At 64.7% G+C, this 181,543-nt stretch carries 156 protein-coding genes, 1 tRNA gene and 1 riboswitch (1 of these 158 running past the window's edge); of the genes, 63 read left to right on the plus strand and 94 right to left on the minus strand.

The window, feature by feature from the left end; genetic code table 11:
* A protein-coding gene (locus G453_RS0106450) for an NAD-dependent succinate-semialdehyde dehydrogenase (protein WP_027190389.1) crosses the window boundary here: on the plus strand, positions 1–884 show its 3' portion. Its footprint begins 475 nt before the window's first position; only the last 884 of its 1,359 coding nucleotides appear in the window; its start codon lies beyond the left edge, outside the window; its stop codon occupies positions 882–884.
* Positions 885–893: 9 nt separating this feature from the next.
* Here G453_RS0106450 and G453_RS22720 read toward each other — a convergent pair whose 3' ends face one another.
* The 4 genes from G453_RS22720 to G453_RS0106470 all read right to left on the minus strand — a co-directional run bounded on the left by G453_RS22720 (position 894) and on the right by G453_RS0106470 (position 5,550).
* A complete protein-coding gene (locus G453_RS22720; protein WP_051271854.1) occupies positions 894–2,795 on the minus strand; it encodes a methyl-accepting chemotaxis protein in 1,902 nt (633 codons plus the stop codon).
* Positions 2,796–3,080: 285 nt separating this feature from the next.
* On the minus strand, positions 3,081–3,575 hold the full coding sequence (locus G453_RS0106460; RefSeq protein ID WP_027190390.1) for a hypothetical protein: 495 nt from the start codon (positions 3,573–3,575) through the stop codon (positions 3,081–3,083).
* A 14-nt stretch (positions 3,576–3,589) separates the two neighbouring features.
* Entirely contained in the window at positions 3,590–4,555 is a 966-nt protein-coding gene (locus G453_RS0106465; RefSeq protein WP_027190391.1) for an oligopeptide/dipeptide ABC transporter ATP-binding protein, read from the minus strand.
* Positions 4,552–5,550 carry an ABC transporter ATP-binding protein gene (locus tag G453_RS0106470; RefSeq protein ID WP_027190392.1) on the minus strand — a complete coding sequence of 333 codons (999 nt, stop codon included), beginning with the start codon at positions 5,548–5,550 and terminating at the stop codon, positions 4,552–4,554. Before G453_RS0106470 ends, G453_RS0106465 begins: the two co-directional genes overlap by 4 nt.
* A gap of 54 nt (positions 5,551–5,604) precedes the next feature.
* Between G453_RS0106470 and trmFO the strand changes: the two genes are divergently transcribed.
* A complete protein-coding gene (gene trmFO / locus G453_RS0106475) occupies positions 5,605–6,945 on the plus strand; it encodes a methylenetetrahydrofolate--tRNA-(uracil(54)-C(5))-methyltransferase (FADH(2)-oxidizing) TrmFO (RefSeq protein WP_043644710.1) in 1,341 nt (446 codons plus the stop codon).
* Between the two features lie 10 nt (positions 6,946–6,955).
* On the opposite strand, the gene G453_RS27810 is transcribed toward trmFO, so the two are convergent.
* From G453_RS27810 to G453_RS0106505, 7 genes are all read right to left on the minus strand, one after another.
* Positions 6,956–7,864, minus strand: coding sequence for a hypothetical protein (locus G453_RS27810; protein WP_156920829.1), 909 nt, complete (start codon positions 7,862–7,864; stop codon positions 6,956–6,958).
* Between the two features lie 139 nt (positions 7,865–8,003).
* Positions 8,004–8,717 (minus strand): orotidine-5'-phosphate decarboxylase, encoded by a 714-nt coding sequence (gene pyrF / locus G453_RS0106480; RefSeq protein WP_043644713.1) that lies wholly within the window; start codon positions 8,715–8,717, stop codon positions 8,004–8,006.
* A complete protein-coding gene (locus G453_RS0106485; RefSeq protein WP_027190395.1) occupies positions 8,714–10,984 on the minus strand; it encodes a DUF3536 domain-containing protein in 2,271 nt (756 codons plus the stop codon). Before G453_RS0106485 ends, pyrF begins: the two co-directional genes overlap by 4 nt.
* Positions 10,985–11,081: 97 nt before the next feature.
* On the minus strand, positions 11,082–13,355 hold the full coding sequence (locus G453_RS22725) for an ATP-binding protein (RefSeq protein ID WP_051271858.1): 2,274 nt from the start codon (positions 13,353–13,355) through the stop codon (positions 11,082–11,084).
* Positions 13,356–13,358: 3 nt separating this feature from the next.
* Positions 13,359–14,516, minus strand: a complete 1,158-nt coding sequence (locus tag G453_RS0106495) for an amino acid ABC transporter substrate-binding protein (protein WP_156920830.1) — start codon at positions 14,514–14,516, stop codon at positions 13,359–13,361.
* 432 nt (positions 14,517–14,948) lie between these two features.
* Complete coding sequence (locus tag G453_RS0106500; RefSeq protein ID WP_051271861.1) at positions 14,949–15,947, minus strand: hypothetical protein; 999 nt, start codon at positions 15,945–15,947, stop codon at positions 14,949–14,951.
* 86 nt (positions 15,948–16,033) lie between these two features.
* Entirely contained in the window at positions 16,034–17,314 is a 1,281-nt protein-coding gene (locus G453_RS0106505; RefSeq protein ID WP_027190398.1) for an adenylosuccinate synthase, read from the minus strand.
* Between the two features lie 235 nt (positions 17,315–17,549).
* On the opposite strand from G453_RS0106505, the gene G453_RS22730 reads away from it, so the two are divergent.
* Positions 17,550–18,542 carry an SAM-dependent methyltransferase gene (locus G453_RS22730; protein ID WP_156920831.1) on the plus strand — a complete coding sequence of 331 codons (993 nt, stop codon included), beginning with the start codon at positions 17,550–17,552 and terminating at the stop codon, positions 18,540–18,542.
* 90 nt (positions 18,543–18,632) lie between these two features.
* Positions 18,633–19,988, plus strand: coding sequence for a sensor domain-containing diguanylate cyclase (locus G453_RS0106515; RefSeq protein ID WP_051271864.1), 1,356 nt, complete (start codon positions 18,633–18,635; stop codon positions 19,986–19,988).
* A 165-nt stretch (positions 19,989–20,153) separates the two neighbouring features.
* Here the strand turns inward: G453_RS0106515 and G453_RS0106520 are convergent, their stop codons facing one another.
* On the minus strand, positions 20,154–20,546 hold the full coding sequence (locus G453_RS0106520; protein WP_027190400.1) for a hypothetical protein: 393 nt from the start codon (positions 20,544–20,546) through the stop codon (positions 20,154–20,156).
* A gap of 123 nt (positions 20,547–20,669) precedes the next feature.
* Here G453_RS0106520 and G453_RS0106525 point away from each other — a divergent pair, with 123 nt between their 5' ends.
* From G453_RS0106525 to G453_RS0106565, 9 genes are all read left to right on the plus strand, one after another.
* Entirely contained in the window at positions 20,670–21,947 is a 1,278-nt protein-coding gene (locus G453_RS0106525) for an IMP cyclohydrolase (RefSeq protein WP_027190401.1), read from the plus strand.
* A gap of 205 nt (positions 21,948–22,152) precedes the next feature.
* Complete coding sequence (locus G453_RS22735; RefSeq protein ID WP_235731708.1) at positions 22,153–24,285, plus strand: ribonuclease catalytic domain-containing protein; 2,133 nt, start codon at positions 22,153–22,155, stop codon at positions 24,283–24,285.
* A gap of 13 nt (positions 24,286–24,298) precedes the next feature.
* Entirely contained in the window at positions 24,299–24,895 is a 597-nt protein-coding gene (gene plsY / locus G453_RS0106535) for a glycerol-3-phosphate 1-O-acyltransferase PlsY (protein WP_043644715.1), read from the plus strand.
* Positions 24,895–27,282, plus strand: a complete 2,388-nt coding sequence (locus tag G453_RS0106540; RefSeq protein ID WP_027190403.1) for a glycosyltransferase family 39 protein — start codon at positions 24,895–24,897, stop codon at positions 27,280–27,282. The genes plsY and G453_RS0106540 overlap by 1 nt, the downstream gene beginning before the upstream one ends.
* A 37-nt stretch (positions 27,283–27,319) precedes the next feature.
* Positions 27,320–27,517, plus strand: a riboswitch (cobalamin riboswitch).
* 291 nt (positions 27,518–27,808) lie between these two features.
* Positions 27,809–28,510, plus strand: a complete 702-nt coding sequence (locus G453_RS22740) for a radical SAM protein (protein ID WP_235731709.1) — start codon at positions 27,809–27,811, stop codon at positions 28,508–28,510.
* Between the two features lie 9 nt (positions 28,511–28,519).
* The gene (locus G453_RS0106550) at positions 28,520–30,589 is read left to right on the plus strand and encodes a ribonucleoside triphosphate reductase (protein WP_027190404.1); all 2,070 of its coding nucleotides are present in this window, start codon (positions 28,520–28,522) and stop codon (positions 30,587–30,589) included.
* A gap of 103 nt (positions 30,590–30,692) precedes the next feature.
* Positions 30,693–31,298: a hypothetical protein gene (locus tag G453_RS22745; RefSeq protein ID WP_051271867.1), complete on the plus strand. Its 606-nt coding sequence runs from the start codon at positions 30,693–30,695 to the stop codon at positions 31,296–31,298.
* 1 nt (position 31,299) lies between these two features.
* A complete protein-coding gene (locus tag G453_RS22750) occupies positions 31,300–31,839 on the plus strand; it encodes a DUF488 domain-containing protein (protein WP_051271870.1) in 540 nt (179 codons plus the stop codon).
* Between the two features lie 136 nt (positions 31,840–31,975).
* Complete coding sequence (locus G453_RS0106565; RefSeq protein WP_027190405.1) at positions 31,976–33,049, plus strand: ADP-ribosylglycohydrolase family protein; 1,074 nt, start codon at positions 31,976–31,978, stop codon at positions 33,047–33,049.
* A gap of 191 nt (positions 33,050–33,240) precedes the next feature.
* Here the strand turns inward: G453_RS0106565 and G453_RS0106570 are convergent, their stop codons facing one another.
* A complete protein-coding gene (locus G453_RS0106570) occupies positions 33,241–34,320 on the minus strand; it encodes an NAD-dependent epimerase/dehydratase family protein (protein ID WP_027190406.1) in 1,080 nt (359 codons plus the stop codon).
* Between the two features lie 113 nt (positions 34,321–34,433).
* On the minus strand, positions 34,434–35,567 hold the full coding sequence (locus G453_RS0106575) for an MFS transporter (RefSeq protein ID WP_027190407.1): 1,134 nt from the start codon (positions 35,565–35,567) through the stop codon (positions 34,434–34,436).
* A 258-nt stretch (positions 35,568–35,825) separates the two neighbouring features.
* Here G453_RS0106575 and G453_RS0106580 point away from each other — a divergent pair, with 258 nt between their 5' ends.
* The gene (locus G453_RS0106580; protein ID WP_156920832.1) at positions 35,826–37,016 is read left to right on the plus strand and encodes a GGDEF domain-containing protein; all 1,191 of its coding nucleotides are present in this window, start codon (positions 35,826–35,828) and stop codon (positions 37,014–37,016) included.
* A gap of 165 nt (positions 37,017–37,181) precedes the next feature.
* Positions 37,182–38,774, plus strand: a complete 1,593-nt coding sequence (locus G453_RS0106585) for a hypothetical protein (protein ID WP_027190409.1) — start codon at positions 37,182–37,184, stop codon at positions 38,772–38,774.
* Here G453_RS0106585 and G453_RS0106590 read toward each other — a convergent pair.
* The 8 genes from G453_RS0106590 to G453_RS0106625 all read right to left on the minus strand — a co-directional run bounded on the left by G453_RS0106590 (position 38,740) and on the right by G453_RS0106625 (position 48,010).
* The gene (locus G453_RS0106590; protein WP_043644717.1) at positions 38,740–39,963 is read right to left on the minus strand and encodes an MFS transporter; all 1,224 of its coding nucleotides are present in this window, start codon (positions 39,961–39,963) and stop codon (positions 38,740–38,742) included. The genes G453_RS0106585 and G453_RS0106590 overlap by 35 nt on opposite strands.
* A 268-nt stretch (positions 39,964–40,231) precedes the next feature.
* Positions 40,232–41,317, minus strand: a complete 1,086-nt coding sequence (locus G453_RS0106595; protein ID WP_027190411.1) for an NAD-dependent epimerase/dehydratase family protein — start codon at positions 41,315–41,317, stop codon at positions 40,232–40,234.
* A gap of 111 nt (positions 41,318–41,428) precedes the next feature.
* Positions 41,429–42,418 (minus strand): glycosyltransferase, encoded by a 990-nt coding sequence (locus G453_RS0106600; RefSeq protein WP_027190412.1) that lies wholly within the window; start codon positions 42,416–42,418, stop codon positions 41,429–41,431.
* Positions 42,419–42,636: 218 nt separating this feature from the next.
* Entirely contained in the window at positions 42,637–44,109 is a 1,473-nt protein-coding gene (locus G453_RS28570; protein WP_027190413.1) for a B12-binding domain-containing radical SAM protein, read from the minus strand.
* Positions 44,110–45,096, minus strand: a complete 987-nt coding sequence (locus tag G453_RS28575) for a glycosyltransferase (protein ID WP_027190414.1) — start codon at positions 45,094–45,096, stop codon at positions 44,110–44,112.
* Between the two features lie 3 nt (positions 45,097–45,099).
* Entirely contained in the window at positions 45,100–46,050 is a 951-nt protein-coding gene (locus G453_RS0106615; RefSeq protein WP_027190415.1) for a glycosyltransferase family 2 protein, read from the minus strand.
* 199 nt (positions 46,051–46,249) lie between these two features.
* Positions 46,250–47,200 (minus strand): UDP-glucuronic acid decarboxylase family protein, encoded by a 951-nt coding sequence (locus G453_RS0106620; RefSeq protein WP_027190416.1) that lies wholly within the window; start codon positions 47,198–47,200, stop codon positions 46,250–46,252.
* Between the two features lie 75 nt (positions 47,201–47,275).
* Positions 47,276–48,010 (minus strand): hypothetical protein, encoded by a 735-nt coding sequence (locus G453_RS0106625; protein ID WP_027190417.1) that lies wholly within the window; start codon positions 48,008–48,010, stop codon positions 47,276–47,278.
* A 224-nt stretch (positions 48,011–48,234) separates the two neighbouring features.
* Between G453_RS0106625 and G453_RS0106630 the strand changes: the two genes are divergently transcribed.
* Together G453_RS0106630 and G453_RS26095 are read left to right on the plus strand one after the other, a co-directional pair.
* A complete protein-coding gene (locus tag G453_RS0106630) occupies positions 48,235–49,089 on the plus strand; it encodes a PstS family phosphate ABC transporter substrate-binding protein (RefSeq protein ID WP_027190418.1) in 855 nt (284 codons plus the stop codon).
* Positions 49,086–50,759, plus strand: a complete 1,674-nt coding sequence (locus G453_RS26095) for a two-component system sensor histidine kinase NtrB (RefSeq protein ID WP_051271873.1) — start codon at positions 49,086–49,088, stop codon at positions 50,757–50,759. Before G453_RS0106630 ends, G453_RS26095 begins: the two co-directional genes overlap by 4 nt.
* A gap of 101 nt (positions 50,760–50,860) precedes the next feature.
* Here G453_RS26095 and G453_RS0106640 read toward each other — a convergent pair whose 3' ends face one another.
* The 4 genes from G453_RS0106640 to G453_RS27815 form a co-directional block, all read right to left on the minus strand.
* Positions 50,861–51,760, minus strand: a complete 900-nt coding sequence (locus G453_RS0106640) for a 50S ribosomal protein L11 methyltransferase (protein WP_027190419.1) — start codon at positions 51,758–51,760, stop codon at positions 50,861–50,863.
* 67 nt (positions 51,761–51,827) lie between these two features.
* Complete coding sequence (locus tag G453_RS0106645) at positions 51,828–53,063, minus strand: aspartate aminotransferase family protein (RefSeq protein ID WP_027190420.1); 1,236 nt, start codon at positions 53,061–53,063, stop codon at positions 51,828–51,830.
* Positions 53,064–53,209: 146 nt separating this feature from the next.
* Entirely contained in the window at positions 53,210–53,653 is a 444-nt protein-coding gene (dut, locus tag G453_RS0106650; protein WP_043644887.1) for a dUTP diphosphatase, read from the minus strand.
* A 56-nt stretch (positions 53,654–53,709) separates the two neighbouring features.
* Positions 53,710–53,847 (minus strand): hypothetical protein, encoded by a 138-nt coding sequence (locus G453_RS27815; protein WP_156920833.1) that lies wholly within the window; start codon positions 53,845–53,847, stop codon positions 53,710–53,712.
* A 27-nt stretch (positions 53,848–53,874) separates the two neighbouring features.
* On the opposite strand from G453_RS27815, the gene glgP reads away from it, so the two are divergent.
* Positions 53,875–56,448 (plus strand): alpha-glucan family phosphorylase, encoded by a 2,574-nt coding sequence (gene glgP, locus G453_RS0106660; RefSeq protein ID WP_027190422.1) that lies wholly within the window; start codon positions 53,875–53,877, stop codon positions 56,446–56,448.
* A 56-nt stretch (positions 56,449–56,504) separates the two neighbouring features.
* On the opposite strand, the gene G453_RS27080 is transcribed toward glgP, so the two are convergent.
* A complete protein-coding gene (locus tag G453_RS27080; RefSeq protein WP_084502147.1) occupies positions 56,505–56,648 on the minus strand; it encodes a DUF3096 domain-containing protein in 144 nt (47 codons plus the stop codon).
* 223 nt (positions 56,649–56,871) lie between these two features.
* A complete protein-coding gene (locus G453_RS0106670; protein ID WP_027190423.1) occupies positions 56,872–58,425 on the minus strand; it encodes a hypothetical protein in 1,554 nt (517 codons plus the stop codon).
* Between the two features lie 224 nt (positions 58,426–58,649).
* Between G453_RS0106670 and corA the strand changes: the two genes are divergently transcribed.
* Positions 58,650–59,732, plus strand: coding sequence for a magnesium/cobalt transporter CorA (gene corA / locus G453_RS0106675; RefSeq protein WP_027190424.1), 1,083 nt, complete (start codon positions 58,650–58,652; stop codon positions 59,730–59,732).
* Here the strand turns inward: corA and G453_RS0106680 are convergent.
* On the minus strand, positions 59,729–60,523 hold the full coding sequence (locus G453_RS0106680; protein ID WP_027190425.1) for a sirohydrochlorin cobaltochelatase: 795 nt from the start codon (positions 60,521–60,523) through the stop codon (positions 59,729–59,731). The two genes, corA and G453_RS0106680, sit on opposite strands and share 4 nt — an antisense overlap.
* A gap of 128 nt (positions 60,524–60,651) precedes the next feature.
* Here G453_RS0106680 and G453_RS0106685 point away from each other — a divergent pair, with 128 nt between their 5' ends.
* Genes G453_RS0106685 through G453_RS0106695 form a run of 3 tightly spaced genes read left to right on the plus strand, consistent with a single transcriptional unit; the run spans position 60,652 to position 63,831 of the window.
* Positions 60,652–60,966 (plus strand): metal-sensitive transcriptional regulator, encoded by a 315-nt coding sequence (locus G453_RS0106685; protein WP_051271876.1) that lies wholly within the window; start codon positions 60,652–60,654, stop codon positions 60,964–60,966.
* Positions 60,967–60,992: 26 nt separating this feature from the next.
* Entirely contained in the window at positions 60,993–63,458 is a 2,466-nt protein-coding gene (locus G453_RS0106690; protein ID WP_027190427.1) for a heavy metal translocating P-type ATPase, read from the plus strand.
* 37 nt (positions 63,459–63,495) lie between these two features.
* Positions 63,496–63,831, plus strand: coding sequence for a helix-turn-helix domain-containing protein (locus G453_RS0106695; RefSeq protein ID WP_027190428.1), 336 nt, complete (start codon positions 63,496–63,498; stop codon positions 63,829–63,831).
* Here the strand turns inward: G453_RS0106695 and G453_RS0106700 are convergent.
* The 4 genes from G453_RS0106700 to G453_RS0106710 form a co-directional block, all read right to left on the minus strand.
* On the minus strand, positions 63,826–64,188 hold the full coding sequence (locus G453_RS0106700) for a cupin domain-containing protein (RefSeq protein ID WP_043644719.1): 363 nt from the start codon (positions 64,186–64,188) through the stop codon (positions 63,826–63,828). The two genes, G453_RS0106695 and G453_RS0106700, sit on opposite strands and share 6 nt — an antisense overlap.
* The gene (locus G453_RS22760) at positions 64,185–64,367 is read right to left on the minus strand and encodes a type II toxin-antitoxin system Phd/YefM family antitoxin (RefSeq protein ID WP_051271879.1); all 183 of its coding nucleotides are present in this window, start codon (positions 64,365–64,367) and stop codon (positions 64,185–64,187) included. The genes G453_RS0106700 and G453_RS22760 overlap by 4 nt, the downstream gene beginning before the upstream one ends.
* A 23-nt stretch (positions 64,368–64,390) precedes the next feature.
* The gene (locus G453_RS27820) at positions 64,391–65,302 is read right to left on the minus strand and encodes a hypothetical protein (RefSeq protein WP_156920834.1); all 912 of its coding nucleotides are present in this window, start codon (positions 65,300–65,302) and stop codon (positions 64,391–64,393) included.
* A gap of 66 nt (positions 65,303–65,368) precedes the next feature.
* Positions 65,369–67,735, minus strand: coding sequence for a GGDEF domain-containing protein (locus G453_RS0106710; protein ID WP_027190430.1), 2,367 nt, complete (start codon positions 67,733–67,735; stop codon positions 65,369–65,371).
* 151 nt (positions 67,736–67,886) lie between these two features.
* Between G453_RS0106710 and G453_RS0106715 the strand changes: the two genes are divergently transcribed.
* From G453_RS0106715 to G453_RS22770, 9 genes are all read left to right on the plus strand, one after another.
* Positions 67,887–68,417, plus strand: coding sequence for a nitroreductase family protein (locus G453_RS0106715; RefSeq protein ID WP_027190431.1), 531 nt, complete (start codon positions 67,887–67,889; stop codon positions 68,415–68,417).
* A gap of 12 nt (positions 68,418–68,429) precedes the next feature.
* A complete protein-coding gene (locus G453_RS0106720) occupies positions 68,430–69,056 on the plus strand; it encodes an MBL fold metallo-hydrolase (protein ID WP_027190432.1) in 627 nt (208 codons plus the stop codon).
* Positions 69,057–69,079: 23 nt separating this feature from the next.
* Positions 69,080–69,706 (plus strand): flavodoxin family protein, encoded by a 627-nt coding sequence (locus G453_RS0106725; protein ID WP_051271882.1) that lies wholly within the window; start codon positions 69,080–69,082, stop codon positions 69,704–69,706.
* Between the two features lie 6 nt (positions 69,707–69,712).
* Positions 69,713–70,450 carry a ComF family protein gene (locus tag G453_RS0106730; protein WP_027190434.1) on the plus strand — a complete coding sequence of 246 codons (738 nt, stop codon included), beginning with the start codon at positions 69,713–69,715 and terminating at the stop codon, positions 70,448–70,450.
* A gap of 66 nt (positions 70,451–70,516) precedes the next feature.
* Entirely contained in the window at positions 70,517–70,828 is a 312-nt protein-coding gene (rplU, locus tag G453_RS0106735; protein ID WP_027190435.1) for a 50S ribosomal protein L21, read from the plus strand.
* Between the two features lie 10 nt (positions 70,829–70,838).
* Positions 70,839–71,111 (plus strand): 50S ribosomal protein L27, encoded by a 273-nt coding sequence (gene rpmA / locus G453_RS0106740; protein ID WP_027190436.1) that lies wholly within the window; start codon positions 70,839–70,841, stop codon positions 71,109–71,111.
* A 190-nt stretch (positions 71,112–71,301) separates the two neighbouring features.
* On the plus strand, positions 71,302–72,288 hold the full coding sequence (locus G453_RS22765; protein ID WP_051271885.1) for a flagellar motor protein MotB: 987 nt from the start codon (positions 71,302–71,304) through the stop codon (positions 72,286–72,288).
* 3 nt (positions 72,289–72,291) lie between these two features.
* Complete coding sequence (gene motA / locus G453_RS0106750) at positions 72,292–73,152, plus strand: flagellar motor stator protein MotA (RefSeq protein WP_027190437.1); 861 nt, start codon at positions 72,292–72,294, stop codon at positions 73,150–73,152.
* 26 nt (positions 73,153–73,178) lie between these two features.
* The gene (locus tag G453_RS22770) at positions 73,179–73,616 is read left to right on the plus strand and encodes a response regulator (protein WP_051271888.1); all 438 of its coding nucleotides are present in this window, start codon (positions 73,179–73,181) and stop codon (positions 73,614–73,616) included.
* 224 nt (positions 73,617–73,840) lie between these two features.
* Here G453_RS22770 and G453_RS26100 read toward each other — a convergent pair whose 3' ends face one another.
* From G453_RS26100 to G453_RS26105, 4 genes are all read right to left on the minus strand, one after another.
* Complete coding sequence (locus tag G453_RS26100; RefSeq protein WP_156920835.1) at positions 73,841–77,233, minus strand: response regulator; 3,393 nt, start codon at positions 77,231–77,233, stop codon at positions 73,841–73,843.
* Positions 77,233–77,982: an OmpA/MotB family protein gene (locus G453_RS22780; RefSeq protein WP_051271894.1), complete on the minus strand. Its 750-nt coding sequence runs from the start codon at positions 77,980–77,982 to the stop codon at positions 77,233–77,235. Before G453_RS22780 ends, G453_RS26100 begins: the two co-directional genes overlap by 1 nt.
* Positions 77,983–78,048: 66 nt before the next feature.
* Positions 78,049–78,894 carry a flagellar motor stator protein MotA gene (gene motA / locus G453_RS0106770; protein WP_027190438.1) on the minus strand — a complete coding sequence of 282 codons (846 nt, stop codon included), beginning with the start codon at positions 78,892–78,894 and terminating at the stop codon, positions 78,049–78,051.
* A complete protein-coding gene (locus tag G453_RS26105) occupies positions 78,891–79,490 on the minus strand; it encodes a hypothetical protein (RefSeq protein WP_051271898.1) in 600 nt (199 codons plus the stop codon). Before G453_RS26105 ends, motA (G453_RS0106770) begins: the two co-directional genes overlap by 4 nt.
* 198 nt (positions 79,491–79,688) lie before the next feature.
* Here G453_RS26105 and G453_RS26110 point away from each other — a divergent pair, with 198 nt between their 5' ends.
* The 6 genes from G453_RS26110 to G453_RS0106805 all read left to right on the plus strand — a co-directional run bounded on the left by G453_RS26110 (position 79,689) and on the right by G453_RS0106805 (position 85,499).
* Positions 79,689–81,803, plus strand: coding sequence for a SpoIIE family protein phosphatase (locus G453_RS26110; protein WP_084502149.1), 2,115 nt, complete (start codon positions 79,689–79,691; stop codon positions 81,801–81,803).
* A gap of 25 nt (positions 81,804–81,828) precedes the next feature.
* Positions 81,829–82,200 (plus strand): STAS domain-containing protein, encoded by a 372-nt coding sequence (locus G453_RS0106785; RefSeq protein WP_043644721.1) that lies wholly within the window; start codon positions 81,829–81,831, stop codon positions 82,198–82,200.
* Positions 82,197–82,625, plus strand: coding sequence for an ATP-binding protein (locus G453_RS0106790; protein WP_027190441.1), 429 nt, complete (start codon positions 82,197–82,199; stop codon positions 82,623–82,625). Before G453_RS0106785 ends, G453_RS0106790 begins: the two co-directional genes overlap by 4 nt.
* Before the next feature lie 181 nt (positions 82,626–82,806).
* Positions 82,807–84,246, plus strand: coding sequence for a diadenylate cyclase (locus tag G453_RS22795; RefSeq protein WP_043644723.1), 1,440 nt, complete (start codon positions 82,807–82,809; stop codon positions 84,244–84,246).
* A 2-nt stretch (positions 84,247–84,248) separates the two neighbouring features.
* Positions 84,249–85,124: a M23 family metallopeptidase gene (locus G453_RS26115; RefSeq protein WP_051271904.1), complete on the plus strand. Its 876-nt coding sequence runs from the start codon at positions 84,249–84,251 to the stop codon at positions 85,122–85,124.
* Positions 85,125–85,220: 96 nt separating this feature from the next.
* Positions 85,221–85,499 carry a hypothetical protein gene (locus tag G453_RS0106805; protein ID WP_027190442.1) on the plus strand — a complete coding sequence of 93 codons (279 nt, stop codon included), beginning with the start codon at positions 85,221–85,223 and terminating at the stop codon, positions 85,497–85,499.
* 165 nt (positions 85,500–85,664) lie between these two features.
* Here the strand turns inward: G453_RS0106805 and G453_RS0106810 are convergent, their stop codons facing one another.
* Positions 85,665–86,462 carry a M48 family metallopeptidase gene (locus tag G453_RS0106810; protein WP_051271906.1) on the minus strand — a complete coding sequence of 266 codons (798 nt, stop codon included), beginning with the start codon at positions 86,460–86,462 and terminating at the stop codon, positions 85,665–85,667.
* 98 nt (positions 86,463–86,560) lie between these two features.
* Here G453_RS0106810 and G453_RS26120 point away from each other — a divergent pair, with 98 nt between their 5' ends.
* Positions 86,561–88,951: a methyl-accepting chemotaxis protein gene (locus tag G453_RS26120; RefSeq protein WP_051271909.1), complete on the plus strand. Its 2,391-nt coding sequence runs from the start codon at positions 86,561–86,563 to the stop codon at positions 88,949–88,951.
* Between the two features lie 23 nt (positions 88,952–88,974).
* Here G453_RS26120 and G453_RS26125 read toward each other — a convergent pair whose 3' ends face one another.
* Positions 88,975–91,575, minus strand: coding sequence for an ATP-binding protein (locus tag G453_RS26125; protein ID WP_051271912.1), 2,601 nt, complete (start codon positions 91,573–91,575; stop codon positions 88,975–88,977).
* A gap of 127 nt (positions 91,576–91,702) precedes the next feature.
* Here G453_RS26125 and G453_RS0106825 point away from each other — a divergent pair, with 127 nt between their 5' ends.
* Complete coding sequence (locus tag G453_RS0106825; protein ID WP_027190444.1) at positions 91,703–92,485, plus strand: prepilin peptidase; 783 nt, start codon at positions 91,703–91,705, stop codon at positions 92,483–92,485.
* Between the two features lie 44 nt (positions 92,486–92,529).
* Here the strand turns inward: G453_RS0106825 and G453_RS0106830 are convergent, their stop codons facing one another.
* From G453_RS0106830 to G453_RS22840, 14 genes are all read right to left on the minus strand, one after another.
* Positions 92,530–93,096: a lytic transglycosylase domain-containing protein gene (locus tag G453_RS0106830; protein ID WP_043644725.1), complete on the minus strand. Its 567-nt coding sequence runs from the start codon at positions 93,094–93,096 to the stop codon at positions 92,530–92,532.
* 89 nt (positions 93,097–93,185) lie between these two features.
* Entirely contained in the window at positions 93,186–94,619 is a 1,434-nt protein-coding gene (locus G453_RS0106835; protein WP_027190446.1) for a hypothetical protein, read from the minus strand.
* 11 nt (positions 94,620–94,630) lie between these two features.
* Positions 94,631–95,134: a PulJ/GspJ family protein gene (locus tag G453_RS0106840; RefSeq protein ID WP_027190447.1), complete on the minus strand. Its 504-nt coding sequence runs from the start codon at positions 95,132–95,134 to the stop codon at positions 94,631–94,633.
* Positions 95,131–95,535: a type IV pilin protein gene (locus G453_RS22815; RefSeq protein ID WP_043644727.1), complete on the minus strand. Its 405-nt coding sequence runs from the start codon at positions 95,533–95,535 to the stop codon at positions 95,131–95,133. The genes G453_RS0106840 and G453_RS22815 overlap by 4 nt, the downstream gene beginning before the upstream one ends.
* Entirely contained in the window at positions 95,532–96,119 is a 588-nt protein-coding gene (locus tag G453_RS27085) for a prepilin-type N-terminal cleavage/methylation domain-containing protein (RefSeq protein WP_084502150.1), read from the minus strand. Before G453_RS27085 ends, G453_RS22815 begins: the two co-directional genes overlap by 4 nt.
* Before the next feature lie 217 nt (positions 96,120–96,336).
* Positions 96,337–96,747, minus strand: a complete 411-nt coding sequence (locus tag G453_RS29105; protein WP_043644729.1) for a type II secretion system protein — start codon at positions 96,745–96,747, stop codon at positions 96,337–96,339.
* 845 nt (positions 96,748–97,592) lie between these two features.
* Positions 97,593–99,710 (minus strand): tetratricopeptide repeat protein, encoded by a 2,118-nt coding sequence (locus tag G453_RS0106865; protein ID WP_027190450.1) that lies wholly within the window; start codon positions 99,708–99,710, stop codon positions 97,593–97,595.
* A gap of 37 nt (positions 99,711–99,747) precedes the next feature.
* Entirely contained in the window at positions 99,748–101,082 is a 1,335-nt protein-coding gene (locus tag G453_RS0106870; RefSeq protein WP_043644731.1) for a sigma-54 interaction domain-containing protein, read from the minus strand.
* Positions 101,079–102,305 (minus strand): type II secretion system F family protein, encoded by a 1,227-nt coding sequence (locus tag G453_RS0106875; RefSeq protein ID WP_027190452.1) that lies wholly within the window; start codon positions 102,303–102,305, stop codon positions 101,079–101,081. The genes G453_RS0106870 and G453_RS0106875 overlap by 4 nt, the downstream gene beginning before the upstream one ends.
* A 3-nt stretch (positions 102,306–102,308) precedes the next feature.
* Entirely contained in the window at positions 102,309–103,928 is a 1,620-nt protein-coding gene (locus G453_RS26135; protein WP_051271915.1) for an AAA family ATPase, read from the minus strand.
* Positions 103,928–105,757, minus strand: coding sequence for a type IV pilus secretin PilQ (gene pilQ / locus G453_RS22835; RefSeq protein ID WP_051271917.1), 1,830 nt, complete (start codon positions 105,755–105,757; stop codon positions 103,928–103,930). Before pilQ ends, G453_RS26135 begins: the two co-directional genes overlap by 1 nt.
* 33 nt (positions 105,758–105,790) lie before the next feature.
* A complete protein-coding gene (locus tag G453_RS0106890; protein ID WP_027190453.1) occupies positions 105,791–106,282 on the minus strand; it encodes a hypothetical protein in 492 nt (163 codons plus the stop codon).
* A gap of 2 nt (positions 106,283–106,284) precedes the next feature.
* A complete protein-coding gene (locus G453_RS0106895; RefSeq protein ID WP_027190454.1) occupies positions 106,285–106,827 on the minus strand; it encodes a hypothetical protein in 543 nt (180 codons plus the stop codon).
* Positions 106,828–109,047, minus strand: a complete 2,220-nt coding sequence (locus G453_RS22840; protein ID WP_156920836.1) for a type IV pilus biogenesis protein PilM — start codon at positions 109,045–109,047, stop codon at positions 106,828–106,830.
* A gap of 425 nt (positions 109,048–109,472) precedes the next feature.
* On the opposite strand from G453_RS22840, the gene G453_RS0106905 reads away from it, so the two are divergent.
* The 4 genes from G453_RS0106905 to G453_RS26140 all read left to right on the plus strand — a co-directional run bounded on the left by G453_RS0106905 (position 109,473) and on the right by G453_RS26140 (position 113,980).
* Positions 109,473–110,552: a type IV pilus twitching motility protein PilT gene (locus G453_RS0106905; protein WP_027190455.1), complete on the plus strand. Its 1,080-nt coding sequence runs from the start codon at positions 109,473–109,475 to the stop codon at positions 110,550–110,552.
* Positions 110,553–110,688: 136 nt separating this feature from the next.
* A complete protein-coding gene (locus G453_RS0106910; protein ID WP_027190456.1) occupies positions 110,689–111,876 on the plus strand; it encodes a type IV pilus twitching motility protein PilT in 1,188 nt (395 codons plus the stop codon).
* Positions 111,873–112,322, plus strand: coding sequence for a hypothetical protein (locus tag G453_RS0106915; RefSeq protein ID WP_027190457.1), 450 nt, complete (start codon positions 111,873–111,875; stop codon positions 112,320–112,322). Before G453_RS0106910 ends, G453_RS0106915 begins: the two co-directional genes overlap by 4 nt.
* 41 nt (positions 112,323–112,363) lie before the next feature.
* On the plus strand, positions 112,364–113,980 hold the full coding sequence (locus G453_RS26140; RefSeq protein ID WP_051271919.1) for an AlbA family DNA-binding domain-containing protein: 1,617 nt from the start codon (positions 112,364–112,366) through the stop codon (positions 113,978–113,980).
* 16 nt (positions 113,981–113,996) lie between these two features.
* Here the strand turns inward: G453_RS26140 and G453_RS0106925 are convergent, their stop codons facing one another.
* Complete coding sequence (locus G453_RS0106925; protein ID WP_027190458.1) at positions 113,997–115,685, minus strand: GspE/PulE family protein; 1,689 nt, start codon at positions 115,683–115,685, stop codon at positions 113,997–113,999.
* 158 nt (positions 115,686–115,843) lie between these two features.
* Here G453_RS0106925 and G453_RS0106930 point away from each other — a divergent pair, with 158 nt between their 5' ends.
* The 4 genes from G453_RS0106930 to G453_RS26145 all read left to right on the plus strand — a co-directional run bounded on the left by G453_RS0106930 (position 115,844) and on the right by G453_RS26145 (position 119,684).
* Positions 115,844–117,106, plus strand: a complete 1,263-nt coding sequence (locus G453_RS0106930) for an EAL and HDOD domain-containing protein (protein WP_043644735.1) — start codon at positions 115,844–115,846, stop codon at positions 117,104–117,106.
* Between the two features lie 148 nt (positions 117,107–117,254).
* Positions 117,255–117,605 carry a hypothetical protein gene (locus G453_RS0106935; protein WP_156920837.1) on the plus strand — a complete coding sequence of 117 codons (351 nt, stop codon included), beginning with the start codon at positions 117,255–117,257 and terminating at the stop codon, positions 117,603–117,605.
* 46 nt (positions 117,606–117,651) lie between these two features.
* Positions 117,652–118,836 (plus strand): GNAT family N-acetyltransferase, encoded by a 1,185-nt coding sequence (locus tag G453_RS0106940; RefSeq protein WP_027190461.1) that lies wholly within the window; start codon positions 117,652–117,654, stop codon positions 118,834–118,836.
* Entirely contained in the window at positions 118,833–119,684 is an 852-nt protein-coding gene (locus tag G453_RS26145) for a tetratricopeptide repeat protein (protein WP_051271921.1), read from the plus strand. Before G453_RS0106940 ends, G453_RS26145 begins: the two co-directional genes overlap by 4 nt.
* Before the next feature lie 185 nt (positions 119,685–119,869).
* Here G453_RS26145 and G453_RS0106950 read toward each other — a convergent pair whose 3' ends face one another.
* From G453_RS0106950 to G453_RS0106975, 6 genes are read right to left on the minus strand one after another with little or no spacing between them, the layout of a single operon-like run.
* A complete protein-coding gene (locus G453_RS0106950; RefSeq protein ID WP_027190462.1) occupies positions 119,870–120,244 on the minus strand; it encodes a 4Fe-4S binding protein in 375 nt (124 codons plus the stop codon).
* A gap of 13 nt (positions 120,245–120,257) precedes the next feature.
* Complete coding sequence (locus G453_RS0106955; protein WP_027190463.1) at positions 120,258–121,331, minus strand: hydrogenase large subunit; 1,074 nt, start codon at positions 121,329–121,331, stop codon at positions 120,258–120,260.
* Positions 121,332–121,333: 2 nt separating this feature from the next.
* Entirely contained in the window at positions 121,334–121,720 is a 387-nt protein-coding gene (locus G453_RS0106960; RefSeq protein ID WP_027190464.1) for an NADH-quinone oxidoreductase subunit C, read from the minus strand.
* A gap of 25 nt (positions 121,721–121,745) precedes the next feature.
* Entirely contained in the window at positions 121,746–122,189 is a 444-nt protein-coding gene (locus G453_RS0106965) for an NADH-quinone oxidoreductase subunit B family protein (RefSeq protein ID WP_027190465.1), read from the minus strand.
* Positions 122,190–122,218: 29 nt separating this feature from the next.
* Positions 122,219–123,064, minus strand: coding sequence for a respiratory chain complex I subunit 1 family protein (locus G453_RS0106970; protein ID WP_027190466.1), 846 nt, complete (start codon positions 123,062–123,064; stop codon positions 122,219–122,221).
* Entirely contained in the window at positions 123,064–125,007 is a 1,944-nt protein-coding gene (locus tag G453_RS0106975) for an NADH-quinone oxidoreductase subunit 5 family protein (protein ID WP_027190467.1), read from the minus strand. Before G453_RS0106975 ends, G453_RS0106970 begins: the two co-directional genes overlap by 1 nt.
* A 464-nt stretch (positions 125,008–125,471) precedes the next feature.
* Here G453_RS0106975 and G453_RS26150 point away from each other — a divergent pair, with 464 nt between their 5' ends.
* Entirely contained in the window at positions 125,472–126,470 is a 999-nt protein-coding gene (locus G453_RS26150; protein ID WP_051271924.1) for an efflux RND transporter periplasmic adaptor subunit, read from the plus strand.
* A 115-nt stretch (positions 126,471–126,585) separates the two neighbouring features.
* Entirely contained in the window at positions 126,586–127,179 is a 594-nt protein-coding gene (locus G453_RS0106985) for a hypothetical protein (RefSeq protein WP_027190468.1), read from the plus strand.
* A gap of 247 nt (positions 127,180–127,426) precedes the next feature.
* Here the strand turns inward: G453_RS0106985 and motA (G453_RS0106990) are convergent, their stop codons facing one another.
* Positions 127,427–128,278: a flagellar motor stator protein MotA gene (gene motA, locus G453_RS0106990; RefSeq protein ID WP_027190469.1), complete on the minus strand. Its 852-nt coding sequence runs from the start codon at positions 128,276–128,278 to the stop codon at positions 127,427–127,429.
* Between the two features lie 555 nt (positions 128,279–128,833).
* Here motA (G453_RS0106990) and groES point away from each other — a divergent pair.
* The 5 genes from groES (at position 128,834) to G453_RS0107010 (ending at position 133,635) form a co-directional block, all read left to right on the plus strand.
* A complete protein-coding gene (gene groES, locus G453_RS0106995) occupies positions 128,834–129,121 on the plus strand; it encodes a co-chaperone GroES (RefSeq protein WP_027190470.1) in 288 nt (95 codons plus the stop codon).
* 50 nt (positions 129,122–129,171) lie between these two features.
* The gene (gene groL / locus G453_RS0107000) at positions 129,172–130,812 is read left to right on the plus strand and encodes a chaperonin GroEL (RefSeq protein ID WP_027190471.1); all 1,641 of its coding nucleotides are present in this window, start codon (positions 129,172–129,174) and stop codon (positions 130,810–130,812) included.
* Between the two features lie 145 nt (positions 130,813–130,957).
* Positions 130,958–132,295 carry an HD domain-containing protein gene (locus G453_RS27090; RefSeq protein ID WP_084502153.1) on the plus strand — a complete coding sequence of 446 codons (1,338 nt, stop codon included), beginning with the start codon at positions 130,958–130,960 and terminating at the stop codon, positions 132,293–132,295.
* A gap of 13 nt (positions 132,296–132,308) precedes the next feature.
* On the plus strand, positions 132,309–132,827 hold the full coding sequence (locus tag G453_RS0107005; protein WP_043644747.1) for a hypothetical protein: 519 nt from the start codon (positions 132,309–132,311) through the stop codon (positions 132,825–132,827).
* A 217-nt stretch (positions 132,828–133,044) separates the two neighbouring features.
* Positions 133,045–133,635: a peptidylprolyl isomerase gene (locus G453_RS0107010; protein ID WP_043644749.1), complete on the plus strand. Its 591-nt coding sequence runs from the start codon at positions 133,045–133,047 to the stop codon at positions 133,633–133,635.
* Between the two features lie 400 nt (positions 133,636–134,035).
* Here the strand turns inward: G453_RS0107010 and G453_RS0107015 are convergent, their stop codons facing one another.
* The 4 genes from G453_RS0107015 to G453_RS0107030 all read right to left on the minus strand — a co-directional run bounded on the left by G453_RS0107015 (position 134,036) and on the right by G453_RS0107030 (position 140,168).
* Positions 134,036–134,515 carry a DUF3124 domain-containing protein gene (locus tag G453_RS0107015; RefSeq protein WP_043644751.1) on the minus strand — a complete coding sequence of 160 codons (480 nt, stop codon included), beginning with the start codon at positions 134,513–134,515 and terminating at the stop codon, positions 134,036–134,038.
* An 82-nt stretch (positions 134,516–134,597) separates the two neighbouring features.
* Positions 134,598–138,086 (minus strand): efflux RND transporter permease subunit, encoded by a 3,489-nt coding sequence (locus G453_RS0107020; protein ID WP_027190475.1) that lies wholly within the window; start codon positions 138,084–138,086, stop codon positions 134,598–134,600.
* 288 nt (positions 138,087–138,374) lie between these two features.
* On the minus strand, positions 138,375–139,487 hold the full coding sequence (locus G453_RS0107025; RefSeq protein ID WP_027190476.1) for an efflux RND transporter periplasmic adaptor subunit: 1,113 nt from the start codon (positions 139,485–139,487) through the stop codon (positions 138,375–138,377).
* Positions 139,488–139,529: 42 nt separating this feature from the next.
* On the minus strand, positions 139,530–140,168 hold the full coding sequence (locus tag G453_RS0107030) for a TetR/AcrR family transcriptional regulator (RefSeq protein WP_027190477.1): 639 nt from the start codon (positions 140,166–140,168) through the stop codon (positions 139,530–139,532).
* A 143-nt stretch (positions 140,169–140,311) separates the two neighbouring features.
* On the opposite strand from G453_RS0107030, the gene G453_RS0107035 reads away from it, so the two are divergent.
* Positions 140,312–141,262 carry a membrane protein gene (locus tag G453_RS0107035; RefSeq protein ID WP_027190478.1) on the plus strand — a complete coding sequence of 317 codons (951 nt, stop codon included), beginning with the start codon at positions 140,312–140,314 and terminating at the stop codon, positions 141,260–141,262.
* 2 nt (positions 141,263–141,264) lie between these two features.
* Positions 141,265–141,918, plus strand: a complete 654-nt coding sequence (locus G453_RS0107040) for a DNA alkylation repair protein (RefSeq protein ID WP_027190479.1) — start codon at positions 141,265–141,267, stop codon at positions 141,916–141,918.
* A 177-nt stretch (positions 141,919–142,095) separates the two neighbouring features.
* On the opposite strand, the gene G453_RS27825 is transcribed toward G453_RS0107040, so the two are convergent.
* From G453_RS27825 to pyk, 4 genes are all read right to left on the minus strand, one after another.
* Positions 142,096–143,511: a hypothetical protein gene (locus tag G453_RS27825; protein WP_156920838.1), complete on the minus strand. Its 1,416-nt coding sequence runs from the start codon at positions 143,509–143,511 to the stop codon at positions 142,096–142,098.
* A gap of 152 nt (positions 143,512–143,663) precedes the next feature.
* Complete coding sequence (locus tag G453_RS0107045) at positions 143,664–144,332, minus strand: HAD family hydrolase (protein ID WP_027190480.1); 669 nt, start codon at positions 144,330–144,332, stop codon at positions 143,664–143,666.
* An 85-nt stretch (positions 144,333–144,417) separates the two neighbouring features.
* On the minus strand, positions 144,418–144,909 hold the full coding sequence (locus tag G453_RS0107050; protein WP_235731710.1) for an L-2-amino-thiazoline-4-carboxylic acid hydrolase: 492 nt from the start codon (positions 144,907–144,909) through the stop codon (positions 144,418–144,420).
* A gap of 53 nt (positions 144,910–144,962) precedes the next feature.
* Positions 144,963–146,387 (minus strand): pyruvate kinase, encoded by a 1,425-nt coding sequence (gene pyk, locus G453_RS0107055; protein ID WP_027190482.1) that lies wholly within the window; start codon positions 146,385–146,387, stop codon positions 144,963–144,965.
* Between the two features lie 142 nt (positions 146,388–146,529).
* Here pyk and G453_RS0107060 point away from each other — a divergent pair, with 142 nt between their 5' ends.
* The 4 genes from G453_RS0107060 (at position 146,530) to G453_RS22865 (ending at position 150,571) form a co-directional block, all read left to right on the plus strand.
* Positions 146,530–147,705, plus strand: a complete 1,176-nt coding sequence (locus tag G453_RS0107060) for a pyridoxal-phosphate-dependent aminotransferase family protein (protein WP_027190483.1) — start codon at positions 146,530–146,532, stop codon at positions 147,703–147,705.
* Positions 147,706–147,727: 22 nt separating this feature from the next.
* Positions 147,728–148,036 carry a DUF1844 domain-containing protein gene (locus G453_RS0107065; protein WP_027190484.1) on the plus strand — a complete coding sequence of 103 codons (309 nt, stop codon included), beginning with the start codon at positions 147,728–147,730 and terminating at the stop codon, positions 148,034–148,036.
* A gap of 111 nt (positions 148,037–148,147) precedes the next feature.
* Positions 148,148–149,200 (plus strand): N-acetyl-gamma-glutamyl-phosphate reductase, encoded by a 1,053-nt coding sequence (gene argC, locus G453_RS0107070; RefSeq protein WP_027190485.1) that lies wholly within the window; start codon positions 148,148–148,150, stop codon positions 149,198–149,200.
* Positions 149,201–149,275: 75 nt separating this feature from the next.
* Positions 149,276–150,571, plus strand: coding sequence for an EAL and HDOD domain-containing protein (locus G453_RS22865; RefSeq protein ID WP_051271926.1), 1,296 nt, complete (start codon positions 149,276–149,278; stop codon positions 150,569–150,571).
* A gap of 496 nt (positions 150,572–151,067) precedes the next feature.
* Here G453_RS22865 and G453_RS0107080 read toward each other — a convergent pair whose 3' ends face one another.
* The 16 genes from G453_RS0107080 to G453_RS0107155 form a co-directional block, all read right to left on the minus strand.
* A complete protein-coding gene (locus G453_RS0107080) occupies positions 151,068–152,369 on the minus strand; it encodes a phenylacetate--CoA ligase family protein (protein WP_027190486.1) in 1,302 nt (433 codons plus the stop codon).
* A gap of 63 nt (positions 152,370–152,432) precedes the next feature.
* Entirely contained in the window at positions 152,433–153,299 is an 867-nt protein-coding gene (locus G453_RS0107085; protein ID WP_027190487.1) for an EamA family transporter, read from the minus strand.
* Positions 153,300–154,049 carry a pirin family protein gene (locus G453_RS22870; RefSeq protein ID WP_051271929.1) on the minus strand — a complete coding sequence of 250 codons (750 nt, stop codon included), beginning with the start codon at positions 154,047–154,049 and terminating at the stop codon, positions 153,300–153,302.
* A 27-nt stretch (positions 154,050–154,076) separates the two neighbouring features.
* The gene (trpA, locus tag G453_RS0107095) at positions 154,077–154,850 is read right to left on the minus strand and encodes a tryptophan synthase subunit alpha (protein WP_027190488.1); all 774 of its coding nucleotides are present in this window, start codon (positions 154,848–154,850) and stop codon (positions 154,077–154,079) included.
* Positions 154,851–155,058: 208 nt separating this feature from the next.
* On the minus strand, positions 155,059–156,237 hold the full coding sequence (gene trpB, locus G453_RS0107100; RefSeq protein ID WP_027190489.1) for a tryptophan synthase subunit beta: 1,179 nt from the start codon (positions 156,235–156,237) through the stop codon (positions 155,059–155,061).
* Between the two features lie 132 nt (positions 156,238–156,369).
* The gene (locus tag G453_RS0107105) at positions 156,370–156,990 is read right to left on the minus strand and encodes a phosphoribosylanthranilate isomerase (RefSeq protein ID WP_043644754.1); all 621 of its coding nucleotides are present in this window, start codon (positions 156,988–156,990) and stop codon (positions 156,370–156,372) included.
* Positions 156,991–157,191: 201 nt separating this feature from the next.
* Positions 157,192–157,962 carry an indole-3-glycerol-phosphate synthase gene (locus tag G453_RS0107110; protein WP_027190491.1) on the minus strand — a complete coding sequence of 257 codons (771 nt, stop codon included), beginning with the start codon at positions 157,960–157,962 and terminating at the stop codon, positions 157,192–157,194.
* A complete protein-coding gene (gene trpD / locus G453_RS0107115) occupies positions 157,955–158,953 on the minus strand; it encodes an anthranilate phosphoribosyltransferase (protein WP_027190492.1) in 999 nt (332 codons plus the stop codon). The genes G453_RS0107110 and trpD overlap by 8 nt, the downstream gene beginning before the upstream one ends.
* Before the next feature lie 66 nt (positions 158,954–159,019).
* Positions 159,020–159,754: a hypothetical protein gene (locus tag G453_RS0107120; RefSeq protein WP_027190493.1), complete on the minus strand. Its 735-nt coding sequence runs from the start codon at positions 159,752–159,754 to the stop codon at positions 159,020–159,022.
* Between the two features lie 15 nt (positions 159,755–159,769).
* Positions 159,770–160,342: an anthranilate synthase component II gene (locus G453_RS0107125; protein WP_027190494.1), complete on the minus strand. Its 573-nt coding sequence runs from the start codon at positions 160,340–160,342 to the stop codon at positions 159,770–159,772.
* Entirely contained in the window at positions 160,323–161,735 is a 1,413-nt protein-coding gene (locus tag G453_RS0107130) for an anthranilate synthase component I family protein (RefSeq protein ID WP_043644756.1), read from the minus strand. Before G453_RS0107130 ends, G453_RS0107125 begins: the two co-directional genes overlap by 20 nt.
* 168 nt (positions 161,736–161,903) lie before the next feature.
* Positions 161,904–162,716, minus strand: a complete 813-nt coding sequence (locus tag G453_RS22875) for a prephenate dehydrogenase/arogenate dehydrogenase family protein (protein WP_051271935.1) — start codon at positions 162,714–162,716, stop codon at positions 161,904–161,906.
* Complete coding sequence (gene aroA, locus G453_RS0107140) at positions 162,713–164,032, minus strand: 3-phosphoshikimate 1-carboxyvinyltransferase (protein ID WP_027190496.1); 1,320 nt, start codon at positions 164,030–164,032, stop codon at positions 162,713–162,715. Before aroA ends, G453_RS22875 begins: the two co-directional genes overlap by 4 nt.
* A gap of 85 nt (positions 164,033–164,117) precedes the next feature.
* The gene (gene pheA, locus G453_RS0107145) at positions 164,118–165,263 is read right to left on the minus strand and encodes a prephenate dehydratase (protein WP_051271938.1); all 1,146 of its coding nucleotides are present in this window, start codon (positions 165,261–165,263) and stop codon (positions 164,118–164,120) included.
* A 4-nt stretch (positions 165,264–165,267) separates the two neighbouring features.
* Entirely contained in the window at positions 165,268–166,239 is a 972-nt protein-coding gene (locus tag G453_RS0107150; RefSeq protein ID WP_027190498.1) for a 3-dehydroquinate synthase II family protein, read from the minus strand.
* 9 nt (positions 166,240–166,248) lie between these two features.
* The gene (locus G453_RS0107155) at positions 166,249–167,046 is read right to left on the minus strand and encodes a 2-amino-3,7-dideoxy-D-threo-hept-6-ulosonate synthase (RefSeq protein ID WP_027190499.1); all 798 of its coding nucleotides are present in this window, start codon (positions 167,044–167,046) and stop codon (positions 166,249–166,251) included.
* Between the two features lie 367 nt (positions 167,047–167,413).
* On the opposite strand from G453_RS0107155, the gene G453_RS0107160 reads away from it, so the two are divergent.
* On the plus strand, positions 167,414–167,632 hold the full coding sequence (locus G453_RS0107160) for a hypothetical protein (protein ID WP_156920839.1): 219 nt from the start codon (positions 167,414–167,416) through the stop codon (positions 167,630–167,632).
* A 95-nt stretch (positions 167,633–167,727) separates the two neighbouring features.
* Positions 167,728–168,204, plus strand: coding sequence for a hypothetical protein (locus tag G453_RS0107165; RefSeq protein WP_027190501.1), 477 nt, complete (start codon positions 167,728–167,730; stop codon positions 168,202–168,204).
* Between the two features lie 765 nt (positions 168,205–168,969).
* Here the strand turns inward: G453_RS0107165 and G453_RS22880 are convergent.
* From G453_RS22880 to G453_RS0107215, 9 genes are all read right to left on the minus strand, one after another.
* Positions 168,970–171,822 (minus strand): ATP-binding protein, encoded by a 2,853-nt coding sequence (locus G453_RS22880; protein WP_051271941.1) that lies wholly within the window; start codon positions 171,820–171,822, stop codon positions 168,970–168,972.
* Between the two features lie 152 nt (positions 171,823–171,974).
* The gene (locus G453_RS22885) at positions 171,975–173,246 is read right to left on the minus strand and encodes an MFS transporter (protein ID WP_051271943.1); all 1,272 of its coding nucleotides are present in this window, start codon (positions 173,244–173,246) and stop codon (positions 171,975–171,977) included.
* A complete protein-coding gene (locus G453_RS0107185; protein WP_027190502.1) occupies positions 173,243–173,920 on the minus strand; it encodes a CerR family C-terminal domain-containing protein in 678 nt (225 codons plus the stop codon). The genes G453_RS22885 and G453_RS0107185 overlap by 4 nt, the downstream gene beginning before the upstream one ends.
* Before the next feature lie 202 nt (positions 173,921–174,122).
* On the minus strand, positions 174,123–174,887 hold the full coding sequence (locus G453_RS0107190) for a M15 family metallopeptidase (RefSeq protein ID WP_027190503.1): 765 nt from the start codon (positions 174,885–174,887) through the stop codon (positions 174,123–174,125).
* A gap of 41 nt (positions 174,888–174,928) precedes the next feature.
* On the minus strand, positions 174,929–175,327 hold the full coding sequence (locus G453_RS0107195) for a response regulator (RefSeq protein ID WP_027190504.1): 399 nt from the start codon (positions 175,325–175,327) through the stop codon (positions 174,929–174,931).
* 132 nt (positions 175,328–175,459) lie between these two features.
* Positions 175,460–175,705: a hypothetical protein gene (locus tag G453_RS22890; protein ID WP_043644759.1), complete on the minus strand. Its 246-nt coding sequence runs from the start codon at positions 175,703–175,705 to the stop codon at positions 175,460–175,462.
* Positions 175,705–177,696 (minus strand): SpoIIE family protein phosphatase, encoded by a 1,992-nt coding sequence (locus tag G453_RS0107205; protein WP_027190505.1) that lies wholly within the window; start codon positions 177,694–177,696, stop codon positions 175,705–175,707. The genes G453_RS22890 and G453_RS0107205 overlap by 1 nt, the downstream gene beginning before the upstream one ends.
* Positions 177,697–177,757: 61 nt before the next feature.
* Positions 177,758–179,974 (minus strand): ATP-dependent helicase, encoded by a 2,217-nt coding sequence (locus G453_RS0107210; protein ID WP_043644762.1) that lies wholly within the window; start codon positions 179,972–179,974, stop codon positions 177,758–177,760.
* 7 nt (positions 179,975–179,981) lie between these two features.
* Positions 179,982–181,289 carry an alkaline phosphatase family protein gene (locus tag G453_RS0107215; RefSeq protein WP_027190507.1) on the minus strand — a complete coding sequence of 436 codons (1,308 nt, stop codon included), beginning with the start codon at positions 181,287–181,289 and terminating at the stop codon, positions 179,982–179,984.
* Between the two features lie 128 nt (positions 181,290–181,417).
* Here G453_RS0107215 and G453_RS0107220 point away from each other — a divergent pair.
* Positions 181,418–181,506, plus strand: a tRNA-Leu gene (locus G453_RS0107220).
* The last annotated feature ends 37 nt before the right edge of the window (positions 181,507–181,543 follow it).

The following is a 181,543-nucleotide window of genomic DNA, read 5'->3' on the forward strand; positions in this document are numbered from 1 at the left end:
GCTGCGCTTTGGCCGTGGAGGAGATCTTCTCGCAGTGCGGCATGCCCGCTGACCTCATGCGCACGCTCGTCCTGCCCGACGAGCGCGTGGCAGCCGTGATCGAGGACCGGCGCGTGCGCGCCGTGAGCCTCACCGGCTCCTGCCGGGCCGGGGCCGCCGTGGCCGCCGCAGCCGGTGGCGCGCTCAAGAAGGCCGTGTTGGAGCTTGGAGGGTCCGACCCGTTCATCGTGCTGGCCGACGCGGATATCACCCTGGCCGCAACCTCTGCCGTGGGCGCGCGCTTCTACAACGCCGGACAGACCTGCGTTTCCGCCAAGCGCTTCCTGGTGGCGCGTCCTGTGGTGAACGAATTCATAGAGCGCATGGCCCACGGGGTGAGCCTGCTCAAGATGGGCGATCCCACCCGGCCAGAGGTGCGCATCGGCCCCATGGCCCGCGACGACCTGCGCCGCAACCTGGAGCGACAGGTCAGCGAGTCCGTGGCCATGGGCGCGCGCGTGGTGCTGGAGGGCGGGCCTGAGCCCGGGCCGGGGTTCTATTTCAGGCCGGTGATCCTGGCTGACGTGCGCCCCGGCATGCCCGTGTTCGAGGAAGAAGTGTTCGGCCCGGTGGCCAGCATCACCACGGTGCACGACGCCGAGGAGGCCCTGCGCCTGGCCAACCGCACCCGCTTCGGCCTTGGGGCCAGCGTCTGGAGCCGCAACGCCGCCCTGGCGCGCAAGCTGGCCGGGCTCATCGAAGCCGGGACCGTGGCCGTGAACGCCCTGGTGAAGTCCGACCCCAGGCTGCCGTTCGGCGGCGTGAAGGACTCGGGCTTCGGGCGCGAGCTTGGACGCCAGGGGCTCCTGGAGTTCGTCAACGCCAAGGTGCTGCGCCTGCCGTAAGCCCCGTTTCTACTTCAGGGCCTTGTGCTTGAGCGTGAAGAAGGACACGGCCTGGGCCAGATCGGCGGCGCGCTCTTCCAGCTCCTTGGAGGTGGAGGCCATCTCCTCGGCAGCGGCCGCGTTGGTCTGGGTCACCTGATCCAGCTGGCGCATGGACAGGTTGATCTGGTCCGCCCCGGAGCGCTGCTCCGCGCAGGCGGACGAGATGTCCCGGACCAGCTGGGACGTCTTCTGGATGTCGGGCAAAAGTCCGGAAAGCGAGTGCTCGGCCTCCTCGGCCACGGCCACGCTTTCGCTGGAGAGGGTCCCGATTTCCGCCGCCGCCAGACGGCTGCGTTCGGCCAGCTTGCGCACCTCAGCCGCCACCACGGAAAAGCCCTTGCCGTGCTCCCCGGCCCGCGCGGCCTCGATGGCTGCGTTCAGGGCCAGCAGGTTGGTCTGGCGCGCGATGTCCTCGATGATGAGGATCCCCTCGGAGATCTTGCGCATGGCCTGGGAGGCCTGCGACACCGACTCCCCGCCCTTGCGCGATTCTGCGGCCACACGCTCGGCAAGCTGCCCGGTCAGCCGGGCGTTGTCCGCCGTGTTGGCGATGGTCGCGCTCATCTGTTCCAGCGTGGCCGAGACTTCCTCCATTGAGGCAGCCTGCTCGGCAGCCCCCTGGGACAGGGCCAGGGCGGCGCTGCTGGTCTGGCGGCTGCCTGCGGCCACCGCGCTGGAGCTCTCCTGGATGTTCTCCACCACGCCGTGCAGGGTGTCCACCATGGAACCCAGCGAGTTGGTGAGCTGGGCGATCTCGTCGCCGCCGTCCGAATGGGCGCTCTCGGTCAGGTCGCCCTTGGAGAGGGCCTGGGCCAGCTGCGCTCCCCGCGTGAGCGGCGCGGTGAAAAGGCGCGCGACCAGCACGCCGATGGCGGCCGCCACCGCAAGGCTCAAGGCCATGGCGGCGAGTGAGAGCCTGCGCATGTTTTCGCCGGTGGCCAGGGCCTCGTCCTTGGCTGCTGCGGTCTTTTCGGAGTTGTCTTTCAGGAGTGCCTCGAGCTTTTCCATGAAGGACAGCTGCTGCTTGTAGCTTTCCTGGAACACCTTGTGGACCATGGCGGCCTGGATGGCGTCGGCCTCGTCGGCGGACTTCAGCAGAAGCTCGAAGTTCTCGAACACGGCGTCCATGCTGGGTTTCAGTTTGCGGTATTCGGCCAAGGCCTCGTCATGGCGGGTCTGCGCGGCGAGTTCCTTGATGCGTCCGATGCCGGCGTGGAAGGCGTTGTGGTGCGGGATGGCCTGCGAGAGGACGTTCTGGATGCGCGTATTGGCCATGGTCTTGGCTTCGGCGGCCAGCCACTTGCCGAAGTTGCAGGCCGTGGGGTCCGAGCCGCCCTGGTAGGCCAGCCCCAGGTTCACGTAGTCCAGGGCCTGGGTGATGGCCTTGTAGTGGTCGCCCCGGAAGAGGTTGATGTTCTTGCGCAGCTCCATGGGGAAGGCGATGCCCGAGGCGTCCCACTGGTGCGAAAGATCAAGCGCCGAGTTGTTCACCGTGCGCCAGGTATCGATCTCTGCCAGCATGGCTTCCACGGCCTTGGTCTCCTCGGGGGAGTGGGGCAGGCGCTTGTATTCGTCCATGTTGGACTTGTAGCGCTCGCGCCCCTTTTCGATGGCCTCGTACTGCACGGCGCGGGTCTGGGGGCTCATGCCCGGGACCAGCAGGCCCCGCATGGCGGAGGTGATCTCCACCAGGTCCGCTTTCACGCGGCGCAGGCTGTCCAAGGCGGGCATCCGGGCCTGGCCGAAATCCATCACCGCCTTGTCCAACGCGTTGATCCCGTATAGCCCCATGATCCCGCCGGAGAGCGTGATGAGGGCTGTCGCCAGAAAGCCGAGGATCAGTTTCGTCTTGATGCCGTATGATTTCATAACATCACCCGGATGGCTTGGCTTGCCGAGCAAGGGCAAGCTGGTTTCGCGTGTATCCGTCCCAGCCTGAAACGCGGGAGTATGGAAATGTCCTGTCAGGCGAAACGTTTCCGGGGCATCGGGGGCATCCGGAAAAACCGTGCGGGTGCGCTCTTGACCTGGCAGGGTGCGAATATTGTTCGAAAAAGCACTAGCGAACATTCCTTAGAAACACAAAGTAAAAATGCGGCCACGCCCAAATGGGCATGGCCGCAGGGAGTTCGGGAGAAGGCTGGCGGCGCGTTCTTAGTGAACGGAGTTGGCGGTGTTCGCCGCCGGCGGCGGGGTGCTCTGGAGCTTCTCGATGAAGGCTTTCACCTGGTCCATCTGCTTCCAGTTGACGAACATCTCCAGCCAGTCGTCGTAGCTCAGGTCGTGGGCGTCCAGGTAGCTCTCGTGCCCCTTGAGCCACAGCGACAACAGGTGCATCTCGATCTTGAAGGGCTTGGAGTCCATGGCCTTGGTGACCACGCCGGGGGCGTACTTGGGGCCGTCCAGCAGGCGGCACACGAACGCGCCCACGTTCTTGCAGGATTCCTCATAGGTGAGCACCGTGCCGTTGGTCTCTTCCAGCATGGGAACCAGCTCGGCGTGGGTCTCGCGGATTTTCTCCATGACCTCGGCCGGGATGTCCAGCACGGTCTGTCCGTCCTTGTCCTTGGCGAAATAGAACCGTGCCCAGTGCTCCAGGATGAAGACCCGGATGATGTCGCGGGCCAGGGTGGATTCGTCGTCCAACATATGAAAGCTCCTTCTCAGGTTTCGTTTTCTGTTCTGTGGCAGCGCACGAAGTGTCCGGGCGCTGCCTCGCGCCAGGGCGGCGCTGCGGCGTCGCAGTCCGGCCCGGCCTGCGGGCAGCGCGGCGCCAGGGGGCAGGGTCCGGCGTGACGCTTAAGCGCGTCGTGGGCCTTAACGTCCTGCGCATGGGCCTTGGCCCTGGGGTCGGGCGCGGGAATGGCCGCCAGGAGCATGCGCGTGTAGGGGTGCAGGGGCTTTTCGTACAGGCTGCGGGCCGGAGCAAGTTCCATGAGCCGCCCCGCGTACATCACGGCCACCCGGTCGCTCAGGTGGCTGACCACGGCCAGATCGTGCGAAATGAAAAGATAGGTCAAACCCAGGCGGTTTTTCAAGTCTTCCAGGATGTTTATCACCTGGGCCTGGATGGACACGTCAAGCGCGGACACCGGCTCGTCGCAGATCACCAGCCTGGGGTTGAGCGCCAGGGCGCGCGCGATGGCGGCGCGCTGGCGCTGGCCGCCGGAGAACTGGTGCGGGTAGCGCGCGGCGTGGGCAGCCGTCAGGCCCACCATGTCCAGAAGCTCCAGCACGCGCTTGTGGCGCGAGGCCTTGTCGCCAACGTTCCGGGCGATCAGCCCCTCGGCCACGGACTCGGCCACGGTCATGCGTGGATCGAGCGAGGAGAACGGGTCCTGGAAGACCATCTGGACCATCTCCGGCATCTGGCCCGGAAGTTCGTCGTCTGCCCACAGGTCGCGCCCGTCCATGAGGATGTTGCCGCTGGTGGGCGGTTCCAGGCGGACGGCCAGCCGGGCCAGCGTCGATTTGCCGCAGCCCGATTCGCCGACCAGGCCAACGGTCTCGCCGTGGGCCACGGTGAGGTCCACCCCGGCCACTGCTTCCATCTCGTGGACCGCGCCGAACACGCCCCGGCGGGTGCGATACACCTTGCGCACGTCGCGAAATTCCAGGCAGGTGCTCATGACCGGCCCTCCTGCCCCGGATCGCCATAGAGCCAGCAGCGCACCTCGCGCCCCTCATCCGGCCTGAACGTCGGCGGGGCGAGCTTGGCGCAGGGCTCGAAGGCCTTGGGGCAGCGCGGGTGGAAGTGGCATCCCGTGGGCAGCGCGGTCAGCGGCGGCACGGCGCCCGGCACCGGTGTCAGCCTGCGCCGCTCCGGCCCGAGCTTGGGCAGCGAGGCCAGAAGCCCCTGCGAATACGGGTGCAGCGGTCCGTCGAACAGTTTGTCCACCGGGGACAGCTCCACCAGCCGTCCGGCGTACATCACGCCCACGCGCTGGCAGGTCTGGGCCACCACGCCCAGGTTGTGCGTGATGAGCAGCATGGCCAGCCCACGCCCGGAATCCGGCGCGGCGAGCGCGGCTAGAAGCTCCAGGATCTGCTTCTGTATGGTCACGTCCAGGGCCGTGGTGGGTTCGTCCGCGATCAAAAGCTTCGGCCCGCAGGCCAGGGCCATGGCGATCATCACCCGCTGGCGCATGCCGCCGGAAAGTTCATGCGGATAGGCCGTGAGGGTGCGCGCAGGGTTGGGCAAACCCACCTGGGCCAGCAGGTCCTCGCAGGCGGCGCGGGCTTGCGACGTGGAGAGCTTCTTGTGCAGAATGAGCGGTTCGGCCACCTGCGCGCCCACGCGCATCACCGGATTGAGCGAGGTCATGGGCTCCTGGAAGATCATGCCGATCTTGGCCCCGCGCACGGCGCGCAGTTCCTCGGCAGGCATGGTTGCCAGATCGCACCCCTCGAACAGGGCGCGCCCCCCGGCGTGGCGTCCGGGCGGCGGCACAAGCCCCAGGATGGACAACGACAGCACGGTCTTGCCGCAGCCCGACTCGCCCACCAGCCCCAGCGTCTCGCCCTGGTCCAGGGTGAAGCTGACGGCGTCCACGGCGGGAGCCGGGCCTTCGGAGGTGTCGAAGGCCGTGCTGAAGGCGTCCAGTTGCAGCAGGTGGTGGTCCATTTTTCCCTTGTGAGCCAAGCGTCCGGCCCGTAGACGTAAGGCTTTCGCAAGGCGATGGCAAGGAGGCCGGAAAAGGTGTCGAACGTAGCGGTTATCGGCGGAGGTTTGGCCGGGTGCGAGTGCGCCATGGCTCTGGCGCGCGCGGGGCGTGCGGTGACGGTCTTCGAGATGAAGCCTCATCGCATGAGTCCGGCGCACCTGAGCCCCCAACTGGGTGAGCTGGTGTGCTCCAACTCTCTTCGCTCCGACGAGGCGGACAGCGCCATCGGGCTTTTGAAGCGCGAGATGGAGAGCCTGGGCAGCCTTGTCATCCAGGCGGCGCGGGCCACCGCCGTGCCTGCGGGCAAGGCCCTGGCCGTGGATCGGGAGCTGTTTGCCGACTTCGTCACCAAGGCCATGGAGGCCGAACCGCTCATCACCGTGGAGCGGCGCGAGATAACCACCCTGGACGATCCGGCCCTGGCCGGGTTCGAGACCATCGTGGTGGCTGCCGGGCCGCTGGCCTCGCCGGAGCTGTCCGAGAGTCTGGCCCAGGCCATCGGCGCGGGCAGCCTGTATTTCTACGACGCCATCGCGCCCATCGTGTTCGCCCATTCCATCGACCGCGATAAGGTGTTCTCCCAGTCGCGCTGGGAGGAGGGCGAGGGCGACTACCTGAACTGCCCCATGGAAAAGGACGAGTACACGGCTTTCCATCAGGCGCTTCTGGACGGCGAGAAGGTCCAGCCGCGCGAGTTCGAGAAGGAGATCCACTTCGAGGGCTGCATGCCCGTGGAGGCCCTGGCCGAGCGCGGCTTCAAGACCCTGGTGTTCGGGCCGCTGAAACCCGTGGGCCTGACCGACCCGAAAACCGGCAGGAGGCCCTACGCCGTGGTGCAGCTGCGCCCCGAGAACGCGGAGCTTTCCACCTACAATCTGGTGGGTTTCCAGACCAAGCTGAAATACCCGGAGCAGGAGCGCGTTTTTCGCATGATTCCGGGCCTTGAGAAAGCCGAGTTCGCACGCCTGGGGTCCATCCACCGCAATACGTACGTGGACGCGCCCAAGGTGCTGACGGAGGGGCTGGAGGTGGCGGCGAAGCCGGGGGTGTTCCTGGCCGGGCAGATCACCGGAGTGGAGGGCTACGTGGAGAGCGCGGCCTGCGGCCTGTGGCTGGGGCATCATCTGGCTGCGGGCATGACCCCGCCGCCGGAAGAGACCGCGTTGGGGGCGCTGCTGGCGCACCTGAGACGACCGGTGAAGAAATTCCAGCCGTCCAACGTGAACTACGGGCTTACGCCTGAGCTCACCGAGCGCGCCAAGAAGGACAGCCGCAAGGCGCTGTACGCGGCGCGGGCCAGGAAGGCGTGGGAGGAGTGGATAGCCTTGAATTCTATTGGCATGCTGAAGGTGTGATATTTCTTACTTATTCCAACGATCGGCGAACAACTTGCAAATATTCATTCCATTGTTCAGTCGTTGCTTCGCTTTTTGCTAAGTTACACCCGAGATGCGTAATTTGTAGGTTTGAGAAATCATAAGATTTATTTTCGCTATCAATTCGATCTCTGGACATTTGTAGAAGGAAATTCGTGCCTTCAAGGGGTATGGGTGTTTCACAGAGGGCGCAACAGCCTGCTTGCTCCCGCCATCTTTGCATTAATAATTGAAATAGATCCGAAATATTCGGGCATCTGCGTGGAGGATAAACACCATTGCGATTTTCCCCGGCACGTTTTATGTCGGTAATAATTAAGTTTATAAGCCGTGAAAATTCTTTTTTAAGAGACTCGTCTGTTGTATTGAGGTCGAGGGCTGCCTGCGCTTCTTGGGTTAACTGAATGTCAACTGGTTCAATTACAAGCTCTAGCAGGCTCTGCATCTCGGCAGGTGACAGTTCAACACATCTTCCAAAATATTTTGGGTTTCCAAGCTGCCTGTATGTTTGTGGAATGACTTCGTGCGCTTTTGGATAATTAAGGACAGTAAAGGCTTTCTCAACTGGGAGAGACCATTCCCAGCGCCCAATCCCGTATTCCTCTACTGCATACCTCCATGAATCTTTCGGGACTATTGTTTTGGTTTCTAGGGGAGTGCGCGGTTCTGCTGAAATGACAGAAAGTATAGATTGTCTGTGGGCAGGGTCTTTTGTGTTGCTTCCGTTGCTTGTTCCGATGGAAATAACAAAATCTTTTCCTCTTCGGAAAACATTTGAAAACTTTTTTGCCGTTTCTTTTTGGGAAAATGATAAGGCCGGCCATTCATTGGACATGGGGCCAAATTCACTTTTCACATATATACGCGAGTCTGGTTGAATAATGTCCCGAATTTTCATGATTTTCCATATGCTGCTTGGTGTTGCTTGGTGAATATAAGTGTATGCTTTGTTCTACGTTTAGACAAGCATCTGCCGTCACCTTTAATCTGAAGAAACCCCGTCAGGCCGCGACATCTGTCTGACAACTCGGACTAGTCTACCCCTCCAGCGTCTCCGCAATCTCTTCAAGCATCTTCTCGGCCACTTCGACCGGGCGCTCGGCCCGGCTGATGGGCCTTCCCACCACCAGATGGTCCGCGCCGGATGCGATGGCCCGGGCCGGGGTCATCACCCGGTGCTGGTCGTCCTTCACGCCGTGGTCCGCCGGGCGGATGCCGGGCGTGACGATAAGAAAATCGTCGCCGTAGACGCGGCGCAAGAGCGCCGCCTCCCTGGCCGAGGCCACCACGCCGCCGCAGCCCGCCGCCAGGGCGATGCCAGCGCGCGCCTCCACCAGATCCTCGATGGTGCCCGGATACCCCAGCTCCGAAAGCTCGGTGTCGCCGTAGCTGGTCATCACCGTGACGCCCAGCACCGTCGTCTCCCCGGCCTGCGCCACAGCCGCGCTGCACACACTGCCCACGTGGGCGTGGATCGTCGCGAGGTTCACGCCGCGCTTGGCGGCCTCGCGCATGGCCATGCCCGTGGTGTTCGGGATGTCCAGGAACTTGAGATCCAGCATCACCTTGTGGCCCATGTCCCGCACGCGCTCCACCAGCCCGAACCCCTCGGCCAGAAACAGCTGAAGCCCGATCTTGTAGTACCCGATGGTTCCGCCCAGCTGCTCCACGAGCTTCAGGGCCTGCCCGGCGTCGTCCACGTCCAGGGCGAAAATGATGCGTTCATTCAGCGGAATGTCTTTCACGATCATACGGCGAATCCCAGCAGCGCGGCGAAGGACCGGCCCGCGCCACGATGCAGTTGTTTGTCCCAGATAAGGTTTTGCACGGCCCACCACTCCTCGGGCAGGCCAAGCTCCCGCAGGCGCTTCACCATGAGCTCAAGCGCCGTCCAGTCGGGGGCAGGCGAGGATGCCAGGGCCAGCGTCCGCGCTCCCACGCGCTCCATGAGTCCGGCGCGCTCATAGCCGCAGCCGGAACTCTGGCGCAAAAACGTCAGGAGCAGTTCGCGCCGTTTGGCCGGAAGGTCAAGCCCCCAGAGCCAACTCCAGGCAAGCGAAGCCCACATTCCCGCCCAGCGTGGGGCCAGGGTCATGGTGGCCTGGGCCTCCTGGATCTCCGTGACCAGATGGACGCCAAAGCGCATGCGCCCGGCGGCGCTCTCCCACACGGCGTCGCCCGCGCGGATGGCGAAGGCGTCGGCCAGGGCCTGACGCTTGTTCACGGGCAGGTCGCCCGGCAGAAAATGCGTTTGCTCTCCGGACAACGATCCCTGGACGGTCACAGCCGTACCCAGAGGGTCGTCCTGCCCGTTCCCGCCTGTTACGCCGTCACCGCCGCTTCCGGGCGGCGTCCACTGGTAGCGCACCGTGTCCACGCCGGATTCATGCGCCCATGAGATTGCAGCCGTCCCGCCCGAGGCACTCTCGGCAGTGACGGCCACGCTCACGCCGGGCCAGTCGGCCTGGGCGGTTTGCCCGGCTTCCGGCAGGCGCTCCTCGGCCCACAGGGTCAGGAGGGCCTGGGCAGTGAGCGAGGCTTCTGACTCTTTCCGCGGCAGGACCAGTTTGTGCCAGACCGCCTCGGCGTTGCCGTATTCGGGCAGGTTGGACTCGGCGCTGCGCAGGATGGGCATGATCTCGGCCTCGAAGCCGGACATGCCGGTGCGCTCGGCCAGCTCCATGGCCCGCAGCGCGAAGGTGAGGGCGTTCACCGGCTCGATGCGCGAGACCTCGTCGAAGAACCAGGCGCAGCTGGCCAGCGACGACAGCCCCCACTGCTGCATGGCCAGGAGCTTCCAGGCCACGGCCTGCTCGGCGGCGGAGAGCTTCTTGCGGAAGTGCTCCTTGGCGAAAGCGTCCTGGCTGGTGAGTCCGGCCAGCACCTTGCCGTAGGCGGTCAGGGCGGCGCGTGGGTCGGAGAAGCAGGACGCGCCGCGCTGGAAATAGTGCTGGTCGGCCATGTCCTTCATGCGTTGCAGGGCGTGGCGCAGCGGGCCGCGCCAGCGCTGGTGCCAGCCGGGATGCCCGCCGTCGGTGCAGCCGCAGTCGGAGCGCCAGCGCTCCACGCCGTGGGCGCAGCTCCAGGCCGAGGGCTCGTGCAGGCGCACCTGCATGACGGGCGGGTTGGCGGCCAGATGCGCGCCGAAGTTGGTGATGGTCAGCCCGTCGCGGCCCTGCCGGGCCTGATCCAGCACGAAGGCCAGGGCCATCTCGCCGAAGGTGAAGTGGTGGCCGTAGGTCTCGCCGTCGGTGGCCAGGGTCAGAAGGCCCGGCCCGGAGGCCTGGGAGAGCCTGCGCCAGAAGCCCTCGCCGTCGGCCAGCAGCCGCTCGAAGGCCACGGCCTGGGAGAGGGGGCCGTCGTAGAAGTACACGCTGATGGAGAGCCCCGAGGGCAGCTTCACCAGATACGGTCGGCGGATGTCCAGGGAGCCCTGGTCCACGGGTGTCCAGTGGCCGTTTTCCAGGGGGGCTACGGCCATGGCCTGCCTGGGGGCGAGCACGGTGAAGCTGATGCCGTTGGCCGCCAGCACCTCGAGCGTGGCGGTGTCCACGGCGGCCTCGGCCAGCCACATTCCCTCCGGGGCGCGGCCGAAGCGGGCCTGGAAGTCGTCCACGGCCCAGGACACCTCAAGCTCCTTGTCCAGCTGGGTGGCCAGGGGGAGGATCTGGTGATGGTACGCCTGGGCCATGGCGTTGCCGTGCCCCAGGCGTTTGATGCTGGCCCGGTCGGCCTCCACCATGAGGCGCACAGTGTCCGGGTCGGCGGCGGCCATCCAGCCAAGCAGCGTAGGCCCGGCGTTGAAGGACATCCACTCGTAGCAGTTCAACACCTCGACGATGCGCCCGGAGCCGTCCAGCCGCCTGGCCCGCGCCAGGGGCGCGTAGGACTCGCGGGTGATGCGCTGGTTCCAGTTGAGGCTGGGGGCGGCGCTGCCCTCGGGCAGGATGGCGGCCAGCCAGGGGTCCTCGCGCGGGGGCTGGTAGAAATGGCCGTGGATGCAGAGGTGTTTGTTCATGAAGTACCTGGTCCTTGGGGTGCGTGGCCGTGGAGGAGACGCCCTGACAGGAACCCGTTTTCGGTCCCGGCGTCAATGCTGTCGGTGGGAGCGGGCGTCAGCTCAGGCGCCGCCGCCAGGGCTTGCCCATGGCGCGCGCCAGCACTCCGGCCAGGTCGTCGTATTCCACGGGCTTGGCCAGGTAGTCGTCCATGCCTGCGGCCAGGAAGCGTTCGCGGTCTCCGGGCAGGGCGTGGGCGGTCAGGGCGATGATGGGGATGCTGGACTTCTCGCCCAGGGCCGGGGCGGCGCGGATGGCCCGTGTGGCCGTGATGCCGTCCATCTCGGGCATCTGGATGTCCATGAGCAGGCAGTCGAACTCTTCCTGGGCCAGGGCGCGCAGGGCGTCGGCCCCGTTCTCCACGATGGTGGCCCGGTAGCCCAGGCTCTCCAGCATGTCCATGGTCATGACGGTGTTGATGGGGTCGTCCTCGGCCAGCAGCACGCGCCCGCCGATTTTTGGTCCGGCTCCGGGGAATCCTGGGAGGGCGGCCACGGCCAGGGGGGCCTGGATTCCTGCGGGCGCGGCGTGCACCGGCATGGTGAAGGCCATGAGCGTGCCCTCGCCGGGGGCCGAGTCCACATCCAGCGAGCCTCCCCACAGCTCCACCAGCCGCTTGACGATGGCCAGCCCGAGTCCCGCGCCCTGATAGCGGCGGGTGTGGGAGCCATCGGCCTGGGTGAAGGGTTCGAAGACGCGGGCGAGCTTTTCCCTGTCGATGCCGATGCCGCTGTCCTCCACGGTGAACAAAAGGCGCGCCACGCCGTGCCGGTCGCGTTTGACAGACTCCACCCGGATGGCCACGGAGCCGTGCTCGGTGAACTTCACCGCGTTGCCCACCAGGTTGAACAGGGCCTGGCGCAGCCTGCCGCCGTCGCCGATGAGCGTGCGCGGAAGCGCGGGGTCCGATTCCATGATGAGCGCCACGGACTTGGCCTGGGCCTGGCGCGAGAACAGCTGGGAGATTTCCAGCAGGATGTCGCTCGGGGCGAAGGGCTCCAGGCCGCACTGCTGGCCGCCAGACTCCAGTGTGGAGAATTCCAGGATGTCGCCCAGGAGCGTCAGGAGCGAGCGGCCGCAATCCAGGGCGTTGCGGGTCCAGCCGGTCTGCCGTTCGTCCAGGGCGGACTTCTCCAGCAGCTGGAGCATGCCCAGCACGCCGTTCAGCGGGGTGCGGATCTCGTGGCTGACGTTGGCCAGGAATTCGCTCTTGGCGCGGCTGGCCTGTTCGGCGTTCTCCTTGGCCTCGATGAGTTCCCGTTCGCTTTCGCGCTGTTCGGTGACGTCGATGACCACGGCCAGAACCACCCGCTGCCCGGAAGGGTCCTCTGTGAGCAGCGCGTCCAGGAGCACCTGTCTGGTGAGCCCCCGCTGGGTGCGCAGCCGGCCCGAGACATGGCGCAGGGCGTTGCCCATCCAGACCTCTTCCAGGCGCTCCTGGTCGATCTCCAGGACTTCGGACGCGGGGATGGCCAGAAGCTCTTCGCGGGGCAGGCCCGTCAGGTCGCACAGCCTGCGGTTCACGTCGCTGAACCAGCCGTTGGGTGCCAGGGAGAACATCATCACCGGTGCTGCCTCGAACATCTGGCGGTACCACTTGCGCCCCATGCGCACCTGTCGTTCGCGCTCCTCGCACTCGTCCATCATGGCCCGGATGGCCCCGGCCAGATTGTTGAATTCCTGCACGCCCAGCATGCCGGGCCGCTCTCCGCGCTCCAGGGCCTTGGCGATGACTGCCACCGGGCGCGAGATGGCCCGCTGGGTGAAGAGCAGGAAGGCGCACAGAGCCAGGAGCAGAAGCCCCCCGGAGCCCAGATAGAGCGTGCGCACGCTGCTGGCCAGCTGGGCGTAGTCGGCGGCGTTTTCAGTGAGGATCACACGCCACCTCCAGAGCGGAAACTCGATCTGGTAGGTGTAGCGCTCCTCGTCGCCTCCGATGTCGGCCTTGACCGCCTTCTGGGGCTGCACGGGCAGGGACAGGAGCGCGGCGGGGGATTTCACGCCGTAAACAAGCAGCACCGTGCCGTCGGCGTCGGCCACCAGGCCGGGCGATTCGGTCAGGCGGAAGTGCTTTTCCAGGCGGCCCAGGGCCCTGGCCTTGCTGACGCGCACTTCGGTCGGGTCGGACATCTTTCCCGACTGGGCCAGGGTGTCGTAAGCGTTGCCAAGGATTTCGGCCACCTCGCGGGAGTAGCTCTTGAGGTCGCGCTCGGCGCGCTCTCCGGCGAAACGGGAGATGGAACTCAGGACGAAGAGGGTCAGGAAACCCCAGGCGAGGAGGACTCCGAGAACGATAGGCAGGCCCAGGCGAAAGGAGAGGCGGTTGAACACGGGCTACCTCGGCAGGACCGGCTTGGCGGTCTTCAACTCGTCGGGCCAGACGATTTCACGTTTGCCCTTCTGCCACTGCTCGGTGAGCGGAAACTGGCGCAGCTGCATGCCGCCCGCGTCCACCCCGAAGCGGCCCAGGATGGTGACCGTGTCCAGGGTGGCCAGCGTCTTCCTGAGGGATTCCCGGCCCTTGTCTCCACCCTTGGCGAGCGCGGTTTCCAGCAGCTGGCCGCTGGCGTAGGCGGACGCCGCCAGGACCTCCGGCTCCTGCGAGTAGGCGCTGCGGAAGGCGGCCACGAAACCGCTGCCGCCGGGATAGGCGGCGGCGATCCGCGCCTCCCAGGCCGTGGCGGTGAACACGCCGTTCATGTCGCGCGCGGAGAGTTCGTGCAGGTTGTGCTGGAACATAGTTGTTGATGCGTACACCGCTTTGGGTTTCCATGCCATGCTTTTCAATAAGCGGATCGTGCGGGTGCATCCTTCCTGGGTTCCCCACACCGTGACCACCTCGGCATCGGCGTGCCTGGCCTGCTCCAGCGCCTGGGCCACGTCCCGGACCTGGATCATCGATTCGCTGACCAGTCGCAGGCCGTAGCGCCTTATCCACTTGGCCGTGTTGGTCCGGACCCTCTCGCCCTGGGGATGGTCGACTATGATGAGGGCCATGCGCTCGTACCCGGCGCGGGCGATCAATTCGAAGAACCCGTCAGGCCATTCGGCCATGGGCGCGAGCACGCTGAAAACCAGCCCCTTGCCGTTCTTCCACAAGCTGTCCGAGGCGGGCATGGCGAAGAGGCACGGGGTCTGGGTGCGCTCCAGCACCGGAACCATGGCCAGGGCCAGGGAGTTGTCCGCCGGGCCGAGAATCACGTCAGCCTTTTTGTCGTCAATGAGGTCCGCATAGGCTTCTGCGGCCTTTTCCGGAGTGGAGGCGTCGTCGTGGAGCACCAGCTCGACCTGCCTGCCCTGGATTCCCCCACGCGCGTTCACGTCGCGTTGCCAGAGCCGGAGCCCCTTCTCATACATCTCTCCAGCCTGGGCGAGGCTGCCGCTCCGGCTGACCGACGCGCCAACCCTGAGGGGGCGTTCCGGCAAGGTGGCCTGGGCGGCCATCGCAAGGAGCGCCCCGAAGGCAAGAAGAAGTAATGCAAAAATGCGCACGTTCGTGGAACCTTCACAGGGAATTTACTGATACCATATCCGAATATCGCGACGAAGAACAAGAAGGAAAAGATGCAGCTTGCTGTGCGGAGAGAATATTTCCTTTATCGGATGTCATGGGCAGAGAGTTGCGTTGGCAGTGCGCCCGTGCGGGCTGCGACAGAATGCGCGCAAGCCGGACCAGCGTCCGGAAACCGGGAGCAGGCCCGGTGCCGATCGGTTTGCCGGGCAAGACGAGTGAGGGGGATGGTCTACGTCAGGCTCAAGGAGCAGCCAGCCTGCCGGACCTGGATCGGGCCAGGGGAATGCACCCGCACGCGGAGCGCGGATGACGAGGCGAGTCCTCTCAGCTTAAGGGGGCTCGCGATGCCCCGTGCGCGGGCGTGAGGCAGGAAAGTACAGGAAATGGGGGGACGACGCTGGCGGCGGACCTCAGCGGACCCAGAGCGCCACGCGGGTGGCCATCCAGTCCAGGGTCAGGGCGGGGTTCACCTGCCCCACCAGGGCTTCCTGGACGGTTTCCAGCAGGCGGTCCAGGCGGCGAAGCCCGGTCAAATCCAGGCGCGAGGCCAGAAACGTGCCCATGCTGGACGTGGGCCGCCCGGCCAGGATGTCGGCCAGCTCCTTGGAGAGCGCCAGCACCACCAGCATGGCCAGGGTGCGACCGCTCATGGGTTTGGGCTCGTCCGATGCTCCGAGCGAACTCTGGACGGCTTTCCTGGGCTTGGCCTTGCCCTTGGAGACCGCAGGCGCGCCGTCGTCGGCGGAAGCCGCCTTGGCCTTTGTCTTCGCGCCCACCTTGCCCAGAAAACCCTGGCCGGTGCGCCAGAAGCGCTCCAGTTCCCGGACCCACTGGGCCACTTCGTCCATGCCGCCCACCTGGCCCGTATGATCGGAAAACCCCGCCTCGGGCCAGGCCAGGGTCAGGGTCCAGGAGCGCGACACAAGCGTTGGCAGCAGGCGTTCGCGCTGCGGGGTGAGCAGCAGAAAGCAGTTGCCGGGGCGCGGCTCTTCCATGGATTTGAGCAGGGCGTTGGCCGCCTGGGGGGTGAGCCCCTGGGCCTCGGTGAGCACCACCACGCGCCATCCCGGCCCGCGCGGCGGTTCGCCGACCTTCTGGCGCACCTCGCGGATGTCGTCCACCTTGATGGACTGTTCCGCGCCGTCCAGAAAGAGCAGGTCGATGAACACCTTGTCCATGATCTGGGTGCAGGCGTCGCAGGAGCCGCAGGCGCCGGGCGCAACGCCGGAGACGTGCGTATCCGGGCCGCAGTTCAGGGCTGCCGCGTAATAGAGGGCGGCGGCTTCGCGCTCCGAAGCCGTGCCGCCCTCCAGAACGAGCACCTGGGGGGGATTTTGCGCCAGTTGGTCGAGCCGCCTCCGGGCAAGGTCCTGTCTGGGGCCGAGCCCGAAGAAAGTGGCGTTGGCCAAAATGGCTCCCTGGTGTGGGTAGATGGCTTGACGAGTGGTTTCATTGTCCCTGGAAGACGCATCCGTGTCTTCCAGGGACAATGGCGCTAGCTTCTGTAGATGGTCTGTTCGCGGTCCGGGCCAACGGAGACGATGCTCACCGGCGCGCCGGAGAGCTCCTCCAGGCGCAGGATGTAGTCCTTGGCGGCCTTGGGCAGCTCGTCCCAGGTGCGGCACTTGCTCACGTCCTCGGTCCAGCAGGGCATGGTCTCGTAGATGGGCTCCACGTGGGCCAGCGCGCCTTCGCGCTGGGGCGGGTAGAGAATCTCGGCGCCCTCGTAGCGGTAGGCCGTGCAGATCTTGATCTGGTCCAGGCCGCCCAGCACGTCCAGCTTGGTCAGGGCCAGGCCCGTGGTGCCGTTCAAGCGCACGGCCTCGCGCAGCAGCACCATGTCCTGCCAGCCGCAGCGGCGCTTGCGGCCCGTGGTCGCGCCGAACTCAGCGCCCACGCTCTGGAGGTGGTCGCCGTGCTTGCAGGAGAGCTCGGTGGGGAAGGGGCCGGAGCCCACGCGGGTGGTGTAGGCCTTCACCACGGAGACCACGGCGCCAAGCTCCCTGGGCGAGCAGCCCGACCCGGAGGCCGCGTTGCTGATCACGCACGAGGAGGAGGTGACGAAGGGGTAGGTGCCGTGGTCGATGTCCAGGTGGGTTCCCTGCGCGCCCTCGAACAAGACGCCCACGCCCGAGGCGTTGGCCTCCTGGATCATGGCGGACACGTCCGCGATGTAGGGCTTGATGCGCTCGGCCAGGGGCTTGAGGGCCGCCAGCACGTCGTCAGTCTTCAGGGGCTCCATGCCATAGAGGCCCGTGAACAGGGCGTTCTTCTCGCACAGGGCGTGTTCGATCTTGCGGGCCAGCAGCTCCTCGTCCAGAAAGTCGGCGGCGCGGATGCCCACGCGCGAGGCCTTGTCCTCGTAGCAAGGGCCGATGCCGCGCCCGGTGGTGCCGATCTTGGCTCCGGCCTTGGCCGACTCGCGGGCCGCGTCCAGGAGCTTGTGGTAGGGCATGATGATGTGTGTGCGGTAGCTCACGGCCAGACGGGCCGGGGACATGTCCACGCCCGTGGCGGCCAGTTTGTCCACCTCCATCAGGAATACTTCGGGGTCCAGGACCACGCCCGCGCCGATCACGCAGCGTTTGCCCTGGTGCAGGATGCCGGAGGGAATAAGGTGCAGGACGGTTTTCTCGCCGCCCACCACCAGGGTGTGCCCTGCGTTGTTTCCGCCGTGGAACCTGACGATCAGTCCGGCCTGCTCCGTCAGCAGGTCTACGATCTTGCCTTTACCCTCGTCGCCCCATTGGGCGCCGTGCACCACCAAGCCAGCCATTGAGCCTCCAAAATGGGTGGGGACGAAGCGCCGCGCGTCGTGCCCCGCCAGGGCTTCGGCCCTGGTTGCCCCGCAGGAAATCCGTCCCGCGACCCCCGGCAATTGAGGTTTGATCGGCGCGGCTCAGGCCGCACCGGAAGTTAGTCCTTTCACAAAAGGCTTTTTTGCGTAAAAAACCCCATCAGCGTTGTCAACGAAATACGGTGAGACGCATGCTGGAGGCTTACGCGCGATTATGGAATTTACAGTCTATCTAGCCCCGAAGGGCTTTACAAATGAATTGATCTACGAGCTGGGCGACGTGGCCGAGGTGGTGGACCGCCTGGTCTTCGCGCCCGGACCGCCGCGCCCCGTGGCCTGGGCCCAGAACATCTGGCTCAACCCGCAGCGCATACAGATCGAGTCCATCTCGGACGGGGCCAACAAATTGAAGGCCCTGCAACGCAACTGGTCCCTGTGGTCGGTGCGCCACAACCGCCGCGCCCGCCTGATCGAGGAGCAGCTGCCCGCCGTGCGCTCCAAGCCCGTGGCCATCGGCACGCCGCCGCCGCGCTCGCCGCTTGGGGCCTGGACGCTCCTGGAGCGCGACGTGATCGTGGCATCGCCGTCGTGCTCGAGCCCCTTCCCCCACGGGGAGGTGCAGTTCATGGAGAACAAGATCGACCCGCCCAACCGGGCCTATCTGAAACTCTGGGAGCTGTTCACGCTGCTTGAAGCCGCGCCCAAGGCCGAGAGCGTCTGCCTGGACCTGGGAGGCAGCCCCGGCGGCTGGACCTGGGTGCTGGCCAGCCTCGGCTGCAAGGTGCTCACCGTGGACAAGGCCCCGCTGGAGCCGCGCATCGAGAACATGCCGGGCGTTGATTACCGCATGCTCTCGGCCTTCGCCCTGGACCCGCGCGAGGTCGGCCCCGTGGACTGGCTCTTCTGCGACGTGGCCTGCTACCCGGACCGCCTGTGGCGGCTGGTGGACCGCTGGCGCACCTTCGGCAAGGTCCGCAACTTCGTGTGCACCCTGAAGTTCCAAGGCCCCACGGACCACGAGACCGCCGCCAAGTTCTGGGCCTTTCCCGGCTCGCGGCTGGTGCACCTGTTCAACAACAAGCACGAATTGACCTGGGTGCTTCTGGACAAGGAGGAATTCCCCAGCTTCGCGCCCGAGCAGCCGGACACCGGCGGGGCGGACGCCGCGAACCTGGGCGAGTTCGGCATGCCTGTCGATGAAGCGTGAGACATCAAGGCTGATGGATGACGTGCGGGATAAATCCCAAACGCAATGTTCGTTCTGAATTGCGTGCCGATGCGGCAATGAGGAGCGGACATGATTGATGATCTCTCCACGCCCCCGGCGGGCAGCTGTTCGGGCTGTCTCTCGGAGCATCTCACCTGCGAGCAGATGCTCCGGCTCTACGACATCCTGCTGGATAGCATGCAGTCCGGCTTCATGCTGCACGACCGGGACGCCCGCGTCCTGGTGTGCAACCGCAAGGCGGCGCTCATCCTCGGCCTCGAAAGGGCCTGTCTGGTCGGGAGCACCCCCGAGGCCCTGGCCGGGCGCATCTTCCGGGAGGACCGCACTCCCGTCGCCCCGGAGGATTTCCCGGTCAACGTGGTGCGCCGCACCGGGCGGGCGATGGAGGACGTCATCCTTGGGATCGGCTCCCCGGACGGGGGCATCCCCGTCTGGATTTCGGTGAACGCCGCGCCGGTTCTGCTCGTGGACGAGATCGACAAGATAGCCGTCTCCTTCATCGACGTGACCGCCATGAAAACGACCGTGGATTCGCTGCGGCGCAGCGAATCCAACCTGAAGAACATTCTGGAGCACACGCCGCTGGGCGTATGCGTCACGGACGAAATGGGCCATTTCGAGCAGGCCAACGACGCATACTGCAAATTCTACGGCTATTCCCGCCAGGAGCTGCTGGGCAGGCACTTCACCCTGGTTGTTCCGCCGGAACAGCGCGCCTTCATGTCCGACCTGCACGACCGCTTCATCAAGAGCGGGACTGAGATTCGCGGCGAATGGGACGTGGTGGCCAAGGACGGACAGGTGAAGACCATCATCGCCGACGCCGCCCGCATCGTGATGGACGCGAACAAGATGCGCAAGGTCACGTTCGTCATGGACATCACGGACAAGAAGCGTTTCGAGGAAGAACTGAAACAAACCAACGCCCAGCTTGAAGCCCAGAACCGCATGGACCCCCTCACCCGGCTGCACAACCGGAAATACGCCATGGAATGCCTGGAGACCCTGGCCGGGGAGTTCAAGCGCTACGGCAGCGATTTCTGCGCAGCCATGATCGACATCGACCACTTCAAAAAGGTCAACGACACCTTCGGGCACAGGACCGGGGATGAGGTGCTGGAGTGCGTGGCCCGGGAAATCACGGCGCTCTCTCGCGAGACGGACGTGGCGGTTCGCTTCGGCGGGGAGGAGTTCCTGCTGATCATGCCCCATACCTCCCTGCAGGGATCCATGGCGGCCCTGGAGAAGATCCGAGCCCGGATGGAGTCGCTGGCCATGACGCCGCACCGGATCAAGGTGACCGTCAGCGCGGGCGTGGCCCGGTACCGGGAGCAGGGGATTCTCGAATTCATCGAGGATGCGGACAAGGCCCTCTACCGCGCCAAGAACGCAGGCCGCAACCGGGTTCTCAGCGCGCCGGAGTGACGGCCAGGGCTCGATGCTTCATCTCGTGACGTGAAAACAGGCAGTGCCGAAACAGTGGAAGTCTCATGGAGCTTCCTGGCGGGATGAGATGGCCCAGGCTGGCAGCGTGAACGCCGAAACGCCGTCAAGAACCCGAAAACGTCCACCGGGCAGGCAACGCGTCGGCTATTCGCCCGCTCCCGGCTCGTCTTTGGATTTGAACGACAAAACCTTGCCCTTGGGCTTGGCGGGGCTCGCAGCCGCCGCGCCCGGCTGGCCGGAGCCAGCCGCTCCCGGAGCGTGTGACGCCGCGCTCCCGTGGCCCGGATTGGGCACGGCCTCGATCAGGCTCTTTGGGGGCGTCTCGCCCGGAGTGCGGCCCTCGGCCCAGTTCAGGTTGAAGAGCTGGTTCTTGAAGCGCACCGCCTGGATCATGGAGAGGATCAGGACAGCCTCCTCCCACCGTTTGGACGGCTCGAAACGCTTCACCTGCTCGGCGTAGCGTTCCCACATGCTCGTCAGCGACGCCTCGTCGTAGTTGTTCAGCTGTCTGGCCAGCTTCACCAGCACTTTTTCCACGGTCCCTCCACTGTTCGAGGCCAAGGCCTAACACGATTTCCCGGCGCGGCCAATGGCCGTTTGCCGCCCGGACCCGGTCATGCTATCAGGCCGCTTGCAGCAAGACCACCACGGGAGCATGCCATGAGCGACCTGAAAAAAATGTACACCACCATGCAGGGCGACCCCTTTCCCCAGGACATGACCATCACCCTGGGCGGGCAGACCCTCACCTTCAAGAAGCGCACCTGGACCATCGACGGCGAGGTGAAGGGCCTGCGCTACGGCGAGAACCCCGACCAGCCCGCCGCCGTCTACCAGCTGGTGGACAACGCCCTTGAGCTCGACGGCGTGACCTTCCGAGGCCCCGAACGCGGCATGGTGTCCGCGCTCACCGAGGAGCATCTGATCCAGTCCGGCAAGCACCCCGGCAAGACCAACCTCACCGACGTGGACAACGGCCTGAACATCCTCCAGTACCTCTCGGCCAAGCCCGCCGCCGTGATCCTCAAGCACAACAACCCCTGCGGAGCCGCCTGGACCAACGAAGGCCTGGCCGTGGCCTTCGAGCGCGCCAACCTCTCCGACCGCATCGCCGCGTTCGGCGGAGCCATCGTGGTGAACCGCACCATGGACAAGGCCACCGCCGAGCTGATCGTGGCCAACTACTTCGAGGTGGTCGCCGCGCCCGACTACGAGCCCGCCGCTCTGGACATACTCAAAACCAAGAAGAACCTGCGCATCATCGCCATCCCCGGCATCAATCGGCTGGCCGAGGGCATCGCAGAGCCTTTCCTGGACGTCAAATCCCTGTCCGACGGCGGCATGGTGCTCCAGTTCTCCTTCCGCAACCGCATCCTCAGCGCCGCCGACTTCCTGCCCGCACAAGGCTCCACGAAAGACGGCGCGGCCTTCATCGCCCGCGCCCCCAGCTCCCAGGAAGCCGACGACCTGCTCTTCGCCTGGGCCGTGGAAGCAGGCGTGACCTCCAACTCCGTCATCTTCGCCCGAAACGGCGCAACCGTGGGCATCGGCACCGGCGAGCAGGACCGCGTGGGCGTTGTGGAGCTGACCATCCACAAGGCCTACACCAAGTACGCAGACCTTCTGGCCTTCACGCGCCACAAGCTCTCCATTCACGAGCTGCGCGAAAAAGCCGCCGCCGACCCGGCGCTGGCCACGGCCCTGGCCGACATCGAGGCCCAGACCAAGGCCGACCGGGGCGGACTGCCCGGCAGCGTGCTGGTCTCCGACGGGTTCTTCCCCTTCCGCGACGGCGTGGATCTGGCCATCGCCCAGGGCGTCATCGCCATCGCGCAGCCCGGCGGCTCCATCCGCGACTGGGAAGTTGTCCAGGCCGTGAACGAAGCCACGCCCCAGGTGGCCATGGTCTTCACGGGGCAGCGTTCTTTTAGGCATTAACACCGGGCTCCGCCCGGACCCGGCAGGGCGCTGCCCTGCACCCGCCAGGGGGATGATCCCCCTGGACCCTCAGTGGGCTTCGCGTCTTAATCCGTCCATGATGACGAATTTCGACGCGAAGCTACTTAAAAGTTTTTGAAAGGAGGTCCAGGAGGAAAACTTTTTTCAAAAAGTTTTCCTCCTGGCCGCCGGAGGCGCTCTTCTCTTGACGACGACCAAACACCCGTCCATCCAACCCATCCCTACCGCAGGCTGCATCGTGGAGTTCCTCCAGGGCAACGAGCCGCACCTCGCCTGGGTTGAAGAGGCGTCCGGCGACAAGCTGCGCCTCTACACCCTGAACAAGCGCGAATCCAAGCTGTCCGCATCGCGCCTGCTGCCGTGGTCCGGGCCGCGCTACGACGGCCAGTTCAACCGCGAGGCCATTCTGGAAAAGCTGCGCGAGCACGCCAAGCGCCGCGAAGACATCTCCGCGTCCATCGATCCGCTGGAGGTGTGGGAGCTGGCCCAGGGCGAGGTGAACCAGGCATCCACCCTGTGGTTCGCGGGGCTGGCCTTCGAGACGCCGGACGTGGACCATCTGGCGGCCATGGGGCGTGCGCTTCTGGGCGTGAAGACGCATTTCAAGTTCCAGCCGCCCAATTTCGAGGTGCACGCGGCTGAGGTGGTGGAGCGCCGTCTGGCCGAACAGGAGCTGGCCCGCGAACGCGAGCTGGTGGTCACCGCCGGACAGACCTTCTTCCATGAGCTGTGGACCGCCTGGGCCTCGGGCAGGAGCAAGGACGTTGCCAGGCTGGAGTCGCACCTGGACCCGCAGGCGGCGAAAAAGCTCAAGGAACTGCTGCGCGGCCTGCTGGCCGATCCGGACAGCCAGGAGCTCGCGCCCCTGTGGGCGAACCTGCGCAAGGGGCTGCCCGAGCACCCCAACCAGCCGCTGATCCTGGCAATGGAGTGGGGCGTGGTGCCGCCGCACCACAACGCGCTGCTGGACCAGGCCGGATACGATGCCGGGGACGAATGGAGCGTGGCCTTCGCGGGGGAGATCGCGGCCCTGAAGCAAGATTTCGAGGCCAAGCGGGCCGAGCCCGAGCAGGTGGAGTACCTGAGCATCGACTCGCCCACCACCCGCGACATCGACGACGCCTTTCATGTGGAGAAGACTGGGGACGGCTGGCGCGTGGGCATGGCCCTGGCGCGCCCGACCCTGTCGCTTGATTTTGACGGTCCGCTTGGCCGGGCCATCTGGCAGCGGGCCACCAGCCTGTACCTGCCCGAATGCGTCAGCCACATGATGCCCGAGGAAATCGGCTGCGGTCTTTACAGCCTGACCGCCGGGCAGGACCGGCCCTCACTGATATTGGAGTGGACCCTGGACGAGGCGGGCGCTGTGAAAGAGTTCGCGCCCAGGATGGGCTGGGTGCGCGTGGCCGCGAACCTGACCTACGAGGGCGTGGAAGAGGCCCTGGAGCGGGGCAGCGCGCCGGACTCAGTCAGCGCGGCCTGCGAGCTGGCCGGGATGCTTCGCGCGGCGCGCATCGAGCGCGGGGCGGTGATAATCGACAGGCCGGAGCCCAAGATCACGCTTTCCGGGCCGCCCGAGGCGGTCCAGGTGGAGATCGGCCCGTCGGAGGACCACCCCAGGGCCCAGATGACCGTGAGCGAGCTCATGATCCTGGCCAACGCGTCCATGGCTCTATGGGCCGGTCAGCACGGGGTTGCGCTTCTGCACCGCGTGCAGGACATCTCCATCCCCCACGGCTGCGCCGGTGTCTGGACGCATCCCGTGGACATGCACCGGGTGGTGAAGCAGCTGGCCGGGGCTTCCATGGAAGTGCGCCCCATGCGCCACGCCAGCCTCGCGGCGGACGCTTACGCGCCGATCACTTCGCCGCTGCGCAGGCTCTCGGACCTGGTCAACCTGGCCCAGGTGCAGGCGTTTCTGGAGACGGGCGCGCCGCGCTACACCCGCGAGGAGCTGGTGGCCAAGCTGCCGGAGATCACCTCGCGCCTGGACGCGGTGGGGCAGGTGCAGCGCTACAGGCCGCGCTACTGGAAGCTGGTGTACATGCGCGAGCACTGCCGCGAGAAAGAGTTCGAAGCCGTGGCCCTGGAAGAGTGCGGGCAACTGGTCAGCCTGTCGATTCTCGATTTGCAGCTGTTCGTGCGCACCGGGCGCGAGGTGCTGGGATCGAACTTCCAGCCGGGGCAGCGCTACTGGCTGAAGCTCGGCCGGGTGGACCCGCTGACCAACGAATTCCGGGTGATGAGCGCGAGAGAGGCCGAGGAAAAGCCCGACGTGGGCGACTGGTTCCAGACGGACGATCAAGACAAAGACTAAGGAGCAGGCGGATATGCTGTTCGCGAAACTTCTCTGGCTTGGGCTGGCCTATCTGGCCGGGTCCTTCCCCTTCGGTCTGTTCATCGCCCAGGCGGCCTGCGGCATCGACCCCCGCGCCGCTGGCAGCAAAAACATCGGGGCCACCAACGTGGCGCGCCTGTGTGGAACGAAGCTCGGCGTGGCCACACTCCTCCTGGACGCACTCAAGGGCTTCGTGCCGGTGGCCGTGGCCTGGCAGATGTCGGATTCCGGCTGGTTCCCGGCCCTGACCGCCCTGGCTTGCGTGTGCGGCCACATGTTCCCGGTCTTCCTGCACTACAAGGGCGGCAAGGGCGTGGCCACCACCATCGGGGCCTTCCTGGCGCTTGCGCCGGGGGCGATTGTGGTCTCGGGCATCCTGTGCGCCGGAGCCATCGCGGCCACGGGGTTCGTGTCCGTGGGGTCGCTGCTGCTGGCGGCCAGCCTGCCCTTCACCGTGCTGTGGCTGGGCAAGTCCGGCATCGTGACGGTCACCCTGGTCATCGCCGGGCTGGTCATCTGGAAGCACAAGGAGAACATCTCCCGCCTGCTGACCGGCGAGGAGAAGCCCTGGAAGAAGAAAGCCGAGTAATGCGTCCGGTTTCAGGGGGAACGCCCGCCCAGGCGTGCCTGGCTTTCCTGGTCGCGCTGGGATTCGTGCTGCGCGTGTATAACCTGGGCGTGCCGTCCCAGTGGATGGACGAGATCCTCGTCCCGCTGAACGCCAGCCATCCCATGGAGTACATCCTGGAGCTTTCCAGGCGCATCGAGGTCCATTCCCCGTTCTTCTACATGATCGTAAAGGCCCTGCTGGCGGCGGATTCGGGGGATTTCCTCCTGCGCCTGCCGTCGGCGCTGGCCGGTGCGGCCACGATCTGGGTGGTGTTCCAGCTTGGCAGGGAGCTGCATGGTGACCGGCTCGGGCTCTATGCGGCGGCGTTGATCGCGTTGAACACGCACCATCTGTACCTCTCCCGCTACATCCGCCCCTATGGGCTTACGGTCTTCCTGTTCAGCCTGACGCTTCTGCTGATGCTTCGTGCGGAGAAATCCGGGAGGCGGGGCCTGCTGGCCTGGCTGCTGGTTGCCGACGCGTTCATGGTGCTGCTGCACAACCTGGGGGTGCTGGTGCTGGCGGCGCAGGCGTTCTACCTGATTGTCCGCCGGGCTGCGGGGAGGAGTCCGCTGAGCTGGCTGGCGGTTGCGGGGTTTTCGGCCTGCACGGCGGCCCTGGGCGCGGGCGCGTGGTTCTTCTTCATGCGCAGCAGCATCGTGGGGGAATTTCTGGCGCAGCCCATGCCTTTGGGCGACTCCCTGGCCGTGGTGGGCGAGAACTTCCTGCGCAACCTGTTCTCGTTCGACGCCCCCTGGGTCTGGGGCGGTTTCGCGCTGTGGTTCCTGGCGGGGCTGATGCTCCTGTGGCGCGCCGATGCCTGGAGCGGCTTCATCGTCGCGCTGTTCGTATTCCTCCCGCCGCTGGCCCTGGTGGGCGCGGGCATGACCTGGAACCTGTGGCCCAGGCACCTGAGCCACGTGATTCCACTGGCGGCGCTGGCCATGGCCGCGCTTCCGGCCTCCCTGCGCCTGACCGGATCGCGTCATGCCCTGTTGGCCGCATCATTGGGGATGGCCGGGGGCGTGGTGTTCCTGTGGCCCGCCCATGACCGCTTCTACGAGGTCGACAGCTACCGCGACCGGGTGATCGGCACCAATTACAAGCTCCTGGCCCGGGAAGTCCCCTCCGGCATGGGGCCTGCGGACGCGCTGGTGGTCACCAACGACTATTTCCGCAACGGCCTGAACTGGTACGCAGACCGTGGACCGCAGCCCAACCGGTTCCGTTCCCAGACCATCACCCCACAGGACCGGGCAATCCGGCTGCACGTGCTGGCCAACCTGCACTACGGGTACTTCGCCAAGGGCTGGCAGGACTTCGAGGAGCGCCACAGACCCGAGAGCGTGCGCCGCCTGGAGGAGAACGTCCGGCTGTTCACGCTGCCCGTGGAGCGCGACCCGGTCTTCACGGTGCGCGAACGCTCACGCCCAGTGGCCGTGCCCATGGACCTTGCGGGATTCTACCGCAGCGTGGGCGCTCTTCGCGACGCGGTATTCTTCCAGGACGCGCGCGGGCCGTTCGCCATGGCCACCCGCAACAACTCCGAGGCGATGCTGGAATACGTGTTCGCCAACGAAACGGGCGGCGCTCCGGGTACAATCGTCCTGAACCTGTTCTACCGCAACACAGGCAAGGGCAACCACCTGACGGTGGAGACTGCCTTTGACGGCGAAGCGCCCGCGCCGCACCCCATATCCATGGGGCCGGACCCGAGGAGCCAGGCGGGCATTGTGCTGGAGCGCGCCGCGCCGTTTTCCAGGCTGACCGTGCGGGTGAAGATGGTCTGCGCGCCGCTTACGCCCAGGTTTCCCGGCGGCAACTACGAGACCCTGCGTTTCGAGGGGCTGGAGGCGTCCTTCTGCGGCTCGCCGGACGCCCCGGCAACGCCGGGCTGCCTGGAGGCCATGGCCGAGCGCCGACGCGACAACGCCCTGCGCAATTTTCTGGCCGAGCGGTTCCTGGCTGCAAGCACAGTGAAGCAGAAGATTGACTCCGTCTCGCCTTTGCTGCGCAACGTCCCGGATGAGCAAATGCCAGGTTGGAGCAGGCTTGAATCAACCTCGCCGGACACTGCGGCCAGCCTTGTGGCCGAACTCCAGCCAGGCAGGGAACTGCTCGCCGTCTACCCCCGCGTGGGCGGCGGGTCCGCTGTGGCCCTGTATCAACTGGGGCCGGACGGCAGACGCGAGGAACTCCTGGCGCTGCGTGGCCGCGAAAGCGCCTGGACGCCTGTGTCGGGCCAGTATCCCATCCGCCTGGATCCGTCGCTTCGGGTCGGCGGGGCCTACCGCGTCGAGGCCGTGCTGGTGGGCAGGTGGGCCCAGCTCTGGAATAATAACGGAACTATTTTCTTCGAGCAGTAGAGCGGTTACGCCTGGGTCGCCCCGGCGTGGCCGCTCTTCAAATTGACATGCCCTCAGGGAGGGCCTAAATCATCGCATCGCCCCGGAAAACGGAAGACGGTGCAAATCCGTCGCAGGCGCGCTGCTGTAACCGGCACTCACGGGCGGCAGGCCACTGGATGGAGAGACCATCCGGGAAGGCCTCCGCGCACATCCGGCCGGAAGTCAGAAGACGTTCCTGGGGAGTTTCGGCCTGACCCCGCGAATGGGTCATGGTTCCCGCAAACTGATCGTGGCCTCGCCGCAGTCCGCCTTCTGGCGACGTGAGCGCGGCGTCCACGACGCGTCGAAAGCCGAGCCTGGGCGCAGGCGGCTCTCGATGCCCTTCTCCGTCGTTTCCCGCGCCGAACCCTTTGCATTTTTTCGTAATTGATAAATCCAGGCCGTTTGAGCAGTTGCATATTCAGTTAGGGAAGTTGCTGATATGTTGAACTATTATTTTCTTTTTTGCGGAAACGCCTTCTGCTAGGAGCATATCGTAACCACGATGCACACGCACACCCCCACCATCCCAGCCATCTCACTCGGTCACGGCGTCCACGCAGCCCCGGTCCCCCCGCTGGAGCGCTCCCCCGGACAGGACCCGGCCAGGATCAGGGCGGTGACGTCTTTCACGCTCAGCGACTGGGCCGGAAAGGCCTGCGCCGTGGTGTACCTGGGCGGCTGCAACCTGCGCTGCCCCACCTGCCACAACGCCACCCTGGCCTTCACCCCCGAGCTCCATCCCCCCTTGGAGACCGGAGCGGTGCTGGCATCGCTTGCGGCCCGCAAGCCCTGGCTGGACGGGGTGGTGGTCTGCGGCGGCGAGCCCACGCTGGACTCCGGCCTCGCTGATCTGGTGGAGAAACTCTTCGCGCTGGGGTTCGCCGTGAAGGTGGACACCAACGGCCTGCGGCCCGAGGCCGTGGCCGCCGTGCTGGCGCGCTGCCCGGACACGGTCTTTGCCGTGGACGTGAAAGGCCCCTGGCACATGTATCCCGAGCTCACCGGCGGGGGCGTTTCCTCCCAGGCTGCGCGCGAGCGCCTGGAGATGGTCTTCGCCATGGCCCGCAAGCATCCGCAATCATTCTTATTCCGTATCACCCTGGTCCCCGGTCTGACGCCGGAAGACGTCCAGGCGGCCAGGGACTCCCTGCCCGCCGGTTTCGTCCTGAAAGAACAAACGTATATGCCCCCCGCCTCAAGTTAAGGAGATCCCATGCCCCTTCAGATACAGAAACGCGACGGCTGCCTGGAAACCTGGTCCCTGGAGCGCATCGCCCAGGCCATCCTCAAGGCTTTGAAAGCCAGCGGCATCCAGGACCCCATCCTGGCCAAGCGCGTTGCCCGCAAGGTCGAGGAGAAACTCGAAGGGGTGGACGTGCCCCGCCAGGAGCACGTGCAGGACATGGTGGAGCGCGTGCTCATGGAGTCGCGCCTGTACGAGGTGGCCAAGCGCTTCGTGATCTACCGCGAGAAGCGCCGCACCCTGCGTGAGCAGAAGGCCGCGTACCTGGACATCAAGGACACCATCGACACCTACCTCTCCAAGGCCGACTGGCGCGTGTCCGAGAACGCCAACATGGCCCACTCCTTCCAGGGGCTCATGCTGCACCTCTCCGGCACGGTGCAGGCCCGCTACGCCCTGGAGAAGTACCCCGAGGAAGTCCGCGCCGCGCACGACCACGGCTATTTCCACATCCACGACCTGTCCTTCGGCCTCGCCGGATACTGCGCGGGCTGGAGCCTGCGCGACCTCCTGCTGGAAGGCTTCAACCTGGAGGGGCGCTCCTCGGCCGGACCGGCCAAGCACTTCGATTCGGCGCTCGGCCAGATGGTCAACTTCCTGGGCACGCTCCAGAACGAGTGGGCCGGCGCCCAGGCCTTCAACAACGTGGACACCTACCTCGCGCCGTTCATCCGGCACGACGGGCTGGATTACCAGCACGTGCGCCAGGCCGTGCAGAAGTTCGTGTTCAACCTGAACACCACCTCGCGCTGGGGCGGCCAGACCCCCTTCACCAACCTGAGCTTCGACCTGACCGCGCCCAAGCACATCGCCAAGGAGGCCGCCATCATCGGCGGCGCATTCCAGGACCAGAACTACGGCGAGTTCCAGGCCGAGATGGACATGTTCAACCAGGCCTTCCTGGAAGTGATGGCCGAGGGCGACTACTACGGCCAGATCTTCTCGTTCCCCATCCCCACCTACAACGTCACGGAAGATTTCCCCTGGGATTCGCCCATCGGGACGCGCCTGCTGGAGCTGACCGCCAAGTACGGCGCGCCCTACTTCCAGAACTTCATCAGCTCCGACCTCTCGCCTGAAGACGTGCGCTCCATGTGCTGCCGCCTGCAGATGGACCTGCGCGAGCTGCGCAAGAAGGTCGGCGGCCTGTTCGGCGCGGGCGACCTGACCGGCTCCATCGGCGTGGTCACCCTGAACCTGCCCAAGCTCGCCTATCTGGCCCAGGGAGAGGAAGACTTCCTGGACCTGCTCACCGAGTACGCCACCCTGGCCAAGGACGGGCTGGAGTTCAAACGCAAGCTCATCCAGGGCCACCTCGATCGCGGCATGTTCCCCTATTCCTCGCGCTACCTGAAGAACGGCTTCAAGGGCCACTTCTCCACCATCGGGCTGGTGGGCGGCCATGAGGCCTGCCTGAACATCCTGGGCAAGGGCATCGAGACCGACGCGGGCGTGCGCTTCATGACCCGCACCCTGAACCACCTGCGCGACGTCACCACCCGCTTCCAGGAAGAGACCGGACACCTCTACAACCTGGAAGCCACCCCCGCCGAGGGCACCAGCTACCGCCTGGCCAAGATCGACAAGGGCCTCTACGCGGACATCCAGGCCTCCGGCGACGACGTGCCGTACTACACCAACTCCACCAACCTGCCCGTGGGCTTGAGCGAGGACGTGATCGCCGCCCTGGAGCACCAGAACAAGCTCCAGCCGCTGTACACCGGCGGCACCGTGTTTCATACGTTCCTGGGCGAGGCCGTGGCCGACACCGAGGCCCTGAAGAACTTCATCATCAAGGCCTTCAAAATGACCAAGATCCCGTACCTGTCCATCACCCCGACGTTCAGCGTGTGCAAGGACCACGGATACATGTCCGGCGCGCACCCGGAATGCACCACCTGCGGCGCGGACTCCGAGGTGTTTACCAGGATCGTCGGGTACTACCGCCCGGTGTCGCGCTGGAACAAGGGGAAGAAGGCGGAGTACGCTGACAGGGTCACGTATATGGGTGTTTGTGGGTGTGAGCCGGGGCAGTTGTAGAAGCTGCATAAAGTCAAAGGGGGCTTCGGCCCCCTTTCTTTTTGGCCTTTAGAGACATTTGTCGGCATCATACAACCCTTGCGGCATCTCCAGGAGAATTCTTGTGAAGCCCTTTCGACTCTCCCTTGCCGCGCTGCTGGCCGCCGCAACGGCCATCTTCCTGACCCCGCAGGCCGCACAGGCCAATGCGGGCGTGCCTATGATTTTCCTGACGCTGCCCGGCATGACGCTCGCGCTGGCTCCGGTCATCCTGCTGGAGATGCTGGTTCTCTCGTCGCGGCTGGGAATTTCGCGGGGGAGCGCCCTGAAGGTCTCGTGTGCGGCCAATGCGTTCACCACATTCGTCGGATTCCCGTTGACCTGGCTGGCCCTGCTTGTCCTGGAGATGGTCACGGGAGGTGGCAACGCATACGGCCTAAGGGACACGCTACACAAGATCCTCGCCGTGACTTGGCAGGCGCCGTGGATGATTCCCTACGAGGATAACCACAGCCTGGAGTGGATGGTTCCGGCTGCGGGCATGTGGCTGCTGATTCCCAGCTTCTTCACGTCCTGGTGGCTGGAACTGCGCGTTGCGGCGAGGATGCTCCCGGACGTGCCACGCGCGTGGGTGAAATCCGCCGTGCTGCGGGCGAACCTGTTGACCTACGCCCTGCTGGAGGCGCTGGTCCTCGGGTATTTCCTGTATGTTGTTCTCTGGGTGCTGTAGCATGGCCAGCCCGGTTGATTCCGCTGCAAGGGCCGTCATCCTCACCATCGGCCACTCGAACCACCCGTTCGAGCATTTCCTCGGCCTGCTGCGCCGTCACGCCATCACCGCCGTGGCGGACGTCCGTTCGCGTCCCTACACCAAATACGCCAAGCACTTCTGTCGCGAACCTCTGGAGCGGCTGCTACGCGCCCAATCCATTCCCTACGTGTTTCTGGGCGACCTGATCGGCGGCAAGCCAGACGACCCTGCGCTCCTCGGCCCGGACGGCAAGCCCGATTACGCCCTGATCGCCGCAACTCCCGCCTTCGCCACCGGCATCGAACGCCTTATCACCGGCGCATCAACCCACGTCATCGCCCTCATGTGCGGGGAGGAAGATCCCTCCTGCTGCCACCGGCATCACCTGATCGCCCCGGCGCTCAGCGCGCGCGGCCTCAGCGTACGCCACATTCGCGGCGATGGCCGCATCGAGGACGACGACGCGCTGCGGCGCGCGTCAGAGTCACAAGCCGGGCCGCAACAGCTGCTTTTGCTTTAGACCGCTCGTCCCCCCAGGAGCACACTCCTTCCCTGCGCATGAAAAGGCGAGGCACCCGTGGCCTTGGCCTCTCATCTGTTGTACGGTCCAGGCACCATCCTGTGCGGACTCTCCAGGATCTCACGAGGAGGCGACAATGGCGCGATCATTTTCGGACAGGGCCGCCGGGGCCGTGGTGGGGGCGTTCATCGGTGACGCCCTGGGACTGGGGCCGCACTGGTACTACGACCTCGCGGCCATGCGCCGCGACTACGGCGACTGGATCGACGGCTATACCGATCCCAAGCCGGATCGCTATCACGGAGGCCTCAAGGCGGGCGACCTGTCGCAGACCGGGCTCATCACCCTGGAGCTGCTGGAATCCGTGGCCGGGCACGGCGGATACGACCAGGACGACTTCACCCGGCGCATGGACCGGAACATTCTGTCCCGCACGGACGGCACAGCCTACAGCGGCCCTGGCGGCTACACCAGCATCTCCATCCGGGAACTCCACGAGGCGCGGGTCACGAAAGGGCTCGGCTGGAACGAGACGGGCGGTTACGCGGACACCACCGAGGCGGCGGAGCGGTCGGTGATCCTGGCGGTGCGCTATGCCCGGCTTCCCTCCCAGGCGGCGGCCCTTATCGCGGACCACGTCCGCCTCACCCAGATAGACCCCTTCGTGGCCTCGCAGTCCGTGGCCTACAACGTGATCGTGTCGGCCCTGGTGCGCGGTGACTCTTTTAATCGGGAGCTTGGAAAGACCCTGTGGAACATGGTGACCGAGGGCGAGCTGCCCTTCACGCGCTCGGTGCTGGCCGAGGACCGGGGCACGCGCCCGCAGGGCTTCCGCCCACCCAGCGACCGACTGTATTTCCCGGACGCGCTGATCTTCCCGTTCCACGTATGGGAGGCCGCGCAGGACCCGGACGTGCGCATCGAACCGGCCTGGAAGGCGTCGCTGGTGTACGGCATGCCCTGCGCCATCAACTGCCAGCTTCCGGCAGCCTACTACCTGGCCGCGCGCTTCCCGGGCGATTTCGAATCGGCGGTGCTGCACGCGCTGAACGGCGGCGGCAACAACATGTCGCGGGCCATGCTGACCGGTGCGCTTGTGGGGGCGCAGGTGGGTCTGTCGGGCATCCCGGAGCGCTTTATCCAAGGCCTCACGTTGCGCGGAGCTATCGTGGACCTCGCCCGGAAGATCGCGGCCCAGGCCGACGAGTAGCCGGACGCCGCCCCTCCTGACCCCAAAAAAAAGGCAGGAAGCGCGGCCTTGCGCGCTTCCTGCCCTGATCACTTGAGATGTAACAACTCGCTATGCGAAGCTATAAAGGATTCCAAAGGAACTTGTTCCTTTGGCCGCCGGAGGCATATTCTCTTCTCCCCTCCAGCTCCTCTTCCCTCTCTTGAAAAAATCTACAGCTTGGCCAGCATCTCCAATTCCTGCTCGTGCTCTTTCACCCACACGAACAGATCCTGCATCACGTCTCTGGCGGTCTTCTTGGGCTCCCAGCCGAACGTCTCCCGCACCTTCGTCGTGTCCGTCAGGTAGATCGCCATGTCGGCGGGGCGGTTCTCGGGGTCGCGGATGACCTCGATGCGGTTGCCGGTGATCTCCTCGCAGAGCATGGTGGTCTCAAGAAGCGAGAGGCTCACTTCCAGGCCGCCGCCCACGTTGAAGATGCCGCCGTCGGCCTTGCCCCAGTCGGCCAGCTGAAGCTCCAGCAGGTCGAAGAGGTCGGCGGGGTGGAACAGGTCGCGCACCTGTTTGCCCATACCGCCGAAGCCGATGTATTTGAGCTTGCGCTTGAAATAGTGGGCCTGCATCCACAGGGAGAACACGCCCTGGTCCACCTTGCCGAACTGCCACGGCCCGGCGATCACGCCGCAGCGGTTCACCACGCCGCGCACGCCGTACATGGCGCGGTACTCCTCCAGCACGAACTCCGAGCAGAGCTTGGTCGCCCCGTACATGGACTTGGCCCCGTAGATGGGGAAGCGTTCGGTGACGCCCTGGGGGGACCAGCCCTCGGGGCCTTGTTCCGTGGCCCAGACGAAGCGGGTGTCGCCCTCGGCGATGGGCACGGCGTTCAGGGGATCGTAGGCGTAGACGCGGCTGGTGGAGAGGAACACCACGTCGGCCTTGTGCTTGCGGCAGACTTCCAGGCAGTTGATGGTGCCCACGAGGTTGGTGTTCACCAGATACTCAGGGCTGCCGCCGAACCCGGCCAGCACGGAGGGCTCGGCGGAGCATTCCAGCAACAGGTCGATCTTGACCTCGAACTGCAGGTCCTCGGGGTTGCGGATGTCGCCGTGGACGAACTTGATGCCGGCCTCGGCCAGACGCGACAGGTTGAACTCGGAACCCCGGCGCTTCAGGTTGTCCAGGACGATGATGTCCTGCTTGGGATAGCGGGCCTTGTAGGCCATGGCCAGGTTGGAGCCGACGAATCCGGCTCCGCCGGTGACGAGTATCGCGCCGTCGTATTTTTTCATTATGGATCTCCGGCGTCCGACCGATGCTGAAATCAGGTCCGCACGCGTGGTGTTTTGAAGAACGCTGGTTGCCTACCAGGGGGCGCGGCGAAAGGGAAGTGCCGCGACGGACCTCAGGCCCGCTCGGTGCGCACCAGCTGCGCCAGGGCCAGGGAGATGGCTCCCAGCACCGCACCGGCCAGGAAGGGGATGCGGTAGTCGATGGTCCAGAGCAGCCCCCCCATCACCGGGATGAACACCGCCGCGATGTGGTTGATGGTGAAGCCCACGGCGGAGGAGGGGGCGATGTCCGGCTTATCGGCGATCTTTTGCAGGAAGGTGCGGATGCACACCACGAAGTTGAAGGCCAGCTGGTCGATGATGAACACGGCCCCGGCCAGGATGGGCGAGTCGGTGAAGGCGTAGGTGACGAACACCAGGATCACCACCACGTATTCCAGGCTCATGAGGGCGCGCTCGCCGAAGCGGTTGACCATGCGCCCGATGATGGGGTTGGCCGCCCAGGCCACCACGTTGTTGACCACGAACAGGGCGCTCATGGTGGTCAGCGAGAACTCGAATTTCTTGACCAGCAGATAGGCCGCGAACACCATGAAGATCTGTCGGCGCGCTCCGGACAAGAACGTCAGCGCGTAGTAGAGCCAGTAGCGCTTGCGAAGGATCATCTTCTTGTGCTGGGGCGGCATGGACTTGTCTGAGGGGTCCTGGAAGATGGCCCACAGGCCCATGAGGATGACGGCCCCGCCGATAAGCATGAAGAGCGTGGAATATTCCAGACGGCTGGCCAGCAGGAAGATCGCCCCGCCCACGGCGATGTTGGCGATGGCCGAGGCCGCTCGCAGGCGGCCGAGCACCACCGGTGCCATGTCCAGGCTGAAGTATTGCAGCGAGAGCGACTGGTTCAGCGGCTCGAAGTAGTGAAAGCCCGTGGACATGATGAGCGTGGTGAACACGATGCCCCAGAAGCTGGGCAGGAATCCGGTGATGCTGATGCCAAGGCCAAGCACCAGGATGGCCAGGGCGGCGGCGCGGTGCTCGGTCATGATGAGCAGCAGGTAGATGACCAGCAGCGACAAAAAGCCCGGAACCTCGCGGATGGACTGGGCCAGGCCCATGTCGAAGGCGGAGAATCCGGCGGTCTCCACGGCGAAGTTGTTGATGAGCGTCACCCATCCCTGCATGCCGACTTGCGAGGCGATGGTGGTGACGAGCAGGAACAGATACATGCGGCGCTGCGTTTCGGACATGGGGAATTCCTGGCGGATGGTATCCGGGATGCGGACTCTGCCAGAAACCATCGGGTTGGTCGAGAAGGGCAACGGGTACTTCGCTTGGCAAATAAAGTGGGCGGGAGTATGTCAGCATTGTCCTGTAACGCGCACCATATGGAGTGCCACGTATGACATTTGTGTGTCAAAACTCAAGCAAGTTCTTTTGCCTGGGAGATCTGTCCAGAGTAATATATGTAAACCTGTTTAGGAATGAATCCTTAAGGATAAGTCGCCATGCCGTCGTTGGATATGAGAACCATTGGCATCATCGCCCTGGTGCTGCATGCGGCCCTGGCCCTGGTGATGCTCCAGATCTACCTCACACGCAAAACCTATCCGGGGTTTCGCAGCTGGACCATCGGCCAAGCCTGCTGGGTGGCGGCGTCCTTTTTCTTCTATTTCCGGCCCATGTTGGGCGAAATGGTCTCCATCGTGGCCTCCAACGCCCTCTATATGGTATTCAGCCTGCTCATCTACAACGGGTTGGCACGGTTCTACGGCTTCGACCCCCACCTGCGAAAGCTCGCGTTGAACATCGGCGTGGCCGTCGTATCCCTGGGGTTTATCTACTGGTACCGGCTAGGCGTCGATAACGTGAACATGAGGATATTCTTCCAGTCCCTGGGGCTTGGGTTCATCGGCCTGAGAGGGGCGCTCGACCCGCTGCTGGTGGCGCAGGGGCGCAGATACCAGATCCAGACGGTCATCTCGGGAGCTCTTGCGCTGGTCTCGGTGCTCGTGATCATCCGGGGCGTGCTGGCGCTGTCGGCACCGATGTACACGGACATGGTCAATCAGGATGGCTTGCTGAGGACCGTGCTTATCGTCTCGCTGTTCTCCATGGTCATCGAAGTGTGCGGCTTCATCACCCTCATGCACGCGCGCGTGGAGGACGAACTGCTGGACACCCAGGCGCGCCTTCAGGAGCTGGCCGACACCGACTCCCTGACCGGGCTGGTGAACCGCCGCAAGTTCACGGAGCTCGTCGCCCACGACATCGGTCTGGCCAGGCGTCACGGACACGCCTTGAGTCTGATCCTCTTCGACCTGGACCACTTCAAGCAGATAAACGACGTGTACGGACACGCGGCAGGGGACGCCGTGCTGGCGGAGGTGGCCCGAAAATGCCTGGAGACCGTGCGCCAGACCGACATCGTGGCCCGCTGGGGCGGCGAGGAGTTCGCGGTGCTTATGCCCGAAACGGACCAGGAGGGCGCGCGGCTCATGGCCAGACGCCTGCGGGAAATCCTTCGGGAGCTGCGCCCCCTGGATGACCAGGCAGTCCGGACCACGGCCAGCTTCGGCGTGGCAGAGCTTGGCGGGGACGGGAGCGGCGAGAGCTTCGAGAGGTTGGCCGCACGTGCGGACGCGTGCCTGTACCGCGCCAAGCGGGAAGGGCGCGACCGGGTGTGCGTCAGCGCCTAGATGGCGCGGCGCGTGGAAGTGGCCCCAGGCCAGACAGGCAAAGCGTCTCTCGCGTCAGGCGCGCAGGCGGGGCGTTCGGGCAACCAGACCGCTTCGGCGGGTTATCGTCTGATTTGCCGGGCCGTCTTGGCATAATTGCCGGATGGGGGTACTCGTATCCCATCCATGTCCATCCAAGAACATCGGTTCCCCTGGCAGGACGCCACTCCGCAGCGCTCCCGCACCTGGTGGCCGGAAGCAGTCGCCTTCCTGGCCCTGCTGGCGGCCTATCGCTGCTGGAGCCAGATTGCGCCCCTGCAGCAGGGGCGCGATTTCATCACCTACATGTCCTATTTCGTCCAGCTCTTCAGGCCCGAGCCGGTGGATCACCTGCTCATGCTCTTCAGGACACCGGGCGCGCCATTGTTTTTCGGCACGCTGGACGCGGTGGGCGGTCCGGAACTGGTGGACGCGTCGCTGAACGCCCTTTTCGCATTAAGCCTGACCTGTCTGTTCCGGGCGGTCCGACTGGCCTGGAACACTCTGGCCGCCACGCTCGTGCTCTGCCTGCTGGCGCTGCTGCCGTCCTACAACTGGGCCTGGCACACGGTGGCCAGCGAGAGCCTGTCCTGCGCGGGCGTGGCCTTCCTGGCCGCTGCCTGCATCGGCGCATTCCGGCAGCAGACCCCGGCGCGTTGGGCCATCCTTGGTGTTCTGGCCTTCTCGTTGTCCATGATCAGGCCCTCCGGGCAGCTCTTTGCGCTGCTGTCCCTGGGGGCGCTCTCCCTGGTTGGCGTGAGCTTCAAAGTCCGGTTCAGGCTTCTGGCGGCCATGCTCGTGCCCTTTGCGCTTCTGACCACGGCCTGGATGACGCACAACGCGGTGCGCTACGGCGAGTTCACCGTGGCGCGGGGCGGTGCGGCCATCATCCCCGCCTACCGGGTGTTCCTGTGGGATCGCATCATGCGCCCGGACAACGGCCCGGCCTCGAGGGCGCTGGCCGAGGCCGTGGCCCGCGACCTGCTGCCCCGCAAGGAATACCGCGACAAACAGGTGGACCTGGATCTGTTCTTCACCGCCGGGGACAGCTTCATGTTCGCGGACCTCATCCCCCTCTGCGACCGCGCCTGGGGCTGGGACAGCAACTACGCCACGCTGCGCAGGGCCGCGCTGGAGGCCGTGTATTCCTCTCCCGGCGTGTACTTCTCGGGGCTTGCGGACACGCTGTGGCTGGTGTTCTCATCCAGCGAGCACGACATCTTCGCCAAATCCCGCAGGCGCTGGCCCGAGCCCCCGACCATTGCCGAGCATAAGCGGCGCATCGGCCTGCACGAACCGGCGCTGCCCGGAAACGTGGAGATTCTGTCCTCGTCCAGCGAGTACTGGCTGGCTTCGGGGTCCGGGCGGTTCCCGCATCGTGATGCTGATTTCCTGGACGTGAAGGCCTTGGAGAAACAGTACCTGGAGAGATACCCGGCGCTGCTGGAGGCGCTTGGGGACAGGCCCTGGGCCATGAAGCTGTGGGTGACGCTGGCGCGGGCGTCGTCGTGGTTCTACGTGCTGCCGCTTCTGGGGCTCTTGTGCTTTCTGGAACCGAGCCCCAGGTGCGCGGCGGTGCGGTGGCTCTTCGCAGTGAGCGCGGCAATCCTGGTGGTCACCTACATGGGCACGGACGCGGTGATCCAGTTCCGCAACCCCTTCGATCCCGTCTTCGTTCTGTCCGGCGTGGCCGGAGTGGCGACGCTCAGGAGACTTTTCCCAGCAGCTCGTCGCGGTTGAAGAGGCCCGGAAAGAACTTCACCCACAGGGCCACCACCACGAGCGTGCCCACCCCGCCGAGCACCACGGCCCCCACGGAGCCAAGCAGCGCGGCGGCCACGCCCGATTCGAAATCCCCCAGCTGATTGGACGTGCCGATGAACACCGAGTTCACGGCGCTCACCCGGCCGCGTAGCTCGTCAGGCGTATCCAGCTGCACCAGCGTGGAGCGCACCACCACGCTGACCATGTCGCTGGCGCCCAGCACGGCCAGGGCCGCGCAGGACAGCGCGAAGTTCTCGGACAGGCCGAACACGATGGTGGCCAGCCCGAACACGGCCACGGCCCCGTACATCTTCCTGCCCACACCGCGCTTGAGCGGGCGGCGCACCAGAAACAGCGACATGCACAGCGCTCCGACAGACGGCGCGGCCCGCAGGATGCCCAGGCCCCACGGTCCCGTGGCCAGGATGTCCTTGGCGAATACGGGGAGCAGCGCCGTGGCTCCGCCCAAAAGCACCGAGAAGAGGTCCATGGAGATGGCTCCCAGGATGTCCGGGCGCTTGCGGATGTACTCGATGCCACCCATGACCGAGCGCCAGGAGGCCGGTTCCTTGCGCTGGGTGACGGCTGGTTTGGGAATTCCCGCAGCCAGGAAGGCCGCCAGCAGGCAGGCCAGGCCGCTGGCCGCGTACACCGCGCCGGGCCCGGCCATGTACAGGAGCCCGCCTGCGGCGGGGCCGAGAATGACGGCAGTGCGCCAGACCGAGGCGCTCCAGGCCAGCATCCTGGGGAACTGCGCAGGCTCCACGAGGCCCGGCAGCAACGCCTGGAGGGATGGGGTCTCGAAGGCACGCGCCGTGCCGATCATGAACACACAGCCGAAGATGCCGTACAGACCGAGTGCGCCCGTGACGCTGCCCACGGCCAGGGTCAGGGCCATGAGGCCCTGGAGCAGCTGGCAGACGCTGGCGATGGTCTTGCGGTCCACGCGGTCGGCCACGTGGCCGGCCACGAGCGTGAGCAGAAACTGCGGCAGGAACTCCACCAGCCCGACCAAACCGAGGTTGAAGACGCTTCCGGTGAGTTCGTAGACCTGCCAGCCGATGGCCACGGCGGACATGTGGTAGGCGAAGCCGGAGGCGCTCCGGGAGAGCCAGAAGCGCGTGAAGGCGGTGTTGGCGAAGATGTCTGATTTCAGCAGGGACATTGGTTCGTCCTTCTATGCATTTCCGGCGCGCGCCGGAACGGTCGAAGGCCGTGACGTTGCGCCAATCGGGGGAAAGGTCAAGCGTGTGCTGATTCGCTTCGCCATCAAACATAAAAACGGGGGCCGTTCGGCCCCCGTTTTACGTCAATCGTATCGCATCATCCCGCGAAGCGGAGAGGGTGTCCAGAGGGCGTAGCCCTTTGGCCGCCGGAGGCATATTCATCCTCCGCCTTTCTCCCTTCTTCTCGGATGCTATCTCAACTCCAACCTAGCAGCTGCCGCCAGCCGCGCCTTCCTTCACCACGTCCTGCTGCACTTCGTAGATCTCGCGCAGAATCTTGGGAACGTCGTAGGTCATCTTCCAGTTGGGGTAGTGCTCCTCGAACTTCTTCAATCCAGAAACCCACCAGATGTGGTCGCCGATGCGGTTGGTCTCGTCGTATTCGTAGTTCATCTTCTTGCCGGTGATGCCTTCGCACATGTCGATGGCTTCGGCCATGGAGCAGTTCGAGTAGCGGCCGCCGCCGATGTTGTACACTTCGGCCACGCGGGGCTTCTCGAAGAAGTGCCACAGGGAGTTGACCAGGTCGTAGCTGTGGATGTTGTCGCGGACCTGTTTGCCCTTGTAGCCGTAGATGAAGTACTTCTTGCCGGTGATGCAGCAGCGCATGAGGTAGGACAGGAACCCGTGCAGCTTGGTGCCGGAGTGGGCGGGGCCGGTGAGGCAGCCGCCGCGGAACACGCCGGTGTTCAGGCCGAAGTAGCGGCCGTATTCCTGCACCATCACGTCCGCCGCCACCTTGGACGCGCCGAAAAGGCTGTGCTTGGTCTGGTCGATGGACATGGTCTCATCGATGCCGCCTTCCCACTTGTGGCCCTTTTCGATCTCGAAGCGCTTGTCCAGCTCCACCAGGGGCAGGTAGTTGGGCGTGTCGCCGTAGACCTTGTTGGTGGAGGTGAAGATGAACACGCCCTGGGGGCAGTGCTGGCGGAAGTTCTCCATCATGACCATGGTGCCGTTGGCGTTGACGGTGAAGTCCATGTAGGGGTCCGAGGCGGCCCAGTCGTGCGAGGGCTGGGCTGCGCAGTGGATCACGGCCTTGATGGACGAGCCGTAGCGCGCGTAGATCTTGCTGATGGCGTCGTGGTCGCGGATGTCGGCGTCGTAGTGGGTGTAGTTCTTGAGGTCCTGCTCCAGGCGGTTGCGGTTCCACTCGGTGGAGGCGTCCTCGCCGAAGAAGGTCTTGCGCAGGTTGTTGTCGATGCCGACGATGTCGAAACCCTTTTCAGCGAAAAAGCGGACGGTTTCGGAACCGATCAGACCGGCCGAGCCGGTAACAATGGCGACTGACATGAAGTAGCTCCTTGAAGAGAAGTTGGGGGCGCTGCCCCCAAACCCCCGGCAGGGCGTTGCCCTGCACCCACCAGGGGGATGATCCCCCTGGACCCTCAACGGGGTGGGTTGTTATCGTTTGAATTTATCCAGTACGAACATAAAGCCGACTAAAAACCGTAGGAAATACATCCCGAAAGCCAGGCGCGGATGGGAGAGGAGCCTCTTCCAGCGGCCTGATTCCAGAAAGACGCCGAAAAATCTGTAGGGCAGCCCGAACTGGCGCTTGATGTCTGGGTCGTTCGCGGGCCATTTGGCGATGTAGGCCTCGAAAGAGCCGCCGTAGTAGGTCTTCTTGGTGAGGTAGCGCCAGAGGTCGAAGGCGGCCTCGTTATGGAAGAGCAGCGGAGTGTCGTCCTGGGCGAGGCGCTCGTATCCGGTGAGGGCCGGGACCATGCCGTGGCCCGCCGGGCTGGTGGATGCAGCGCAGCCGCAACCGGCAGAACAGGCCTTGGGTGACGGGGCGTCGGGCAGCACGGACACATAGGCGTCCACCCGGTCGAAATCGTAGGTGCTCAGAACGCCCACGGGGCCGTGGTCGCGCATGTGGCGGTCGAAGTCCCAGTCTTCCGGGCCGGTGAGGCTCTCGTCGAAGCCGCCGGTGGCGGCGAAGGCCTCGCGGGTGAAGATGCGCACGCAGTCGATGACCGTGCCGTCGTAGAAGCTGCGCTCGAAGCGGCGCACCGAGGGGAAGAAGCCCTTGCCCAGCACGATCTCCGGTATGTAGAGCGCGCAGAGCCGCTCGCGGCGCATCTTGACGACGCAGCTGCCGATCACGGAGGAGGAGAGGATCATGTCCGCGTCCAGGAACATGAACAGATCGCCTGTCGCCTGGGCGAAGCCGAAGTTGCGCTGTGCGCTGCGCTCGGGGCCTTTGTCGAAGACCTTGTCGGTATAGCGCGAAGCGATGGCAACGGTGTCGTCCGTGGACTTGTTGTCCACGACGATGATCTCGATCAACTCCGGCGGGTAGCCCTGGGCCTTGATGGAGTCCAGGCAATTGCCGATGTTGCGGGATTCGTTGCGGGTGGTGACGACGACCGAGACGCGCTCAGAATTCATGACTCGTGCATATCTCCAATGAAACGGCCAAACCCCCTCTCTCGGGGGTCCGGGGGAAATCATTTGACTCGGGCCGTCCTGGCCCTCGCCCTTCGGGCGCTGCTGCGCAGCGTCCAATTGCGCTATCCTGCGCAATTGTCCCCCGGCGGGTGCAGGGCAGCGCCCTGCCGGGGTCCGGGGCAGAGCCCCGGCGGGGTGTGGGGCGGAGCCCCACCTAACTATTTCTTACACTCCGCGCAGCCCTTCCTGTTGTTCAACAGGTGGCCGATAAGCTTCCCGCCAGCGCGATAGAAGAAGGCGATATCGTCCCAGCTTCTGATGGAGAGAATCTTGCGCAGCAGGAAGGCCGGGGTCAGGGCGGCCTTATACAGTTCGTTCTTGAATTGCAACACGTCTTCGTTGGAGATGGGCGATTTCCACACGCTCTGGCGCATGTCGTAGTCTTCCCAGTTCTCCGTGGTCAGCCAGCCTTCCTTCTTGGCCTCGGCGAACAGCGGCGTGCCGGGGTAGGGCACCACGATGGTGGCCTGGAGCGTGTCCAGATAGCCCTGGGTGAACATGCGCTTGGCGAACTCGATGGTGGAGCGGGCGTCGGCCATGGTCTCCCAGGGATAACCCACCATGGTGGTGATGTGCGGGGCCAGTCCGGCCTTCTTGCACATGCGCAGCGTCTCCTCGATCTGGGCGACCTTGATGCCCTTCACCAGCCGGTCCAGGGTGGACTGCACCACGGACTCAAGGCCGATGAGGATGAAGCGGAAGTTAGCGGCCTTCAGGAGGTTCCACTGCTCCTGCGACAATGCGCCCACGCGCATGTTGCAGCCCATGACCACCTTCTTGTGCAGGCCGCGCCGGATCATGCCGTTGCAGAAGTCTTCGAGCCACTTGCCCTTGGGGAAGCAGCCGGAATCGTCGAAGATTTCCTTCACGCCCATGGCCACGAGCTTCTCGATCTCGTCCAGGTGGCGCTCAACGGACACGGTGCGGTAGTTGCGGCCCGGATACAGGGTGGTCCAGGAGCAGAAGGTGCACTTGCCCCACCAGCAGTCGCGCCCTGCGTAGACGTAGGTGCCGGGGGTGTATTTGAAGTTGCCGTTCTTGTAGGCGTAGAGCTCCCACTTGGTGAGCGTGCGGTCGATGTAGGGCAGCTTGTCCAGGTCGTGTTCCAGCGAAGCCGGACCGGTGTCTTTTATCTCGCCGTTCTCGCGGTACCAGATGCCGCCGGGCATTTCGGGCGACTTGCCGGAGAGGAAATCGGCCAGATCGGCCAGCATGAAGTCGAAGTCTCCGCCCGCGATGACGAAATCCACCGGGCAGTTCTCCATGGTCTCGCGGGGCAGGGCGGTGACGTGGTCGCCCATGAGCACGAGCTTGCTGTCAGGCAGGGCGCGCTTCAGCTCCTCCACGATCTTCCAGTGGCGCTTGATGACCGGAGTCTTGGACTCCATGGCGATGAGCTCGGGCTTCTCGCGCAGGATCCGGGCCATCCAGTCGGCGTAGGACAGCTCTTCGGCGATGCCGTCGTCCCAGAAGACCTGGTGCCCGCGCGACTGGCAGAGGCTGGCCGCGTAGGAGGGCACCATGGGATAGATGTAGGTGGGGTTGGTGAACCACTGGAACTGACGGTTCTGGGACAAAAGCGCGACGCCCTTGGACGATTCCAGGGGCGGATAGGACACGGATAGTTTCATTTATCTGCCGAGTGTGCTCTTTAAATCGGTTGAGAACCAGCCGCGCAGGAAGCGCCAGCCGTACCAGATATGGGTGAGGACGATGTAGGGCACGGCGGCCAGGGTCACGTCCAGGGGTTCGTGGCGCAGGATGTTGGCCGCAGCCAGAACCAGGGCCGCGCCGTAGAGATACAGGCCCGCCGAGTATACGGAGCAGGGCAGGATGAAGAAGCCCAGCACCAGAAACAGCAGCCAGAACGTGGGCATGAAATAGGGCAGGCGGCGCGAGGTGTCGGGGTAGTTGCGCGCGAAGTGGCCCCGGTGCGCGCCGTAGTTGCCGATCTGGCGCAGGTGCTTGCACAGGCCTTCGCGCCTGTGGTGCCACACCAGCATCTCCGGCAGATAGAGGATCTTGCCGCCGGTCTTGGCGACAAGGTCCATGCAGAACTTGGTGTCCTCGCCGGGCCAGTAGGCGTTGTCGAAGCCGCCCGTCTCCAGGAAGGCGTCGCGACGCACCAGGAGGTTCACGGTGGGCCAGTCGTCCACGAAGCGGCGCGGGGGCAGCGGCAGGTAGCGCTGGGGGAAGCCGCCCGAGAAGCGCGACAGGAACACCGCGCCCGAAGCCCTGGCCCAGAAGGGGTCGGAGGCCGGGGTCTGGGCCGGTCCGCCCACGGCCACCACGCCGGGCTCGCGCTCGAAGGCCTGGAGCGCGTAGGTCAGCCAGTAGGGCTCGGGGTAGGCGTCGTCGTCGATGAAGGCCAGATACTGGCCGGAGGCGAACTCCGCGCCCTTGTCGCGCTTGATGGCCGGGCTCACCGCGCCGGTGGGCAGGATGCTCACCGAGGGGTGCGCGTACACGCCCACGGGGTTGGGCATGGCCGCGTCAGGCAGCAGGATGACCTCGTAGCGGGTCTCCTTGAGCTCGAAGATGTGCCGCAGGCATTCCTCGACCAGGAGGCCCGGTTCCTTGAAGGGGATGATGATGGAAAACAGGGGGGTGTCGGCCATGGTCTACTCCCAGCGTCCCGCGCGTTCGCGGATGATGTACAGCGGCCTTTGCACCACTTCGGTGTGGATGTGCCCGATGTAGAGCGACACCATGCCCAGTCCGCAGAGCACGATGCCGATGAGGAAGGTGTTGAACACGGTGAAGAAGGCCATGGGGGTGTAGTTGGCCCCCCAGATCAGGTTGCCGATCATCATGAAGGCCAGGCACAGGAGCGACACGCCGATGATGGTCAACCCCAGATAGCCCGTGAAGCGCAGCGGCAAGAGCGAGAAAGAGGTGAAGCTGTTCACAGCCAGGTTGAACAGTTTCTTGAAGGAATAGCCCACTTGCCCGGTGTCGCGCGCAGGGGCCACGAAGGGGATGTAGGTCTTCCTGAAGCCCATCCAGTCGATGAGGCCCCGGAACATGCGGGTGCGCTCGGTGAACTTCAGGAGCGTGCGGACCACCTTCTTGTCCAGCAGCCGGAAGTCCGTGCTGGAGGGCGGGATGTCCAGGTCGGAGAAGCGGGTCATGACCCAGTAGAAGGCCCTGGAGCCCAGCTTCTTCATGGGCGAGTAGTCGGCCACGGCCTCGCGCACGGTGGCCACCATCTCGTAGCCCTCCTCCCACTTGGCGGTGAGGGTGGGGATGAGCTCCGGCGGGTGCTGGAGGTCCGCGTCGATGCAGATGACCGCGTCCACGTCAGGGCAGAGCTCCACGCCTGCGGTCAGGGCCATCTCCTTGCCGAAGTTGCGCGAGAGCATGAGCCCCTTGACCCGCTCGTCGCGCGCGGCGATCTCCTGGATCTTCTCCCAGGAGTCGTCGGGGCTTCCATCGTCCACCATGATGATCTGCCAGCCGTAGGGCAGCGATTCGAGGACATCCTTGAGGCGGGCGTAAAGGGCGTCGAGTCCCCGGGCTTCGTTGAAGACAGGGACCACGACGGCCAGGTTCTTGCGGGTGGATTCAGGCATGGACGCATATCGAGAGCGGACCCGCTGAAAAAAAGCATGACGCGGTCCGGTCGGGCCGCGCCCCTGTGGACGACGCCGGGCATCGTCGCGGGCTTTTTCGGGGGCGTTCTTCTCGAACTCTCCTTGAGGGACGTTTTACGATCGTACAGGGCGGCGAAATGGGTCCGGAGGGAGGCGTCTCCCTCCGGACCCGGGCGTCTTATTTTCTTTTCAGGAACCAGTCAAAGTATTCGATGGTCTTCTTCAGGCCGTCGGCCAGCTTGACGGTGGGCTCCCAGCCCAGGGCGCTTTTGGCCAGGGTGATGTCCGGCTTGCGCTGCCTGGGGTCGTCCGAGGGCAGGGGGCGGTATTCGATCTTGGACTTGGAGCCGGTGTACTCGATCACCAGCTTGGCCAGTTCCAGGATGGTGAACTCGCCGGGGTTGCCCAGGTTCACGGGGCCGGTGAACTCGTCGGGGGTCTTCATGGAGCGCACGAAGCCGTCGATCAGGTCGTCCACGTAGCAGAAGGAGCGGGTCTGCTGGCCTTCGCCGTACACGGTGAGGGACTGGCCCTGCAGCGCCTGCACGATGAAGTTGGACACCACGCGGCCGTCGTTGGGGTGCATGCGCGGCCCGTAGGTATTGAAGATGCGCACGACCTTGATCTTCAGGTTGTGCTGGCGGCGGTAGTCGAAGAAGAGCGTTTCGGCGCAGCGCTTGCCCTCGTCGTAGCAGGAGCGGAAGCCGATGGGGTTGACGTTGCCCCAGTAGGACTCCGGCTGCGGATGGATGGAGGGGTCGCCGTAGACCTCTGAGGTGGAGGCCTGCATGATCTTGGCGCGCACGCGCTTGGCCAGACCCAGCATGTTGATGGCGCCGTGCACGCTGGTCTTGGTGGTCTGCACCGGGTCGAACTGGTAGTGGATGGGCGAGGCCGGGCAGGCCAGGTTATAAATCTCGTCCACCTCGATGTAGAGGGGGAAGGTGACGTCGTGTCGCATGAGTTCGAAGCTGGGGTTGTCCAGCAGGTGCTGGATGTTCAGCTTCGAGCCGGTGAAGTAGTTGTCCAGGCACACCACTTCGCAGCCTTCGGACAGCAGGCGCTCGCAGAGGTGGGAACCGAGGAAGCCCGCGCCGCCGGTGACGAGCACACGTTTATTCAGGTGCATGACGGATGATCCTTTCTGGGTGATATGAAACGGTCCTTGCCGAACGCCTGTAATCCCCTTTGGGGTGAATGTAAATCAGCTTGGGGGCCGCGAATACCCGGCAAGCGCCCTCAATCCCTCGTACACTCCTGGCAGGCCGGAGAGCAGCCCGTAAAGGCCCAGCGCCGAGAGCCCCCCGGAGAGCCCCGCCCCGTGGGCCGCGTCGACATGGGCGTGCGCCCCCTCCCAGATCTCCCACGCGCCGCCGCACAGCATGAGCGCCCCGGCGACGGCCTGCACGCCGGGGTTTTTCACGGCGCGGTCCAGCCAGAAGGGCAGGGGAAAACGCTCCGGCAGGGCCGCGCGCTCGCGGTCGATGCGTTTCGCGCCCTTGTACAGGGCCAGAAACGCGTTCAGCGCCGGAGCCAGACCGAAGGCCACGGCCCCGGAGGCGCTGCCCAGCAGGGGCAGGGCGCGCCCGGACACGGCGATGTCCACCAGGTCCGCCGCTCCGGCCCCCATCAGGATGAGGCCCATGGCCAGGTCCACGGCGTGGGAGTGGGTCATGCGGTCCAGGACGTTAAGGGCCGGGCGCAGGGTGACGCCCTGGAAGGCCTTGTCCGCGATCTCCAGGCCCAGGAACATGCCCGGCAGCGACCGCAGGACCAGCGCCGCGCCCAGTGTGGCCGCAGCGTGGGGCATCATGGAGCCGGTGTTGGGCATGCGCACCAGGATCACGTCGCGGATCTCCATGAGGCCCGCAGCCAGGAGGACCAGGCCCACGGCCAGTTCCGCACAGGGAGAGTCGAGCAGGCGACGCAATGTGTTCATGGGTGTGTCTTGGCGGCCGGGGCGGACCCACGGTTTTACGGTTGTGGAGAGGCGAGGGCCTTTCTGCACCGGGACGCCGCAAGAGCGCAAGACGTTCGAAAGCGCGCTCTACATTTTTGTAGGACTTTGTTCCAATTGTTCACATGCTCCTCTTGCCTGACTTCGGTCAGTGGAGTATGAAATTGTCACGACTTGAAGTCTGTAGCATTCAGCCGGAGTATGTCATGCAACGTCCCAGGCCCGCAGCCACCGCCCTCCGTTTGCGTTCCGCAACAGTGTCGGCAGTGCTGCTGGCGATGCTGGCGTGCGCTCCGCTTTCGGCTCGGGCCGACGGGCTGAGGCTCGGCGGTACCGGCTCCGGCACGGTGCTCCTGAGGGTGCTCGCCGAAGAGTACTGCGCTGCGCATCCTGCCGAGCAGGTGGACGTCCTGCCCTTCTCGCTGGGAACGGGCGGAGGCGCTCGCGCCCTGGCCGCAGGCAAGATCGACCTCGCGATCCTCGGGCGTCCTCTGGCGGACGACGAGAAGCAGGAGGGCTTGCGGGTGTCCGCCTGGGCGCGCACGCCGCTGGTGCTGGCCACATCCGACGGAGAGCTGGCGGGCGGCCTGAGCGTCGCCCTGCTGGTGGACATCCTCAGGATGCGGCGCACCACCTGGGACGACGGGTCGAGAATACGCCTGGTGCTGCGCATTCCCCAGGAAACCGACACCATGCTCCTGGCCGGCCTCTCCCCGGAGCTGAAGCGGGCCCTGGACGCCTATCTTTCGAGCCCTGGCGCGGTGGTGGCGGACACGGACGTGGACGCCATCGATCTGTTGGCCCGCACGCCCGGATCGCTCGGGACCACCACGCTGGGTCTGGCCGCGCTGCGGGGCAGCCACATTTCTCCCTTGTCTTTCGAGGGCGTGACGCCAAGCCTGAAGACCCTGGCCGAGGGGAGCTACCCGCTGGCCAAGGAGCTCTATCTGATGGCCGGGGACAAGCCGTCCCCCCAGCTCGCCCGCTTCACGGCCTGGCTGGTTTCCCCCGCAGTGGCGCAGCGCCTGCGGGAGCTTGAGCACGAGCCACTCTTTCCATGAACGCCATCCCGCCGATCAGCTACGCCGGTCTGCCGCGAATCATCGCGCTGTACGTGTTCGTGTTCATGGCCGTGGCCCCGCCCCTGGCGGTCTGGTACATTGAAAGCGAACGGAGCGTGCAGTCCCTGGAGACCGAGGCGCGGATACTGTCCGTGACCGTGTCGCGGGTGATCGCCCGCAATCCCGGATACTGGAACCTCATCCCGGAGCGGCTGGCCTACGTCATCCGCGACGTCATGCCGCCGGGTCGCCATCTCGACATCTCCGACGAGTCCCGAACCACCGTCCTGAGCGTGGGGGAGCCGCCCGGCGCGCCCGTCATCAGCTGTTCGCAGCGCCTGTTCGACCGCGACGAGGTGGTGGGCACACTCACTCTTCGCGGGACCCTGCGCGATGTGCTGGTGGACACGGTGGTCACGGCGGTGTTGTCCCTGGTGTTCTCGCTTGGCACGACCATCGTGCTGTGGCGCAGGGTACTGCTGGTCATGCGCGAGGCGGCGCTCCACGTGCAGCAGAGCCGCGAACGCTTCCAGCGCCTGACGGAACTCTCCAACGACGGCTACTGGACCATGGACGCGGGGCTGCGTTTCACGGCCCTGTCCGGCGGCATGGAACGGATCGGGCTCGGCATGGACGCGGCGGGCGGCAGGCAGCTTCAGGAGATCCCCTTCTCGGGCAACCCGGCGCCGCTTGCGCGCCTGTGCGAGGCGCTCCGCAGCCGCGCGGTGTTCCAGCACGAGCCGCTGTGCCTGGACGCCGCCGGGCAGATCCACTGGATTCTGCTGAGCGGGGAACCCCTGTACGACCATGCGGGCGTTTTCCTGGGCTACCACGGCACGGCCACGGACGTCTCCGAGCGCATCCGCATGCAGGACGCGCTGGTGCAGTCAGAAAAACTGGCCAGCGTGGGCCAGCTCGCGGCGGGCATGGCCCATGAGATCAACAACCCCCTGGGCGGCATCCTGCAAAGCGTCCAGGTGATTCAGCGAAGGCTCGATCCGCAGCGCCAGCCCAACCTGGACGCGGCCCGTGAGGTCGGCTGCGGTATCGATTCGGTCCGGGCGTATCTCGCGCAGCGCCGCATCCTCGAAATGCTCGACAACATCGACGGCGCAGGCAGAAAGGCCGCAAAGGTGGTGGCCCACCTGCTGGAGTTCAGCCGCAAGAGTTTCGAAAACAGGACGCGCGAAGACCTGATCAGGATCATGGACGACGCGGTGGCTGTCTGTGGCGTGTGGTCCCTGCAGGGCGGCGGTGATTTCCTGCGCGACGTTGAGATCGTGAAGGACTACCGGAGCGCAGCCCTCCCTGTGCTCGGCTCCAGGGGGGAACTGGAGCAGGTGCTGGTGATCATCATCAAGAACGCAGCCCAGGCCATGCAGGGAAAATCCTACGGGGAAAAGCGGCCACGGCTCACCCTGAGGGCCTTCGAGCGTGAGGGCAGCGCCTTCCTGGAGATAGAGGACAACGGGCCGGGAATGGACGCGGCAGTGCGAAAACACGTGTTCGACCCGTTCTTCACCACCAAAAGGCCCGGCGAGGGCACGGGCCTGGGGCTGTCCGTGGCGTACTACATCGTCACCAACAACCACGAAGGCGGCATGGCCGTGGAGTCCACGCCGGGAGAGGGGACGACGTTCACCGTGCGGATTCCGCTCAGCCCGCAGTAGCGGGGGGAACTGTCGAAAGAGCAAACGCCGGTCCAGGCGGGCGAAGCGCCCCAGCCTGAACCGGCGTCGTATCTTCTATGCGGCGTCGCCGCGTCAGCGAACTACACCCAGAACAACCCGCTCCATTCCCCTTCGTCGATGCGCTCCGGCTCCGGCATGCCAAGCGCCGTGTAGGCCAGCGCCACGGCAGGGGCCTGGGTGGTCAAAATGCCGGACAGGATCAGCGCCCCGCCGGGCTTCAGGTGCTTGGACAGCACCGGGGCCATGTCGATCAGCGGCTGGGCCAGGATGTTGGCCACGATGCAGTCGAAAGTCATGTCCGGCGAGAGGCTCTCCAGTCCGCCCACGGCCAGGAGCACCGGGGCGTCCGGCTGTCCGGAGGGGGGCAGGCCGTTCAACTCCAGGTTCTCGGCGGCGCAGAGCACGGCCTGGGGGTCGATGTCCAGGGCCAGGCCGGTGCAGCCGAGCTTCACAAGGCCAATGGCCAGGATGCCCGAACCCGTGCCCAGGTCCAGAAAGCTCATGCCCTTTGTCAGGCGTCCCGACTCCACCAGCCGCGCGATGCCGCCCAGGCACAGGGCCGTGGTGGCGTGGTGGCCGGTGCCGAAGGCCATCTTGGGCTCGATGATGATGGGCTCCAGGCCGTGGTGGTCGGCGTCGGCGAGCCAGGGCGGCACGATCTCGAAGCGCCCGCCGATGTCGATGGGGGTGAAGAATTCCTTCCAGGCGGCGGACCAGTCCTGCTGCTCCAGGGATTCCACTGCCAGCGTGGCCATGGGCCACTGGGAGGCGGCGTAGCTGGCGATGATCTCCGCCAGGGGGGACTGGGGCTCCAGGTAGAAGCGGAAGGTGACGTCGCGGGTGGCGGGGGCGGTGAGCTCTTCCCATCCCTGGAGCGAATTGCCGGACAGCCATGCGGAGATGTCCTCGCCGATGGTTTCCAGTTTCTCCTCTCCGAGGGTTCCGGGGAGGGTGAGTTCGACTTTCAGAAGCTTTGACATGATGCGATCCTTACGAAAAGGGCCGGACCCCATGGCCCGGCCCCGGCGTTGATGTATTGTCAGGCGTTTAGACGTTGCCCAGCACGTCGCCCAAGGCCCTGGCGAAGCGCTCCAGGTCCTTTTGCTCGATGACCAGCGGCGGCAAAAGGCGCAGCACGTTGCCCTGGGTCAGGTTCAGGATGAAGCCCAGCCTGATGAGCTCCTCCCACACCTTCTGTTCTTTCCCGGATACGTCCTGCCCAAGCTCGACACCGATCATGAGCCCCAGGCCGCGCACCTGTGCGATCTTTCCGGGCATGGCCGCGGCCAGGTCCTCGAACAGGGCCATGGCGAAGTCGCCCATGCGCGCGGCCCGTTCGGCCAGCCGGTCGCGCGTCATGATCTCCAGGGTCTTGGTGGCGGCTGCGGCCACCACGGGGCCGCCCCCGAAGGTTGTGGCGTGGCTGCCCGGCTGGAATCCGGCGGAGACCGCTTCGGTGGCCATGATGGCCCCCATGGGCAGGCCGTTGGCCAGGGCCTTGGCCACGCTGACCACGTCGGGCGTAAGCCCGTAGTGCTGGTGCGCCCACCATTTGCCGGTGCGGCACAGCCCGGTCTGGATTTCGTCCACCATGAACAGGACCCCCTGCTCGCGGCACAGGGCCTGGACGCCTTTCAGGTACTCTTCGGGGAAGGGTTTCACGCCGCCCTCGCCCTGGATGATCTCCAGGAGCACGGCGGCGGTCTTTCCGGTCATGGCGGCCTTCAGGGCCTCCAGGTCGCCCGAGGGCACGGTGACGAAGCCTTCGGGCAGGGGGTGGAAGCCCTCCTTGACCTTGTCCTGGCCGGTGGCGGTCAGGGTGGCCAGGGTGCGCCCATGGAAGGAGTTGGTCAGGGTGATGACCTCGTGGCGCTCTTCGCCCCGGACCACGTGCATGTAGCGCCGGGCCAGCTTGATGGCGGCCTCGTTGGCTTCCGCGCCGGAGTTGCAGAAGAAGACGCGCCCGGTCCGACCGCTTTGGCCGTCAGCCTGGGGCCAGGTGGCCAGCAGGGCCTCGGCCAAGTCCACCTGGGGCTCCTGGAAGAAGAGGTTGGACACGTGCACCAGCTCGCCCGCCTGTTTGGCGATGGCTGCGGTGACCTCGGGGTGGGAGTGGCCCAGGTTGGCCACGGCGATGCCCGCCAGCAGGTCCAGGTATTCGCGTCCGTCCAGATCGAAGAGGGTGCAGGCCTTGCCCCGGTCCAGGGCCAGGGGGTAGCGGCCGTATGTATTCATGACGGACTTCATGGTCCGGTCTTTCAAGGCTTCGAATTTCTCGCTCATTTCATCCTCTCAAATACAGTTACGCCATTGCGGCGCAACGGTCCCGTTACATTCGCGTAGCTATAGGGGATTCCAAAGGGACTTGTCCCTTTGGCCGCCGGAGGCTTTCTTCCGTCGGCCCTGTCCGGCTCACTGCGGATTCGCGCCTACACCTTGCCGGTGTGGCCGAAGCCGCCGCCACCTCGGCAGGTTTCGCCCAATTCGTCCACCACATCCAACCGGGCCTGCCGGAAAGGCATGACGACGAGCTGGGCAATACGCTCTCCCCGCGCGACGGTCTTGTGAGTTTCTGAGGTGTTCAGGAGCCACACCACGATCTCGCCCCGGTAGTCCGGGTCGATGACGCCCACGCCCTGGGCCACGGTGAGGCCGTGCTTGGCCCCGAGGCCGGAGCGCGAATACACGAACCCGGCCAGCCCCGGTTCGCAGATCTCGATGGCAAGCCCGGTGCTGAAGGCGTGGCGCGCGCCGGGCGCGATGTCCACGGAGGGCTCGTCCATGGCGGCGCGCAGGTCGATGCCAGCCGAGCCTGGGGTGGCCTGCTCCAGGGGGAATTCCTGCCAGACGGGATGGAGGTGTTTCACCTTCATGCGCACCGGCGGGGATATGGGGGCGCTGGGGGCGTAAAAACTGGAATCTGTGAGGCTCACGGCTGCTCCTTGAAGACGAAGGCGTCAGGTTCCAGTAGCGTTTTTGCCCGCAGGGCAAAAGGAAAAAATCTCAGGCATTCGCGAACGGTTTTGGATTCCTTGCCATTTCCGTCGAGGACTGGCATGGTGTCCACGCTGAAACTCTTTCATAAGGAACGCCCATGCAGCCCTTACGCGTCTACAGCGTCGTGCCCAAATTGCCTCCCAAGCTGAAGCCCCTGTGGGAGCTGGCATACAACTGCTGGTTCTCCTGGAACAACGAGATAACCGAGCTGTTCGCCCAGGTGGATCAGAAGCTCTGGCGCGAGTGCGAGAACAACCCCGTGGCGTTTCTCAACAGGCTGCCCCAGCGCACCCTGGAGACCCTGGCCGGGGACCAGTTCTTCCAGGACCGCCTGAACGAACTTCGCAGGAACCTGGAGCACTACCTCTCCAAGACCGCCACCTCCATCCCCTTCCCGGAAGGCGACAACTCCGAGCCGGTGATAGCGTATTTCAGCCTGGAGTACGGCGTATCCAAGGCGCTGCCCATCTATTCGGGGGGCCTGGGCATCCTGGCGGGCGACCACCTGAAGTCCGCGAGCGACCTGTCGCTGCCCCTGGTGGCCATCGGCATCGCCTACCAGCAGGGCTACTTCCGCCAGTACCTGACGCCCGACGGCTGGCAGCAGGAGCGCTACCCCATCTACGACTTCGAGCAGATGCCCATGACCCCGGCCCTGGACGCCGAGGGCAAGCGCATGCTGGTGGCCGTGGACCTGAAGGGCGACCGCATCTTCGCCCAGGTCTGGAAGGTGGCGGTGGGGCGCATCAGCCTGTTCCTTTTGGACACCAACATCGCGGAGAACCAGCCCCAGTTCAAGCAGATCACCACGCGCCTGTACGGCGGCAACCTGGAGATGCGCCTGTGGCAGGAGATTCTGCTTGGCATCGGCGGCATCAAGGTGCTGGACATGCTGGGCTACAAGCCCAAGGTGATTCACATGAACGAGGGGCACTCGGCCTTCGCGGGCCTGGAGCGCATCCGCCGTTTCATGGAAGACTCCAAGCTGACCTTCGAGGCCGCCGCCGAGTTGGTGGCCTCCTCATCGATCTTCACCACGCACACCCCGGTCCCGGCGGGCAACGACCGCTTCCCGCCGGACCTCATGCAGCCCTATTTCGAGGATTACGCCCGCAAGCTCGGCCTGGCCTGGAAGGTGTTCCTGGCCCTTGGCCGCGAAGACCCCAGGAACGACGCCGAACCCTTCTGCATGACCGTGCTGGCGCTGCGGCTCTCGCGCATCAGCAACGGCGTGTCGCAGCTGCACGGCTACGTGTCGCGCAACATGTGGAAGCGCGTCTGGCCCCAGTATCCCGTGGAGGACGTGCCCATCGGCGCGGTCACCAACGGGGTGCACGCGCCCTCCTGGGTGGCCCCGGACATGGCCGTGCTGTTCGACCGCTACATGGGCTCCAACTGGCGGGAAGATCCGGATTGCGCCCGCGTTTTCGAGCAGACCGAGGCCATCTCCGACTCCGAGCTGTGGCGCACCCATGAGCGCCTGCGCGAGCGGCTGGTGGACTACGTCCGCCGCAAGCTCCACGACCAGCTCCTGGCGCGCGGCGCCAAGCGCAAGGAGCTCCAGATGGCCGAGGAGGTCCTGGACCCCCAGGCCCTGACCATTGGCTTCGGACGCCGCTTCGCGACGTACAAGCGGGCCACGCTGATTCTTTCGGACCAGGAACGCCTGATCAAGATCCTGTCCGAGTCGCCGCGCCCGGTGCAGTTCATCTTCGCGGGCAAGGCCCACCCCCAGGACAACGAGGGCAAGAAGCTCATCCAGCAGCTGGTTCAGCTGTGCGAAACCCCGGAGTGCCGCTACAGCATGGTCTTCCTGGAAGACTACGACATGGAGGTCGCCTCCTACATGTACCAGGGCTGCGACGTGTGGATGAACACCCCGCGCCGCCCGCTGGAAGCCTGCGGCACCTCTGGCATGAAGGCCATGATGAACGGCGTGCTGAACTTCTCCACGCTGGACGGCTGGTGGGCGGAAGCCTGGAAGCCCGACAACTCGCTTGGCTACGCCATCGGCCTTGGCGAGGACTACGAGGACGCCCAGTACCAGGACTTCGTGGAATCCCAGACGCTCTACAACGTGCTGGAGAATGAAATCATCCCCACCTTCTACGACCGGGGACACGGCAACCTGCCGCGCACCTGGATCAGGCGCATGAAGGACTCCCTGAAGACGCTCGGGCCGGTGTTCTCCTCCCACCGCATGGTGGAGGACTACGCCAAGGTGGCCTACGGCCCGGCCATCGAGAACTACAACAGGCTGGTCAAGAAGGACTTCGCCGCCGCCAAGGACCTGGCCCAGTGGCGCATGGACATGATGACCAAGTGGTCCAGCCTGAACATCCGCAACGTCAAGGCCACGGAGCCGCAGCAGGTGTTCGTGGGCGAGCCCATCGTCATCACCGCCGAGATCAGCCTGAACGGCATCAGGCCCCAGGACGTGCGGGTGGAGGTGTACTCCGGCCCGGTGGACTTCGAAGGCAAGTTCACCCAGCGCCTGACCACCATCATGCAGCCCGGCGGCAACGTCGAGGACGGCTGGCAGGAATTCAGGGGCGAGGTGATGCCCATCGAGGCCGGACGCTTCGGCTTCACGGTGCGCATCCTGCCGCATCACCCGCTGCTGCTGGATTCCCACTCGCTTGGCCTCATCAAGTGGGCGGACATGGGCTAGGGCGCGTTCGCCCCGGCATGATCATCGAGCGGCGGGGTTTCGGCCCCGCCGCTTTTTTAAAACTTGCCGTGGGTGAGGCCCAGGATGCCGATCACGATCAGGTAGACGGCCACGATATAGCTCAGGAGCCTGGGCATGATGAGGATCAGGATTCCGGCCAGCAGGGCGACGATGGGCTGAAGGGCAAAGTTGGTCAGCATGGTTTGTTCCTTTGGCGGGCGGCGCGATGTTAAGGGCGGGACAGCCCGGAGGCGATGCGCGCCTGACCTGTCTCATACAATTCTGTATGCGCGTGGGGGAGGGAACACAAGTTCAAAAACAGGAAGGCGAACTTCGTCTGGGGCGCGCATGGAGCGCGGCGGATCATGCAAATCAAAACGGCGCGGGGCATACGCCCCCGCGCCGTTTTGATTTCGCGGGCCTTTAGCTGACGGACATCACGAACTGCTTGAACCCTTCCAGCTGCGGCAGGAAGTTGTCCTCCGGGGACAGGATCACGGCCAGGATCAGGTCGTTGCCCCTGGGCAGGATGGACACCGCCATGTTGTGGTAGTGCGGGATGGAGACCATCTTGGTGTTCGCCTCGCGCCCCTTGTCGTCGCCGCCCACCGGAGGCCCGGTGTCCAGCTCGATCTTGCGGCGCTCGATCTTGATGTATTTGTACACGCTGATGGGCTTCTGTCCGCTTTTCGACTCCACCACCTCCACACCCAGGGATTCAGCCAGGGCCGCCTGCTGGAAGTGCTTCTCCAGCTGGGCCAGCACCGCCTTGGGGTCGGACTTGCCCGCAGCGCCGGGCAACACGAAGATTCTTCCTTCCACGCCGGGGCCGGTGATCGCGGTCGCGCCGGAGGCGTTGGCCAGCATGTTGCCGGGCGCGTTCAGGGTGACCATGGGGCCGGCGGCCTGGATCATGAGCGAGTCGGCCAGGGCGGAGGCGGTCTTATTCCCGTTCTTGTCCTTGCCTTCCAGCACGGTGATGTTGGGATTGCTGGCCAGGGCGACCTCCCTGATGGTGGGGACTCTGCCCGTTGACCACGTGTTGGGGATCATGCAGACCGCGCCGCCGATGGTAAGCGGCACGCAGGCGATGGCTGTGGTCTGGTCACTCTTCTCCTCGGCGCTCTTCTTGCCCTTGGGGGCGGGCTTTTCCGCCACCACGCTGGCCTTGGCGGACTTGGGCTTCTCCTGCGCTGCCTGCTCCATTGCGGGGAGCTTGTGCTGGGCGTCGATGTCCTGCACGGCCTTCTGGACAAGACGCTGGGTGACGGTGGAGAGCTGGAGCCCGCCGGCCTGAGAGGTGTCGAAGCCCATGAATCCCGAGAGTTCCTTGGAGATCTGGGCCTTGTCCGAGAACTGGCCTTCGTGGAGGCGCGCCCCGGTGCTTCCGTCGAGCACGCTGTAGCGCAGGGTGAGGGTCCATTCCCGGTGCTCCTCGGCGGAGCTGATGGAGGAAAAGGCGGCGCTTCCGGCCTTGGCCCCAAGGTCGCCCAGGAGCATGCTGCCCATGAGGGCTCCGGCCATCCCGGCCATCTGCTTGTCGAGCTGCTTGAACCCGGTCGAGCGCGGGACCACCTCGATGATGTCGAAGCGCACCAGCCACCTGGGCGGGGCCATCTTGTACTTCTTGAACTTGGAGAGCACCGACGAGTCGCCGAGGTTGGCGGCCACTGCGATCTCCTGGAACATGGCGGGCTGGTCAGTCCTGTCGAGAACCTTGAAGTTGCTCTTGCCCATTTCCGATTCGGCGAAATCCCGCAAGGCGGAGGGGGATACCCGCGCCAGGTATTCGTAGCTCGGCGTGGTGATGGCGCCCGGAATGACCATGACGGTCGGGCCGGCCTGCCCCGCGTTGGCGTACTCCACGCTCTGGTAAACGTTCTGCTGGGCTATTTCGTTCGCCTTCTTCGATGCCGTCACGCATCCGCCGGAAACAGCCAAAGCCAAGACAAGCAGACAGGTCGCCAATCGCCGCATGGTATCCTCCTTGGATGGAAATGAGCCTTCTCCGATTTGAAAAATGACTATGCGTGAGTATTTTTCCAAAACCAAGTAGGAAAGCGGGATGTGTGGGTTCGTGAAACCCGCTGTTTGTCGGATAACCGTTGTGAAAGGGCTTTGCGCGGCGCAGTCCGGCGGCTCGCGGGCTTGAGCTTGAGCGTCGTTTTCGTATAGAGCCAGTTTAAGAGGAGCAGCCGCCCATGTTCGAATACCTTCGCCGCCGCAGCCAGACCGCCGGACGTCCGCCCGGATCACCCATGTATGTGGGCGTGGAGCGCTCCGACCCCGTCAGCGTGGAGATGATCACCTACGACGCGGGCGGGGCCGAATCCGTGAGGCCCAAGAAGCTCAGCGAGTGCGCCTGCTTCGAGGACGGCCCCAAAATCACCTGGATCAACATCGACGGCCTGCACGACATGGGCATCGTCAACCAGGCCGCCCAGATCTTCAAAATCCATCCCCTGGTGCTGGAGGACATCGTCCACACCGGCCAGCGTCCCAAGATGGAGGAGCTGCGCGACGGGGGCCTGTTCGTCATCGTGAAGATGCTGGTCTACAACGAAGAGGAACGCAGGGTTGAGGATGAACAGGTCAGTTTCATCCTGGGCAAGCACTACCTGCTCACGTTCCAGGAGCACGCCGGGGGCGACGTGTTCGAGGACGTGCGCAAGCGCATCATGGCCCAGAAGGGGCGAGTGTGCACCCTGGGGCCGGACTACCTGATGTATGCCCTGCTGGACGCCATCGTGGACCACTACTTCGTGGTGCTGGAGCGCATGGGCGACGACATCGAGGAAATCGAGGAGCAGCTCCTGGCCGCGCCCAAGCCAAAGCATCTGGAGGCCCTGCACGAACTGCGGCGCGAGGCCCTGTATCTGCGAAAGTACATCTTTCCCATGCGCGAGGTTGTGGCAAAACTGGAGATGGGCGGGCACGAACTGGTGGCCGAGAACACGATCTTCTTCCTGCGCGACCTCTATGACCACACCATCCAGGTGATGGACACCGTGGAGACCTTCCGGGATATGCTGGCCAGCATGGTGGAGCTGTATCTCTCCAACATCAGCCTGAAGATGAACGAGATCATGAAAGTGCTGGCCATGTTCACCAGCCTGTTCACGCCGCTTACTTTTCTTGCTGGGCTCTACGGCATGAACTTCAAGAACATGCCGGAATTGGAATGGCAGTGGGGGTACTACGGCGTGCTCGGAACCATGGCCGTGACGGCTGTGGGGATACTGTTATTCTTCAGAAGGAAAGGCTGGATCGGGAATAAGGGCTAGGCGCCGAGCAGCGTCCGCAGGCGCTCAAGCCAAAGCCTGACGAACACTTCGCGCTCCAGAAGCCCGGCCAAGTCCGGCAGGCCCGCAATGCCGTGTTCGGCCAGCACCGACTTCCAGGAGCCGGGGCGGTCTCCGGCCAGGTCCTTGTGGGCGTGGCGTCCGGCCACGGTGAGCAGCGGGACCAGCCGCGCCGAGCGCACTCCGCACGACTCCAGGTCGCGGGCGATGGCCTGGATGGACAACGGGTCGCCGGGGTCGGCGGCCTCCAGCACGCCCAGGCGGGCCTTTGGCAATTCGGTCTTCAGGCGCTCGGCCAGCACGCGGTACAGGTCCTGGGCGTCGTGGGTGGTTCCGTGGCCCATCAGCACCACGGCCTCGCCCGGTTCGTCCTCACCCAGCGCCGCGGCCAGAGCCCTGGCCGCTGCGGGCGCGTCCTGCGGCCCGGCCAGAAGCGGCGCGCACATGGTCAGCCGCGCGCCTGCGGCGGCCGCGAATGCTTCCAGCGCCTCGCGCATCCTGTCGTAATCCGCCCCAGCGATCACATGGAGCGACTGCACCCGCAGGTCCAGTCCGGTCTTTCCGGCCAGACCGGCCAGCGTGTCCGCCAGTCCATAATTTGAATTCGCACCCGGATGGTTTCCGGGGCGCGGCGTGGCGGTATAGGCCATGCGCACGTCCAGGCCGGGATGCTCCCGGCGCACGCGCGCGGCGAACCCCTCCAGGGACTCGCGCGCCTGGGGGTGCGAGGAGCCGTGGGCGGCCAGGATGAGTATGGTTTCGGGCGTAGGCATGGGAGCAGGACCCCTAGCAGACTTCCCACCGCCAGCCAATGCCCGCTTTTCGGCCAGACGCCTTGACAAAATACCCCTGGGGGGTATCTTTCATGCACGGGCGCTGCGCAGCGCCCCCGGAGGATCGCATGGAATGCACGAAATGCAGCGGCGAGGCCTGCCCGCCGGACAAGAAGATGACGGCGCGCGTCAAGCGCATCGCCGGTCAGGTGGCGGGCATCGAGCGCATGCTGGAGGATCGCCGCTACTGCGTGGACATCTTGAATCAGATCGCGGCCGTGCGTTCGGCCCTGGATTCGCTCGGTATTGAGCTGCTCACCCGGCATCTGGAGACCTGCGTGCTGGGCCAAGGCAGCGGCACGGAACACGAGGACGCCAAACCCCTGACCCGCCAGGAGCTGCTGGACGAGGTCAAGACCGCGCTGTCGCGCTTTTTGAAATAGCCTGCCAGGCTTATGAGGGCCACCCCATGGAAAAAACCACCCTGCCCATTCGAGGCATGCACTGCGCCTCCTGTTCCAGCCGCATCGAGCGCGTGGTGGGCCAGCTGCCCGGCGTCGGGCAGGCCAGCGTCAACCTCGCCGCCGAGACAATGGAACTCCAGTTCGATCCGACAACCATCACGCTGCCCGAGGTGGCCGAGCGGGTAAAGCAGCTGGGCTTCGAGGCCGTGCTGCCCGAGCCCCCCGGCGCGATCCGCATGAGCCTGGGCGGCATGCACTGCGCGTCCTGCTCGCGGCGCATCGAGGCCGTGGTGGGCGGCATGGAGGGCGTTCGCGCCATGCGCGTCAATCTGGCCACGGAGACCGGCGAGCTGGAACTCTCTCCCGAAGGCCCGTCGCTGGAAGCGGTCATAGATCGCATCGCAACGCTCGGCTTCACCGCAGCCGTTCTGCCAGATGAGGACGAGTCCCGCTTCGAGACCCAGCAGCGCGAAGCGGCTCTTCGCCTGGAGGCCCAACGCCGTGCGCTCATCCCCCAGCTTGGCCTGGGGGCGCTCATCCTGCTGGTGGCCATGGGGCCGATGGTGGGCATGCCCCTGCCTGCGATCATCTCGCCGGACACGTCTCCCGCCGCGTATGCGCTCACGCAACTGGCGCTCACCGCGCCGCTTCTGTGGCTGGGGCGGCGCTTCTACCTGGACGGCGTCCCGGCGCTCCTGCGCGGCGGCCCCAACATGGACTCGCTCATTGCGCTGGGCACGGGCGCGGCCTTCCTGGCCTCGCTGTGGAGCACCCTGGAGATCCTGCTCCAGCACGGCGCGGACCACAAGGTCCACGAGCTCTACTACGAGTCGGCAGCGGTGATCATCGCGCTCATCTCGTTGGGCAAATATTTCGAGGCGCGCTCCAAGGCCAAGACCACCGAGGCCGTGAAGGCGCTCCTGTCCCTGGCTCCGGACACGGCCACGCGGCTCACCGACGCTGGTTCGGAAACCGTGCCCGTGAAGCTGGTGCGCCCTGGCGACCGCCTGCTGGTGCGCCCCGGCGAGCGCGTGCCTGTTGACGGTGTGGTGCTGGAGGGTGCGTCCGAAGTGGATGAGTCCATGCTGACCGGCGAGAGCCTGCCCGTGCCCAAGAACCCCGGCGACCCGCTGGCCTCGGGTACGCAAAACTCGCTTGGCGCGCTGACCATGCGCGCCGAGCGCGTGGGGCCGGACACGGTGCTGGCGCGCATCGTGCGGCTGGTGCGCGACGCGCAAGGCTCCAAGGCTCCCATCGCCAGTTTGGCCGACCGGGTCAGCCTGTATTTCGTGCCCACGGTCATGGCCCTGGCCGTGTGCGCGGCGGGCGCGTGGCTGCTGGCCGGGGAGGGCTGGCCCTTTGCGCTGCGCATCTTCGTGTCCGTCATGGTGATCGCCTGTCCGTGCGCCATGGGGCTGGCCACGCCCACGTCCATCATGGTGGGCACGGGGCGCGGGGCGGGCATGGGCGTCCTGATAAAGAGCGGGCAGGCCCTGGAGTCCGCAAGCGCCGTGTCCGCCGTGGTGCTGGACAAAACCGGCACCCTGACTCTTGGCCATCCCGTGGTGACTGACGTGCTGCCGGTTCCAGGCGAAACCAAGGACTTCCTGCTGGGCCGCGCCGCCGCCGTGGAGGCTTTGTCCGCGCATCCGCTGGGGCAGGCCGTGGTGCAGGCCGCCCAGGCGCGCGACCTGGACCTGCCTCCGGCGTCCGACGCCAAGGCCGTGCCCGGCCAGGGCGTGGAGGCGCACGTGCTCGGCGCACGGGTGCTGGTGGGGCGTCACGCCTGGCTTTCGGGCGAGGGCGCTGCCGTGCCTGCCGACCTGCTGGAGCAGGGCGAGCGGTTGTCCGCCGAGGGCAAGACGCCGCTCTACGTGGCCGAGGGAGGCCGGATGCTGGGCATCCTGGCCGTGGCCGACGCCCTGCGTCCGGAAGCGCCGCAGGTCATCAGGCAGCTTTCAGACATGGGCATCCGTGTGGTGATGCTCACAGGCGACAACCCGCGCACGGCGGCGGCAATCGCCGCCCAGGCCGGGGTGACCGAGGTGTTCGCGGAGGTCGCGCCAGAGGGCAAGGCCGCCAAGGTGAACGAGCTGAAGGCCCAGGGGCTGACCGTGGCCATGGTGGGCGACGGCATCAACGACGCCCCGGCCCTGGCCACGGCGGATGTGGGCATGTCCATGGGCACGGGCATCGACGTGGCCATCGAAACGGGCGACATCGTGCTCATGCGCGGGGACCTGCGCGGGGTGGTCACGGCGCTGAAGCTGGCCAAGGCCACGGTGCGAAACATCAAGCAGAACCTGTTCTGGGCGTTCGCCTACAACGTGCTGGGGATTCCCGTGGCAGCCGGGGTGCTGTACGCCTTCGGCGGGCCGACGCTCTCGCCCATGATCGCAGGAGCGGCCATGGCCATGAGTTCGGTGTCGGTGGTGAGCAACGCGCTGCGGCTGCGCTTCTTCAAGGGGTGATGGGCAGCGTACACTTCAGTAGAGGTCAAGAAACGTGATGAGCAGACATACTAACCACACTATTCTCGAAAAAGACGGTGTACCCGCCTTCGTCGTCGTGCCTTACGAAGAATATCTCGAATTGTTGGGGGAACAGGACGACGACCTGCTTCTTCCCCATGAGGTGGTCGTGGCGCACGGCGTGGACGGCAAGAGCCTTGTCCGGGCTTGGCGCGAATACAAGGGGCTGACGCAGGCCGATGTCGCGACGCGCCTTGGAATCAGTCAGTCGGCGTATGCTCAGATGGAGCGGCCCGATGCGAACCTGCGCAGGGTGACGCTTGCCAAGTTGGCGGGGGCGCTGGGCGTTGAGATAGGCCAACTCCGGCTATAGCCAGACCGGCGCGTCCTGCGTGCGCGCGTCGCCGCCTGCGTCGCCGGTGTTCACGGTGCTGGCCGGTTCTATCAGCATGATGCGCACCTCTTCCGGGGCAAACGGGCAGTGCTCAACGCCGCGCGGGATGGCGATGGCCTGGCCTGCGTCCAGCCACACGTCGCTGTCGCGGAACTTTATGCACAGCCTGCCGGAGAGCACCACGAACATCTCGTCCTCGGCCTCGTGGGCGTGCCAGACGAATTCGCCCTGGATGCGGGCGAGCTTGACGTAGGTGTCGTTTATTTTCGCGGCCACGCGCGGCGACCAGAGGGCGTCGATGGACGCGGCAGCGGGGAGGAGGTCGATTGGCTTCATGATGTGGTCTCCGGTGCGGTGGAGCAGCGCTTTATCGTGTCTTCGTAATCTTCCTGATTGACGATGACGACCTGCTTGCCCTTGCAACGGGTGATGATGCAGGGATCGTGGTCGTCGCAGACGCGGTCCATGATTTCGGAAAGCTTGGCGCGGGCGGTGGAGTAGGTGGTGGCGTTCATGGTTTATGAATTTGCCTTTTATGTTAAGATTCGCCGCATGATAAACAGCCTACATTGTCAGCCAAAACATTTCCTTTGCAATCACCTTCTCCGCACTTTTCTCTCTTCACTGGGGAATATTGAAGGCACATAAAACAATAAACATTTGTTGAAGTGGGAGTGTTGGGCTTAAGCACAGCAAACAGCGGTGTGTCTTCACCCATTCCTGAGGTGCGACTATGGCAACTTGGGCATATATAGAATCTTGATTTCTTGCTAACTTGAAAGAATTGTTTCATTTCAGAGTCTGTAAGGATTGATTTTACGTAGCTACACTCGGTAATTACTCTGTCGTTATAATATTCATCATGATCAATAATAGCCCATGGTCTGGTAGAGAGGTACTCCATTCTTCTTAAAAACCATTCACCTGGGTTTGAAAGTGTGTCGTTTGTAATAAGTATGTCTCTGATTATGCTATTTACTTCAAAGCGCAAGTTGTTGTCTATCGAGTGCATTATTTTGTTTCGCTTTCTGCTTGTAGACATAAAGAAGCTAACAAAACTTTCATCGAGCTTGATTGGGAGAAAAGTGTTGTGTATTTTTACTAAATCTCCAGTGTCGACTGTTTTAAAATCTGAAAAATAAACGTCTCCTTTGTCGCATCCTTTTGGCCAGTCTTTAGGCTGGGATAAGATGAGCAAGTGCGGGTTTACGCTAGCAATTTTCCCTTTTATCAAAAAGCTAATGCCTTGGTGTGTTAGCGTTACTGAGGTAGATAACTCGTCACTTGCTGCACGCCAGTAGTCAACTTCTCCTGAAGCATCCTCAAACATGTCTTGATCTTTCGCAAGTTTATAGTATTCTATGAGTTCGAATACGTTGTTCCATGCTTGGTTCAGTAGGCTTATCCCAGTTCTGAAAAAATCTTCAGCAGTAGGAACCTCTAGAATCATGGAATTTGCCTCCGGTGCGCCTCTGCTTGGGTTGTTTGGGGAAATTTACTAGCAGCACAATCATCCCTACCCCCGCCCCATGGCCTGCTGCGCCTCATCAACCTTGCCCTGTTTCTCCAGCGCACGCGCCAGATCGCGCCAGAACTGCTTCTGATCGGGCCGCAGGGCCGCGCTCTGCCTCGCCAGCGCTTCGGCGATTGCAGGATCTTCGCCGCCGTCCAGATACAGCCGCGCCAGCAGGTTCAACGAAAACGCGTCCTTGGGGTCGTGCAGCAGCGCCTGATGCAGGTACTCGCGGCCCTGGTCGGTGTGCCCCTGGGCCAGCTCCACGCGCGCCAGATGCCGCATGGTCAGCCCCTTGCCGGACGGCAGCGCCGCCGCCTTCTCGTAGTACTTGCGCGCGTTGGTCAGCTTGCCGGTGTCCTCGGCCATGCGGCCCAGGCGCAGGAGGCAGTACACGTCCTGGGGGTTCAGCTTCAGGCAGCGCTGGAAGGCCTTGCGGGCCTGGGCTTCCTCGCCCAGGCGGTGGCAGGCGTGGCCCAGGTTGTAGAGCGCCATGATGTTGCGCGGCTCCTTGGAGAGCACCCGCTCGAACTCGGCCTTGGCCTGGGCCATGCGCCCCAGGCGCGCCAGACAAATACCCAGCGAATTGCGCGCCAGCAGGTTGTGCTCGTCGGCCAGCAGCGCCAGCTTGTAGTCCTCCACGGCCCCGTACACGTCGCCGATGGTGAACAGCCGGTCGGCGCTTATGGTCAGGGAGATGGAGTCGAACACGGCCAGCTGCGGGCCGCTGGCGATGAGCAGCGAGTGGTCCAGGGCCTTGCGGCAGTTCTCCAGCACGTCGGCCTTGCCGAAATTCAGGAACGGATACCCGGCCAGCCCCACGGCCAACCTGAGGTCCAGGCGCGACTCGGCCTGCTCCATGAAGGCGGCGAAGCGCTCGCGCAGCACCAGCGGATCAAGCCCCGGCACGTAGAGGATCAGGCTGCCGGTGGAGAAGCGCCCGCCCTGCACCTGGGAGCCGAAGACCTCCCGGCAGAGCGCGGCCACTTCCTGCACGCGGGCTTCGGCCGGGGACGCGCTCCCGGACTGGCGGTCCTTGCCGGAATCGGGCAGGCGCACCAGGGCCAGGGTGAACACGCTCTGGGCCTCGCGCACCTGGGTGATGTGGCGGATGAAATCCCGGTGGCCCAGCAGGCCGCTGACCATGTCGCGCTGCGGCGGCGCAGCCGGGTCGGCCTCGGCGGCGAAGAGGTCCTCGGGTTCCTGGGCCAGCAGCAACCGGTCGCCCGGCTCGATGGGCCAGGAGGCGTCGGTGAGGTGCAAAACCTCGGCGAAGGACACGTCCTCCTGGGTTTCCATGAGGATGATCTCGCCCTTGACCATGGACGGATAGCGCCCGGACACCCGCTCCCCGGCGCGCCCCAGCGGCTGGGCCGCGCCCGTTCGGGGCGACCACACCAGGAAGCGCTGGCCCTCCTTGGCGTCCACGGCCTTGCCCAGGCTCACGGCCAGGCGGCCAAGCGGCAGCGACTCCAGCACCTGCCCGCCCTCGCGCAAAAGTTTCGAGAAGCTCATCACCTGATCGCGCCCGAGGTCCTTGGCGCAGGCCAGGGTCTTGCGGGCCTTCTGCACCAGGATGCGCACGGCCTCGCCGATGGGCGAGGCCAGCTGGCCGCCGTGGAGGTCGCGCGGGTAGAGGGAGAACCCGGCGCTCACGGTGAGGCGGATGCGCTCGCCGTTGACCGGATACTCGAAGATTTCCTCGGCCACTGCCGCGCGAAGCGACTCGGCCAGATCCTGGCAGCGCGCGGCGGAGGCTCCGGGCAGGAGCGCCGCGAACACGTCGCCGTCCAGGCGGGCGCACAGGGCGTCCTCCGGGGCCTTGCGGGCCAGGAGCTCGCCGAGCTTCTTGAGCAGGGTCTCGCCGAAGAGGTAACCGTAGTTCTGGTTCACCCAGGAGAAGAAGTCCACGTCCAGGAGCACCAGCCCGAAGCCGCCCCGGGCCTCGCCGGGCGTGTCCAGGCAGCTGGCCGAGCCGGGCAGGATGCAGGCCTGCACCAGCTCGATCTCGCGCTCCATGGCGGACATCAGGCATCCACGGTTCAAGAGCCCGGTCACGGAGTCGGTGCGGCAGGCCTTGGCCAGGCGCAGGTTCTCCAGGCACAGCGTCGCCGCCTGCGTGAGCAGCGCAAGCGAGGTCTTGGGGATGGATTTCATACCGCGCGCCATGAACATGCCCAGAAATTCGCCGTCCAGCGTGAGCGGCAGCAACAGCTTCTGTTCGCCGCGCAGGTACTCGGCCTCGAACTGTTCGCCCGAGGAGTCCGGCGGCGGGAAGTAGAGGCTGTAGGATTTGAAGCTCACGAAGGCCTGGAGCGCGTCCTTCAGGGCGTGCTCTCCGGCGATGAGGTCGTGGCGGGTGAGGCGCATGCTTTGGGAACGCTTAAGGGGGGTGTTCGGTCGCATGGCGAAGGTTGTAACGGGCGCGCGCGCCTTGGGCAAGGGGCCAGGAGCCCCGGATGCGCTTGCGGCTTGCCCGTGCGCCGGGCATGGGCTAAGGGACGGGGCTGGAGCAGTTCCCATGCAGCACAATCCAGTACTCGAAGCCATCCGCCAGCGCCGCTCCATCAGGCGTTTCACGCCGGAGCCGGTGTCGCTCGCGGAGATCGAAGCCATTTTGGACGCGGGCCGCTGGGCTCCCAGCGGGCTGAACAACCAGCCCTGGCGCTTCCTGGTGGTCCGCCCCGGCGAACCCCGCCAGGATGCGCTGGCGCGCCACACCAAGTACGCCCATCTGGTACGCGGAGCCCAGGCGCTCTTCTGCGTGTTCCTGGACCGCGAGGTGGTGTACAACCGCGCCAAGGACCTTCAGAGCATCGGCGCGTGCCTGCAGAACATGCTGCTGGCCGTGCACGCGCTGGGTCTTGGAGGCGTGTGGCTGGGCGAGATCATAAACCAGGAGCCGGAAGTCACCAGGGCGCTGGGCTTCGACGAGCGCAGCCTGGAGCTGATGGCCGTTTTGGCCGTGGGCAGGCCGGACCAGAAAGGCTCGTCCGAACGAAAGCCGCTGGCCGAACTGCTGCTGGAGCCCCTGAGCCTGGCCGACGAATAAGAGAGAGGCATCATGAAGGTTGAGATTTTTCCGCTTGGACCGCTTGAGACCAACAGCTTCCTGGCCATCGAGGGTTCGAGCGCCGTGGCCGTGGACGTGGGGGGCGACCCTTCGTCCATGCTGCGCTTTCTCAAGCGCGAGGGCCTGACCCTGACCCACATACTGCTGACCCACCTGCACTTCGACCACACCTTCGGGGTCAAGGCCCTGCACGACGCCACGGGCGCGGTGGTGCTGGCCTGCGCCGGGGACGCCCCGCTGATGCAGACCGAGCTTGGCCGGGGCGGCTTCATGGGATTTCCCAAGGTGCCGGAGTTCTCCTACGCGCCGGTGGAGGAGGGCGAAATCGAGCTTCTGGGCCAGCCCTGCAAGGTGCTGTTCACGCCGGGGCATACGCCGGGCGGGGTGTCGTATTATTTCCCCAAGGCGGGCGTGGTGTTCGCGGGGGATTTGCTGTTCTACCGCTCCATCGGGCGTACGGACTTTCCCGGCGGCAGCCACCAGACCCTGCTTGATTCCGTGACGACCCGGATCTTCCCCCTGCCGCCGGATACGGTGGTCTACGCGGGGCACGGGCCGGAAACCACCGTGGGCGACGAGAAGCTGCACAACCCCTATTTCAGCGATTTCGCAGGGTAGCGGCGAAAGGGCGCGAGGCAGGCATGAAGAGCATCATCCCGGCAACGCTCACGCAGGAGTCCCCCCTGGTGCTGGCGTGCAGCCCGCGCAAGGGCGGCAACTCGGACGCGGCCGCGGCGCTATTGGCCGAGGGGCTCACCGCCGCCGGAGCGACGCCCCTGCTGCTCCGCCTGCGCGACCTGGACATCACGCCCTGCCGGGGCTGCCAGGCCTGCGGGCGCGACCCCGAGCACCGCTGCGTGCTCATGGAGCGCGACCAGTCCGAGGAGCTGTTTCGGTTGATCATGGCCGCGCCCGTGCTGTTTTTCGCCGCGCCCATATTTTATTATCATCTCCCGGCCATGTTCAAAGGCTTCATCGACCGGGGACAGCGCCACTACGAGGCGCGGCTGGCAGGGGACCCGGCGCTTTGCGCCCTGGCTCCCAGGCAGGCCCACATGTGCATGGTCTCCGGGAGGCCGCGCGGCGAGAAACTGTTCGAGGGGTCGCTTCTGACCATGCGCTACTTCCTGTGGCCCTTCAACGTGACGCTCGGCGAACCGCTGCTCCTGCCGGGCTACGACGCGCCGGGCGATCTTTCGGGCGACGAGTCCGCGCGCGCAAGGGTGCGGGAGTTCGCGTCCGGGGCCTGGACGGCTGTCGGGCGCTGAGTTCTCATGCATGGCCGATTGAGCCTGCTGCTGCGCGGCACGTGGCGTTCCCTGGCCGGGGCGCGCTGCCGGGTGTGCGGTCTGGTCACCAGCGGGCCGGGCCTGTGCGAGGCCTGCGCGAAGGAGCTCAGGCCCCGCCTGACGGACTACTGTCCCGGCTGCGGCGCGCTCTGCGAGACCGCCGGACAGCCTCCGTCGCTGTGCGGGGCCTGCCGCGCGGCACCCAGGCCCTGGACCGGCATGGCGTTTTACGCCGAATACGGCGGCCCGCTGCGCCGGGCCATCCTGCGCCTGAAGTTCGGCGGAGGGCTTGCGGGCCTGGGCCTTCTGGCCGAGTTGGCGCGACACGCCTACAGCCTGCACCGGGAGCGCCCCGGCGGGCTGGACCCCATGGGGCCTGATCTGGTGGTCGCCGTGCCCATGCACTGGCGAAAGCTCCTGCGGCGCGGCTACAACCAGAGCCAGGAGCTGGCCAGGGCCGTGGCCGGGCCGCTGGGCGTCCCGGTTGCCGGGCGCGCGCTCAGGAAGATCCGCCACACCAGCCCCCAGAGCAGGCTGAAGGCCAAAGAGCGCCGCACGAACCTTGCCGGGGCCTTCGAGGCGGATAGAGAATTGGTGGGAGAAAAATCCGTGCTGCTGGTGGACGACGTGATGACCACCGGAGCCACGCTGGACGCGGCCTCGCGGGCGCTTCTGGAAAGCGGGGCCAGGCGCGTGGATGTGCTTGTTCTTGCTCGTGACTGAAAATTGGAGTTGACAAATTTACGGGGTGTCCTTAGGAACGGTTTCCCCGTTTGCGGAGGTCTAACCATGTACGCTATTGTTGAGTCCGGCGGTAAGCAGTACCGCGTTGAGGAAGGCACCAAGATCACCGTCGAGAAACTCACGGTTGATGCTGGCGCTGAAGTTGCCCTGGAAAAGGTGCTCCTGGTGGGCGAGAACACCGACCTGAAAGTCGGCTCTCCCTACGTGGACGGCGCCAAGGTGACCTGTGAAGTGGTCGAGCATCTGCGCGGCCCCAAGGTTGTGGTCTTCCACAAGTGGCGTCGCAACGACTCCCACAAGAAGACTGGTCACCGCCAGGATCTCACCACCCTGAAGATCAAGTCGATCACGGCCTAGGAGGGACACCATGGCTCATAAAAAAGCAGGCGGCAGTTCCCGCAACGGTCGCGACAGCGCAGGTCAGCGCCGTGGCGTGAAGCGCTACGGCGGGCAGGTCGTCCGGGCTGGCAACATCCTGGTTCGTCAGCTTGGCACCAAGTTTCACCCCGGCGACAACGTCGGTCTGGGCAAGGACTTCACCCTCTTTGCCCTGGTCGACGGCACCGTCGCCTACGAAAAGTACACCCGTAACCGCAAGGTTAAGACCCGGGTGCACGTCCTTCCTCCCGTCGCCGCCTAAGGCGCAGGAGTGGACCCGGCTTTTCGAGCGGGGCGGCCAAAAGCCGCCCCGCTTTTTGGCGTTCTCATTTCCGGCACTTCGTGTTCCTCCCCTTGCGCCCGGCGCGCGGGCGTCCTATAGGGGCGTATCCATGCGTCCGGTAACGCGTGGCCTCTCTTTTGCATTGATTTTCCCCTAGGCAGGGAGCGCCATGGCGGACAAAGAACACAAGAAGATCATCATCAAGAAGGTGAAGAAGGGCGGGCACGGCGGCGCGCATGGCGGCAGCTGGAAGGTCGCCTACGCCGACTTCGTCACCGCCATGATGGCCTTTTTCCTGGTCATGTGGCTGGTCAACTCGCTGCCCAAGGAAAAGAAGGTGGAAATATCCAAGTATTTCCAGTCCTATAGCCTGCTCGAGGGCAGCCCCTCTGGTCTCGTCCCGGCCACCGACCTCTCGCAGATCGCGCAGGAGCAGAACCCGCCCAACATCGTGGAGCCCATCTCCGAGAACCCGTCCAGCCCGGCCAAGGAGAAATCCGAGGCGGAAAAGGCTGCCGAGGCCATAAAAGAAGCCATCGAAGCCAAGACCCCGGACATGAAGGACCAGATCATCGTCAAGACCGAGGCGGGCAAGGTGATCGTGGACGTGTTCGAGGACGCCAAGGGCAAGCCCCTTTTCGCACTTGGCCGTTCCGACCTGACCCCGGACGCCAAGCGCGCCCTGGCCGCGGTGGCTCCGCCCTTCGCCAAGGCGGGCAAGGGCCTTTTGACCATCGAGGGGCACACCGACGCCTTCACCTACGCGGGCGAGCGCTTCACCAACTGGGAGCTCTCCACCGAGCGCGCCTCGGCGGCCCGGCGCGAGCTGGAACGCTCAGGCGTCTCCCAGGACAGCATCGGGCAGGTGGCAGGGTTCGCAGCCACCAAACCCATGGACGCCCAGGCTCCTTTCTCCCCCAAGAACCGCCGTATCCGGCTGGTGATGACCGTGCCCCAGCCCGTCCAGCCGTCCAAATCGCCCGACGCCGCAAAAGGCCAACCTCCGGCCAAGGCGCAAGAGGCTCCGGCGGCTCCTCCCGCTCCCCCGCCGGACATCCCGATGTCTCCGGAAAAGCGGGAAATCCTGGACCAGCAGATAGAAAGGCTTTACGACCAGAGCATCAAGGGAAAACAAAAACCTGACGGGGTTCAGTAGAGCATGTTTGCCATCATAGGTGTCGTCACGGTCCTTGGCGCGGTCGTCCTGGGCTACATGCTGGAGAAGGGCAACTTCAGCGTGCTCTGGCAGCCCGCCGAGCTGGTGATCATCTTTGGCGCGGCCTTCGGCTCCATGCTCCTGGGTTCGCCCAAGGAAGTGGTCATCGGCGCGCTCAAAGGCATGGGCGGCGCGTTCGGGTCCTCCAAGACCAGCAAGGCCTTCTTCCTGGACATGCTCATCATGCTCTCCATGCTGTTCATGAAGATCCGCCGCGAAGGGCTGGTGGCCATCGAAAAGGACATCGAGGCTCCCGAAGCCAGCCAGATTTTCACAGGCTTTCTGAAAGACAAATCCAACGCCTTCATCGTCGAGTTCGTGTGCGACACCATGCGCGTGTTCTCCACCGTGAACATCGAACAGCACGAGTTCGAGAACATCATGGACGCCGACATCGAGGCCTACTCCCACGAAGCGGTCGCGCCGGCGCAGGCCGTCAACAAGATGGCGGACGCCCTGCCGGGCCTGGGCATCGTCGCGGCGGTGCTCGGCGTCGTCATCACCATGGGCGTCATCTCCGAGCCCCCCGAGGTCATCGGCCACCACATCGGCGCGGCGCTGGTGGGCACGTTCCTGGGCGTTCTCATGTGCTACGGCATCGTAGGCCCCATCGCGGCCAACATGGAATCCAAGGCCAAGGAAGGCGAGCACTGCCTCATCGTGATCAAGTGCGCGCTGGGAGCGTTCGTCGGCGGCAACCCCCCGCCAGTGGCCCTGGAAGCGGGCAGGCGCGCCATCCCCAACCATCACCGGCCAAGCTTCGCGGAACTGGAAGAGGCGGTGAAGGCCTCCAAGGGCAAATAGACGCCGGACCACCTTCGGGAGCGATGATGGACAACGGGACGATTCGGGTTTTGCTGGCCGAGGACGTGGCCATCCTGCGCAAGGGGCTCATGATGCTTCTGGGCGCGGCTTCCGACGTGGTCGTGGTGGGCGAGGCGGCAGACGGGCTGGAGGCTGTCCGGCTGGCCGGGGAGCTTTCCCCGGGTGTGGTGCTGATGGACCTCTCCATGCCGCGTCTGGACGGGATCGGGGCCATCGGGGAGATCAAGCGCCTGCACCCTCAGGTGCGCGTCCTGGCGCTCACGGCGCACCTGGACGCCGAGCTGGTCCGCAGGACCTTCGCGGCCGGGGCGGACGGATATCTTCTGAAGAACGTTGGCGAGGCCGAGCTGGCCAGGGCCATCCGCCTGGTTGCCGGGGGCAGCCCGTATCACAGCCCGGAAGTGGCGGCCCTGCTGGCCGAACAGGAACCGGAGGCGGGCTGAGGCTCCTGGCCAGAGAGGCTTTGCGCGGGACCTCTGGTATAAATTGATATTTATCAGGATCTTGCGAGGTCGGTAGTAGGTGGATGCCTCCGGCGGCCAAAGAGCTGCGCCCTTTGGAATCCAAAAGTATCCCGTCCTGTTACCGGCTCACCCCTCTGTTCGGACTGCTGCGGGCGATGAGTTTGCTTGATCCTCACGTGTTCGAATTATTCAAGACATCAGCATTACACAGCGTCATTTGAAGGCGCGCCGCTCGTGTTGGCCTTTTCAACATCCCCCTGATTCCCGGCATCCCCCGCAAGCAGCACCATCAACTCCCGCGTCGCGGCCAAGGCCGCTTCCAGGTCGCCCTGTCTGGCGGCCTGCTCAAGCCGTGCGCCCAGCAGGTTGGCTTCGGTGACGCCGAAGGCCATGGACGTGCCCTTCACGTCATGCCCGGCCCTGGCAGCCTGCTCCAGTTCCCCGGCCTCCAGATGGGCCATGGCCGTGGCCGCGCGTTCCTGAAGAAATGCCGTGAATTCGGCCATGAGCGGCTCAAATCCCTTGCGCACCTCCTGCCCGGCAGACTGGGCAACAGGGGCCTGGACCGGAAGAGGCGCGTCCTTGGGGGCGTATTCGGCCAGTGTCTGCTGCAAGGCGTTCAGGCTGACGGGTTTGGGCAGGTAGCCGGACATGCCCGCATGCAGGAAGCGCTCGCGGTCCCCGCTCATGGCGTAGGCGGTCAGGGCCACCACGGGAACCTCGGCCTTGTCCGCGCCGCACTCGCCCGCCCGTATTCGTCGTACGGCCTCCAGGCCGTCCACGCGCGGCATCTGCACATCCATGAAGACCAGGTCGAACGTCGCCTGGGAGAGCTTTTCCAGCGCCTCCGCCCCGTCCTCCGCCGTGGTCACGGCGTGGCCCAGCGAGGACAGGAACTCCGTGAATACGTGGCGGTTCACGGGGTTGTCCTCCGCAACCAGCACCCTCATTCCGGTGGGGATCCTGCCGGAGGGCCTGTCCGGATGCGGCACGGGCGGTTCCAGGCTGGCGGCGTTGGGTATGGCGAAGCGCGCGGTGAAATGGAATGCGCTGCCCGCGCCGGGCACGCTGTCCACCCAGATGCGCCCGCCCATGAGGAGCGTCAGTTCCCGGCTGATGGCCAGGCCCAGGCCAACGCCCTGGTAGGGTTTGGAAAACGAGGAGTCCGCCTGACGGAAACTCTCGAAGATGGCCCCGGTCAGCTCCGGGGAGATGCCGATGCCGGTGTCCTTGACGCAGAACTGGAGTTCGCAGTGGCTGCCGCTTTGCGTCAGGATTTCGGCGGACACGGTTATGCGCCCCTGGCTGGTGAATTTCACGGCGTTGCCCACCAGGTTGGCCAGGATCTGGCCCAGCCGGATGGGATCGCCTTCCAGGGTTTCGGGCAGCTCCCGGGGCAGTTCCAGCTTGAGCTCGATCTCCTTGGCCGCGCATTGCGACTGGAAGGGCTGGGTGGCGCGCTCCACTGCGCGCGGCAGGTTGAAGACCTTGTATTCGAGGGTCAGCTTGCCCGCTTCCACGCGCGAGAGGTCCAGCACGTCCCCGATGATTCCCAGGAGCGTCTGGGCGGACTCGGCGATCATGCGCAGGTGGATGGCCGTCTTGGCGGGGTCGTTCTGTCGCTGGGACAGCTCGGCCAGGCCGAGGATGGCGCTCAGGGGCGTACGGATTTCATGGCTCATGTTGGCCAGGAACTCACTCTTGGCCTTGCTGGCGGCCTGGGCCTCCTGGTGCGCCAGACGCAGGCGGATCTCGCCCTCCTTGATCTCTGTGACGTCCTGCAGGGACACCAGGACCCGTTCAAGCCCGGCTTCGTGCCCAGGCATGGGCCGTACGCTGAAAAAAGCGTGCTTTTGCTGTCCGGACAGGGTCATGAACGCGGATTCGTAGGCGTAGGAGGTGGCCCCCTGCGTCAGCGCCCTGAAGAGATTGACGGTGGCCGGGAAGGTTTCGGGCAGCGTGACCATCTGGAGATTGGACGACAGCTCATTGACGCTTGAGGCGCAGAAGATGTCCAGGGCGGAGGGGTTTGCGTCCAGCAGGTGGATGAGGCGCAGGCAGTCGAGCATGAAGTCCGGCTTGTCCGCCACCAGGGCTGCCATGTCGGTGACGGCGGCGGTCTCCGGGCTGCGCAGGAACTCCGCCAGGGCGGACATGTCCACCTCCAGGAAGGCCACGGGAGAGTGCATGAACAGGTTGCGGTAGCGGGCTTCGCTGCTGCGCAGGCGCTCGTTTGCCGCTTCCAGGGCGGCGGTGCGCACTTTGACGCGAGTTTCCAGGTCCTGGTTGAGCTTGGCCAGGGCGTCCCTTGACGCTGCCAGTTCCCGCGAGGCGTTCTCCCTGGCGCGGGCGGCCCGTTGCAGCCTGGCGATGCCGGAGTCCAGGGCCTGGAGGGTGTCCGCCCAGGCCGACGCCAGCATCCCCGCCTCGCCGGGGTGTCTGGCGGCCAGGGTGCGCAGCTCGCTCAGCATGGCCGGGCCAGCGCCCTCCATGGGGTCCAGGTGCGCAACGCTTTCCGTCAGGTCCCGGATGGGGCGGCTTATGCGGTTGGTGATGATCCAGGCCAGGACGAGGCCCGCCAGCAACACCGCGCCGATGGCCATCATCTGGCGTTTGGCCAGGGTGGACGCTGCGGCGGACAGCGATGAGGAGTCCATGATGAGTCCCACCCGCCAGCCCAGTTCCGGCAGTAGGAGCACGTAGGCCACGCTGTCCCCGGACTCGTATTTCCAGTCGAACCTGGCGGGGGTTTCGGGGCTGGTGACCGCGCGGGTGATCTGTTCCGCGTGGGCTTCAACCACTTCGCGAAACGCCCCGGACGGCAGAAGCAGGAAGGACTTGCCCATGTCGGACATTACGAACACGCCGCCGGGGCGGCCATGGCGCAGGCGCGAGAGGGAATCCAGCACGTCGCGCACCATGTGGTTCTTGTCGAGCACGGCGCGGGTCTCCAGGCGTCCGTAGTCGACGCTGACCCCCACGTACCAGCCCCAGGCGGGGAAATACCCCAGGCTGGCCAGGTGCTTGCTCTCCACGCGGGAGTTGCCCTCCGGCCACCACAGGAGCAGCGTGTCGAAGCCGTCGCGGTCCACGATTGAGCGCGCGAACTCCAGGGCGCCTTTGTCCACCGTGCCCTTCAGGTTGCGCCAGTTACTGCCCACCAGGGACTTTTCCGCATTGGCCAGGCCGGTGAAATCCTTGTCGAACACGAAGACGTTCAACCCGGTGCGGAAGCTGGCCTGATCCGCTGCGGCCAGGGCCATGCGCTTGGCTTCGGCTTCGGACACGCCGCTTCGCAGCAGGTGCGACTGTTCAGCCTCCAGGGAGGCCAGGAACATGTCCAGGTTCTGCTTGAGGGTCACGCGCTGGTCGGTGATGGCCTCCAGGCGTCGGTCGGTCTGGTCGTCGTTGCGGTCGCGGATGAGCAGCGAGGCCAGGGTCAGGGTCTCCATGGCCTGGGTCTCCTGCTCCCTGGTGACCGCCCCCTCGTAGGTGAGCCAGACCAGGCCCAGGGCGCTTGCCGCCGACGCGGCCATGAGGACCGCGATCAGCAGGAGCATCCTCCCCTTGAGCGTGACGGGAGGAAATACGGCCACTAATTCACGACTCGGCTGTTCATGACGTCGGGCCGGTGGAAATAGAACTCGACGCGCCGGTTCACCTTGTCGCTCTCGGGGGTGAAGGAGGGGGCGAGCGGCATGGTGTCGCCATAGGAGACGGCCCGGATGCGGTTGGGGAGCAGCTGCTTGTCGGTGAGCACGGCGCGGACCACCGCTCCGGCGCGAGCCCCGGACAGCTCCCAGTTGGAGGGGAACGGCCCGCCCTTGAACTCGTCGGGCACGGAGTGTCCGCGCACCATCAGGTACAGGTTGAAGGCCCTGAGCACCTCCTGCACCTCCTTGACGACCTTCTGGGCCTCGGGCGTGAGCTCCGCCGAGCCGGGCTTGAACATGGCGTCGTTGTTGACGCGCAGCAGCACGCCCGTGTCATCGGAGCTGACGCCGGAGCTCTGCTTGAGGAACGGGTCCTCGGTGATGATCTTCTTGAAGCGCATGGCGATGGCGTAGCGCGCGGCCTGCTCTTCCGAAAGCTGCTGGGTCTTGACGTCGGGGCTGCCTACCAGGGCGTTGTTGGGGTCGATTCCGGCCTTGCCGAGCTTGGTGTCGGCCTTGAAGTAGGTCTCCAGGGCTTTCTGCACGTCTTTTGGGACCATGTTCAGGATCCACATGAGCAGGAAGAAGGCCATCATGGCCGTGACGAAGTCGGCGTAGGCGACCTTCCAGCTGCCGCCGTGGAACTGCTGGTGGCGTCTGGTGCTTTGCGGGGGGCAGCGTTTCGCTTTCATGCCGGGTGTCCTGCCGCCGGGAATCGGCCCGGCGTCTGAATGATGGAGCTCCAGGGGGCTCCCGGATCAACTCCTGATGAGGCGTTCCAGGTCCTCGAAGGTGGGCCGGTAGACTTCGGGAACGGAGCGCCGCCCGAACTCCAGCGCGATCATGGGGGTGGCCCCGTGGGCGGTGCTGGCGATGGTGGCCCGGATCACCCCGAAAAAGGCCTCGCGCTCCAGGGACCGGTTCTCGAGCTTGGTGGCCATGGGGCCGACGAAGCCGTAGCAGAGCAGCACGCCCAGGAACGTGCCCACCAGAGCCGCGCCGATGGAGTGGCCCAGTTCGTCCGGGGGGGCGGTGATCTTCTGCATGGTGAGCACCACGCCAAGGACCGCCGCCACGATGCCCAGGCCCGGCAGCGACTCGGCCACCTTGGAGAGGTTCTGGGCCGGCAGCGAGCTCAGGGCGTGCATGGACTCGATGTCGGCGTGCATGATGCCCTCGATCTCGGCTGGTTCGCCGGTGACCAGGTACACCCGGAAGGTGTCGCAGATGAAGCGCACCACCTGCGGGTCTTCGCGCACCCTGCGGTGCGCGCCGAAGATGCCGCTGGATTCGGGGTGTTCGATGTCCGGCTCCACGCTGGCCAGGCCTTCGCGCCGGATCTTGATCAGCAGCCGGGCCAGGAGGCTTAGCACCTCGGTGTAGTCGGCGGTGTCGTAGTGCTTGGCGGAAAAGACTTCCTTGATGTTCTGGAAAACCAGCTTCAGCGAGGTCTTGGTGGAGGCGATGAGCAGGGCGCCCAGGGCCGCGCCGCCGATCACCAGCAGTTCGGCTGGCTGAAGCAGAATGCCGAATTTGCCCCCGGCAATCCAGTAGCCGCTGCCGACACAGCCCAGCACCACCAGGATGCCCAGTATCGCGATCATGTCGTTTCCTCTCCGGCCGTGCAGGGATGGGCGAGCGCGGCCTCGATTTCAGCCAGCAGGTTGTTCATGTCCAGTCCGCTACAGAACCGGGCCGTTCCGGAGAACCCGCCGCGCAGGATGTTGTCGCACCAATGGGCCAGGTGGGAGACGCCGCAGGATCTGGCGTCCAGGAATTCCAGCGCCTTCTCCAGCCGCGAGCCAACGGCGAAGCGCAGGAAGTGCGAACCGAGCAGCAGCCCTCGGTCGGTCTGCGCAACCCTGGTCAGCTGGTTGTAGGTGAAGACGCTCAGCTCTCCGTACGGGTCGTCGGCGCTGGGGTCCCACAGCTTAAGGTAGATGAAGCAGGTCTTGGCCTCAAGCAGTTTGGAGGCCACGTCCGGCGGCAGGGTGGCATGCAGCCCGAGCCCGCGGATGGACAGGTCCATGAGCACGATGCTTCCCTGGCCCAGTTTGGACAAGGCCAGGTGCGGCCTGCCGAGTTCGGCGGCGCTCAGCCGGACGTAGTCGCGTCCTGGGCAGAACCAGATGGCCAGCTCCCGCAGGTAGGCTTCGGGCACGGCCACCCTGTAGTCCGTGCGTCTGTTGGAACTTTGCACTGTCGCGCCTCTGCTTTGAGTCGGAAATCAACGATTCTGCCCATCTCGTACCATGCGCCAAATGCGGCAGGCAAGGCGGATATTGGCGATCCGGCATTGAGGATGTTCCACAACAGCCTCATGGCCCCGCCCAGTGCAAGAAGTTGATTGTCACTGCCCTGGCGCTGAGTGTAGATTCGCCGCACGGATATCCAATACATGCCGACCACGCCATCATCCCCGCCCCCATCCGGGCCACAGTCCGGGAATACCCCTGCCCGGGACGTGCCGGACGACGCGGCGGCGTTGCGCCTGGGAGGCGCGCTGCTCGCCGGCACGGCGCTCGCGGTGCTGCTGACGGACGGCGACGGCTCGGTGCTTCAGGCCAACGAGGCGGCCCTTGTGCTGTTCGGCCTGGACGGCGCGCCCCCTCCCGGTACGCCCGCCTGGGACCTCGCCGCGCCGCATTCGCGCGACAACGCGCGGGCGATGATCCTGGAGGCGCTCCATGACGGGGCCGGGAGCATGGGGAGCATGGGCAGCACGGGCGTTTTGCACCTGGCCGGGCGCGGCGGCAGGGCCGTGACGGCCCAGGCCACCTTCCTGGCGGTTGCCGGGGAGTCCGGCGGGCGGTCCGGGCTGGCCATCCTGGCCCGGGACATCACCGCCGAGCACGAGGAGACCGAGAAGCTGCGGCGCGGCACCCTGGACATCATCCGGCTCAATGCAGAGCTGCGCTCCGAATACGTGGCCAAGCAGGTGGCGCTGCAATCCCTGGAGGAGCTGTCCGGGCGGCTCAAGGGCGTGCTGGAGGCCGCCTCGCGGGTGGTGATCGTGGCCACCAGCCAGAGCGGCGTCATCACCATGTTCAACCCCGGCGCGTCCAACCTGCTGGGCTTCAGGCCCGAGGAGATGGAAGGCCTGGAAACACCGCTGGCCTTTCTGGACGAGGACGAGCTGGCCCTGCGCGGGCGCTCGGTCAGCGCCGCCGAGGGGCGCTCCATCGCCGGAGTCGGGGTGCTGGCGGCACTGGCGCGTTCGGGCCGCAAGGATTTCGGCGAGTGGACCCTGGTGCGCAAGGACGGCTCCCGTTTTGCGGCAGAGCTTGCGCTTTCGGCCATCGAGGGCAAGCACGGCGTGGAAGGCTACCTGCTGGTGGGCGTGGACGTGTCCGGGCGCAAACACGCCCAGGAGGCCATGCGCGAGCGCGAAGCCAGACTGCGGGCCATCCTGGACGGCGCGGCGGACGGCATCATCACCGTGGACCAGCACGGGCGCATCGAGTCGCTCAACAGCGCGGCGGCGTCCATGTTCGGCTACAGCCTTCCAGAGCTCCAGGGCCGGGCCATGGAGGACATCGCCCCCGGCGCGTTGCAGGGCAGGCACGCGCGGGGCCTGGGTCCCGTGCGGGAGGTGTCCGGCTGGCGCAAGGACGGGCGCCGCTTCCCCATGGAGCTGAGCGTGGCCATGGTGGACCTGCCCTCCAAGCCGCTTCGCACCTGCATCATGCGCGACATTACCCCCAGGCGCAAAGCCGAGGAGGCCCAGCGCCAGTTCACCCAGCGGCTGGCCCAGCAGCAGGCCGACATGGAGCGCGACCTCAAGGCCGCAGCGGAGATCCAGAAGAGCCTGCTGCCCAAGGACCTGCCCCCGGACCCGCGCTTTACGGCCCGCTGGCTGTTCGCCCCCAGCGCCACCATCGGCGGCGACATATTCAACATCTTGTGGCTGGATGAGAACCGCATCGCCGTGTACATGCTGGACGTAAGCGGCCATGGGGTGCCCTCGGCCCTGGTGGCGGCGGCAGCGGCCCAGGCGTTGCAGTTCCATTCGCTCTCGGTTGGCTGGGCCGCCCACTCCTCTTCCGGCCCTGCTCCGGACCGGGTGCTGACCGCCCTGGACATGGAGTTTCCGCTGGAGCGCTTCGACCGGTACTTCTCCCTGGTGTATTTCACGGTGGACCTGGAGCGCATGGCCCTCTGCTACTGCAACGGCGGACATCCCCCGCCGCTTCTGGTACGCGCGGGAGGGGGAGTGGAAGAGCTGCACGAGGGCGGCACGGTGATAGGTCTGGCAGGGCTGTTGCCCTTCCAGGCGGGGCAGGCCACGCTTGATCCGGGGGATACGCTGGTGCTCTACACCGACGGGCTGACCGAATTCGAGAACGCGTCAGGCAAGCGCTTCGGCATGGCCCGGCTGCGCAAATGGCTGGACGCCACCGCCGGGCTGCCCGTGGACGCCCGGATGGACGCCCTGCGCAAGGCCCTGGAATCCTTCGGAGGCAAGGCCAGCCCCCAGGACGACCTGACCGTCCTGGTCATCACCTTCGCATAAACAGCATCCGGCATTGGGGGAAATCATGACGGCAACGGTTGTGGAAAGCTCGATCAACGGCGTGACGGTGCTCGCCCCCCTGGGAGGCAGGCTGGACGCGTCCGGGTGCGGCGAATTCCGGCGCAGGCTTGAGGAAATCCTGGCGCGCGGCCAGACCCTGGTGGTCTGCGACCTCTCCTCCGTGCCCTTCATGGACTCCACGGGCCTTGGCGTGCTGTTGGGGGCGCTTCGCGCCCTGTCCGGCAGGGGGCGTCTGGCCTGCTCGGGGGCCGTGCCCGCCGTGCGCAAGCTGTTCGAGGTCACCCGCCTGGACCAGGGCCTCATGGGGGTCTACGACACGGTGGAGGGCGCGGTGGAGGCCCTCTCCGGGATCGAAAACCGGGGGGACAGGCCATGACGGGGCGCAAGCGCGTGCGCCTGACCATCGACAGCGCTCTGGAGCACGTCTCCATGGTGGGCAACGCCCTGCGGGGCATCCTGGAAAACGAGCCCGGGCCGCGCCAGGACATCCCGCTTGTGGAGCTGGCCGTGTGCGAGGCCGTGAACAACGCCATCATCCACGGCTACGGACGCAGGGCCGGTTCCCCGGTGGAGGTGGACGTGAGCCTGGGCGACGGACGCCTCGACGTGATCGTGGCCGACCTGGGCCAGGGGTTCGAGCGCTTCCCGGACATCCTGCCCGCGATACCCGGCGGCGACGACCTGGAACAGATGCCCATGGGCGGCTGGGGGCTTCGCATCATGGGCGAAGTCATGGAGGCCGTGGGCTATTCAAGCGCCCGGGGGCGAAACGAACTGTCCATGTCGCGCCGCTGGGAATAAGTTTGGCGGCCTAACCTCCGCAGGGGCAGGGTTGCCAAGGGGTGGCCTTTATCTTACTGGGACGTGACACGGACGCCCCGGCCTCTCTTTTGCGCGACGCTTTCCCTTTCAGCAGGAACGTTTGCATCTCCGCACCGCTTGGGCGCGGGGACGACCCGAGGGCCGCGCTTCCGCATCACCCATGATCCTCAATACCGCAAAGCAGATATCCGCACGCAACGTGCTCGAGGGCCTCCGCCAGGGGCTGACCCGCTTTTCCGGGCCGAGCCGGGTGGCGCTCATCATGGCCGAGTCGCGCGACTCCAAACTGCTGGTGCACGACCCCAGGCGTCTGCTGCGCGGCCACGAACCCAAGCTGGCCAAGGTCTTCCTGGAATCCGACGAATGGCGCGAGACCGCCCCGGACACCGCCTCCATGAAGCCTTTCGGTCAGGCTGCCTGGGCGCAGAAGCTCCACCTGACGGGCATGATCTGCTCCGGCGGATACGCCCAGCCCCTGTTCTACCAGATGTGGTTCACCGAGCTGCACCCCAACATGTGCTCCACCGGCCCCACCGAGCGCTGGCTGGAGCACGCGGTGTGGCTCCTGGCTCACGACTACGCCTCCGAGGGCGCGTTCTTCACTTCGGCCTCCAAGCACGCCCTGGAAGCCTTCGAGCACCACGCCGTGCGCAACCATCTTTTCGCCGAGATGAGCAAGACCCTGGGCAGGCCGCCGCACATCCCGCTCTATCCCATCCTGGAGGCCGTGCTGAACGTCTCCACCACCCGCGAGGAGGGCCAGCCTCCCACGGGCCGGGTCATCTTCATCGAGCCAGCCGAAGCCGACAACGTCCAGTGGATGATCCGCTTCCCGGAGGTGGAACGCCCCTTCCTGCACAACGCCAAGCATGTGCGCAAGCTGCTGCTCTCGGTGGAGGACTCCACGCGCCGTCTGGTCAGCGACGGCGAGCGGGTGCTTGGCATCTGCGCCCAGGCCAACGGCCTCTCCAACCGGCTCACCGCCGATTTTCAGGACCGGTTCGGCTTTTTGCGCCTGGGGGGCAAATCCGTGTGCAGTTTCGTGGACGGCGTGTACCAGTCCACCACGCGAAAGCCCAACCTGGTGGTGCTGGAGGAAGCCCTGCTCGAGGCCCAGACCGGTCCGGACCAGGGCCATGCGCTGTTCCAGATGACCAGCGCCATCGTGGACCAGGCCCGCAAGGAAGGCTTCGGCTGCACCCTGGTGCTCGATCCCGGCGCGTCCCTGCCCCCCATGGCCGGGCAGCACGTGGACCCGCCCCTGCACCTGGAAGACCCCCAGCACCTGGATCTGGCGAAATCGCTCGCCAAGCTGGACGGGGCGCTGCACCTCACCGGAGCGGGGCTCCTGTGCGCCTTCGCCTGCCTGCTGGACGGCAGGGGCGTGGACTCCGAGGACCGCTCGCGCGGGGCGCGCTACAATTCGGCCCTGCGCTTCACGGCCATGCATCCGCGCATCATCGTGGTGGTGGTCTCCGCCGACACGCCGGTGTTCATCATCCAGGGCGGCGTGCAGCTCAACGCCGCCTGCGACCTGCACAAGGAGGGCGACCTGGACCTGAACCCGCCCGCTTTGGAATCCTGGCTGGAGGGACAGTAGGCGTGAACGCGAGTTACGTCGTCTACCGGCGCACGCGCGACGGCAGGCTGCGCTGGGGCGTGCGGCTTCCGGTGTGGCTGCCCTGGGCGGTCATGGGCGTTACGCTCCTGGGGGCGGCGCACCTGGCCTGGAGAATGCCGGAGGTCACGTCTCTCAGCGCCCTTCGCCTGCGCCTGCACGCCGCCCGTTCCCAGAGCGCCGTGGAGCGCGGCCAGCTGCTGGCCGTGCATGACAAGCTGAGCTCCCTGCGCCGCCAGCTGGACCCGGTGGTCAGCCTCAACAGCAAGCTTTCACGCGTGACCAGCCTGGACGAGTCAGAGTCCAGGGTGTCCATGGGGTCCGCGCCGCTGGTCGAAGGCGGGAGCGGCAGCGAGAAGCGCCTTGTCCGACAGCTCTCGGCCATGGCGCGAGCCCTGGTGGAGGAGGTGGCCTTCCAGGAGGTCCGTCAGCGCCAGCTGGCTTCAGTGCTGCACGAGCGGGCACTGGAGTTCGCAGCGCGGCCCTCCCTGTGGCCCGTGCGCGGAACGATCAACTCCGATTTCGGCGCCCGCTTGATGGGGCGCTCCCGCGAATACCACAAGGGCGTGGACATCGGCGTCCCCATTGGCAGCCCCATCGTGGCCCCGGCGGACGGCAAGGTGGTCTCGGCAGGCTACGAGTCCGGCTACGGGCTTGTGGTGGTGCTCGAACACCGGCACGGGGTCAGCACGGTCTTTGCGCACCTGAAGTCGGTTTCGGTGGAGGCTGGGGACGAGGTGACGCGCGGCAAGCTGATCGCCCACTCCGGCATGAGCGGACGCACCACGGGCTCGCATCTGCACTACGAGGTCCGCCTGAACGGCCAACAGGTGGACCCCTTGAACTTCATGCTTGATTAACCTTCGGTAAACTTTCGCGTAACCGATGGACGGCCCAACCGTACATGAGTTATAAAAAGACCTTATGATCGAATCAGACAGCACAAAGGTGTCCCGATGAAATACGCGCTCCTGGCTTTGGCCCTGTGTCTTGCCGCTGTGGGATGCGCCAACGAAGTATACGAGCGCAACCTTCAATATATGACCGCCCCGACCTACGAGGCAGAGAAAGTGATCGTCGCCCAGCGCCTGGACGCGGCGCAGGCGGAACTCTCCAAGGCCCAGGCCAGCGGCGACCCGGATAGGATCAAGAAAGCCACGGCCGACTTCAACGTGGCCAAGGCCAAGGCGCGCAGCGTGGAGAACGAGGAGCGCCGCCGCACCAGGAAATACTAGGGGCAGGCTTCGCGGCCCGTTCCCGCGATTCATGCGTTCAGGCGGAGAACAATCGATTTCATGACTGCCTGGGTTCCAGGAGTCGTTCCAGGAAGCATGCCCCTTGCCGTGGGAATTCCACGCGCAGGGGGCTTTTTCGTGCTGGCGGCATGCGCCTGCGGCGCGTCAGCCCCTGGCCCAGGCCGGAACCAGACGGCGCGCCTCGCGCAGGGCGCGGTCCAGCTGGCTGGCTCCGGGAAGAAGCCGCTCCAAAAATCTCCAGTACGCAGGGGAGTGGTTCAGATGCACGGTATGGGCCAGCTCATGGGCCAGCACGTAACCCGCAACCTCCTCAGGCAGGAACAGCAGCCGGGCGTTCAGTGAGATGAGCCCCTTGGCCGAGCAGCTTCCCCAGCGGGTGCGCTGCAGGCGCACGCTGGTTCCTGAATACGAAAGCCCGAGCCGTGCGGCCTCGGACTCCAGCCAAGGCGGCAGCACGCGCTGCCCCTCCCGCACCAGCCAGCGGCGCAGGGCCTGCATCACGCTGTCGCGGCAGGCGATGTTCCCGGCAACTTCCAGAGTTGATATCCCCTGTTCCCGCACGCGCACCCCGCCCAGGTCCTTCTCCCGCGCCGCAGCGCCGTCCATCCGCGACGAGCCGGGGCGCTCCTGCGCGTTTCTCCCCGCCGTGAAGCTCCCCGCGCGGTAGCGCACGGACAGCACGCGCCCCACGGCGCGCAGCTCCACGCGGGCTGGCGGCTCGGCGGGGGACTGCCGTGCGGCGTTCGCCCGTTCCAGGTGGTGTTCCACCCACTCCAGGCGATCCATGACGATGCCAGCCAGCAGGCCGGGGTCGAACCCAGGCGGGGTAACCACGGTCAGGCCGGTTTCGGGCGTGATGACCAGCCGCACCCGTTTGGCGCGGGGGCTGATCCGGTGCGCGTAGGGGGGCAGGGAAAGGGATGTGGCGTTTTGAGTGGTCATTGGCGAATGCGGGGGCTTGCTGTCAAAATGGGTATGACGTATGGCGTTGCGCTCGGTTGATGACGTTTTTGTGAATCTGAGATTTCGGGAGGCTTTCCATGTCGTTTGGCCTGAAGACCGTTCGCATCCCGGTTAAGCTGGCCTTGAGCAGCCTTGTTTTCGCCCTTCCCATAGCGGTCCTGACCTTCTTCACGATCCGCAGCCTGGACAAGGACATCACCTTTGCGGAAATGGAGATCAAGGGCAATGCCTATCTGAGGCCCCTGGTGATCCTCCTGGAGAATATCCCCCAGGTCGGACCCCAGGCTCCGCAGGCCACGGCCAAGGTGGACCAGGCCTTTGCGGCTCTGGGCGAACTCCAGAAAACCCTGGGCGAGGATCTGCAATTCACCCCGGGGGATCTGGCCCGGCGCGACAGGGCGAAGCTCCTGCCTGCCACGGTGGAGGACGCCTGGAAGAAGACGCGCAGCGCCCCGACCCAGGACGCCCTGGACGCGCTCATGGCGGACGTGCGCGGCATGGCCGCCCACGCGGGCGACACCTCCAACCTGATCCTGGACCCGGACCTGGACAGCTATTACGTCATGGACGCGGTGCTCCTGGCCCTCCCCCAGACGCTTGACCGCCTCTCCAAGGCCCTGCAGGACGCCCTGCCCCTCACCGGCGGCAACGACCTGAGCCTCAAGGAACGCAGCATGATCCAGGTGTACGTGGCCATGCTGCGCGAATCCGACCTGGAGCGCGTGACGGCCAGCCTGAGCACCGCCCTCAAGGAAGACGCCAACTTCTACGAAACCTCCCCTTCGTTGCAGGCCGTGCTGCCGCCCAAGCTGGAAGCCTACTCCAAGGCCAATCAGGCGTTCATCTCCGCACTGGACCGCATGGTGCGCGGGGCCAAGTTCAAGCCCCAGGAGCTGACGAAACTCGGTGACGACGCCAGACGCACCACCGTGGAACTCTGGAACACGGCTTCCGCTGAACTGGACGTGCTGCTGGCCAAGCGCATCGCCCACAGCAAGACCACCAAGTACAGCGCCCTGGGGCTCACCGTGGTGGCGCTGATACTGGCCGGAATCAGTGTGCTCCTCCTCGGGCGCAGCATCGTCACGCAGCTCTCCAGCATCCGCTCCTACGCCCACAAGGTGGCTGAGGGCGACCTGCTGGCCGCGCCCTGCACCGCCTGCCACGCGGAACTGGGCGAGCTGTCCGAGGACATCCAGGTGATGGTGCGCGAGCTTCGCGCGAAGTTGGGCTACACCATGGGCCTCCAGAACGCCTTCAAGGTCCCTCTGCTGGTGGCCGACAAGGAAGCCCGCGTGACCTACACCAACCGGGAACTGCTTGAGTTCATCGAGGTGGAGGGGGAGCCCGAGGCCTGGGTGGGGCTCACCGTGGCGGAACTGGTGCGCAACGACGCCACCAAGGAAACCGTGATGAGCGACTGTCTGAAGAAAAACGCCTGTGTGTACAAGGCGGAAATCCAGTTCGCCACGCGCAAGGGCAATGTCCGCCACGCCCTGGTGGATTCCGAGCTGCTCTACGACCTGGACGGCAACATCATCGGCGTGGTGGGCGTGCTCTCGGACATCACCGAAATGAAGCGCCATGAAACCGAGCTGGAGCGCCGCAACGACTCGCTGGCCCTGGCCCTGACCTCCTCCCAGGACATCGCCGGGGAACTGGGGCACGCCATGCGCCGTCTGGCGGAGTGCATCGCCCAGGCTGCCGAGGGCGCGGCGCACCAGAACGAGCGCGCCTCGGACACCGTGGAGGCCATGGCCTCCATGAACGCCTCGGCCCAGCAGGTGGCCGATCTGGCCGGAGAGGCCGCCCAGAGCGCGGACAGCGCCAAGGGCACGGCCCAGGAGGGCGAGAGCATGGTGCGCACCGCGGTGCAGTCCATCTCCGCCGCGCAGGACCAGATGCTGGCGCTCCAGGATCAGATGCGAGAGCTTGGAGCCCAGGCCGACAACGTGGGCCGCGTGCTTCAGGTGATCGGCGACATCGCCGACCAGACCAACCTGCTGGCCCTGAACGCCGCCATCGAGGCCGCCCGCGCGGGCGACGCCGGGCGCGGCTTCGCGGTGGTGGCCGACGAGGTGCGCAAACTCGCCGAAAAGACCATGCAGGCCACCCACGAGGTCGGCTCCACCCTGGACGCCATCCGCAACGGGGCCTCGCGCACCTTGAGCGCCACGGAAAAGGCCGCGCGCGACATCGTGGAGTCCACCCGCCTGGCCGAATCCTCGGGCGAATATCTGGGGCGCATCGTGTCCATCGTGCAGGGCTCCAGCGAGCAGGCCAAGGCCATCGCCCAGGCGGCTGGCGAACAGGCCAGGGCCAGCGCCCAGGCCAACCACTCCGTGGCCGAGATCGAGGAGATTTCCGCCCGGACCTCCCAGGGCATGGAGGACGCCTCCCAGGCCCTGGAAGAGGTGAACAGCCAGGCTTCCAGCCTGGAGGAGCTCATCCGGGGGATGAAGAACTAGGCAGGTCCGATTTACGCGCGGCTCTAGGCTTCAGAGACCGCTTCGGCATTCTGGCCGGGGGACTTCAGCATTTCCTGGGGCGTCCCGGCCTCCATGGCGGTCAGAGCGGCCTGCCACTCGACGTTCAGCACGCCCAGGCATTGTTCCGCCAGCTGCAGTTGCCCGTCGGCCAGGGATTCTTCCAGCTTGGCCGCCTGGGTGCGCACGGCCGTGGCTCCCACCACTGCGGCGGAGCCTTTCATGCTGTGGGCCTCCCGCGCGGCTTCCTGCAGGACCCTCTTGGCGTCCGCGCCCGGTTCGCCTCCCTCATCCAGCAGCTCGCGCAGCTTTCGCAGGCGGCGCGGGGTCTCTTCCTGGAAGATGGCCAGGAGCGCCGTCAGCACCCGCTCGCGTCCTGCGAACCATTTGCGCAGCCAGGCCGCGTCGAATTCCCGCGCAGGGGCCGGGGCGGGCTGGGGTTTGACGGCAGGCCGCCGCCCGCTCTGCACGTCCCTCAGGATCAGTGTCAGCTCGTCTATGTCCACCGGCTTCACCACGCAGGCGTCCATGCCCGCTTCCAGGAAGCGTTCATGGTCGCCCTTGATGGCGTGGGCCGTCAGGGCCACGATGGGCAGGCCGGGGTCCGCGCCCGGAGCCTGCCCGGAGCGGATGAGCCGGGTGGCGGTCAGGCCGTCCATCACGGGCATGGACACGTCCATGAGCACCAGATCGAAGCCTCCCTCGGCCAGCTTTTCCAAGGCCCGCGCCCCATTCTCCGCCACCTCCACCTCGTGGCCTTCCTCTTCCAGGAAGGTCCGGGCGAACATCTGGTTGGCCGGTTCGTCCTCGGCCAGCAGGATGCGCATGGGCCGCAGTGGCTGGTCGCCAGATGCGCCAGATGCGCCGATACGCTCGGCGAGCCGTTCCTGCATGGCGCTCTTGACGGGCTCTGGCGGGGAGAGCTCCCCGCTCAGCCGGAGCGGCAGGGTGAAATGAAACGTGGAGCCGCGTCCGGCCTCGCTTTCCACCCAGATGCGCCCGCCCATCATGCCGATAAGCTGGCGCGAGATGGCAAGCCCCAGGCCCGTGCCGCCGAAGCGGCGGGTGGTGGTGGAGTCCGCCTGGGTGAAAGTGTCGAAAATGACCTCCTGCTTGTCGACCGGGATGCCGATGCCGGTGTCGACCACCGATATTTGCAGCACGTCCTTATGCATCATCTCGTCGCGCGCCGGGCGCGCCCGCAGGGTGACCGCGCCCCGTGACGTGAACTTGACGGCGTTGCCCAGCAGGTTGAGCAGCACCTGGCGCAGGCGCTGCGGGTCGCCGCGCATGGTCCGGGGGATCGTCCCGGACGTCTCCACACAGAGGTCCAGGCCCTTGCGCGCGGCCTGGATGCCCAGGGTGCGCGCCGCCTGGGACAAAACGTCCATGGGGTCGAAATCCTCGTTCACGATCTCCAGGCGGCCTGCCTCTATCTTGGAGAAGTCCAGGATGTCGTTCAGCACGGCCAGCAATGATGAACCTGCCTCGGACACCCCTTCCAGGAAGTCGCGCACGTCGCGGTCGGACACGCGCTTCAGGGCCAGGCGCGTAAGCCCCAGGATGGCGTTCATGGGGGTGCGTATTTCGTGGCTCATGGTGGCCAGGAAGTCGCTCTTGGCGCGGTTGGCCTGTTCGGCCTTGAGGCTTGCGGCCTTGAGTTCCTCCTCCATGTCCTTCTGGTCGGTGATGTCCTGCACCAGGCCCTCGAACAGCGCCACCTTGCCGTCCGGCCCGCGCGTCACCACCGGAGTGTTGCGGATCCAGCGCAGCGCGCCGTCCTTGCGGCGGATGCGGTGCTCCAGGGGCTTCACGTCCTGCCCTGCATCGCCGCTCATGATGCACTCGAGAAAGCGTATGACCTGCTGGCGGTCGTCCTCATGCACCAGCCTGACCCAGAGCCTGGGGTCGGCCTCGAAGGCCTCCGGCGGGTAGCCGCTGACCGGCTCGCAGCCCAGGCCGTGGCGCACGGAGACGATGCGTCCGGCCTCCATGCGCACGGTGTAAATGTAGTTGGTCACGGAGGAGAGGAGCCTGCGGTAACGGCTCTCGCTGCGGGCCAGGGCGGCCTCGGCGGCGCGCAGGCGCAGGCGTTTGAGCCCCTGGTCGGCCAGGGTGTCCACCAGCGTGGCGTGGAAGGACATGATCTTTTCCAGACGCCCGATATCCACCACCGGGGCTTTGGCGATCATCTCCATGTGCGGTTTTTCGTGCAGGTGGTAGCTTCTGGCCAGGGCCTTGTGGCGGGTCATGTCCGGGGGGGCCAGCAGGAACTGCCCGATATGGATGGCGGCCACCGCCTCGCCTTCCACCAGGACCGGCGCAATGGCGTCGCACAGGCCCAGAGGACACTTGAAGAGCTGGTATCCGGTTGCGCAATGGGGAAGGGGGTGGCCGGATTGCGGCTCCGGCCTGCGGCAGATCAGCGACACGCAGGGCGAGTCGGGCAGATGACGCAGGGAGCAACCTGTTCTCCAGCCTGCTGAAGCCAGGGCATGGCCTGCGTTGTCCAGCACGATGGCGGGCAGGCCGGTGGCCTTGTGGAGGCTCGCGAGAAGCTCTGCAAGGGTCTGCGTGTCCACGAGATCCGCGAAGCGATAGGTCATGGTCCGCCTCTTGCCGCCGGATAAGGATCGGTGGAAAGAAAACGATTTGTGAAGGGTTTTGTCAATGCGCTACGGTTGTTGGCGGGCCAGCTTTGCCATATAAGAGGAAAAACAACAGGACGTGACCATGCTCCCCGAGGACCTGACGCCTTTCTTCCCCTGGCTGGCCGGACTGCTGGGCCTGGTGCTGGGCAGCTTCTACACAGTGTGTGTGCACCGCTACCTCACCGGGGCGTCCATCGTGCTGCCGGGCTCCCATTGCCCCGAGTGCCTGAAGCCTCTTCGCTGGTGGGAGAACATCCCGCTGCTGTCTTTCATCCTGCTGCGCGGGCGCTGCTCGGCCTGCAAGGCGCCGATCCCCTGGCGCTATCCGCTGCTGGAGGCCTCAAGCTGCGCCTGGGCGGTGCTTTTGGCCCTGCGTTTCGGGCCGACGCTGCCCTGGCTTATGCTCATGGCGGTGGGCGGTGTGTTCCTGGTGGCTTCGTTCATCGACCTGGAGATCTTCATCCTGCCGGACATCCTTACGTATCCTGGCGCGGCGTTGGGCATCGCCACGGGCATCTTCGGCCTGGGGCTGACCGTCTCGCAGAGCCTTCTCGGAGCGGCGTTCGGAGCCGGACTCTTCTGGCTGTTGCGCTTCGTGCACATGCGCTCGCGCGGAGTGGAAGGCCTTGGCCTGGGCGACGTGAAGCTCATGGCCATGATCGGCGGCCTGGTTGGCTGGATGGGGCTTCCCCCGGCCATACTGTTCGGGGCGGGATCGGCGCTGGTGCTCGCGCCGGTGTTTCGTCTGGGGCGCACGCAGGAAGGCCCCATGCGCATCCCCTTCGGCCCGTTTCTGTGCCTGGGGTGCATGCTGGCCATTCTCTGGGGCGACAAATTCATGCTGCTGCTGGCGGGAAGACTGTAGCGTTTCGTCGCGCCGCGACAAAAAAATGACGTCTGGCAGGGCGCTTAGATGGCCTTGCCGTAGCGCCCCCTCACCTTCTCGATGTACTGGCGCGTCTCCGCGATGGGGGGCACGCCGCCGTGCCTGCTCACCGTGCCGGGTCCGGCGTTGTAGGCGGCCAGGGCCAGCTTCACGTCGCCGCCGAAACGGTCCAGGAGCTGGCGCATGTAGCGGGTTCCGGCCTCGATGTTCTTGGCGGCGTCGAAGCTGTCCGTGAGCTTCAGGTCGCGCGCCGTGGCGGGCATGATCTGCATGAGTCCCTGCGCCCCCTTGGGCGACACCGCCTTCACCGAAAATCCCGACTCCACCTCCACCATGGCCGTCACCAGGGCCGGATCCACCCCGTTCGTCTTGGCTGCGCGCGCGATGAACGCCGCGATCTGGGTGCGGTCGGCTGTTTCGGGGATGCGGAAGGTGAAGTAGGGCCTGTATTCTGCGTTGGTGCGGATGTCCGAGAGGTGCACGGTGCCGGAGCGGTCCTGGTAGTGATATATGGTCTGGGCGTCGCACCGCATCGGGCCGACCATGATGGCCAGCCCGATGATCAGTGCTGCTGCGATGCGTGCCGACATGGGTTCCCCTCCCGTTGCATTGGCAATGCAAGATATTTACCAAATACGCAAGGGCGGGGCAGCCGGGGGGCGGACGGACAGAAGGTGTCTCAGCGCATGCCGATCTTTGGAATGGAGAAGTAGTACGTGCCCGTGGATGCGCCGGTGGACACCTGGTAGCCGTACACGAAAAGGCTGAAGGCGTTGTGCATGGCGCTGGTCAAAAACAGCGTGTACTGGAGCGTCGGCGTCGCTCCCGCATAGTCCGCCGTGATGTCGTCGCAGTTGGCGCCCGTGCAGTTGTACCAGGTTTTGATGGTGTAGGCGTACATGTTGAAGCGGGAGTCCGAGGAGTTTGTGGAATAGACCACGCTCGGCCTGTAGATCTCGATGCGCACGGGCACCGGGCTGGCCGTTCCCACCATGGTGTTGCGGTTGATGGACAGAAGGCCGACCCTGCCGGAACCGGCGGGGTCGGTGTCGCCATCGCCGGGGTTGAAGGGTCTGGGGTCGGTCTTGTTGTTGTTGTAGCCGAAGTTGTGCACGTTGTCGTCCCAGCCGTAGTAGGAATTCGTGGAGTAGGTGTTGGTGGGCGGTGCGGTGTTGATGTTCCAGGTGGAGCCCCAGAACACGTTGGCGATGTGGTGGTTGTCCGGGTCGTTTCGGCCGTCGCTGCTGATGGTGGGCGAACCGGAGTGCCCGCTGTTGGTGTAGATGTCGAACTCCACGCCGATTTTGGGCGGGCGGATGCCCAGGCCGTTGCCCCAGTAGGGGTAGCCCTGCCCGGCGTAGCCCAGAAACGACCCGTGCGAGGAACCCGCCGGAGGACCGCCCGCGTTGCGGGGGGTATTCCAGGTGCCGTTCTTCAGGGCGAACACGAACCCGTCGGCGTTGGAGCCGCTGGAGATTGTGTAGGTGAAGTAGACGCGGATTCCGTTGTTGGTGCTGCCTATGCCGTTGTTGAAGTTGGCGCTGGCGATGGAGTTGCCTGTGCCGGCGAAGCGCGGGTCGAAGCTGATGCCTGCGGTGTAGTCGTTCAGGGAGCTGGCGTTGACCGACACGGTTGTGGGCGAGGCCACTGCCGTGCCCGGCTTGGATTGCACGATATACACGCCCGTGCCGCTTGGCGGGGCGTTAATGATGTTGGTGACGGCGTAGTTGGCCTCATAGGGCGTGCCCATGTTCACGGTGCCCACGGAGACCACCGTATAGTCGTAAGGGTTGGGCGGTGTGGCCACCACGCTCAGGGTGATCTTCTGGTTCGCGCCCAGGCCCGTGGTGATTTCGGTGCCGTTCAGGGTGTCCAGAGGGGTGTTGGTGACTCCGGTCAGGATGTCCGCCGCGTAGGAACCGGCGTAGTTCATGCCGGATTCGGCCAGCAGGCGGGCCTGGGTGTCGAAGGTGAGCATCATCTCGTTGGTCTTGGCGGTGTCGGTGATGGAGAGCACCGCCGCCGACAGGGCGGACATGATGGTCATGGCGGCAATGACCCACACCAGGGAGAAGCCGCGTTGGCCGCGAGGGTTGGTCTGTGTGGTGCGCATCGCGGCTTGCCTCATTGGAAGCGTTGCGTGTTGAGTTCGATCTTGGTGGTGAAGGTCTTGGTGGCCGTGCCAGAGAGCACCGGGACCTGGGCGTTGATGGTGATGCCCACCGGGACCGCCGGGCTTGCGATGTAGTTGGGGGCGGTCACCTGGAAGCCCGAACCGCTCACCACGTTGTTCAGGAGCACGTTGCCGTTGAGGGTGATGGTCGTGCCCGTGAGCTGGATGGTGTTTTGCGTGGCCTCGGCCCGGTAATAGTAGGTGATGGCGGTGCTGGTGAAGTTGTAGGCCCGCTTGGTGTCGATGTTGGCCACCTCGTGGGTGATGCGCGTCAGCGCCGCCTGGATATTCTCGGCGGAGGCTGCGGCGTTGCGCGCCAGAAGCGTGCCCCGCATGACCGTGGGCAGGAGCGTCAGCGCCCCGGCCGCGACGATGCTCATCACCACGAGCGTGGCGATCATCTCGAAGAGGGTGACACCTCTTTGGCCCCTCTGGCTGGCGGCGTGCCTGATCATAGCTGTTTCGTGAACACGTAGGTCACGACCTGTTGCGTGGCGTTGTCGCGGATGGTCACTTTGAGCGCGGTGTTCAGGTCCGTGACGAAGAATTTGAAGTTGGGGTCTTTGACCACCGTGTGCGAGGCCGTGATGCCGTAGTTCCCGGTGACGATCTGGGCGTTCAAGAGCGACAGGTCGTGCATGTACATGGCCTGGCTGTAGTAGTCGGCCACGATCCTGGCCATGACGTTCTGGAGATCCAGCGGGGCCGCCATGCGGGTGATGGGCTCGGAGCTCTTGGTGATGCCGGTCAGGAAATAGGGCACCACCATGGCGGCCATCATGGACACCATGATGAGTGTGACGATCAGCTCCAGCAGGGTGAAGCCGCCGCTTCGTATGGCGCGCACGGCTTTCATGGCACGAATCCGGTCCCAGTGGTGACGGTTACGGGGCTGCCGGAATATCCGGCCACAGCGTAGGACAGGGTTCCCGTGGGCTGGCCCCGGTAATCGAAAGTGGTGGCTCCGGCTGCGACGCCCGCCGTCTCGAAGGTGATGGTGGACTTGGCCACGCCGTTCCGGTCGAGCGTTCCGGTCTGTCCGGCCACGGTGAAGGTCCAGGAGACGATGTCGGCCATGGCGCGGGTGCGAGCGTTCCTGAGCGCGCCCTTGAGGGCCTCGCCGTCGGCGAAGGCGTCCGTGTCCACGGTGGAGCGCCTGGAGATGGCCACGGCGGCCAGGATGCCCACCAGCACCAGCACCAGGGTCAGTTCCAAGAGCGTGACGCCCCGCTGGGAATGTGCGCGGCTCATGGAGCGGACGGGACAGGTAGGGCCTTGGGCGGCGGGGCGGAGGCTGACGGAACCGGGAAGAGCGTCGCGTTCGACATGGGAGCGGACAGGCAGGCAGGCACACGCGCCCGTATTGGACGCCGTGGGAGGCGCGGCGAGATGCCGGACGGGGCCGGGCATGTGGTCTGAAGTCGTCTCGCGGGGGTTCATGGTGTGCGCCTCCGGGGCTTCAAGGAGCCCCGCCTGTCCCGTTCCTGCTTGTCATGCCGGGTTATCTCCGGCGCGTATCGCGTGCTCACGCTATCAAAGTAATATCCCTCTTCGATTCAGCCAAGTAAGAAACGGCAAGTTCAAGCCGGGCGGTACCCCCCTGGTCCCGCCCGGCTTGATCTGTTTCGTTCCGCCGTGTCGGGCGGATACTCCCTGCTTACTGCAGGGGAACCGTCTTGATCTTATCAGAGTTGTTCATGGCGCCGATGCGCTGGTTGATGGCGTTCACGAGCGAGCTGGTGACGGCCACGTCAATGTTGTTGCCGTTGACGCTGTAGGCCAGGGTGAAGTCGCCCACGTTGGTGTAGGGAGCGTTGGCCAGAGTGTTGTTGACGCTACCCACGGTGAAGGTGCCAGCGATGAGTTGCGAGGAGTAGACCATGGTGACGTTGGACGCGCCAGCGGCGAGGGCGCCCTTGACAGCACCAACGGCGGCCTGATCCTGCATGTCCATGTACTTCGGGATCGCCACCGCGGCGAGCATGCCCACGATAACCAGAACCGCGATAACTTCGATAAGAGTGAAGCCGCCCTGTCCGCGCATGTTGGTGATGTTGCGAGTCTTCATGGTGTTCCTCCGAGTTAAGTGAAAGTTGGTTTGTAACCGCCTCCCCCGAGGCGTCCCCTGCTTTTCGCCCGGTGGGGCCTGATCTGTTTTTCAGTCGGTGCCGGTAGGGTGGTGCCGTGCGCCGATGCCAGCCTAAAGCATGGGGCGTGCCAACTCGAATCGTGTTGGCTAACCACTTGAAAAAGTAGATTTTAAATTATATCGCGCCATTGGTTGCGCGATATTGAGGCCATGCTTTCTCCATATTGTGGAGCCCTGACCACGTGCTGTGAAGGAAGGAGCCGGGTGACAGTCGTTCGTGCCGCGCTGATCTGCCCCGTCAAAGAAGAAATACGCCGGTCGGGGAGGTTGGTGGAGGGGCCAAGGAAGGCCAACGGATACTGGCAAGGCTGGCGTTAAGCAGGTCTGAAGGGAAGGCTGGTAAAGCATCAGCCCGTTTGGACACGCTTTTTGCGGGCTCGCCCTGGCGCATCGGAGAGGCTGGAGCCGGTGGCCGGAGGCGTGCCGGGCAGGCAATGAATAATTACAGCCGCCGCCAGGATCAGTTCTCTAAAAAGTGCGGCCTGCCGCGACCATCACAAAATGATGCCACAAAGCCGGGATCTCGAACGATTCGATCACGCGGTCACGGGAAAAGACGGAACATCAAGGCGTATGCAGACGTAACCATCAGCTGCAACCCGAACCAATATGTTGTGGGGTAAAAAACTGGAATGATTCCGGATGTAAGAGGACGCAGCCCGAAGGCCTGCGGAGGCGTCCCTCGCTGCGAATCTTGCAAGTCTCTCATCTGATTGCTCAAGTTACAGGGTCGGGCTTGGCGCGTTCGTCCAGGGAGCGCCGCCTCAGCGCCCTATGGCTTTGGCAAGCTTGTCGCGCAGCTCGCGGGCCTTGGCGATGAACTCCGCATTTTCAGGGGGAGACTTGGCCAGGGCCATGTCCAGGAGAAGCAGGCCTTCCTTGCCGCGTCCGGAAGAAGCGGCCACCAGCCCGAGGTCATAAAGATCCTTGGCTGGCGTCAGGATGGACATGGGGTTCACGGCCTCCTTGAGCGTCTCGTAAGCTTTGGGATAATTCTCCAGGCGAACGTACGCTGCGTACAGGTTCTTGCGCACGCTGGGAGCTTCGGCGACGCTGGCGAATGTCAGGGCCTTGCGGTTGAGATCCACTGCGGTGTCGTAGTTTCCTAGCTCGAAGGCGGCCTGGGCCTTCAAGGTGTAGCCCAGGAAGCTCTCCGGGTGGTTCTCGATGATCGCGTCCGCATGGGGCATGGCCTGCTGGGCCTTGCCGTCAGCCATGAAGACCTTGGCGGCCACCGCGTTGGTGGTCAGGCCGGTAGGGTGCACGGCCAGCATTCGCAGGCTTTCCGCCAAGGCTCCGGCCCGCTGTTCGGGAGTCATTGCCTGATAGTCCGCGCTGATGTTGCCGTTGAGCGCCAGATGCCGGAGAGCGTACTTCTCCACCAGGGCGGGATTCTGCCGGGAGTCGGCAAAGAGGACAGCGTATTCGTCGATGAACACGGGGATGAAGTGCTTCTGCGATTCAAAAGTTTCCTTGGATCCCGCTTCCTGGACTGTCGTCATGATGAACGCTGGCGAGTAGCGGTCCACGAGATACTTGAGCAGTGTCTTGTCCTGGCTGAAGTTGTGGCTCAGGAAGAAATCGAAGCTGGAGAACAGCATGGTCTCCATGTCCATGAACAGGCTGTACTTGGGGTGCAGCTTCCAGACGAGATAGCCGCCGGAGTTGGGCTCGTTCAGGATGCGCCCGCCCGGTCCCTCTTTTTGCAGGAATTCGCAGACGCCCACGGGAATGTTGCTGTTGGCCAGCGGATACTTGCCCCGTGGTCCCATGTAGGCGGCGGTCACCAGCAGCATGGCCACGGACAGGGCCAGCCCGGCTGGCAGCACGATCTTCCAGGAAACGTCCCGGAACTTGCGGCTGCCGTAGGCCAGCAGGTCCCCGGCCACGGGCAGCAGCAGCAGGACGTACTCGTAGGTGAAGCGCCTCGACTGCGGCAGCAGAAGAAGCCCCCCGACCAGAAGGATGGCCCTGGATAGGCGCAGCCTGCGCACGGTGAGCAGAAAGACGGAGCCGATGGTGAGAAACACGATGAGCAGGTTGGAGAGCGAGACCATCACGTTGCCCACGGGGTAGAGCGAGAACACAACCAGCTCGCTCAGCCGGGTGGCCTTGAGTTCTCCAATGACCAGCTCGTGGAAGAGCGGGGCCGAGAAGGGCTTGAGCAGCAGGCCGGTGCCAGCCGGGGTGGCAAGCACCGCGTACATGCACAGGATCAGCGGCCAGCGCAGCTCCCTGGCCTGGGCCGGAACCGGGCGCTTGAAGATCTTGGGCACGAAGTATTCGGCAAGATACGCGCCGCATAAAAGCAGCATGACCGGATACTCCACGCCGTGCAGGTTCATCCAGAACACGGCGGCTACGGGCAGCCACCATGCGGCGCGGGGCTTCTGGTTGATGATGAACTGGAACAAGACGATGCCCAGGTAGGAGTAGGCGTGGGGTCGAAGCAGCAGGTCGCGCGGGAGGACCGCCCCGGCGTACGCGGCGGTGAGCGCGAGCACCAGAAGCCCAAGCGTCCCGTTGCCTTCGCCAGCCTGCGCCTTCAGGTATCTGTACACGATCCAGGCCGTGGCCCCGAACAGCACGGCCCTGCCCACGGCCAGTATCTCGTAGCCGCCCATCTTGAAGAGGCCGTAGAGGATAACCTGATGCAGCCAGTAGTAATCCACCCAGGCTTCGGGGGAGGTCAGGTAGGAGAAGTAGGGCGTGTCCGGCAGGCGCAGGTGCTCGAAGATGTAGCGGCCCCCGGCCAGATGGTAGAACAGGTCGTGATCGTAGGCGATTATCGGCCAGTAGGCCATGCAGGCGGCCATCCCGGCCAGCAGCAGGAACACCGGCAGGCCGGTGACGGAACGAAACCAGGAGTTCTCAGGAACCATCGCGCACTCCTTGTGCCGGAAATACAAACCCGCGCGGTCAGTCGCGCTTGTAGGAGGCCGGGTCCAGGCCGAACTTCTTCACCCGGTGCCACAGGCTGCGCTCTTTTATGCCAAGCATCTCGGCGGCGCGTACCTGCACGCCGTGGCTTTTGATGAGCGCGGCGATGATGAGGCTCTTTTCGATCTCCTGGAGCCTCTCGTCCAGGTCCTTGGCGCGGCTTTCCGGCATGACCGGCATCTGGGGCTGCGAGGCCTGCACCAGCCGGACCTGGGCCGGAAGATGTTCGGGCAGCACCACGCCGTCCTCTCCGGCCAGCACCGCCGCGCGCTCCAGGGTGTTGCGCAGTTCACGCACGTTGCCTGGCCAGGAGTGCGCCATGAGCAGCTGCAAGGCCTCGCTGGAGAGGGCCAGCGACGGCCCGAAGCGCTCCAGGAAATGGTTGGCCAGGAGCGGGATGTCCTCAGGCCGTATGCGAAGCGGCGGCAGCTGCAACGGGAAGACGTTCAGGCGGTGGAAGAGGTCTTCGCGGAACTCGCCGCGCCCGATCATCTCCTGAAGGTTCTTGTTGGTGGCCGCCACAAGGCGCACGTTGAAGCGGATCAGCTTGTCGCCGCCCACCCGTTCGGACTCGCCGTTTTCGAGCGCCCGCAGGATCTTGGCCTGGGTCTCCACGGGCATGTCGCCGATTTCGTCCAGGAACAGCGTGCCGCCGCTGGCCTGCTCGAACTTGCCCTTCTTGGCGGCGATGGCCCCGGTGAAGGCTCCCTTCTCGTGGCCGAACAGCTCGCTCTCCATGAGGCCCGGCGGGATGGCCGCGCAGTTCACGGCCACGAAGGGCATGTCGCGGCGCTTGGAATGCGTGTGCAGGGTATTGGCGAAGAGGTCCTTGCCCGTGCCGGACTCGCCGGTGAGCAGCACCGTGGCCTCGGACGGCGCGACCTTGGCCACCTGGGCCAGCACGCCGCGCAGCGCCCGGCTCTCGCCGATGATGCCGGGAAAAAGCGCCTTGGCGTCCAGGCTTCCCAGCACGTGGGTGACGTGCTCGAACATCTGCGCCAGGGCCTCGATCTCCGCGCCCCTGGCCTGTTCCATCTTCTCGGCGGGCTCTTTGAGCATGGGCAGTTCCTTGGCCCTGGCCAGAAACGCCTTGATGGGGCGCAGCACCAGCCTGCCGAGCAACAGGGCCACGCCGGATACGGCGCACCCGGTGACGGCGGCGGTCAGGTAGCCCTGCGCGGTGGGGGAGAATCCACTGAAAGCTCCCAGGCTCAAGGCCGCGTCCATCCCAAGGACGCACAGCGCGGCAAGCCCGCCCAGGATGAACGGGATGAGAACGCCCACCGAGATGTCCACCCGCAGGCGGTCGATCATGATTTCACCATCTTGGTCAGGTCCCACATGGGCAGGAAGATGGCCATGGCGAAAAAGCCGATGATCCCAGCCAGGCCGACGATCAGGATGGGGTTGATGGCCTCGGAAAGGCTGCTGACCGCGTACTCCACCTCGGAATCGTAGTGCTCGGAAACGGCCATGAGCATTTCCACGAGGTTGCCTGTCTCTTCGCCCACGGCCACCATGTTGATCACCATGGGCGTGAAGAACTTGGCCTGGCGAAGCGGTGCGGACAGGCCGCGCCCCTCCTTGAGCATCTCCTTGATCTTGGAGAACTCCAGGGCGATGGCGGCGTTGCCGATGGTGTTCTCCAGGATGTCCAGCACCGCCAGCACCGAGAGGCCGCTGGACTGGAGGATGGCGAAGATGGAAGAGAACCGCGCCATGGCCGCCTTGGTGAACAGCGGGCCGAAGATGGGCACGCGCAGCCACAGGGCGTCCCACCACAGGCGTCCCTTTTTGGTCTTCAGGAACCGCGCGAAGAGGAACAGGCCCACGATGACCGCAGCCAGCAGGTAATAGCCGTAGGCGTCGAAGAACTCGTACATGCCGATGGCGATGACCGTGGGGGTGGGCAGGTCGATCTGGGCCTTCTTGAAGGTGACGATGAACTTGGGGATGACGAAGGTCAGGAGCACGTAGAAGGCCAGGCCAAGGGCGATCAGCACGGTGATGGGGTACTGCAGGGCCGAGCGTATGTCCGACTTGACCTTGTGCTCGTGCACGATGAGGTAGATGAGCCGGTCCAGCACCTCGGGCAGCGAGCCGGACTGCTCGCCAGCGGCGATCATGTGCCGGTACAGGTCCGGGAAAACCTTGGGGTGGCCCGCGAAGGCCTCCGAGAGGGTCTTGCCTTTCTTGATCTCCGCACCCATTTCGCCGCACACGCGCTTGAGTTTGCGGTTCTCGGTCTGCTCCTCCAGGATGCGCAAAAGCTCCAGGATGGACAGGCCCGCCTGGACCATGGTGCGGAACTGCTTGGTAAAGAGGATGAGGTCCTTCAGGGTGACGGAGGTGGTGTTGGTCTGGAAGTCGTCCAGCCAGCGCTCGAAGCCGCCCTTGGTCTTGCCGCCCCTGACCGAGATGGGGATGTAGCCCAGGGCCATGAGCTTCTGGCGGGCCTGGTCGACGTTGTCGGCCTCAAGGGTTCCCGAAATGGTGCGCCCTGCGTCGTTAAGTACCTGATAGGAGAAAGAGGCCATGGTTTACTTGAGGATGACCTTAAGTCCCTGAGGCGTCTTTTCCACCTTCGGCTGGAAAGGCCCTGCCGAGGCGTCCTTGAGATAGACCGCCACCCTCAGCTTATCTGGTTGTACTGCCGTACGCACTTTGTCAAGCCGGGCGGTGCCCACGGGAAGCTCCCGGTCCGCGCGGCGCTCCCAGGGACCCATCAGGTCCACCAGGATGCGTGCGGGATTTGGCTTGAAGGCGACCTCGAAGCGCTCGACAGGCTTGCTCGTGAGGATCTCCAGGGTTTCTGAGCCGTCCTGGGAGGATGCGCGCACGCCGGTGAAGCGGGGCGGTCCTGGTTCATGTCCGGACTCGCGGGCAGGCTGGGAGTCTTCGGCCTGAGTCCTGGCGGCTTCAGTTTCCGTCAGGGCGGGCTGTTCCGGGGCGGCAGCATCAGCCAGCGCGGCTGGCTGGTTCTGTTCCGGTGCGGCGGTCTGCGCCTGCGGGCTGCCAGCGCTCTGGGCGCTCACGGGCGCTCCGGCAGGGTGCTGGACCTGCTGGCCGATACCTGCACCTGAAGCGGCTCCGGAAGCTGCGGGCGGGGGCGTGGATGCATCCGGCGTCTGCGGGGCAACGCCAGGTTTCTCTGCCGCCGGGGCGGAGGCGAACCAGGAGGCCACGTCCGGCAGCTTTACCCCGGAGGTAATGCCCCTCAGCCTCTCGGCGCTGACGGGCGCGTATCCGAAATAGATCCCGGCGCCGGCCAGGGCCACGATCAGGGCCAGGGCCGCACCGGCCAGCCAGGGCCAGCGCCTGCGCCTGGGAAGCCCCAGGGTGCGCCAGCGCATGCAACTGCGCACCACGCCCCAGGTGACGCGGGGCCTCTCCTTGATGATGACCGCCAGAAGCGCCTGATGGCACAGCTGCACGATCTGTCGCGGGAAGCCGTCTGTTGCCAGGTACACAGCCAGGAAGGCCCAGAAGCTGAACAGCCCCTCTGGCGAGATGTCCTTGGAGCACATGGCGATGCGCGCCTGGATGAGCTCGCGCGTGTCCTGGAAGTCCAGGGGGCCAAGCCGGAAGCGCAGGTTCACCCGATCGGCCAGGTTGGCCTTGGCTTCGAGTATCGGCTCGAACTCCAGCTGCCCGAAAATCACGATCTGCAACAGCTTGTGCTCGTTGGTCTCGAAGTTCAGGAGCTCGCGCAGGATCTCCAGGCACTCCAGACTCATCTTCTGGCCCTCGTCCACGATGAGGATCACCAGCCGGTCTTCCTCCACGGCCAGGGTGAGCAGCGCGTTCTTGATGTTCTCGCGCAGCTGCCAGTCGCTCACGGCGTGGGCCTCGGCCGCGTCCACGCCGAAGAGGCCGTTCAGGTGCACCAGGAACTCGCGGGCGTCGGAGAAGTACGGATCCAGCACCAGATGCGTCACCACGCCCTGGCGGTCGCTCAGCACGCGGATGAGCTGGCGGCACAGGGTGGTCTTGCCGGTGCCCACGTGCCCGGTAACCACGGAGAGGCCCCGCTTGAGGCGGATGGCGATCTCCAGGGCCTGGAGGCATTCGCGGTGCTGCTTGGCGCGGTAGAACAGCTCCGGGTCCGGCGAGTTGGAAAAGGGCTCGCGGCGCAGGTTGAGAAGCTCGAAATAACGCATCAGCTGCCGGGCCGTCCTGTCTGCGGGGTTGCGGGGGCTTGTCCCAGGGGGATGGGCTGGCGCTCGGGGGAGCCTGCGGGGGCTTTAGGCGCCTGGGGAGCCTGGCCGGTAGGCGCGGGGCCGGAAGGGGTCAGGGGCGTCTGGGCCTGGGCCGGGTCGCGTTTTTTGAGCACCGTGGGCGTTATGAACACCAGGATGTCCTGCTTGGTGCTCTGCTTGCTGGTGTTCTTGAACAGATAGCCCGCGCCGGGGACGTCCTTCAGGCCTGGGACGCCCTGCTCGCCGTCGGTCTTGGAGTTCTTGGCCAGTCCTGCGATGATGATGGTCGCGCCGTCCTCCACGATGAGCGTGGTGTTGGTCTCTTTCTTGCGGATGGGCGGGTTGCCCATGACCCAGCGGGTCTGGTCGGTGACCACCTCGTCGTTCTTTAGGACGATCTTCATGCGCAGGTTCTTGTCGTCGATGACGTGGGGGGTCATCTCCAGGCGCAGCACGGCGTCCACGAACTGCACGTTGGTGCCGTTCTGGGACACGGTGACGAAGGGGATGCGCTCGCCGTTCTCCGTAAAGGCGGTCATGTTGTCCAGGGTGGTGAGCGACGGCTCGGACACGATGTTGATCTTGCCCTCCCTGGCCAGCGCCGTGAGCTGCAACTGGAGGATGTTGTCGTTCAACATGCCCCACATGAAGTTGAGCGCCGTGCCCTGCGAGCCAAGGCCCGTGCCCGTGGGCGTGATGGAGGCGGGATAGTTGAAGGCGTAGCCGTAGCTTGCCGGTCCCAGGCCGTAGATGGGCGTCAGGGTGCGGGTGCCATCGGCGGCGACTTCGGTGTTGTTGCCAGACAGCACGTAGCCCCGGTTGCCGTTGGCGTCTGCGGACGTCCTGAAGAAGCCGCCCCACTGGAAGCCCAGGTCGAAGAGGTTGTCACGGCTGGCCTCCACGATGAAGGCCTTCAGGTGCACCTGCAGGCGCGGCTCGTCCAGTTTCTCCACCAGCTTCACGAGCATCTCCGCGTGCTCCCGGTTGGCCTGGATGATGATGGAGTTGGAGTGCTTGTCGGCCACCACGAAGCCCTTGATGCGCCCCGGCAGTTCCGTGGCCGTGTCGCCGCTCTTGGATTCACCCCCGCCAGCGCCGCCTTCCCCGCCTTTGCCCGAATCGGCCTTCTTGGGGTACAGGTAGCCCTGCATGGTGCGCTCGAGTTCCTCCACGTCGGCGTAGTTCACCTGCACCTTCACCGTGACCACGGGCTCCACGGCCTTGATGCGCTCCACCTGGACCATCTTGTTGGCGATGGCCATCTTCATGTCGTTCTGGCCCTTCATGTCCTCGAGGGTCATGACGCGGATGATCTCGCCGTCCCAGTCGTAGCTCAGGCCGTTGGCGTTCAGGATGGAGTCGAAGGCCTGGTCCCAGGGCGTCTCGCTGACGTTCAGGTTGACCTTGTGCTTGCCCTGGTTCTCGGGGGCCTGGAGCGACGCGGACAGAATGATGTTCTGGTTGGCGATGCGCGCCATGGAGCGCAGCACGGCCTGGAGGTCGGTGTTGTAGAAGTTGAGCGACACCCGCATGGTGGGCAGGTTGCGCTTGGGTTTCATGTCGATGGGCTTGTCCGGGGCTTTCACCTGCACCTCGGAAAAGTCGACTTTGCGCGGCTGCGGGGCGTAGGTGTTGTCTTTTACGTCCTCGGCCTTCTTCTCCCACTTCTCCAGGAAGGGGTCTGGCTGTGGCTTGGCGCATGCGCCCAGAAGCACGGCCAGGGCCAGGGCCAAGAGGAGCCCCGGCGTCCAGATCGCCGCGCGGCGCTTGTCGCTGTGATTGCGGATCATCGAATTGCTCCTTGGCGCGCGCACGCGCCGTGACTACCGGCCAATGAAGAAGCTCGGGTCCTGGTACGGGATGCGCACGGTGTTCTTGCGCGCAACGCCCGACAGCACCACGGCCTCCGGTGAAATCTGGACGACCTCGAAGCCGCCGCTCTCCAGCTGTTCGCCCACCTGGTACTCGCGCCCGTTGATGACGGCCAGGCTGCGCTCGCCGATCCTGATGAAGCCGGTGTAGTGAAATTTGTCGCGGTCCACGGCGGCTTCGGGGTCGGGCGGCTTGGGGGCCAGAGGGTCGTTGGGCCAGGGCTGCTGGGAGTTGTTGACCGCGTGGAGCTCGCGCGGGGAGAGCTGGACGCGCTCCAGGGCCTGCAACTGGGATTCTGCGGCCTTGCGCGAATCGGCCAGCCTCTGGGGCGTCATCTCCGGCGAGGCGGGCGGCGGGGCGGGCCACATGAGGTAGATGGCCGAGACCAGGATGGCCGCGCCCATGCCTCCCAGAAGGATCTTTTCTCTCTTGGAAACGTCCATGCCTACTCCGATGCCAGCCACACGGTGAGGGTGCAGTCCCTGGGACCGCTGCCGGGGCCGATCTGGACCTTTTCGATGTTCTCGAAGGTCGGCTGCATGGCCAGTTCGCCCAAAAACACCCTGAACTTTTCAAGGGAACCCTTCACGTGGATGTTGACCGCCAGCGACTTGGAACCCCGGCCAAGCGAACCCGGGTCCGGCACCACGGACTGGGCCTCAAGCCCCGTCGCCACGATCAACTGCGCCAGGCTGTCGGTGATCTCGGACACGGCCTTCTGCCCAAGGCTCTGCTTTTCCGGCAGCTTGGGGGCCTTGGCCCCGCCCGCCTGGGCGATAGTCAGCATCCGCATGTAGATGGGGTGCAAGGCGTTCTGCTCCTCGATGTGGAACTTGGCCTGCTCGATCTGGCGGTCGTGCTCGTGCAGGCTCTTCTGCATGGGGATGATGCCCAGCAGCACGAACAGCACCAGCACGCCGGACCCGATGAGCAGGTACAGGACCGTTTTCGGGGGGAGCTTGCCCGGAGTGGCGCGCGGGTCGGCCATCTAGCGCCTCACCTGACAGGATAGGGTGAACCGGAGCACGTCCTCTCCGGCGGCGGTGACTTCCAGGGAGCGCTTGCTCACGGAAGGTTCGCCCAGCAAGGGCGAGGTGCGAAGCTGCACCAGATACGCCGAGAGCAGGGACTCCAGTATCTGGCTGTCGCCCTTGACGTAGCCTTCCAGTGTCAGGGTGTCCAGGCCCACGCGCCCCTGCTTGTTGACGGGGTTGGCTGGCCCCTTGGGCGCTTCCGCCGCCCCCTTGAATACGGGCTGCTCCTCGGGCGTGCCCAGGTCCATGGAGATGTTGAACAGCTTGACGTTTTCCGGCGTGAGCGCGGTCACGTCGTGCAGAACCGCTCCGGCCAGGTTGCGCGCCCCGAAGCGGCGCAGGTTGTCCACCACGCCGCGCACCTTGCTGCCGGTGCTGAGCAGCAGTGGCATGGTCACCTGGGGCTGGAATTCCCGCAACTGGGCCTCCAGGCCTTGGATCACCTGGCGTTTCAGGTAGGCCTGGGTCTGCTGCCAAGTGAACAGTCCGCCCATGAGCACGGCCACCCCCAGCCACACCAGGGCCACGATGCGGTTCAGGTCCGAGACGCGGTCCTGCTCCTCCTTCTGCTTGAAGGTGAAGAGCAGGTTGCAGGCGGCGAGCTCCGAGTCGGTGAGGCCGAGCACCAGATTGTAGGGCTGGCGTTCGCCGGGGGAGAGCGACGGGGCCTTGACCGTCAGACGGCCCAGGTTGTCCGGGGAGAGCGGGTCCAGGTGGCGGCAGGGCACGCCGAGCTTTTCGCTCAAAAAGTCCAGGAGCGCGGGGTCGCCGCCCAGCGGGCCGCCCAGGCTCAAGCTGGACACCTGCTCGTTGCCCAGGGTGACCGCGTGGTGGGAGAAGGTCATCTGCACCTGTCGCAACAGCCGCTCCCAGGAGGGTTTGAGCATATCCAGCACGTCGGCCGTGGACAAAAGCCGTCCTGGGTGTCCCTCGGGCAGGGACTGGGGGCCGTCCGCGAGGTTTTCCAGCAGGGAGCGGGCTTCGTCCTGGGTGAGCCCGGCGGGCTTGGGCTCTTCTGGCGTCAGGGGAGGGAAGGCGCTGCCGAACTGGGGAAAGGTCGATGGGGACGGGGTTTCCTGGACCAGACCCGCAAAGGAGGGCTGGACCATGGACTCGATCTCGATGGAGATCGGGGCGGAGAAGGCCGGGACTTCCGGCACGATCATGGACGATACGTCGCTCTTGCCTGCGGAGGCCTGGGCGTCCGGGCTTTCGGCTGACGGAGGCGTCGGTTCCGGCTCGCTCGGTGTCGCGGGAGCGTGGGGCCTGAAATCCTTGGAGGCCTCGGCCAGGGTCAGGGCCATGGCCGCCAGACCGCCCTTGAGCATCCGCACGAACTGGAGCTTGCCCCCGGAGAATATCTCCAGGCGCGAGAAATCCCCGCCCAGGTGCAGGACCGCCTGGGTCTGGGAGGCGTTCTCCAGCCAGCCGCCGCGCAGGAGGTTCCGCATGGCCACCGAGGGAACGGTGATGCCCGTCAGGGGGTATCCGGCCTGCAAGAAGAGGTTTCGCAGCTTTTCGAACTCTTCGCGCTTCACGGTGTAGGCCAGCACGGAGAGCCTTGTCGCGCCCTTTTCCAGCACCTCGCCCTGGAGCTCGTAGTCGAAGACCACCTCGGCGTCGTCGAAGGCGGCTTCCTTGCGCGCAGTCCAGTAGATGGCGTTGGAGAGCTGCTTCTTGCCGGTCTTGGGGACCTGGATGAAGCGAAGATCCGCCGATTCCGCCGGGACCATGGCCCACACGTCGGCGTCGGCCTTGCCCAGGAAGTCCTTCAGGGCCAGGCGCAGCACCAAGGACAGTTCAGGGGCGTCCGGGCCTTGCTCGGGGATGGGGACGGTCTTGAATTCCAGCACGCGGGAGCGGCCCGACCCCGTGGTGAGCTTGACCATGCGTATGGCCTGGCCGGTGAGCTTCACGCCCAGGCGGACGCCCTTGGCGCTGGAACCGGGGGATCGGGGGGCTTTCAGGGACAGGGAGGAGTACCACCGTTTTTTTGACGGCAGCGGCTGCGGCGCGGGAGTTTCCCCCCCGTCGGCTTTTTTCCCCGAACCCCGGATCAGCTCCAAGAGCTTTTCGGTGGAGGATGCTTTGGGAGATGTATCCAATGCCGAATGCTCCACGGTGCGTTGGCTGTTGTTGAAGGACATGGATGGCGATTTGATGGGAAATGTCAAGAGTAATCGTCCTTTTGCAGTGTGATTTCACTCTATCGCCGCAGTTGTCCGATTCGCCTGGGGTCCGGGCGCTGCCTCGCCGGACGCTTGGAAAAGGCTCTTTGCACCGCGATGCATGCCGGGGGCAGCCTGTACAAGCTGCACGAATTCCAGACGGCCTCCATTGCGTGATGCATTTCCAGGCCGCGAAAGTACTGACGCGGGAGGAATGCTCCTCCACTTTTTGGAGATGCACGCGTTGTTCATGGAGGCGGCGCGTGATGCGGTAATGCGATAGCGCGCAACGCACGTTTGTCTCCCGGAGCGCTGCGCTGGCGGGATCACGCGGTCAGAGTCCGTCCGGGAGGACCGGGAGGGCAATCCGGCATTGGACGTGCGCCGCCGATGGTGTATAAGCCTGCGCAAGAACCGTCCCAGGAGTACACATGGCCCAGATCGACGCCTTCTTTTCCATGATGCAGGAATTGGGAGCATCGGACCTGCATCTTTCCAGCGGTTCCCAGCCCATCATCCGCCTGCACGGCATCCTGCAACGGGTGAAGTTCAAGGTGCTCGAACACGAGGAGTTGAAACAGCTCCTCTATGAGATCACCCCGGAACCCAAGATTAAGGAATTCGAGGAAACCGGCGACGTGGACTTCGCCTACGCAGTGCCTGGCGTGTCGCGCTACCGCGTGAACTTCTTCCTGCAAAGCCGGGGAGTTGCTGCGGCCTTCCGCACCATCCCGGAGAAGGTGCTGTCGCTTGACGAGCTGAACATGCCTCCGGTGCTCAAGGACTTCTGCAAGCTGCCCAAGGGGCTGGTGCTGGTCACGGGGCCGACCGGCTCGGGCAAGTCCACCACGCTGGCCGCCATGGTGGACTACATCAACACCATGCGCCAGGAGCACATCCTCACCATCGAGGACCCCATCGAATTTCTCCACCAGCCCAAGAACTGCCTGATAAACCAGCGCGAAGTGGGTCGCGACACCAGGAGCTTCAACTCCGCCCTGCGCGGAGCCCTGCGCGAGGACCCGGACGTGATCCTGGTGGGCGAAATGCGCGACCTGGAGACCATCCGCCTGGCCCTGGAGGCAGCCGAGACCGGCCACCTGGTGTTCTCCACCCTGCACACGATAAGCGCCTCCAAAACCGTGGACCGCATCATCGAGGTGTTCCCCGGCGACCAGCAGGAGCAGATACGCTCGGCCCTGTCCGAGTCGCTGCGCGGCATCGTGGCCCAGACGCTGTTCACCAGATCCGACAAGCCCGGCCGTGCCGCCGCCCTGGAAATCCTGGTGGCCCTGCCCGCAGTGCGCAACCTCATCCGCGAGAAGCGCACCTTCCAGATCAACTCCGTCATCGAGACCGGCAAGAACCACGGCATGCAGACCCTGGACGACGCCATCATGGAGCTCTACGACGCGCGCAAGATCACCGCAGAAGACGCCTACAACAAGGCCATCCAGAAGACGCGTTTCAAGGACCTTTTGCCCCAGCCGCCAAGCGGGATAGACGACTGAATCCGGCCACGGATCAGAGTCGCGTTGTTGAAAAACATGAACATGTTTTTCAACAACAAAATAACTGGTTCTCTTGGTTCGAGTTCTTAAATTGTATGAACGTGTTTTGAGAACGCCACGCTAGAGGATAGGCACGATGCTCAGGTCTCATTTTGACCACCTGATGGGGTTGGCCCTGGCCCAGGCCCCGTCGCTCTCGGACACGCTGTTCACCGTGGGCAAGCGGGTGCAGGCCGAACTGCACGGCGAGCTGCGCGACCTGGACCTGCCGCTCGGGCCGCTCCTGGCCCGCCAGACCGAGGCCATGGCCCAGGTGCTCATGGGCCGCAGCCCCCGTCTGTACCGCGACCTGATGGAGCGCGGCTCCTGCGACCTGTCCTACGAGCACCCCAACAAGATCCGTTTCCGCGTGAACATCTTCTGGCAGCGCGGCAACCTGGCCCTGGTGCTCCGGCAGCTCTCGGCCCAGGCCCCCAGCATGGCGCAGCTCGGGCTTCCGGCCCCGTTCGGGGTCATGGCCAAGGAGAAATTCGGCCTGATCCTGGTGACCGGCGCGACCGGCACCGGCAAGTCCACCTCGCTGGCAGCGCTCATCGACGAGATCAACGCCACCAAGGCCGTGCACATCGTCACCCTGGAAGACCCGGTGGAGTACGTCCACCCCCACAAGCGCGGCACCGTGAACCAGCGCGAGCTGGGCCAGGACTTCGACACCTTCGCCTCCGGGCTTCGCGCCGCCCTGCGCCAGGCCCCCAAGATCATCCTGGTGGGCGAAATGCGAGACCGCGAAACCGTGGAGATCGCCCTCCAGGCCGCCGAGACCGGCCACCTGGTGCTGGGAACCCTGCACACCTCGGACACCGGCCAGACCATCAACCGCGTCATCGGCATGTTCGAGGCAAGCGAAGAGCAGCTCATCCGCCAGCGCCTGGGCGCGAGCCTCAAGTACGTGGTGTCCCAGCGGCTCATGAGCCGGGTGGGCGGCGGGCGCGTGGCCGCGTTCGAGATCCTGCGCAACAACCTTCAGATCCGCGAGATCATCCAGAGCGGCGAATCCGGCGAGAAGACCTACTACGGGGCGGTGGAGTCCGGCTCCACCTACGGCATGTTCACCTTCGACCAGTACCTGCTGGCCCTGTACGAGAAGAACCTCATCGAGCGCGACACCGCCCTGGCCAACGCCACGGACCGCGCCAAGCTGACCCTGAACATCGATCAGGTGCGCCTGTCGCGGGGGGAGAAGGTCTCGGACCTGGGGGCCTTGAAGCTGGACCTGGACTACAACGCCTCGGTCAAAAAGTCCGACGAGGAGGACGACCTGTGAGCCAGCCGGAAAGCACCATCGAACCGGACATGATCCCCTACGGCATGAAGGCCGCTCTCCTGTGCCTGGAGGACGGCCCCTGGCGCACTGGCGCAGCCGCCTTTTTCAAGGAGCTTGGCTATTACCTGATGGACGAGCCTGACCCGGCGCGCGCGGCTGCCAGGCTTCGCCTGAACGCGGTGGACGCCGTGGTGCTGGGTGAGGCCATGCGCGAACCCCTGGCGGAGATGCACGCCCGGCCCGGCCTCAGACGCCGGGAGGCGGCGCTCTTCGTGGTTGGGACAGCGCCCAGCCTGGACGCGTGGGCGGCCTTCGTATCCGGCGCGGACTGGACCCTGGCCCAGGCCGACGCCCCCCGGTGCGCCGAGCTTCTGGCCGAGGCACTCAAGCGCCAGGACGGCATGCGCGAACCCTGGCGGCTTGCGGAGGCAGCCCGGGGCGCGTAACAGGGCGGGACGCGCAGTAAAATCCATTCCGGGTAGGTATCGTGCATCCGTCCCGCTCCATTCTTGTATCCATCATAGTCCTCATCTCCCTGGCTGCGGGGATCGTCACCTTCGAGTACGGCAGGATCTCCCGCAGCCTGTACGGGCAGGCCGTGATGACGGAAGGACGCGCCGCGCGCGACCGCCTGCACATGCTGATCTCGCCGCCGCTCTCCAGCCTGAACCTGACCGCGCGCCTCCTTTCCCAGTCTGCCAGCCAGGACGAGGCCGCTCCGGGGCTTCTGGTGCTCTCGGTGCTGGCTGAGGAGAAGGGCCTGTCCGCCGCCACGGTGTCGGACGCTTCGGGCGTGGTGGCCATGGCCTGCCGCGCGCCGAACGGCTTCCTGCTTTTTTCCCGTACGGGTCAGGCCGGGGATTCCGGAAAATGGACCCGGCTGGATGCGAACATGGCTCCGGCCGGGGATGCGCAGGTGTCGGCGGATGCGCTCCAGGCCATGGGACGCATTCTCGCGGACGCAGCGGCGAACCACATGGGCGACTGGCCCGCCTGGACCAACGCCCACCCCGTACCCGGCGTGGGCACGGCTTCCATCACCGCCCTGGTCGTGTCCGGTACGGACTGGGACTCCCCGAAGACCCTGGCCTTCAGCTTCGGGCTGGAAGACATCTGGCGCTCTCTGACCCTGGATTCTCCCGAAGGGGCGCGCATACTCATCTGCACCCCGGACGGCCACGTGCTCGATCCGACAGCGCCCGTAAAAGCGCAGCCCGGCCCGTCGGCTTCCTCCGGGGCCGGTGTGGCGGACAGCGGAGCCGGGAGCGCCGTGGCCGTGCAAGCAGCCCCCGCCATAGTCCCGTATTCCATGGACACCGACCCGGCCCGCGCCGAGGCAGTCCGGGCCTGGCTCGCCGCTGGCAAGCCCGCCTCGGACGCCTTCTCCTTCCAGGCCGGGGGAGATTCCTGGTGGGCGTCGGTGCAGCCGCTGGCCGGAGAGGGAAGCCGCACCTTCGTGGGGCTGGCGCTCTCTCGCGAGGCTCTCTTCGGGCAACTCTTTACCGGGGGGCGCAACCTGCTGCTGGCCGGGGCAGGCCTTGCCGTGGCGGTGGGGCTTCTCTCCTGGCTGGCTGTGCGCTCCAGGATGCGCCGCCGCGCCGATCCCGCCCCGTTTTTCGAGACGGAGAAGGAAATCCGCGAGCTGATCTGCCAGGGGGAGAGCGAGCGCCTGGAGTTCAAATCGACGCTGCGTTTCAACCTCGCTGCGGGCAAGCCGGGCAAGGAGATCGAACTTGCGGTGCTGAAAACCCTGACCGCGTTCATGAACACCGACGGCGGCGTGCTGGTGGTGGGCGTGGACGACGAGGGCCGAGCCCTGGGCCTGGACACGGACGGCTTCGAGAACGACGACCACGTGTTGCGCCACTTCACCTCGATCTTCGCCCAGCACGTGGGCGTGGAGCATCTGTCCAGCATGATCTTCGCGGTGCGGGCCTTCGATGGACGCAAGATCCTGCTGGCGGAGTGCTTCCGTTCAAGCGAGCCGGTCATCCTGAAAGGCGGAAAGGACGAGGAGTTCTACGTGCGGGCCGGGCCGTCCAGCCGCAAACTGAGCCTCTCGGAGTTCATGCGCCGGGTGACGGGCAAAGGCGTGACGGGCTAAGCGCGAAGGCGCGGCGCTACATGAACGCGATGGTCGCCGCTTCCTCGATGGTGGTGTGGCCTGCCACCACTTTCGACAGGGCGTCCATCTTGAGCGTCGAGAACGTCCCGGCTTCGACGGCGGCCTGCTCGATCTCGCGGGCCGAGGCCTGCCTCAGGATCATGTCCTGCACCAGATCGTCCACGTAGAGCACCTCATACACGCCAACGCGTCCCGAATAGCCGAGTCCGCCGCAGTCCGGGCAGCCCTTGCCGCGCATGAACACCACGTCGCGCAGGTGCTGCATTTCAAAGAGCGACACCAGCTCCTTGGGCGGCGTATACGCCTCCTTGCACTTGGGGCAGATGCGCCGCACGAGGCGCTGGCCTACCACCACGGCCAGGGTGGAGGCCACGAGGAAGGGCTCTATGCCCATCTCCATCAGGCGTGTGAGGGCCTGGCAGGCCGAGTTGGTGTGCACCGTGGAGAGCACCTGGTGGCCGGTGAGCGCGGACTGCACCGCAATGCCTGCGGTCTCGCCGTCGCGGATTTCGCCCACCATGATGATGTCCGGGTCCTGGCGCAGGATGGCGCGAAGGCCGGAGGCGAAGGTCATGCCCGCGCGGGCGTTCAGCTGCACCTGCCGGATGGTCTCGATGCGGTACTCCACCGGGTCTTCCAGGGTGATGATGTTCACCCCGGGCTGGTCCAACTGGCGAAGCACTGCGTACAGAAGGGTGGTCTTGCCCGAACCGGTGGGGCCGGTGGCCAGGATCATGCCGAAGGGGCGGTCCATGCCTTTCTGGAGCTTTCGCCGGTCGTCCTCGCTCACGCCCAGCTCGTCCAGGCCGCTGCCGCGCGAGGAGCGCATGAGCAGGCGCAGCACCAGGTTCTCGCCGTGGATGGTGGGCAGGGTGGAGGCGCGCACGTTCACCTCCTTGCCGTCCAGCACGAAGGAGAAGCGCCCGTCCTGGGGGATGCGGGCCACGGTGATGTCCATGTTGGCCAGAAGCTTCAGGCGCGAGAGCACGGTCAAAAACACGGACTTGGGGGGCGTTGGGAATTCGCGCAGCTCGCCGTCGATGCGGTAACGCATCTGGATGGTGTTGGTCATGGGGGAGAGGTGGATGTCGGAGGCGCGTTCGCGCACGGCCTGGGCCAGTATCTGGTTCACCAGCCGCACCACCGGGGCTTCCTGCACGGCGCTTTGCAGCGCGCCGGCCAGTTCCGCCCCCTCCTCGGCGTCATCGCCGGATTGCACCGTGAGCTCGTCTATGATGCCCAGCATGTCCCCAAGGTGGGACTGCACCCCGTACTGCCCGGCCATCAGCTCCTCGAGCTCGGCCTTGGTGCAGAAGATGGGTTCCACCTCCAGCATGGCCACGCGCTCCACCTGGTCCAGGCGGTTGATGGACTCGGGGTCGGCGGTGGCGACGTAGAGGACGTTGCGCTCGGTCCTTACCGGCACCAGGTCCAGCTTGCGGGCCATGTCCTCGGGCAGGACTTCCTTGAGGGTCTTGTCCAGGGGGTATTTTTCGGCGGAGTACTTGTCGATCTTGAGTTCGCGGCTGATGAAGTCGATCAGCTCGTTCTCGTTCAAGCGCCCCTGGTGCATGAGGTACTCGACGATCTTCCAGCCGGACTTGCGCTGAATCTGGCGGACCTGGTCCACCTCGTTCTTGGTGACCAGCCCGGAATCGACTAGTTTTTCGTGGAGCGCCTTCATCCTGGAAAAAACCCCGAAATGTTGGATATGGCTCCATATACCGCGCCCCCGGCGGGCTGTCCACGTATTCCGCCCGAGGCGCTGGGAAAATGGACAGGGGGCGTCAGGTGGGGTAGGAGATGGGAAGACACATACCACTCCAGCAGGAAGACGCACTGATGTCCATGGACGGCGCCCCGCAAAATTACGTAGACACTTTTTTCGCAAGACAGCCCATATTCGACGCGGACAAGCGCGTCTTCGGCTATGAACTGCTCTACCGGAAGAGCCCGCTGGAGAAGTCCGCCAACTTTTCGGACAAGGACGTGGCCACCCTCTCGGTCATTTCCACGGCGTTGCTCGCCTCGCCGGAGCCCGACCAGGTCGGCAAGAAGATCTGCATCCACTTCTCGCGCGAATCGATCCTGTCCGACGTGCCCTCCACGCTGCCGCCGCGCACCACCGTGGTGGAGCTTGAACCGCTGCAGGTGCTCGAGCCCGACTTCGAGGCCGCGCTCAGGCGGGTCAAGCAGCAGGGCTACACCCTGGCGCTTAACCACTTCCTGCCCGGCGAGTGCGACAGGAAGCTGGTGGACCTGGCCGACATCGTGTTCGTAGACGTGCTGGAAAAGGATGAGGCCCAGCTGAAGTCCATGCTGGATGAACTCTCCGGCTGCAACTGCCTGCTGGCCGCCAAGCGGGTGGAGGACGATTCGCACTTCCAGCTCACCAAAAAGCTCGGGTTTCACCTGTTTCAGGGGTTCTTCTTCGAGAAACCGGTCATCGTACCCGGCAGGAAGCTTCCCTCCAACAAGATCACGCGCCTGAACATCTACCGCACCCTGGAAAAGGGCGACATGGACCTGGAGGAGCTGACGCGAAACATCGAGTCCGACGTGTCCATCAGCTTCAGGCTGCTGACCTTCATCAACTCCCTGGCGTTCGGCCTGCGCTACAAGGTCAGCTCCATCCGCCACGCCATCCTGATGCTCGGCTGGCAGCAGATCAAGAGCTGGCTGTGGCTGGTGCTTCTTTCGGACGTGATGCCCTCGGACAAGACCTCGGAGCTGCCGTATCTCTCCTCCATCCGGGCCAAGTTCCTGGAGCGCGCCAGCGCCAACCACGACTCGCGCGACGTCGCCCCGGACACGCTGTTCCTCATGGGCCTTTTCTCGCTGCTCGAGCCCATGCTGGACACCCCCATGCGCGAGTTGGTGGAATCGTTGCCCCTGGAGGAGGAGGTCATGGCCGCGCTGTGCGGGGAGCGCAACATCTACAGCGACTGGCTGGAGGTGGCCAAATGTTTCGAGACCGGCGACTGGGCTCGCCTGGATGAGCTGACCCGCACCCTGCATCTGGACCCCATCAAGGTGGCCAGCTCCTACTGCGAGGCCCTGGTGTGGGCCAAGGCCCTGTACGAGCAGCCCGGCGCGCCGGTATAGCGGAGGTCGCCGAGGCCTGCCCTGCGACTGCGCTGGCGTCCAGGGAGAGCAGGTGATTTTTCTCCTGAAAAACATGTCCATGGTTTTCAGGAACTCGACACCCGGCATGCGTACCCGATTCGACACGACACTCAATCCGGAGGATTTCATGCGGAAGACATTTGCCCTGTTCATCCTGATTATGGCTGTGGCCTGCCAGGCCCTGGCCGCCGAAAAGCGCATCCTGTTCATCAACTCCGCCGACCAGCAGATCAAGCAGATCCGCCTGGCCCCGGCCGGAACCAAGAACTGGGGTGCGAACCTCCTGGACAAGTACAAGCTCCACCCCGGCAAGAAGATCGACATCGCCGTGCCGCACGACCAGGGCAACTGCATGTGGGACCTGCGCTACGTGGTGGTCGACAAGCTGGGTTACACCATCAAGGACGTGGACATCTGCAAGGCCGTGGAGATCGAACTCTTTCTGAAGAACGGCGAGGCCTGGGCCAACATCAAGTAATGACGTCGCATGGGGCCGGGGCATTTGTCGCCCCGGTCCAATCCCCATGACCCAACCAAATCAGGCCGATCTGGCGCTCGCCGTCTCCTTCGCGCCCTCCATGGGCCACCTGGACCGGCAGGAATGGAACCGTCTGGCGGCGGGCGCTCCCGCGTTCATGCGCTGGGAGTGGCTCAACCTGCTGGAGTCCTGCGGGGCGGTCAGCGCCGAGACAGGCTGGATGCCCGCCCACTGCGTGCTGCGCGCCTCGGACCGGCTGGTGGCGGCCGCGCCCTTGTATGTGAAGGGGCACGGCCAGGGCGAGTTCGTCTACGACCAGCTCTGGGCGGACGTGGCCCAGCGCCTGAACCTGCCGTATTACCCCAAGCTGGTGGCCGTGAGCCCGTTCACGCCGGTGGCCGGATACCGGTTCCTCAACGCGCCGGGGTTCTCGCCGCGCGGCATTGCCGGGGCGGTGCTGGAGGGCATGGAGCACCTGATGGAGGCCAATGAGCTCTCCGGGATGCACGTGCTCTTCGCGCAGGACGACTTCGCGGACGACCTGGAATCGCTCGGCCTCACGGCCTGGGAGCACCAGGGCTTCATCTGGGAGAACCCTGGTTACCGGAGCTTCGAGGATTTCCTGGAGGTGTTCAGGGCCGGTCAGCGCAAGAACATCCGACGTGAGCGCCGCGCCCTGCGCGAATCCGGGGTGCGCGTGGAGATCGTGGACGGGCAGGACGCGCCGGACTCCTGGTTCGAGCTCATGCACCACTACTACGCCGATACCTGCTCCAAATTCGGGGAGTGGGGCTGCAAGTACCTGCCGCTCTCGTTCTTCCAGGGGCTGGCGGACGTGTTCCGGGAACATGTGGCTTTTGCCGTAGGCCACATGGAGGGGCGCGAGGAGCCCGTGGGGCTGTCCCTACTGGTCCACGGCCAGGGCGAGCTGTACGGGCGCTACTCCGGGGCCGCGCTGGAGATACCCTTCCTGCATTTCGAGCTGTGCTACTACGCGCCCATCGCCTGGGCCATCGAACGCGGGTTTCGCAGCTTCGACCCCGGCATGGGCGGCGAGCACAAGCCCCGCCGGGGGTTCAACTCCCGCGTCACCCGCAGCCTGCACCGCTTCGCGCATCCCCTCCTGGCTCACGTGTTCGAACGCCACATCCCCGAGATCAACGCGCTCACCCGCGAGCACGTCCAGGAGCTTCAGGACCTGTGCGCCTTCAGGAAAGGAGAGCGTCCATGATGCGCCGTATGGGTCTTTGTGTTGTCCTGGCTGCCATGCTTGCCTATGCGCCTTCCGCCCTGGCCCAGGAGAGCGTCACGGACCATCTGTTCACCGCGCAGGAGTGGCAGGCCAAGGGCAACCTGGAGGCTGCGCGCCGTTCCTTGCAGGACGCTCTGCGCCTCCAGCCGGGCGACGCCTTCGCGCTCATCCGGCTGGCCCAGGTGGATGCGGCCTCGGGGGATCTGAAGGCCGCCGAAGCCGGGCTTGCGCAGGTGCTGGGCCGGGAGCCGAAGAACCTTCTCGCCCTCAATTGGCTTGGATATGTGCAACTGGCGCAGGGGATGCCGGCTTCCGCCGAGAACGCCTTCCGGCGCACCCTTGGCGTGGACCCGGATAACGCCTGGGCGCAGCTCGGGCTGGCTTCCTGCCGACTGGCCCAGGGCGACGACGCTGGCGCGAGGCCGCTTCTGGCCAAGGCCCAGGCCGGAGCGTCGCAGGACGCGGAGCTGCACATGGCCCTGGGGGAAACGTTCATGAGGCTCCACCTGCTGGTGAACGCCCGCATGGAGCTGGAACGCTCGCTGGAGATAAATCCGCGCGGCGTGCGGACACTGGTGCTGGCCGGGGAGGTGTACGAGCGCCTGGGCTTCGAGAGCCTGGCCCTGAACGCCTGGAGGCAGGCCCTGGAGCTGGACCCGTCCGAGTCCCAGGCCCGATTTGCCCTGGTGGCCGTGCTGGGACGCCAGGGAGACCGCGCCCTGTCCGAGGGGAGAAAGGACGAGGCCCTGCGCGTGTGGCGCGCAGCCCTCAGCTACGAGCCCGGCAACGCCGGGATTCTGGAGAGGCTGCGCGGATTGCCGAAATAGCCCCGCCGTTCCCGCGTGACTGGTCTGGCTCGAATCATGGATGCGTTCCCATCCTGGAGAGGTGGCTTTCGGCCCGGTCGTGCCATCCGCCGCAAAGACTGCGCATGAACTAATTGAAAACGCCGACCCGGCATGCCGGGTCGGCGTTTGTTGTCATTCAGCGAACGTAGCTTCAGCCGCGAGTGCTACTCCTTGGCGGCCTTGGCTTTCTTCTCCTTGGGCTCCTTGGGCTTGCCCTTGTAGAAGATCACGTCCTTTTCGCCTGCGGGCGGCTTGGTGACCGGAGTCATGAACATGCACTGCACCGGGCAGGCCTCGACGCAGTTGGAGCAGTACACGCAGGCGAAGGAATCGCAGGTCCAGGTGCGGCCCTTGATGTCCACCTCGATGCACTGGCTGGGGCACTTCTTGGCGCAGGTGCCGCAGAAGATGCACTCGTCGACGTTGATGTCCAGAGTCCCCCGGAAGCGCTCGAAGGTCTCGCGCTTGGTGAAGGGATAGAGCCTGGTGGAGCTTTTCCCCATCAGGTTTTGCAAGACGTTTTTGGTCATCTCGAACATGTGGCGGCTCCTCTTAACGCTCCGTGCAGGAAATGCACGGGTCGATGGACAGCACGATGACGGGGACGTCCGCCAGCTCGCAGCCAGGCAACATGGCCAGCAGGGGCGGGATGTTGGCGAATGTTGGAGTGCGGATGCGCACGCGGTCCAGGTTCTTGGACCCGTTGCCCTTCAGGTAGTAATACAGTTCGCCGCGCGGCTGTTCCACGCGACGCCAGACTTCGCCCTCGGGCTTGCCCTTGACCTTGGTGCTGATCTCGCCCTCGGGCATCTTGGCCAGGGCCTGGCGAACCAAGTCGCAGGAGGCGTAGACTTCGCGGAAGCGCACCTTGCTGCGCGCGTAGGAGTCGCCGTCGTATTCCACCACGGGCTCGAAATCGAGCTGGCCGTAGGCGGCGTAGCCGGTCTGGCGGGCGTCCTGCGCCCAGCCGGAGCCGCGCAGCATGGGGCCGACCGCGCCCAGCATGTGGGCCTGTTCCTTGGTGAGCACGCCCTTGCCGCAGCAGCGCTGCTTCACGGTGTAGTCTTCCAGGATGGTCTTCTCCAGGGCGCGGACCTCGGTCTCGGTCTTGTCGATCTCGGAGAGGATCCAGGTCTTCATGTCGGGGGTGATGTCCTTGCGGACGCCGCCCACGATGTTGGTGGAGATGACCACGCGGTTGCCTGCGGTGGCTTCCATGAGGTCCATGGCGCGCTCGCGGATGCGCCAGAACTGCATGAACAGGGACTCGAAGCCGAAACCGTCGGCGAAGAGGCCCAGCCACAGCAGGTGGGAGTGGATGCGGTGGATCTCGCCCCACATCACGCGCAGGAAGTGCGCGCGCTGGGGAACTTCGATCTTCAGCATCTCTTCCATGGCTTCGCAGTAGTTCAGGGAGTGGATGCAGGAGCAGATGCCGCACACGCGCTCAACGATGTTCACCATCTGGTTGTAGTCGCGGATGTCGGTCAGCTTCTCCAGGCCACGGTGGACGTAGCCCAGGTTGGGGAGGGCCTCGACGACCTTTTCGTCTTCAACCACCAGTTTCAGGTGGATGGGCTCGGGCAGCACCGGGTGCTGGGGGCCGAAAGGAAGAATGGTACGCATGTCTAGGCCTCCTCTTTGCCTTTTTCTTTCTTGGCAAAGGTGAAGGTGCAGAACGGGCTCTTCACCACTTCCGGCTCAAGGTACAGGGTGCAGCCGAAGTCGATCAGGATGTTCTGGAAGTTCACGCCGAACTGGTCCTTGATCTCGTTCTCGTACAGGAGCGCCGGGAAGTACACGCCCGAAACCGAGGGCACGGGGGCCGTGGTGGGCACGTTCAGGCGAAGGTGCGAGAGTTCGAGATCCTTGTCGAAGTGGTAGAGCACGTCGAAGGTGTCGTCCTTCTTGATCTCCACTGCGGTGACGCCCACCAGGCGCAGGCCCTGGTCGTAGCGTTTCTGGCACTCGGGGATCAGGGAGTCCACCGTGACGGCCTGCTCATTGTCAAACATATGGGATACCTCGCTGAGGTTTCTGTTAACCGGCGGCTTCGAGCGCGGCCTTGACCTTGCCCAGAGCCATCACGACGCCATCGATCATGGCCTCGGGCTTGGGCGGGCATCCGCGCACGTAGACGTCCACGGGGATGACCTTGTCCACGCCGCCCACCACGTTGTAGGCCTCGCGGAACACGCCGCCGGACAGGCCGCAGGCTCCCATGGCGATGACCGCCTTGGGCGAGGGCATCTGGTCGTAGATGTTTTTCAAAACGTGCTTGTTGCGGTGGTTCACCGTTCCGGTGACCAGCAGCACGTCGGCGTGCTTGGGGTCGCCGATGTTGATGATGCCGAAGCGTTCGACGTCGTAGACGGGGGTCAGGCAGGCCAGAACCTCAATGTCGCAGCCGTTGCAGGACCCGCAGTCGAAGTGGACTATCCAAGGGGATTTGAGCCTTCCCTTGTTGATCCAGTCTTTGAGCATGCCCATGTTCTATCTCCAGTGAGGAAGGATTAGGCGTACAGCCAGAGCAGGTTCAGGACCGACAGGGCAAGGCCCCACGCCCAGACGCTCTTCAGCATCCATTTGAAGTTCATGCGGGCGGTGACGTTGTCGATGAGGATCTCGACGAAGTAGGTCAGCACCAGCAGAACGAGCATGCCCCAGAAGCTGGTGGCCCAGAAGAGGCCGACCAGTCCCAGCACGAAGACCACTTCGTACCAGTGGGCGATCTCGATCATGGCCAGCTGCGGGCCGGAGTACTCGGTGAGCACGCCGCGAACGACTTCCTGGTGGGCGTGGTGGCAGGTGGAGATGTCGAAGGGCGACTTGCGCAGCTTGATGGTCAGCGCGTAGCCCAGCACGATGAACATGAGGGGCAGCTGGGGCAGGAGGGGCTTGCCGTAGGCGAAGACCTCGGAGACCTTGAAGCTGCCGGTAACCATGGCGATGGCCACGAACACCAGAATGATCAGGGGCTCGTAGGTGAGCATCGTCACCAGCTCTCGTTGCGCGCCGAGCTGGGCGTAAGGCGACTGGGTGACCAGCGCGCCCATGACGAAGAACACCGCGCCGATGGTCAGCACGAAGAAGATGAGCAGAAGGTCGGAGCCCATGAAGAACAGGAACACCGTGAGCACGGCGCTCATCAGGTACACCCATACGGAGAGGACCTGCCAGGGGCTCATGATCATGGGCGATTTGCCCAGGAGCTTGAACACGTCGTAGAATGGCTGGAGGATCGGAGGACCGACCCTGGACTGGAGCCAGGCGGTGGTCTTGCGGTCCAGGCCGGCGATGAGGCCGCCGATGACCGGGGCCAGGAACACGGCGATGGTGGCGAGCAGGAGCTTACCCATTAGATCACCCCTCCCAGCAGAAGTCCCAGCATGACCGCGAGAAGAACCCCGGCCACCATGTTGATGGAGCTGGTGAGGCGTTCTTCGCCGAAGATCCAGGACAGATAGAAGTTACCGGCCTGATAGGTCACGTTGGCGCGGCCCGTGCTCACGAAAGCGGTGTTGTCGTCCTTGGCCTGCGCGCCGCACAGGTAGGGGCCGACGCAGCTGGCCGGGTCGATCTTGCGGGCGGCCTTCCAGGCCAGGTAGAAGCCCACGCCAAGGACCAGGAACAGGGGATAGATGTAGAAGATGCCCTGCGCGTTCACGAAGTTCCACGCGGAGAGGACGTATCCGGCGGCCTTGTGCGAGCTCTTCACCGCAGGCTCGATCAGCCCGCCGTAGACGAAGGGCACCAGCAGCGACAGCAGCAGCGCGCCGTAGGCCAGGATAACCAGGGGGCCGCGCACGGTGGCGGGCTGGACTTCAGGCGTGACGCCCTTGGGGTACGGGGTGCAGAGCAGGATGCCCGCCCAACGGGCCCAGAACATCACGGTGAGGCCGGAGCCCAGCGCCAGCATGATGGTGACGGGCATGTACTTCAGGGCGGCGGCGCTTTCGATGGCCATCCACTTGCCCAGGAGCACGCCGAAGGGAGGCAGCAGCATGGTGAACACGCCGATCAGGGCCACGATGGTGGTCTTGGGCATGGTCAGGTACAGGCCGCGCATGTCTTCCAGGTCGCGCGAATGGATCTTCTGCTCGATGGTGCCCACGCACAGGAACATGAGGGCCTTGGACACCGCGTGGAAGATGATGATCACGATGGCTGCGGTGATGGCTGCGGGGGTGTTGATGCCCGCGCAGGCGATGATCAGGCCGAGGTTCGCGATGGTGGAGTAGGCCAGCACCTTCTTGGCGTTGGACTGTCCCACGGCCAGGGCCGAGGCGGTCAGGAAGGTGAAGGCGCCGAACATGGCCAGCATGCCCGACAGCATGGTGCCCGCGTAGGCGGGGGACAGGCGCAGCACCAGGTACACGCCGGCCTTGACCATGGTGGAGGAGTGCAGCAGCGCGGAGACCGGCGTGGGCGCGACCATGGCGCCGGTGAGCCAGCTCTGGAACGGCACCTGGGCGCTCTTGGTGATGCCCGCGTAGCACAGCATGAACAGGGGGATCAGCGCGGCGGCTCCGGCGGCGGAGAAGCCGGGCTTCAAAAGCTCGGACAGGTACAGGCCCGTGCCGGACTTCTGCATGAAGATCAGCGCGAACACGAAGGCCACGCCGCCGGTCATGTTCATCCACAAGGCGCGAGTGGCGTTCTTCACGGAGGTCTCGTCGCCGTCGTGGGAGATGAGCATGAAGGAACAGAACGTGGTGATTTCCCAGAAGAAATACAGCCAGAGCAGGCTGTTGGCCAGCACCAGGCCGTTCATAGCGCCAAGGAACGCCACCAGGAAGAAGAAGAACCTGGGCTGCTTGGACTTGGGCAGGCGCAGGTGCTCCTCGTGGGTGGGCATGTAGCCCAGGGCGTACACGCAGATGAGTGAGCCGACGATGGAGATTACAAGGACCATGATCATGGACAGCTGGTCCGCGAACATGGCCGGCGCGGCCACGGCCGAGCCGTGCGGCATGATGAATTCAAGGTAGATGAGACCGATGATCTGAGCCGCTGTGAGCGCGGCCACCAGGGTGCTCTTGAGCTTCGTCAGCGCCATGAAAAGGATGACGAACAGCAGGCCGAAATCGAGCAGCATGATCAGCCCGTCCAGGCCGATCCCCAAAAGGCTTTTGGGCGCGTACTCGAAGGAGCCCTGCCCGACCAGGGCCAGGGAAGCTGCGGCCAGGACCACCGCAGTTCCGACCACGATCAGGCTTCTGGAGCCCTTGTCCCGAAGCAGCAACAGGGCAATTGCCGCCAGGAACGGGAGCACCACGGTCGCGAAAACCAAGATGTCCATATTCACCTCACGTTAGGTTGTGTCGAGTCAATTTCCTCGCCTCGATGCGCATGAACTGTATGGTGGAGGCCACCTCCCGCGTCTGGCTGTTGATAATTCTCCGACCCCCCGGTCGGCAGGTAACAGGCGAAAAACTGGAATGAGAGCTTGAAAACGTTCCATAAGGAATTGAAATTCTTCGGTCAAGGCACACAGAAATTAGTTCCGGTACTGTCTTGACGCCGTCTCTGGGGGCGCGGCCCGGAAGGCCGCTCATAAGCGGTGTTTTTCTCTCGGTGAACGGTATGATATTGGCGGTGAACGGCGGCATTTTTTTCGCGTCAGGACCACGTCGGAGTCTGCAAACTCCTTGGCAACCGGCGCGGGAGGATATACCCGGCTTTGACTGCCACGGAAAAATCGCTACAAGGTGGACCATCGCGCGGGGGAAACCCCGCCTGTTGGCCTGCATGTCTGGAGGATTGATGCGTCAGTTGATATGCTTTTCGTTTCTCGTCGTGGCCGCGCTGTGGGCCGGGCCTGCCGCCGCAGAGGACGTCGTCTTCGTCGGCAAGACCTTCAGCCCCAACCACATGGAGGTCCTGAGCCCCCATGCCAGCCCCGAAGAGATGAAGATATTCGAGTCCATGGCCAAAGAGATCAAGCTCAAGCGCGGCGAGGACGCCGAGCCCCCCATCAAGCCGTTCACCGGGCGCATGAAGGTCATGAAGATGCTTGCCGACATCGGCCAGAAGGTGGACCTGGAGCAGCGACTGCTTGAATACGCCTTCCCGCCCGAGGACCTTCTGTCCGAGCGCCGCAAGCTCTCCCAGGGCGAGATCCGCGCCCAGGAGGCCAACCTGGAGCGGGTGCGCGCGGAAATCTCCCTCATGCGCAAGAACCTGGACGAGACCCGGATGCGCCTCGGGCGCGGCCTGGCTTCCACCCAGGAGGTGAACGACCAAGCCAAGGAACTTGAACTGGCAAAGTTCCGCGAGCGCATCATCGAGGAGAGCTTGCGCATGGAGCGCGAGATGGCCGCCGGAGAGCTGGAACTGGCCAGGGCCAAGTTCGGGCAGAAGGCCAGCGAGAAGAACCTGCCTGGCGTGTCCTGGGTCACTACGCCGGTGGCCGGGCACGTGCTCTGGGTCAACCCGGAGGTGAAGCCCGGGGTCATCCTGTCCAAGAAGACCAAGCTCTTCGTGGTGGGCTCCATGGACCCCATCCTGGTGCGGGCCCTGGTGCACGAGATTTACATCTCCAGACTGCGCGTGGGCGACAAGGCCGCCATCGCCTTCGACACCCTGCCCGGCAAGACCTTCGAGGCCACGGTGGTGCGCATCCAGATGACGGCGGCCTGGTCGGACGTGCAGCTGCCCGCGCACTTCGAGGTGGAGCTCTCGCTGCCCAACCCCGACCTTGCCCTCAAGGAGGGCATGCGCGGGAAGGTCACGGTGCAGGTTCCGGACGGTCCCCGCTCGTAGGCTGCATCACAAGAATCGGCAGTCAGGGTTGTCGATTGCACAACCTGTTGTTTTCTCGCGCAATGTCTTTTAGGAGTCAGGAAAGGTCCGCGTGGGCGCAGCACCAGGAGGCACGATGGACGATGATTACCGCAGCACCTTCAGGGTGGAGACCGACGAGAACATCGTGCTTGAACTGGCGATCTGGCTCAGGCGCGCCTCGGAGATGAGACGGGTCCACCTGAAAGAGCTGGGTGATCCCAAGATGATCCAGGGCAAGCCTCCCTATCCGCGCATCGAGGACCTCTCTTCCGCCGGGATGAGCCTGTCCTTCAAGGCTTCGCAGCTCATGCCCGTGGAGAAGTTCGCGGGAGTGGCCCTGCTGGCCTACTTCAAGCTGGTGGACCCCACCGACACCATGGGCGAGCCCCTGAGCTTCCTGGCGGGCTATGAGGTGAAGCACTCGCAGTTCCACTCGGACAGGAACTACCTGGGGCTCAAGCTGCGCTGGGACGGGGTGCCCGATCAGAACGACAAGGCGGTGTTCTTCGCGGACGCCGCCAAGTACGGCATCGCGGACCTGACCAAGTGGTGCGACGACATGAACAGGAAGGTCTGCGGCATTGAAAACCTGCCGCCCCAGGGCCTGCGCCTGGACAGGCTGATGCGGGAGCTGGACATCATCAGGAGCGGCGCTTCCGCCGTGGTGCATTCGCAGCCGAAGAGCTAGCGGCGCGCCTTTTCTCGTTGTCCTCAAATGACGTGGCGTCGTGTGTCACACGGACGTTGCACTCAAAAATCACAGGCGCGTTTGTCGAGAGTAATAAGCGCTGCTGTTTTGACGCCCCTGCGCGGCGTGCATTCCGGGAATCTCCGGGTCGGGCGCTAACCGACTGCGGGGCATGGTCGTGAAGGCCATCCTTCCCGTCCCCATCCTCCCCGTCTGATGATCCGGGCCCTGTCTCCCACGCAACCTGCTAGCTGCTCTTCATCCCTTCTTCCAACTCTTCCATGGTGGGCTGCACGTTGCTGGGAATGGCCCGCCGGGCGTATTCCACGGCCAGGATCGGGGCCAGCCCGATGGAGTAGCCCATCAGCGCCGACTTCACCACCTTGAGCCGGGCCTGTTTGGCAGCGGCCTGGTGGTCAAGCATTGTGGCCATGGGGCCGACGAAGCCGTAGCAGAGCAGAACGCCCAGGAAGGTTCCCACCAGCGCAGCCGCAATGTGTTTGCCCAGGACCTCGGGGGGCTGGTTGATGTCGCCCATGGTGATGACGATGCCAAGCACCGCCGCCACGATGCCCAGGCCCGGCAGCGCGTCGGCGGTCTTGCTGACCGTGCCGCCCGCGAGCGAGTCGTGGTGCTTGCGGGTGCTGATGTCGGTGTCCATGATGGCTTCGTAGTGGTGCTGTTCGATGTTGCCCGCGATGACGATCTTCAGGTTGTCGCAGATGAAGTTCAAAACGGTCTTGTTCTTGGTCACGGCGCCGAAGCGGCGGAAGATGTCGGAGTCGGCGGGGCGGTTCACGTGGGCGTCCAGGGCCACGGCGCCTGAGCGGCGGGCCAGCTGGAACAATTCGTACATGAGGGTGAGGATCTCCATGTAGAAGGCCTTGGAGTCCTCCTTGGCGGTGAAGATCTGGGGCAGGTGCTTGAAGACGTCCTTCACCACGCTCATGGGCGAGGAGATGAACAGCGCACCCATGGCCGCGCCGCCGATGGTGAGCAGTTCATAAGGTTGGACAAGGACTCCAAGCTGGCCATGGGAGAGCACGTAGCCTCCGATGACGCTGCCCAGAACCATGATGACGCCAATAATCGCGGTCATATAATCCAGCCCCTCCCGGCGAGTTGCTGCCGAGCGTTGAGAATCCAGAGGGAGATGTGAGGAGCCTTTCGAGGCGTGCCGCATGGATAGTGCAGCCGCAAGACAGGCAAAACCACGTGGATTAGTTCTCCGGAATATGTCTGAAAGTCAAGCCGATCATACCGCTCTGGATTCCCTTGTGAGGAAGGCAGGCCGCCCGGGCCGGGCCGTGGAGCGAGGTTTGCAAGGCGCCGTCAGGCTGATGCGGCAGACGTGCAGTGCGGTGTCGCCCTGCCGGTGATGGCGGGTGACGCCGGGCTTGGCGTCAGGGCAGGCTATTCCGGAGGAGCACTCGGTGAAAAATCGAGAAAATCTGAGATATTTCTTGAATGCGTGAGAAATCTCGAGATTATTCAGGTATGAAAGCCGCTGCCGTCCTACGGCTTCATTAAATTTTAACTTTTCTTGTTGGCTTTTTCTGATATGTGCCTTATCTAGCTGCACGTCGTTAGCACTCACCCTTGGCGAGTGCTAACACGATGAGAAAAGCAAATACCACCTGGAGGATTACCCCCAATGAAGCTCAAGCCTTTGAACGACCGCGTTCTGGTGAAGCGTCTGGAAGAAGAACTGGTGACCAAGGGCGGCATCATCATCCCCGACTCCGCCAAGGAAAAGCCCATGAAAGGCGAAGTGATCGCCGTGGGCCCCGGCAAGGTCGGCGATGACGGCAAGCGCACCAAGCCCGCCGTGGAGAAGGGCGACAACGTCCTCTTCAACAAGTACGCCGGCACCGAGATCAAGATCGACGGCGACGAGTACCTGATGATGCGTGAGGACGACATCCTCGCCGTCATCGAGTAGTTTTTCGACGATCATTTCAACTCACATCCTGTTCATTCAAGGAGACATATATGGCCGCTAAAGAAATTCTCTATGATTCCAAGGCCCGCGAAAAGCTGAAAAGGGGCGTTGACAAGCTTGCCAACGCCGTGAAGGTCACCCTGGGACCCAAGGGCCGCAACGTGGTCATCGAGAAGAGCTTCGGCTCCCCGGTCATCACCAAGGACGGCGTCACCGTCGCCAAGGAAATCGAGCTGGACGACAAGTTCGAGAACATGGGCGCTCAGATGGTCAAGGAAGTCGCTTCCAAGACCTCCGACGTCGCCGGCGACGGCACCACCACCGCCACCATCCTGGCCCAGGCCATCTTCAAGGAAGGCGTGAAGCTCGTGGCCGCCGGCCGCAACCCCATGGCCATCAAGCGCGGCATCGACAAGGCTGTTGAAGCCATCGTCGCCGAGCTGGCCGTGCTGGCCAAGCCCACCCGCGACCAGAAAGAGATCGCCCAGGTCGGCACCATCTCCGCCAACTCCGACGCCACCATCGGCAACATCATTGCCGAGGCCATGAACAAGGTCGGCAAGGAAGGCGTCATCACCGTCGAGGAAGCCAAGGGTCTGGAAACCACCCTGGACGTGGTCGAGGGCATGCAGTTCGACCGTGGCTACCTTTCCCCCTACTTCGTGACCGATCCCGAGAAGATGGTCTGCGAAATGGACGATCCCTTCATCCTCATCAACGAGAAGAAGGTCTCCTCCATGAAGGATCTGCTGCCCGTGCTGGAGCAGGTCGCCAAGATGGCCAAGCCCCTGCTGATCGTGGCTGAAGACGTCGAGGGCGAAGCCCTGGCCACCCTGGTGGTCAACAAGCTGCGCGGCACCCTGCAGGTTTGCGCCGTCAAGGCCCCTGGCTTCGGCGACCGCCGCAAGGCCATGCTGCAGGACATCGCCATCCTCACCGGCGGCCAGGCCGTCTCCGAGGACCTGGGCATCAAGCTGGAAAGCCTGACCCTGGCCGATCTGGGCCGCGCCAAGCGCGTGGTGATCGACAAGGAAAACACCACCATCATCGACGGCGGCGGCAAGGCCGACGACATCAAGGCCCGCGTCAAGCAGATCCGCGCCCAGATCGATGAGACCACCTCCTCCTACGACCGCGAGAAGCTCCAGGAGCGCCTGGCCAAGATCGTGGGCGGCGTGGCCGTCATCAACGTCGGTGCCGCCACCGAGACCGAGATGAAGGAAAAGAAGGCCCGCGTCGAAGACGCCCTGAACGCCACCCGCGCTGCCGTTGAAGAAGGCATCGTCCCCGGCGGCGGCGTCGCCCTGGTGCGCTGCCTGAAGTCCCTCGAGAAGGTGAAGCCCGTCGACGACGACGAGACCGCCGGCATCGAGATCGTCCGCCGCGCCTGCGAAGCCCCCCTGCGCCAGATCTCCGGCAACGCCGGATTCGAAGGCTCCATCGTGGTTGCCAAGGTCGCCGAGGGCAAGGAAGGCTACGGCTTCAACGCCGCCACCGGCGAGTACGAAGACCTGATCAAGGCCGGTGTCATCGACCCCAAGAAGGTCACCCGCATCGCCCTGCAGAACTCCGCCTCCGTTTCCGGCCTGCTGCTCACCACCGAGTGCGCCATCGCCGAGAAGCCCGAAGCCAAGAAGGACATGCCTGCCATGCCCGGCGGCGGCATGGGCGGAATGGGCGGCATGTACTAGGCCACAAGCCTAGCCGCACGCTGACCAATTGAGTTGATCAAGGCCCCGAAGCGAAAGCTTCGGGGCCTTTTTAAGTTGCTAAAATGTGTTGGAGGGTGTATTTATGATAAAATATTTTTTGGAATCGTGATTGTCTGGAGATGCCATGGAAGAATATTTTAAGAAAATCGATGTGAAGCACCGGCTGAGAGATCCCGTATACGGCTTTGTTCATCTGACAGCTGCGGAAATGCGTATAGTTGATACGCCTTTGTTTCAGCGCTTGAGACGTGTGCATCAGCTTGCCTTGACAAAGTACGTATATCCTTCTGCGGAGCATTCTCGATTTGTTCATTCTCTTGGTGTCATGCACTGTTCAACTTTGATTCTCGCAGGGGTCCATGACCATAAGCAGACTAGGCTGATAAACGAACCTTCTGAAAGACTGATCAAAACGTTGAGATTCGCCGCACTGCTTCATGACATTGGGCATCTTCCATTTTCTCATGCAGTTGAGAAGCAGTGGCTGTCAGGTTTAAAGCATGAAGCGTTGAGTCAGTATATAATTGAGAAAGATCCACATATATCAAGTATTCTTGAAGGGGAGGGGGTCAACCCGAGGGAAGTGTCTTCTTTGCTGGCAAAGACTCCTCCAGCAAAATTTAGGTTGGTTCATGAGATAGTGTCTGGTCAACTTGATGCGGATCGTGCCGATTATCTGTTGAGAGATGCGCATCTGTGTGGTGCGAAGTATGGAGAATATGACTTCGCTAGATTTCTTAATATTTTTGCAGCGACAGAAGATGGTGATACAGGACTGCTCACGCTTTGCGTTGATGAGAGCGATTTGCATGTTGCTGAGTCGTTGCTTATAGCGCGCTACCATTATAATATGCAGATCCCATTTCACAGAACGCGAAGTGGGTATGATATAGTGTTGGGTCGATTTATGCGCGATTTTGTGCGCTATAATGAACCATTTAATGTTGTGTCAGGGGAGTTAAAGGAAGTTGACCTGGAACGACTCGCTTTACTTGATGACTATGAAATCACAGAGCATATAAAGAACGCAGGGAAAGGTGGAAATCCATGGTCACCTTATCTGTTGAGAGCAAAGCACCTCGTACCAGTGATCGATACAAGTTCGATGTCAGATAGTGGAGTTCGATTGTTCAAGTTGCTTGTGCGTAGACTCGAGTCTGAACCAAGCCTGGTTAAGGGTGAAGACTATTTCGTTTATAGTAGGGAGGTTGAGATTTTAAAGTGGGGTGGCTCACTAGCTGAAAAGTCAGGGCCAGATGAAACCGGGGTTCCGCCTCAAGGCATGATCACGTTGTTGAGCAAAGAGGGTAAGGGGAGGGAATCCGAACACGTTGACATCTGCCAGAGGTCATGGATATTCAGCCATCTCGCTACTGACCCACCTTCTATCCACAGAGTTTACGTCGTGCCTGAAAAAGAACAAGATGTGCGGGCACTTCTTGATGAAGTCAATGCGGTATGAAAAGGGGAGAGCCATGATAAATTCCAAAAGCGCCGTCGCCAGCGTGCTCCGTACCCTTCAGAAGAACAATCTCCCTCTCGATAAAATTGTTCTTCATAAATTTTTGTATTTCCTTAATACTCAAGGGGTTAGCACTGGTTTGAGCTTCGAACCATACACATATGGCCCATTCTCTTTCGATCTGGCGAGGGTCTTGAGTGACATGGCGTTTTGGGATGAGATCAAAGAAAACAAAGCCAGCTATGAAATTCTCACACTTGACTCACATCCGGCTTTGAATCCAGACGTGGAAAAGCAAATTTCCGATCTCTTGAAAAAATTCCAGGGTATTGTCGGTGACTTCACTTTTGATAATCTTGAAAGTGTGGGAACTGCACTGTACTGTGCAGAAAGTATAAAGTTCCAGGGTGATAGGCCTACTCAGGAACGAGTTGTGTCAGAATTTAAAAAATGGAAAGGGGAACGGTACCCGACTGCACGGATTCAAGAAGTGTACGACAAGCTGACTCCTTATATCTGGCATACCCCCTGACCAATTGAGTTGATCAAGGCCCCGGAGCGAAAGCTTCGGGGCTTTTTTGCTGGCGAATGGGGATGTCGATTCTTGACGCTGACCGCCCCAGGCGGCACAACGCATCAGGCACGCCATGCACGCGCGCATCGCCGGGGCACGCTCCGGCGACGCTGGGGTCGCCGCAAACGCAATCAACTGGCCCGTGATTCGTCCAGGCCATCAAGAAGGAACACCCATGAACGCACGTTTCGGCTTTCTCGCGTCCCTCGCCGTTGTCGCCTGTCTGCTGCTCTCCGGTTTTGCAGCCGACGCCCAGGCCGCCAACCCCCTGGTGAAGCTCACAACCAGCAAAGGCGACATCGTCCTGGAGCTGGACCCGGCCAAGGCTCCGGCCTCGGTTGAAAACTTCCTGAAGTACGTGAACGACGGCTTCTACAACGGCTTGATCTTCCACCGCGTCATAAACGGCTTCATGATCCAGGGCGGCGGCATGGACAAGGACATGCAGCAGAAGCAGACCCGCGCCCCCATCAAGAACGAGGCCGACAACGGCCTCACCAACGACAACTACACCATCGCCATGGCCCGCACCGGCGACCCCCACTCCGCCACCGCGCAGTTCTACATCAACGTGAAGAACAACACCGGCCTGAACCACACCGGCAAAAGCCAGAGCGGCTGGGGTTACGCCGTGTTCGGCAAGGTGGTGGAAGGCAAGGACGTGGTCGACGCCATCAAGGCCGTGCCCACCATGACCAAGGGGCCGTATTCCGACGTGCCGCGCGAGCCCGTAACCATCATCAAGGCCGAAGTGATCAGCAAGTAGAGACGCGTTGTCAGGGGGCCGGGCAAGCTCCACGCCAACAGGTGATCATCCCGGCTTTTGTCTTGTAGAGGCTGAGCGTCGGATGGACCGGGAGGCGTGAGGCGAGTGCCGGGGAGGTGGTCGGAAGAGAGCCTCCGGCGGCCAAAGGGGCGAGCCCCTTTGGAAACCCGTATAGGTCTGTGGTTTCCGGCGACTCTGAGTCAGATTCGTTACTGCGGGCGTCGGTATCGCACTGGGACGCGAAGCCCATTTGAAGTTTTTGAAGGAGAGTCCAGAGAGGAAACTTTTTTCAAAAAGTTTCCTCTCTGGCCGCCGGAGGCATCCTCCGAAATCAGAGAGCCCCGAACTGCGAAACGCGCAGGCCGGGGCTCTTTGTATCATGTGCGGGAAGAGGGGAAGGCTACTCGCCCGGAACCGCCACGCCCCGGCTGGTGAACGATATCCCCTGCTGGGCGCTGGTGCCGATCATCACCGCCTCCACCAGCAGCGGACTCGCCGGGGTCTCGGAAGACCAGCGCACCAGGAAGTTGGCCCCGGACCCGCCCGACTCGTCGGTCTGGGCCACGATGTACTCCACCGTCATCATGGGCTCCAGGCGAAGCGGCTTGTCCAGATAGCGTTTCACCAGCGCGCCCTTGGTATCGTAATAGTCTACGGAAGAGACGGTCACGGCCCGCTTGGGGTCGGTGTTGCGTACGGACAGCGTGATGGTCAGGTCGATGCCCCGCGTCTTGATGCCGTGGTAGATGTGCGAATAGCAGGGCACGTACACGGTCTGGCCCTTGGAGGTTTCCGCCGCGCGCGACGCTGCGGGCAGGGCCGCCAGGACGGCCAGGGCGAAGAGCAGGGGCAAGACGGCGAGGCGATGGACGCGGTTCATGACTTCCTCCGGCTGATTCGCCCCAATCTAGCGGACAAGTCCGCCCGGCGTAAAGTGTTACCCGTAAACCGGGCAGGGCGCGTCACCGTATGGCCTTCAGGTCGAAGGCGGCGATGGCGTAGAGCACCGGCACCATGAGCAGCGTCACGAAGGTGGCCACGGCCAGGCCCCCGATCTGGGCGTAGCACAGCGGCTCCCAGAGCGGGCCGCCGTTTTTCGCCAGCGGGAACAGCGCCGTGATGGTGGCCCCCACGGTGATGAGCACCGGGCGCAGCCGCAAAAGCCCCGCATCCAGGATGGCCTGGCGCAAGGGCTCGCCCGCGTGCAGCTTTTCTTCAATGAAGTCGAACAGCACGATCACGTGGCTGACGATCACCCCGATCAGGCTTGCGATTCCCAGAAAGGCCATGAACCCGAAGGGCTGGCCCATGAGCGCCAGCGACGCGAACGCCCCGGCCACGCCGTAGGGGATGGCCCCGAACACCAGCAGGGGCTTCACCGCGTTCTTGAACTGGAACAGGAGCGCCAGATAGATCATGGCCACGGAAATGCCCATGACCATGCCCATCTCCGCGAAGCCCTTCACCTGTTCCTCGTACTCGCCGCCGATAACCAGCGTGTAGCCCGGCGGGAGATCCGCCTCCAGGGCCTTGATGGCGGGCATGGCCGCGCCGATCACTTCGGATGGCAGCACGCCGGGAACCGGGAAGCAGGACACGGTGATGGTGCGGAAGTGGTTGCGCCGGGCGATGCGCTCCCCGTCCATGCCCCAGGTGATGTCCGCAACCTGGGTCAGGGGGACCTTGTGCTCGCCGTTCTGGGGATAGACGTACAGGTTGGCGATATCCGACAATTTGGCGCGCTCCTCGCCGCGCAGCCTTAGGACCACCGGTGTGGAGAGCCTGCCTTCGCGCAGGCTGGTGACCGTGAGGCCGCTTACGGCCATGGCCGAGGAACGGGCCACGTCCTGGTTGGTGATCCCGGCCAGGGTGGCCTTGTCCGGATCAATGGCCACGCGGGCAGTGAAGCGGTGCGAGCCCCAGTTGTCGCTGACGCGCTCGGCCACGTCCAGGGCGCGAAGAGCCCCCTTCATGCGCTCGGCCATCTCGCGAAGCGTTGCCTCGTCTTCTCCGGCCAGACGTATCTGCACCGGGATGCCTACTGGCGGGCCGCTCTCCAGACGGCGCACGTCAACGCGCGCGCCCGGGATTTCCCGCGAGAGTTCGGCCTGAAGCGGGGCGCTGAACAGCTCGGTGACGTGCTTGTCCTGCACCTGGATGAGCACCTGGGCGTAGTTGGGTTTCTTGAGCTCGGGCGTCACCGAGAACCAGAAGCGCGGTCCGCCGCCGCCCACGAAGCTGGTCAGCGAGGTGAGCGGGACGGGGTATTCCGGGTGGGCGCGCCCGAAGTCGTCTGCGGCACGCAGCACGGCTCGCTCCACCGTGGCGGCGAGTTCGGCGGTGAGGTCGATGGCCGAATCCTCAGGCAAGGTCACGTCCACGTAGGAGAGATACGAACGGTCGATGGGGAAGAACATGGGCTTTAACAGGCTCTTGGCCCAGAATCCGGCTCCGACCAGCACCAGCGACACGGCCAACGCCTTCCAGCGGTTGTCGATCAGCCAGCCGCCAAGGCGGTAGTAGTGGCGCGCGAAGCCCTTGTCCGGGCCTGCTTCGGCCTTGCCGGGCCGCAGCAGGTAATAGCCCAGGAAGGGGATGAAGCTCATGGACACCAGCCGCGAGGCCACCAGCGAACAGGTGACCACCACGGGCAGGCTGTACAGGAAGCGCCCCTTGTCGCCCGAGAGCAGCAGGAAGGGCAGGTAGGCCACGATGTTGGTGATGGTGGCGTACAGAATGGCCTTGGCCAGCTTGGTCGGTCCGAGCCAGGCGGCCACGGAGCGGTCCGTGCCTGCGCTCAGCTCGCGCTTGATGGCGTCGCCCGCCACCACCGGGTCGTCCACCAGGAGGCCCAGGGCGATGATCAGCGAGGCGATGGAGATCTGTTGCAGGTCGATGCCGAGCGTGTGCATGAAGCCGAAGGTCATGGCCAGGGTGATGGGGATGGACAGGGCCATCAGCAGCGCGGAGCGCCACTCCCGGAAGCCGACGGCCGCTACCAGCACCACCAGGATCACGGCCTCGTACAGGCTGTTCATGAAGAGCGAGACGCTCTCGTTCACCTGTTTGGGCTGGTCCGAGGTTCGCGCCATGACCAGATCCTCGGGCAGGCGCTGGCGCAGGCCGTCCAGGGCGGCGTCCACGGCCTTGGAAAAATCGCCGATCTGCTCGCCGGAGCGCATGGTCACGGCCAGGGATACGGCCTTGCCGGAGCGCCACTGGCCCGAGGCGTCACGATATGTATATCGGTTGATGGTGTCCGCCGGGGTCTCGTAGCCGCGCTCCATCTCCACAAGATCGCGCAGGTACAGGCCCTGCGAAACCAGCGTGGCCCCCAGTTCGCGCTCGGAGGAAAATTCGCCGGTGGGGTCCAGGGCCACGTTGCGCCCGCCGAATTCGCCCACGCCGCCGCTGGGGGCGATGTTCCGCCCGGTAAAGGCACCCTGGATGCGCCACGGCTGCACAGAGTGCGAGGCCAGCCGCTCCTGGGAGTAGTCCAGGAACACGGCCTCTGGCCGAACGCCCCAGCGCGTGACCTTGGCCACCTGGGGCACGGCGCGCAGGGTGCGCGAGATGGTCTCGGTGAAGTCCTCCAGGTCCCTGAAGCTATAGGCGTCTCCGGCGGATTCCTCGAAGGCCTGGCGCGTACCGGCGGGGTCGGCCACGATGACAGGCTGCCACAGGTCCGGGTGCAGCTCGGAGTGCTTCATGCCGGTGCGGGCGAAGGTCATCACCAGATCGCGGAAGGCCTCGGGGGGCATGGACGCGGCCACGTCGGCCACCACCATGCCCGGCTCCGTGCCGGTGCGCAGGTCCGAGACGCCCGGCGTGTTCTTGAGATAGGCGGCAAACAGCGCGAGTTTGCGCTCCACCTGTTGCTGCGGGACGCTTGGCGGCACCACCAGGGCCATGGACAGCCTGGGGCCGGGGGCGCTCTGGCGCAGCGCCTCTATGACTCGCACCGCCTGTGCGGCCCGCACGGCGACCTCGGCCTGGGAGGCCCTGGGCGAGGCCACGGTGAGCATGAGGGTGGCCGTGTCGCCGAAATCCTTCAGGAACGTGATGGGGCCGGCTCCGTCGGGCAATCCCTTGATGGAGTTCAGCTTCAGGTTGATGTCGTCCAGCACTTCGCCGGTCTGGGCGATCTCGTCGCGCAGCTTCACGGTGATGACGGACATGCCGGTGCGGGTGACGGATTCCACCCGGTCCACCTTGTCGTTCTCGGCCACGCGGGCTTCGATGACCCGCGTGACCAGCTCCTCCACCTTTTCGGCGCGCACGCCCGGCCAGGGGCAGAGCACGGCTGCCACGCGCACGGGGATGTCCGGGTCCTTGCGCTGGGGCATCTTGGCGTAGCCGAAGGCGCCCCAGGCCAGCACCGCGATAAGCAGCACCCAGGAGACGTGGCGGTGCTCCACGAAGAAGCGGGCCATGTTGCGTTTGTCGTTCACGAAAAGACTCCCGTCAAAAGGCCGGACGTACCGTCCGACCCGAGAACTCAAATATACTTGGATGATCCGGCGCCGCATCCCGTCTTCAGACGCTTCTGGAACGCCGGACCCATACGGGTTTCCAAAGTGCCGGACGCATCGTCCGACCAGAGAATTCAAAGAATCCGGAATGTTCCGGTGTTGCGCCTCGTCTTCAGACGTTTCCGGACCGCCGAACCCATAAGGGTTTCCAAAGGGGCTCGCCCCTTTGGCCGCCGGAGGCTGTCTTCCACGCCAAAACTTGCCTCACTACTTGATCACGCGCACTTCCTGCCCGTCGGTGGCCAGCGTGGACCCGCGTGTGATCACCTGCTCGCCGGGTGTCAGCCCGGACAGGATGGTCACCATGTCGCCAGCCACCCCGGCAACGCTGACGGTGCGCAGCTGGGCCACGGTCTTGCCGTTCTTTTCGGCCAGAACGTGCACCACGAAGTCGCTCCCGCTGGCGGGGCGGGCCAGGGCGTGCAGGGGGATGGCCGCCAGGGAGGCGCGCTGTCCGGCGGAGGCGCGGCGCACCGTGGCGATCATGCCGTCCTTCAGGGAGAGGTCAGGATTGGCGATGGTCACTTCCACCTCGAAGGTGCGGCTCTTGGGGTCGGCGGAGGGGGAGATGGCCGTTACGATCCCTGTGAACTCACGACCGGCCAGGGCGTCGCAGACGATGCCCAGGGTGTTGCCCAGGCTCACGCGGGCGATGTCCTGGTCGGGCAGGCCGAACACGGCCTTCACCGAGGTCAGGTCCACCAGCACGAAGGCCACGGTGCCCTGGTTCACCAGGGTGCCGTGCTCCACGTCGCGGCGCACCACCATGGCGTCCATGGGGGAGACGAGGGTGGCGTCGCGCAGGTTGATCTCGGCCTGCTCGAGCGCCGCCTGGGCCTGTGCGGCCTTGGCCTGCGCGACCTCCAGGCGTTCCTGGGTGCGGTCGAACTCGCTGCGCGATATCACCTGACCGTTTATGAGCTTGGAGTTGCGCTCCTGGTCGCGTTTGGCCAGGGCCAGGGTGGCGCGGGCCTCGTCCAGGGTGGACTTGGCCTGGGCCAGCCTGGCCTTGTAGTCGGCGTCGCGCAGGCGGGCCAGCACCTGGCCCTTGGTCACGCGCGAGCCCTTGTCGCGGGCCGAGGGCGTGACGGTCTCCACGTAGCCGGGCACCTTGAAGGCCAGGCTGACCTGCTCGCGCGGGGCCAGCACGGCGCTGTAGCGGGTGGCCAGGGCGGCCTGCTCGCCGGAGGTGGCGGCCACGGAGGCCACCGGCTGCACGGATACGGGCAGGGGCGGTTTTTCGAAGGCGTGCTCGCGCGCGCAGGCGGCGCACAGGGCCAAGGCAATGGTCAGGACCAGCGGGGCGATGAGTCTGTTCATACGATACCTCGTGGTTGTCAGACGAAGGGGCGGCTCGCGCCGTTACGAGAGCCCGCCGGGGCACTCGCGCAGGGCGCGCAGTCCGGCCAGGGAGAACTGGAACACGAGTTCGCCGAGGCGCGCCACGTCGTGGGGCAGATAGGTCTTGTCCGGGTAGAGCTGGGTGATGATCTGGCGGTTCTGGGTGTGAAAAAATATCTGGCCCACGATGGACCCGGCGCACAGGCGCACGGTCTCGGGGTCGGCATCACCGATGATGCCCCGGACGACCCGCTCCAGCTGTTCCTTGATGGGGCGCATGAAGCGCTCCACCAGGGGTTGCAGGGCGGGGCTTGGGTTGGCCAGCTCCATCCAGAAGAGGTCGCTGCGTCGGGCCATGGCCGGATCGTCCGGGTAGTTCAGGCGCAGTATATTGAAGATGAACCGTTCCAGGGCCTCTTCCGGAGGCTGCCCCGGATAGAGCCCCTCTTCCATGGGGAATTGGTCGTGGCATTCGGACATGATGCGCTCCAGCGCCGCTGCGTGCAGGGCGTCCTTGGAGCCGAAGTGGTAGTTCACGGCGGCCACGTTGGCCCCGGCGCGAGCGCAGATGTCGCGCACCGTGGCCAGGACGAAGCCTTTCTCGAGGAATACCTCGATGGCGGCCTCGAGGATGCGGGTGTGGGTGTCGCTGTGGTCCATGTTTAAGCACCGTTTCAAGCTGCGATTTAAACGGTGTTTAAATCCGGGTCTGATTTCCGTCAACAGATTTATTCAGCTCGTGCGGGGGGGAGCGTTACGCCGCCGTTGGCATCCCCGGCGCGTCGGGCTATGATGCCCGCCTCATGACCATCGAAACCATCTGGCACTCGACTGCCTGGCCCATACTCAAGCTGCTGGGGGCGCTCTCCTTGAGCCTCTTGGCGGCCAACCTCGTGGAAACCCTCAACTGGACACGCTTCCTGGCCCGTTTCGCCCGCCCGCTGATCCGCGCGGGCCACATGCAGGACATCGTCGGGGCCAGCTTCTCCATGGCCTTCTTCTCGGGCATGGCCGCCAACACCATGCTCTCCGAGGCGCACCAGCAGGGCAAACTCTCCGACCGGGAGCTCATCCTGGCCAACATGTTCAACTCGCTGCCCACGTATTTTTTGCACCTGCCCACGATGATTTTCGTCACCGTGCCCTTTCTGGGGCGCGCGGCGGCGGTGTACGTGGGCATGACGCTGGGCGCGGCCATCCTGCGCACGCTGGGCATCGTGGCGGCCGGGCGGGTGCTGCTCCCCCTGCTGCCCGAGGGCTGCGTGGAGTGCCAGCTGCCCGAGCGCGGCCCCACCTGGCGCGAGGCCCTGCTCAAAAGCTGGAAGCGCTTCAAGAAGCGCATCACCAAGATCTGCCTGATCACCGTGCCCATCTATGCGGCCATGGTGGCGCTCAATTCCTGGGGTGCGTTCGCGGCGGCGGAGCGCTTCATAGCGGACAACCTGAGCTTCATGTCCTGGCTCTCGCCCAAGGCCGCGTCCATCGTGGTGTTCGGCATGGCCGCGGAGTTCACGGCCGGGCTGGCCGCCGCGGGCGCGCTTCTGAACGCCGGGGATTTGCCGCAGAAGGAGGTGGTGCTGGCGCTCCTGCTCGGCAACCTGCTCTCCACGCCCATGCGGGCCTTCCGCCACCAGTTCCCGTACTACGCGGGCATCTTCAAGCCCGCCCTGGCCATGAAGCTGATCGTGCACAACCAGAGCTTCCGCGCGGCCAGCCTGCTGGTGGTGGGCGTGGGCTACTACTTCCTGGGGTAGCCGTGACTGCGGGCGAAGTTCTGGAGAGGCTGCGGGAGCTTGGCAGCGAGCACAACCGGCAGGGCATGGCCCGCTTCGGCATCAATACGGCGCGGGCCCTGGGCGTCAGCATGGCGTCCATGCGGCCCCTGGCCCGCGAGTTTGGACGCGAGCATGAACTCGCCCAGACGCTCTGGGACACGAAGGTGCACGAGGCGCGCATCCTGGCCTGCCTGATCGACGATCCCAAAAAAGCGGGGCGCGACCAGCTGGAGCGCTGGGTGGAAGATCTCGATTCCTGGGACCTGACCGATCAGTTCTGCAACAAGCTGGCGGTGAAGACGCCGCTGGCCTGGGAACTGGCCGTGAGCTGGGCTGCTCGGGAGGAGGAGTTCGTGCGCCGGGCCGGATATTCGCTGATGGCCCAGCTGGCCGTGCACCACAAGGCCGCGCCGGACAGGGATTTTCTGCCGCTCTTGGAACTGGTCGAGGGCGCGGCGGACGACGAGCGCAATTTCGTGAAAAAGGCCGTGAACTGGGCCTTGCGGCAGATCGGCAAGCGCAGCCCGGCCTTGAGAGTCGCCGCCGTGGAGACGGCCCGCAGGCTGGTCAAGCGGGAATCGAAGTCCGCGCGCTGGATCGCGCGGGACGCGTTACGGGAGTTGGACCCGGCCTGAAATTTGCGAGAGTTTATGGAATTTAAAAAGTGCGTCATCAATAACAATTGTTATCAAGATGGGAACGAGACGTGCGTTGGTTTTTTATGAGTAAGAATGGTATAAGATGATAATATTAAGCCGTTTTGTATGTTCACTGTTCTGTAGGGAGTATGTAAATTACATCAAAGCTTGGAATTATAAGTGTGATGCAGACAATGGCTGTCTAGCGTCGATAACTATGACCTCTGTTTTGTACGGTGATAATGTTTTTATGTTTGAAATTTTTTCTTGAATCGCTTTAATGCGTTTTATGTCATCGTCATTGTAAATTATTATCATGTAAAATCCGTAAATTATATTTTCGGATTCAAGGTACTTGGGGAGCTGCTTGGAAAATCCATTCCAGTATTTTGTGTTGTTTGCCTTTTTTAATTCAAGGAGGCATCTGTAGCTGTATCCTTGTGAGAATTTAAAATCAACGGGGCCTCGTCCAATGTTTACTTCTTTAGAGATATCGATGTCATTTGCTTGACAGTAGTGCTTTACTATTCCAAGTAGCAGAGATTGTGCTGCACTCTCTCTTTTCTGTGATTTGTCGTCGTTAATTAGTAGTTCCCATCCCCTGTTATTGGTGATGAAAATCTGGAAGTGATTTAATATATTGCGTACCGAAAGAATGAATTCCTGTTCGCTTGTTGTGTTGATTGTGGTTGGATTGTCTGTACAATATTGTTTGGAAGGTTTGTACCACGAGAGAATCCCGAGTCTGTCTTTCTTAAAATTGTATGGGATAGGCTTGTCACCCTCAATGAATTGAATGAAACGCTTGCGCATATCCGGGTGCTCTTGCGCAATGCGGATAATGGCTTTTTTGTCAATTTTGCTGGTGATGTCTATGTTGAGCTCGTTGCGCAGTGTCTCGCTTTCGTTGTCGAGACAATATGTCCAAAAGCTGTCAGAATTAATTGTTGGAAGATGTCTGAGAAATGATTTGGGAGTTATAATGGTCCCATGGAAGTTATAGGGGTTGTATGGTAATTGTTCGACAGTGTCCTCCCATCCACCTCTCTCATAATTGAAGATGCCGTGCCGAACTTTGCAGGCTTTTGTTGGAATATTATGATCTCGGCATATATCCTGTGTGTATTTTATAAAATATGGCTTCAAAATGTTTGCCGTCGCGTCGCTAATTCTGTCTTTCCCGATTCTTTCTTTAAATAGGCCGAATTCTTCAAAGTGATTGATATTTGCAAATCCTGCTTGTGTGCATTCAAGGACAGCTCCAGCGAGGATGTTGGCAAATCCTCCTGCAGATCCAGCGCCGCCGGTACCGTCAATTGTAAAGCCAAGACATAGTTCTTCAACCTCAGGGAATGAAAGTATCTTTAAAGATTGTTTCCAAAAAGTGCTTTCAGTGTCAGATGCACGAGCAACAGTTTTGAAGGCATGTTCAAAGAATTTTATTACTTCAGCGTGGCATTTTTCGAAATATGGGTTCTGAGATTTGTAAATTAAGAATGGATCTAGGAAAAGGTTGCTGTCAATGGAAAGGACCGTGTCGAACCATTCGTATTCAAGCTCGGGAAGCTTATGGTACTCTGAAAAGAGCATGGCACGACCTCGTTATTGTGGATTGTACTATGGGGAAAATTTATAGGGTTTAAACTCATTTGTCAATAACATGGCGGCGATTGTCTTCGTCGATATAGATGTTTGACGGGTGGCGTGAGTTTAGTTTTGCGTTATTCAGTCTCTTGCGAGGGTTAGGGGGTGACAGGGGTGCAGTCCACCAGCAGCCCCATGAGCTCCTCCGGCTTGTCGATGAACAGCTTAGCCCCGGCCTCTTCTAGGGTGTCGCGCCCGCGAAAGCCCCACGTCACGCCGACCGGCGTCATGCCAGCGTCCAGCCCGCATTTCACGTCCATGGGCGAATCCCCCACGAACAGAAACTCTTCCGGCGTCATGCCCAGGCGTTTGGCAATGGCCAGGGCTCCTTCCGGGTCGGGCTTCCTGCGTATCGCCGCCGACTCCCCCACGATGGCCGCCCAGCGCACTCCCCCGAAGAACTGCGTCATGTTGGCCTTGCAGAACTGCTCCGGCTTGTTGGACAGCACGCACAGGGCGATGCCCCGCCCGGACAGCGCCTTCAACAGCTGCGGGATGCCGGGATAGGGCTTGGTCTTGCGGTCCAGGTGTTTGGCGTATTCCTCGCGCATGCGCGCAAGCACCCTGGGGTAGGCGTCCATGTGCTCCGGGGGCATGGCCCGCTGCACCAGCATGGCCACGCCGTCACCCACGAACTGCTTGTAGCTCTCCACGGGATGCGCCGGGTAGCCGAAGGCCTTGAGCGTGGCGTTGCCCGCGTCGGCCAGGTCTTCCAGGGTGTTCAAGAGGGTCCCGTCCAGATCGAAGATGACGGCGCGCACGGACATCAGCGGCTCCTTGAGGTGTTTGCGGCCCATTCGGGGCCGGATGGCGGCTGGAGGGCGCAGGCCCGGTTGAGCGAAACCGGGGGCATCAGTCCTTCCAGGTGAAGCGGAAACAGCAGCGGGGCGCGCCCGTGCCGATGGTTTCGGGGCGTTCCATGACGATGTGCGGCGAATAGGCCGTGGCGAAGGGCTCGTCGCGGCAGCAGGACACCAGCCCGACCAGCTCTTCCGGCAGGCCCATCTCCCGGTAGGTCTCCACGTAGGCGCAGCGCGTCACCTCGAAGCTCAGCTCGTCCGGGCCGCTCTGCACGTTCTCAATGGAGAGCGCCCCGGAGCCGCGCCACAGGTCCACCACGGTCTTGAAGTGGGCGAAGCTCGCCCCGCCCGGCGCGCCGAAAGCGAAGGCCCGCCCGGCCTGGGCAGCCAGGTCGCAGGCGGCGCGGCGCACGGCTTCCAGGGCCGCGTTCTTCCCCAGGGTTTCCGCCAGGGTCAGGTACATGGCCCGGAAGATGTCGGCCTCGATGGCCCGTTGCCTGAGAAGCGTGATGCCCACGCGCAGCTCCGTCGAAAGAATGTCCAAAAGCCCGTCCCGGCGCGCTCCGGAAACGTCCGGGAGGGGCGCAATCGTTTTGCCTATTTATAATAGAGCTTGATCTGGTTGGTGAAGCGCTCGGTCTGGCCGGGCGTGGGCTGCCCGGCGGTGATCACCACGGATTCGCCCGCGTCGAATTCGGGCGACTGCGCCACGAAGTGCTCGGCGCGCTTCATGTGGCTCTCGTCCGTGACCGGGATCAGGCGCGGGGTGACGCCCCAGACGAAGTTCATGTGGTGGATGACGCGCTCGTCCGGGGTCAGGGCGTAGATGGGCAGGTTCGGCCTGCGCGACGAGATGAGGCGCGCCGTGGCGCCGGAGAGCGAGTGGCTCACCAGGGCCCTGGACTCGGCGTTGTCCGCCAGGATGCAGGCGGAGTAGGCCAGGTACTTGGCCGGGTTCTTTTCCTTCTTGGGGGCGTAGGGGCCGTCGAGGCGTTCCAGGTAGTAGCTCACGGCGTTGGAGGAGATTTCGCGCATGTAGGACACGGCCTCCACCGGGAAATCGCCCACGGCGGTCTCCTCGGAGAGCATCACGCAGTCTGCCCCGTCCATGATGGCGTTGGCCACGTCGGTGGATTCGGCCCTGGTGGGGATGGGGTTCTTCACCATGGAGAGGAGCATCTGGGTGGCCACGATGGCCGGTTTCTGCGCGTGGCGACAGGCCCGGATGATCTTCTTCTGGATGATGGGCAGCATGGCAATGGGACATTCGGTGCCCAGGTCGCCGCGCGCCACCATGACCACGTCGGTCAGGGCCAGGATCTCGTCCAGATGGTCCACGGCGTTCTGGCGCTCGAGCTTGGCCACGACCGGAATCCACACGTCGTGCTTCTTGATCTCGCCCTTGATGTGGCGGATGTCGTCGGCGTTCTGCACGAAGGAGATGGCCACGGCGTTCAGCCCGATGTCCAGGCCCTCGTGCAGGTCCTTGATGTCCTTCTCGGTGAGGGCGGGCAGGGCGTGGTGCTTGCCGGGAAAGGCTATGCCCTTGCGCGAGGACAGCATGCCGGCGTTGTGGGCCTGCATCTCGAAGAGCCGGTCGGACTTCACGGTGCGGGTCACGGTGAATTGCAGCATGCCGTCGGAGAGGTTCACGGGCATGCCCGGAGCGAGTCCGGACAAGAGGCCCGGCACGTCCAGCGGCACGAAGGTCCGGTCGCCCAGGTCGCCGGGGACTTCGTCCGGCAGGCCCAGCAGCAGTATCTCTCCCTTGTCCACCTGCCTGGGGGCGTTGGCGATCTCGCCGATGCGGGTCTTGGGGCCGCACAGGTCGCCAAGCGCGGTGAGCGGGCGCCCGATCTCGGACTCCACGTCGCGGATGATCTTTATGATCGGCTCGAAGTCCGCAGCCACGGAGTGGGAGAAGTTGAGCCGGAAAATGGAGGCTCCGGCCAGGGCCAGGGCCTTTATGGACTCGCGCGACATGGATGCGGGGCCTAACGTGGCGATGATCTTGGTGGTCATGGGGTTCTCCGGGAGAGGGTTCGGCGTCATGTATACCGGATCGGGTTGTGGTTGTGTATCAAAAAAACGCTTTTGGGACGGGGCACAAAGGGATGCGCTCCGCCGGGCTTTTGTGTAAAACCCGGTCAGCGAGGACCAGTCAATGCTGAACAAAATGAGGCTTCTCACCCCCGGCCCCACGCCGCTGCCCGAAGAGGTGCGCCTGGCCATGGCCCGGGACATGATCCATCACCGCAAGGCGGAATTCCTGCCCGTGATGCAGGATGTGCGCGCCGGGCTGAAATATCTCTTCCAGACCTCCCAGGAGGTCATGCCCCTGTCGTGCTCCGGCACCGGGGCCATGGCCGCCGCCGTCACCAACCTGTTCTCCCCCGGCGAGAAGATCCTGTGCGTCGAGGGCGGCAAGTTCGGCGAGCGCTGGGGCGAAATCTGCGACATGCACGGCCAGATTCCCGTGCGCATGCCCGTGGAATGGGGCCAGGCGGTAGATCCGCAGGCCGTGCGGGCCATCCTGGACGCCGATCCCTCCATCACGGGCGTGTGCGTTCAGGCCTCCGAGACCTCCACGGGCGTTCTGCACCCCGTGAAGGAGCTGGCCAAGATCACCAAGGGGCGCGACGTCCTCCTGGTGGTGGACGGCATCTCCGCCGTTGGCATCTCGCCCTGCCCCATGGACGCCTGGGAGCTGGACTGCCTGCTCACCGGGTCGCAGAAGGGGCTCATGCTGCCGCCGGGCCTGGCCTTCATCGCCTGCTCGGACAAGGCCTGGGCCAAGTGCGCCACGGTGAAGCCCGCCAACTTCTATTTCCAGCTTCAGGGCGAGCGCGAGAAGATCGCCAAAAACCAGACCATGTTCACCTCCTCGGTGGGGCTTCTGGTGGGGCTTCGCGAGAGCATGAGGCTCTTTAGGGAGTTCGGACTGGAGAACCTGTTCCGCAAGCAGTGGGCGCTGACCATGATGGCCCGCGAGGGCGCGGCGGCCATGGGCCTTACGCTTCTGGCCCCGGACAGCTTCACCTGGGGGCTCACGGCCATCAAGATGCCGCTTGGAGTTGATGGGTCGGCAGTGGTCAAGGCCGCGTCCAATGATTATGGGGTGGTATTGGCAGCAGGCCAGGGCCACATGAAGGATCAGGTGGTGCGCCTTGGGCACATGGGGCACGTGGACTTCGGGGACGTGCTGGCCGGGCTGGCCGCCTTCCGCGAGGCCTTCGTCGCCTCCGGCGGCTACGTGAGCTGTCCCGACTGCCTGGAACGGGCCATGAACGCCTACGGGCAGGCCATGAAATCCGGCCCCCCGGCCCATCTGTGCGCCTAATCGGCCACCTGGAGGAGTTTCCATGAATCAGAAGAACGAGTGCGACACCTGCCCCGACGGACAGGCCGACTATGCCGGAATGTGCCTGCCCGAGGTCGATTTCATCACCTTCGTGTATTCCCTGGCCTCGGCGGCCATGGTGCACCTGGGAGAGATGCCGGAGCCGGAATCCGGCCAGACTTCGGTCAGCCTGCCGCTGGCCAAGCACACCATCGACACCCTGGCCATGCTCCATGAGAAGACCAGGGGCAATCTCGCCGAAGACGAGGCCAAGCACCTGGGCGACATCCTGGCGCACCTGCGCATGATCTACGTCCGCGCCAACGGTTGAGTGTCTGCGGGCGCGGGCCGCGTGCCGAAACGGCAGCGCCACGACTGAATGAGTATTCCCGGCCTCGCAGGCCGTCATGATCTGGCCGCGCAAGCGGAGCAGGAGGTTTTGATGTCTCGGATTCCCGTTGGGCTGGTGGGCGTCACCGGCTATACCGGCATGGAACTGGCGCGGCTTCTGGCCGTGCATCCCTCCCTGGAACTGGTCCGGGCCACCTCGCGCACGGACGCGGGCAAGACCCTGGCCGAGATATACCCCTTCGTGCAGGGCACGCGCCTTGAGCACCTGACCCTCACCCAGCCCGACGCCAAGGACCTTGCGGCCTCATGCCAGCTGGTCTTCCTGGCCGTGCCCCACGGCGCGGCCATGGACACCGCCGCCGAGCTCCTGGAGGCCGGACTCAGGGTGGTGGACCTCTCCGCCGATTTCCGCCTGCGCGACCCCGACATCTACGCCCAGTGGTACAACCTGGAGCACCGCCACCCCGGCCTGATCGGCGAAGCAGTGTACGGCCTGCCCGAGCGCTACGCGGACAAGATCGTCCCGGCCCGGCTGATCGCCAATCCGGGCTGCTACCCCACCTCGGTGATCCTGGGCCTGTGGCCTGCGCTCGAAACCGGGCTGATCGAGACGGGCGACATCGTCTGCGACTGCAAATCCGGCACGTCCGGGGCCGGGCGCAAGGCGTCCGTGCCTACGCTGTTCTGCGAGATGCACGACAACTTCCGGGCCTACGGCCTGGGCACGCACCGGCACACCCCGGAGATCGAGCAGGAGCTCGGCCACCTCGCCGGGCACTCCATGACCGTGTCCTTCAACCCGCACATCCTGCCCATCGACCGGGGCATCCTGTCCACCCTCTACGGCAGGCTGAGAGGCGGCGCGACCCTGGACACCGTGCACTCGCTCTACTCGGACCACTACGCCCACCACCCCTGGGTGCGCGTGCTGCCCAAGGGAAAATTGCCCGAGACGCGCCACGTGCGCGGCACCATGTTCTGCGACCTGGGGCTGGTGGTGGACCCGCGCACCAACCGCCTGATCGTGGTCTCGGCCATCGACAACCTCTGCCGTGGCGCGTCCGGCCAGGCCCTGGCCTGCGCCAACCTGATGCTGGGACTCGACGTGACGGAAGGGCTGGCCCTCTCGCCGTTCATGCCTTAAGATGGCGTAAGCTGGCGGGAGCCGCCGGAGGATCGCGCGTCGGCGCATCCCGAGCAGGCCGTCATGGGATGAGGCATGAAAGAAACAGCCGAGCAGCAGACGACGGGCGACGACATCCTGGAGCACGTGTTCGTGGCACGCCAGCCCATCTTCGACACGAAGATGAAGGTCTGGGGCTACGAACTGCTCTACCGACACGCTGCCGGGGCCTCAGAGGCCCTCATCGCCGACGGGGACATGGCCACCTCCAACGTCATCGCCGACGGCGTGACTCTGGGGCGCACCGGCCTGTCCCAGGGCGAGAAGACCCTGGTCAACTTCCCCATGCAGCTCCTGCTGGACGGCTTCGGCTTCGCCCTGCCGCCGGACAATTGCATCATCGAGATCCTGGAGACGGTGGAGCCCACCCCGGAGATCCTCGCCGCCCTGAAAAAGCTCAAGCACGCGGGCTACACGCTGGCCCTGGATGACTTCGTGGGCCAGCCCGAGCACGCGCCGTTCCTGGAGTTGGCCGACATCATCAAGGTGGACGTGCTGGGCACGCCTCCGGGCGAGCTGGCCGGGATGGCCGCACGGCTGGGGGGAGGCAAGCGGCTGCTGCTGGCCGAAAAGGTCGAGGACGCGGCCATGCACCAGAAGGCCCTGGGCCTGGGGTTCTCGCTGTTCCAGGGGTACTTTTTCCAGAAGCCGGAGCTGGTGAAGGGCCGCAAGATGTCCAGCTCCGAGATGTCCAAGGTCAAGCTGCTCAAGGAACTTGCCGACGAGGATTTCGACCCCGGCAAGGTCTCCAGGATCATCGAGACCGACCTCTCCCTCTCCTACCGCCTGCTGCGCTACATCAACTCCGCCTCCTTCGGGCGCGAAGAGGCCATCGACTCCATACGCCAGGCCATCATGGTGCTCGGGCAGCGCAACCTCTCCAAGTGGCTCCAGGCCGTGCTCATGAGCGACCTGAACCCCACGCCCAAGGGCAGGGAATTGGTGATCATGTCCGTGCGGCGCGCCAAGTTTCTGGAACTCTTGGGGAAGATTCTGCGTCAGCCCCCGGCCAGACCGGACGCGCTTTTCGTGCTGGGACTCTTCTCCATGCTGGACTCGGTGCTTGGGATTCCCATGGACGAGGTGCTGAAGGACCTCCCGCTGACCCCGGCCCTGGCCGAGGCCCTGAGCGGCGAACGCAACAAGGCTCACGAGCTTCTGAGTCTGGCCCAGGACCTGGAGCGGGCCGACTGGACGGCCGTGGGGAGTGTCCTGCAAGGGCTGCAACTGCCCGCCAACACGGCGTCCAAACTGCACGCGGACGCCCAGCGCTTCACCGGGGAGCTGATGCGGGAAGTGTGCGTGCTGCCGCAACCGGGGAAAAGGCACTGAGGCGAGATAACACGTTGACACGTGATTTTTCTGGAGAGCGTTTTCGGTCGTAATATCTAGGTCTTCTTCGTGTGTAGAGGAAGATCACCAAAGCAGACGCGGTGCCTGAGATGTAATTCTTCTTCTGCTGCAGCTGGCCTGTCAGTTAAAGCCCACCGGATGAGTATCGTTGCACGATCTTCTTCTTTGGTGATTTCGTTCCTGATTCTATTTCCTGCAGAATGAGGGAGCTTTCCCTGGACAAGCCCTCTCACTATTCGTTTGTGAAGGTTGCCTGATTTGCCGATGGTCAAGGAACAGCCTTTCGGATTTGCCTTGACATCGTATACCCCGGGAGATTTGGGGAGTGTTACGCGATTGTTCCTCACAGATTCCCATGTCACCCAGTCAGACCAATCGAGAAGAATGTTGCCAAGATGGAGCCGTTGGTGCTCCCCACCCGTATTGTTGAAATCTGAATTCGTTCCAAACGCTTGGTTCTCAGCAGGATGCTGACTCACTGCTCCCCCGCCTCCCGGTCGTCCACCACGCGTTTGGTCTTGCCGAAGCTCCTGGGCAGTTCGCCCTGTCCCATCACCTCCACCCAGGCCCGCACCATCACCTGCTTGCGCAGCTCTTCGCTCACGGCCTCGGACAGGTTCTGGTCGTAGGCGGGGTCGGCCTCGGGGCGGCGCTCCACCTGCAGGAGCATCTGGTCCTTGCCGCCCTTGCGGAACAGGTGGATGCGGAACTCACTGCCAAGCTCCTTGAACAGTTCGATCACGGCGGCCACCTGGCCGGGGTAGATGTTCACGCCCCGGAAGATGATCATGTCGTCGGAGCGGCCCAGGATCTTGTCGTGGCGCGGCAGGCGCACCCCGCAGGAGCACTCGCCGGGCAAAAGGCGCGTCAGGTCGCGCGTGCGGTAGCGGATAAGCGGCGCGGCCTCCTTGCGAAGCGTGGTCACCACCATCTCGCCCACCTCGCCCGGAGCCACGGGCCTAAGCGTCTGCGGGTCCAGAATCTCCAGGATGTACAGGTCCGACCAGTAGTGGATGCCTGCGTGAGCGCAGCACTCCAGGCCGGTGCCCGGCCCGTAGAGCTCGGTCATGCCCACGATGTCGAAGCTCTCCTCGATGCCAAGCAGTTCGTGGATGCGCCTTCGCATCTTGTCGGAGTGCGGTTCGGCCCCGAAGATGGCCTTTTTCAGGGCGATCTTGCCCTTCAGGTGGCGCTTCTGCACCTCCTCGGCCATGAGCAGCGCCATGGAGGCCGTGGAGCACAGCGTGGTGGTCTGCATGTCCTCCAGAAGCTGCAGGTGGATCTCCATGTTGCCCGGCCCAACGGGCACGGCCATAGCCCCGAAGTGCTCGCAGCCGATCTGGAAGCCCGCACCCGCCGTCCATAGGCCGTAGCCCACCGCGATCTGCACCCGGTCCAGCACGGAGAGCCCGGCCATCTCGTAGCAGCGGGCGAACATGTGCTTCCAGGTGTCGATGTCGGTCTGGGTGTAGGCCAGCACCTTGCGCTTGCCCGTGGTGCCGGACGAGGCGTGCACGCGCACCACGTCCTCCTGGGGCACGGACAGGAGCGGCAGGGGGTAGCCCTCGCGCAGGTCGTCCGTGGTGGTGAAGGGCAGGGAGGTGATGTCCTCCAGGGACAGGGTCATGCCCGGTTCGTACCCGGCTGCCGTGAGCTTCTGCCTGTAGGCCGGGTTGCCCGCGAAGGCGTGCGCCAGGGTCCAGTTGAGCCCGGAGATCTGGATGGCGGAAATTTCGTCGGCGGAAATATCAGGAATGAAGCGATGGGATGTGGGCATGGGTCTAAAGTCCGTGGTTTCAGGTGGTTGCGGTAGGCTGCTGCGCGCCGCGCGTGTTCCAGGCTACCCCAAAAGCGCGATGAGAAAAACCCCCAGGACCATGAGTGCGGCCCCGGCCAGACGCTCGCGCACCTTGCCCTCGCGCAGCACCAGCCAGCCGAGCAGCACCGCGAACACCGCGCTCATGCGCTTCACGCCGATCACGTAGGGTACGATGGCCACGGTGAGCGCGTACATCTGGCAGGCGCAGGTCACGGCTTCCAGGAAGCCGGTGGCGGCAAGCTCGAAGGGCTTGTCCAGCACCTGCCGGAAGCCGCGTCGGGAATATTTCCATACCACCGGGGTCTGGCAGATGGTCGTAAACCCGAAGGCGCAGGCGATCCAGAACATGGGCGACGAATTTCGCAGGCCGATCTTGTCGATATTGGCGGAAATCGACCACAAAAAGGCCACGATCAGCATGTAGCGCACGCCCTTGTCGCTGACCAAGGCCTTGAACGGCCCAAGCCAGCCCTTGCGCGAGCCGTTCAGGTTCAAAACGTAGGACCCGGCCACGATGCAGACGATCCCCACTATGCCCGCCGGGTCCGGCACCTCGCCAAGCATCAGCGGCGAGGTGATCAGCAGAAACAGCGGCGTGGCCGTGAGCATGGGCGCGGCCAGCGACAAATCCGCCGCCTCCAGCGACTTGACGTAGAACATGAACGTGACCACGGCCATGGGGCCGATGGTCAGAAGCGCCCACCAGAAGCCGGGCGTCAGTTCCGGGACGCCTTCACGAAGCGCCGCCACGGACAGAAACAGCGTGGTGGACAGGCAATAGGCCCAGACCACCACAGGCGCTTCCACGCCGGTGACGCTACGCTTCAGGCAAAGGTCCTTCACGGCCTGACTCAAGGCCGCCACAAGCATAAGGCCGACCCACAGCATCTATCTGGCCGCTATCCCCCGGAGTGTGCGTCCGTCGTAGCCGAAACCCTTGCAGGAAGGCGAATCGATAAGGATTATTTCCGAGGGCTCCACAGCCCTGAACTTGACCAGAACCTCCAGGTCCACCCGTACCTGGTCGCCCTGGACGGCCATCGTGCCGCCGAAATCCAGTTGTCCCGAGACGACGTAGATGAACACCCGGCGCGCGTCGTCGCAGTGGAAGGTCTGCTCGGTTCCCTCGTCCATCACGCACCTGTAGATGGTGGCGTCCGTATGGAAGCTGACCACTTCCGGGACGCCCTGGCCCGAAGCCACCGGGCGCAGATGGTTGCGCCAGGAGGCAGGTGTGAAGGAGCGCTGGTCGTAGGAGGGCTTGAGGCCCGGCACGTCCGGGAAGAACCATATCTGGAAGAAGTGCACCGGCTCGTGCCCCAGGTTGTACTCGGAGTGGGTCAGCCCCGTGCCCGCGCTCATGCGCTGCACCTCGCCCGGCTTTATCACCGCGCGGTTGCCCATGGAGTCCGCGTGGGTGATCTCGCCGGAGAGCACGATGGTCACGATCTCCATCTCCTTGTGGGGATGGGTCGGGAATCCCGTGCCGGGAGCCACCACGTCGTCATTGAACACGCGAAGCGCCCCGAACTGGATGTTGTCCGGATCGTAATAATCCGAGAACGAGAACAGCCAGTAGGTCCTCAGCCAATCGTAGTCAGAGTAGTGGCGGGCTGCCGCCGGTATGCGACGGATCATGGCGCACCTCCGAAGGGTTTCTTAACCCTATTTCCCCGCAGGACGCCAGCCCTCCATGAAACTCCCGGCCCCCTTGCCTTCGCGGAGGTGCTTGATGAGCGCCGAACCGATCACCACGGCGTCTATGCGGTCGCCGAACGGGGTCACCTGCTCGGGGCGCGCGATGCCGAACCCCAGCGCGATGGGCACGTCGAAGTACGGGCGCACCTCGTCGAGCTTGGCCAGCACCTCTTCCGGCAGGCTCTCGCGCACGCCAGTGGTGCCCAGCACCGACACGAAGTACACGAACCCGCGCGCCTTTTCGGCGTAGAGCTTGAGGCGCTCCGCAGGCGTGTTCAGGCCCACCAGGCAGATGACGTCCACGCCCGTGCCTTCAAGCGCCGCCGATGCGGGCTGGGCCTCCTCAAGAGGCAAGTCCGGGATGATCAGCCCCGACACGCCAGCCGCCGCACAGTCGCGCCCCAGGCGTTCCAGGCCGTACTGCAGGAAGGGGTTGTAGTAGCCCATGAGCACCAGCCCGGCCTTGAAGTCGCCCTTGCGGCGGGCCAGTTCGCCAAGAATCCAGGAGAGGCACGCGCCCTTCTCCAGGCACTCCAGGCTGGCCTGCTCCACCACGGGGCCGTCGGCAACCGGGTCCGAGAAGGGGACGCCTATCTCGATGATGTCCGCGCCTGCCGCGTCCAGGGCGGTCAGCTCGTCCCAGAAGCGCTCCCGGTCCGGGAATCCGGCGGGCAGGTATGGGATTACAGCCTTGCGGCCTGCGGCGTTGGCGGCGCGTATGCGGTCGGTGAGAATCGACATGGGGGATGCCTCCGGCGGCCAGAGAGGAAACTTTTTGGAAAAAAGTTTTCCTCTCTGGACTCTCCTTCAAAAACTTTTAAGTAGCTTCGCGACCAGCGCGGAGGCCAGTCGGGAAGGCGGATATCCATTGCCGGGGTCCGGGGGGAGGCTCTCCCCCCGGCGGGTCCAGGGCGGAGCCTGGCCGGGTCTGGGGCGGTGCCCCAGTTCGCTAGCTTTTCTTGTTCTTCTCGTACTCTTCGATGATGCCCAGGTCCTTGTCGCCGCGCCCGGACAGGCACACCAGTACCTGGCTGCCCTTGGGGATGCTGGCGGCGTTCTCCAGCACCCAGGCCACGGCGTGGGAGCTCTCCAGCGCCGGGATGATGCCCTCGGAGCGGCACAACGTATGGAACGCGTTGTAGGCCTGGGTGTCGTTTATGGTGCCGTACTGGGCGCGCCCGCAGTCCTGGAGCCCTGCATGTTCCGGCCCGACGCCGGGGTAGTCCAGGCCCGGCGCGATGGAGTGCGACGGCTCGATCTGCCCTTCCGGCGTCTGAAGCAGCATGCTCATGGCCCCGTGCAGCACGCCCGCCGTGCCGAGGTTCAGCGGCGCGGAGTGGTGGCAGCCCGGTTCGCCCGTGCCAGCGGCCTCCACGCCGATCAGTTTGACTTCCTCGTGCGGGATGAACTCGTGGAACGCACCGATGGCGTTGGAGCCGCCGCCCACGCAGGCCACCACGTAGTCGGGCAGGCGTCCGGCCTTTTTGAGCATCTGGGCCTTGGCCTCCCGGCTGATGACAGACTGGAACTCGCGCACCAGGGTGGGGAAGGGGTGCGGTCCGGCCGCCGTGCCGAAGCAGTAGTGCGTGGTGCGCTGGTCGGCGATCCAGCGGCGAAGCGCGGCGTTGATTGCGTCCTTCAGGGTCTGCGTGCCGGAATCGATGGGCACGACAGTTGCGCCCAGAAGACCCATTCGGCGCACGTTGTGCGACTGGCGCACCACGTCGGTTGCGCCCATGTACACCACGCATTCCAGGTTCAGCATGGCGGCGGCGGTGGCCGTGGCCACGCCGTGCATGCCCGCGCCCGTCTCGGCCAGCAGCACGGACTTGCCCATGTGCCTGCACAACAGGCCCTGGCCGATGGCGTTGTTAATCTTGTGCGCGCCGGTGTGGTTCAAGTCCTCGCGCTTGAGCCACAGATCGAAGCCGAGCTTTTTCGAGAGGTTGGGGCAGCGGTACAGGGCCGAGGGCCTGCCCACGTAGTCCTCCAGGATGGAGTGGAACTCGGCCTGGAAGGCCTCGCTCGGCACGATGGTGTTCATGGCCTCCTCGATCTCGAGGAGCGGCGGTATGAGCAGCTCTGGGACGAACATGCCTCCGAATTTTCCGAAATAGCCTTTCTGCATGGGATGATGCCTCCGGCGGACAGGGCAGGAATTTTGGGACGCAGCGGGCCTGGGCCGTCCTGGCCCTGACCCGGCGGGCGCTTTGACGGCGTCCGGTGTGGCTTCCCGATAATCGTCCTCCCTGGAGCCCCCTCAATACCTTTTGATGTTTCGAATCACTCGTTCGACAGTCTCTATGTTTTTTACTCCGGGCGCGGATTCCACCCCGGAGTTCACGTCCAATCCGTCAGGACGGGCCTGCTCTACGGCCAGGGCCGCGTTGTCCGGAGACAATCCCCCGGCCAGGAGCCACGGGCGCGGCGCATTCAGGCGCGCCAGCGCGACAAAATCAAGGCTTGTGCCGTGTCCGCCGCCGGACGTGCCGGAGTCGAGCAGCATGAAGGCGCACAGGTCCGCGTAGCGGGCCATTTCCTGTTCCAGCGCTTCCAGCGAATCATGGCGCTGCGGCCAGAACACCCGGATGACGCGCTGCGGCCCGACGGCGCGGCAGAAATCCGCGTCCTGCCCGGCGTGAAGCTGGGCGTAGTCCAGCTTCGCCGTCTCCATGATGCGGTTCACCTCGTCCGCGTCCTGCTCCACGAACACGCCGACCCGCTTGGCGTTTCCCCGTGCGATGCCAGCCACATGTTCGGGCGTCACGCAGCGCGGGCTGTTCTTGGCGAAGATGAAGCCCAGCAGGTCCACGCCCATCGCATTGATGGCTTCCACCTGTTCAGGCAGAGTCATGCCGCAGACTTTGAGCAAAAGGTTCATCTGCCTTTTCCCCACACAGGCGCGTGCCGGACACCACACAGGGCCTCAGCGTACCCTGCTCGAACGGTCGTCGAACCAACCCCTATAAGGGTTTCCAAAGGGCGGAGCCCTTTGGCCGCCGGAGGCATATTCTCTTCTGCCTTCCTGCCTCTAGGCCGCCGGAGGCTTCTTCCACGACTCACTCCCCGCATCCCGGTCACCTCACCCAGCCTGCGCCGTCAGCTTCTTCAGCGCCGCGCCGGGGTCGGCCTCACGCATGAGCGACGTGCCGACCAGCACGGCGTCGTAGCCTGCGTCCACCATGCGCGCGACGTCGGCGGGCGTCTCGATGCCGCTGGCGGCGATCCAGATCTGCCCGTCCTGCTTGTGCTTCGCCAAGCGCTCGGCCACGGCGAGGTCGGTGGTCAGCGTGTCCAAGTCGCGGTTGTTGACCTGAATGATCTCGGGGTCCAGGGGCAGGACCTTTTCCAGATCGGCCTCGTCGAACACTTCGACCACGGCGGCCAGCTCGAAGGCCATGGCGAGGCCGAGCATCTCGCGCAGCTCGTCCTGGGTGCTCATGCGCGCGATGAGCAGGAAGGCCGAGGCTGGGGTGGCCGCCGTCTCGATCACCTGCACGGGGTGCAGGATGAAGTCCTTGCGCAGCATGGGCAGGCCCGCGCCGCACATGCGCTCCAGGAAGCCGAGGCTGCCTTTGAAGTGGGCCTCCTCGGTGAGCACCGAGATGGCGGCGGCTCCGGCTTCCTTGTAGGCCTGGGCGACGGCTTCCGGCGTGAGGTTCACGTTGATCTCGCCGCGCGAGGGTGATGCGCGCTTGTACTCGGCGATCACCGCGCCGGGACCGGCCTCCCAGAGGGCGCGGATGAAGTCTGGGCGCTCGCCCTCGAAGGGCGGGGGCATAAGCCCCTGGTCTTCCTGCTCGATCAGGCGGGCGATGTCGGCGGCTTTGGCCTCGCGGAATTTCTCAAGCATGGATCTGTCCGCTCCAGAATTTGGCGGCAGCGCCGGAGGAGACGGCGTCGCGGGCCTTGTCGATGCCCTGCTTAAGCGTCAGGCCGTCTTCCAGAAGATGCAGGCACGCGCCCAGGTTCAGGGCCAGCATGTCCTTCATGGCCTCGGGGCCGTGTCCTTCCAGGAGCTCCAGCAGCACGGCCACGGCTTCGTCCTTGCTGGCCACGGCCACCTCGGAGAGCTTGTGCAGCGGGATGCCGTAATCCTGCGGGTCCAGGCGCTCGCGACGCATCCAGCCGTCGCGCACCCAGCAGACCTCGGCGGGGCCGAAGGGAGAGAGCTCGTCGAAGCCGCCCGCGCCGTGCACCACGATGGCCCGGCGAACGCCCGTGAGGGACAGAGCCTCGGCGATGAGCGGCACGAAGCTGGCGGTGGGCACGCCCAAAAGCTGATGCGTGGGGCGGGCCGGGTTCAGAAGCGGCCCCATGAGGTTGAACAGGGTGCGCGCGCCGAGCTCCTTGCGAATGGGCATGATGCGCTTGAAGGCCGGGTGGAAGTTGGGGGCGAAGAGGAACACGAAGTTGCGCCGCGCCAGTTCGGCTGCGACCGTCTCCGGCTCCACGGTGAGGCCCAGGCCCAGGGACTCGATGATGTCCGCCGAGCCGCAGGTGGAGGACACGGAGCGGTTGCCGTGCTTGACCACCTTGTGGCCGAGGGCCGCCAGATACAGGGCCACGGCGGTGGAGCAGTTGAAAGAGCAGGTGTTGTCGCCGCCGGTGCCGCAGGTGTCGATGCGGTCGCCTTCCAGGCCGGGGACGAGGCGGGCTTCTTCCAGCGCGGCCTTCACGCCGCAGGCGATCTCCAGGCCGGTCTCACCCTTGGTCTTAAGGCCCATGAGGAACGCCCCGACGCAGGACGCGGGCATCTCGCCGGTGTACATGGCGCGAAACGATTTCAGGGCCTGTTCTTCGGTAAGGTTCTTGCCGATGGCCAGATGTTCCAGGACTTCCATGGAGACTCCTTGTTCCCGGCGGCAGGGACGCGCCCGCCGCCGTCAGGTCTTTTTATATGCCGGGCGTTACCGCTTGTTTCCGGGAAAATTGAACAATGTGGAGCGGATCAGCCGCTCTCCCAAACCCTGCTTGTCGATGATGGCCTGGGTCAGCTCGAACTGCCAGGGCTCGGACAGGGGCGACACGTAGATCTTGTCCACGATGTCCGCCGGTTCCACGGGGATGTGCAGCCCGAAGCTGTCCAGGAGCCTTGGGTTGTCGTCCCCGCCGTCGTTAATGAAGATCAGCCGGAACTCGCGCTCGTGCTCGAAGGGTTTGCGCTTAAGCAGCGCAAAGTCGAAGATGTCCGAGATGACGCAGTCGTCCTTTATCATGTCCTTGTAGAGGACCTTTCCGGCAGTCAGTTCGTGCGGGGCCATCTCGCTCATGATGCGCCCGAAGGTGGTGCGAATGGCTATGGAGTGGCCGGAGCCGCCGAACAGCTTCCACATGGCCTCGGACTCGTACTCGTTGATGTGCCAGGAGTTCAGGAACACCTTGGAGCGGGCGGAGTTGATGTATTGTTCGTGCGCGGCGATGAAGTCCCTCTCGGCCTGGGGCATGGACCCCTTCCTGTCGCCCAGGCACATGTCTGGGGGCATGATGCACTCGAAGGGGTCGGTGAGCTTGTCCGAGCGGCGAAAATACAGACGCTTCAACAGGAGAAAGTCCAGGAACTTCTCGAAGGTCAGGTACTTCCACAGCGTGGTTTCGCTTCCGGCCACGTCGCTTGGCGACAGGTTTCGTATGGAGAGGGGCATGGGTCGCCTCGCGCCTTATGCGATCTTGTCCGGAAAGTTCGACAGCATCTTCATGCCTTCGGGCGTCAGCACGCTCTCCGGGTGAAACTGCACGCCAACCCAGGGCCGGTCCTTCCAGCGAAGCCCCATGACCTCGTTCTCGTCAGTCCAGGCGGTGATCTCCAGCTTCTCCGGGGCTTTATGTGCCAGAACCAGGAGCGAGTGATACCGGCAGACCTCCATGGGGTTGGACACGCCCGTGAACAAGCCGGACTCGCGGTGCGTCACCAGGCTGGTCTTGCCGTGCATGATCCTGTCCGCCACCACCACGGGCGCGCCCGCAAAGTGCCCCAGGATCTGATGCCCCAGGCATACGCCCAGAACCGGCGTCTTCCTGGGCAGACGCTCCAGGAACTGCAGGCACAGCCCGGCGTTCTCCGGCCTGCTGGGGCCGGGCGAGATGCAGCACATCTCAAGCTTGCCGGACTCGGCCAGCTCAAGCACTTCCGGGTCGTCGTTCTTCTTCACGACGGGCTCAAGGCCCAGCTGCTGGAAGTACTGCACCAGATTGAAGGTGAAGGAGTCGAAATTATCTATGAGCAAAAACATCGCCTTCCTCCTGTCCAGCCAGTACTTCAGCCAGAACGCGGGCCTTGTTGTGCACTTCCTGCCATTCCTTGTCCGGGTCGGAGTCGAACACGATCCCGGCTCCGGTCTGCCACTGCACCATGCCGTCGCGGAACCACATGGAGCGGATGAGTATGCCCGTGTCCAGGTCCACGCGGCCCTTGTCCAGGCCCAGCCAGCCGATGGCTCCGGCGTAGGGGCCGCGACCGATGGTCTCGGTGTCCGCGATGATCTCCATGGCGCGCACCTTGGGCGCGCCGCTGACCGTGCCCGCCGGGAACACCGAGCCGATCACGTCCAGGGCGTCCAGGTCGTCTTTGAGCGTCGCGGTGACGTAGGAGGTCAGGTGCAGGACGTGCGAGAACTTCTCCACCTGCATGAACTTTTCCACGCGCACGCTGCCGGGCTTGGCGATGCGCCCCAGGTCGTTTCGGCCAAGGTCCACGAGCATCACGTGCTCGGCGCGCTCCTTGGGGTCGGCCAGCAGGTCCTGGGCGTAGAAGTCGTCTTCTGCCTCGTCCTTGCCGCGCGGGCGGGTTCCTGCGATGGGCGCGGTGGTGAGGGTGCCGTTCACGCAGCGCACCAGGAACTCCGGCGAGGAGCCCACCATGGTGATGCGCGGCAGGCGCACGAAGAACATGTAGGGCGAGGGGTTCACCTGGCGCAGGCGGCGGTACACGGAGAAGGGGTCGCCGTTGAAGGGGGCCTGGAAGCGGTTGGAGAGCACCACCTGGATGCACTCGCCCTGATGGATCAGGTCCTTGGCCTTGCGCACGCCTTCCAGGAAGGCCTTCTCACCGGGATGATGCAGCACGCCGCCCATCTCGGGCTTCTCCGTGGGGCGCAATACCGCCGAGGCGTCCAGCTTTGGCCGCATGCCGCCGCCCAGGGAGAGCAGGCAGCAGCGGTGGCGCAGGTGGTCGAACAGCACCACGTGGCCGGGCAGGCACAGGGTGCACTCCACGTCCTTCTCGGGGATGACCTTGGCGATCTTGGGCTCGAACAGCGCGGCAGCGCCGTAGCCGAAGTAGCCGTACAGGCCACGCGTGATGCCGGGCAGGTCCGTGAATCCCTCGGGCGGCGTGACCGTGATGGCGGCCATCAGCTCGCGCACGCCTTCCAGGAAGGGGCGGCCGTTCAATTCTTCAAGCGGCTTGAGGCGGTCGTCGCGCGTGGTGAGCGCGAGCTTGCCGTCCTGGCAGTTGGCGGTCAGGCGGAAATCCCAGGCCAGGATCGAGTAGCGGCCAAGGCGTCCGTCCACCTCGGCGGACTCGAAGAGTATGCCCGGCCTGTCGCCCACCAGTCCCAGGTACAGGCTGATGGGCGTCTGCACGTCGGCGGGCAGCCACTTTGCTTCCTGCAAGAGTTCGATCATGGCGCGTCCCTTTTCGTCTCGTATGCGTTCGGTTGCGTGACGGCGTTTTGCCATGGCCGGGGAGGGCGAGCCTGCCGGGCCATGCGGTTATGGTCGTTGCCGGGATGCGCCGGAGGGGGAAAGCCTCCGGCGGCCAAAGGGCTTCGCCCTTGTGGAATCCCTTATAATTTATCCCTGACGTTTTGGGTCGAGTGGGCGAGGCGGCGGGCAAGCCTTGCGCGCCTCGTCCTTCCACCAGCCCTTGGCCCGCTCCACCAGGAGCTCCAGGTCGCCGCCCGCCGCCACGTTCAGGTAGCTGCGGTAGGACCGCACGGCCTCCAGGCTGTAGGGGTTGGCCTCGTAGATCAGCCGGAACAGGTCCGCGTCTTCGAGGATCAGCTTCTTTGCCGCGTCCAGACGCCGGGTGAAGGAGGGCGTCAGGAAGCGCGAAAACTCGTCGTGGTTGGCCTGGGCCGCCAAGTACGCCACCGTGGACACGAAATTGAGCCCCTGCACGTAGGCCATGGCCCGGTCGTGCTCGTGCGCCGTGGCCCGGAAGGGGGCGAATCCCAGGCGCGTGAGCAGCTCTTCCGTTTCGCGGCATGATTCATCACCGCGACCGGGGCAGACCGCCACCCGCAGGGGCTCGCCCTCCGGAGGCTTGGGGCCGAACAGCGGGTGCGTTCCGACTACAGGGCCGGGGTGCAGGGCCATCATCTCTTCCAGCGGGCGCACCTTCACCGAGCAGATGTCGGCCACGATGCACCCCCTGGGGATGCGCGGGCCGAGCTGGGCCAGCACTTCGCCCACCACCTGGGCCGGAACGCACAGGAGCACCAGGTCGGACCTGGGCAGGGCGCGCTCCAGGGCGTCGGGCATAAAGGGCGCGTCCAGCTCGTGGCAGGCAAGCCCCTCCCGGCGGCAGCGCGACACGAACAGCCGCCCCATCTTGCCGGAAGCGCCCACCACGGAGATGGTGCGTATGCCTTGGGCCTGGCTCAACGGGTAAGCCCCCACTGGTCCCAGAAGCCGGGGAAGCTCTTGGCCACGCAGCCGGGCTTGTCCAGGCGCACGTCCACTCCCGCAAGCTCCAGCAGAGACAAGCTCATGGCCATGCGGTGGTCGCCGTAGGTGCTAAACTCCACCGGGGCCGAGGTGGCGATGGGAGTCGAAGTCACGGACAGGCCGTCCTCGAAGGTCTCCACCTTCGCGCCGATCTTGCGCAACTCGTCGGCGCAGGCCTGGAGCCGGTCGGACTCCTTGATGCGCAGGTGCGCCACGTTGCGGATGGTGGTCGTCCCCTCGGCCTGGGCGGCCACGGCGCACACCGTGGGCACCAGATCCGGGCAGGAGCCCATGTCCAGCTCCACGCCGTGCAGCTTCTCACCAGAGCGCGAGACGGTCACGCCCGCGTCGTCCCAGGTGATGCGCGCGCCCATGCGTTCCAGGATATTGAGTATTGCCTTGTCGCCCTGGAGCGAGTCGCGGCGCAGTCCGCGCACCAGCACAGGCCGCTGTCCCACGGCCCCGGCGGCCAGGAAGTAGGACGCGTTGGACCAGTCGCCCTCCACGGTGTAGGTGCGGGGCCGGTACGTGGCGGGCTCCACGGCGAAGCGCAGCTTGCCGGGGGCCACGTCGGTCACTTCGGTGAAGGCCTTGCTCTTCCAGAAGCCGTCTTCCAGGGCCTCCACCAGCACCTCAACGCCGAAGTCGGCCATGGCCATGAGCGTCAGCGACACGTAGGGCCAGGACACCACCTTGTCGCCGCCGATGCCGATGACCATGGGGCGCTTGGCCAGGGGCGCGGCCAGCAGCATGCCGGACAGGTACTGGCTGGACTCCTCCAGGCTTATCATCGCGTCGCCGCCGGAGAGGCCCTCTGTACGGATGACGAAGGGCGGGTAGCCGGGCTTGTCGTCCCACTCAAAGACCGGGCCGAGCGGCTCCAGGGCTTCGGTCAGCTGGCCGATGGGGCGATCGTGCATGCGGCCCTCGCCGTGGATGCGAAACAGCCCCGTGCCAGCGGCCAGCACAGCGGTGAGCAGGCGGCAGGTGGTGCCGGACTCGCCCACGTCGCAGTCCGCCGGGGTCTGCGCGCCGCCCTTGGGCTGGCCGCCGATGCCGGTGATCTCCCAGCCGCGCTCGGTATGGCGGAACACCGCGCCGCAGGCCGACAGGCAGCGGCGGGTGCGGATCAGGTCGTCCGAGTCCAGGGCGTCGATGACCAGGGACTCGCCCTGGGCCAGGGCCGCGCAGATGAAGGCGCGGTGTGACACGGACTTGGAAGCCGGGGCTTTTATATCGATGACGGATGACACTGTCGTTACCTCGTGGACCCGATGGGTCCGGTATGGTCCTGGCGCTTTTCGCGCGCCATGCTTCTGTCCGGTTGGGCGCGCTCGCCTAGCCCCGCTCCACCACGGCGGACCCGGACACGTCCAGGTGCGGCCCTGCCGGATAGCTGCCGAGAATTCGCAGCGAGTGCAGCTCGGTCCGCAGGTCTGCGATCATGGCGGCGTACTCCTCGCTGCCCAGGTCGCACTGGAGGTCCGCGAAGAACACGTACTTCCATTTTTCGCCGCGCAGCGGGCGCGACTCCAGCTTGGTCAGGTTGATGCCCTCTCCCGCCAGCTTCGAGAGCACGGCGGACAGCGCGCCGGGCTTGTCCGGCAGGGTGAACAGGATGGAGGTCTTGTCGCGGTTGCCGGCCTTGGTCTCGGCGGGTCCGATCACCAGAAAGCGCGTCCAGTTGTCGGGCAGGTCCTCGATGCGGCTGGCCAGCACGTTAAGCCCCAGCATCTCCGAGAGCTTCACGTGGCCGATGGCCGCCGACTTGGGGTTGTACAGCACGCGCTTGGCCGCTGCGGCCGTGGAGTCCGTGGGCACGATGCGGGCCATGGGCAGGTGCGCCTTGAGCCAGGCCCCGCACTGGGCCAGGGGCTGCGGGTGGGAGTAGACCTCCTCGATGCGCGTCAGGTCCGTGCCCTTGGAGAGCAGCGAATGGCTGATCTTGCAGTACAGCTCGGCCTGGATGAATACCTCGTGGCGCAGGAACAGGTCCAGGCTCTGGCCCACGGTGCCCTGCAGCGAGTTCTCAAGCGGAATGACCCCAAGCTCCACGTCGCGCAGGCTCACGGCCTCGAACACCTCGTCGATGGTCCTGCGCGGCTCGAAGTCCGCGCTTTTGCCCAGGTAGCTCACCGCCGCGAAGTAGGAGAAGGTCCCGTCCGGCCCCAGGTAGGCCACCTTCTGGGTGCGCTGGAGCCTGCGCGAGCTGGACATGATCTCGCGGTATACGGCGCGCAGGTGCTCGTCGGGCAAGGGGCCGGGGTTCTCGCGCGAGAGCTTCTCCAGCACCTCTTTTTCACGGAAGGGTTTGAATACCGGCTCGTCGCTTCCGGCCTTCAGCCTGCCGACCTCAAGCGACAGGGCCGCCCGGCGGTTCAGGAGCGAGAGCAGGTCGCAGTCCACCTGGTCGATGGCGTCGCGCACGTTGTCCAGGGGCGCGTCGTGCGCCGCGTCGTCTATTTTGGGCATGTCATCGGGCATAAGCCTAGCCTTCCTTGATCTCTTCGCAGATGCGCATGCCAAAGTGGCGTCCGGCCTGATCCACCTTGCACAGCACCTCGTCGCCCACCTTCAGGCTGACCACGCTGACCGGTTCGCCGGTGGCGCGCGTCAGGCGGATGGTCTCGGCGTTCTGCAAAAACACCGCGCCCTCCACGCCGCAGACCGTAGCCGTGACCAGCAGCATGGGGCGGATCTCCACCTTGGTGCGCCCGATGGTGGCCAGCGACGTGGACCCGTCCGCCGACACGATGAGCACCTCGTCGCCGGAGGACAGCTCTTCCAGGTAGCTTGTGCGGTCTCCGGGCATCACGGCGTAGGCGTGCACGGCCCCGGCGTTCACGCGAAACGGGCGCGCGGCCACGTAGGGGTTGGACTCGGTCTCGGCGTGCACCAGGAAGGTGAAGGCGCTGGAGTTCCCCACCAGCATACCCTGGCCCTTTTTGAGCATGCTCATGGTGTCCACGCACACCCGGTGGCCGAGCCCGGCGGCCTTGATGGAGGTGATCACGGCCTTCTCCAGGGGGATGGTCCCCTGGGAGAGCTTCACATCCGCCACGATCTTTTTGAGGTCGGCGGCGGCCTGGGGCAGCGCCACGATCACGTCCACGCCGCGCTCCAGGATTCCGGCGGCAAGTCGCGCCTGATCCAGGTCCGCGACTTCAACGCCCAGGCCCACGGACTGGGCCAGGATGTTCTCCACGGGGATGATCTCCCAGCCGAGCCCCAGCACTGTCTTCTTGCCCGCGGCAAGCGCGGCCACGGCGATGTCCTCGTCTGCCTTGGAGGCAAGCTCAACCCGAACGATATCTTCTGGGGTGAACACGTCCACCCGGCCCAGGGCGCGCACGTCGGGGGCGTGCTTGGCGTCGGTGATCACGGCGTCCACGCCGGACTCCAGGGCCAGGGTGACCAGGGTCTTGTCGAAAGGCATTGCTGAAAACCAGACCTGTTTCACTTTCGCCACCTAGTCCTTGAGGAGTTCCATGGCCTGTTCGACCTCCCAGTTGAGGTGCACCACGCCGTGCAGCGCCTGGACCAGGCGCGAGGGCTGGCCGTACTGGAAGATGTTGCGCCCGATGGACAGGCCGGAGCCGCCAGCCTGCACGGAGTCGTGGGCCATGCACACCAGGTCGCGCACGTTGGAGAGCTTGGGGCCGCCCGCGATGACCACGGGGATGCAGCAGGCGTCGCAGACCTTGGCGAAGCTCTCGATGTCGCCGGTGTAGGGAACCTTCACCACGTCCGCGCCGAGTTCCAGGCCCACGCGGGCGCAGTGGGCCACCACGTCGGGGTCGTACTCGTTCTTCACCTTGGGGCCGCGCGCGTAGACCATGGCCAGCACGGGAACGCCCCAGTCGGAAGCGGAGGAGGAGATGTGGCCGAAGTCTTCGAGCATGTGGCGCTCGGTCTCGTCGCCCAGGTTGATGTGCAGGGACACGCCGTCCGCGCCGAGCTTCAGGGCGTCCTCGACGGTGCCCACGAGGGTCTTGGCGTTGGGGAAGGGCGAGATGGTGGTGGAGGCGGAGAGATGGATGATGAGGCCCACGTCGCGGCCGCGTTTGCGGTGGGAGCAGCGCACCAGGCCCTTGTGCATGAGAACCGCGTTGGCGCCGCCTTCGGCCACCTGGTTTATGGTCTCGCGCATGTCGATCAGCCCGTCGATGGGGCCGACGGTCACGCCGTGGTCCATGGGCACGATTATCGTGCGGTTGGTGTTGCGGTTGAAGATGCGTTCGAGGCGGACGGCTTTTCCGATAAGCATGAGTCAATTCCTCCGGGTTTGCACCGGGGTCCGCTGGAGCCTGCGGACCTGGGATGAAAAAGAAGGGCCGCCGGCTTTTCGCCAGCGGCCCTCGGTGTGGTGTGGTTGTCGTCTCCGATCTTACCGTGCACCTCTCCCGATACCGCTGGCGCGGCTAAACCAATAAAAGGACCAAAAGAAGCCAGCGGCAAAGTTCAGGGAGTGCATGGACGGAAGAAGTACCCGCCCTGCGGCGAGCCTGTCAAGAGGGACGGCGCGAAATTTGCGTGAAATGGCAAATTCGGGGGGTTGGCGCCATCATCACGGGCGCCACAAGGCGGATTTCGAGGACGCCAAACGGTTCCGAACCCAGCAGCGAGTCGGCGTCGTGTTCCAGAAACTGGCCAAGCACGACCCCCTCTACGGCCTGACCAAGGACGTGATGGAGCATTACCTGGAGCGGCTTCCCCGCTCGGCGCAACGCGCTGTGCAGAGGATGTTCGCCCGCTGCCCGCATGAGGCGCTGGACTTCTACAAGGAAGTCCGGGAGGCGGCGGCGGAGGTCACCCGCATCCGCCACAAGCGCCGTTCACGCCGGGCCAGTTAAGAGGACTGGGCGGGCAGGCCCTGGGGCTTCGATGGCGAAGACGAGAAAACGATGCGGGAAGGCCATCCTTCCCGCACGCGACAAGGAGAATAATCGTGGAGAAGTTTATCGCAAATCTTGCGAACAATTACGTAAGCGCAAAAGACGAGGGAATTGAAGCGGCGCTGATTGCAGCGAACGATACGGGCATCGGGCAGGCCACGCCGGTTGCCGGGGCTCCGGGGACTGAGCCGTCGCTGAACGAAGGAACTCAGGCGGCATATGACCGGATTACCGGGAAGCTGCCGAAGTTCCAGGTTCCTGAAACGAAAACGATGGAGGACCACTACAAGTTCCGTCTCGCCGAAGCGGAAAAGAAGGGGGATAAGTCAACGGCTGACGAGATCATGAAAGAAATGGCTCCGATTGTCGGTGGTGCCATGGTTGGGAGTGCGTACGGTCCCGGTTGGGGGAGTTTGGCCGGGGCTACCATCGCCGGGATTGCGAACTCTGATCCATTTCGTCCCTCAAATCACGGAGATTTGGACGACCTGCCAGATTCTCACAACGGCCTTGGGCGCGCCATACCATAAGCTTGAAGGAGTGATAGGGGGAGGATTCTCACTCCCCCATACTCATTTCAGCATACTGCAAAGCACAAGGTTCGGTTCTATGAAGTTAAAGTATGATGAGACAAAAGTGAAAATGTAGGCACAGATTTTTACAAAATCAAATAAATCCATGAATCCACCTGTATGCCTTGGAGATGACACATTCATCCAAGTGGTACACCCATTTCGCAAGTTTATGCGAACCGAGAATTATAGTCAAAGATACAGCCGTCTCAATTAAATCTCCTCTCTCCATGATACTCGGTCTAGCCATGCTGCCCCGCCTTGATGAGATAGATAATGATACACGACACAATGAGGCTGAATGCGGCAAGCCCAAGCTCGAAAATCAGTCTGTAAAAGATTGGTTTTCCATATCGCACTCGCTTCTTGTTCCACCACCAGACGAAAGGCTCTTTCGTAGACATACTCACACTGCACTCCAAAGAAGTAATCGAGATTTCCCTCTCTCGCCCTCAAAGACGAACAAGCCCGGACAACCGCCCGGATTCCTGCGGCCAGCCCTAATTGTCGCTCAACGTGCGTGGCAACGAAGCCGCGCAGGCAAGCAATGGTCATCCAGCCTGACGGTCTGTGAATATTTATATCGACTCCTGGAAGGGCATGTCAACGGGAATGGTGCGCGGGGCGTGTCCAGCCTAATCCCCCAGCGGCGCGCCGGGGTGGAGATCATCGGTTCTCGCGACGGCCTGAGAGCCCCCGCTCGTCTGACTCTGCCGCCCTGCGTCAGGCTTTCGGGACCAGCCGCGCCTCCTCGGCTGCGCTGCCGATGGGGAAGCTCAGCTCCATCCTGGCTCCCGGGGCGCAGGACATGCGCAGCTCGCCCCTGAGCTGCCGGGTGAGTTCCGAGACCAACTGCAAGCCGAGGTTCTGGGATTCGTCCATGTCCAGGCTCTCCGGGAAACAGGGGCCGTCGTCCTGCACCACCAGCACGGCCCGCCCGTCGCTGGCGGAGAGGGACACTCCGAGCATGCCGTTTCGCCCGTCGGCGAAGGCGTGCTTCAGGGCGTTGGTGACCAGTTCGTTCAGCAGCAGGCCGCAGGGCACGGCGCTGTCGATTCCCAGGGTGACCGGCTCGGCGTTGACGTGGGCTTCCACCATGCCGACCCGGGTGCTGAACGCGGCTGTGACGCTGTCCACCAGGCTGGCGATATAGGGGGCCATGTCGATGGCGGTCAGGCTCCCGGACTTGTAGAGTTGTTCGTGGATGAGGGCCATGGACCTGATGCGCGCGGAGAGCTGTCCGGCGCGTTCGGCCTCTTCGGGGCCGGAGGCGTCGTCGAACTGCAGGGCGATCAGGCTGGTGATGATCTGGAGGTTGTTCTTCACCCTGTGGTGGATCTCCTTGAGCAACGTTTCCTTCTCGGCCAGCGAGCGCCGGAGGGCCTCTTCGGAGTTCTTGCGGGCCTGGATGTCCTCCACCATCGAGATGAAATACTGCGGTTCCCCTGCGTCGTCCCGGACAAGCGACACGGTGAGGCACACCCATGCGTGTTCCCCGGTCTTGCGGACGTAGCGTTTATCGATGGAGTAGGTCTTGATTTCCCCGGACAACACCTGCGCGACCAAGGCCAGGTCGGCGTCGAGATCGTCCGGGTGGGTGATGTCCTGGAAGGTCAGCAGCCGGATTTCCTCCGGCGAGTACCCTGTGATGCTGCACAGCTTGTTGTTCACCATCAGCCAGCGCCCGTCGAGCCCAACGTGTGCGATGCCCACGGCGGCCTGTTCGAAGGTGGCCTGGAAGCGCTTCTGGTTCTCGCGCAGCACGGCTGCGTGGCGCTTGCTGTTCTTTATCAGGTTATCGGCCTTGGCCAGGAGTTCCTGAACCGAAAAGGGCTTGGTGATGTAGTCCTGGACGCCTTCGCGCAGCAGCGAGAGCCGGGCGTCGTCATCGGCCTTGGCCGTGAGCATGATCACGGGGACCTCGTCGAGTTCCGGGTGCAGCCTCATCTCGCGCACCATCCGGTCGCCGGTCACCAGGGGCATCATCATGTCGGTCAGGATGAGGTCGGGTTTCAGGCGCAGGGCCATTTCGAGCCCTTCCTGGCCGTTGAAGGCGCTGGCGGTGCGGTATCTGGCCTCCAGGGACTGCCGGATGAAGGCGTTCATGTCCGCGTTGTCCTCGACGATGAGCACGAGGCCCGCATCCGGCAGGACTGCTGGGGAACAGCCCTGCGCAGGCGCTGGGCCGGTCGTCTGTTCATGCCCGGCCTGTTGCGTCAGCGTATCATCGAGAAAGACCGTGGAGCGCTGGATGACGGCCCCAGGCGGGGCGGCCAGCGGCAGGGACACCGTAAACGAGGCTCCGCCCAGGAGAGAGGCTCCGTAGGCGATGCTCCCCTTATGCAATTCGGCGAATTCCTTGCAGATTGCCAGGCCAAGTCCCGTGCCGCCGAACCTCCGGGAGGCGTCGCCCTCGGCCTGCCTGAACCGCTCGAACACGGCCTGGCGCATGCCCTGCGGCACTCCTGGCCCGCTGTCCTCCACCCGCAGGACGAGGACGTCGGCTTTCATGGTCAGATTCAGGACGATTTCCCCTCCCTGGGGAGTGAACTTGAACGCGTTGGACAGCAGATTGAGTATGATCCGCTGGTATTTCTCGGCGTCCAGCTGGGCCGTTAGCTGCGGGGGCGTGCGGACGTAGAAGCGTATCCCCATGTCCTGGGCGAGCGATTCGAAGTGCGAGGCGGTCAGGGATGCGAGATGGGCGGCGTTCACATCGCTGTAGCGGACATCCATTCGTCCCGCCTCGACTTTGGCGACGTCCAGCAGGTCGCTCACGTGGCGGTAGAGTTGGCGGGCGTTGCGTTGCATCATGCCCAGGTCGTGGTGGATGTGTTCCGGCAGGTCCGGCAGTGACAACAGTCTGCCGATGGGGCCAAGTATCAGGGTCAGGGGCGTGCGCAGTTCGTGGCTGACGTTGGCGAAGAACTGGGTCTTGAGCTCATCCAACTCCCGCGTTTTCTGATACAGGCGGGTGATCTCTTCGTTGGCCTGCTTGAGGCTGGCGCTGGCCTCGGCGACTTCCCTGGCGCGTGAATAGATCTCGGCCTCCATCTGCGTTTCCCGCGCGAGCATTTCCTGGGTCAGGCGGGACTGTTCCACTCCGCGCTGCTTGACCTGGACGAAGTCGGTGATGTCCTCCACCCGGTGGATGATGTAGGCCAGCGAGCCGTCGGGATTCAGCACCGGCGAGTTGAGGGGGCTCCAGAAGCGGGTCTCGAAGCCGCCGCCTTCGTTTTCAGGCTTTCGGATGTCGTATTTCTGCACCGGCATGGCGTCCGGGGCGCGGGTTTGCAGGACGCGGTGCAACGAGGCGTTCAGGTTGCGCACGCCCTCGGTGGCAGGGTCGTCCGGGTTGTCCGGGAATACCTCGAAGATGCCCTTGCCGAGGATGCCCTCGCGCACGGTCTTGGTGGCGTTGAGGTATGCGTCGCTTACGGCCACGATGCGCAGCGTATTGTCGAGAGCGAGGAAAAGGCCAGGGGAGGATTCAAAAAGCGTTTTGAAATCCGGGCTGTTGTCCGAAATGTGGACGGCCATGGTATGGTTGGTGCTGTTTTCGGACGCTTGACCCATTGCATAATCCTTTGCAAAGTTCCCTAGGCTCGATCTGAATCATGTGTACATTCATATCCTCTTTTGTTTGGCGTTTGTAAATAGTCAGGACGGTATTTGTCAGGCCTCGGTGCAGATCTGGCGCGGCACGGCATATTTGGATGTTCTAATAATCAATCCGGGACGTTCCTGGGCTGGTCGAATCCCTTCCGGGCGAACACCGCGCACAGGATGAATGCCGCAAGGCTGGCTGCGGCTCCGGCTGCCAGAAAGCCCGCATCCCCCATAAGCTGCGTGGCCCAGACGCCGAGTATAGGCCCCAGGAAGTTGCCCATCTGCTGGAACATGCTGAGCAGGTTGGTGTTCACGGCCTGGAAGCGCTTGTGCGAGATGGAGAACATGAGCGAGTTGAGCATCGGGGACCCGACCCCCATGCCCGCGCCCAGCACCAGGGCGGCGGCGTAGGCCTGCACGGGGCCGCCTGCCGTTGCGGTGAGCACGCAGCCAGCCCCGGCCAGGGCGAAGGCCAGCATGATCAGGCGCGTTTTGCGCACCTTGTCGAACAGGTTCATGGCCAGAAGCCGTATGATCATGATGCAGCCCATCTGGATGCTGAAGAACGTGCCCACGTTGGCGATGGACCGGGCCTGGAAGAAGGCTTTGGTCAAAAAGAACACCGTGCTGAACATGATCAGGTACAGGGTGGTCATGCACAGCATCATGGCCACCGGGGGCAGGGCGGCGTTTTGCAGCATGCCCCGGAAGGTGACGACGCTATCCCGGCGATCATCCGTCTGGACAGCTCCGGGAGAGCCCGTCGTCCCCAGGGCATCCTGGTTTGCTGCGGCTTCGCGCGCCGCGACCTTCCCGGCGATGCGCCGCCCCACCGTGAGCATCAGCACCAGCGCGGGCAGAAGCGACAGCGACATGAGCATGTAGCCCTGCGCCATCTGCTCCAGATTGCGTGTGAAGGGGTCGAAGGCCGCAGGGACCACGCAGAAGGGCAGGAGTCCGGCCAGGGAATACAGGCCGAAGGCCCTCCCCGACAGCCCCGGCGGGATGATGCGCACGAACAGCGTGGTTGCCGAGGTGAGCATGAGCGAGAACCCCAGGCCGTTGCCCAGGCGAAGCGCCAGTATCTCCATGGGCGAAGCGGCGCGCAGGTAGCAGTAGCCGCAGATCATGAGCACAACCGCCCCGGCGCAGGCGCAGGGCGGGGCGCGGCGCACGGTCATGAGGGGGCTCAGCACCAGGAAAAAGGCGATGGTGGACAGCGAGGACGCGCCGATGAGGAATCCGCGCCACTCCTGCCCGATGCCAAGCATCCCCAGGTACACGTCCAGGCTGTAGAACACCGTGGTGTTGCAGTAGATAAAGAACACCAGCAGGCACAGGGTCACGAACTCGAAGGAGAAGAGGCGGGGGCCGCCTGACGGATGGCTCATTGGTCTGCGGGCTCCTGGCCGGTGACGCCGTGCAGGGCGAATTGCGAGACGATGCGGGCGATCTGCGCCGCGTTATCCGGGGTGTAGGTTTCAAGGCCGGTCCACTGCAGGAAGGCCGTGCGGCTCCTGGACAGGGCGCTGACCATGGCGAAGAGGCCAAAGGCCAGGGTGCGGGCCTCCAGGCTGTGCTCCTCGCGGCCCGTGGCCTGGGCGATAACGCGGGCGTAGGCCTCCACCACGGGGAGGATTGCCTGGGCGTAGATGCGCTCGAAGGCCTCGCTCGGGGCGACCATTTCCCGCTGGATGAGCAGGCTCATCCAGAGTGATCGTTTGACGGTGAGGACCTTGGTCACCAGCCGGGTGAGCATGTCCCCGGCGGCCTGGGCGGCCTGTTCGCGCGGCGCTTCGGGGGCAAGGCCGCTGGCCGGGGCCAGGGTGTCCGCGTAGATGGCGGCCAGGCTCTCGGCCACGTGGTCGATGACGGCGGCGTAGAGGCCAGCCTTGCCACCGAAGTGGAAGCTGACGGCTGCGGAGTTGGCCTCGCAGGCCGTGGCCAGCTCGCGGATGGAGACCCCCTCGAAGCCTTTTTGGGCGAAAAGGCGCAGGCCTTCCTCGATGAGGCGTTCGCGGGTGCGCTGGCCGCGCAGGGTGCGCTGGTCGGTTCGGGCGGTCATGGCGTCTCCTTGACGATGCGAGACGCTCAGGTATGCCCGGCCAGGAACTTAGTCAATCGTTTGTTTTAAATGTTTGGGGGCGCGGGAATCAGGCGCGCAGGCAAAGAAAGCCCCCGGACGCCATTGGCTGGCGTCCGGGGGCTGGAGTTGTTGTGCGCGCTGCGGGATGGCCGCAACGGGCGGAGCCGTTTGGGGGGGCGGCCTATTTGGCGGGCGCGGCCACCGGGAAGTCGAAATAGGTGTCCGGGAAGGGCTCCTTCTTCAGTGTGAAGTGCCACCACTCGGCCTCGTAGGGCGCAAACCCGTGTTTTTCCATGAGGGTGCGCAGCAGAAGCCTGTTGTGCCGGGCCACCAGGGGTACGTCGTTCGACAGCGGGGCTGATTTGGGGTCCATGCAGTCAAACCCTGTGCCCATGTCCAAAGCGCCGTCGTTGAAGCGCACGTCGTAGGGCGCGGTGCAGGGCTTGAGCTCCTGGCCCGGCGTGTAGGACTCGCCGGGGCGCGGCGGCCAGGGGATTATGGTCAGGTCCACGGTGGAGCCGCGCGAGTGGCCCGATTTCAGGGCCACGTAGCCCTTGTCGAAAAAGTCTTTCTTGTCCTCGGCGGGATAGAACTCGTTTTTGGCGATCTGGTCGCTTATGGCCTTGCTCCAGGCCGCGAAGTCGGCCACGGCGCGCTTGGGGCGGTAGCCGTCGTAGACCTTGAGCCCGAAGCCCGAGGCGTTCAGTTCCTCCTGCACGGCTTTGAGGGCATTGGCCGCTTCCAGGGTGAGGATGCACTCGGGGGCGTCGTAGCCTTTGACCGGGCGGCCCAGGAAGTTGTGCCACCCGGCGTAGCGGATGTCCTGGACGATGTCCGGGGCCACGTCACGCAGATACACGAAGCGCGCAGGCAGGCCCTCGGCGGCGGTGGCGGGCACGGACGAGAAGGACAGGACGAACAGGATGGCCAGAAAGATGGTGCGCACGGCGCCCTCCACTGCGGAACGAAAAAGGATGATGACGCTTTTCAGGAGATCAGGCCGAACTTGCGCAGTTCGTCCACCAAAACATCGGGTGTGACCGGCTTGGTGAGGAAGCTCATGGCTCCTCCCTGGAAAAAGGCCCGGTTCACGTTTCGCGAGTCGCTGAGGGCCGAGACCATGACCACGGCGGCCTCGGCTTCCCCCCGGACCCCGGCCTCGCGCTCCAGGTTGCGCAGCTTCTGCAGGGTCTGGTGGCCGTCCATGCCGGGCATGCAGATGTCCACCAGCACGGCGTCGAAGGGTTTCTCCTCCTCGATGGCCTGGGCGAACGCGCACAGGCCCTCCGCCCCGCTGGCGGCCGAGATGGTGCTGGCGTGGGGGGCGAGGACTTCCTCGAAATAGAGGCGTGTGAACGGATCGTCGTCTATGATGAGCGCGCGCATGGTTACTCCAACCCGCGCGCACATACATGTTCACCCGGATGGTGTCAAAACGGGACCTGAAGTATCCCGATCAGGACCCAGACGGGCGTCACGTTTCATTTCAAGGCAGGACTTTGCCCGACGAAGGCCCCGCTAGCCGAAGGGATTGCCGGAATCTTTCGGCGGGGCCGCGTTCAGGAAGCCCCCCGTGCGCGACAGGCGCGCGGCGCTCACCGGGGCGCTGGCCAGCCCGCAGAAGCCGGGGGCGCTCTCGCCGTCCTCCTCGCCCATCCAGCGCCACATCATGCACTGAGCGCCCTGGCAGAAGCGCAGCTTGCCGTCGGGCGTGGTCAGCAGGGGACAGAAAAGAAACCGCGCGTCTTTTTCCAGCGTAGGCATCAGGCGTCTCCGGTTTTGACGGTCTTTATCACCATGAGGGTCACGTCGTCTTCGGCGGGGACGTCCCCGCGAAAGTCGTTCCAGGCGGCAAGCAGCGTGTCCAGGATGTTCTGCGCGGTGCTTGGGGCGTGTTCGCGCAGGACGGCGCGCACGCGCTCCTTGCCGAACATGGAGCCGTCCGGCCCGCGCGCCTCCCACAGGCCGTCGGAGCCGATGAGCAGCACGTCGCCGCATTGCGGCATGGGCTGCGAGTTCTCCTGGAAGGTCCGGTCGTCAAGGACGCCCAGCGGGATTCCCGGCCCGCCCAGCTCCTGGAAGTCGTCCGTGGCGGCGCGGTAGAGGATGGCCGGGTCGTGCCCGGCGCGCACCCAGCGCATGATGTTTGATCGCGGGTTGGCCTCCAGGTAGAAGAGCGTCATGAACCGGCCCGTGTCGCCCGTATCCAGGGACAGGAAGCGGTTCACGTCGGTTATCACCTGGGCGGGCGTGCCGGGCTGGCGCACCCGCATGCGCAGATAGGCCCGCGCCGTGGCCATCAGGAGCGCCGCGTCCAGGCCGTGTCCGGTGACGTCCCCCACCAGCAGGGCGGTGCGGTCGGGGTTGTCGTGGGCGGCGGGGATCACGTCGAAGGAGTCGCCCCCGGTCTCCTGGCAGGGGATGCTCACGGCTGCCAGATCGAGCCCTGCCAGGGCGGGCATCTCGTCCGGTATGAGCCGCTGGTGCACCTCGCGGGCCAGGACCATGGCCTGCTTCAGGCGCGTGCTTTCCTCAATCTCCGGGACCATCTCGTTGAAGACCTTGCCCAGTTCCATGAACTCGCGCCCGCCCGATGGCGTGACGCGCACGGAGAAGTCGCCCTCGCCCAGGCGGTCGGCCATGTCGGCCAGGTCCGAGAGGGGGCGGGTGAACGAGCGCGACACGAAAAGCGCGGCCACGCCGACCACCGCCAGCGCCGCCAGGAACATGACCAGCGTCTGGCCCATCTGGGTCTGGACGCGTTCCTTGATGTACTCGGAGGCCCGGACGGCGTCGGCGGCCACGTCTGTCTTGGGCGCGGAGAGCACCAGGGCCATGCCCTTCACGCCCACGGGAGCGTAGGCCCAGATGAAATCCTTGGTGCCAAGCTCCGCCTGGCGGACCTCGCTCATGCCTTTGCCCAGGTCATCGAGGATGTTGCGCAGCTCCTGCGGGTCGTCCGGGGTGAGCCACACCGGTTCGGCCAGGCCCATCATGCCCATGCGCCGCCCCTTGCCGTGCCCGCCCTCGGGCGCTTCGCCGCCGTCCTGGGGGTCGGTGCGCCCGATGACCCGCAACCCCTTCACTGCTGAGTCCGGGTGGTCGTAGGCCACCAGATAGGTGCGCAGGCGATCCGAGAGGCTGGAGGTGTGCACCGAGCTCATGCCGCCGATGGCCAGGGGGGCCATCACCGCCGTGACGCCCACGGCCTGCCCCGAGGCGTCGCGCACGGGAACCGACAGCGTGACCCCGATGCGCCGCGTGACCGGATCGATCACCGGCGCGGTCCACACGGCCCCGTTCTCGCGCATGGCCAGTTGGTACCAGGCGGCCTCGCGCCCGTCGAAACGCCTGGGGAGCTTCACTTCGGCGGAAGCTTCCAGGCGTCCGTCCGCGAACACGGTGAGCTGGCCGACCGTTTCCCGCACCGGGATGCTCATGGATTTGCGGTAGGCCTCGGCCAGCCGGACGGAGAGATCAGGCGTGGACTGCGCGGCCAGGGCCTTCTCCACCTCGGAGGCCTGCAAGCGCAGGGTCTGCTCCAGCAGCAGCCCCTGGCGGCGCCAGAGTTCGGCGTGGTCCTCCACCATGGTGAGCATCTGGGATTTGGCCTTGGCCACCAGCGTGTGCTGGCTGCGGGCGATCAGGTCCTGGGTGAGGTGCTTGACCGCGAAGTGGCCGTTTACGCGCAAAAAAAGAATAGGCAGGACGGAGAGGGCCAGGAGCAGCAGGAACAGCTTGGCCCGGACGCTCACGGCGCTTCTCCCTGCCTCGTAGCCTTGGGGGCGGACGGTTGATTCGGGATGCTCAGGTGGCTCATGGCTCCATCTCCAGGTATTCGCTCAGGATGACCTTCATGCCGAACCCCGGGAAGTTCACCCTGCATTTGCCGTCGTCCAGGCGGGCCACCACCTTGCCGCGCCCGAAGATGCGGTGCTGGCAGAAGCCCAGGGGGCCGTCGCCCATTGCCGAGGGCGAGGAGGCCAGGGCCGAGCGGGCTTCAGGTTCCGGGATGGGCGCGTGTAACGACGTTGTCCGCCTTGGTGATTCGAAGCGCGTCGGGGAGCCGCAGCCGCAGTTTCCGCTGGACGATCCGAAAGACGAGCTCGAAGACGCCGACGCGGCGGTCAGGCTGCCCGAGAAGGTCTCGCGCAGCTCCGAATACAGGGCGCGCGGCAGTTCGCGCACGAAGATGCTGGGCATGGCGGGCTGGGAGCCGCCCCCGGCGCGGTTGTAGATGGTGCCGGGCACGAAGAGCGTCAGTTCGTCCTTGGCGCGGGTGCAGGCCACGTACAGAAGCCGCCGTTCCTCCTCCAGATCTTCGGGCCGGGCCAGGGCGTGGCGCGAGGGGAAGCGGTCGTCCACCAGATCCAGAAGCAGCACGGCGGGCCACTCCAACCCCTTGGCCGAGTGCACGGTGGAGAGCACCACCGCGTCCTCCCGGACGCCTTTCTGCTCCTCCGCCGGGTTCTCCAGGGCCAGGTCGGCCAGGAACTGCTCCATGTGGGCGTAGGTGGCGGCGATCTGCCCCAGCTGCTCAAGTCCCGCCAGGCGGCGCGGAAAGTCCTCGGGGTGCAGATGCGTGAGCGTGGGCGTGTAGAAGGTCACGGCCCGGTCCAGCAGGGCGGCAGGCCCGCCCGGATCGGCGCGCAGGTCTTCGAGGAACGCGAACAGGGCCTCCAGGCCGGGGTTCTTTTTGCGCTGGGCGGCCAACACGCCTTGATCGTTGTCGCGCACGGCGGCGGCGATCTTCATGGCGGTCTTCTCGCCGATCTTGTCCACCAGGGTGAGCACGCGCTTCCAGGCCACGGCGTCGCGCGGGTTGTGCAGGACGCGCAGGTAGGCCACGGCGTCCTTGACGTGGGCGGCCTCGGAGAAGCGCAGGCCCCCGTACTTCTGGAAGGCGATGCCTTCCTTGTTCAGCGCCAGCTCCAGCGCGTAGGACTGGTACCCGGCCCGAAACAGCACCGCGATCTCGCAGGCCATGTAGCGCTTTCGCAGCTCGCGGATGCGGTCGGCGGCCAGCTTGGCCTGGGTCTGGTCGGAGTAGGCCTTGACGATCTCGGGCAGTGGGCCTTCGGTGCGGTCGGTGAAGAGGTTCTTCTCGAAGCGGTCCTTGGCCTGGCTCAGGATGGAGTTGGTCAGGTCCAGGATGGGCTGGGTGGAGCGGTAGTTCTGCTCCAGGCGCACCACGCGCGTGCCCTCGTAGATGCGGGGGAAGGACAAAATGTTCTCCACGTTGGCCCCACGGAAGGCGTAGATGGACTGGGCGTCGTCGCCGACAGCCATCACGTTGCCCGCCTCGCCCGCCAGGAGCTTCACCAGGCGCGCCTGCACCATGTTGGTGTCCTGGTATTCGTCCACCATGATGTAGCGGTGGCGGGCGCGAAGCGCCTCCAGCAGCTCCGGGTTCTCCACCAGCACGCGCTCCAGGGTGAAGAGCATGTCGTCGTAGTCCAGCAGGCCGTGGTTGCGCTTGTATTCCTCGTAGCCCTCGGCCAGCTGCTCCAGGGCCGAGGCGTGGGGCAGGAGCTGGTAGGACTCGCGCGAGAGCACCTCGTGGATGGACAATTCTTTATTGCGGGACTTGCCGATGAGCTCCAGCACGAAGCCCTTCTTGGGGAAGCTCTTGTCGCCCTTGCCCAGGCCCTTCTCGCCCATCACCAGCCCCATGACGTCTTCCGCGTCGCCCCGGTCCATGATGGTCAGCGATCCGGGATAACCCACGGCCTGGGGATAACGCCTGAGCGTGGCGAAGGAGAAGGCGTGGAACGTGCCGCCCTGCACGCCGCCCAGGGCCATGCCCAGGAGCTTTTCGGCGCGGTGGAGCATTTCCGTGGCGGCCTTGCGGGTGAAGGTGAGCAGCAGGATGGAGGAGGGCTCAACGCCCAGGCTCACCAGCCGGGCGAGGCGATGCACCAGGGTGCGCGTCTTGCCGGAACCGGCTCCGGCGATGACCAGCACCGGCCCGTCGGTGGCCATCACGGCCTCGAGCTGGGCCGGGTTCAGCTGGCTCTTGAAGTCTATGGGCATGGCGTTCTTACGCCTCCAGCCCGAAATACGTGAACATCTCGCGTCCGGCCTCGCTGACCGTGGCGGGCGAGCTGCCCTGCGAGTCGTAATAGAAGGCGTCGCCAGCCGTGTGCACCCCAAAGCGTCCGTGCAGGCCGCAGAGCTGGAGCCGGTCGAACTTGCCGGTCAGGGCGTAGCCGGGGCGCGCCTCGCAGATCAGGTCAGGAGCCTTGAAGGTGAAGGGGCCGGAGTAGATCTCGCGCGGATCGTGCACGGCGGCCATGATGGGCTTGCCCTCATGGCTGAGTTCCATCAGCGAGGCCTTCAGCTCGTCTTTCAACTTGTCGGCGATGTACTGGTGGAAGACGCCGCGCGCGAAGCGTTCCTTGACGTTTATGAAGATGCGGCCCGGGTCCAGGGCGAAGGCTGCGGACTCGTGCGGGGCGATGGCCTGGCTGTCGTACTCGTTGGTCCCCCGGTCCTTCAGCGTCAGGATACCCTGGGACATGAGCCACACGTTCAGGTCCACTTCGGTTATGCACTCGGTGAAGCCGTGGTCGGCCAGCACGATGAGGCGTTTGGGGCCTTTCAGTGCGTCAAACCGCTCCAGCACCAGGCCGATCACGCGGTCCCACTCCGCCAAAAACTCCATGAAGGCCCCGTGCAGGGCGTGCTGCGGATTGGCCACGGCGGGATAGAAGAAATGGAACAGCCGGTCCGTCTCGGTGAGCACCAGCATGAACAGGTCCCAGGAGAGGTCCGGCCAGAAGAGTTCCAGGGCTCTTGCGCGCGAGCGAAGCGTGGCCCGCACCTGGGAGAGCAGATAGTCCGGGTCTTTTGCGCCGCGCGTGGTGTCGGCCTCCAGCACGTAGCCCTCGCCGGCCAGGATTCCCGCCAGGAAGGGCGGATGTACGGCCTTTTGCAGGTCGTGCGCCACGAACCCGGCCACCATCATGCCGGGGATGGGCTTGGCCGGGTAGGCTCCGGGCAGGTTCAGCACCTTGGAGGTCAGGCCCTTCTCGCCCATGCGCTCGAAAATCGAGGAGGCCTTGATGGCCGAGGAGTCCACCAGCGACTGGGCGTAGCTGGCCGGATCGATCTGCGAGAACCCGAACACGCCGTGCCCGCCGGGGTTCTTGCCGGTGACGAACGAAGCCCAGTTCACCGGGGACAGCTCGGGCAGTTCGGCGCGGATGGCGCGGGCGTTGGAGGAGAGGGCCAGCGTCGCCAGATTGGGCAGTGAGCCGTCACGGCAGAGCGATTGCGCGAGAGAGAAGGGCAGTCCGTCCAGGCCGAGAACCACGAGGCGTGTGCGCCCATTGAGTTGATCGTGCATGGGGCATCCCATATCAGCACGAGGGCAAAGGGCCAAGAGGCGAGAGGGGCGAACGGACGCAGCCCGGCAAAACGGCCCCTCGATTGACGAGCCAGCCGGGCAAGGCTAGAAGTACCGTCTTCCCACACGCCCGAGTGGTGGAATTGGTAGACACCAGGGACTTAAAATCCCTTGATCCGAAAGGGTCGTGCCGGTTCGAGTCCGGCCTCGGGCACCATGATTTCAATATGTTAGACATGAAACAGGCCGATTTC

The organism is Fundidesulfovibrio putealis DSM 16056 (genome assembly GCF_000429325.1).
In the GTDB taxonomy this organism is placed as follows: Bacteria; Desulfobacterota; Desulfovibrionia; order Desulfovibrionales; family Desulfovibrionaceae; genus Fundidesulfovibrio; species Fundidesulfovibrio putealis.

Coding starts and splice junctions, on each gene's coding strand:
- G453_RS22720 (WP_051271854.1), bottom strand. CDS start 2,795: ATGAAATCATACGGCATCAAGACGAAACTGATCCTCGGCTTTCTGGCG.
- G453_RS0106460 (WP_027190390.1), bottom strand. CDS start 3,575: ATGTTGGACGACGAATCCACCCTGGCCCGCGACATCATCCGGGTCTTC.
- G453_RS0106465 (WP_027190391.1), bottom strand. CDS start 4,555: ATGAGCACCTGCCTGGAATTTCGCGACGTGCGCAAGGTGTATCGCACC.
- G453_RS0106470 (WP_027190392.1), bottom strand. CDS start 5,550: ATGGACCACCACCTGCTGCAACTGGACGCCTTCAGCACGGCCTTCGAC.
- trmFO (WP_043644710.1), top strand. CDS start 5,605: ATGGCAAGGAGGCCGGAAAAGGTGTCGAACGTAGCGGTTATCGGCGGA.
- G453_RS27810 (WP_156920829.1), bottom strand. CDS start 7,864: ATGAAAATTCGGGACATTATTCAACCAGACTCGCGTATATATGTGAAA.
- pyrF (WP_043644713.1), bottom strand. CDS start 8,717: ATGATCGTGAAAGACATTCCGCTGAATGAACGCATCATTTTCGCCCTG.
- G453_RS0106485 (WP_027190395.1), bottom strand. CDS start 10,984: ATGAACAAACACCTCTGCATCCACGGCCATTTCTACCAGCCCCCGCGC.
- G453_RS0106505 (WP_027190398.1), bottom strand. CDS start 17,314: ATGGCTGGCTTGGTGGTGCACGGCGCCCAATGGGGCGACGAGGGTAAA.
- G453_RS22730 (WP_156920831.1), top strand. CDS start 17,550: ATGGAATTTACAGTCTATCTAGCCCCGAAGGGCTTTACAAATGAATTG.
- G453_RS0106515 (WP_051271864.1), top strand. CDS start 18,633: ATGATTGATGATCTCTCCACGCCCCCGGCGGGCAGCTGTTCGGGCTGT.
- G453_RS0106525 (WP_027190401.1), top strand. CDS start 20,670: ATGAGCGACCTGAAAAAAATGTACACCACCATGCAGGGCGACCCCTTT.
- plsY (WP_043644715.1), top strand. CDS start 24,299: ATGCTGTTCGCGAAACTTCTCTGGCTTGGGCTGGCCTATCTGGCCGGG.
- G453_RS0106540 (WP_027190403.1), top strand. CDS start 24,895: ATGCGTCCGGTTTCAGGGGGAACGCCCGCCCAGGCGTGCCTGGCTTTC.
- G453_RS22740 (WP_235731709.1), top strand. CDS start 27,809: ATGCACACGCACACCCCCACCATCCCAGCCATCTCACTCGGTCACGGC.
- G453_RS0106550 (WP_027190404.1), top strand. CDS start 28,520: ATGCCCCTTCAGATACAGAAACGCGACGGCTGCCTGGAAACCTGGTCC.
- G453_RS22750 (WP_051271870.1), top strand. CDS start 31,300: ATGGCCAGCCCGGTTGATTCCGCTGCAAGGGCCGTCATCCTCACCATC.
- G453_RS0106565 (WP_027190405.1), top strand. CDS start 31,976: ATGGCGCGATCATTTTCGGACAGGGCCGCCGGGGCCGTGGTGGGGGCG.
- G453_RS0106570 (WP_027190406.1), bottom strand. CDS start 34,320: ATGAAAAAATACGACGGCGCGATACTCGTCACCGGCGGAGCCGGATTC.
- G453_RS0106575 (WP_027190407.1), bottom strand. CDS start 35,567: ATGTCCGAAACGCAGCGCCGCATGTATCTGTTCCTGCTCGTCACCACC.
- G453_RS0106580 (WP_156920832.1), top strand. CDS start 35,826: ATGCCGTCGTTGGATATGAGAACCATTGGCATCATCGCCCTGGTGCTG.
- G453_RS0106585 (WP_027190409.1), top strand. CDS start 37,182: ATGTCCATCCAAGAACATCGGTTCCCCTGGCAGGACGCCACTCCGCAG.
- G453_RS0106590 (WP_043644717.1), bottom strand. CDS start 39,963: ATGTCCCTGCTGAAATCAGACATCTTCGCCAACACCGCCTTCACGCGC.
- G453_RS0106595 (WP_027190411.1), bottom strand. CDS start 41,317: ATGTCAGTCGCCATTGTTACCGGCTCGGCCGGTCTGATCGGTTCCGAA.
- G453_RS0106600 (WP_027190412.1), bottom strand. CDS start 42,418: ATGAATTCTGAGCGCGTCTCGGTCGTCGTCACCACCCGCAACGAATCC.
- G453_RS28570 (WP_027190413.1), bottom strand. CDS start 44,109: ATGAAACTATCCGTGTCCTATCCGCCCCTGGAATCGTCCAAGGGCGTC.
- G453_RS28575 (WP_027190414.1), bottom strand. CDS start 45,096: ATGGCCGACACCCCCCTGTTTTCCATCATCATCCCCTTCAAGGAACCG.
- G453_RS0106615 (WP_027190415.1), bottom strand. CDS start 46,050: ATGCCTGAATCCACCCGCAAGAACCTGGCCGTCGTGGTCCCTGTCTTC.
- G453_RS0106620 (WP_027190416.1), bottom strand. CDS start 47,200: ATGCACCTGAATAAACGTGTGCTCGTCACCGGCGGCGCGGGCTTCCTC.
- G453_RS0106625 (WP_027190417.1), bottom strand. CDS start 48,010: ATGAACACATTGCGTCGCCTGCTCGACTCTCCCTGTGCGGAACTGGCC.
- G453_RS0106630 (WP_027190418.1), top strand. CDS start 48,235: ATGCAACGTCCCAGGCCCGCAGCCACCGCCCTCCGTTTGCGTTCCGCA.
- G453_RS26095 (WP_051271873.1), top strand. CDS start 49,086: ATGAACGCCATCCCGCCGATCAGCTACGCCGGTCTGCCGCGAATCATC.
- G453_RS0106640 (WP_027190419.1), bottom strand. CDS start 51,760: ATGTCAAAGCTTCTGAAAGTCGAACTCACCCTCCCCGGAACCCTCGGA.
- G453_RS0106645 (WP_027190420.1), bottom strand. CDS start 53,063: ATGAGCGAGAAATTCGAAGCCTTGAAAGACCGGACCATGAAGTCCGTC.
- dut (WP_043644887.1), bottom strand. CDS start 53,653: ATGAAGGTGAAACACCTCCATCCCGTCTGGCAGGAATTCCCCCTGGAG.
- glgP (WP_027190422.1), top strand. CDS start 53,875: ATGCAGCCCTTACGCGTCTACAGCGTCGTGCCCAAATTGCCTCCCAAG.
- G453_RS27080 (WP_084502147.1), bottom strand. CDS start 56,648: ATGCTGACCAACTTTGCCCTTCAGCCCATCGTCGCCCTGCTGGCCGGA.
- G453_RS0106670 (WP_027190423.1), bottom strand. CDS start 58,425: ATGCGGCGATTGGCGACCTGTCTGCTTGTCTTGGCTTTGGCTGTTTCC.
- corA (WP_027190424.1), top strand. CDS start 58,650: ATGTTCGAATACCTTCGCCGCCGCAGCCAGACCGCCGGACGTCCGCCC.
- G453_RS0106680 (WP_027190425.1), bottom strand. CDS start 60,523: ATGCCTACGCCCGAAACCATACTCATCCTGGCCGCCCACGGCTCCTCG.
- G453_RS0106685 (WP_051271876.1), top strand. CDS start 60,652: ATGGAATGCACGAAATGCAGCGGCGAGGCCTGCCCGCCGGACAAGAAG.
- G453_RS0106690 (WP_027190427.1), top strand. CDS start 60,993: ATGGAAAAAACCACCCTGCCCATTCGAGGCATGCACTGCGCCTCCTGT.
- G453_RS0106695 (WP_027190428.1), top strand. CDS start 63,496: ATGAGCAGACATACTAACCACACTATTCTCGAAAAAGACGGTGTACCC.
- G453_RS0106700 (WP_043644719.1), bottom strand. CDS start 64,188: ATGAAGCCAATCGACCTCCTCCCCGCTGCCGCGTCCATCGACGCCCTC.
- G453_RS22760 (WP_051271879.1), bottom strand. CDS start 64,367: ATGAACGCCACCACCTACTCCACCGCCCGCGCCAAGCTTTCCGAAATC.
- G453_RS27820 (WP_156920834.1), bottom strand. CDS start 65,302: ATGATTCTAGAGGTTCCTACTGCTGAAGATTTTTTCAGAACTGGGATA.
- G453_RS0106710 (WP_027190430.1), bottom strand. CDS start 67,735: ATGCGCCTCACCCGCCACGACCTCATCGCCGGAGAGCACGCCCTGAAG.
- G453_RS0106715 (WP_027190431.1), top strand. CDS start 67,887: ATGCAGCACAATCCAGTACTCGAAGCCATCCGCCAGCGCCGCTCCATC.
- G453_RS0106720 (WP_027190432.1), top strand. CDS start 68,430: ATGAAGGTTGAGATTTTTCCGCTTGGACCGCTTGAGACCAACAGCTTC.
- G453_RS0106725 (WP_051271882.1), top strand. CDS start 69,080: ATGAAGAGCATCATCCCGGCAACGCTCACGCAGGAGTCCCCCCTGGTG.
- G453_RS0106730 (WP_027190434.1), top strand. CDS start 69,713: ATGCATGGCCGATTGAGCCTGCTGCTGCGCGGCACGTGGCGTTCCCTG.
- rplU (WP_027190435.1), top strand. CDS start 70,517: ATGTACGCTATTGTTGAGTCCGGCGGTAAGCAGTACCGCGTTGAGGAA.
- rpmA (WP_027190436.1), top strand. CDS start 70,839: ATGGCTCATAAAAAAGCAGGCGGCAGTTCCCGCAACGGTCGCGACAGC.
- G453_RS22765 (WP_051271885.1), top strand. CDS start 71,302: ATGGCGGACAAAGAACACAAGAAGATCATCATCAAGAAGGTGAAGAAG.
- motA (WP_027190437.1), top strand. CDS start 72,292: ATGTTTGCCATCATAGGTGTCGTCACGGTCCTTGGCGCGGTCGTCCTG.
- G453_RS22770 (WP_051271888.1), top strand. CDS start 73,179: ATGGACAACGGGACGATTCGGGTTTTGCTGGCCGAGGACGTGGCCATC.
- G453_RS22780 (WP_051271894.1), bottom strand. CDS start 77,982: ATGAAAGCGAAACGCTGCCCCCCGCAAAGCACCAGACGCCACCAGCAG.
- motA (WP_027190438.1), bottom strand. CDS start 78,894: ATGATCGCGATACTGGGCATCCTGGTGGTGCTGGGCTGTGTCGGCAGC.
- G453_RS26110 (WP_084502149.1), top strand. CDS start 79,689: ATGCCGACCACGCCATCATCCCCGCCCCCATCCGGGCCACAGTCCGGG.
- G453_RS0106785 (WP_043644721.1), top strand. CDS start 81,829: ATGACGGCAACGGTTGTGGAAAGCTCGATCAACGGCGTGACGGTGCTC.
- G453_RS0106790 (WP_027190441.1), top strand. CDS start 82,197: ATGACGGGGCGCAAGCGCGTGCGCCTGACCATCGACAGCGCTCTGGAG.
- G453_RS22795 (WP_043644723.1), top strand. CDS start 82,807: ATGATCCTCAATACCGCAAAGCAGATATCCGCACGCAACGTGCTCGAG.
- G453_RS0106805 (WP_027190442.1), top strand. CDS start 85,221: ATGAAATACGCGCTCCTGGCTTTGGCCCTGTGTCTTGCCGCTGTGGGA.
- G453_RS0106810 (WP_051271906.1), bottom strand. CDS start 86,462: ATGACCACTCAAAACGCCACATCCCTTTCCCTGCCCCCCTACGCGCAC.
- G453_RS26120 (WP_051271909.1), top strand. CDS start 86,561: ATGTCGTTTGGCCTGAAGACCGTTCGCATCCCGGTTAAGCTGGCCTTG.
- G453_RS26125 (WP_051271912.1), bottom strand. CDS start 91,575: ATGACCTATCGCTTCGCGGATCTCGTGGACACGCAGACCCTTGCAGAG.
- G453_RS0106825 (WP_027190444.1), top strand. CDS start 91,703: ATGCTCCCCGAGGACCTGACGCCTTTCTTCCCCTGGCTGGCCGGACTG.
- G453_RS0106830 (WP_043644725.1), bottom strand. CDS start 93,096: ATGTCGGCACGCATCGCAGCAGCACTGATCATCGGGCTGGCCATCATG.
- G453_RS0106835 (WP_027190446.1), bottom strand. CDS start 94,619: ATGCGCACCACACAGACCAACCCTCGCGGCCAACGCGGCTTCTCCCTG.
- G453_RS0106840 (WP_027190447.1), bottom strand. CDS start 95,134: ATGATCAGGCACGCCGCCAGCCAGAGGGGCCAAAGAGGTGTCACCCTC.
- G453_RS22815 (WP_043644727.1), bottom strand. CDS start 95,535: ATGAAAGCCGTGCGCGCCATACGAAGCGGCGGCTTCACCCTGCTGGAG.
- G453_RS27085 (WP_084502150.1), bottom strand. CDS start 96,119: ATGAACCCCCGCGAGACGACTTCAGACCACATGCCCGGCCCCGTCCGG.
- G453_RS29105 (WP_043644729.1), bottom strand. CDS start 96,747: ATGAAGACTCGCAACATCACCAACATGCGCGGACAGGGCGGCTTCACT.
- G453_RS0106865 (WP_027190450.1), bottom strand. CDS start 99,710: ATGGTTCCTGAGAACTCCTGGTTTCGTTCCGTCACCGGCCTGCCGGTG.
- G453_RS0106870 (WP_043644731.1), bottom strand. CDS start 101,082: ATGATCGACCGCCTGCGGGTGGACATCTCGGTGGGCGTTCTCATCCCG.
- G453_RS0106875 (WP_027190452.1), bottom strand. CDS start 102,305: ATGGCCTCTTTCTCCTATCAGGTACTTAACGACGCAGGGCGCACCATT.
- G453_RS26135 (WP_051271915.1), bottom strand. CDS start 103,928: ATGCGTTATTTCGAGCTTCTCAACCTGCGCCGCGAGCCCTTTTCCAAC.
- pilQ (WP_051271917.1), bottom strand. CDS start 105,757: ATGATCCGCAATCACAGCGACAAGCGCCGCGCGGCGATCTGGACGCCG.
- G453_RS0106890 (WP_027190453.1), bottom strand. CDS start 106,282: ATGGACGTTTCCAAGAGAGAAAAGATCCTTCTGGGAGGCATGGGCGCG.
- G453_RS0106895 (WP_027190454.1), bottom strand. CDS start 106,827: ATGGCCGACCCGCGCGCCACTCCGGGCAAGCTCCCCCCGAAAACGGTC.
- G453_RS0106905 (WP_027190455.1), top strand. CDS start 109,473: ATGGCCCAGATCGACGCCTTCTTTTCCATGATGCAGGAATTGGGAGCA.
- G453_RS0106910 (WP_027190456.1), top strand. CDS start 110,689: ATGCTCAGGTCTCATTTTGACCACCTGATGGGGTTGGCCCTGGCCCAG.
- G453_RS0106925 (WP_027190458.1), bottom strand. CDS start 115,685: ATGAAGGCGCTCCACGAAAAACTAGTCGATTCCGGGCTGGTCACCAAG.
- G453_RS0106930 (WP_043644735.1), top strand. CDS start 115,844: ATGTCCATGGACGGCGCCCCGCAAAATTACGTAGACACTTTTTTCGCA.
- G453_RS0106935 (WP_156920837.1), top strand. CDS start 117,255: ATGCGGAAGACATTTGCCCTGTTCATCCTGATTATGGCTGTGGCCTGC.
- G453_RS0106940 (WP_027190461.1), top strand. CDS start 117,652: ATGACCCAACCAAATCAGGCCGATCTGGCGCTCGCCGTCTCCTTCGCG.
- G453_RS26145 (WP_051271921.1), top strand. CDS start 118,833: ATGATGCGCCGTATGGGTCTTTGTGTTGTCCTGGCTGCCATGCTTGCC.
- G453_RS0106950 (WP_027190462.1), bottom strand. CDS start 120,244: ATGTTCGAGATGACCAAAAACGTCTTGCAAAACCTGATGGGGAAAAGC.
- G453_RS0106955 (WP_027190463.1), bottom strand. CDS start 121,331: ATGCGTACCATTCTTCCTTTCGGCCCCCAGCACCCGGTGCTGCCCGAG.
- G453_RS0106960 (WP_027190464.1), bottom strand. CDS start 121,720: ATGTTTGACAATGAGCAGGCCGTCACGGTGGACTCCCTGATCCCCGAG.
- G453_RS0106965 (WP_027190465.1), bottom strand. CDS start 122,189: ATGCTCAAAGACTGGATCAACAAGGGAAGGCTCAAATCCCCTTGGATA.
- G453_RS0106970 (WP_027190466.1), bottom strand. CDS start 123,064: ATGGGTAAGCTCCTGCTCGCCACCATCGCCGTGTTCCTGGCCCCGGTC.
- G453_RS0106975 (WP_027190467.1), bottom strand. CDS start 125,007: ATGGACATCTTGGTTTTCGCGACCGTGGTGCTCCCGTTCCTGGCGGCA.
- G453_RS26150 (WP_051271924.1), top strand. CDS start 125,472: ATGCGTCAGTTGATATGCTTTTCGTTTCTCGTCGTGGCCGCGCTGTGG.
- G453_RS0106985 (WP_027190468.1), top strand. CDS start 126,586: ATGGACGATGATTACCGCAGCACCTTCAGGGTGGAGACCGACGAGAAC.
- motA (WP_027190469.1), bottom strand. CDS start 128,278: ATGACCGCGATTATTGGCGTCATCATGGTTCTGGGCAGCGTCATCGGA.
- groES (WP_027190470.1), top strand. CDS start 128,834: ATGAAGCTCAAGCCTTTGAACGACCGCGTTCTGGTGAAGCGTCTGGAA.
- groL (WP_027190471.1), top strand. CDS start 129,172: ATGGCCGCTAAAGAAATTCTCTATGATTCCAAGGCCCGCGAAAAGCTG.
- G453_RS27090 (WP_084502153.1), top strand. CDS start 130,958: ATGGAAGAATATTTTAAGAAAATCGATGTGAAGCACCGGCTGAGAGAT.
- G453_RS0107005 (WP_043644747.1), top strand. CDS start 132,309: ATGATAAATTCCAAAAGCGCCGTCGCCAGCGTGCTCCGTACCCTTCAG.
- G453_RS0107010 (WP_043644749.1), top strand. CDS start 133,045: ATGAACGCACGTTTCGGCTTTCTCGCGTCCCTCGCCGTTGTCGCCTGT.
- G453_RS0107015 (WP_043644751.1), bottom strand. CDS start 134,515: ATGAACCGCGTCCATCGCCTCGCCGTCTTGCCCCTGCTCTTCGCCCTG.
- G453_RS0107025 (WP_027190476.1), bottom strand. CDS start 139,487: ATGAACAGACTCATCGCCCCGCTGGTCCTGACCATTGCCTTGGCCCTG.
- G453_RS0107030 (WP_027190477.1), bottom strand. CDS start 140,168: ATGGACCACAGCGACACCCACACCCGCATCCTCGAGGCCGCCATCGAG.
- G453_RS0107035 (WP_027190478.1), top strand. CDS start 140,312: ATGACCATCGAAACCATCTGGCACTCGACTGCCTGGCCCATACTCAAG.
- G453_RS27825 (WP_156920838.1), bottom strand. CDS start 143,511: ATGCTCTTTTCAGAGTACCATAAGCTTCCCGAGCTTGAATACGAATGG.
- G453_RS0107045 (WP_027190480.1), bottom strand. CDS start 144,332: ATGTCCGTGCGCGCCGTCATCTTCGATCTGGACGGGACCCTCTTGAAC.
- pyk (WP_027190482.1), bottom strand. CDS start 146,387: ATGACCACCAAGATCATCGCCACGTTAGGCCCCGCATCCATGTCGCGC.
- G453_RS0107060 (WP_027190483.1), top strand. CDS start 146,530: ATGCTGAACAAAATGAGGCTTCTCACCCCCGGCCCCACGCCGCTGCCC.
- G453_RS0107065 (WP_027190484.1), top strand. CDS start 147,728: ATGAATCAGAAGAACGAGTGCGACACCTGCCCCGACGGACAGGCCGAC.
- argC (WP_027190485.1), top strand. CDS start 148,148: ATGTCTCGGATTCCCGTTGGGCTGGTGGGCGTCACCGGCTATACCGGC.
- G453_RS22865 (WP_051271926.1), top strand. CDS start 149,276: ATGAAAGAAACAGCCGAGCAGCAGACGACGGGCGACGACATCCTGGAG.
- G453_RS0107080 (WP_027190486.1), bottom strand. CDS start 152,369: ATGCCCACATCCCATCGCTTCATTCCTGATATTTCCGCCGACGAAATT.
- G453_RS0107085 (WP_027190487.1), bottom strand. CDS start 153,299: ATGCTGTGGGTCGGCCTTATGCTTGTGGCGGCCTTGAGTCAGGCCGTG.
- G453_RS22870 (WP_051271929.1), bottom strand. CDS start 154,049: ATGATCCGTCGCATACCGGCGGCAGCCCGCCACTACTCTGACTACGAT.
- trpA (WP_027190488.1), bottom strand. CDS start 154,850: ATGTCGATTCTCACCGACCGCATACGCGCCGCCAACGCCGCAGGCCGC.
- trpB (WP_027190489.1), bottom strand. CDS start 156,237: ATGCAGAAAGGCTATTTCGGAAAATTCGGAGGCATGTTCGTCCCAGAG.
- G453_RS0107105 (WP_043644754.1), bottom strand. CDS start 156,990: ATGAACCTTTTGCTCAAAGTCTGCGGCATGACTCTGCCTGAACAGGTG.
- G453_RS0107110 (WP_027190491.1), bottom strand. CDS start 157,962: ATGCTTGAGAAATTCCGCGAGGCCAAAGCCGCCGACATCGCCCGCCTG.
- trpD (WP_027190492.1), bottom strand. CDS start 158,953: ATGGAAGTCCTGGAACATCTGGCCATCGGCAAGAACCTTACCGAAGAA.
- G453_RS0107120 (WP_027190493.1), bottom strand. CDS start 159,754: ATGCCCCTCTCCATACGAAACCTGTCGCCAAGCGACGTGGCCGGAAGC.
- G453_RS0107125 (WP_027190494.1), bottom strand. CDS start 160,342: ATGTTTTTGCTCATAGATAATTTCGACTCCTTCACCTTCAATCTGGTG.
- G453_RS0107130 (WP_043644756.1), bottom strand. CDS start 161,735: ATGATCGAACTCTTGCAGGAAGCAAAGTGGCTGCCCGCCGACGTGCAG.
- pheA (WP_051271938.1), bottom strand. CDS start 165,263: ATGCCCGATGACATGCCCAAAATAGACGACGCGGCGCACGACGCGCCC.
- G453_RS0107155 (WP_027190499.1), bottom strand. CDS start 167,046: ATGCTTATCGGAAAAGCCGTCCGCCTCGAACGCATCTTCAACCGCAAC.
- G453_RS22880 (WP_051271941.1), bottom strand. CDS start 171,822: ATGGGTCAAGCGTCCGAAAACAGCACCAACCATACCATGGCCGTCCAC.
- G453_RS22885 (WP_051271943.1), bottom strand. CDS start 173,246: ATGAGCCATCCGTCAGGCGGCCCCCGCCTCTTCTCCTTCGAGTTCGTG.
- G453_RS0107185 (WP_027190502.1), bottom strand. CDS start 173,920: ATGACCGCCCGAACCGACCAGCGCACCCTGCGCGGCCAGCGCACCCGC.
- G453_RS0107195 (WP_027190504.1), bottom strand. CDS start 175,327: ATGCGCGCGCTCATCATAGACGACGATCCGTTCACACGCCTCTATTTC.
- G453_RS22890 (WP_043644759.1), bottom strand. CDS start 175,705: ATGCCTACGCTGGAAAAAGACGCGCGGTTTCTTTTCTGTCCCCTGCTG.
- G453_RS0107210 (WP_043644762.1), bottom strand. CDS start 179,974: ATGCCCATAGACTTCAAGAGCCAGCTGAACCCGGCCCAGCTCGAGGCC.
- G453_RS0107215 (WP_027190507.1), bottom strand. CDS start 181,289: ATGCACGATCAACTCAATGGGCGCACACGCCTCGTGGTTCTCGGCCTG.